At 70.3% G+C, this 199,906-nt stretch carries 187 protein-coding genes, 1 pseudogene and 2 riboswitches (1 of these 190 running past the window's edge); of the genes and pseudogenes, 132 read left to right on the forward strand and 56 right to left on the reverse strand.

Features of this window, described 5'->3' with window-relative positions; translation table 11 throughout:
- The 7 genes from rpoB to tuf all read left to right on the forward strand — a co-directional run.
- On the forward strand, positions 1-812 hold the 3' portion of the coding sequence (gene rpoB / locus ACYSUO_RS17405) for a DNA-directed RNA polymerase subunit beta (protein WP_461777056.1). Its footprint begins 2,674 nt before the window's first position; 812 of the gene's 3,486 nt are visible here — the last part of the coding sequence; its start codon lies beyond the left edge, outside the window; its stop codon occupies positions 810-812.
- Positions 813-909: 97 nt separating this feature from the next.
- Positions 910-4,809, forward strand: coding sequence for a DNA-directed RNA polymerase subunit beta' (locus tag ACYSUO_RS17410; protein WP_461777058.1), 3,900 nt, complete (start codon positions 910-912; stop codon positions 4,807-4,809).
- 119 nt (positions 4,810-4,928) lie between these two features.
- Positions 4,929-5,459 carry a DUF1707 and DUF4190 domain-containing protein gene (locus tag ACYSUO_RS17415; protein WP_461777059.1) on the forward strand — a complete coding sequence of 177 codons (531 nt, stop codon included), beginning with the start codon at positions 4,929-4,931 and terminating at the stop codon, positions 5,457-5,459.
- Between the two features lie 262 nt (positions 5,460-5,721).
- Positions 5,722-6,093 (forward strand): 30S ribosomal protein S12, encoded by a 372-nt coding sequence (gene rpsL, locus ACYSUO_RS17420; protein ID WP_003948652.1) that lies wholly within the window; start codon positions 5,722-5,724, stop codon positions 6,091-6,093.
- Between the two features lie 2 nt (positions 6,094-6,095).
- The gene (gene rpsG, locus ACYSUO_RS17425) at positions 6,096-6,566 is read left to right on the forward strand and encodes a 30S ribosomal protein S7 (protein WP_266713060.1); all 471 of its coding nucleotides are present in this window, start codon (positions 6,096-6,098) and stop codon (positions 6,564-6,566) included.
- 39 nt (positions 6,567-6,605) lie between these two features.
- Positions 6,606-8,732: an elongation factor G gene (gene fusA, locus ACYSUO_RS17430; protein WP_461777060.1), complete on the forward strand. Its 2,127-nt coding sequence runs from the start codon at positions 6,606-6,608 to the stop codon at positions 8,730-8,732.
- Positions 8,733-8,885: 153 nt separating this feature from the next.
- Entirely contained in the window at positions 8,886-10,079 is a 1,194-nt protein-coding gene (gene tuf / locus ACYSUO_RS17435; RefSeq protein ID WP_403852547.1) for an elongation factor Tu, read from the forward strand.
- 276 nt (positions 10,080-10,355) lie between these two features.
- Here the strand turns inward: tuf and ACYSUO_RS17440 are convergent, their stop codons facing one another.
- Entirely contained in the window at positions 10,356-12,344 is a 1,989-nt protein-coding gene (locus ACYSUO_RS17440; RefSeq protein ID WP_461777061.1) for a PIG-L family deacetylase, read from the reverse strand.
- A 587-nt stretch (positions 12,345-12,931) separates the two neighbouring features.
- On the opposite strand from ACYSUO_RS17440, the gene rpsJ reads away from it, so the two are divergent.
- The 31 genes from rpsJ to truA all read left to right on the forward strand — a co-directional run bounded on the left by rpsJ (position 12,932) and on the right by truA (position 30,498).
- Positions 12,932-13,240: a 30S ribosomal protein S10 gene (gene rpsJ, locus ACYSUO_RS17445; protein WP_003948644.1), complete on the forward strand. Its 309-nt coding sequence runs from the start codon at positions 12,932-12,934 to the stop codon at positions 13,238-13,240.
- Positions 13,241-13,257: 17 nt separating this feature from the next.
- The gene (gene rplC, locus ACYSUO_RS17450; protein ID WP_422408941.1) at positions 13,258-13,902 is read left to right on the forward strand and encodes a 50S ribosomal protein L3; all 645 of its coding nucleotides are present in this window, start codon (positions 13,258-13,260) and stop codon (positions 13,900-13,902) included.
- Between the two features lie 8 nt (positions 13,903-13,910).
- Positions 13,911-14,564: a 50S ribosomal protein L4 gene (rplD, locus tag ACYSUO_RS17455; RefSeq protein WP_461777062.1), complete on the forward strand. Its 654-nt coding sequence runs from the start codon at positions 13,911-13,913 to the stop codon at positions 14,562-14,564.
- Entirely contained in the window at positions 14,564-14,983 is a 420-nt protein-coding gene (gene rplW / locus ACYSUO_RS17460) for a 50S ribosomal protein L23 (RefSeq protein WP_399227913.1), read from the forward strand. The genes rplD and rplW overlap by 1 nt, the downstream gene beginning before the upstream one ends.
- 38 nt (positions 14,984-15,021) lie before the next feature.
- The gene (rplB, locus tag ACYSUO_RS17465; RefSeq protein ID WP_266713074.1) at positions 15,022-15,858 is read left to right on the forward strand and encodes a 50S ribosomal protein L2; all 837 of its coding nucleotides are present in this window, start codon (positions 15,022-15,024) and stop codon (positions 15,856-15,858) included.
- 12 nt (positions 15,859-15,870) lie between these two features.
- Complete coding sequence (gene rpsS / locus ACYSUO_RS17470; RefSeq protein ID WP_018528354.1) at positions 15,871-16,152, forward strand: 30S ribosomal protein S19; 282 nt, start codon at positions 15,871-15,873, stop codon at positions 16,150-16,152.
- Positions 16,153-16,194: 42 nt separating this feature from the next.
- On the forward strand, positions 16,195-16,542 hold the full coding sequence (rplV, locus tag ACYSUO_RS17475; protein ID WP_385755885.1) for a 50S ribosomal protein L22: 348 nt from the start codon (positions 16,195-16,197) through the stop codon (positions 16,540-16,542).
- On the forward strand, positions 16,542-17,384 hold the full coding sequence (gene rpsC / locus ACYSUO_RS17480) for a 30S ribosomal protein S3 (RefSeq protein WP_266713081.1): 843 nt from the start codon (positions 16,542-16,544) through the stop codon (positions 17,382-17,384). Before rplV ends, rpsC begins: the two co-directional genes overlap by 1 nt.
- Before the next feature lie 5 nt (positions 17,385-17,389).
- Positions 17,390-17,809: a 50S ribosomal protein L16 gene (gene rplP / locus ACYSUO_RS17485; RefSeq protein WP_018528356.1), complete on the forward strand. Its 420-nt coding sequence runs from the start codon at positions 17,390-17,392 to the stop codon at positions 17,807-17,809.
- Positions 17,809-18,033 (forward strand): 50S ribosomal protein L29, encoded by a 225-nt coding sequence (gene rpmC / locus ACYSUO_RS17490; protein WP_010036720.1) that lies wholly within the window; start codon positions 17,809-17,811, stop codon positions 18,031-18,033. Before rplP ends, rpmC begins: the two co-directional genes overlap by 1 nt.
- Complete coding sequence (rpsQ, locus tag ACYSUO_RS17495; RefSeq protein ID WP_266713085.1) at positions 18,033-18,317, forward strand: 30S ribosomal protein S17; 285 nt, start codon at positions 18,033-18,035, stop codon at positions 18,315-18,317. The genes rpmC and rpsQ overlap by 1 nt, the downstream gene beginning before the upstream one ends.
- Positions 18,318-18,422: 105 nt before the next feature.
- Positions 18,423-18,791 (forward strand): 50S ribosomal protein L14, encoded by a 369-nt coding sequence (gene rplN, locus ACYSUO_RS17500; protein ID WP_003974257.1) that lies wholly within the window; start codon positions 18,423-18,425, stop codon positions 18,789-18,791.
- A 2-nt stretch (positions 18,792-18,793) separates the two neighbouring features.
- Positions 18,794-19,117, forward strand: a complete 324-nt coding sequence (gene rplX / locus ACYSUO_RS17505; protein WP_190084421.1) for a 50S ribosomal protein L24 — start codon at positions 18,794-18,796, stop codon at positions 19,115-19,117.
- Positions 19,117-19,674 (forward strand): 50S ribosomal protein L5, encoded by a 558-nt coding sequence (gene rplE, locus ACYSUO_RS17510; RefSeq protein ID WP_389270534.1) that lies wholly within the window; start codon positions 19,117-19,119, stop codon positions 19,672-19,674. The genes rplX and rplE overlap by 1 nt, the downstream gene beginning before the upstream one ends.
- A gap of 5 nt (positions 19,675-19,679) precedes the next feature.
- Complete coding sequence (locus tag ACYSUO_RS17515; RefSeq protein ID WP_003948630.1) at positions 19,680-19,865, forward strand: type Z 30S ribosomal protein S14; 186 nt, start codon at positions 19,680-19,682, stop codon at positions 19,863-19,865.
- A 209-nt stretch (positions 19,866-20,074) separates the two neighbouring features.
- Complete coding sequence (gene rpsH / locus ACYSUO_RS17520) at positions 20,075-20,473, forward strand: 30S ribosomal protein S8 (RefSeq protein WP_158989430.1); 399 nt, start codon at positions 20,075-20,077, stop codon at positions 20,471-20,473.
- Between the two features lie 24 nt (positions 20,474-20,497).
- Entirely contained in the window at positions 20,498-21,037 is a 540-nt protein-coding gene (rplF, locus tag ACYSUO_RS17525; RefSeq protein ID WP_461777063.1) for a 50S ribosomal protein L6, read from the forward strand.
- 3 nt (positions 21,038-21,040) lie between these two features.
- Positions 21,041-21,424, forward strand: coding sequence for a 50S ribosomal protein L18 (rplR, locus tag ACYSUO_RS17530; protein WP_403852536.1), 384 nt, complete (start codon positions 21,041-21,043; stop codon positions 21,422-21,424).
- 66 nt (positions 21,425-21,490) lie between these two features.
- On the forward strand, positions 21,491-22,096 hold the full coding sequence (rpsE, locus tag ACYSUO_RS17535; RefSeq protein ID WP_266713097.1) for a 30S ribosomal protein S5: 606 nt from the start codon (positions 21,491-21,493) through the stop codon (positions 22,094-22,096).
- A complete protein-coding gene (gene rpmD / locus ACYSUO_RS17540; RefSeq protein WP_030567278.1) occupies positions 22,096-22,278 on the forward strand; it encodes a 50S ribosomal protein L30 in 183 nt (60 codons plus the stop codon). Before rpsE ends, rpmD begins: the two co-directional genes overlap by 1 nt.
- A 2-nt stretch (positions 22,279-22,280) precedes the next feature.
- A complete protein-coding gene (gene rplO, locus ACYSUO_RS17545; RefSeq protein ID WP_266713101.1) occupies positions 22,281-22,736 on the forward strand; it encodes a 50S ribosomal protein L15 in 456 nt (151 codons plus the stop codon).
- A 242-nt stretch (positions 22,737-22,978) separates the two neighbouring features.
- Positions 22,979-24,292, forward strand: coding sequence for a preprotein translocase subunit SecY (gene secY / locus ACYSUO_RS17550; protein ID WP_461777064.1), 1,314 nt, complete (start codon positions 22,979-22,981; stop codon positions 24,290-24,292).
- Complete coding sequence (locus tag ACYSUO_RS17555) at positions 24,292-24,939, forward strand: adenylate kinase (RefSeq protein ID WP_461777065.1); 648 nt, start codon at positions 24,292-24,294, stop codon at positions 24,937-24,939. The genes secY and ACYSUO_RS17555 overlap by 1 nt, the downstream gene beginning before the upstream one ends.
- Positions 24,940-25,064: 125 nt before the next feature.
- Entirely contained in the window at positions 25,065-25,901 is an 837-nt protein-coding gene (map, locus tag ACYSUO_RS17560) for a type I methionyl aminopeptidase (protein WP_461777066.1), read from the forward strand.
- Between the two features lie 374 nt (positions 25,902-26,275).
- Positions 26,276-26,497, forward strand: a complete 222-nt coding sequence (infA, locus tag ACYSUO_RS17565; RefSeq protein WP_003948620.1) for a translation initiation factor IF-1 — start codon at positions 26,276-26,278, stop codon at positions 26,495-26,497.
- A 58-nt stretch (positions 26,498-26,555) separates the two neighbouring features.
- A complete protein-coding gene (rpmJ, locus tag ACYSUO_RS17570; RefSeq protein ID WP_003974245.1) occupies positions 26,556-26,669 on the forward strand; it encodes a 50S ribosomal protein L36 in 114 nt (37 codons plus the stop codon).
- A 209-nt stretch (positions 26,670-26,878) separates the two neighbouring features.
- Positions 26,879-27,259 carry a 30S ribosomal protein S13 gene (rpsM, locus tag ACYSUO_RS17575; protein ID WP_306320981.1) on the forward strand — a complete coding sequence of 127 codons (381 nt, stop codon included), beginning with the start codon at positions 26,879-26,881 and terminating at the stop codon, positions 27,257-27,259.
- Between the two features lie 65 nt (positions 27,260-27,324).
- A complete protein-coding gene (gene rpsK / locus ACYSUO_RS17580; RefSeq protein WP_003948617.1) occupies positions 27,325-27,729 on the forward strand; it encodes a 30S ribosomal protein S11 in 405 nt (134 codons plus the stop codon).
- 160 nt (positions 27,730-27,889) lie between these two features.
- Positions 27,890-28,912, forward strand: a complete 1,023-nt coding sequence (locus ACYSUO_RS17585) for a DNA-directed RNA polymerase subunit alpha (RefSeq protein WP_003966937.1) — start codon at positions 27,890-27,892, stop codon at positions 28,910-28,912.
- Positions 28,913-29,079: 167 nt separating this feature from the next.
- Positions 29,080-29,565, forward strand: coding sequence for a 50S ribosomal protein L17 (gene rplQ / locus ACYSUO_RS17590; RefSeq protein WP_266713111.1), 486 nt, complete (start codon positions 29,080-29,082; stop codon positions 29,563-29,565).
- 78 nt (positions 29,566-29,643) lie between these two features.
- Entirely contained in the window at positions 29,644-30,498 is an 855-nt protein-coding gene (gene truA, locus ACYSUO_RS17595) for a tRNA pseudouridine(38-40) synthase TruA (RefSeq protein ID WP_461777067.1), read from the forward strand.
- 24 nt (positions 30,499-30,522) lie between these two features.
- Here truA and ACYSUO_RS17600 read toward each other — a convergent pair whose 3' ends face one another.
- Positions 30,523-31,371: a hypothetical protein gene (locus ACYSUO_RS17600; protein ID WP_461777068.1), complete on the reverse strand. Its 849-nt coding sequence runs from the start codon at positions 31,369-31,371 to the stop codon at positions 30,523-30,525.
- Positions 31,372-31,721: 350 nt separating this feature from the next.
- Here ACYSUO_RS17600 and rplM point away from each other — a divergent pair, with 350 nt between their 5' ends.
- From rplM to glmM, 3 genes are all read left to right on the forward strand, one after another.
- The gene (gene rplM / locus ACYSUO_RS17605; protein ID WP_461777069.1) at positions 31,722-32,165 is read left to right on the forward strand and encodes a 50S ribosomal protein L13; all 444 of its coding nucleotides are present in this window, start codon (positions 31,722-31,724) and stop codon (positions 32,163-32,165) included.
- Between the two features lie 44 nt (positions 32,166-32,209).
- Entirely contained in the window at positions 32,210-32,725 is a 516-nt protein-coding gene (rpsI, locus tag ACYSUO_RS17610; protein WP_327661994.1) for a 30S ribosomal protein S9, read from the forward strand.
- 99 nt (positions 32,726-32,824) lie between these two features.
- A complete protein-coding gene (glmM, locus tag ACYSUO_RS17615) occupies positions 32,825-34,183 on the forward strand; it encodes a phosphoglucosamine mutase (protein WP_461777070.1) in 1,359 nt (452 codons plus the stop codon).
- Positions 34,184-34,187: 4 nt separating this feature from the next.
- Here glmM and ACYSUO_RS17620 read toward each other — a convergent pair whose 3' ends face one another.
- Both ACYSUO_RS17620 and coaA read right to left on the reverse strand, forming a co-directional pair.
- Positions 34,188-35,138 (reverse strand): DUF389 domain-containing protein, encoded by a 951-nt coding sequence (locus ACYSUO_RS17620; RefSeq protein WP_461777071.1) that lies wholly within the window; start codon positions 35,136-35,138, stop codon positions 34,188-34,190.
- Between the two features lie 17 nt (positions 35,139-35,155).
- On the reverse strand, positions 35,156-36,169 hold the full coding sequence (gene coaA, locus ACYSUO_RS17625) for a type I pantothenate kinase (RefSeq protein ID WP_461777072.1): 1,014 nt from the start codon (positions 36,167-36,169) through the stop codon (positions 35,156-35,158).
- Between the two features lie 176 nt (positions 36,170-36,345).
- On the opposite strand from coaA, the gene ACYSUO_RS17630 reads away from it, so the two are divergent.
- A complete protein-coding gene (locus ACYSUO_RS17630) occupies positions 36,346-36,591 on the forward strand; it encodes a hypothetical protein (protein WP_403852514.1) in 246 nt (81 codons plus the stop codon).
- Positions 36,592-36,651: 60 nt separating this feature from the next.
- Positions 36,652-37,023: a holo-ACP synthase gene (locus tag ACYSUO_RS17635; protein ID WP_461777073.1), complete on the forward strand. Its 372-nt coding sequence runs from the start codon at positions 36,652-36,654 to the stop codon at positions 37,021-37,023.
- A gap of 35 nt (positions 37,024-37,058) precedes the next feature.
- On the opposite strand, the gene infA (ACYSUO_RS17640) is transcribed toward ACYSUO_RS17635, so the two are convergent.
- From infA (ACYSUO_RS17640) to ACYSUO_RS17650, 3 genes are all read right to left on the reverse strand, one after another.
- A complete protein-coding gene (gene infA, locus ACYSUO_RS17640; protein WP_426901870.1) occupies positions 37,059-37,304 on the reverse strand; it encodes a translation initiation factor IF-1 in 246 nt (81 codons plus the stop codon).
- The gene (locus ACYSUO_RS17645) at positions 37,301-38,083 is read right to left on the reverse strand and encodes a GNAT family N-acetyltransferase (RefSeq protein ID WP_461777074.1); all 783 of its coding nucleotides are present in this window, start codon (positions 38,081-38,083) and stop codon (positions 37,301-37,303) included. Before ACYSUO_RS17645 ends, infA (ACYSUO_RS17640) begins: the two co-directional genes overlap by 4 nt.
- A gap of 167 nt (positions 38,084-38,250) precedes the next feature.
- Positions 38,251-39,696, reverse strand: a complete 1,446-nt coding sequence (locus tag ACYSUO_RS17650) for an NAD(P)H-hydrate dehydratase (protein WP_461777075.1) — start codon at positions 39,694-39,696, stop codon at positions 38,251-38,253.
- A 101-nt stretch (positions 39,697-39,797) separates the two neighbouring features.
- Between ACYSUO_RS17650 and alr the strand changes: the two genes are divergently transcribed.
- The 3 genes from alr (at position 39,798) to tsaE (ending at position 42,849) form a co-directional block, all read left to right on the forward strand.
- Complete coding sequence (gene alr, locus ACYSUO_RS17655) at positions 39,798-40,985, forward strand: alanine racemase (RefSeq protein ID WP_461777076.1); 1,188 nt, start codon at positions 39,798-39,800, stop codon at positions 40,983-40,985.
- 120 nt (positions 40,986-41,105) lie between these two features.
- Positions 41,106-42,350, forward strand: a complete 1,245-nt coding sequence (locus ACYSUO_RS17660) for an alpha/beta fold hydrolase (protein WP_461777077.1) — start codon at positions 41,106-41,108, stop codon at positions 42,348-42,350.
- Entirely contained in the window at positions 42,313-42,849 is a 537-nt protein-coding gene (gene tsaE / locus ACYSUO_RS17665; RefSeq protein ID WP_461777078.1) for a tRNA (adenosine(37)-N6)-threonylcarbamoyltransferase complex ATPase subunit type 1 TsaE, read from the forward strand. Before ACYSUO_RS17660 ends, tsaE begins: the two co-directional genes overlap by 38 nt.
- 338 nt (positions 42,850-43,187) lie before the next feature.
- Here the strand turns inward: tsaE and ACYSUO_RS17670 are convergent, their stop codons facing one another.
- On the reverse strand, positions 43,188-43,742 hold the full coding sequence (locus ACYSUO_RS17670; RefSeq protein WP_461777079.1) for a hypothetical protein: 555 nt from the start codon (positions 43,740-43,742) through the stop codon (positions 43,188-43,190).
- Positions 43,743-43,858: 116 nt separating this feature from the next.
- Here ACYSUO_RS17670 and tsaB point away from each other — a divergent pair, with 116 nt between their 5' ends.
- The 4 genes from tsaB to ACYSUO_RS17690 are packed head-to-tail and all read left to right on the forward strand — an operon-like array spanning position 43,859 to position 46,377.
- On the forward strand, positions 43,859-44,515 hold the full coding sequence (gene tsaB, locus ACYSUO_RS17675; RefSeq protein ID WP_461777080.1) for a tRNA (adenosine(37)-N6)-threonylcarbamoyltransferase complex dimerization subunit type 1 TsaB: 657 nt from the start codon (positions 43,859-43,861) through the stop codon (positions 44,513-44,515).
- A 26-nt stretch (positions 44,516-44,541) separates the two neighbouring features.
- Positions 44,542-45,045 carry a ribosomal protein S18-alanine N-acetyltransferase gene (gene rimI, locus ACYSUO_RS17680; protein ID WP_461777191.1) on the forward strand — a complete coding sequence of 168 codons (504 nt, stop codon included), beginning with the start codon at positions 44,542-44,544 and terminating at the stop codon, positions 45,043-45,045.
- Positions 45,038-46,132, forward strand: a complete 1,095-nt coding sequence (gene tsaD / locus ACYSUO_RS17685; RefSeq protein ID WP_461777081.1) for a tRNA (adenosine(37)-N6)-threonylcarbamoyltransferase complex transferase subunit TsaD — start codon at positions 45,038-45,040, stop codon at positions 46,130-46,132. The genes rimI and tsaD overlap by 8 nt, the downstream gene beginning before the upstream one ends.
- A complete protein-coding gene (locus ACYSUO_RS17690) occupies positions 46,129-46,377 on the forward strand; it encodes a hypothetical protein (RefSeq protein ID WP_461777082.1) in 249 nt (82 codons plus the stop codon). Before tsaD ends, ACYSUO_RS17690 begins: the two co-directional genes overlap by 4 nt.
- Before the next feature lie 16 nt (positions 46,378-46,393).
- On the opposite strand, the gene ACYSUO_RS17695 is transcribed toward ACYSUO_RS17690, so the two are convergent.
- Together ACYSUO_RS17695 and ACYSUO_RS17700 are read right to left on the reverse strand one after the other, a co-directional pair.
- On the reverse strand, positions 46,394-46,939 hold the full coding sequence (locus tag ACYSUO_RS17695) for a class I SAM-dependent methyltransferase (RefSeq protein WP_461777083.1): 546 nt from the start codon (positions 46,937-46,939) through the stop codon (positions 46,394-46,396).
- 597 nt (positions 46,940-47,536) lie between these two features.
- A complete protein-coding gene (locus tag ACYSUO_RS17700) occupies positions 47,537-48,733 on the reverse strand; it encodes a THUMP-like domain-containing protein (RefSeq protein ID WP_461777192.1) in 1,197 nt (398 codons plus the stop codon).
- A gap of 82 nt (positions 48,734-48,815) precedes the next feature.
- Here ACYSUO_RS17700 and ACYSUO_RS17705 point away from each other — a divergent pair, with 82 nt between their 5' ends.
- From ACYSUO_RS17705 to groL, 4 genes are all read left to right on the forward strand, one after another.
- A complete protein-coding gene (locus tag ACYSUO_RS17705) occupies positions 48,816-49,784 on the forward strand; it encodes a polysaccharide deacetylase family protein (protein ID WP_461777084.1) in 969 nt (322 codons plus the stop codon).
- Positions 49,781-50,416, forward strand: coding sequence for a polysaccharide deacetylase family protein (locus tag ACYSUO_RS17710; RefSeq protein WP_461777085.1), 636 nt, complete (start codon positions 49,781-49,783; stop codon positions 50,414-50,416). The genes ACYSUO_RS17705 and ACYSUO_RS17710 overlap by 4 nt, the downstream gene beginning before the upstream one ends.
- 203 nt (positions 50,417-50,619) lie before the next feature.
- Positions 50,620-50,928 (forward strand): co-chaperone GroES, encoded by a 309-nt coding sequence (groES, locus tag ACYSUO_RS17715; RefSeq protein WP_426901846.1) that lies wholly within the window; start codon positions 50,620-50,622, stop codon positions 50,926-50,928.
- Positions 50,929-51,049: 121 nt separating this feature from the next.
- The gene (gene groL, locus ACYSUO_RS17720) at positions 51,050-52,675 is read left to right on the forward strand and encodes a chaperonin GroEL (protein ID WP_267069506.1); all 1,626 of its coding nucleotides are present in this window, start codon (positions 51,050-51,052) and stop codon (positions 52,673-52,675) included.
- Positions 52,676-52,803: 128 nt separating this feature from the next.
- Here groL and ACYSUO_RS17725 read toward each other — a convergent pair whose 3' ends face one another.
- The gene (locus tag ACYSUO_RS17725) at positions 52,804-53,577 is read right to left on the reverse strand and encodes an SDR family NAD(P)-dependent oxidoreductase (protein ID WP_461777086.1); all 774 of its coding nucleotides are present in this window, start codon (positions 53,575-53,577) and stop codon (positions 52,804-52,806) included.
- A 219-nt stretch (positions 53,578-53,796) separates the two neighbouring features.
- A complete protein-coding gene (locus ACYSUO_RS17730) occupies positions 53,797-54,465 on the reverse strand; it encodes an MOSC domain-containing protein (RefSeq protein ID WP_461777087.1) in 669 nt (222 codons plus the stop codon).
- An 81-nt stretch (positions 54,466-54,546) separates the two neighbouring features.
- Between ACYSUO_RS17730 and ACYSUO_RS17735 the strand changes: the two genes are divergently transcribed.
- Entirely contained in the window at positions 54,547-55,443 is an 897-nt protein-coding gene (locus ACYSUO_RS17735) for a LysR family transcriptional regulator (protein WP_461777088.1), read from the forward strand.
- A gap of 69 nt (positions 55,444-55,512) precedes the next feature.
- On the opposite strand, the gene ACYSUO_RS17740 is transcribed toward ACYSUO_RS17735, so the two are convergent.
- Positions 55,513-55,854, reverse strand: coding sequence for a WhiB family transcriptional regulator (locus tag ACYSUO_RS17740; protein ID WP_461777089.1), 342 nt, complete (start codon positions 55,852-55,854; stop codon positions 55,513-55,515).
- Between the two features lie 393 nt (positions 55,855-56,247).
- Between ACYSUO_RS17740 and ACYSUO_RS17745 the strand changes: the two genes are divergently transcribed.
- From ACYSUO_RS17745 to ACYSUO_RS17760, 4 genes are all read left to right on the forward strand, one after another.
- Positions 56,248-56,859 carry a response regulator transcription factor gene (locus ACYSUO_RS17745; protein WP_003948568.1) on the forward strand — a complete coding sequence of 204 codons (612 nt, stop codon included), beginning with the start codon at positions 56,248-56,250 and terminating at the stop codon, positions 56,857-56,859.
- A 276-nt stretch (positions 56,860-57,135) separates the two neighbouring features.
- Positions 57,136-57,723 (forward strand): sigma-70 family RNA polymerase sigma factor, encoded by a 588-nt coding sequence (locus tag ACYSUO_RS17750; RefSeq protein WP_356374782.1) that lies wholly within the window; start codon positions 57,136-57,138, stop codon positions 57,721-57,723.
- A gap of 128 nt (positions 57,724-57,851) precedes the next feature.
- Positions 57,852-59,363, forward strand: a complete 1,512-nt coding sequence (gene guaB, locus ACYSUO_RS17755) for an IMP dehydrogenase (RefSeq protein ID WP_461777090.1) — start codon at positions 57,852-57,854, stop codon at positions 59,361-59,363.
- 120 nt (positions 59,364-59,483) lie between these two features.
- Complete coding sequence (locus ACYSUO_RS17760) at positions 59,484-60,608, forward strand: GuaB3 family IMP dehydrogenase-related protein (RefSeq protein ID WP_327661972.1); 1,125 nt, start codon at positions 59,484-59,486, stop codon at positions 60,606-60,608.
- A gap of 111 nt (positions 60,609-60,719) precedes the next feature.
- Here ACYSUO_RS17760 and ACYSUO_RS17765 read toward each other — a convergent pair whose 3' ends face one another.
- Both ACYSUO_RS17765 and ACYSUO_RS17770 read right to left on the reverse strand, forming a co-directional pair.
- Positions 60,720-61,313, reverse strand: a complete 594-nt coding sequence (locus tag ACYSUO_RS17765; protein ID WP_461777091.1) for a hypothetical protein — start codon at positions 61,311-61,313, stop codon at positions 60,720-60,722.
- 61 nt (positions 61,314-61,374) lie between these two features.
- Positions 61,375-62,628, reverse strand: coding sequence for a nucleotide sugar dehydrogenase (locus tag ACYSUO_RS17770; RefSeq protein ID WP_461777093.1), 1,254 nt, complete (start codon positions 62,626-62,628; stop codon positions 61,375-61,377).
- A 347-nt stretch (positions 62,629-62,975) separates the two neighbouring features.
- On the opposite strand from ACYSUO_RS17770, the gene ACYSUO_RS17775 reads away from it, so the two are divergent.
- Positions 62,976-64,682 carry a glycerol-3-phosphate dehydrogenase/oxidase gene (locus ACYSUO_RS17775; RefSeq protein WP_461777094.1) on the forward strand — a complete coding sequence of 569 codons (1,707 nt, stop codon included), beginning with the start codon at positions 62,976-62,978 and terminating at the stop codon, positions 64,680-64,682.
- A 58-nt stretch (positions 64,683-64,740) separates the two neighbouring features.
- Here the strand turns inward: ACYSUO_RS17775 and ACYSUO_RS17780 are convergent, their stop codons facing one another.
- Positions 64,741-65,760, reverse strand: coding sequence for a serine hydrolase domain-containing protein (locus ACYSUO_RS17780; protein WP_461777095.1), 1,020 nt, complete (start codon positions 65,758-65,760; stop codon positions 64,741-64,743).
- A 140-nt stretch (positions 65,761-65,900) separates the two neighbouring features.
- Here ACYSUO_RS17780 and ACYSUO_RS17785 point away from each other — a divergent pair, with 140 nt between their 5' ends.
- From ACYSUO_RS17785 to ACYSUO_RS17815, 7 genes are all read left to right on the forward strand, one after another.
- Positions 65,901-67,877: a serine/threonine-protein kinase gene (locus ACYSUO_RS17785; protein ID WP_461777096.1), complete on the forward strand. Its 1,977-nt coding sequence runs from the start codon at positions 65,901-65,903 to the stop codon at positions 67,875-67,877.
- Between the two features lie 86 nt (positions 67,878-67,963).
- On the forward strand, positions 67,964-70,081 hold the full coding sequence (locus tag ACYSUO_RS17790; RefSeq protein ID WP_461777097.1) for a protein kinase: 2,118 nt from the start codon (positions 67,964-67,966) through the stop codon (positions 70,079-70,081).
- A gap of 113 nt (positions 70,082-70,194) precedes the next feature.
- Positions 70,195-71,835, forward strand: a complete 1,641-nt coding sequence (locus tag ACYSUO_RS17795; protein ID WP_461777193.1) for a serine/threonine-protein kinase — start codon at positions 70,195-70,197, stop codon at positions 71,833-71,835.
- A gap of 93 nt (positions 71,836-71,928) precedes the next feature.
- Complete coding sequence (locus ACYSUO_RS17800; protein ID WP_461777098.1) at positions 71,929-73,521, forward strand: serine/threonine-protein kinase; 1,593 nt, start codon at positions 71,929-71,931, stop codon at positions 73,519-73,521.
- A 97-nt stretch (positions 73,522-73,618) separates the two neighbouring features.
- The gene (locus tag ACYSUO_RS17805; RefSeq protein ID WP_461777099.1) at positions 73,619-75,259 is read left to right on the forward strand and encodes a serine/threonine-protein kinase; all 1,641 of its coding nucleotides are present in this window, start codon (positions 73,619-73,621) and stop codon (positions 75,257-75,259) included.
- 132 nt (positions 75,260-75,391) lie between these two features.
- A complete protein-coding gene (locus ACYSUO_RS17810) occupies positions 75,392-77,020 on the forward strand; it encodes a succinic semialdehyde dehydrogenase (RefSeq protein ID WP_461777100.1) in 1,629 nt (542 codons plus the stop codon).
- A 28-nt stretch (positions 77,021-77,048) separates the two neighbouring features.
- Positions 77,049-78,842 (forward strand): GMC oxidoreductase, encoded by a 1,794-nt coding sequence (locus ACYSUO_RS17815; RefSeq protein WP_461777101.1) that lies wholly within the window; start codon positions 77,049-77,051, stop codon positions 78,840-78,842.
- A gap of 96 nt (positions 78,843-78,938) precedes the next feature.
- Here the strand turns inward: ACYSUO_RS17815 and ACYSUO_RS17820 are convergent, their stop codons facing one another.
- Complete coding sequence (locus ACYSUO_RS17820) at positions 78,939-79,949, reverse strand: hypothetical protein (RefSeq protein WP_461777102.1); 1,011 nt, start codon at positions 79,947-79,949, stop codon at positions 78,939-78,941.
- Between the two features lie 328 nt (positions 79,950-80,277).
- Positions 80,278-80,544 (reverse strand): chorismate mutase, encoded by a 267-nt coding sequence (locus tag ACYSUO_RS17825; protein WP_461777103.1) that lies wholly within the window; start codon positions 80,542-80,544, stop codon positions 80,278-80,280.
- A gap of 324 nt (positions 80,545-80,868) precedes the next feature.
- Between ACYSUO_RS17825 and guaA the strand changes: the two genes are divergently transcribed.
- Complete coding sequence (gene guaA, locus ACYSUO_RS17830; protein ID WP_461777104.1) at positions 80,869-82,449, forward strand: glutamine-hydrolyzing GMP synthase; 1,581 nt, start codon at positions 80,869-80,871, stop codon at positions 82,447-82,449.
- Positions 82,450-82,512: 63 nt separating this feature from the next.
- Here the strand turns inward: guaA and ACYSUO_RS17835 are convergent, their stop codons facing one another.
- Positions 82,513-83,001 (reverse strand): pyridoxamine 5'-phosphate oxidase family protein, encoded by a 489-nt coding sequence (locus ACYSUO_RS17835; RefSeq protein WP_461777105.1) that lies wholly within the window; start codon positions 82,999-83,001, stop codon positions 82,513-82,515.
- A 118-nt stretch (positions 83,002-83,119) separates the two neighbouring features.
- Between ACYSUO_RS17835 and ACYSUO_RS17840 the strand changes: the two genes are divergently transcribed.
- Complete coding sequence (locus ACYSUO_RS17840; protein ID WP_461777106.1) at positions 83,120-83,911, forward strand: class II aldolase/adducin family protein; 792 nt, start codon at positions 83,120-83,122, stop codon at positions 83,909-83,911.
- Between the two features lie 9 nt (positions 83,912-83,920).
- Here the strand turns inward: ACYSUO_RS17840 and ACYSUO_RS17845 are convergent, their stop codons facing one another.
- Positions 83,921-84,781, reverse strand: a complete 861-nt coding sequence (locus ACYSUO_RS17845; RefSeq protein ID WP_461777107.1) for a DUF4429 domain-containing protein — start codon at positions 84,779-84,781, stop codon at positions 83,921-83,923.
- Between the two features lie 148 nt (positions 84,782-84,929).
- Here ACYSUO_RS17845 and ACYSUO_RS17850 point away from each other — a divergent pair, with 148 nt between their 5' ends.
- The gene (locus ACYSUO_RS17850; protein ID WP_461777108.1) at positions 84,930-86,201 is read left to right on the forward strand and encodes a hypothetical protein; all 1,272 of its coding nucleotides are present in this window, start codon (positions 84,930-84,932) and stop codon (positions 86,199-86,201) included.
- Positions 86,202-86,304: 103 nt separating this feature from the next.
- Positions 86,305-86,817: a DoxX family protein gene (locus tag ACYSUO_RS17855; protein ID WP_461777109.1), complete on the forward strand. Its 513-nt coding sequence runs from the start codon at positions 86,305-86,307 to the stop codon at positions 86,815-86,817.
- Between the two features lie 65 nt (positions 86,818-86,882).
- Here the strand turns inward: ACYSUO_RS17855 and ACYSUO_RS17860 are convergent, their stop codons facing one another.
- Both ACYSUO_RS17860 and ACYSUO_RS17865 read right to left on the reverse strand, forming a co-directional pair.
- Positions 86,883-87,092, reverse strand: coding sequence for a hypothetical protein (locus ACYSUO_RS17860; protein WP_461777110.1), 210 nt, complete (start codon positions 87,090-87,092; stop codon positions 86,883-86,885).
- Positions 87,082-88,404: a PspC domain-containing protein gene (locus ACYSUO_RS17865; protein WP_461777111.1), complete on the reverse strand. Its 1,323-nt coding sequence runs from the start codon at positions 88,402-88,404 to the stop codon at positions 87,082-87,084. Before ACYSUO_RS17865 ends, ACYSUO_RS17860 begins: the two co-directional genes overlap by 11 nt.
- 178 nt (positions 88,405-88,582) lie before the next feature.
- Here ACYSUO_RS17865 and ACYSUO_RS17870 point away from each other — a divergent pair, with 178 nt between their 5' ends.
- The 6 genes from ACYSUO_RS17870 to ACYSUO_RS17895 all read left to right on the forward strand — a co-directional run bounded on the left by ACYSUO_RS17870 (position 88,583) and on the right by ACYSUO_RS17895 (position 96,663).
- Positions 88,583-89,890: an ATP-binding protein gene (locus tag ACYSUO_RS17870; protein WP_461777112.1), complete on the forward strand. Its 1,308-nt coding sequence runs from the start codon at positions 88,583-88,585 to the stop codon at positions 89,888-89,890.
- Positions 89,887-90,570 carry a LuxR C-terminal-related transcriptional regulator gene (locus ACYSUO_RS17875; protein WP_389270347.1) on the forward strand — a complete coding sequence of 228 codons (684 nt, stop codon included), beginning with the start codon at positions 89,887-89,889 and terminating at the stop codon, positions 90,568-90,570. Before ACYSUO_RS17870 ends, ACYSUO_RS17875 begins: the two co-directional genes overlap by 4 nt.
- Before the next feature lie 61 nt (positions 90,571-90,631).
- Positions 90,632-91,915: an AAA family ATPase gene (locus ACYSUO_RS17880; protein WP_461777113.1), complete on the forward strand. Its 1,284-nt coding sequence runs from the start codon at positions 90,632-90,634 to the stop codon at positions 91,913-91,915.
- On the forward strand, positions 91,915-92,628 hold the full coding sequence (locus tag ACYSUO_RS17885; RefSeq protein WP_461777114.1) for an RloB family protein: 714 nt from the start codon (positions 91,915-91,917) through the stop codon (positions 92,626-92,628). Before ACYSUO_RS17880 ends, ACYSUO_RS17885 begins: the two co-directional genes overlap by 1 nt.
- A 104-nt stretch (positions 92,629-92,732) precedes the next feature.
- The gene (locus ACYSUO_RS17890) at positions 92,733-95,441 is read left to right on the forward strand and encodes a type I restriction-modification system subunit M (RefSeq protein WP_461777115.1); all 2,709 of its coding nucleotides are present in this window, start codon (positions 92,733-92,735) and stop codon (positions 95,439-95,441) included.
- A complete protein-coding gene (locus ACYSUO_RS17895) occupies positions 95,431-96,663 on the forward strand; it encodes a restriction endonuclease subunit S (protein WP_461777116.1) in 1,233 nt (410 codons plus the stop codon). Before ACYSUO_RS17890 ends, ACYSUO_RS17895 begins: the two co-directional genes overlap by 11 nt.
- Positions 96,664-96,738: 75 nt before the next feature.
- Here ACYSUO_RS17895 and ACYSUO_RS17900 read toward each other — a convergent pair whose 3' ends face one another.
- Positions 96,739-97,086, reverse strand: a complete 348-nt coding sequence (locus tag ACYSUO_RS17900) for an ATP-binding protein (RefSeq protein ID WP_461777117.1) — start codon at positions 97,084-97,086, stop codon at positions 96,739-96,741.
- A 139-nt stretch (positions 97,087-97,225) separates the two neighbouring features.
- On the opposite strand from ACYSUO_RS17900, the gene ACYSUO_RS17905 reads away from it, so the two are divergent.
- From ACYSUO_RS17905 to ACYSUO_RS17930, 6 genes are all read left to right on the forward strand, one after another.
- The gene (locus ACYSUO_RS17905) at positions 97,226-98,035 is read left to right on the forward strand and encodes a helix-turn-helix domain-containing protein (protein ID WP_461777118.1); all 810 of its coding nucleotides are present in this window, start codon (positions 97,226-97,228) and stop codon (positions 98,033-98,035) included.
- On the forward strand, positions 98,032-98,217 hold the full coding sequence (locus tag ACYSUO_RS17910) for a DUF397 domain-containing protein (RefSeq protein ID WP_461777119.1): 186 nt from the start codon (positions 98,032-98,034) through the stop codon (positions 98,215-98,217). Before ACYSUO_RS17905 ends, ACYSUO_RS17910 begins: the two co-directional genes overlap by 4 nt.
- A 220-nt stretch (positions 98,218-98,437) precedes the next feature.
- Positions 98,438-99,289, forward strand: coding sequence for a hypothetical protein (locus ACYSUO_RS17915; protein WP_461777120.1), 852 nt, complete (start codon positions 98,438-98,440; stop codon positions 99,287-99,289).
- Between the two features lie 106 nt (positions 99,290-99,395).
- Positions 99,396-103,124 (forward strand): type I restriction endonuclease subunit R, encoded by a 3,729-nt coding sequence (locus tag ACYSUO_RS17920; RefSeq protein ID WP_461777121.1) that lies wholly within the window; start codon positions 99,396-99,398, stop codon positions 103,122-103,124.
- A gap of 5 nt (positions 103,125-103,129) precedes the next feature.
- Positions 103,130-103,975, forward strand: coding sequence for a M48 family metallopeptidase (locus tag ACYSUO_RS17925; protein ID WP_461777122.1), 846 nt, complete (start codon positions 103,130-103,132; stop codon positions 103,973-103,975).
- Positions 103,976-104,096: 121 nt separating this feature from the next.
- Complete coding sequence (locus ACYSUO_RS17930; protein ID WP_461777194.1) at positions 104,097-104,744, forward strand: LysE family translocator; 648 nt, start codon at positions 104,097-104,099, stop codon at positions 104,742-104,744.
- A gap of 38 nt (positions 104,745-104,782) precedes the next feature.
- Here ACYSUO_RS17930 and ACYSUO_RS17935 read toward each other — a convergent pair whose 3' ends face one another.
- A complete protein-coding gene (locus ACYSUO_RS17935; RefSeq protein WP_461777123.1) occupies positions 104,783-105,826 on the reverse strand; it encodes a C40 family peptidase in 1,044 nt (347 codons plus the stop codon).
- Positions 105,827-106,126: 300 nt separating this feature from the next.
- Between ACYSUO_RS17935 and ACYSUO_RS17940 the strand changes: the two genes are divergently transcribed.
- Positions 106,127-106,480 carry a hypothetical protein gene (locus ACYSUO_RS17940; RefSeq protein ID WP_266713222.1) on the forward strand — a complete coding sequence of 118 codons (354 nt, stop codon included), beginning with the start codon at positions 106,127-106,129 and terminating at the stop codon, positions 106,478-106,480.
- A 69-nt stretch (positions 106,481-106,549) separates the two neighbouring features.
- Here ACYSUO_RS17940 and ACYSUO_RS17945 read toward each other — a convergent pair whose 3' ends face one another.
- A complete protein-coding gene (locus ACYSUO_RS17945; protein ID WP_461777124.1) occupies positions 106,550-107,749 on the reverse strand; it encodes a C40 family peptidase in 1,200 nt (399 codons plus the stop codon).
- Between the two features lie 8 nt (positions 107,750-107,757).
- Positions 107,758-107,916, reverse strand: a riboswitch (cyclic di-AMP (ydaO/yuaA leader).
- Positions 107,917-108,145: 229 nt separating this feature from the next.
- On the opposite strand from ACYSUO_RS17945, the gene pcrA reads away from it, so the two are divergent.
- Entirely contained in the window at positions 108,146-110,626 is a 2,481-nt protein-coding gene (gene pcrA, locus ACYSUO_RS17950) for a DNA helicase PcrA (protein ID WP_461777125.1), read from the forward strand.
- Positions 110,627-110,658: 32 nt separating this feature from the next.
- Here pcrA and ACYSUO_RS17955 read toward each other — a convergent pair whose 3' ends face one another.
- Positions 110,659-112,305, reverse strand: coding sequence for a M23 family metallopeptidase (locus ACYSUO_RS17955; RefSeq protein WP_461777126.1), 1,647 nt, complete (start codon positions 112,303-112,305; stop codon positions 110,659-110,661).
- 185 nt (positions 112,306-112,490) lie between these two features.
- Positions 112,491-113,447 (reverse strand): lipase family alpha/beta hydrolase, encoded by a 957-nt coding sequence (locus tag ACYSUO_RS17960; RefSeq protein WP_461777127.1) that lies wholly within the window; start codon positions 113,445-113,447, stop codon positions 112,491-112,493.
- Positions 113,448-113,848: 401 nt separating this feature from the next.
- Between ACYSUO_RS17960 and ACYSUO_RS17965 the strand changes: the two genes are divergently transcribed.
- Positions 113,849-114,271, forward strand: coding sequence for a cobalamin B12-binding domain-containing protein (locus ACYSUO_RS17965; RefSeq protein WP_461777128.1), 423 nt, complete (start codon positions 113,849-113,851; stop codon positions 114,269-114,271).
- 257 nt (positions 114,272-114,528) lie between these two features.
- Here the strand turns inward: ACYSUO_RS17965 and ACYSUO_RS17970 are convergent, their stop codons facing one another.
- Complete coding sequence (locus ACYSUO_RS17970; RefSeq protein WP_461777129.1) at positions 114,529-116,094, reverse strand: DUF5691 domain-containing protein; 1,566 nt, start codon at positions 116,092-116,094, stop codon at positions 114,529-114,531.
- A 73-nt stretch (positions 116,095-116,167) separates the two neighbouring features.
- Positions 116,168-117,562: an SWIM zinc finger family protein gene (locus tag ACYSUO_RS17975; protein ID WP_461777130.1), complete on the reverse strand. Its 1,395-nt coding sequence runs from the start codon at positions 117,560-117,562 to the stop codon at positions 116,168-116,170.
- A 178-nt stretch (positions 117,563-117,740) separates the two neighbouring features.
- Between ACYSUO_RS17975 and ACYSUO_RS17980 the strand changes: the two genes are divergently transcribed.
- From ACYSUO_RS17980 to sucD, 7 genes are all read left to right on the forward strand, one after another.
- Positions 117,741-118,922, forward strand: a complete 1,182-nt coding sequence (locus ACYSUO_RS17980) for an ATP-binding protein (RefSeq protein ID WP_461777131.1) — start codon at positions 117,741-117,743, stop codon at positions 118,920-118,922.
- Positions 118,919-121,249: a DUF5682 family protein gene (locus ACYSUO_RS17985; protein WP_461777132.1), complete on the forward strand. Its 2,331-nt coding sequence runs from the start codon at positions 118,919-118,921 to the stop codon at positions 121,247-121,249. Before ACYSUO_RS17980 ends, ACYSUO_RS17985 begins: the two co-directional genes overlap by 4 nt.
- Positions 121,246-122,478 carry a vWA domain-containing protein gene (locus tag ACYSUO_RS17990; protein WP_461777133.1) on the forward strand — a complete coding sequence of 411 codons (1,233 nt, stop codon included), beginning with the start codon at positions 121,246-121,248 and terminating at the stop codon, positions 122,476-122,478. Before ACYSUO_RS17985 ends, ACYSUO_RS17990 begins: the two co-directional genes overlap by 4 nt.
- A gap of 74 nt (positions 122,479-122,552) precedes the next feature.
- The gene (locus tag ACYSUO_RS17995; RefSeq protein ID WP_461777134.1) at positions 122,553-123,815 is read left to right on the forward strand and encodes a hypothetical protein; all 1,263 of its coding nucleotides are present in this window, start codon (positions 122,553-122,555) and stop codon (positions 123,813-123,815) included.
- An 88-nt stretch (positions 123,816-123,903) separates the two neighbouring features.
- Complete coding sequence (locus ACYSUO_RS18000; protein WP_461777135.1) at positions 123,904-125,112, forward strand: hypothetical protein; 1,209 nt, start codon at positions 123,904-123,906, stop codon at positions 125,110-125,112.
- Positions 125,113-125,532: 420 nt separating this feature from the next.
- Positions 125,533-126,711: an ADP-forming succinate--CoA ligase subunit beta gene (gene sucC, locus ACYSUO_RS18005; protein ID WP_426901767.1), complete on the forward strand. Its 1,179-nt coding sequence runs from the start codon at positions 125,533-125,535 to the stop codon at positions 126,709-126,711.
- A 21-nt stretch (positions 126,712-126,732) separates the two neighbouring features.
- On the forward strand, positions 126,733-127,614 hold the full coding sequence (sucD, locus tag ACYSUO_RS18010; protein WP_385756027.1) for a succinate--CoA ligase subunit alpha: 882 nt from the start codon (positions 126,733-126,735) through the stop codon (positions 127,612-127,614).
- A gap of 87 nt (positions 127,615-127,701) precedes the next feature.
- On the opposite strand, the gene ACYSUO_RS18015 is transcribed toward sucD, so the two are convergent.
- Entirely contained in the window at positions 127,702-128,862 is a 1,161-nt protein-coding gene (locus ACYSUO_RS18015) for a helix-turn-helix domain-containing protein (RefSeq protein WP_461777136.1), read from the reverse strand.
- A 122-nt stretch (positions 128,863-128,984) separates the two neighbouring features.
- On the opposite strand from ACYSUO_RS18015, the gene ACYSUO_RS18020 reads away from it, so the two are divergent.
- Positions 128,985-130,358 (forward strand): cell division protein PerM, encoded by a 1,374-nt coding sequence (locus ACYSUO_RS18020; protein ID WP_461777137.1) that lies wholly within the window; start codon positions 128,985-128,987, stop codon positions 130,356-130,358.
- Between the two features lie 71 nt (positions 130,359-130,429).
- On the opposite strand, the gene ACYSUO_RS18025 is transcribed toward ACYSUO_RS18020, so the two are convergent.
- Complete coding sequence (locus ACYSUO_RS18025) at positions 130,430-131,233, reverse strand: hypothetical protein (protein WP_461777138.1); 804 nt, start codon at positions 131,231-131,233, stop codon at positions 130,430-130,432.
- Between the two features lie 309 nt (positions 131,234-131,542).
- Here ACYSUO_RS18025 and purN point away from each other — a divergent pair, with 309 nt between their 5' ends.
- On the forward strand, positions 131,543-132,163 hold the full coding sequence (gene purN, locus ACYSUO_RS18030) for a phosphoribosylglycinamide formyltransferase (RefSeq protein ID WP_461777139.1): 621 nt from the start codon (positions 131,543-131,545) through the stop codon (positions 132,161-132,163).
- On the forward strand, positions 132,160-133,719 hold the full coding sequence (gene purH, locus ACYSUO_RS18035) for a bifunctional phosphoribosylaminoimidazolecarboxamide formyltransferase/IMP cyclohydrolase (protein WP_461777140.1): 1,560 nt from the start codon (positions 132,160-132,162) through the stop codon (positions 133,717-133,719). Before purN ends, purH begins: the two co-directional genes overlap by 4 nt.
- Before the next feature lie 79 nt (positions 133,720-133,798).
- On the opposite strand, the gene ACYSUO_RS18040 is transcribed toward purH, so the two are convergent.
- Entirely contained in the window at positions 133,799-134,548 is a 750-nt protein-coding gene (locus tag ACYSUO_RS18040; RefSeq protein ID WP_461777141.1) for an RDD family protein, read from the reverse strand.
- A 215-nt stretch (positions 134,549-134,763) separates the two neighbouring features.
- Here ACYSUO_RS18040 and ACYSUO_RS18045 point away from each other — a divergent pair, with 215 nt between their 5' ends.
- The 13 genes from ACYSUO_RS18045 to ACYSUO_RS18105 all read left to right on the forward strand — a co-directional run bounded on the left by ACYSUO_RS18045 (position 134,764) and on the right by ACYSUO_RS18105 (position 150,621).
- Complete coding sequence (locus tag ACYSUO_RS18045) at positions 134,764-135,627, forward strand: bifunctional methylenetetrahydrofolate dehydrogenase/methenyltetrahydrofolate cyclohydrolase (protein ID WP_426901758.1); 864 nt, start codon at positions 134,764-134,766, stop codon at positions 135,625-135,627.
- 13 nt (positions 135,628-135,640) lie between these two features.
- Complete coding sequence (locus tag ACYSUO_RS18050; RefSeq protein WP_461777195.1) at positions 135,641-136,069, forward strand: DUF3017 domain-containing protein; 429 nt, start codon at positions 135,641-135,643, stop codon at positions 136,067-136,069.
- Between the two features lie 287 nt (positions 136,070-136,356).
- The gene (locus ACYSUO_RS18055) at positions 136,357-137,382 is read left to right on the forward strand and encodes a helix-turn-helix domain-containing protein (RefSeq protein ID WP_461777142.1); all 1,026 of its coding nucleotides are present in this window, start codon (positions 136,357-136,359) and stop codon (positions 137,380-137,382) included.
- A 274-nt stretch (positions 137,383-137,656) separates the two neighbouring features.
- Positions 137,657-138,649 (forward strand): malate dehydrogenase, encoded by a 993-nt coding sequence (locus ACYSUO_RS18060; protein ID WP_426901753.1) that lies wholly within the window; start codon positions 137,657-137,659, stop codon positions 138,647-138,649.
- A gap of 238 nt (positions 138,650-138,887) precedes the next feature.
- The gene (locus ACYSUO_RS18065) at positions 138,888-140,645 is read left to right on the forward strand and encodes a hypothetical protein (protein WP_461777143.1); all 1,758 of its coding nucleotides are present in this window, start codon (positions 138,888-138,890) and stop codon (positions 140,643-140,645) included.
- Positions 140,632-140,997, forward strand: a complete 366-nt coding sequence (locus ACYSUO_RS18070) for a hypothetical protein (protein ID WP_461777144.1) — start codon at positions 140,632-140,634, stop codon at positions 140,995-140,997. Before ACYSUO_RS18065 ends, ACYSUO_RS18070 begins: the two co-directional genes overlap by 14 nt.
- Positions 140,994-141,815 (forward strand): hypothetical protein, encoded by an 822-nt coding sequence (locus ACYSUO_RS18075; RefSeq protein WP_461777145.1) that lies wholly within the window; start codon positions 140,994-140,996, stop codon positions 141,813-141,815. The genes ACYSUO_RS18070 and ACYSUO_RS18075 overlap by 4 nt, the downstream gene beginning before the upstream one ends.
- A 200-nt stretch (positions 141,816-142,015) precedes the next feature.
- Positions 142,016-143,518, forward strand: a complete 1,503-nt coding sequence (locus ACYSUO_RS18080) for an aldehyde dehydrogenase family protein (protein ID WP_461777146.1) — start codon at positions 142,016-142,018, stop codon at positions 143,516-143,518.
- 123 nt (positions 143,519-143,641) lie between these two features.
- Positions 143,642-145,183 (forward strand): GMC family oxidoreductase, encoded by a 1,542-nt coding sequence (locus tag ACYSUO_RS18085; RefSeq protein WP_461777147.1) that lies wholly within the window; start codon positions 143,642-143,644, stop codon positions 145,181-145,183.
- Positions 145,184-145,194: 11 nt separating this feature from the next.
- Positions 145,195-146,427: a quaternary amine ABC transporter ATP-binding protein gene (locus ACYSUO_RS18090; RefSeq protein ID WP_461777196.1), complete on the forward strand. Its 1,233-nt coding sequence runs from the start codon at positions 145,195-145,197 to the stop codon at positions 146,425-146,427.
- The gene (locus tag ACYSUO_RS18095; RefSeq protein WP_461777148.1) at positions 146,427-148,394 is read left to right on the forward strand and encodes an ABC transporter permease; all 1,968 of its coding nucleotides are present in this window, start codon (positions 146,427-146,429) and stop codon (positions 148,392-148,394) included. The genes ACYSUO_RS18090 and ACYSUO_RS18095 overlap by 1 nt, the downstream gene beginning before the upstream one ends.
- A gap of 1 nt (position 148,395) precedes the next feature.
- Entirely contained in the window at positions 148,396-149,364 is a 969-nt protein-coding gene (locus tag ACYSUO_RS18100; RefSeq protein WP_461777149.1) for an ABC transporter substrate-binding protein, read from the forward strand.
- Positions 149,365-149,598: 234 nt separating this feature from the next.
- Entirely contained in the window at positions 149,599-150,621 is a 1,023-nt protein-coding gene (locus tag ACYSUO_RS18105) for a hypothetical protein (protein ID WP_461777150.1), read from the forward strand.
- A gap of 40 nt (positions 150,622-150,661) precedes the next feature.
- Here ACYSUO_RS18105 and ACYSUO_RS18110 read toward each other — a convergent pair whose 3' ends face one another.
- From ACYSUO_RS18110 to ACYSUO_RS18120, 3 genes are read right to left on the reverse strand one after another with little or no spacing between them, the layout of a single operon-like run.
- Positions 150,662-151,390 (reverse strand): isocitrate lyase/PEP mutase family protein, encoded by a 729-nt coding sequence (locus tag ACYSUO_RS18110; protein WP_461777151.1) that lies wholly within the window; start codon positions 151,388-151,390, stop codon positions 150,662-150,664.
- Positions 151,384-151,833 carry a carboxymuconolactone decarboxylase family protein gene (locus tag ACYSUO_RS18115; RefSeq protein WP_461777152.1) on the reverse strand — a complete coding sequence of 150 codons (450 nt, stop codon included), beginning with the start codon at positions 151,831-151,833 and terminating at the stop codon, positions 151,384-151,386. The genes ACYSUO_RS18110 and ACYSUO_RS18115 overlap by 7 nt, the downstream gene beginning before the upstream one ends.
- Complete coding sequence (locus ACYSUO_RS18120; protein ID WP_461777153.1) at positions 151,830-152,339, reverse strand: carboxymuconolactone decarboxylase family protein; 510 nt, start codon at positions 152,337-152,339, stop codon at positions 151,830-151,832. Before ACYSUO_RS18120 ends, ACYSUO_RS18115 begins: the two co-directional genes overlap by 4 nt.
- Positions 152,340-152,385: 46 nt before the next feature.
- Between ACYSUO_RS18120 and pdxR the strand changes: the two genes are divergently transcribed.
- From pdxR to ACYSUO_RS18135, 3 genes are all read left to right on the forward strand, one after another.
- Positions 152,386-153,804, forward strand: a complete 1,419-nt coding sequence (gene pdxR, locus ACYSUO_RS18125; RefSeq protein WP_461777154.1) for a MocR-like pyridoxine biosynthesis transcription factor PdxR — start codon at positions 152,386-152,388, stop codon at positions 153,802-153,804.
- 66 nt (positions 153,805-153,870) lie between these two features.
- Positions 153,871-154,242: a hypothetical protein gene (locus ACYSUO_RS18130; RefSeq protein WP_461777155.1), complete on the forward strand. Its 372-nt coding sequence runs from the start codon at positions 153,871-153,873 to the stop codon at positions 154,240-154,242.
- 15 nt (positions 154,243-154,257) lie between these two features.
- Positions 154,258-155,448 carry a glutathionylspermidine synthase family protein gene (locus tag ACYSUO_RS18135; RefSeq protein ID WP_461777156.1) on the forward strand — a complete coding sequence of 397 codons (1,191 nt, stop codon included), beginning with the start codon at positions 154,258-154,260 and terminating at the stop codon, positions 155,446-155,448.
- Between the two features lie 16 nt (positions 155,449-155,464).
- Here ACYSUO_RS18135 and rocD read toward each other — a convergent pair whose 3' ends face one another.
- Complete coding sequence (gene rocD, locus ACYSUO_RS18140; protein ID WP_461777197.1) at positions 155,465-156,691, reverse strand: ornithine--oxo-acid transaminase; 1,227 nt, start codon at positions 156,689-156,691, stop codon at positions 155,465-155,467.
- Between the two features lie 128 nt (positions 156,692-156,819).
- Positions 156,820-156,906, forward strand: a riboswitch (ZMP/ZTP riboswitch).
- 43 nt (positions 156,907-156,949) lie between these two features.
- Here rocD and ACYSUO_RS18145 point away from each other — a divergent pair.
- A complete protein-coding gene (locus ACYSUO_RS18145; RefSeq protein WP_461777157.1) occupies positions 156,950-158,398 on the forward strand; it encodes a glycine hydroxymethyltransferase in 1,449 nt (482 codons plus the stop codon).
- A 1,705-nt stretch (positions 158,399-160,103) separates the two neighbouring features.
- Here ACYSUO_RS18145 and ACYSUO_RS18150 read toward each other — a convergent pair.
- Positions 160,104-160,748, reverse strand: coding sequence for a hypothetical protein (locus ACYSUO_RS18150; protein ID WP_461777158.1), 645 nt, complete (start codon positions 160,746-160,748; stop codon positions 160,104-160,106).
- 186 nt (positions 160,749-160,934) lie between these two features.
- Here ACYSUO_RS18150 and trpS point away from each other — a divergent pair, with 186 nt between their 5' ends.
- Together trpS and ACYSUO_RS18160 are read left to right on the forward strand one after the other, a co-directional pair.
- Entirely contained in the window at positions 160,935-161,951 is a 1,017-nt protein-coding gene (gene trpS / locus ACYSUO_RS18155) for a tryptophan--tRNA ligase (protein ID WP_461777159.1), read from the forward strand.
- A gap of 69 nt (positions 161,952-162,020) precedes the next feature.
- Positions 162,021-162,605, forward strand: coding sequence for a 2'-5' RNA ligase family protein (locus ACYSUO_RS18160; protein WP_461777160.1), 585 nt, complete (start codon positions 162,021-162,023; stop codon positions 162,603-162,605).
- A gap of 52 nt (positions 162,606-162,657) precedes the next feature.
- Here the strand turns inward: ACYSUO_RS18160 and ACYSUO_RS18165 are convergent, their stop codons facing one another.
- Positions 162,658-163,413: a decaprenylphospho-beta-D-erythro-pentofuranosid-2-ulose 2-reductase gene (locus ACYSUO_RS18165; RefSeq protein ID WP_461777161.1), complete on the reverse strand. Its 756-nt coding sequence runs from the start codon at positions 163,411-163,413 to the stop codon at positions 162,658-162,660.
- A 37-nt stretch (positions 163,414-163,450) separates the two neighbouring features.
- Positions 163,451-164,851: an FAD-binding oxidoreductase gene (locus ACYSUO_RS18170; RefSeq protein ID WP_461777162.1), complete on the reverse strand. Its 1,401-nt coding sequence runs from the start codon at positions 164,849-164,851 to the stop codon at positions 163,451-163,453.
- Positions 164,852-164,952: 101 nt separating this feature from the next.
- Between ACYSUO_RS18170 and ACYSUO_RS18175 the strand changes: the two genes are divergently transcribed.
- On the forward strand, positions 164,953-165,873 hold the full coding sequence (locus ACYSUO_RS18175; RefSeq protein ID WP_461777163.1) for a YihY/virulence factor BrkB family protein: 921 nt from the start codon (positions 164,953-164,955) through the stop codon (positions 165,871-165,873).
- Here the strand turns inward: ACYSUO_RS18175 and ACYSUO_RS18180 are convergent.
- Positions 165,860-167,098: a D-alanyl-D-alanine carboxypeptidase family protein gene (locus ACYSUO_RS18180; protein ID WP_461777164.1), complete on the reverse strand. Its 1,239-nt coding sequence runs from the start codon at positions 167,096-167,098 to the stop codon at positions 165,860-165,862. The genes ACYSUO_RS18175 and ACYSUO_RS18180 overlap by 14 nt on opposite strands.
- A 109-nt stretch (positions 167,099-167,207) precedes the next feature.
- Here ACYSUO_RS18180 and ACYSUO_RS18185 point away from each other — a divergent pair, with 109 nt between their 5' ends.
- Complete coding sequence (locus ACYSUO_RS18185; protein ID WP_385764609.1) at positions 167,208-167,450, forward strand: SCO4848 family membrane protein; 243 nt, start codon at positions 167,208-167,210, stop codon at positions 167,448-167,450.
- A gap of 12 nt (positions 167,451-167,462) precedes the next feature.
- Positions 167,463-168,716, forward strand: coding sequence for a metallophosphoesterase (locus ACYSUO_RS18190; RefSeq protein WP_461777165.1), 1,254 nt, complete (start codon positions 167,463-167,465; stop codon positions 168,714-168,716).
- A gap of 19 nt (positions 168,717-168,735) precedes the next feature.
- On the opposite strand, the gene ACYSUO_RS18195 is transcribed toward ACYSUO_RS18190, so the two are convergent.
- The 10 genes from ACYSUO_RS18195 to ACYSUO_RS18240 form a co-directional block, all read right to left on the reverse strand.
- Positions 168,736-169,881, reverse strand: coding sequence for a D-alanyl-D-alanine carboxypeptidase family protein (locus ACYSUO_RS18195; RefSeq protein ID WP_461777166.1), 1,146 nt, complete (start codon positions 169,879-169,881; stop codon positions 168,736-168,738).
- A 56-nt stretch (positions 169,882-169,937) separates the two neighbouring features.
- Positions 169,938-170,588 carry a TetR family transcriptional regulator gene (locus ACYSUO_RS18200; protein WP_461777198.1) on the reverse strand — a complete coding sequence of 217 codons (651 nt, stop codon included), beginning with the start codon at positions 170,586-170,588 and terminating at the stop codon, positions 169,938-169,940.
- A gap of 83 nt (positions 170,589-170,671) precedes the next feature.
- Complete coding sequence (locus tag ACYSUO_RS18205; protein ID WP_461777167.1) at positions 170,672-171,205, reverse strand: thiol-disulfide oxidoreductase DCC family protein; 534 nt, start codon at positions 171,203-171,205, stop codon at positions 170,672-170,674.
- Complete coding sequence (locus ACYSUO_RS18210; RefSeq protein WP_327661899.1) at positions 171,202-171,609, reverse strand: hypothetical protein; 408 nt, start codon at positions 171,607-171,609, stop codon at positions 171,202-171,204. Before ACYSUO_RS18210 ends, ACYSUO_RS18205 begins: the two co-directional genes overlap by 4 nt.
- Positions 171,610-171,722: 113 nt before the next feature.
- Entirely contained in the window at positions 171,723-172,124 is a 402-nt protein-coding gene (locus ACYSUO_RS18215; RefSeq protein ID WP_461777168.1) for a VOC family protein, read from the reverse strand.
- Positions 172,125-172,227: 103 nt separating this feature from the next.
- Positions 172,228-172,995, reverse strand: coding sequence for a succinate dehydrogenase iron-sulfur subunit (locus ACYSUO_RS18220; protein ID WP_426901699.1), 768 nt, complete (start codon positions 172,993-172,995; stop codon positions 172,228-172,230).
- A complete protein-coding gene (gene sdhA, locus ACYSUO_RS18225) occupies positions 172,995-174,749 on the reverse strand; it encodes a succinate dehydrogenase flavoprotein subunit (protein WP_425830353.1) in 1,755 nt (584 codons plus the stop codon). Before sdhA ends, ACYSUO_RS18220 begins: the two co-directional genes overlap by 1 nt.
- A gap of 16 nt (positions 174,750-174,765) precedes the next feature.
- On the reverse strand, positions 174,766-175,251 hold the full coding sequence (locus ACYSUO_RS18230; RefSeq protein ID WP_422409130.1) for a succinate dehydrogenase hydrophobic membrane anchor subunit: 486 nt from the start codon (positions 175,249-175,251) through the stop codon (positions 174,766-174,768).
- Positions 175,252-175,259: 8 nt separating this feature from the next.
- Positions 175,260-175,640 (reverse strand): succinate dehydrogenase, cytochrome b556 subunit, encoded by a 381-nt coding sequence (gene sdhC, locus ACYSUO_RS18235; protein ID WP_266713332.1) that lies wholly within the window; start codon positions 175,638-175,640, stop codon positions 175,260-175,262.
- 149 nt (positions 175,641-175,789) lie between these two features.
- Positions 175,790-176,464, reverse strand: coding sequence for a 2-oxo-4-hydroxy-4-carboxy-5-ureidoimidazoline decarboxylase (locus ACYSUO_RS18240; RefSeq protein ID WP_461777169.1), 675 nt, complete (start codon positions 176,462-176,464; stop codon positions 175,790-175,792).
- 92 nt (positions 176,465-176,556) lie between these two features.
- On the opposite strand from ACYSUO_RS18240, the gene ACYSUO_RS18245 reads away from it, so the two are divergent.
- From ACYSUO_RS18245 to ACYSUO_RS18255, 3 genes are all read left to right on the forward strand, one after another.
- Complete coding sequence (locus tag ACYSUO_RS18245) at positions 176,557-178,152, forward strand: beta-N-acetylhexosaminidase (protein WP_461777170.1); 1,596 nt, start codon at positions 176,557-176,559, stop codon at positions 178,150-178,152.
- A 102-nt stretch (positions 178,153-178,254) separates the two neighbouring features.
- The gene (locus ACYSUO_RS18250) at positions 178,255-178,764 is read left to right on the forward strand and encodes a hypothetical protein (protein WP_461777171.1); all 510 of its coding nucleotides are present in this window, start codon (positions 178,255-178,257) and stop codon (positions 178,762-178,764) included.
- Between the two features lie 82 nt (positions 178,765-178,846).
- Positions 178,847-179,413, forward strand: coding sequence for a hypothetical protein (locus tag ACYSUO_RS18255; RefSeq protein WP_461777172.1), 567 nt, complete (start codon positions 178,847-178,849; stop codon positions 179,411-179,413).
- A 91-nt stretch (positions 179,414-179,504) separates the two neighbouring features.
- Here ACYSUO_RS18255 and ACYSUO_RS18260 read toward each other — a convergent pair whose 3' ends face one another.
- Entirely contained in the window at positions 179,505-181,979 is a 2,475-nt protein-coding gene (locus tag ACYSUO_RS18260) for an FG-GAP-like repeat-containing protein (RefSeq protein WP_461777173.1), read from the reverse strand.
- Between the two features lie 403 nt (positions 181,980-182,382).
- Here ACYSUO_RS18260 and ACYSUO_RS18265 point away from each other — a divergent pair, with 403 nt between their 5' ends.
- The 5 genes and pseudogenes from ACYSUO_RS18265 to ACYSUO_RS18285 all read left to right on the forward strand — a co-directional run bounded on the left by ACYSUO_RS18265 (position 182,383) and on the right by ACYSUO_RS18285 (position 186,313).
- Positions 182,383-183,255: a hypothetical protein gene (locus ACYSUO_RS18265; protein ID WP_461777174.1), complete on the forward strand. Its 873-nt coding sequence runs from the start codon at positions 182,383-182,385 to the stop codon at positions 183,253-183,255.
- A gap of 121 nt (positions 183,256-183,376) precedes the next feature.
- A pseudogene (locus ACYSUO_RS18270) lies at positions 183,377-184,011 on the forward strand (RNA polymerase sigma factor).
- Positions 184,008-184,298 carry a hypothetical protein gene (locus tag ACYSUO_RS18275; RefSeq protein ID WP_461777175.1) on the forward strand — a complete coding sequence of 97 codons (291 nt, stop codon included), beginning with the start codon at positions 184,008-184,010 and terminating at the stop codon, positions 184,296-184,298. Before ACYSUO_RS18270 ends, ACYSUO_RS18275 begins: the two are co-directional and overlap by 4 nt.
- 282 nt (positions 184,299-184,580) lie before the next feature.
- Complete coding sequence (locus ACYSUO_RS18280) at positions 184,581-185,258, forward strand: RNA polymerase sigma factor (protein ID WP_461777199.1); 678 nt, start codon at positions 184,581-184,583, stop codon at positions 185,256-185,258.
- Complete coding sequence (locus ACYSUO_RS18285; RefSeq protein ID WP_461777177.1) at positions 185,258-186,313, forward strand: hypothetical protein; 1,056 nt, start codon at positions 185,258-185,260, stop codon at positions 186,311-186,313. The genes ACYSUO_RS18280 and ACYSUO_RS18285 overlap by 1 nt, the downstream gene beginning before the upstream one ends.
- A 227-nt stretch (positions 186,314-186,540) precedes the next feature.
- On the opposite strand, the gene ACYSUO_RS18290 is transcribed toward ACYSUO_RS18285, so the two are convergent.
- Positions 186,541-187,416, reverse strand: a complete 876-nt coding sequence (locus ACYSUO_RS18290) for a L,D-transpeptidase family protein (protein ID WP_461777178.1) — start codon at positions 187,414-187,416, stop codon at positions 186,541-186,543.
- A 269-nt stretch (positions 187,417-187,685) separates the two neighbouring features.
- Here ACYSUO_RS18290 and ACYSUO_RS18295 point away from each other — a divergent pair, with 269 nt between their 5' ends.
- Positions 187,686-189,266 carry an acyl-CoA mutase large subunit family protein gene (locus tag ACYSUO_RS18295; protein WP_461777179.1) on the forward strand — a complete coding sequence of 527 codons (1,581 nt, stop codon included), beginning with the start codon at positions 187,686-187,688 and terminating at the stop codon, positions 189,264-189,266.
- A 177-nt stretch (positions 189,267-189,443) separates the two neighbouring features.
- Entirely contained in the window at positions 189,444-190,100 is a 657-nt protein-coding gene (leuE, locus tag ACYSUO_RS18300) for a leucine efflux protein LeuE (protein WP_461777180.1), read from the forward strand.
- Positions 190,101-190,134: 34 nt separating this feature from the next.
- On the opposite strand, the gene ACYSUO_RS18305 is transcribed toward leuE, so the two are convergent.
- Positions 190,135-191,613 carry an FAD-dependent monooxygenase gene (locus tag ACYSUO_RS18305; RefSeq protein WP_461777181.1) on the reverse strand — a complete coding sequence of 493 codons (1,479 nt, stop codon included), beginning with the start codon at positions 191,611-191,613 and terminating at the stop codon, positions 190,135-190,137.
- Positions 191,614-191,711: 98 nt separating this feature from the next.
- Between ACYSUO_RS18305 and ACYSUO_RS18310 the strand changes: the two genes are divergently transcribed.
- Positions 191,712-192,404 carry a TetR/AcrR family transcriptional regulator C-terminal domain-containing protein gene (locus tag ACYSUO_RS18310; RefSeq protein WP_461777200.1) on the forward strand — a complete coding sequence of 231 codons (693 nt, stop codon included), beginning with the start codon at positions 191,712-191,714 and terminating at the stop codon, positions 192,402-192,404.
- Here the strand turns inward: ACYSUO_RS18310 and ACYSUO_RS18315 are convergent.
- From ACYSUO_RS18315 to ACYSUO_RS18325, 3 genes are read right to left on the reverse strand one after another with little or no spacing between them, the layout of a single operon-like run.
- The gene (locus ACYSUO_RS18315; protein WP_461777182.1) at positions 192,389-193,597 is read right to left on the reverse strand and encodes an acyltransferase family protein; all 1,209 of its coding nucleotides are present in this window, start codon (positions 193,595-193,597) and stop codon (positions 192,389-192,391) included. The genes ACYSUO_RS18310 and ACYSUO_RS18315 overlap by 16 nt on opposite strands.
- Entirely contained in the window at positions 193,594-194,931 is a 1,338-nt protein-coding gene (locus ACYSUO_RS18320) for a polysialyltransferase family glycosyltransferase (RefSeq protein ID WP_461777183.1), read from the reverse strand. The genes ACYSUO_RS18315 and ACYSUO_RS18320 overlap by 4 nt, the downstream gene beginning before the upstream one ends.
- A complete protein-coding gene (locus ACYSUO_RS18325; protein ID WP_461777184.1) occupies positions 194,928-195,905 on the reverse strand; it encodes a glycosyltransferase family 2 protein in 978 nt (325 codons plus the stop codon). The genes ACYSUO_RS18320 and ACYSUO_RS18325 overlap by 4 nt, the downstream gene beginning before the upstream one ends.
- 198 nt (positions 195,906-196,103) lie before the next feature.
- Between ACYSUO_RS18325 and ACYSUO_RS18330 the strand changes: the two genes are divergently transcribed.
- From ACYSUO_RS18330 to ACYSUO_RS18340, 3 genes are read left to right on the forward strand one after another with little or no spacing between them, the layout of a single operon-like run.
- A complete protein-coding gene (locus ACYSUO_RS18330; protein ID WP_461777185.1) occupies positions 196,104-197,429 on the forward strand; it encodes a DUF6716 putative glycosyltransferase in 1,326 nt (441 codons plus the stop codon).
- A 56-nt stretch (positions 197,430-197,485) separates the two neighbouring features.
- Positions 197,486-198,805 (forward strand): cytidylyltransferase domain-containing protein, encoded by a 1,320-nt coding sequence (locus tag ACYSUO_RS18335; RefSeq protein ID WP_461777186.1) that lies wholly within the window; start codon positions 197,486-197,488, stop codon positions 198,803-198,805.
- Between the two features lie 14 nt (positions 198,806-198,819).
- Positions 198,820-199,764: an N-acetylneuraminate synthase family protein gene (locus tag ACYSUO_RS18340; RefSeq protein WP_461777187.1), complete on the forward strand. Its 945-nt coding sequence runs from the start codon at positions 198,820-198,822 to the stop codon at positions 199,762-199,764.
- Positions 199,765-199,906 lie beyond the last annotated feature (142 nt).

A 199,906-nucleotide genomic window follows, 5' to 3' on the forward strand; every position in this document is an offset into this window, starting at 1 on the left:
TCCTGGAGGACGGCACCCCGGTCGACATCATCCTCAACCCGCTGGGTGTGCCGTCCCGAATGAACCCGGGACAGGTTCTGGAGATCCACCTCGGCTGGCTCGCCAGCCAGGGCTGGGACGTCTCCGGTCTGAGCGACCAGTGGGCCAAGAGCCTGCAGGCGATCGGCGCCGACCAGGTCGAGCCGCGTACGAACGTCGCGACCCCGGTCTTCGACGGTGCGCGTGAGGACGAGCTCGCGGGCCTGCTCGAGAACGCCCGGCCGAACCGCGACGGTGACCGCATGGTCCTCCCGTCCGGCAAGGCGAGGCTGTTCGACGGCCGCTCCGGTGAGCCGTTCCCGGACCCGATCTCGGTCGGGTACATGTACATCCTCAAGCTGCACCACCTGGTCGACGACAAGCTGCACGCCCGTTCGACCGGTCCGTACTCGATGATCACCCAGCAGCCGCTGGGTGGTAAGGCTCAGTTCGGTGGCCAGCGCTTCGGTGAGATGGAGGTGTGGGCGCTTGAGGCTTATGGCGCCGCTTACGCCCTCCAGGAGCTGCTGACGATCAAGTCCGACGACGTCACCGGCCGCGTGAAGGTCTACGAGGCCATCGTCAAGGGCGAGAACATCCCCGAGCCCGGCATTCCCGAGTCCTTCAAGGTGCTCATCAAGGAAATGCAGTCCCTGTGCCTCAACGTGGAGGTGCTGTCCTCGGACGGCATGTCCATCGAGATGCGCGACACCGACGAGGACGTCTTCCGCGCAGCGGAGGAGCTCGGCATCGACCTGTCCCGGCGCGAGCCGAGCAGCGTCGAAGAGGTCTGACGGGAGTCCGGCAGGGGCCCAGCCACTGGGCCCCTGCCGACCCCTCGACCCCCGTTTCAGACCACAGACTTACAACCCTGAGAGGGATTGACGCATAGTGCTCGACGTCAACTTCTTCGATGAGCTCCGGATCGGTCTGGCCACCGCTGACGACATCCGTCAGTGGAGCCACGGCGAGGTCAAGAAGCCCGAGACCATCAACTACCGCACCCTCAAGCCCGAAAAGGACGGACTCTTCTGCGAGAAGATCTTCGGTCCGACCCGGGACTGGGAGTGCTACTGCGGTAAGTACAAGCGTGTCCGCTTCAAGGGCATCATCTGTGAGCGCTGCGGCGTCGAGGTGACTCGCGCCAAGGTGCGTCGTGAGCGGATGGGCCACATTGAGCTGGCCGCTCCCGTCACCCACATCTGGTACTTCAAGGGCGTCCCGTCGCGTCTGGGCTACCTGCTCGACCTCGCCCCGAAGGACCTCGAGAAGGTCATCTACTTCGCGGCGTACATGATCACGTTCGTCGACGAGGAGCGTCGTACCCGCGACCTGCCCTCCCTCGAGGCGCACGTCCAGGTCGAGCGTCAGCAGATCGAGAACCGTCGCGACTCCGACCTGGAGGCCCGCGCCAAGAAGCTCGAGACCGACCTGGCCGAGCTCGAGGCCGAGGGTGCCAAGGCCGACGTGCGCCGCAAGGTGCGCGAGGGTGCCGAGCGCGAGATGAAGCAGCTGCGCGACCGTGCGCAGCGCGAGATCGACCGTCTGGACGAGGTCTGGTCGCGCTTCAAGAACCTCAAGGTCCAGGACCTCGAGGGCGACGAGCTGCTCTACCGCGAGCTGCGTGACCGCTTCGGCACGTACTTCGACGGTTCGATGGGTGCCGCGGCGCTGCAGAAGCGCCTCGAGACCTTCGACCTCGAGGAGGAGGCCGAGCGCCTCCGCGAGATCATCCGTACCGGCAAGGGCCAGAAGAAGACCCGTGCGCTCAAGCGCCTCAAGGTCGTCTCCGCGTTCCTGCAGACCAGCAACAGCCCCAAGGGCATGGTGCTCGACTGCGTGCCGGTCATCCCGCCGGACCTGCGTCCGATGGTGCAGCTGGACGGTGGCCGCTTCGCGACCTCCGACCTGAACGACCTGTACCGCCGCGTCATCAACCGCAACAACCGCCTGAAGCGGCTTCTCGACCTCGGTGCGCCCGAGATCATCGTGAACAACGAGAAGCGCATGCTCCAGGAGGCCGTGGACGCCCTCTTCGACAACGGTCGTCGTGGTCGCCCGGTGACCGGTCCCGGTAACCGCCCGCTGAAGTCCCTGAGCGACATGCTCAAGGGCAAGCAGGGTCGTTTCCGTCAGAACCTTCTCGGTAAGCGTGTGGACTACTCCGCGCGTTCCGTGATCGTCGTCGGTCCGCAGCTGAAGCTGCACCAGTGTGGTCTGCCGAAGGCCATGGCGCTGGAGCTCTTCAAGCCGTTCGTGATGAAGCGTCTGGTCGACCTGAACCACGCGCAGAACATCAAGAGCGCCAAGCGCATGGTGGAGCGCGGCCGCACGGTCGTGTACGACGTCCTCGAAGAGGTCATCGCCGAGCACCCGGTTCTCCTGAACCGTGCTCCCACCCTGCACCGCCTCGGAATCCAGGCCTTCGAGCCGCAGCTGGTCGAGGGCAAGGCCATTCAGATCCACCCGCTCGTCTGCACCGCGTTCAACGCGGACTTCGACGGTGACCAGATGGCCGTGCACCTGCCGCTCTCCGCGGAGGCGCAGGCCGAGGCCCGCATCCTGATGCTGTCCTCGAACAACATCCTCAAGCCCGCCGACGGCCGTCCGGTGACGATGCCGACCCAGGACATGGTCCTCGGTCTGTTCTTCCTCACCACCGACGGCGAACTCCGTGACACCAAGGGCGAGGGCCGCGCGTTCGGCTCCACGGCCGAGGCGACCATGGCGTTCGACGCCGGCGAGCTGGCGCTCCAGTCGGCCGTGGACATCCGTTTCCCGGTCGGCACCATGCCGCCGCGCGGCTGGACCCCGCCGCCCGTCGAGGAGGGTGAGCCCGAGTACCAGCCGGGTGACAGCTTCCGGCTGCGGACGACCCTGGGCCGCGCGCTCTTCAACGAGCTGCTGCCCGAGGACTACCCGTTCGTCGACTACTCGGTGGGCAAGAAGCAGCTCGGCGAGATCGTCAACGACCTCGCGGAGCGCTACCCCAAGGTCATCGTGGCGGCGACGCTCGACAACCTGAAGGCGGCCGGCTTCTACTGGGGCACCCGCTCCGGCGTCACCGTGGCCATCTCCGACGTCGTCGTTCCCGAGGCGAAGAAGGAGATCGTCGCGGGCTACGAGGCGCAGGACGAGAAGGTCCAGAAGCAGTACGAGCGCGGTCTCATCACGAAGGAAGAGCGCACTCAGGAGCTCATCGCGATCTGGACCAAGGCGACCAATGAGGTCTCCGAGGCGATGAACGCGAACTTCCCGAAGACCAACCCCATCTTCATGATGGTTGACTCGGGTGCCCGAGGAAACATGATGCAGATGCGTCAGATCGCGGGTATGCGTGGTCTGGTGTCGAACGCCAAGAACGAGACGATCCCGCGTCCGATCAAGGCCTCCTTCCGTGAGGGCCTGTCGGTGCTGGAGTACTTCATCTCGACTCACGGTGCTCGTAAGGGTCTTGCGGACACGGCTCTGCGTACCGCCGACTCCGGTTACCTCACCCGTCGTCTGGTCGACGTCTCGCAGGACGTCATCATTCGCGAGGAGGACTGCGGCACCGACCGTGGCCTCAAGCTCCAGATCGCGGAGCGTGGCGCCGACGGCGTGCTGCGCAAGACCGAAGACGTCGAGACCAGCGTGTATGCCCGCATGCTCGCCGAGGACATCGTCGTCGACGGCAAGGTCATCGCGCCGGCCAACGTCGACCTGGGTGACGTGCTCATCGACGCCCTCGTCGCCCACGGCGTCGAGATCGTCAAGACCCGCTCGGTGCTCACCTGTGAGTCCGCGGTCGGCACCTGTGCCTTCTGCTACGGCCGCTCGCTGGCCACCGGCAAGCTGGTCGACATCGGTGAGGCGGTCGGCATCATCGCTGCCCAGTCCATCGGTGAGCCCGGTACCCAGCTGACGATGCGTACCTTCCACACCGGTGGTGTGGCAGGTGACGACATCACCCAGGGTCTGCCCCGTGTCGTCGAGCTCTTCGAGGCTCGTACGCCGAAGGGTGTCGCCCCGATCTCCGAGTCCGCGGGCCGTGTCCGCATCGAGGAGACCGAGAAGACCAAGAAGCTCGTCGTCACCCCCGACGACGGCAGCGACGAGATCCCGTTCCCGATCTCGAAGCGTGCCCGTCTGCTGGTGGGCGAGGGCGACCACGTCGAGGTCGGCCAGAAGCTGACCGTGGGTGCCACCAACCCGCACGACGTGCTGCGCATTCTGGGTCAGCGTGCGGTCCAGGTACACCTGGTCGGCGAGGTCCAGAAGGTCTACAACTCGCAGGGTGTGTCGATCCACGACAAGCACATCGAGATCATCATCCGGCAGATGCTGCGCCGCGTGACGATCATCGAGTCCGGCGACGCCGAGCTGCTGCCCGGCGAGCTGGTCGAGCGCTCGAAGTTCGAGGGCGAGAACCGTCGTGTGGTCACCGAGGGCGGTCACCCCGCCTCCGGCCGTCCGCAGCTGATGGGTATCACCAAGGCCTCGCTGGCGACGGAATCCTGGCTGTCGGCCGCCTCCTTCCAGGAGACGACCCGAGTCCTGACGGATGCGGCGATCAACGCCAAGTCCGACAGCCTCATCGGCCTCAAGGAGAACGTCATCATCGGTAAGCTCATCCCGGCCGGTACGGGTCTGTCCCGCTACCGCAACATCCGGGTGGAGCCCACCGAGGAGGCCAAGGCCGCGATGTACTCGGCCGTCGGCTACGACGACATCGACTACTCGCCGTTCGGCACCGGCTCCGGCCAGGCCGTTCCGCTGGAGGACTACGACTACGGTCCGTACAACCAGTAAGCGAGCAGCTGCTTGAAACCGCAGGGCGGCCACACCGGGTAGAACCGGGGTGGCCGCCCTGCGACGTATTGACGCATGATGGACACCACAACATGTCCGGGTCCCGGGGGAGTGGTCTCGTGTCGAATCCGTCGTGGCAGCCGGTCCCGTGGCCGGGCCAGCAGGGTCATCAGCCGTCGATGCTGGCCGCGCATGCGGACCGGGAGCGCGCCGTCGATGTGCTTCGCGCGGGGTTCGCGGAGGGACGCCTGCAGCAGAGCGAGTACGAGCGGCGGATCGAGCGGGCCTATCAGGCGCGCACGGTGGGCGAGCTGACGATGCTCGTGGCCGATCTGCCGCAGGGGCCGGTACCGCAGCAGCAGTTCCAGCAGCAGATGATGGGCGTGCCCAGGACGTTCCTGCCGCCGCCTCCGGGCAACAACGGGAAGGCCATCGCCTCGCTGGTGTGCGGGGTCTCCACGTTCGCCACGATGGGCCTTACAGGGCTTCCTGCGGTGATCCTGGGGCACATGGCCCGTAAGGAGATCCGGCAGAAGGGCGAGGCCGGCGACGGGATGGCCGTCGGCGGGCTGGTGCTGGGGTGGCTGTCCGTCGTGGGTTGGACGCTGCTTTTCATCGGGCTGGTCATCTCCGCGTCCGCCGGTAACTAGCGAGCGCGCCCGGCGTGTCCTGGCTCCGGGGTATTTGTTTTGACCACAGCGTATGAGATAGGTACGCTCAGACCTTGTGCCTGGGGTGTGCCTGGGCTCGTGTGCGTGTCATCAGCCGCACGGCGAGTCCGATCAGGGCCACCGCAATCTGCTGCCTTCCCGCCTTCGGTGGGGGTCTGCAGTATTCGACACACCCGACCGCGTGGGTCGGGAAACGTTCCAGGTTAGCTTTACTACTCGGCACACAGAAACCGGAGAAGTAGTGCCTACGATCCAGCAGCTGGTCCGGAAGGGCCGGCAGGACAAGGTCGAGAAGAACAAGACGCCCGCGCTCGAGGGTTCGCCCCAGCGTCGTGGCGTCTGCACGCGTGTGTTCACGACCACCCCGAAGAAGCCGAACTCGGCCCTCCGTAAGGTCGCGCGTGTGCGTCTGACCAGCGGCATCGAGGTCACGGCCTACATTCCGGGTGAGGGACACAACCTGCAGGAGCACTCCATCGTGCTCGTGCGCGGCGGCCGTGTGAAGGACCTGCCCGGTGTTCGTTACAAGATCATCCGCGGTTCGCTTGACACCCAGGGTGTCAAGAACCGCAAGCAGGCCCGCAGCCGCTACGGCGCCAAGAAGGAGAAGTAAGAATGCCTCGTAAGGGCCCCGCCCCGAAGCGCCCGGTCATCATCGACCCGGTCTACGGTTCTCCTCTGGTGACCTCCCTCATCAACAAGGTGCTGCTGAACGGCAAGCGCTCCACCGCCGAGCGCATTGTGTACGGCGCCATGGAGGGCCTGCGTGAGAAGACCAGCAACGACCCGGTCATCACGCTGAAGCGCGCGCTTGAGAACATCAAGCCGACCCTCGAGGTCAAGTCCCGCCGTGTCGGTGGTGCGACCTACCAGGTGCCGATCGAGGTCAAGCCCGGTCGCGCCAACACCCTCGCGCTCCGCTGGCTCGTCGGCTACTCGCGCGCCCGTCGCGAGAAGACGATGACCGAGCGTCTGACGAACGAGCTGCTCGACGCCTCCAACGGCCTCGGTGCTGCCGTCAAGAAGCGCGAGGACACGCACAAGATGGCCGAGTCCAACAAGGCCTTCGCGCACTACCGCTGGTAGTCGCAACCCACATCGAGACCGAGAGAAGACTGAAGCCTTATGGCTACCACTTCACTTGACCTGGCCAAGGTCCGAAACATCGGCATCATGGCCCACATCGACGCGGGCAAGACGACCACCACTGAGCGGATCCTGTTCTACACCGGCGTCTCGTACAAGATCGGTGAGGTCCACGACGGCGCTGCCACGATGGACTGGATGGAGCAGGAGCAGGAGCGTGGCATCACGATCACGTCTGCTGCCACCACTTGCCACTGGCCGCTCGAGGACAACGACTACACGATCAACATCATCGACACCCCCGGGCACGTCGACTTCACCGTTGAGGTGGAGCGCTCCCTGCGTGTGCTCGATGGTGCCGTGACGGTGTTCGACGGTGTCGCCGGCGTTGAGCCGCAGTCCGAGACGGTGTGGCGTCAGGCCGACCGTTACGGCGTGCCGCGTATCTGCTTCGTCAACAAGCTGGACCGTACCGGCGCCGAGTTCCACCGCTGCGTGGACATGATCTCGGACCGTCTGGGCGCCCAGCCGCTCGTCATGCAGCTCCCCATCGGGGCCGAGGCCGACTTCCAGGGTGTCGTCGACCTCGTCACGATGAAGGCGTACGTCTGGTCGGCCGAGGCCGCCAAGGGCGAGGCCTACGACACCGTCGAGATCCCCGACACGCACAAGGAGGCTGCGGACGAGTACCGCGGCAAGCTCCTTGAGGCCGTCGCGGAGAACGACGAAGAGATCATGGAGCTGTACCTGGAGGGCCAGGAGCCGTCCGAGGAGCAGCTGTACGCCGCGATCCGTCGTATCACCATCGCGTCCGGCAAGTCCGAGGGCACCACGGTCACCCCGGTGTTCTGTGGCACCGCGTTCAAGAACAAGGGCGTTCAGCCCCTGCTCGACGCGGTCGTGCGCTACCTGCCGACTCCCCTTGACGTCGACTCCATCGAGGGTCACGACGTGAAGGACCCGGAGAAGGTCATCGCGCGCAAGCCGTCCGAGGACGAGCCGCTCGCGGCCCTCGCGTTCAAGATCGCGAGCGACCCGCACCTGGGCAAGCTCACCTTCATCCGGGTTTACTCGGGTCGCCTGGAGGCCGGCACCGCGGTGCTGAACTCCGTCAAGGGCAAGAAGGAGCGCATCGGCAAGATCTACCGCATGCACGCGAACAAGCGTGAGGAGATCGCGTCGGTGGGCGCCGGTGACATCGTCGCCGTCATGGGCCTGAAGCAGACCACCACCGGTGAGACGCTGTCCGACGACAAGAACCCGGTCATCCTGGAGTCCATGGACTTCCCGGCGCCGGTCATTCAGGTCGCCATCGAGCCCAAGTCCAAGGGTGACCAGGAGAAGCTGGGTGTCGCCATCCAGCGTCTCGCGGAGGAGGACCCCTCCTTCCAGGTGCACTCGGACGAGGAGACCGGCCAGACCATCATCGGTGGTATGGGTGAGCTCCACCTCGACGTCCTTGTCGACCGCATGAAGCGGGAGTTCAAGGTCGAGGCCAACGTCGGCAAGCCGCAGGTCGCGTACCGCGAGACCATCCGCAAGACGGTGGACAAGGTCGACTTCACGCACAAGAAGCAGACCGGTGGTACCGGCCAGTTCGCGAAGGTGCAGATCTCGATCGAGCCGATCGAGGGTGGCGACGCGAGCTACGAGTTCGTGAACAAGGTCACCGGTGGTCGTATCCCGAAGGAGTACATCCCTTCGGTCGACGCCGGCTGCCAGGAGGCCATGCAGTTCGGCATCCTCGCCGGTTACGAGATGACCGGTGTCCGCATCACGCTGCTCGACGGTGCCTTCCACGAGGTCGACTCCTCCGAGCTCGCCTTCAAGATCGCCGGTTCGCAGGCGTTCAAGGAGGCCGCTCGTAAGGCCGGCCCCGTGCTCCTCGAGCCGATGATGGCCGTTGAGGTCACCACGCCCGAGGACTACATGGGCGAGGTCATCGGTGACGTGAACTCCCGCCGTGGCCAGATCCAGGCCATGGAGGAGCGTGCCGGTGCACGTCTCGTCAAGGGCCTGGTCCCGCTGTCGGAGATGTTCGGCTACGTCGGCGACCTCCGCAGCAAGACGTCGGGTCGCGCGAGCTACTCGATGCAGTTCGACTCCTACGCCGAGGTTCCGCGGAACGTCGCCGAGGAGATCATCGCGAAGGCCAAGGGCGAGTAACTCACCCGAGTTCACGCTTTAGGCTTGACTCCGGAGCCTCTTGGGGCATTTCGCGGCAACAGTCGCGAAATGCCCCGGGGACCCGGCTTTCCAGCAAAGATCACCTGGCGCCGATGAAGCAAGGCGTACAGAACCACTCCACAGGAGGACCCAGTGGCGAAGGCGAAGTTCGAGCGGACTAAGCCGCACGTCAACATCGGCACCATCGGTCACATTGACCACGGTAAGACGACCCTCACGGCCGCCATTACCAAGGTGCTGCACGACGCGTACCCCGACCTGAACGAGGCCTCGGCCTTCGACCAGATCGACAAGGCTCCTGAGGAGCGCCAGCGCGGTATCACGATCTCGATCGCGCACGTCGAGTACCAGACCGAGGCGCGTCACTACGCCCACGTCGACTGCCCCGGTCACGCGGACTACATCAAGAACATGATCACGGGTGCCGCGCAGATGGACGGCGCCATCCTCGTGGTCGCCGCCACCGACGGCCCGATGCCGCAGACCAAGGAGCACGTGCTCCTGGCCCGCCAGGTCGGCGTTCCGTACATCGTCGTCGCCCTGAACAAGGCCGACATGGTGGACGACGAGGAGATCCTGGAGCTCGTCGAGCTCGAGGTCCGTGAGCTCCTCTCCGAGTACGAGTTCCCGGGCGACGACGTCCCGGTCATCAAGGTCTCGGCGCTCAAGGCGCTCGAGGGCGACAAGGAGTGGGGCGAGTCCGTCCTCAACCTGATGAAGGCCGTCGACGAGGCCATCCCGGCCCCCGAGCGTGACGTCGACAAGCCGTTCCTGATGCCGATCGAGGACGTCTTCACGATCACCGGTCGTGGCACCGTCGTCACCGGTCGTATCGAGCGCGGCATCCTCAAGGTCAACGAGACCGTCGACATCATCGGCATCAAGACCGAGAAGACCACCACCACGGTCACCGGCATCGAGATGTTCCGCAAGCTGCTCGACGAGGGCCAGGCCGGTGAGAACGTCGGTCTCCTCCTCCGTGGCATCAAGCGCGAGGACGTCGAGCGCGGCCAGGTCATCATCAAGCCCGGTTCGGTCACGCCGCACACCGAGTTCGAGGCCCAGGCCTACATCCTGTCCAAGGACGAGGGTGGCCGCCACACGCCGTTCTTCAACAACTACCGTCCGCAGTTCTACTTCCGTACGACGGACGTGACGGGCGTTGTGACCCTCCCCGAGGGCACCGAGATGGTCATGCCGGGCGACAACACCGAGATGTCCGTCTCGCTGATCCAGCCCGTGGCCATGGAAGAGGGCCTGAAGTTCGCCATCCGTGAGGGTGGCCGGACCGTGGGCGCCGGCCAGGTCACCAAGATCAACAAGTAAGTCTCACTTACCTGTTGGGCTTGATGCCTGGTAGCTCATAGAGCACCTGAGAGGGCCCGTACGACTTCGGTCGTACGGGCCCTTTCTGCTGTCCTGGCGCTGTTAGGGCCTGTCTTCAAACTCCCGTCGTCGCCCGGAGGGCGGCCCGGCGGCGTCTGGTGCGTGCGATCGCAAGGCGCCGGAGAGTCCTAGTAGCGGAGCTACTCGGGCTTTTCGGCAACGCCGCGAGCGTGCGTGCCAGGCGTCGCCGGGCAGACGGGAGTTTGACGACAGGCCCTAGGCGTTCGCCTGCGTCGGACGCCACAGCCACGGGCGGGCGTCGGGGGAGAGGCCCGCGGCGGCCGGGCCGCGGGCGGTCAGGGCCAGGGCGGGGCCGTCCAGGGTGGCCGGCGCCGTGCTCGGGCGGAGGGTGCGGCCCGCGTGGTGCAGCCGGACGTTGCCGTCGGTGTCACGGCCGAGGAGATACGCGCCCGCTGCCGCCACCGGCCCGTAGCCGGGGAAGTCGACGCGCGGGCCGCCGCTGGACAGCAGCTCGGCGGACGCCGGCGGCCGGTAGTAGAGGCGGTCGCCGGAGGCCGCGACGGCGTCGGCGGGGGTGGGCAGGCCGGACAGCGGCGCGGGGCCCTCTGGCGTCCAGTGGTGGACGGTGTCACGGCCCGCGGCGTACACGTGCACCTCCCCGTCGTCGCCGACGACCGCCGTGAGCCCGTCCTGGACCGGGCCGCCGCCGAGCTCGCGCCACGGGGACCAGACCCCGGACCTGTCGCGCACCCGCGTGCTGATGCCCTGCCCCGCATTGCGTACGAAGACGTGGGCGCGGCCGTCCGGAGCGGCGGCCGCCACCGGGACGCCGATGCGGCGGGCGCGGTCGGGATCGCTCTCCGGGTTGCCGAGGCCCTTCCACGCCTGCCGCTCCAGGGCCACGATCTCGCGTACGTCGGCGCCGTCCTGGACGGACGCGAGGCGCAGGCCGACGACGAGGTGGCGCCCGTCGGGGAGCGCGACGGCCGCGAGGGACGGGGCGAGCGGGCCGCCGCCGAGGTCGGCCGGGGCGCCGAACTCGCCGTCCTTCTCGGTGTACCGGACGGCCCGCAGCCCCAGCACCCCGTACGCGGTGAGCCGTCCGTCGGCGTTCGGGACGAGGGCGAGCCGGGGCCCGGGATAGCGGTAGTGGGTGGCGCGGACCCAGCCCTTGCGGTTGGTGAGGGGGCGGTCGCCGCCGACGTTGTAGTCGCCGCAGCCGGAGGGGTTGCCGCAGTTCCAGTCGGGGGCGGCGCCGTACGGGACGAGCTGGGCGGCCTTCTCCTTCAGGACCCGCGGCGGCAGGTTCTTCGGCCAGTGGTTGTTGTAGTAGCCGCGGAAGGCGGTCGCGGCGAACGCGGGCGGCCCGTCCTTGGCCCGCCGCGTCCAGCGGATCAGCGCGGCCCAGCTGAAGCAGGCGACGGCGGTGTGGTCGGCGTGGTCGGAGTAGCCCGGCTGCTCGCTGTCGCGTATTCGTGTGAGCCGGTCGCTGTGCTGGATGTCGGGGTCCGGGTCGAGGGTGTGCACGAGGGTCGGGCGGTACCGCTCGAAGAGCGCCACGAGCACGTCGACCAGGGACTCGCGGTCGTACGTCTGGACGGCGCCCAGCGGGGAGCCGACGGGGACGAGGGTGCGCAGCAGGAGGCCCGGCTCGCGCCAGAGAGCGGGGACGCCCATGTGGCCCTCCGGGGTGTGCATGCCGAGGTTCAGATGCACCAACTCGACGCTGTGGCCCCGGTGTTGGAGCGAGTCGACCTCGACCTGGAAGCCGCCGGGCAGCCGGACGGCGCTGGTGGTCCAGCGGGTGAAGACGGGCAGGCCGAGCTGGGCCGCGTACGCCTGGCGCAGGCCCTGGTGGCGGGCGGAGGAGTACGCCGCCTTGTCGGGGGCCGGGTCGCGGTCGGTGGGCGTCTTGTTGCGGCCGTCGGCCTCGCCCGCGGTGACGTACACGCAGACGACCGGGGTGCCCGCGTCGAGGGCGTGCCGGGTGTCCGGGTTCATGAAGTACAGGTCGTCGTCGGGGTGGGCGAGGACCTGGAGCAGCAGGGCGCGCTCGGCCTGTGCGGCGGCGCGGCCGGTGGCGGGGGAGGGGACGGTGGCGCGGGACGGCGTCGGGGCGGTGCGGGAGCAGGCGGAGAGGGTGCCCGTGGCGGCGAGCGCGGCGGCGCCCAGCAGGGTGCTCCGGCGGCCGGGGCCGCGCCCAACGGGTATACAGGGGTGGGGTGTTGAGGGTCTTTCCCGCACGGTGGCGCGCACTCCGTTCGCTGCCGAGGCAGCGTTCGGGGGTGGTGCGCTCGCCTCTGTTCAGGTGGTTCACCTCAACAGAGGGGCAACGGGATGCCAGGGTTCCGGTGACTTTGGTCTCTGTCCCGGGAGGTCTCCACTGGTGTAATGGGCGCGGGACACGGCCACCCCTGGTTTGACCTTCGTCACTGAGGGGGTACGCTCTTCGGCTCGATTGGCCCCGGACATGCCCTGTATGGCAGACTGTCGGGGTTGCTCGGTTGAGTGCCGATGCTGCGCGCCTCCCGCCGGGAGGACCGGAAGCGAGTCCCACAGTACTCGTCGGCTGTATCTATCCCTCGGGGTAGCAATCGGCCGGACGTACGGGAATCTTTCGGGAAGCGTCAGCGAGGTTGCTCGGCCAGGCACTCGGTGGGTTTCTTCCCCCGTGTACATGCGGTCTTGGCCGCAGACCCCTTAGCAGGGAAATCCATGCGGATATTTCTGTCAGCGGGACTGCGACACGCCCGACCGCGTGGGGCGGAGGAAGTGTGAAACAGGGCCCCCGGGTTCCAGAGCGTTACGAGAGACAGGACTACTAAGTAGCCATGGCGGGACAGAAGATCCGCATCCGGCTCAAGGCCTACGACCACGAGGTCATCGACTCCTCGGCGAAGAAGATCGTCGAGACGGTGACCCGCACTGGTGCGTCGGTCGCGGGCCCGGTGCCGCTGCCTACCGAGAAGAACGTGTACTGCGTCATCAAGTCGCCGCACAAGTACAAGGACTCTCGCGAGCACTTCGAGATGCGCACGCACAAGCGCCTCATCGACATCCTCGACCCGACTCCGAAGACCGTTGACTCCCTGATGCGACTCGACCTTCCGGCCGGCGTCGACATCGAGATCAAGCTCTGAGGGCCGGTGATCTGAAGATGACTAAGCAGATCAAGGGCATCCTGGGCGAGAAGCTCGGCATGACGCAGGTGTGGGACGAGAACAACCGTGTTGTTCCGGTCACCGTCGTCAAGGCCGGTCCGAACGTGATCACCCAGGTTCGTACCAACGACGTCGACGGTTACGACTCCGTCCAGCTCGCCTTCGGCGAGATCGACCCGCGCAAGGTGAACAAGCCCCTCAAGGGCCACTTCGCCAAGGCCGATGTCACCCCCCGTCGCCACCTCGTCGAGATTCGTACGCCGGACGCGTCCGAGTACACCCTCGGCCAGGAGATCACCGCTGAGGTGTTCGACGGCGGCGTGAAGGTCGACGTGACCGGCCAGAGCAAGGGCAAGGGCTTCGCCGGTGGCATGAAGCGGCACAACTTCAAGGGTGGCAAGGCCTCCCACGGTGCCCACCGCATCCACCGCAAGCCGGGCTCCATTGGCGGTTGCGCCACCCCCGGCCGTGTGTTCAAGGGCACCCGCATGGCGGGCCGCATGGGCAACGAGCGGGTCACCACCCAGAACCTGACCGTCCACGCCGTTGACGCGGAGAAGGGTCTGCTGCTCATCAAGGGCGCGGTTCCTGGTCCGAACGGCGGCCTCGTCCTGGTCCGTACCGCGACCAAGGGGGCCTGAGGTAACCGATGAGCACTGTTGACATCCTTTCGCCGGCAGGCGACAAGGCCGGGTCCGTCGAGCTCCCCGCGGAGATCTTCGACGTTGAGAAGATCAGCATTCCGCTGATCCACCAGGTCGTCGTCGCACAGCTGGCCGCTGCCCGTCAGGGCACGCACAAGACCAAGACCCGTGGCGAAGTCCGCGGCGGTGGCAAGAAGCCGTACCGCCAGAAGGGCACCGGCCGCGCCCGTCAGGGCTCGACCCGTGCGCCGCAGTTCGCCGGCGGTGGCGTCGTCCACGGCCCCGTGCCGCGCGACTACTCGCAGCGGACCCCGAAGAAGATGAAGGCTGCCGCGCTGCGTCACGCCCTCACCGACCGGGCCCGCAACGCTCGTATCCACGTCGTCTCCGGCGTGGTCGAGGGCGAGGTCTCCACCAAGGCCGCGAAGACGCTGTTCGGCAAGATCTCGGAGCGCAAGAACCTGCTCCTGGTCGTCGACCGCGCCGACGAGGCCGCGTGGCTCTCCGCCCGCAACCTGCCCCAGGTCCACATCCTGGAGCCGGGCCAGCTGAACACGTACGACGTTCTCGTCTCGGACGACGTGGTCTTCACCAAGGCCGCTTTCGAGTCCTTCGTGTCTGGCCCCAAGGCCGCTGACACCGAAGGGAGCGAGGCCTGATGGCTACGCGTCACCCGAGCATTGCCTCCAAGGCTGCGAAGGCCGCCAAGGCCGCGCGCGTCGCCAAGGCGAAGCGCATCGCGACCGAGGGCAAGGTCGCCGTTGAGCCCACGCCGCTGAGCAAGTCCTTCTCGGACCCGCGTGACGTCCTCGTCAAGCCGGTCGTCTCCGAGAAGTCGTACGCGCTCCTCGACGAGGGCAAGTACACGTTCGTCGTGGCCCCCGGCGCCAACAAGACCCAGATCAAGCAGGCCGTCGAGGCGGTCTTCTCGGTCAAGGTCACCGGCGTCAACACGATCAACCGTCAGGGCAAGCGGAAGCGTACGCGCACCGGTTTCGGCAAGCGTGCCGACACCAAGCGCGCCATCGTGACCCTCGCTGAGGGCGACCGTATCGACATCTTCGGCCAGGCCTCCTAACGGAGACCCTGGTCCGAATATCGGACGAGGACTGAGAAATGGGAATCCGCAAGTACAAGCCGACGACGCCGGGCCGCCGTGGCTCCTCCGTCGCCGACTTCGTCGAGGTAACGCGGTCCACGCCGGAGAAGTCGCTGGTCCGCCCGCTGCACAGCAAGGGCGGCCGTAACAACGCCGGTCGGATCACCGTTCGCCACCAGGGTGGTGGACACAAGCGCGCCTTCCGCGTGATCGACTTCCGTCGTCACGACAAGGACGGCGTGCCGGCCAAGGTCGCTCACATCGAGTACGACCCGAACCGCACTGCGCGCATCGCGCTCCTGCACTACGCGGACGGCGAGAAGCGCTACATCCTGGCCCCGCGCGGTCTCGCGCAGGGTGCCAAGGTGGAGAACGGCCCCGCTGCCGACATCAAGCCCGGTAACAACCTGGCGCTCCGCAACATCCCGGTCGGTACCACGATCCACGCGATCGAGCTCCGTCCCGGTGGTGGCGCCAAGTTCGCCCGCTCCGCGGGTGCCTCCGTGCAGCTGCTCGCGAAGGAGGGCTCGATGGCCCACCTTCGTATGCCCTCCGGCGAGATCCGCCTGGTCGACGTGCGCTGCCGCGCCACCGTCGGCGAGGTCGGCAACGCCGAGCAGAGCAACATCAACTGGGGCAAGGCCGGCCGCATGCGCTGGAAGGGCGTCCGCCCGACCGTGCGTGGTGTCGTCATGAACCCGGTCGACCACCCGCACGGTGGTGGTGAAGGCAAGACCTCCGGTGGTCGCCACCCGGTCTCGCCGTGGGGCCAGAAGGAGGGTCGTACTCGTGATCGCAACAAGGCGAGCAACAAGTACATCGTCCGCCGCCGCAAGTCGAACAAGAAGCGCTAGGAGCGGGTTTAGATGCCGCGCAGTCTCAAGAAGGGACCCTTCGTCGACGGCCACCTCGTGAAGAAGGTGGACGCTCAGAACGAAGCCGGTTCCAAGAACGTCATCAAGACCTGGTCCCGCCGCTCGATGATCATCCCCAGCATGCTGGGTCACACGATCGCGGTGCACAACGGCAAGACCCACATCCCGGTGTTCGTCACCGAGTCGATGGTCGGCCACAAGCTCGGCGAGTTCTCGCCGACGCGCACCTTCCGGGGTCACGTCAAGGACGACCGGAAGTCGAAGCGCCGCTAAGGCGGGGTGGAATCGACTATGACTAACACCGAAGGGACAACCATGGAAGCCAGGGCCCAGGCGCGGTACATCCGCGTCACGCCCATGAAGGCCCGCCGCGTGGTGGACCTCATCCGTGGCATGGATGCCACGGAGGCTCAGGCGGTCCTGCGATTCGCCCCGCAGGCCGCAAGCCAGCCGGTGGGCAAGGTGCTGGACAGCGCCATCGCCAACGCCGCGCACAACTACGACCACCCTGACGCGTCTTCGCTGTTCATCAGCGAGGCGTACGTGGACGAGGGCCCGACCCTGAAGCGGTTCCGTCCGCGTGCTCAGGGCCGTGCCTACCGGATCCGTAAGCGGACCAGCCACATCACCGTGGTCGTCAGCAGCAAGGAAGGAACCCGGTAATGGGCCAGAAGGTAAACCCGCACGGGTTCCGGCTCGGTGTCACGACCGACTTCAAGTCGCGTTGGTACGCCGACAAGCTGTACAAGGACTACGTCAAGGAAGACGTCGCCATCCGTCGGATGATGACGTCCGGCATGGAGCGCGCCGGCATCTCGAAGGTTGAGATCGAGCGCACCCGTGACCGCGTGCGGGTGGACATCCACACCGCTCGTCCCGGCATCGTCATCGGCCGCCGTGGCGCCGAGGCCGACCGCATCCGCGGTGACCTCGAGAAGCTCACGGGCAAGCAGGTCCAGCTGAACATCCTCGAGGTCAAGAGCCCCGAGACCGATGCTCAGCTCGTGGCCCAGGCCGTTGCGGAGCAGCTGTCCTCCCGCGTCTCCTTCCGTCGCGCCATGCGTAAGAGCATGCAGGGCACGATGAAGGCCGGCGCCAAGGGCATCAAGATCCAGTGTGGCGGTCGTCTCGGCGGTGCCGAGATGTCCCGTTCGGAGTTCTACCGCGAGGGCCGCGTGCCCCTGCACACGCTCCGCGCCAACGTGGACTACGGCTTCTTCGAGGCCAAGACGACCTTCGGCCGCATCGGCGTGAAGGTCTGGATCTACAAGGGCGACGTCAAGAACATCGCCGAGGTTCGCGCCGAGAACGCCGCGGCCCGCGCCGGTAACCGTCCGGCCCGTGGCGGTAACGACCGCCCGGCCCGTGGTGGTGGCCGTGGTGGCGAGCGTGGCGGTCGCGGTCGTAAGCCGCAGCAGCAGTCCGCGCCGGCAGCCGAGGCCCCCAAGGCCGACGCTCCCGCCGCTGCCGCTCCGGCTGCTGAGAGCACCGGAACGGAGGCCTGACCGAAATGCTGATCCCCCGTAGGGTCAAGCACCGCAAGCAGCACCACCCGAAGCGCAGCGGTATGTCCAAGGGTGGCACGCAGGTTGCGTTCGGTGAGTACGGCATTCAGGCCCTCACCCCGGCGTACGTGACGAACCGTCAGATCGAGGCCGCTCGTATCGCCATGACGCGTCACATCAAGCGTGGCGGCAAGGTCTGGATCAACATTTACCCGGACCGCCCCCTCACCAAGAAGCCTGCCGAGACCCGCATGGGTTCCGGTAAGGGTTCCCCGGAGTGGTGGGTCGCCAACGTCAAGCCCGGACGCGTGATGTTCGAGCTGTCGTACCCCAACGAGAAGACCGCGCGCGAGGCGCTGACTCGTGCGGCTCACAAGCTGCCGATGAAGTGCAAGATCGTCAAGCGCGAGGCAGGTGAAGCGTGATGTCGGCCGGAACCAAGGCGTCTGAGCTGCGCGAGCTGGGCAACGAGGAGCTCCTCAACAAGCTCCGCGAGGCCAAGGAAGAGCTGTTCAACCTCCGCTTCCAGGCGGCGACGGGTCAGCTCGAGAACCACGGCCGGCTCAAGGCCGTCCGCAAGGACATCGCGCGGATCTACACCCTCATGCGCGAGCGCGAGCTGGGCATCGAGACGGTGGAGAGCGCCTGATGAGCGAGAAGACTGTGACTGAAGAGACCGCCGCCCGCGGCTTCCGCAAGACCCGTGAGGGCCTTGTTGTCAGCGACAAGATGGACAAGACCGTCGTCGTCGCTGTCGAGGACCGCGTCAAGCACGCCCTGTACGGCAAGGTCATCCGCCGTACGAACAAGCTCAAGGCGCACGACGAGCAGAACGCTGCCGGCGTCGGCGACCGCGTCCTCCTGATGGAGACGCGTCCGCTGTCGGCGAGCAAGCGCTGGCGCATCGTCGAGATCCTCGAGAAGGCCAAGTAATTCTCTGAGGCATCCCTCAGAGTTCGTTCCGCCAGGCTCGGCAGGGGCTTCCTCTCGTAAGAGAGCAGCCCCTGCCGGGAACCGGCAGACAAACAGGAGATAGACGTGATCCAGCAGGAGTCGCGACTGCGCGTCGCCGACAACACGGGTGCGAAGGAAATTCTCACCATCCGTGTTCTCGGTGGCTCGGGTCGCCGCTACGCGGGCATCGGTGACGTCATCGTCGCCACCGTCAAGGACGCGATCCCCGGTGGCAACGTGAAGAAGGGTGACGTCGTCAAGGCGGTCATCGTTCGCACCGTCAAGGAGCGTCGCCGTCCGGATGGCTCGTACATCCGTTTCGACGAGAACGCCGCCGTCATTCTGAAGAACGACGGCGACCCCCGCGGCACCCGTATCTTCGGCCCGGTCGGCCGTGAGCTGCGCGAGAAGAAGTTCATGAAGATCATCTCGCTCGCGCCGGAGGTGCTGTAAGCATGAAGATCAAGAAGGGCGACCTGGTCCAGGTCATCACCGGTAAGGACAAGGGCAAGCAGGGCAAGGTCATTGCCGCTTACCCGCGCGACGAGCGCGTCCTGGTCGAGGGTGTCAACCGGGTCAAGAAGCACACGAAGGCCGGCCCGACCGCCAGCGGCTCGCAGGCCGGCGGCATCGTGACCACCGAGGCCCCCGTCCACGTCTCCAACGTCCAGCTGGTCGTGGAGAAGGACGGCAACAAGGTTGTCACGCGCGTCGGTTTCCGCTTCGACGACGAGGGCAACAAGATCCGCGTTGCCAAGCGGACGGGTGAGGACATCTGATGACGACCACCACCACTCCGCGTCTCAAGACGAAGTACCGCGAGGAGATCACGGCGAAGCTGCAGGAGGAGTTCTCGTACGAGAACGTCATGCAGATTCCCGGTCTCGTGAAGGTCGTCGTGAACATGGGTGTCGGCGACGCCGCCCGTGACTCGAAGCTCATGGACGGTGCCGTCCGTGACCTCACGACGATCACCGGCCAGAAGCCGGCCATCACCAAGGCTCGCAAGTCCATCGCGCAGTTCAAGCTGCGTGAGGGTCAGCCGATCGGTGCCCACGTCACGCTCCGTGGCGACCGCATGTGGGAGTTCCTGGACCGCACCCTGTCGCTCGCGCTTCCGCGCATCCGCGACTTCCGTGGTCTGTCCCCCAAGCAGTTCGACGGCCGTGGCAACTACACCTTCGGTCTCACGGAGCAGGTCATGTTCCACGAGATCGACCAGGACAAGATCGACCGCGTCCGGGGTATGGACATCACCGTGGTCACCACGGCGACCAACGACGACGAGGGCCGTGCCCTTCTGCGTCACCTCGGCTTCCCGTTCAAGGAGGCGTAAGCGAGATGGCGAAGAAGGCTCTTATTGCCAAGGCTGCTCGTAAGCCGAAGTTCGGTGTCCGTGGCTACACCCGCTGCCAGCGCTGCGGCCGCCCGCACTCCGTGTACCGCAAGTTCGGCCTCTGCCGCGTGTGCCTTCGTGAGATGGCTCACCGTGGCGAGCTGCCGGGCGTGACCAAGAGCTCCTGGTAATCCCTTAGTTGGGATTGCCCGGATCTCTCGGTAAGTAGAGGGTCGGCAGAGGCCCCAGCTCTCATGGCTTAGGCTAGGAGAGTTGGGCGTCTGCCGCCCTGACCGACTTACTACGCCGTAGGTCCCCGCGCCGCACCCGTCCCGCCCCTGTGTGGGGAGAGGGATGGCGCATACAGGAAACCCCGGCGAGAGAGGCCGAAGGCCAATTCATGACCATGACTGATCCGATCGCAGACATGCTTACGCGTCTGCGGAACGCGAACTCGGCATACCACGACTCCGTGTCGATGCCGCACAGCAAGATCAAGTCGCACATCGCGGAGATCCTCCAGCAGGAGGGTTTCATCACCGGCTGGAAGGTCGAGGACGCCGAGGTCGGCAAGAACCTCGTCCTGGAGCTGAAGTTCGGCCCGAACCGTGAGCGTTCGATCGCCGGCATCAAGCGCATCTCCAAGCCGGGTCTGCGTGTTTACGCGAAGTCCACCAACCTGCCGAAGGTTCTCGGTGGCCTCGGCGTGGCGATCATCTCCACGTCGCACGGTCTCCTGACCGGCCAGCAGGCAGGCAAGAAGGGCGTGGGTGGGGAAGTCCTCGCCTACGTCTGGTAGCGGAAGGAATCGGAGGAAACAGCTATGTCGCGTATTGGCAAGCTCCCCATCACGGTTCCCGCCGGCGTGGACGTCACCATCGACGGCCAGACGGTTGCGGTCAAGGGCCCCAAGGGTTCCCTGAGCCACACCGTTGCTGCGCCGATCGAGATCGCCAAGGGTGAGGACGGCGTTCTGGCCGTCACCCGCCCGAACGACGAGCGTCAGAACAAGGCCCTCCACGGCCTGTCCCGCACGCTGGTGGCGAACATGATCACCGGCGTGACCACGGGTTACGTGAAGAAGCTCGAAATCAGCGGTGTCGGTTACCGCGTCCTGGCGAAGGGCTCCAACCTGGAGTTCTCGCTCGGCTACAGCCACCCGATCCTGATCGAGGCGCCCGAGGGCATCTCCTTCAAGGTCGAGTCGCCGACCAAGTTCTCGGTCGAGGGCATCGACAAGCAGAAGGTCGGCGAGGTTGCGGCCAACATCCGCAAGCTGCGCAAGCCCGACCCGTACAAGGCCAAGGGCGTCAAGTACGAAGGCGAAGTCATCCGCCGCAAGGTCGGAAAGGCGGGTAAGTAAGCCATGGCATACGGTCAGAAGATCGCTAAGGGCGACGCTTACAAGCGTGCGGCCATCAAGCGCCGCCACATTCGTATCCGTAAGAACATGTCGGGTACGGCCGAGCGTCCGCGCCTGGTCGTGACGCGCTCGAACCGGAACATCGTGGCGCAGGTCATCGACGACGTTAAGGGTCACACCCTCGCGTCGGCGTCGACCCTTGACACGTCGATCCGCGGCGGCGAGGGCGACAAGTCCTCGCAGGCCAAGTCGGTCGGCGCCCTGGTCGCCGAGCGCGCCAAGGCCGCCGGTGTCGAGGCTGTCGTGTTCGACCGTGGTGGTAACCAGTACGCCGGGCGCATCGCTGCCCTGGCGGACGCCGCCCGCGAAGCCGGACTCAAGTTCTGAGTCTTGCCCGTTCGCGCAGCGACTTTTGTGCTGCGTAGCTAGCGGAAACAGAGAGAGGTAATTCCAATGGCTGGACCCCAGCGCCGCGGTGGCGGTGCCGGTGGCGGCGAGCGGCGGGACCGGAAGGGTCGCGACGGTGGCAACGCCGCCGAGAAGACCGCGTACGTTGAGCGCGTTGTCGCGATCAACCGCGTCGCCAAGGTTGTGAAGGGTGGTCGTCGCTTCAGCTTCACTGCGCTCGTCGTAGTGGGCGACGGTGACGGCACCGTGGGTGTCGGTTACGGCAAGGCCAAGGAGGTGCCGGCCGCCATCGCCAAGGGTGTTGAGGAGGCCAAGAAGCACTTCTTCAAGGTCCCCCGTATCCAGGGCACCATCCCGCACCCGATCACGGGCGAGAAGGCTGCGGGCGTCGTCCTGCTCAAGCCGGCTTCCCCCGGTACCGGTGTTATCGCCGGTGGTCCGGTGCGTGCCGTGCTCGAGTGCGCGGGCGTGCACGACATCCTGTCGAAGTCGCTCGGTTCGTCGAACGCGATCAACATCGTGCACGCCACGGTGGAGGCCCTGCGTGGTCTGCAGCGTCCCGAGGAGATCGCGGCCCGCCGTGGTCTGCCCCTCGAGGACGTCGCTCCCGCGGCCCTGCTGCGTGCGCGTGCCGGGGCTGGTGCTGCGTAATGGCACAGCTCAAGATCACGCAGACGAAGTCGTACATCGGCAGCAAGCAGAACCACCGTGACACCCTGCGTTCCCTTGGTCTCAAGGGGATCAACACGCAGGTCGTCAAGGAGGATCGTCCCGAGTTCCGCGGCATGGTGCAGACCGTCCGCCACCTCGTGACGGTCGAGGAGGTCGACTGATCATGGGTGAGCAGAACCCGCTCAAGATCCACAACCTCCGTCCGGCCCCCGGCGCCAAGACCGCCAAGACCCGTGTCGGTCGTGGTGAGGCGTCGAAGGGTAAGACGGCCGGTCGTGGTACCAAGGGAACCAAGGCCCGTTACCAGGTTCCGGAGCGCTTCGAGGGTGGCCAGATGCCCCTCCACATGCGTCTCCCGAAGCTCAAGGGCTTCAAGAACCCCTTCAAGGTCGAGTTCCAGGTCGTGAACCTGGACAAGCTCGCCTCGCTGTACCCCGAGGGTGGCGAAGTCACCGTCGAGGGTCTGGTGGAGAAGGGCGCTGTCCGTAAGAACAGCCTCGTCAAGGTCCTTGGCCAGGGCGAGATCACCGTGGCGCTGCAGGTGACGGTCGACTCCGTCTCCGGCTCCGCCAAGGAGAAGATCACCGCCGCAGGCGGTACGGTCACCGAGCTCGTCTGAACAAATCAGGCGTCTTGATGACGTGAACGTCCCTACCGGGGATGCCCCACATATGGGGCATCCCCGGTTGGTCGTTCCAAGGGGGGCAGTTACGCCGGTAAGGTGGCGTCCGTTGTTAAGTTCCGGGCTTAGTGTGCCCCCGGCACCTATCCAGGCTCTTGGCCGTTAGACCGTTTACGTATTTGTCGAATCCTCAAGACCGTCACCTCTGACGCACGCGCGCGGGGGTCGCAGGAGGCACCGTGCTCACCGCGTTCGCCCGGGCGTTCAAGACGCCCGACCTGCGCAAGAAACTGCTCTTCACGCTGGGCATCGTCGTGATCTACCGGCTCGGCGCCCATGTGCCGATTCCAGGCGTGGATTACCAGAACGTCCAGACGTGTATGGACGTCGCCAACTCCAGCTCCGGCCTGTTCGGTCTGGTCAACATGTTCAGCGGTGGCGCGCTGTTGCAGATCACGGTCTTCGCGCTCGGCATCATGCCGTACATCACCGCGAGCATCATTCTGCAGCTGCTCACCGTCGTGATCCCGCGTCTGGAAGCCCTCAAGAAGGAGGGCCAGGCCGGCACGGCGAAGATCACTCAGTACACGCGCTACCTGACCGTGGCGCTCGCCATCCTTCAGGGCACGGGTCTCGTCGCCACCGCCCGCACCGGCGCGCTCTTCCAGGGCTGCCCCGTCGCCAGCGAGATCGTGCCGGACCAGTCGATCTTCGTCACCGTCACGATGGTCCTCGTCATGACCGCCGGTACCTGCGTCATGATGTGGCTCGGTGAGCTCATCACCGACCGCGGCATCGGCAACGGCATGTCGATCCTGATGTTCATCTCGATCGCCGCCACCTTCCCGTCCGCCCTGTGGGCCATCAAGAAGCAGGGCTCGCTGGCCGACGGCTGGATCGAGTTCGGCACGGTCATCCTCGTCGGCCTGGTCATGGTCGCCCTGGTGGTCTTCGTCGAGCAGGCTCAGCGACGTATCCCCGTGCAGTACGCGAAGCGCATGATCGGCCGCCGTTCCTACGGCGGTACGTCCACGTACATCCCGCTCAAGGTGAATCAGGCGGGTGTGATCCCTGTCATCTTCGCCTCCTCGCTGCTCTACATCCCGGCCCTGGTCGCCCAGTTCGCCGGTGGAGATTCGCAGTGGAAGGTGTGGATCGACGACCACCTGACCAAGGGAAATCACCCGATTTACATCGTCACGTACTTCCTCCTGATCGTTTTCTTCGCGTTCTTCTACGTGGCGATCTCGTTCAACCCCGAGGAAGTCGCCGACAACATGAAGAAGTATGGTGGCTTCATCCCGGGCATCCGGGCTGGCCGACCGACCGCTGAGTACCTTTCGTACGTGCTCAACCGGATCACCTGGCCGGGTTCGCTGTATTTGGGCCTGATCGCTCTCGTGCCGACGATGGCGTTGGTTGGTTTCGGGGCAAACCAGAACTTCCCGTTCGGTGGCACGAGCATCCTGATCATCGTGGGTGTCGGCCTGGAGACGGTGAAGCAGATCGAGAGCCAGCTCCAGCAGCGCAATTACGAAGGGTTCCTCCGCTGATGCGTATCGTCCTCGTCGGGCCGCCCGGTGCTGGCAAGGGAACGCAGGCCGCGTTCCTGGCCAAGAACCTGTCGATTCCGCACATCTCCACGGGCGACCTCTTCCGTGCCAACATCAGCCAGGGCACGGAGCTGGGCAAGAAGGCCAAGTCCTACATGGACGCCGGTCAGCTGGTCCCGGACGAGGTCACCATCGGGATGGCGAAGGACCGCATGGAGCAGTCGGACGCCGTGAACGGCTTCCTGCTCGACGGCTTCCCGCGCAACGTCTCGCAGGCCGAGGCGCTCGACGTCGCCCTCAAGGCCGACGACGTCACGCTGGACGCGGTTCTCGACCTGGAGGTCCCCGAGGACGAGGTGGTCAAGCGCATCGCCGGCCGCCGCATCTGCCGTAACGACTCGGCACACGTCTTCCACGTCACGTACAAGCAGCCCAAGACCGAGGGTGTCTGCGACACCTGCGGCGGAGAGCTGTACCAGCGTGACGACGACAAGGAAGAGACCGTGCGCAAGCGGCTCGAGGTCTACCACACGCAGACCGAGCCGATCATCGACTACTACCGGGAGCAGGGGCTCGTCGTGACGATCTCCGCCCTGGGCAAGGTCGAGGAAGTCACGGCGCGGGCCATGGAGGCCCTGAAGCGCTGAGCGCTTCCGTAGGACGTGCCTGAGGCCGCGGTTCCCCGTCGGGGGGACCGCGGCCTTAGTGTTGGTGGGGACTGGACGTACGTAACCCTCGTACTCGTACCGGATGACGGAGAGCGCAGGCCCCCATGGTGCAGATCAAGACCCCCGACCAGATTCGCAAGATGCGGGAGGCGGGGCTTGTCGTCGCGGCGATCCACGCGGCGACCCGGGAGGCGGCCGTGCCGGGCGCGACCACCAAGGATCTGGACGAGGTCGCCCGCAAGGTGCTCGCGGAGCACGGGGCGAAGTCGAACTTCCTCGGGTACGGGGGGTTCCCCGCGACCATCTGCACCTCGAAGAACGAGGTCGTGGTGCACGGCATCCCGAGTGACGAGGTCGTCCTGGAGGACGGTGACATCATCTCGATCGACGCGGGCGCCATCGTGGACGGCTGGCATGGCGACGCGGCGTACACCGCCTTCGTCGGGTCCGGGCACTCCGCGGAGCTGATCGAGCTGTCGCGGGTGACCGAGGAGTCGATGTGGGCCGGGCTCGCGGCGATGAAGTCCGGGAACCGGCTGGTCGACATCTCCCGTGCGATCGAGTCGTACATCCGTCGGCAGCCGAAGCCGGGTGGCGGGAAGTACGGGATCGTCGAGGACTACGGCGGGCACGGGATCGGGACCGAGATGCACATGGACCCGCACCTGTTGAACTACGTCGAGCGGAGGCGGGGGAAGGGGCCGAAGCTGGTGCCCGGGTTCTGCCTTGCCATTGAGCCGATGGTTTCGCTCGGGACGCCGAAGACGGAGACGTTGTCGGACGACTGGACGGTCATCACGACGGACGGCACGTGGTCGTCGCACTGGGAGCACTCGGTGGCGCTTACGGAGGACGGGCCGCTCGTCCTTACGGCGCCGGACGGTGGCAAGGCGAAGCTCGCCGAGCTGGGCGTCACGGCCGCGCCGGACCCGCTGGGCTGAACCCGCAGGGCGGCGACGGGGTGGGGCCTCGTGTAGCGCTCGCCCCGCGCCGGGGTGCCGCCTTGCCCACCCTGCCGCCCTTGGCGGCAGATTGCCCAAGGCGGCCGCGGCCGGCGGCGGATCGGCGGTCGGCGGCCCGGGCTGGAGCCCCCGGAGGGGGCGGGTGGTGGGAGGTGGGCCAAGGAACGGTCGAAGCGGCCGGGGCCCCCGTTCCGGGCGGCGTGGTGGGGCTTAAGGATCTCGCTCGTAGGGCAGAATCACGAGATTCGTCTTTCCCGGGTGACTGACGTAGACTGACTCGTCGGCTCTCGTGTATGCGCATGTCTCCATGCGGACGCGGAGTCGATCAAGGTAGTCGATTCGAAGGGCGAAGCGTGGCCAAGAAGCAAGGTGCCATCGAGATCGAGGGCACTGTCGTCGAGTCTCTGCCGAACGCCATGTTCAAGGTCGAGCTCCAGAACGGCCACCAGGTCCTGGCACACATCAGTGGCAAGATGCGCATGCACTACATCCGCATCCTCCCTGACGACCGGGTCGTGGTGGAGCTGTCTCCGTACGACCTCACGCGTGGCCGGATCGTCTACCGGTACAAGTAGATCTTGCCCTAGTCCCGCCTCGGCGGGCCGCCGGCAACTGACCCGGAGAACCTCACCCATGAAGGTCAAGCCGAGCGTCAAGAAGATCTGCGACAAGTGCAGGGTGATCCGCCGTCACGGCCGGGTCATGGTGATCTGCGACAACCCGCGCCACAAGCAGCGCCAGGGCTGACGCAGACCCGCATCACTGCAGTTCGATCGCAGAGTTCGCGCGACGCAGCACATTGAGTACATATGCAGAGCCCGCCGGCGACGGTTCCGTCGTGGCGACACCTTCGGTCGGAGGCCGGGGACCCAGTTCGTACCAACTCTTCGAACGAAGAGGACGGCGGCTGGGAGTGGTTCTGCTGCAGACCTCCGAAGAATCAACAGGAGCCATGAATGGCACGCGTTGAAGGTGTTGACCTCCCGCGCGAGAAGCGCATTGAGGTCGCCCTCACCTACGTGTTCGGCATCGGCCGCACGCGCGCCCAGCAGACGCTGGACGCGATCGGTGTCGACCGCAACATCCGCGTTCGCGACATCAGCGAGGAAGACCTCGTCAAGATCCGCGAGTACGTGGACCAGAACTTCCAGACCGAGGGTGACCTCCGTCGCGAGATTCAGGCCGACATCCGCCGCAAGGTCGAGATCGGCTGCTACCAGGGTCTGCGTCACCGTCGCGGCCTGCCGGTCCACGGTCAGCGCACCAGCACGAACGCTCGTACCCGCAAGGGCCCGCGTCGCGCCATCGCCGGTAAGAAGAAGCCGGGCAAGAAGTAGTCCTCAGCGGACGCTCATCAGCGGTCTTCGCTGTAGGACCGACCACCTCCCTGTAGGAGAACGACATGCCCCCCAAGGGTCGTCAGGGCGCTGCCAAGAAGGTGCGCCGCAAGGAAAAGAAGAACGTCGCTCACGGCCACGCGCACATCAAGAGCACGTTCAACAACACGATCGTGTCCATCACGGACCCGACCGGCAACGTGATCTCGTGGGCCTCCGCCGGCCACGTCGGCTTCAAGGGCTCGCGCAAGTCCACGCCGTTCGCCGCGCAGATGGCCGCCGAGTCGGCTGCCCGCCGCGCGCAGGAGCACGGCATGCGCAAGGTCGACGTCTTCGTCAAGGGCCCGGGTTCCGGTCGTGAGACCGCCATCCGCTCCCTGCAGGCGACCGGCCTCGAGGTCGGCTCGATCCAGGACGTCACGCCGACGCCGCACAACGGCTGCCGTCCCCCCAAGCGTCGCCGCGTCTGATTCCGGTCAGTAACGCAGGCCGTTTGGTCTGAGTTCTTCGGGCGGTACGGCCTTTGTACTGGGCCGTACCGCCCGTACTCTTGACAGGTACGACATCAGGCTCCGCCTGGTGGTCTCAGGGCATCAAATAGTGGGTGCCCCTGACTGAAGGATTCACTTCATGCTGATTGCTCAGCGTCCCTCGTTGACCGAAGAGGTCGTCGACGAATTCCGCTCCCGGTTCGTGATCGAGCCGCTGGAGCCGGGCTTCGGCTACACCCTCGGCAACTCCCTTCGCCGCACGCTCCTCTCGTCGATCCCCGGCGCTGCTGTCACCAGCATCCGCATCGACGGTGTCCTGCACGAGTTCACCACCGTGCCGGGCGTCAAGGAGGACGTCACCGACCTCATCCTGAACATCAAGCAGCTGGTCGTCTCCTCGGAGCACGACGAGCCGGTCGTGATGTACCTGCGCAAGCAGGGCCCGGGTCTGGTCACCGCCGCCGACATCGCGCCCCCGGCCGGTGTCGAGGTGCACAACCCCGACCTCGTCCTCGCCACGCTCAACGGCAAGGGCAAGCTGGAGATGGAGCTGACCGTCGAGCGCGGTCGCGGCTACGTCTCCGCCGTGCAGAACAAGCAGGTCGGTCAGGAGATCGGGCGCATCCCGGTCGACTCGATCTACTCGCCGGTTCTCAAGGTCACGTACAAGGTCGAGGCCACGCGTGTCGAGCAGCGCACCGACTTCGACAAGCTGATCGTCGACGTCGAGACCAAGCAGGCCATGCGTCCCCGTGACGCCATGGCGTCCGCCGGTAAGACGCTGGTCGAGCTGTTCGGTCTCGCCCGCGAGCTGAACATCGACGCCGAGGGCATCGACATGGGTCCGTCCCCGACGGACGCCGCCCTGGCCGCCGATCTGGCGCTGCCGATCGAGGAGCTCGAGCTCACCGTTCGGTCGTACAACTGCCTCAAGCGCGAGGGCATCCACTCCGTGGGTGAGCTCGTCGCCCGCTCCGAGGCCGACCTGCTCGACATCCGCAACTTCGGTGCGAAGTCGATCGACGAGGTCAAGGCGAAGCTGGCCGGCATGGGCCTGGCCCTCAAGGACAGCCCGCCCGGATTCGACCCGACCGCCGCGGCGGACGCGTTTGGCGCGGACGACGACGCGGATGCCGGGTTCGTCGAGACCGAGCAGTACTGAGTCGCTCCGCTTCGGCGGACGGTTCATCGCTGCGGAGCCGTGGTTGCGGTTTGCGCAGTTCCCCGCGCCCCTGGAAACAGGGGCCCGGGTCTCCGACAGGCGGCCGCCTGCTCGGATACTGACTCCGGTACCTGATACGGCCGGGGCAGACACCTAGGAGAAACATCATGCCGAAGCCCGCCAAGGGTGCCCGTCTGGGCGGCAGCGCCGCGCACGAGAAGCTGCTCCTCGCGAACCTCGCGAAGAGCCTCTTCGAGCACGGCAAGATCACGACGACCGACGCCAAGGCGCGTCGTCTGCGTCCGTACGCGGAGCGTCTGGTCACCAAGGCGAAGAAGGGCGACCTTCACAACCGCCGTCAGGTGCTCCAGGTCATCTCGGACAAGGGCGTCGTCCACACGCTCTTCACCGAGATCGCCCCGCGCTACGAGAACCGTCCGGGTGGCTACACCCGTATCACCAAGATCGGTAACCGCCGTGGCGACAACGCGCCCATGGCTGTCATCGAGCTGGTCGAGGCCCTGACGGTCCAGCAGCAGGCCACCGGTGAGGCCGAGGCCGCCACCAAGCGTGCCGCCAAGGACGCCGAGGCCACCGAGGCGCAGACCGAGGCTCCGGCCGAGGCTGCCGCCGAGGAGTCCAAGGACGCCTGAGGCTGACGCCTTGTGTGTGAGCGGGTCCGCCCTTCCGGGGCGGGCCCGCTTTCCGTTTCTCCCTAAGGATTGTTTGTTGTGAGTGATGAGGTGGCCGACGGCTTCGTGCGGCTGCGGCTCGACGTGAGCTACGACGGCAGGGACTTCTCCGGGTGGGCCAAGCAGGCCTCCGGGCGGCGGACCGTGCAGGGGGAGATCGAGGACGCGCTCCGCACGGTGACGCGGTCCGAGCAGTCGTACGACCTGACGGTCGCCGGGCGGACCGACGCGGGGGTGCACGCGCGGGGGCAGGTGGCGCACGTGGACCTGCCGGAGCCGGTGTGGGCCGAGCACCGGGAGAAGCTGCTGAAGCGGCTCGCGGGGCGGCTGCCGAAGGATGTGCGGGTGTGGTCGGTGGCCGAGGCGCCGAGCGGCTTCAACGCGCGTTTCTCGGCGATCTGGCGGCGGTACGCGTACCGGGTGACGGATCACCCGGGCGGCGTCGATCCGCTGCTGCGGGGCCACGTGCTGTGGCACGACTGGCCGCTGGACGTCGACGCGATGAACGAGGCGGCCGAGCGGCTCCTCGGTGAGCACGACTTCGCCGCCTACTGCAAGCGGCGTGAGGGCGCGACCACCATCCGTACGCTGCAGAAGCTCAGCCTCGTGCGCGGGGACGACGGGATCATCACCGCGACCGTGCGGGCCGATGCCTTCTGCCACAACATGGTGCGGTCCCTGATCGGGGCGCTGCTGTTTGTGGGCGACGGGCACCGGCCGGCCGACTGGCCCGGCAAGGTGCTCGCCGCGGGCGTGCGGGACTCCGCCGTGCACGTGGTGCGGCCGCACGGGCTGACGCTGGAGGAAGTCGGTTACCCCGCCGACGAGTTGCTCGCCGCGCGCAACAAGGAGGCGCGCAACAAGCGGACGCTCCCGGGCGCCGGATGTTGCTGAGGACGGCGCCCGGGGCGGTGGCGGTCAGCCCGCCGTCGCCGCCGCGGAGGCCTGGATCTCGCCGCGCCGCTTGATCTGCTGGAAGGTGAATTCCTGGAGGTCGTCGCCGAGGGAGAACACCACGGTGTCCTTCTTCGTGGCGTCCCGGCCGTTGGTGAGGCCGCCGTTGGTGAAGTACGTGTAGCGGCCCACCGAGTTGGCGGTCTGGCGGCACACCGTGGTGCGGCAGAACGCGGGCACCCCGGAGCCCGGCAGCGAGGCCACCGTGCCGTCGAAGTCGTACTGCTCCTTGGCCTTCGTCGCCTCCGCCTTCGTCTTGAAGACGGCGACACCGATGGTGACCGCGGAGTCGCCCTTGTAGTACGTGGCCCGGATCAGCTGGTTGCAGTTGTTGCTCTTCAGCACCCCGGCCAGGCCCTTCTGCGCGGCGGACGCGCAGTCGGTGGTGCGGGCCGTGGCGCCCTTCGTGTAGACGCGGTCACCGAAGGTGAGCTTCTTGCCGGGGAAGAGCGTGTCCGCGCTGATCGGGGCCCTGTCCTTCGCGGCGCTGTTGATGAAGTCGTTCGGGTCGAGCGGGGGCGGCGGCGTCGTCGCGTCGAAGGACGGCCCTCCCGATTTGCCCTCGCTGGGGATGTCCGCCGTGCTCGGCAGCTGGTCGGCCGGTTTGTTGGCGTTCTCGTTGCTCTTGTTCGTCGAGACGATGCCCCACGCGACCGCCGAACCGACGGCGAGCGTGGCCACGATCGCACCGCTGATCACCATCCAGCGCTTCTTGCGCGCGCGTGCCTCTGATGCCTCCGCGAGCGACGCCCAGTCCGGGGTCGACCCGCCGTCATTGGGCCCCCACGGGGATCCCCCTTGCCCGAAACTCATGGGGCGCATCTTAGAGGTACGGCCTGATGTGGCACGGCCCTCGTCCCGTGGCGGAGGTGTGAGGGCTTTCGGCGCGTTAGCGTGGAGGGGCAACGACAGAGCGGAATCCACAGCCTCCGGAGCTCCGGAGGCCCGCGTTTTGACCCATCCGGGGCAGCGCAGGTAGTCTCGATCGTTGTTATACGTATCGGCCTGGTCGTCATCGGGCGAGAGGCCCTTACGTAGGTTCCCTGGAGCAGTTACCAGTGGACGGCATACGGGCGCTGAACCCGGCACTGTCGTCCCCAGCTGCACGATCGCTTCAGTGATGCCATGTTCAGCACCCATCTACTGAAGAAGAAGGCTGCGAAGTGCGTACGTACAGCCCCAAGCCCGGCGATGTGACTCGCCAGTGGCACGTCATTGACGCGCAGGACATCGTCCTGGGCCGTCTGGCCACCACTGCCGCGACTCTCCTCCGTGGCAAGCACAAGCCGACCTATGCCCCCCACATGGACATGGGCGACTTCGTCGTCATCGTCAATGCGGACAAGGTGCACCTGTCCGGCAACAAGAAGACCCAGAAGATGGCGTACCGCCACTCCGGTTACCCGGGTGGTCTGCGTTCCGTGCGCTACGACGAGCTTCTCGAGAAGAACCCCGAGAAGGCCGTCGAGAAGGCCATCAAGGGCATGCTCCCCAAGAACACGCTCGGCCGTCAGATGCTCTCGAAGCTGAAGGTCTACTCGGGCGAGACGCACCCGCACGCTGCCCAGCAGCCGGTGCCGTTCGAGATCACCCAGGTCGCGCAGTAGTTCCGGCCACACCCCCTAAGACAGAAAAGAATCTGAGGAGAATCGTGGCCGAGACCACCGCCGAGACGCCGGTCGAAGAGATCGCCGACGTCGAGAGCTACACCACCGAGTCCGACGCGCCCGTCGAGGGCGAGTACACCTCGGAGTCCAACCCCGCCCGCTTCGGTGACCCGCAGCCGGCCGCCGGCCTGGGCCGCCGCAAGAACGCCATCGCGCGCGTTCGCATCGTGCCCGGCACCGGCAAGTGGAAGGTCAACGGGCGCACGCTCGAGGACTACTTCCCGAACAAGGTCCACCAGCAGGAAGTCAACGAGCCCTTCAAGGTGCTCGAGCTCGACGGCCGCTACGACGTCATCGCCCGCATCTCGGGTGGCGGCGTCTCCGGTCAGGCCGGTGCCCTGCGCCTCGGCGTGGCCCGCGCGCTGAACGAGGCCGACGTGGACAACAACCGCGGCGCCCTCAAGAAGGCCGGCTACCTCCGCCGCGACGACCGTGCGGTCGAGCGCAAGAAGGCCGGTCTCAAGAAGGCCCGCAAGGCCCCGCAGTACAGCAAGCGCTAAACTCCGCTGCCTGCTTGTTTTTCCGTTCGCCCCGGCGGCACGTACCGTGCCGCCGGGGCGTTCGTCTTATGTCGATGTGAAGGTTCGGAGGACATCAAGGTGGGACGACTCTTCGGCACGGACGGCGTGCGCGGTGTCGCCAATGCGGATCTGACGGCGGAGCTCGCGCTCGGTCTGTCGGTCGCGGCGGCACATGTTCTGGGCGAGGCCGGCAGTTTTGAGGGCCATCGTCCGGTGGCCGTGGTCGGCCGTGATCCGCGCGCCTCGGGCGAGTTCCTGGAGGCCGCGGTCGTCGCGGGCCTGGCCAGCGCCGGAGTCGACGTGCTGCGCGTGGGCGTGCTGCCCACGCCCGCGGTCGCGTACCTGACGGGCGCGCTCGGCGCCGACCTCGGTGTGATGCTCTCCGCGAGCCACAACGCCATGCCGGACAACGGCATCAAGTTCCTCGCCCGCGGCGGCCACAAGCTGGACGACGCCCTCGAGGACCGGATCGAGACGATCTACGAGGAGCACCGCACCGGCGCCCCGTGGAGCCGTCCGACGGGCTCCGGCGTCGGCCGCGTGAAGTCGTACGGCGAGGGCCTCGACCAGTACATCGCGCACCTCGCGGGCGTGCTGCCGAACCGGCTGGAGGGCCTGAAGATCGTCCTCGACGAGGCGCACGGCGCGGCCTCGCGGGTCTCCCCGGAGGCCTTCATCCGGGTCGGTGCCGAGGTCGTCACGATCGGCGCCGAGCCCGACGGGCTGAACATCAACGACGGGTGCGGTTCGACCCACCTGGACCTGCTGAAGGCCGCCGTCGTCGAGCACGGGGCGGACTTCGGCATCGCGCACGACGGGGACGCCGACCGCTGCCTGGCCGTGGACCACACCGGGTCCGAGGTCGACGGCGACCAGATCATGGCGGTGCTCGCGCTCGACATGAAGGAGCGCGGCGTACTGCGCGACGACACGCTGGTCGCGACCGTCATGTCGAACCTGGGCCTGAAGCTGGCGATGGAGCGCGAGGGCATCGACCTCGTGCAGACCGCCGTCGGCGACCGCTACGTCCTGGAGAACATGAAGGAGAACGGGTACGCGCTCGGCGGCGAGCAGTCCGGGCACGTCATCGTTCTCGACCACGCCACGACCGGTGACGGCACGCTGACGGGCCTGCTGCTCGCGGCACGCGTCGCGCAGTCGGGGCGGACGCTGAAGGACCTGGCGAGCGTCATGGAGCGGCTGCCGCAGGTGCTCATCAACGTGCCGGACGTGGACAAGTCCCGCGTCACCACGTCCGCGGAGCTGCAGAAGGCCGTGGCGGACGCGGAGCGTGAACTGGGCGCGACCGGACGGGTGTTGCTGCGGTCGTCGGGTACGGAGCCGCTGGTGCGGGTGATGGTCGAGGCCGCGGACATCGGGCAGGCCCGGTCCGTGGCGGAGCGCCTGGCCGACGTCGTGAAGTCGGCGCTCGGCTAGGTCTCTAGCTCTTCGCGAGCTTCTTGGCGGTACGTTCGCGCTGCTTGGCCCAGAGGTACTTCTGGGCGAGGAGCGTGAGCGTACCGGCCAGGACGATCCCCAGCAGGTTCAGCAGGAGCTGCTGGGTCGAGCCCCACATCTGGCCCATGTCGCCGTAGCTCAGCGCCACCGCGGCGTTCGCCGCCGCCGGGACCGTCGTCACCGAGATGGCGACGCCCACCAGGGCGCCGGACTTCGCCGAGGTGAGCGACAGGGTGCCGGCCGCGCCCGCGAGCACGGCCACCACGAACGAGAACGCGTCGGGGTCCCAGATGAACCTGGTGTTGGGGCGGTCGCCCTCCAACTTGCCCTCGGTGAACAGGTTCATGGCGTCCATGAAGTAGCTGAAGCCCACCGTCACCGCCATCGCCACCGCGAAGCCGACGAGCAGGGCGACCAGGGAACGCCACGCGAGGCGCGGCGACTTGCGCACCAGGGCCGTGCAGAACCCGGCGAGCGGGCCGAACTCCGGGCCGACCGCCATGGCGCCCACGATCAGGACCGCGTTGTCGAGCACGACACCGCACGCCGCGATCATCGTCGCGATGACCAGGAACGCCACGTACGTGATCGTGAGCGTGGACTCCTCGTGCGTGGCGTCCGACAGCTGCTCCCACAGGACCGCGTCCGCGCCCTCGCCCGGAGCGTCCTTCTCGGCCCTGTCGGCGCGCAGGGACAGCGACAGGTCGATGTTCTCGACGGAGATCGAGCCCGACCGGTCGATGCCCAACTGCCGCAGCCCGCCGATGAGTTCGTCACCGGCCTCGCGCGCGACGTCGCACATGACGACGTCGCCCGACGGATTGCGGGCGGCGTCCGGGAGGACCACGACGTGCGTGGTCCCGGTCGTCTTCTCGATCAGACGCACCACGTCGTCCGTGGTGCCGGACGGCGTGATGAGGCGCAGATGCAGCATGGGGGTCTTTCTAGCAGCTACAGCTTGCGCAGGCGCAGCCGTTGGACCTTGTGGTCGGGGCCCTTGCGGATGACGAGTCCCGCGCGCCCGCGCGTGGGGGCCACGTTCTCCAGCAGGTTCACCTTGTTGATGGTGCGCCAGGTGGTGCGCGCGTAGTCGAGCGCCTCCTCCTCGGAGACCTGGGTGTACTTCCTGAAGTACGAGGACGGGTCCTGGAAGGCCGTCGCGCGCAGCTTGCGGAAGCGGTTGAGGTACCAGGCCTCGATGTCCTCGGCGCGCGCGTCGACGTACACGCTGAAGTCGAAGAAGTCGGCGAGACCGACGCGGGTGCGGCCGTCCTTGCCGGGCAGGGCGGGCTGCAGCACGTTGATGCCCTCGACGATGAGGATGTCGGGGCGGCGCACGACGAGCTTCTCGCCGGGCACGATGTCGTAGATCAGGTGCGAGTAGACCGGGGCGGTCACCTCGTCCTTGCCGGCCTTGATGTCGGCGACGAAGCGGGTCAGGGCGCGCCGGTCGTACGACTCGGGGAAGCCCTTCCTCGACATCAGGCCGCGGGCCTCCAGCTCCTTGGTGGGGAGCAGGAAGCCGTCGGTGGTGACGCGCTCGACGCGCGGGTGCTCGGGCCAGCGGGAGAGCAGGGCCTGGAGGAGGCGGGCGACGGTCGACTTGCCGACCGCGACGGAGCCGGCGACTCCTATGACGAAGGGCGTGCCCGACTGGGCGGCCTTCTTGTTCGTCTCGCCGAGGAACGTGTTGAGCGCCCCGCGCAGGCCGTCGGTCGCGCCCACGTACAGGTTCAGCAGGCGGGAGAGCGGCAGATAGATGTCGCGGACCTCGTCCAGGTCGATCACGTCACCGAGGCCGCGTAGCCGCTCGACCTCCTCCGCGGTGAGCGGGAGTGGCGTCTTGTCGCGCAGTGCGCTCCATTCCGTACGGGTGAGGTCGACGTAGGGAGTCACCTCCGGCTTCTGCCGGTGGGTGCTCCGGGAGGTCGCTTGTCGCTTGGACTCGGAGACCGGAGAGATCACAGTCCATTGTTACGGCAGTGTGGCGCGCCGCGGCAGGTGGGGTGTGTCACGCCGGGGGATGTGGGAACCCCATTCGTCACAGCTTCGCCACAGGTATGGACCGTACGTGGGGGTGGCGATACATTCCGTGCACCCGTGGGACGCAAGGCTGTCCGCGGGGCGGGAGGGGAACCGTGATGGCAGCGCTTCGTGTGCCGAATTTCGTCCGCCGCAAGGCGGTGGATGCCTCCGCGATGGACGACTGGGCGAGTCACGTCTGCAGCGAACTCGCGCTGGAACTGCCCGACGAGGACATCGCCGAGGACCTGGACGACTGCCTCGACCTCTACCGCTACGGCAGCAAGCCGCGCTGCGAGGAGATCGAGTACCTGGAGCTCGTGCGGGACGCGCAGGACCGGATCGACAGGGGACGGACGGCCTGAGGCCGGACCGACGGGGGAGTGCGGCCCGGGTCCTGGCCCGGCGACCGTAAGGTCTGCTGCATGAGCATCATCGGGGTCGGTATCGACGTGGCCGAGATCGAGCGGTTCGCGGCGTCGCTGGAGCGCACGCCGGGCATGGCCGAGCGCCTCTTCCTGGACGACGAGCTGCTGCTGCCCAGCGGGGAGCGGCGCGGGATCGCCTCGCTCGCGGCCCGGTTCGCCGCGAAGGAGGCCGTCGCCAAAGCGCTGGGCGCGCCGGCCGGGCTGCGCTGGACCGACGCGGAGGTGTGGGTCGAGGAGAGCGGGCAGCCGCGGCTCCGGGTGAGCGGGACGGTGGCCGCGCGGGCGGCGGAGCTGGGTGTGCGGGGGTTCCATGTGTCGCTGAGCCATGACGCGGGGGTCGCGTCGGCGGTCGTGGTGGCCGAGGGGTAGGGGCGGCGCCGCCCCCGCCCCTCGGCCGGCAGGCCCTACGCCCGGTGGCGGAACACGATGCGGCCGCGTGTCAGGTCGTACGGAGTGATCTCCACCTGGACCCGGTCCGCCAACAGGATCTTGATGTAGTTCTTGCGGATCTTGCCGCTGACGTGCGCGAGCACCCGGTGCCCGTTGTCGAGCTCCACGGTGAACATCGCACTGCGCAGACACTCGACGACGGTGCCCTCGGCGTGCACGCCGCCTCCGGTGTTCTTCGCGGTTCCCCTCGTCCCGCTCATCGGACCAGCTCCAGTGCGCGGTTCACGCGCCGCGCGCCGATGCCGTCGAAGAGGGCCGCCGCCGCTTCGTTCGACTCGTCCACCTCGGCCGACGCCGCCTGCACGCCGGAGCGGTGCAGGGTGTTCAGTACGTCGGCCAGGAGGGCCCGCGCGATGCCGCGGCGCCGCGCGTCGGTGCGGACCGCGAGCAGCCCGATGCGGGGGCGCCGGGTGGCCGTCGCCAGGCGCAGGAGGCCCAGGTAGGCGCCGTCCGGGGCCTCGGCCACGGTGTACTTCGTGGGGTCGACGACGGTGACGCCCGGTGGCAGCGGCCGGACCTCGGCCGGCATGGTGCGCCAGCCGACGGTGGCCTCGATCTCGTCCCGGATCGTGCGGTCGAGGGCGCGCAGCCGCGTCCCGTCCGCGGCGCCGGCCGGGACGACGGTGACGTCCGCGGGCGGGCGCACCGCGCCGAGGTCCGTGACGGCGGGGTCGGTGGGGACCGCGTACTCCCACTCGCCGCGGCCGACCGTGAAGCCGAACTCCCGCCATTTCGACGTCAGTTCGGTGTCGTTCTCGTCGACGACGGTGTGCAGCGGGCCCGGCAGGCCCGCCAACAGGGTCTCGGCCAGGGCCGCGAACGCGGTGTCGTGCCAGGCGTCGACGCTGATGAAGAGGCGGCCGTCGGGCCGGTGCGCGGCGTGGCCGCGGCCGATCACCTCGTCGTCCTCCAGGGCGTGCCACTGGTGGTCCGCGACGCGGGTCACAGTGACGGTATGGCGGGTGCTTTGTGTGTTCATCGGTGTCTCCTCGGGAAGCCCTCGATCTCGGGGCGCTCCCGGCGACACCTGCTGTCAGCCGCCGGACCGTGACGAGCTGAGGGAGCACCCATGGGTGACTGCGTTCACGGGTCTCACCTCCCAGCTATGACTGCACGGTCGTCGCCGACGGTAGCAAGGGGCGGGCGTCAGGCGAAGCGGTTTTCCACCACGTCCTGCCAGGCGCTGCGCAGCGCCCCCGCCACGTCCTGCGCCGAGATCGGTGCCCCGTCCGCCGCGTGCCGTGCCGCGAGCCCGTGCAGATGGGCGCCGACCGAGGCCGCGTCCAGCGGGGCGAGGCCCGCCGCGAGCAGGGAGCCGGTCAGGCCGGAGAGGACGTCGCCGCTGCCGGCCGTGGCGAGCCACGGGGTGCCGGTGGGGTTCACGCGGGCCGGGCGGGCCCCGTCCGGCGGCGACACCAGGGTCGTCGAGCCCTTCAGGAGGACGGTGGCGTCGTAGCGGTCCGCCAACTCCCTTACGGACGACAGGCGTTCGGCCTCCACCGCCTCGCGCGTCACACCGAGGAGTGCGGCCGCCTCCCCGGCGTGCGGGGTCAGGACGGTGGGCGCCGTGCGGGCGCGGACCGTCGCCGGGTCCGCGAGGCGCAGCCCGTCCGCGTCGATCAGGACCGGGACGTCCGAGGCCAGGACGTCGTGCAGGCCCGACGTGTCGTCGCCGAGGCCGGGGCCGAGCACCCAGGCCTGGACCCGGCCCGCCTTCGCCGGCGGTCCGGCCGAGACGAGCGTCTCCGGGAAGCGGGCGAGCACCGCGTCCGCGGCCGGGCCCACGTACCGGACGGCGCCCGCCCCGCCGTGCAGCGCGCCCGCCACCGCCAGGACCGCCGCGCCGGGGTAGCGGGCCGAGCCCGCGACGATGCCGACGACGCCGCGCCGGTACTTGTCGCTCTCGCCGGTCGGCCGGGGGAGCAGCGCCGCCACGTCCGCGTACTGGAGGGACTCCAAGGTCGCCGCGACCTCGGTGAGTTCGAGGCCGATGTCGACGAGGCGGAGCGCGCCCGCGTACCCGCGGGCCGGGTCGACGAGCAGGCCCGGCTTGTACGTTCCGAAGGTGACGGTCGCGTCCGCCCGTACCGCTTCGCCGCGCACCTCGCCGGTGTCGGCGTCCACGCCGCTCGGGAGGTCGACGGCCACGACGGTTCCCCTTGCGGCGTCGGCCAGTTCGGCCGCGCGGGGGCGCAGGCCGCCCTTGCCGCCGATGCCCACGATGCCGTCGACGACGAGGTCGGCGCGGCCCACGCGCTCCGTGGCGTGCTCGTCCTGCGCGTCGAGGACCGTGCCGCCCGCCGCGCGCAGCGCCGCGAGGCCTCCGGCGTGGGCCCGGTCGGGGTTCAGCAGCAGCGCCGTGACGCCCGCGCCCCGGCGGGCGAGGCGCGCGCCGGCGTACAGGGCGTCGCCGCCGTTGTCCCCCGAGCCGACGAGAAGGGTGACGCGGGAGCCGTACACCTTGCCGAGCAGATCGGCGCAGGCGGTGGCGAGACCGGCCGCCGCGCGTTGCATCAGCGCGCCCTCGGGCAGCCGCGCCATGAGGGCGCGCTCGGCGGACCTGACCGTCTCTACGTCGTGAGCGAGTCGCATGGTGTCGAGTGTCTCGCAGAGCCGCCGCCCCGGCCGAAGTGATTTGTGCCGGATTGGCCAACGGATCTCGTGTCACACCCCTCTGAGACACTGACCTCACCATGAACGAGAACGTGACTGCCCCGCTCCGCGCCCGCGCCGAGATCGACCTGGCCGCACTCAAGGCCAATGTGCGAGCCCTGCGCGCCCATGCGCCCGGGGCCGCGTTCATGGCGGTCGTGAAGGCGGACGGGTACGGGCACGGCATGATCCCGGTCGCGCGGGCCGCCAAGGACGCCGGGGCCGAGTGGCTGGGGGCCGCCACCGCCGAGGAGGCGCTGGAGCTGCGCGCGGCGGGTCTCACCGGGCGCATCCTGTGCTGGCTGTGGGTGCCGGGCGGGCCCTGGCGGGCGGGCATCGAGGCCGATCTCGACATGTCGGTGAGCGGCATGTGGGCGCTGCGCGAGGTCGTCGACGCCGCGCGCGCGACGGGCCGGGTCGCCCGCATCCAGCTCAAGGCCGACACGGGCCTCGGGCGCAACGGGTGCCTGCCCGCCGACTGGCCCGAGCTCGTACGGGAGGCGCTGAAGGCCCAGCGGGACGGGTTCGTGAACGTCACGGGCCTCTGGTCGCACTTCGCGTGCGCCGACGAGCCCGGCCATCCGTCCATCGCCGCCCAGTTGACCGCCTTCCGGGAGATGGTCGCGCACGCGGAGGGCGAGGGCGTCACCCCGGAGGTCCGGCACATCGCCAACTCGCCGGGGACGCTGACCCTTCCCGAGACGCACTTCGACCTCGTGCGCCCCGGCATCGCGATGTACGGGATCTCGCCGAGCCCCGAGGTCGGCGCGCCCGGCAACTTCGGGCTTCGCCCCGTGATGACGCTGAAGGCGAATCTCGCGCTCGTGAAGCACGCGCCGGGTGGACTCGGCGTCAGTTACGGGCATCACTACGTCACACCGGGCGAGACGACGCTCGGCCTCGTCCCGTTGGGCTACGCGGACGGCATCCCGCGACACGCGTCCGGTACGGCCCCGGTCCTGATCGGCGGCAAGCGGCGCACGATCGCGGGCCGGGTGGCCATGGACCAGTTCGTCGTCGACCTCGGCGGCGACGAGCCGGCCGCGGGGGACGAGGCGGTGCTCTTCGGACCCGGTGACGGCGGCGAGCCGACCGCGGAGGACTGGGCGGTCGCGTCGGGCACCATCGCGTACGAGATCGTCACGCGCATCGGATCCCGCGTACCGCGCGTCTACGTAGACGAAGAGGGCGGCACCGTGGACGAAGAGGGCGGGACCACGCGCGCGTGACCGGCGTCACGCCTTGAAGGTCCACCGGCACGGCTGTCCGACCCGCCACCATGTGAAGCAACAACGGAACGGGTAACCCGACACCGGACGACAGGCAGGACGCGGAGCAGGGAGCGGCACGTGAGCGAGAGCAGCGCACCGGCCACGGCGGCCGTCGTCGAAGCGGCGGAAGCGGCCGCATCGGGGAACTGGCGGCGGGCCGGCCTCGCGGGCGCCGCCATAGGTGTGGTCGCGGCCGGGGCCGCCGCGGGCGTCGCCATCGAGCGGCTGACCGTGGGGCGCGGGATGCGCAGGAAGGCGCGGCTCGCCCTCGACGCGTCGGGGCCCTACGGAGCACTGCGCGGCGTGCCGGGGAAGGCGTACGCGGAGGACGGCACGGAGCTGTACTACGAGGTCGACGAGGCTGACCCGGAGGCCGGTGGTACGACGCCGCGCAGACGCCGCCTGTTCGGCCGCAAGACCCCGGCGCCCGTCACCGTCGTCTTCAGCCACGGCTACTGCCTGGGCCAGGACTCCTGGCACTTCCAGCGCGCGGCCCTGCGCGGCGTCGTCCGCTGCGTGTACTGGGACCAGCGCAGCCACGGGCGTTCGGGGCGCGGCGCCGAGCAGGTCGAGGACGGGGTGCCCGTCTCCATCGACCGGCTCGGCAGCGACCTGCAGGCGGTCATCGAGGCGGCCGCGCCCGAGGGGCCGCTCGTCCTCGTCGGCCACTCCATGGGCGGCATGACCGTGATGGCGCTCGCCGACCGGTGTCCCGAGCTGATCCGCGACCGGGTCGTCGGCGTCGCCCTCATCGGTACGTCGTCGGGGAAGCTCGGCGAGGTGAACTACGGGCTTCCGGTGGCCGGGGTGAACGCGGTGCGGCGGGTGCTGCCCGGCGTGCTGAAGGCGCTCGGGCAGCGGGCCGAACTCGTGGAGAAGGGGCGCCGGGCGACGGCCGACCTGTTCGCCGGGGTCATCAAGCGGTACTCGTTCGCCTCGCGGGACGTCGACCCCGCCATCGCCCGGTTCGCCGAGCGGATGATCGAGGGGACGCCGATCGACGTGGTCGCCGAGTTCTACCCGGCGTTCGAGGAGCACGACAAGGCGGACGCCCTGGCGTACTTCGCCGGCCTGCCCGCGCTCGTCCTCGCGGGGGAGCACGACCTGGTCACGCCGAGCGACCACAGCGAGGCGATCGCGGCGCTGCTGCCGGACGCCGAGTACGTGCTGGTACCGGACGCCGGGCACCTCGTGATGCTGGAGCACCCCGAGGTCGTGACGGACCGGCTCGCGGACCTTTTGGTGCGTGCGGGAGCGGTGCCGACAGCCGCTACCGTGGGGATTTATGGAGACACCGGCAACACCGCACAGCCCGGCGGCTGAGCCCGCCACCCCCGTCAGCACGGTCAGCGTCACCGTCAACTCCCCGGACGAGATGCGGGAGTTGGGGCTCGCTCTGGCCAAACAGCTGCGCCCCGGCGACCTCGTCATGCTCACCGGCGAGCTGGGCGCGGGCAAGACGACGCTGACGCGCGGGCTCGGCGCGGGCATGGGCGTGCGCGGCGCGGTGACCTCGCCGACCTTCGTGATCGCCCGGGTGCATCCGCCGCTGGGCGACGGGCCTGCCCTGGTGCACGTGGACGCGTACCGGCTCGGGGGCGGGCTCGACGAGATGGAGGACCTCGACCTCGACGTGTCCCTGCCGGACTCCGTGGTGGTCGTGGAGTGGGGCGACGGCAAGGTCGAGGAGCTGTCCGACGACCGGCTGCACGTGATCATCGACCGGGCCACCGGTGACACCACGGACGAGGTCCGGGTCGTGACGTTCAACGGGATCGGGGAGCGGTGGGCCGAGGCGGACCTGGGGTCGCTCGCGGGCTGAGCCGTGGGCTGACGGGGCGCGGGTTCCGGGGCGTACGTATCCCGACAGGGCGTCGGCAAATTCTTGCGCGGCGTGGCTTCGGCGTGTTCACATGGAGACCGGTGTTGGTTAGGTCTACCTAACTACGTCCCCTCGACCGTGGCCGGGAGGCATCCATGTCGACTTCGGAACGTGAAGGCGCGCGCGCAGTGTCGATGCGGGATCTTTTGGCGTCGTGTGCGGCGGCGCGGGCGGTGTCCACGCCGCCGGCTCCGCGCGGACGCCCGGTCCAGCCGCGCAGCGAGCCGCAGCGCGGCGAGTGGCGCCCGTCGGCGCACCCGTGAGGGAAGCGGCAACCGTTACTTGACGACGACGACCTTTGCGCCGATCGTCGCGAACTGCCACATGGCGTCGGCGTCCTCGCGGGACTCGCGGATGCCGCCGGTCTGCTTGCCGGGGTCGGGGGCGGCCGTCGAACCGTTGACGGCGGCGCTGAAGCCGATCGCCACGCCGTTCGTGGAGGCGAAGCGGACCACGTGCTCGATCGGGACGCCGTCGGTGCCGGTGACGGAGCCGGAGCGCGAGGTCACCGAGTAGGAGCCGGGCGCCGGGTCCACCGTGCCGGGCGTCACCCGGAACGTCGACTTCGTCTTGTTGCCCGCGCCGACCAGCCACACCCGGTCCCCGCCGAGCGCGTACACGACACGCTCGCCCGAGCCGGAGCCCGCGGGCAGGGCCTTCGGGTCGGTCTTCTTCTTGGGTGTCTTCGACGCCGAGGCGGAGGGCGAGGAGCCCCCCTTCTTCTCGGCGAGGTCGCTGGGCGCGCTCGCCGACGCCTGGTAGGCGAGGAAGCCGACCACGACGAGTGATCCCGCCGTGAGCGCGGTCACGAATCCGGTGCTGCTCCGTGCCACCAGGTGCCTGCCTCTCAAGTACGAACCTCAGGGTGACGGTAGCAGTCGAGGCCCGGCGGCCCGGCCTTGCGGGAAGTCCGGACGTGTCCGCCTTCCGGTGGTCGTAGGCTGTTCGCGTGCTGTTGCTCGCTCTGGATACCGCCACCCCCGCCGTCACCGTCGCCCTGCACGACGGGACCTCCGTCGTAGCCGAGTCGAGTCAGGTGGACGCTCGTAGACACGGGGAGCTGTTGCTGCCCGCCGTCGACCGGGTGCTCACCGAGGCCGGCCTGCGGCTCGACGCCGTCACCGGGATCGTCGTGGGCGTCGGCCCCGGCCCGTACACCGGCCTGCGTGTCGGCCTGATGACCGCCGACACGTTCGGGCTCGCGCTCGGTGTGCCCGTGCACGGCGTCTGCACGCTGGACGGGCTCGCGTACGAGGCGCGGGACGTCGAGGGGCCCTTCGTCGTCGCCACCGACGCGCGGCGCAAGGAGGTGTACTGGGCGCGCTACGAGGATGCGCGGACCCGCGTCACCGAGGCCGCCGTCGACCGGCCGGCCGACATCGCCTCCCTGGTGGAGGGCCTGCCCGCAGTCGGCGCCGGCGCGCGGCTCTACCCGGACACCTTCCCGGACGCGCGCGGGCCCGAGAACGTGTCGGCCGCCGCGCTCGCCGCCCTCGCCGCCGAGAAGCTGGCCGCAGGCGAGGAACTGCTCGAACCGCGCCCCCTCTACCTGCGCCGCCCCGACGCGCAGGTCCCCAAGAACTACAAGGTGGTCACCCCCAAGTGACAGCCGTGGACGTATCGCTGCGCGAGATGCGCTGGTGGGACATCGATCCCGTGCTCGCCCTGGAGAAGGACCTCTTCCCGGACGACGCCTGGTCGCGCGGCATGTTCTGGTCCGAGCTCGCGCACGCCCGCGGCGTCGGTTCCACGCGGCGCTACGTGGTCGCGTACGAGGGCGAGAAGCTGGTCGGGTACGGGGGCGTCGCCGCCTCCGGGGACCTCGCCGACATCCAGACCATCGCCGCGGCCCGCGACCACTGGGGCACCGGGCTCGGCGCCCGGCTGCTCACCGAACTGCTGCGGCACGCCACCGCCTTCGAGGTCGACCAGGTGATGCTCGAGGTGCGCGTCGACAACACGCGGGCGCAGAAGCTGTACGAGCGCTTCGGCTTCGAGCCGATCGGCTTCCGGCGCGGCTACTACCAGCCCGGCAACATCGACGCCCTCGTGATGCGCCTGACCACGACCACCGCGAACGACGCGGCGAACGACACCGCGAACGACCCTGTGAACGAAGAGAAGACCCATGGCTGACGAACCGCTCGTCCTCGGCATCGAGACCTCCTGCGACGAGACCGGCGTCGGCATCGTCCGCGGCACCACCCTGCTCGCCGACGCCGTCGCCTCCAGCGTCGACGAACACGCCCGCTTCGGCGGCGTCGTCCCCGAGGTCGCGTCCCGCGCGCACCTGGAGGCGATGGTCCCCACGATCCAGCGCGCCCTGAAGGACGCGGGCGTCACGGCGAAGGACCTCGACGGCATCTCCGTCACCGCGGGGCCCGGCCTCGCGGGCGCGCTGCTGGTCGGGGTGTCGGCGGCCAAGGCGTACGCGTACGCGCTCGACAAGCCGCTCTACGGCGTCAATCACCTCGCCTCGCACATCTGCGTGGACCAGCTGGAGCACGGCACGCTGCCCGAGCCGACGATGGCGCTGCTGGTGTCGGGCGGCCACTCGTCGCTGCTCCTGTCGACCGACATCACGTCCGACGTGCGGCCGCTCGGCGCGACCATCGACGACGCCGCCGGCGAGGCCTTCGACAAGATCGCGCGGGTGCTGAACCTCGGTTTCCCGGGCGGGCCCGTCATCGACCGGTACGCGAAGGAGGGCGACCCGAACGCGATCGCCTTCCCGCGCGGGCTCACCGGGCCGCGCGACCCCGCGTACGACTTCTCCTTCTCCGGCCTGAAGACCGCCGTGGCCCGCTGGATCGAGGCCAAGCGGGCGGCGGGGGAGGACGTGCCGGTGCGCGACGTGTCGGCGTCCTTCCAGGAGGCCGTCGTGGACGTGCTGACGCGGAAGGCCGTGAAGGCCTGCAAGGACCAGGGCGTCGACCACCTCATGATCGGCGGTGGCGTCGCGGCCAACTCGCGCCTCCGTGCCCTCGCCGAGGAGCGCTGCGAGCGGGCCGGGATCCGGCTGCGTGTGCCGCGGCCCAAGCTGTGCACGGACAACGGCGCGATGGTCGCGGCGCTCGGCGCGGAGATGGTGGCCCGCAACCGGACGCCGTCCTCGTGGGACCTGTCCGCGGACTCCTCGCTCCCGGTGACGGAGCCGCACGTCCCCGGCCATCACCATCACGACCACGTGCACGAGGTCAGCAAGGAGAACCTCTACTCATGACCGTCGCGCTGATGTGGGAGGCCCGCGCCGTCGAGGGGCGTGGCGAGGAGCTGCTGAGCTGGGCGAAGGGGCAGGTCCTCGAACCGGCTCCGGAGCGCCGCGAGACGTTCCGGGCGCCGCGGGACCGGGTGCTCGTCATTACGTGGTGGGATGCGGAGTACGACGCTCCGCTGCCCGAACTGCCGGAGCCGGACGGCGAGTTGGTGACGCGTGCGGTCCACCGCTGGCGGTTCGAGGCCGCCTAGCGCTCCGCGGTGAAGGTCAACAGGTAGCGCCAGAAGAGGAGTTGGCGCACCTCGCTGCCGGGGAGCAGGCGTGCGGCCTCCCGGCGGATCTCCGGGAGCCGCATTTCGGGTTGCCGCACGGGTGGTTGCGGCGGGGGAGTGCGGACGCCGCGGGCGCGCTCGCCCGCGTACACGGCGAGGCGCGCGACGGCATTTGTGTCGCCCCGCCGTAGCAGCCGAGCACGAGCAGCGTGCCGCCGGGCGCGAGCGCCTTGCGGAATCGGGTCAGCGTCTCGAACGGCATGTGGTGCAGGCTCGCCAGGCAACTGATCACGTCGTAGTGGGCGGGCGGGAGTTCGGCCTGCGCGGCGTCGGCGACGCGGTAGCGCGGTCCGCCGCCGGCGGCCTCCGCCACGGCCAGCGTCGCCGGATCCGGGTCGAGCGCGTCGACCCGGTACCCGTGCGCCACGAGCCGCCGCGCGAAGCGGCCGGCGCCGCAGCCGACGTCGAGCGCGGTGTGGCCTTGCGGGGGCAACTGGCGGAGCAGCAGCCGGTGGTAGTGGTCATTGTGATCGAACGGCACGTCGGACCTCCGGCGGATCGGGACGACGGGGTCGGCGCCTCCCGTCCTGATTACGCGGCACCGGGGTGCCGCCTTGCCCACCCTGCCGCCCCAGGCGGCAGATTGCCCAAGGCGGCGTCGGCCGACCGTGACGGGTGGGAGCCGTGGTTGCGGCGGATTGCCCAAGGCGGTGGCGGTCGACCGTGGCGGGTGGGAGCCGTGGCTGGCGTTATCCAAGACGCCGGCGACGTCGACCGCAATGGGCGGGGGCCGTGGCCGGCGGAGGTTGCCCGAGGCGGGTGCGGTCGACCGTGGCGGGTGGGGAGCCGTGGTTGGCGACGGATTGCCCAAGGCGTGGTGCGGCACCCCGTCGGGCCGACGCCCCCGGAGGGGGCGGGCGGGTGGGAGATGGGCGGGAACCGGGCCGATTGCCCGCGGGTGGGCATTTCAAGCCCCTGCGGCGATTGAGCAGCGGGGTCCGGGGCGGAGCCCCGAGGCCATAACGCCGGTTCGGCAAATTCAGCCCCGCCGGCGCTTGAGGCGCGGGGTCCGGGGCGGAGCCCCGGGGCCGTGACGCCGGGGCGGCGGAAACAGCACCGCGGGCGCAGCCCCGACACCTCAACCCACCGGGGCACCGACCAGCATCGTGGGCGCACCCCCCACCCGCGTAAGAAACACCGTCACCGCCCGCCTCCCGAAGGGCTTCGGCATCGCCTTGCGCCGCAACTCCTCCGGCTCCACCGCCGACCCCCGCTTCTTCACCGTCAGCACCCCCACCTCCCGCTCCCGCAGCAACACCTTCAACTTCTTCACGTTGAACGGAAGTTGGTCCGTGATCTCGTACGCGGCGGCGTAGGACGTGGCGTGCAGCTCGTCGGACGTCACGTACGCGATCGTCTCGTCGACGAGTCCGCCGCCGACCTCCTCGGCCACCTCGGCCACCAGGTGCGCCCGGATGACCGCGCCATCGGGCTCGTACAAGTACCGCCCGACGGAACGTACTTCGGGATCGGGCAGCCCCCGGCTCACCAGCGCCCGCGGCCCCGGAAGCAGCGTCGCCCGCATCCGCCCGGGAGCGGTCCCGAACCAAAGCACCGCCTCCTTCACGTCACCCCCGTCCGAGATCCACTCGGCGTCGGCCTCCGCGGGGATCGCCTCGTGCGGGATACCGGGAGCGATCTTCAGCGCGGCCCGCGGCGCCTTCAGAGCCGCGGACACGGCCCAGGACAGCGGCGGGGAGTAGGCCTCGGGGTCGAAGATCCGGCCCCGTCCGCCCCGCCGCGCGGGGTCCACGAACACGGCGTCGTACGCGGCCGTGTCCACCTCGGTGACGTCCGCCTCGCGCACCTCGATGAGCCTCGCGAGCCCGAGCGCCTCGGCATTCGCCCGCGCCACCGCGCACGTCAGCGGGTCCCGGTCGACGGCGAGGACCCGGATCCCCGCGCGGGCGAGCGCGATCGCGTCGCCGCCGATGCCGCAGCACAGGTCGGCCACGGAGCGCACGCCGAGCTTCTCGAAGGCCCCGGCCCGGTACGCCGCCACGCTCGTCCGCGTCGCCTGCTCGACCCCGTTCGGCGTGAAGAACATCCGGGCCGCGTCCTCGGCCCCGAACTTCGCCATCGCCCGCTGCCGCAGCCGCGCCTGGGCGAGCGCGGCCGAGACGAGCTCGGCGGGGTGCTCACGGCGCAGCTTCGTGGCGAGGGCGAGCTCCTGGGCCGGATCGTGGTCGCGGAGTTCGTCGAGCAGGGCCTGGCCCTCGGGGCTCAGGAGGGCGGAGAAGGCGGCGGGCGAAAGGGAGGAGCTCACCCGGCCCATTGTGGGCCAGGCGGGCGACGGAGCGCGCCAGGCGGAGGTGTCGGCTCCGGAACGGGCCCGTGAGCTGTAAGGATCCGGCGCCATGCAACTAGTACGACAAAAGGAAAAATCCGCCTCAAAGGGGCCCCGGAAGAGACGCGGGGAGAGACCCGGCACGACGACCGGCACCCGCCTCCTCGCCGGCCTGCTCGCCGTGTCCGCCCTCGCCACCGGATGCGCGGCCGGCGCCCCGGAGCGGACCCCCGTGAAACCGGCCCCCGGCCAACAGGGCCTCCAGGCCCCTCCCGCCCGCGCCCTCGACTCGTACGCGACGAAGCTGCGCGCCCAGCGGGCCGCGCTCGTCGCGGCGACCAAGCGCTGGGGCCTCGCCGACGTGCCGCTCACCGCCCCGCGCCCACCGGCGAAGAAGCCGGTCATCGAGGCGCGGCCGGGCTTCGAGGTCGACGGTCAGAAGAAACTCGGCCTGCCGCCCGTCTTCACGACGATCCCGACCAAGGAGAAGGTCGTCTTCCTCACCATCGACGACGGCGCCGAGAAGGACCCGCGGTTCCTGAAGATGATGAGCGAGCTGCGGATCCCGTACACGGCGTTCCTGACCGACGCCGAAGTCCGGCCGAAGTACGGCTACTTCAAAAAGATGCAGGCCCGCGGCGTCACCCTCAACAACCACACGCTCCACCACCCGTTCCTGCCCGGCCTCTCGTACGCGCGGCAGAAGCACGAGATCTGCGGCATGCAGGACGTCATCGAGAAGAAGTACGGCAAGCGGCCCACGCTCTTCCGCCCGCCGTTCGGCGACTACAACCGGAACACCCTGCGCGCCGCCAAGGCCTGCGGCATCGAGTACGCCCCGATCTGGAACGCCGAGGCGTTCGTGGACCGCATGGACTACCGCGAGTGGGACCGCAGTATCCATCCGGGCGACATCCTGCTCACGCACTTCAGGGGCCGCAAGGACTGGAAGGGCACGATGCCCGACATGATCCGGAACCTCATGAAGTACCTCACCGACCGGGGGTACGCGGTGGCGCGCCTGGAGGACTACCTGTGACATCGCGCGGGTCGTGGGTGCGGCTGCTCGGTTGTGCCCTGGCCGCCGCCCTGCTCGCCGGGTGCGCGCAGGAAGCCGCGCCGCCCCCGCGACCGGCGGCGGGCGCTGAGGCGGCGGTCCCACCGGTCGTCTCCCGCGTCCCCACCCGCGACAAGGTGGTCTTCCTCGCGTACGAGGACGGGGCCGGGCGGGACCCCCGCTTCGTCGACCTGGTCCGCGACCGGCGCCTCCCGGTCTCGCTGTTCCTCGCAGGCGCGGGCGCGGGCGGGGGCCGCCTCGGCGAACTGAGCGCCCTGGGCGCCCGGGTGCAGAACCGCACCCTCACCCACGCCGTCCTGCCGGGCCTCGGCCACGTGGAGCAGCACGCCGAGATCTGCGGCCAGCGCGACCGCGTCGAGGCCCGCTTCGGGGCGGCGCCCCGGCTGTTCCATCCGCCCCGGGGCGCGTACGACGCGAACACGCTCCAGGCGGCGGCCGAGTGCGGCGTCGACGCGATCGTCCTGTGGCGCGAGCCGGCGGGGCGGCTGCGCCCCGGCGACATCCTCGGGGCCCGTGCGGGGGCGACCGCGGATCTCCTGCGTCGCATCAAGGCCGAGGGATACGAGGTCGCGGCCCTGGAGGACTACCTGTGAGCCGCCGGTCCACCGGTCGGCGACGGCGCCGATTAGCAGTCCGCTTGACCGAGTGCTAATCGCAGTCATAGTCTCGGCCCTGGCACTCACCACTGGAGAGTGCCAACAGCGACGGGCAGGTCCGGCACCCGCGACGACGGATCCACCTGGTCGCCACCCCAGACTGTTAACCCCGTGAGATCTCCGAAGGGGGAGACCGGATCGTGACGACCTCCAGCTCCAAGGTTGCCATCAAGCCGCTCGAGGACCGCATTGTGGTCCAGCCGCTCGACGCCGAGCAGACCACGGCCTCTGGCCTGGTCATTCCGGACACCGCGAAGGAGAAGCCCCAGGAGGGCGCCGTCCTCGCCGTGGGTCCCGGCCGCTTCGAGAACGGCGAGCGCCTTCCGCTCGACGTCCAGGTCGGCGACGTCGTGCTGTACAGCAAGTACGGCGGCACCGAGGTGAAGTACAACGGCGACGAGTACCTCGTCCTCTCGGCTCGCGACGTGCTCGCGATCGTCGAGAAGTAATTCACCCAAGCTTTCCCAGCTTCCCAGAAGCAGAATGCTTTGAACCGCGCCCCTGGCCCCCGCTGATATTGCCGGGTGCGAGGGGCGCGGTTCGCTTTTTCGAGAGGACTGACTCAGCTCCATGGCGAAGATCCTGAAGTTCGACGAGGACGCCCGTCGCGCCCTCGAGCGCGGCGTCAACAAGCTTGCCGACACGGTCAAGGTGACGATCGGCCCCAAGGGCCGCAACGTCGTCATCGACAAGAAGTTCGGTGCCCCGACCATCACCAACGACGGCGTCACCATCGCCCGTGAGGTCGAGGTCGAGGACCCGTACGAGAACCTCGGCGCGCAGCTGGTGAAGGAGGTGGCGACCAAGACCAACGACATCGCGGGTGACGGTACGACCACCGCCACCGTGCTCGCCCAGGCCCTGGTCAAGGAAGGCCTGCGCAACGTTGCCGCCGGTGCCTCCCCGGCCGCCCTGAAGAAGGGCATCGACGCCGCGGTGAAGGCCGTGTCCGAGGACCTCCTCGCGACCGCCCGCCCGATCGACGAGAAGTCCGACATCGCCGCCGTCGCCGGTCTGTCCGCCCAGGACAACCAGGTCGGCGAGCTCATCGCCGAGGCGATGGACAAGGTCGGCAAGGACGGTGTCATCACCGTCGAGGAGTCCAACACCTTCGGCCTGGAGCTCGACTTCACCGAGGGCATGGCCTTCGACAAGGGCTACCTGTCCCCGTACTTCGTCACCGACCAGGAGCGTATGGAGGCCGTCCTCGACGACCCGTACATCCTGATCCACCAGGGCAAGATCGGCTCGATCCAGGACATGCTCCCGCTCCTGGAGAAGGTCATCCAGAACGGTGGCTCCAAGCCGCTCCTGATCATCGCCGAGGACGTCGAGGGCGAGGCCCTGTCGACCCTGGTCGTGAACAAGATCCGCGGCACGTTCAACGCCGTCGCCGTGAAGGCCCCCGGCTTCGGTGACCGCCGCAAGGCGATGCTGCAGGACATGGCCACCCTCACCGGTGCCACCGTCATCGCCGAGGAGGTCGGCCTCAAGCTCGACCAGGCCGGTCTCGAGGTGCTCGGTTCCGCGCGCCGCGTGACCATCACCAAGGACGACACCACCATCGTCGACGGTGGCGGCAAGTCCGAGGACGTGCAGGGTCGCGTCGCGCAGATCAAGGCCGAGATCGAGAACACGGACTCGGACTGGGACCGCGAGAAGCTGCAGGAGCGCCTGGCCAAGCTGGCCGGCGGCGTCTGCGTCATCCGCGTCGGTGCCGCGACCGAGGTCGAGCTCAAGGAGAAGAAGCACCGTCTGGAGGACGCCATCTCCGCGACCCGCGCCGCGGTCGAGGAGGGCATCGTCTCCGGTGGTGGCTCCGCTCTGGTGCACGCCTCCAAGGTCCTGGACGACTCCCTCGGCAAGGAGGGCGACGAGGCCACCGGTGTCGCCGTCGTCCGTCGCGCCGTCGTCGAGCCGCTCCGCTGGATCGGCGAGAACGCCGGTCAGGAGGGCTACGTGATCGTCTCCAAGGTCAAGGAGCTCGAGAAGGGCCACGGCTACAACGCCGCGACCGGCGAGTACGTGGACCTGGTCAAGGCCGGCGTCATCGACCCGGTCAAGGTCACGCGCTCCGCTCTGGAGAACGCCGCCTCCATCGCCTCCCTGCTCCTCACGACCGAGACCCTGGTCGTCGAGAAGCCGGCGGACGAGGAGCCGGAGGCCGGCGGCCACGGCCACGGTCACTCCCACTGACCCGCTCCGCCGAAGCAACCCGAGGCCCGGCCCCCCGTCGCGGGGAGCCGGGCCTCGGCGTTTGCTCTTCAAGCCCCGCCGGCGTTTGAGGCGCGGGGGCCGGGGCGGAGCCCCGTGGCGTAACTCCGTTACTGGGGGCCGTACTTGCGGCCCGTGCGGGACGTGATTCCGCCCAGGATGGCTCGTGGTGTCACCTTCACCACGCCCATGAGGGCCTTGTACCGCGGGTCCGGGATCGACAGCGACTTGCCGCGCGCGAGGTCCGCGAGCGCCGCCGCCACCAGCTTGTCCGCGTCGAGCCACATCCACTTCGGGATGTTGCCCGTGCCCATCCCGGCCCGCTCATGGAACTCCGTACGAACGAACCCGGGGCACAGCGCCATCAGCCGCACCCCACTGCCCGCGAGGTCCTTCGCCGCGCCCTGCGTGAACTGCACGACCCACGCCTTCGAGGCCCCGTACGTACCGCGCGGCACGAACGCCGCCACCGACGCCACGTTGACCACGCCACCGCGCCCGCGCTCCCGCATCGCCCCGGCCGCCGCCGACGTCAGCCGCAGCACCGCCTCGCAGTGCACCTTCAGCATCGTCAGCTCGTCGGCCATCGGCACTTCGAGGTAGTGCCCCTTGTTGCCGAACCCGGCGTTGTTGACCAGCAGGTCGACCGCGGCCTTACGGTCCGTCAGGCGCGCCTCGACCGCCGCGATCCCGTCCTCCGTGGCCAGGTCGGCGGTGAGCACCTCGGCCTCGATGCCGTGCCGGTCGTGCAGTTCGGTCGCCTGCTCGTGCAGCCGCTTGGTGTTGCGCGCGACGAGCACCAGGTTGTGCCCGTCGGAGGCGAGTTGCCGTGCGAACGCGGCGCCGATGCCCGCGGTGGATCCGGTGATCAGGGCGGTAGTCATGCGCCAAGGTTAATGAGCACGGAACGGTTCCTGATCACGGAACCGGGGTGGGCGCCTTCGTGAGGTGCGGCCCGCACCGGGGTGCCGCCTTGCCCACCCTGCCGCCCAAGGCGGCAGATTGCCCAAGGCGGCGGATGAGCAAATCCAGCCCCGCCGGCGTTTGAGGCGCGGGGGCCGGGGCGGAGCCCCGTGGCGTGGGGACGGCCGACCGCGACGAACCTACGACCCGTACTTCTCCACGTACTCCCGCGCGGAGCGAACCGCCTCCGGATGCAACGCGTCCCCCGCGGCCAGCAACCGCGGCAACAGCTCCCGCTCGGTCGTCACCGCACGGAACTGGAAGGCCACGCTCACCTCGTGGTCCGGCCGGTGCACGATCTCGATGGCGTCGCCCGCCCGGATCTCGCCCGGCTCGATCACCCGCAGATACGCCCCCGGCGCCCCTTCCTTGGTGAACCGCTTGACCCAGCCCCGCTCACCCAGATGCCCCTGGAAGGTCCGGCACGGAATCCGGCTCGACGTCACCTCCAGGACGAGGTCGGCCCCGACCCGCCAGCGCTCGCCGATCCTCGCGCCCGATACGTCGATCCCCTCCGTCGTGAGGTTCTCGCCGAACGTACCGCTGGGCAGCGAACGGTCGAGCTCCTTGCCCCACGCGTCCAGGTCCTCACGCGCGTACGCGTACACGGCCTGGTGGTCCCCGCCGTGGTGCCGCAGGTCGCACACCGCGTCCCCGGCGAGCCCGCTCGCGCCGGTCCCCTTGGGGCCCGGCGCCGACACCCGCACGGGGCCGGTGACCGGCCGCTTGTCGATGCCCGTGACCCCCTCGGGCTGGTCCGTGTACTCGGCGGACTCGGGCCGCCCCAGATTCAGCGACAGAAGCTTCATGCGCGGAACGCTACGGGACCGATACCCAAAGGCGCCACGCATTATCCGGCGCGATCCCCAAGAGTCGCTTATGCTTGAGGGGTGATCGAGGCCCGTCATCTCCGTGTCCTGCGCGCCGTCGCCGCCACCGGCTCCTTCTCCGCGGCGGCCCGCGAGCTGGGCTGCACCCAGCCTGCCGTGAGCCAGCAGATGAAGGCCCTGGAGTCCTCGGCCGGCACCCCGCTGCTGATCCGCACCGGCCGTGAGATGCGCCTTACGCAGGCCGGTGAGGCCCTCGTGCGGCACGCGTCGGGCATCCTCGCCGGGCTCACGGCCGCCGAGGAGGAGATCGCCGCGATCGCGGGCCTGCGGGCCGGCCGGGTCCGGCTCGTCTCGTTCCCGAGCGGCAGCTCGACCCTCGTACCGACCGCTCTCGCCGCCCTGCGCGCCGAGCACCCCGGCACGCGCGTGTCGCTGGTCGAGGCCGAGCCGCCCCGCTCGGTGGAGATGCTGCGCGAGGGCGACTGCGATGTCGCGCTCGCGTTTCGCTACGAAGGGGCGCACGCCGCGGAGGAGTGGGACGACCTCGTCGTACGCCCGCTGTTCGCGGACCGGCTCGTGGGCCTCGTCCCCGAGGGGCACGCGCTGGCCGGAGCCGGCTCGGTCACCATCGACGCGTTCGCGGACGAGCCGTGGATCGCGGGCTGCCCGCGCTGCCGCCGCCAGCTGGTCGAGGTGTGCAGGGGCGCCGGGTTCGCCCCGCGCATCGACTTCGCGACGGACGACTATCCGGCGGTGGTCGGGCTCGTGAGTGCCGGGCTCGGCGTGGCGGTGCTGCCCGAACTGGCCATCGAGTCCGTTCGCCCCAAGGGTGCACGCACAGTGACCGTCGAGCCCCCGGTGCGTCGCGAGATCGTCGCGCTCACCCTGCCCGATCTGGCCCAGGTGCCCGCGGTCGGCGCGACCCTCGACCACCTCGCGAAGGCCGCGACACGCTGAACGCGGAGGCGGGCGCGCCTGGACGCGCCTACCTCCGCTGGCCGTTCAGGTGGGTGCAGAAACGTTCCTTCAGGTGTGTGCGCCGCTTGTGGCGGCCTGTCCTCCACTCGGGGCCGACGCCGTGACGAGCCGATTGCGGGCCCGTCCCATGAGTTCTTCGCGCTCGTCCTCCGTGAGGCCGCCCCACACGCCGTACGGCTCGCGCACCTGTAGGGCGTGAGCAGCGCACTCCGCGCGCACCGGGCACCTCATGCAGACCTCCTTGGCCGAGTTCTCACGGGCGCTGCGTGCCGCCCCACGTTCGCCCTCCGGGTGGAAGAAGAGAGAGCTGTCCACCCCGCGGCAGGCCGCGAGGAGCTGCCAGTCCCACAGATCGGCGTTCGGTCCGGGAAGGCGGGAGAAATCTGCCATTGCTGTGTCCCCTTGTAGCCGTTCAGACGCGGATACGGTGCCCATGACCGTACATCTACTGTCTAAGGAGATGAAAATATGACTCATTGCGAATCTAGCTACAGACACCAGTAAAAGGAAGGAAAACCTTCCAAATGGGGCATAGCTTGTGATGAAACCTTGTGGGTCCGTCGCGCTGTCCGCACCGTGTTCGCGCCCTCACGTAGAGTGCCGAAGGAGGCCGTCCGACCCGTAACTCTTTCGAGTGACCGTCGTTGAGAGGTGCGGAGGCGGTTGAATGAACAAGCGCTCGGGCAGGTGTCCGAATGCCTTGTTGAGTGTCGACCGCACAGGTGACGATTCGTACACAGCCTGGAGGCTCAAGGTGACGCGCATCAGCTGCGGAGGACGGTCATGACATCCGTCCTCGTCTGCGACGACTCCCCGCTTGCCCGAGAGGCGCTGCGCCGCGCGGTCGCGACCGTGCCCGGCGTCGAGCGCGTGACGACCGCGGCCAACGGCGAGGAAGTCCTCCGCCGCTGGGGCGCCGACCGCTCGGACCTGATTCTGATGGACGTACGCATGCCCGGTCTGGGCGGCGTCGAGACAGTACGGCGGCTGCTCTCCGCCGATCCCGGTGCGCGCATCATCATGCTCACCGTGGCCGAGGATCTGGACGGCGTGGCCCTCGCGGTCGCCGCCGGCGCCCGCGGATATCTGCACAAGGACGCCTCGCGCGCCGAGCTGCGGGCCACGGTGACGCAGGCGCTCGCCGACCCGACCTGGCGGCTCGCCCCGCGCAGACTGCGCTCGGCCGAGATGGGGGCCGCCCCCACGCTCACCGCGCGGGAGATCCAGGTGCTCGAAGGCATGAGCCACGGACGGTCCAACGCCGAGATCGGGCGTGAGCTGTTCCTCTCCGAGGACACGGTCAAGACGCACGCGCGTCGCCTGTTCAAGAAGCTCGGCGCCTCGGACCGTGCGCACGCGGTGGCGCTCGGGTTCCGCTGGGGCCTGGTTCGCTGACGAGCCGCTGATCGGCACACCCCCGCGCCCTCCGGGGCGCGGTGGACCCGCCGTGAGGGACGCCGCTCCGGCCCGTCGCGCCGCGACTTTTCGACGCTTCGCGCGCGATGCCGCATCCTTGGGGGTGTGGAGTTCCTCGGGGACGAGTCGGGCGAGCAGGGTCAGCGAGAGGGGAGGGCGCAGGAAATGAGTTCCGGCGCACCTGCTCATAACGCTTCGGTGCACAACTACGGGCACGGTGTCACGGACCGGAAGGCCTCGGGGCACCATGGACCGATGCGTGACGACGAGGCAGCGGCTCCCCAGGGGGTCATCGGTACGCTCGTCGGCCGCGCCGTCGACGGAGACGAGCAGGCCACGCACGATCTGCTCGCACATGTCCATCCCCTCGCGATCCGCTACTGCCGCACGCGTCTTTCCCGACTCCCGGGTGACGCGCGGCACTTCGTGGAGGATCTCGCCCAGGAGGTCTGCGTCGCGGTGCTGCTCGCGCTGCCGCGCTACAAGGACACCGGGCGGCCCTTCGAGGCTTTCGTCTTCGCCATCGCCGCGCACAAGGTCGCCGACCTTCAGCGGGCGGCCATGCGCGGACCCGGATCCACGGCCGTGCCCTCCGACGAGATGCCCGAGCGGCCCGACGACTCCCTCGGTCCGGAGGAGCGGGCGCTGTTGAACAGCGACGCCGCGTGGGCCAAGAAGCTGCTCGCCAACCTTCCGCAGAACCAGCGGGAGCTGCTCCTGCTGCGTATCGCCGTCGGGCTCACCGCGGAGGAGACCGGGCAGATGTTGGGCATGTCACCCGGCGCCGTGCGCGTCGCGCAGCACCGGGCGCTGAGTCGGCTGCGGGCGCTCGCCGAGCAGTAGCACAGAGCCCCGGCGGCGCACGTGTGAACGTCCAAAGAACGCCGATGATCTTGATCGTGGAATGAGACACCCCTGCGGGCCGTTAGCATGGACATCCGCACCGATCAAGGCCATTTGGGGAAGGTGTCATGACTGCAAACGTCGACGGAGTGCCCGAGAAATTCGCGACACTCGGGCTGACCTACGACGACGTGCTGCTGCTGCCGGGCTCGTCGGACATGGCGCCCGACCAGATCGACACCGCCTCGCACGTCTCGAAGAACGTGCGGGTGAACATCCCGCTGCTGTCCGCCGCGATGGACAAGGTCACCGAGTCCCGCATGGCGATCGCCATGGCGCGGCAGGGTGGCGTCGGCGTGCTGCACCGCAACCTGTCGATCGCCGACCAGGCGAACCAGGTGGACCTCGTGAAGCGCTCCGAGTCCGGCATGGTCACCGACCCGATCACGGTGCACCCGGACGCGACGCTCGCCGAGGCCGACGCGATCTGCGCCAAGTTCCGCATCTCCGGTGTGCCGGTGACCGACGGCGGCGGCAAGCTGCTCGGCATCGTCACCAACCGCGACATCGCCTTCGAGAACGACCGCAGCCGTCAGGTCCGCGAGGTCATGACGCCGATGCCGCTCGTCACGGGCAAGGTCGGCATCTCCGGCGTCGACGCCATGGAGCTGCTGCGCCGCCACAAGATCGAGAAGCTTCCGCTGGTCGACGACGCGGGCATCCTCAAGGGCCTCATCACGGTCAAGGACTTCAAGAAGGCCGAGCAGTACCCGAACGCCGCGAAGGACTCCGAGGGCCGGCTGCTCGTCGGTGCCGCGGTCGGCGTCGCCGGTGACGCCTACGAGCGCGCGCAGGCGCTGATCGAGGCGGGCGCCGACTTCATCGTCGTCGACACCGCGCACGGGCACTCGCGGCTCGTCGGTGACATGGTCGCCAAGATCAAGTCCAACTCCGCCGGCGTCGACGTCATCGGCGGCAACATCGCGACCCGTGAGGGCGCCAAGGCGCTCATCGACTCCGGTGTGGACGGCATCAAGGTCGGTGTCGGCCCGGGCTCCATCTGCACCACGCGCGTGGTCGCCGGTATCGGTGTCCCGCAGGTCACGGCGATCTACGAGGCGTCGCTCGCCGCCAAGGAGGCCGGTGTCCCGGTCATCGGCGACGGTGGCCTCCAGTACTCCGGTGACATCGCCAAGGCGCTCGTCGCCGGCGCCGACACCGTGATGCTCGGTTCGCTGCTCGCGGGCTGCGAGGAGTCGCCGGGTGAGCTGATGTTCATCAACGGCAAGCAGTTCAAGTCGTACCGCGGCATGGGCTCGCTGGGCGCCATGCAGACGCGCGGCGAGCAGAAGTCCTTCTCCAAGGACCGGTACTTCCAGGAGGGCGTCGCCTCCGACGAGAAGCTCGTGCCCGAGGGCATCGAGGGCCAGGTGCCCTACCGCGGCCCGCTGTCGGCGGTCGTGCACCAGCTCACCGGCGGTCTGCGCCAGTCGATGTTCTACGTCGGCGGGCGCACGGTTCCGGAGCTGCAGAGCAACGGCAAGTTCGTCCGGATCACCTCGGCGGGCCTCAAGGAGAGCCACCCGCACGACATCCAGATGACGGTCGAGGCGCCGAACTACAGCCGCAACGGCAAGTAACAGCAGGTCAGACCGTGTGGGGCGGATCCGGGATCACCGGGACCGCCCCACACGCGTGTGTCAGGGATACTGGACAGGCAAGGCCCAAGTGGGACCCAGATGTGAAAGGCGCCCCCCAACGTGACTGAGATCGAGATCGGGCGCGGCAAGCGCGGCCGCCGCGCGTACGCCTTCGACGACATCGCCGTCGTTCCGAGCCGGCGCACCCGCGACCCGAAGGAGGTCTCGATCGCTTGGCAGATCGATGCCTACCGCTTCGAGCTGCCGTTCCTGGCCGCGCCCATGGACTCCGTCGTCTCGCCGCAGACGGCCATCCGCATCGGTGAGCTGGGCGGACTCGGGGTGCTGAACCTCGAGGGCCTGTGGACCCGTTACGAGGACCCGCAGCCGCTGCTCGACGAGATCGTCGACCTGGACGCCGAGACCGCGACGCGCCGTCTCCAGGAGATCTACTCGGCCCCCATCCAGGCCGACCTGATCAAGCAGCGCATCAAGGAGGTGCGCGACTCCGGTGTCGTCACCGCCGCCGCGCTCTCCCCGCAGCGCACCGCCGAGTTCTCCAAGGCGGTCGTGGACGCGGGCGTCGACCTCTTCGTGATCCGCGGGACCACGGTCTCCGCCGAGCACGTCTCCGGTGCCGCCGAGCCGCTGAACCTGAAGCAGTTCATCTACGAGCTGGATGTTCCGGTCATCGTGGGTGGCTGCGCCACGTACACCGCCGCGCTGCACCTCATGCGGACCGGCGCCGCGGGTGTGCTCGTCGGCTTCGGTGGCGGCGCCGCGCACACCACGCGGAACGTGCTGGGCATTCAGGTGCCCATGGCCACCGCTGTGGCCGATGTCGCCGCCGCGCGCCGTGACTACATGGACGAGTCCGGTGGCCGGTACGTGCACGTCATCGCCGACGGTGGCGTGGGCTGGTCCGGCGACCTGCCCAAGGCGATCGCCTGTGGCGCCGACTCCGTGATGATGGGGTCGCCGCTGGCCCGCGCCACGGACGCGCCGGGCCGTGGTCACCACTGGGGCATGGAGGCCGTCCACGAGGACGTGCCGCGTGGCAAGAAGGTCGACCTCGGCACGGTCGGTACGACCGAGGAGGTCCTGACCGGGCCCTCGCACACGCCCGACGGGTCGATGAACTTCTTCGGCGCGCTGAAGCGGGCCATGGCGACGACCGGCTACAGCGAGCTCAAGGAGTTCCAGCGGGTCGAGGTCACGGTCGCGGACGCCACGCACAAGCGGTAGCGCTGACGCTGAGTCGTAGCGGGAAACGGGTGGGCCCCATCGGGAAGGTGGGGCCCACCCGTTTTTTGCGCCCACGCGGCGGAGCCGCATATCGACGCAGCCCCGCGCCCCTTAAGCGGATGCGCGCTTTGCGGCGCCGAAGGAGGCGACTGCGGCGAGGGCGAAGAAGAGGAAGGTCATGGGGTCCGAGTCCGTCTTCCAGGCCTCGTGGACCCAGTTGAAGTGCTGGAAGAGCAGTTCGGGCACGGAGAAGGGCAGCACCTTCGAGCCGATGATGGACTCGCCGAGCAGCTGGCCCAGGTAGACGCCCAGCAGCGACAGGATCGGGCTGACGATCAGGACCACCGGGTTGTTGCCGCCGACCTTGCCCGCCGCGAATCCGACCACGACGCCGACGGCCACGGCCGCGTAACCGATCTCGTGCTCGGTCGCGCCGACGATGCCGCCGTAGACGCCGGCGATGACCAGCATCGCCACGAAGCCGGCGAGGATGCCGAGCCCGAGGTTGCCGCGTGCGGGGGCGGGCGGCGGCACTGGCTGGAAACCGCCCTTCATGCCCGGCATGCCCTGCTGCTGGGGGAACGGGGCGTACGGCTGCTGCTGCGGCGGAGGTCCGGCCGGGGGCTGCTGCGGGTAGCCGTACTGGGGCTGCTGTGGCTGCTGGGCGTACGGGTTGCCGTCGGGTATGTGAGGCGGCTGGGTCATGCGGTCCCCCTGGGGTGTGAGCCCTGGCGCGGATGTGCGCAGAGTGGCCGCAATGTAGCAGTCAGAGGCGGTGTGCGGCCCCCGCCGGAGTCGCTCCCCTTGTGTCCAGGAGGAGTTGGGCCTTTACGGACAGGCCCTGGAGGTCGTACGTGCGGTGCTGTTGCAGCAGGATCGTCAGGTCGGCGTCGGCCGCGGCCTCGTAGAGGGAGTCGGCGCGCGGGACCGGGCGGTCCAGGACGTTCCAGGACGGGACGTACGGGTCGTGGTAGCTGACCGCGGCGCCGAGTTGCATGAGGCGGGTGGCGATCTCCTCGGCGGGGGCGGCCTGTTGGTCGGCGAGGTCGGGCTTGTAGGTGACGCCGAGGAGGAGGACGCGGGCGCCGCGGGCCGACTTGCCGTGTTCGTTGAGGAGGGTGGCCGCGCGCTGGACCACGTACGACGGCATGTGGTGGTTGACCTGGCGGGCCAGTTCGACCATGCGCAGGGGGCGGGTGGGCAGGTGCGGGCCCGAGAGGTCCTGGGCGAGGGCGTGGCCGCCGACGCCGGGGCCGGGGCGGAAGGCCTGGAAGCCGAAGGGCTTCGTCTCCGCGCAGCGGATGACGTCCCACAGGTCCACGCCCAACTCGTGGCAGAGCACCGCCATTTCGTTGACCAGGGCGATGTTGACGTGCCGGTAGTTGGTCTCCAGGAGGTGCACGGTCTCCGCTTCCCGTGGACCACGCGCGCGTACGACCTTGTCGGTCAGCCGGCCGTAGAAGGTGGCCGCCGACTCGGTGCAGGCGGGGGTGTGGCCGCCGATCACCTTGGGGGTCGACGTGTAGGGGTGCAGGCGGTTGCCGGGGTCGACGCGGCCGGGGGCGTGGGCGAGGTGGAAGTCGCGTCCCGCGCGCAGGCCCGAGCCCTCTTCCAGGACGGGGAGGAGGAGCGTCTGCGTGGTGCCGGGCGGCACGGGCGACTCGATGATCACCGTGGTGTGCGGGCGGAGCCGGGCGGCGAGGGTGCGGGTCGCCTCGACGACCGGGGTGAGCATCGGCGCCCCGTCGGGGCCCTGCGGGGTCGGGGCGCAGATCACGGCGGTGCGGACGCGGGCGAGTTCGGCGGGGTTGGCCGTGGGGCGGAAGCCCGCGGCGAGCATGCGGCGGAGGTCGGCGGCGGTCAGGGCCGCCGCGTCGCCGCCGCCGGGCAGCCGGCCCGCCGCGAGGTCCCTGGCACGGGCCGGATCGTGGCCGATCGTCGCGATCCCGGCCGCCACGGCGGCCTGTGCGAGGGGCAGGCCGAGGTGGCCGAGGCCGATGACGGCGAGGTCTGCGGGCATGGCGGTTGCCGTCCTTTCCCGAGGAGCGGACCGGTCATTAGCCGGAGCGGGACGAGGGCGCAAGCCCTGTGGACAGGATGAGCGAGCGCAATGTCAGACTAGGAGTAAATATGACCGATATGCGGCATTGCGTGGAGATGGATTTGCGAGTGTTGCGCCGCGAGTCTCCGCAGGTTGTCCACAGGTGCGCGTTCGAGGTTGTCCACAGCTGCGCGTTCGCTGGTGGCCCGAACCGGGCAGTGGGTGAAGAATCGGGGCATGTAGGAAGCGCGCGGCGTGTGCTTCGAGGTGCGTGAGGCCGGGCACACCACACGCGTGAGCCACGCCGACGACAGCGGGAGGCAGCAGTGAAGGCAGCGACACTGGGACCCGAGCAGCGTGCACAGGCCCTGGCGGACATGGCCGAGCGTGAGCTGGACATTCTCGTGGTGGGCGCCGGGGTGGTCGGCGCGGGCACGGCGCTCGACGCGGTGACCCGCGGACTGTCCACAGGGATCGTCGAGGCGCGGGACTGGGCCTCCGGCACGTCGAGTCGGTCCAGCAAGCTGATCCATGGCGGGCTCAGGTATCTGGAGATGCTGGACTTCGCGCTCGTACGAGAGGCGTTGAAGGAGCGGGGGCTGCTTCTTGAGCGGCTGGCCCCCCATCTCGTGAAGCCGGTGCCCTTCCTGTATCCGTTGCAGCACAAGGCGTGGGAGCGGGTGTACGCCGGGTCGGGCGTCGCGCTGTACGACGCGATGTCGATGGCGCGCGGGCACGGGCGCGGCCTCCCGATGCACCGGCATCTGTCGCGCAAGCACGCGCTGCGGGTCGCCCCCTGCCTGAAGAAGGACGCGCTGGTCGGCGCGTTGCAGTACTACGACGCGCAGATGGACGACGCCCGGTATGTGGCGACCCTGGTGCGGACCGCCGCCATGTACGGCGCCAAGGCCGCCAACCGCGCGCGGGTCACCGGGTTCCTGCGGGAGGGTGAGCGGGTCGTCGGCGCGCGGGTGGAGGACGTCGAGGGCGGCGGCGAGTACGAGATCCGCGCCAAGCAGGTCGTGAACGCGACGGGCGTGTGGACCGACGACACGCAGGCCATGGTCGGCGAGCGCGGACAGTTCCACGTGCGTGCTTCCAAGGGGATTCATCTTGTTGTCCCGAAGGACCGGATCAATTCGACGACCGGGTTGATCCTGCGTACCGAGAAGAGCGTGCTGTTCGTCATTCCGTGGGGGCGGCACTGGATCGTGGGGACCACGGATACCGATTGGGATCTCGACAAGGCGCATCCGGCGGCGTCGAGCGCTGACATCGACTATCTGCTGGAGCACGTCAATTCCGTTCTCGGTGTCCCGCTTTCGCGTGATGACGTGCAGGGCGTCTACGCGGGTCTGCGGCCGCTGCTCGCCGGGGAGTCCGACGCCACCAGCAAGCTGTCGCGCGAGCACACGGTGGCGCATCCCGCGCCGGGTCTGGTCGTCGTGGCGGGCGGCAAATACACGACGTACCGGGTCATGGCCAAGGACGCCGTCGACGAGGCCGTGCACGGGCTCGACCAGCGGGTCGCCGAGTGCGTGACCGAGGAGGTGCCGCTGGTGGGCGCCGAGGGGTACCGGGCGCTGTGGAACGCGCGGGCGCGGATCGCCGCGCGCACGGGGCTGCATGTGGTGCGGGTCGAGCATCTGCTGAACCGGTACGGGGCGCTTGCCGAGGAGGTGCTCGAACTGGTCGCTGCCGATCCGGCGTTGGGTGCGCCGCTCACCGGGGCCGACGACTATCTGCGGGCCGAGGTCGTGTACGCGGCCTCGCACGAAGGGGCGCGGCATCTCGACGACGTGCTGACGCGGCGGACGCGGATCTCCATCGAGACGTTCGACCGGGGGTCGCGGTGTGCGCGGGAGGCGGCGGGGCTGATGGCGCCTGTTCTGGGGTGGGACAAGGACCAGGTGGAGCGGGAGGTCGAGCATTACGAGAAGCGGGTGGAGGCGGAGCGGGAGTCGCAGCGGCAGCCGGATGACCTTACGGCGGATGCGGCGCGGCTTGGGGCGCCGGACATCGTTCCGCTCTGACGTCCTGTTGCGCGGAGCCGGGGTTGAGGTCGCGGGGCTCTGCCCCGGGCCCCGCGCCTCAAACGCCGGCGGGGCTGGAATTGCAGAACTCTGCCGTGAGTAGTCGGCGCTCCGGGGATCCACTGCCCGACAAAGTTGCCTTTGTCGTGCGGTAGGTGACGACGTGTGAGCCGCTGCGGGTTGCTGCCGCGCGGATGTAGGTGTGGGCTATGCGGCCGTTGTGGCCCCAGACCGTGGTGCCGCAGGGGAGTTTCTCCGGGTAGAGGCCCATGCCGTAACGGCCTTTCGTGGGGCGGGTGTTGAGCATCGTGTGCAGGGCCCCGGGTGGGAGGAGGCGGCCCTCCAGGAGGGCGGCGTAGAAGCGGTTCAGGTCGGGGAGTGTGGAGATCAGCTCGCCGGAGGCGCCGGCCGTGCGCGGGTCGAGGCGGACCGCGTCGGGGCCGTGCGGGCTCGGGATCGTGGTGCGGGCGCCGGGGAACATGGTGCCGGTGAGGCGGAGCGGGTCGATGATGCGGCGGCGGGCCTCCGTGGCGTAGGAGCGGCCCGTGACCTGACGGATGATCATGCCCAGGAGTACGTAATTGGTGTTGGAGTACGACCAGGTGCCGCGCTGAGTCGTGCGGGGCTCGGAGAGGGAGAGTCGCGCCACCGCCGTCGGGGTCAGCGGGGTGCGGCCGTGGGTGGTCGCCGTGAAGTCGTAGAGGCCGCTGGTCTGGGTGAGCAGCGAGCGGACCGTGAGCGTACGGGTGCCCGTGAGAGAGGGGAGGTAGGTGGTGACGCGTGCGGAGAGTTTCAGACGGTGTTCCGCGGCAAGTTGGAGGACGACTGTCGCAATGAAAGTCTTGGTGATGCTGCCCGCGCGCACATGATCGGAGCGGGTGAGGGTGGGGCTGGTGGTGGTGAAGTGGCCGGTGGAACCGGCGGTTGCGAGGAGCGCGGCCGACGGGGCCTTGCCTCGCGTCACGAGCAGCGGAAGAGTGTCGTCCGCAGGTGCCGTCGGACCGGGCGCGCTGCCCTGGGCCAGGCACAGCAGGGCCACGGTCAGCGGTATGGCCAGGAGTGTCCGGAGTGCGGGCAACGACGGTCCCTTTCGGCGGCGCGGGCCATCATTGTGGGACGTTCCTGTGCGTGTCGGGTGGGGGTGACCCGGCGCGCGGAGTGGTGGTCCAGTGATGGGACAATGAAGGCTCTGTCAGGGCGGGTTGCTAGAGGGGACGCATGTCGGAGGCGGAGCGGGCGGGCGAGGCCCGTGAAGACAAGGGCACTCGCCAGGATTCATCCGGTCGGGACACTCAGGGGGCTTCCGTGAAGGACCCGGAGGGCCGGCTGCTCGCCGGCCGGTACCGGCTCGGCGACGTGCTCGGCCGTGGCGGCATGGGCACCGTGTGGCGGGCCAAGGACGAGACGCTCGGGCGCACGGTGGCGGTGAAGGAGCTGCGCTTCCCGAACGCCATCGACGACGACGAGAAGCGCCGCCTGATCACGCGTACCTTGCGCGAGGCGAAGGCGATCGCACGGATCCGCAACAACGGCGCGGTGACCGTCTACGACGTGGTCGACGAGGACGACAGGCCGTGGATCGTCATGGAGTTGGTCGAGGGCATGTCCCTCGCCGAGGCCATCCGTGAGGACGGGCTGCTTGAACCCCGGCGGGCCGCCGAGGTCGGACTCGCCGTGCTCGACGTGCTGCGCTCCGCGCACCGCGAGGGCATCCTGCACCGCGACGTGAAGCCCTCCAACGTGCTGATCTCCGAGGACGGTCGGGTCGTCCTCACGGACTTCGGCATCGCGCAGGTCGAGGGTGACCCCTCGATCACCTCCACCGGCATGCTCGTCGGCGCCCCCTCGTACATCTCGCCGGAGCGCGCCCGCGGTCACAAGCCGGGTCCCGCCGCCGACATGTGGTCGCTCGGCGGTCTGCTGTACGCGGCCGTGGAGGGCGTTCCCCCGTACGACAAGGGGTCGGCGATCGCCACGCTGACCGCCGTGATGACCGAACCGGTGGACCCGCCGAAGAACGCCGGGCCGCTGGAGCCCGTGATCTACGGGCTGCTCGAGAAGGACCCCGACCACCGGCTCGACGACGCGGCGGCGCGGTCGATGCTCAACGACGTCATCCACGCCCCGGAGCCGAAGCCGGCCCCCGAGCCGGAGCCGGTCGAGGCCACGAAGGTCGTGCCGCTCCCGCCCGCGCCCGCGCCGAAGAAGCGCAAGGAGCCCAAGGGCCCTTCGGCGGCCAAGGCGGCTGCCGCCGCGGCCGCGGCAGGTGTCGCCGCGAAGAGCGGAGAGGCCGCGGAGAAGATGCGCGGCGCCCTGACCAACGTACGCAAGGCGGCCGCCGCCGCGACGGCTCCGAAGGAGAAGACGGAACCCGCGGCGACCGCGCCCGCGGGTCCTGCCCCGGGCGGCGCACGCCCCGGCGGCGCGGCCGTCCTCGCGGACGCGCTGCGGGGCCGCTCCCTCGTCATCGTCGCGCTCGTCGTCGCGCTCGTCGTGCTCGCCGGCATCCTGGCCCTCACCCTGAACGGCGGCGACGACGCCGACGCCAAGGGCGGCGACAAGGGTGCGTCGTCCGGTGCCACGGCCGGCTCGGACGACAAGAACGCCGGCAGCGGCGACAAGGACGCCGACAAGGACCAGGACAAGGGCTCCGGCGACGACAAGAAGCCTTCCGGGAGCCCGTCGGCGAGTGACTCCGGGTCTCCCGACCAGAGCGCGAGCGCCTCGCCGAGCGGTGACGACGCCGCAGGCAAGTCGGGCACGGCCGCCAAGGAGACGTACAAGCACTCCCAGGGCTTCTCGATCGGCCTGCCCAAGGGGTGGAAGTACGTCAAGACGGAGGCGGCGGGGGCCCGCTTCACGGGTCCCAACGGGCAGCGGCTGCTTGTCGGCTGGACCAACAGCCCCAAGTCCGACCCGGTCGCGGACTGGCGCAATCAGGAGCGGAGCATGGTCCGCCCCCAGTACAACCGGGTGCGCATAGCTTCGGTGGACTACCGGGACTGGAAGACGGCCGACTGGGAATTCACCTACGTCGACGGCGGCACGAAGTGGCACTCGATAGACCGGGGGACCGTCGTGAACGGCTCGCTGGGATACGGGCTCATGTACACCGCCAAGGACTCCGCCTGGGGTGGCGAGCAGCGCAAGACGACCTGGAAGACATTCACACAGACGTTCAAGCCCAAGTCCTGAACCAGCGGGGCGCCCGGCACGTATCGTGAATGTTTGCGGACCGTGCGCAGTTGCTCGGCAGAGCCGGTGGAACAGGGGGAGTCGTCGTGGACGAGTACGCGGGGCGGGTGCTCGCGGGCCGGTACCGGCTGCCGGTCCTCTCCTCCGACGCGTACGAGTCCTCGGCCGAGACGCGGGCCTTCGACACGTACAGCGGGCAGGAAGTCCTCGTGCGGCAGGTGCCGTTGCCCGAGGTCGTCGAGGCGGAGGTACTTGACGCCGACGGGCTGCCGGAGGGCTTCCGGCCCGGGAGCGATACGGGGCGGGAGGCCGCGGAGCCGTCCGTGGCGCGCGCCGTCGAGGCGGTGCAGGCCGCCGCGCGCATACCCGACCACCCCCGCCTCGACCAGGTCTTCGACGTGTTCGCCGAGGGCGGCTCGCTGTGGATCGTGAGCGAACTGGTCGCGGCGCGGCCGCTGTCGGCGCTGCTCGCCCGTGGGCCGCTCAGCCCCTACCGGGCCGCCGAGGTCGCCGCGGACGTGCTCACCGCGTTGCGGGTGCTGCATGCGCACGGGTGGGTGCACCGGAACGTTACGGCGCGGACCGTGCTCGTCTGTGACGACGGGCGGGTGATGCTCACGGGGCTTGCCGTGGGCGCGGCGGAGGAGGCGTTGTGCGGGTATGACGTCGTGCCGGCCTTCCCGGAGGAAGCGGACGACGTCGTCGAGGAAGCGGTGCCGGTGCCCGGGGCGGGGGACTATCGGGCGGCCCGGGCCGGGGCGGTCGCGGCGTATCGCGCGGGGGCGGTTGCGGGGCGGGCGGAGCCGGCGGGTGGCGCGTTGCCCGTTCAGCCGTCCCGATGGCGGGAGTTGATACCTGAGGCCGATGGGGTGGACGACTCGGGGCTCCGCCCCGGACCCCGCGCCTCAAACGCCGGCGGGGCTGTCATGGCCGAGCGATCCCGCCAGGTACGCATGACCGTCGTCGGGCCCGTCACCGAGCGGTGGGCGCCCGAGCAGGCGCATCCGGTGCAGGAGAACTGGCAGTTGGCGGCGCCCGTCGGGCCCGCCACCGATTTGTGGGCCCTCGGGGCCCTGCTGTTCCGCGCCGTGCAGGGGCACGCGCCGTACCCGGAGGAGTCCACGCCCGAGCTGGTGCAGATGGTGTGCGCCGAGCCGCCCGCGTACGCCGAGGAGTGCGGGCCCGTGCGCCCGGTCGTCGAGTCGCTGCTGCGCCAGGACCCCACCGAGCGGCTCGACATCGAGGAACTGCGCGGCTGGCTGCGGTCGTTGGTGCGCTCCGCGCCGGAGCCGGAGGCCGGGGCGAACGTCGTCCCCGCGCCCGCCTTCGACGCGGGCCGGCTGCCCGTCGTACGCCGCAGGGGAGAGCTCGTCCGCAAGCGCAGGGCGCGGGTTCCGGCCACTTCGGGGCAGCACGGCCGGCACAAGCGGAGCCGGGCAGTGGAGCGCGCGCCGCGGCCCGCGAGGGCGCCACGTGAGCGGCGGCCGAGATCGCTCGGGCGCTGGCTGCTCGTGCTGATCCTGCTCGGGCTCGTGGGCGCCGTGGCGTACGCGATGGTGTTCATGCCGAAGGAGGGCCGAGGAGCGGGGCCCGGAGCGGCGGGCGCCCAGCAGGAGAACGCGGTGGGGGCCGTGCCCTCCGCCTCGTCGGAGAACCGCGACAAGCCGTCGCCGAAGCCGTCGAAGAGCGCCGAGCCCACGTCGGGCAAGCGCAGTTCGACCCCGTCCTCCACCAAGCCGCAGTCCGATGTGGCCCCCGGTTTCGTGCTGCGCGAGGACCCCGCGGGGTTCGAGGTGGCCGTCGCCAAGGGGTGGCAGCGGACGGGGAAGAACGGTCGGGGGCAGGTCGTGTACGCGCACGGCGCCTTCGAGATGATCGTCGTCCCCGGGCGCGACTCCACGGCGACGTACGGCAAGGACCCCATGAAGTACCAGCGTGAGGACGAGCGGGAGTTGCAGCCGTTCCGGGACTCCACCTGGGCCACGTCGAGCGGCATGAAGAGCATCGACGTCGGCGGACGGACCATGGCCGAGGGGCAGTTCACCTGGCAGGGCTCGGACGGGCGCGAGATGTACGTCCGTAACCTCGCGATGGTGGTCGGCGGGAAGTACCACGTGGTGCAGGTGCGCGGCCCGGAGGCCGAGCGGGACGAGGTGACGCGGCTGTACCAGCAGGCGTACTCGACGTATCGCTACGGTGGTTGAGCCGGCGACAAAGCGTCACAGTGCGGTCTCTGTGGGACCCCGGCTGTTCCGTGTGTGGCGGCTGATCCCTAGTGTGAACCGGGTCGACACAGTAGCGGGGAAACGTGAATCAGATGCAGGGCGAGGTCCTCGCCGGCCGGTATCGGCTCGGTGAATCCATAGGGCGCGGCGGCATGGGCAGGGTGTGGCGCGCGCACGACGAGGTGCTGCACCGCGCCGTCGCCGTGAAGGAGCTGACGGCTGCCCAGTGGGTGGCCGAGGCGGACCGGGTCGTCCTGCTCGCCCGTACGCAGACGGAGGCGCGCGCCGCCGCCCGGATCAACCACCCCGCCGTCGTCACCGTGCACGACGTGCTGGAGCACGACGACCGGCCGTGGATCGTCATGGAGTTGGTCGAGGGCCGCTCGCTGGCCGACGCGGTCAAGGAGGAGGGGCGCGTCGCCCCCGCCGAGGCCGCCAGGATCGGGCTGTGGACGCTGCGGGCGCTGCGCGCCGCGCACAACGCCGGTGTGCTGCACCGGGACGTGAAGCCGGGCAATGTGCTGCTTGCCAGTAACGGCCAGGTCAAACTGACGGACTTCGGTATCGCGCAGGTCGAGGGCGACTCCACCATCACGCGGACCGGCGAGATAGTCGGCTCCGTGGACTACCTCGCGCCCGAGCGGGTGCGCGGGTCCGACTTCGGGCCCGCCGCCGACCTGTGGGCGCTCGGCGCGACGCTCTACACCGCCGTGGAGGGCCTCTCGCCGTTCCGGCGCACGTCGCCGATCAGCACGATGCAGGCCGTCGTCGAGGAGGAGCCGGAGCCGCTGGAGAACGCCGGGGCGATCGGGCCCGTCATCAGCGCGCTGCTCAGCAAGGACCCGGCCGCGCGGCCGGACGCCGACGCGGCCGAGGCGATGCTCGCCGAGGCGGCCGAGGGGCGCCGGGCGAGCGCGGCGCAGGCGTATGTGCCGACGCAGGTGCACGTGCCCGCCCAGCCGACCGCGTCCACGCCCCCTCCGACACCGATGAGCACGGCGGACACGGCCACCGTGGTGCCCCCGCCGCCCGGCCTCGTTCCCGCTCCCACCCCGACTCCCGCGCCCGTGCCCGCGACCGCCGCGAAGTCGCGTCGCTGGCCGAAGGTGCTCGCCACCGTGCTGGCCGCCGTGCTCGTCGGCGGCGGAGGCGGGCTCGCCGCCATGTACTACGGCGAACAGCGTGCCGCCGAGAGCGACAACTCGGCGCCGGAGCAGGACGCAGGGAGCCAGGACGGGTCCGAGGGGAACGAGGACGCGGTCCCCGGGGACGGCTCGATCCCCGACAACTGGGTGCGGCGGCACGATGTCGAGGGGTTCAGCCTGATGCTGCCGCCCAGCTGGAAGCGGCAGCAGGAGGGCACGCAGATCGACTACACGCCCGACGGCGGGCAGCGGTTCGTCCGGATCGCCGTCGACAAGGACTCCGACTGGCAGGACTCGTACCAGCACCAGCTGGACCTGGAGAAGGGGCTGCGGCCCAAACTGCCGGAGTACCAGCGGGTGTTGTTGCAGTCCAACACGTTCCGGGACCGGCCCGGGTCGCTGTGGGAGTTCACCTGGACCGCGGGGACGCAGGACACGACGTCCGGGCCGCGGCACGCCATCGAGCAGACCTACCGCGCGCACGACGGCACGGAGTACGCCATCTATCTGTCCGTGCCGGCGGCGAACTGGCCCGGCGCGCGACAGCAGTTCGACGCGATCTTGCGCGGATGGCGGCCCCAGGGCTGATCCGAACGACAGGCCTCGCAGAAACGGCCAGGTGAGGACCCCTGGCCGGAACCGTGCAGTCCCCGTGAACAAGCGTGCGGCATGATGGGGCGCATGGGGACCGAGGGGGACAACGCCCGTGTGATCGCCGGGCGTTACCGGCTGGAGGCCAGGATCGGGCGCGGTGGCATGGGCGTCGTCTGGCGGGCCGCCGACACATTGCTCGGGCGCCAGGTCGCCGTCAAGGAACTCGGCGTCGACGAGACCCTCTCGGACGACGAGGCCCGGCAGCAGCGGGAGCGGATGCTGCGCGAGGCGCGGGCCGTGGCCCAGCTCCAGCACGCGAACGTGATCGTCGTGCACGACGTGGTGCTGTACGAGGGCCACCCGTACATAGTGATGGACCTGGTGAACGGCGATTCGCTCGCCGACCGCATCGCGCGCGAGGGCCCCGTCGAACCCCTGGAGGCCGCCCGGATCGGGCTCGCGCTGCTCGGCGCGCTGCGCGTCGCCCACGCCGCGGGCGTGCTGCACCGGGACCTGAAGCCCGCGAACGTACTCCTGGAGGTCTCGACGGGCCGGGTCGTCCTCACCGACTTCGGGATCGCCCAGGTGGAGGGCGCCACCACGCTCACCGAGAACGGCGGGTTCGTCGGCTCGCCCGAGTACACGGCGCCGGAGCGGATGCAGGGGGACCGGGCCGGGGCGGGGGCCGACCTGTGGTCGCTCGGGGCGCTGCTCTGCGCGGCCATGAGCGGCGAATCCCCGTTCCGCCGCGACTCGTTGGGCGGCATCCTGCACGCCGTCGTCTACGACGAGATAAGACCTCCCGACGAGGCCGAACCGCTGCTCCCGGTGATCCGCGGCCTGCTGGAGCGGGACCCCGCGCGCCGGATGAACCTGGACGAGGCCGAGCGGCTGCTGCGCGCCTACATCGCCACCGGGGCGACGCCGCAGCCCGCGCCCCCCATCCCGCTCGTGCCGGGGGTGCTCTACACCCCGACGCAGGCCAACGTGCCGGAGGAGCGGCGCAGGCGCGTCGTGTCGACCCGGGCGCTGCTCGTGGCGGCGGCGCTGGTGGCCGCGGTCGTGGGGGCCGGGATCGCCACCGCGGTGCTGCTGGCAGGGGACAACGGCAAGACGCCCGCGCCGCCGCCGACGACCACCGTCTCCGCCTCGACCCGTACGCCGTCCGCCTCGCCCTCGCCGACCTCCACCGTCACCGTGACCCGGCCGGGGACCCGTACGCCGGACGCCGCGGCCCCGCAGGGCTATCGCACGGTCACGGACCCCGAGGGGTTCCGGCTCGCCGTGCCCGAGGGGTTCACGCGCTCCGTGGACGGGTCGCGGGTCTTCTACATGTCGCCCGGGGAGACCTACCGCATCGGCATCAAGGTGGGGCGCGCGCAGAGCGGCGGCCCCGGCGCCGTGCAGCGGCGTTCCGACGCCGAAGGGCCGAAGAACAACCCGGGCTACCGCGCCGCCAAGGTCACCGACACCTCGCACAACGGGCGCGACGCCGCGCTGTGGGAGTTCACCTGGGACGGGTTCAGCGAGGCCGAGGGCGCCCGGCGCACGCTCGACCTGTGCTGGGAGGAGGGCGGCCGGATGTACGACGTGTGGGTCTCGGCGCCCGTCGACAGCACGGCCCGGGCGCGCGCCCACTTCGACGCGGCCGTCGACACCTTTGCGGCATCTGGGCGGTAATGGCGGTGCGCCGGCGGGCCCGGCGCCTCGCATCAGCGCGGTCACAATTCGTGTCCTCGGTGGAACCCGGCGTACCCCACGCGGTAGGCATGACCCCATGAGTGACAACGGGGGAGCCGCACGCGGCCCGAACGAACCCACCAGCTTCGCCCTGCAACCGCCGCAGCAGCCGCACGTGCCGCACCCGGGCAACCCGTACGCCCAGCAGCCCACGCAGGTCGTGACCGAGCAGCAGGACCCGGGCGCGGGGCGGCTCGTGGCCGGGCGCTACCGGCTGCTGAGCAAGCTGGGCCACGGCGGCATGGGCACCGTGTGGCGGGCGAAGGACGAGACGGTGGACCGCGAGGTCGCCGTGAAGGAGCCGCGGCTGCCGGACCACCTGCCGGAGCGGGAGCGGTCCAACGCCTTCGAGCGGATGCGCCGCGAGGCCCGCGCCGCGGCCCGGCTCGACCATCCCGCGGTCGTGAACGTGCACGACGTGGCGGTCGAGAACGGACAGCCGTGGATCGTCATGGAGTTCGTGCAGGGCCGCTCGCTCGGCGCCGTCCTCCAGGAGGGCACGCTCGGCGTCCGCGAGGCCGCCCGCATCGGCCTGGAGGTGCTCGGCGCCCTGGAGGCCGCGCACGCGGCGGGGATCCTGCACCGCGACGTGAAGCCGGACAACGTGATGCTCGGCCGCCACGACCGCGTGATCCTCACCGACTTCGGCATCGCCCAGATCGAGGGCGAGACGAATCTGACCGACACCGGCGGCTTCGTCGGCTCGCCCGAGTTCATCGCGCCGGAGCGGGTGCTTGGGCAGCGTCCGGGCCCGGCCTCCGACCTGTGGTCGCTCGGCGTCGTCCTGTACGCGGCGACCGAGGGCGTGTCCCCGTTCCGCCGCAACAACACGCCCGCCACGCTCCAGTCCGTGCTGAACGCGACGCCGGCGGCGCCCGCCGCCGCGCAGGGCCCGCTGGCCGACGTCATCAACGGGCTGTTGCAGAAGGACCCGGCGCGCCGGCCGAACGCGGCGCAGGTGCGGGTCCTCCTGGAGAAGGCCGCCGAGCCCCCGTCCGCGCAGCCCACGCAGGTCGTGCAGATCGGCTCCGCGCAGGGCGGCCTGCGTCTCGGCCGCAAGGCCTTGCTCGGCATCGGCGCGGGCGTCGTGGTGGCGGCCGTCGCGGCGTACCTGGTCCTCGCGAACCCGTTCGCGGGGCCGCTGCCGGACGGCTGGAAGGAGTTCGAGGCGGGGGCGCCGCTGAATACGACCCTCGGGCTGCCGGACACGTACATCCCGATTCCGGACGAGGACGACACGTCCGTGATGACGTACGCGGACCCGAGCGGCGCGATTTCCGTGAACCTGACGCGCTGGGACCACAGGGACGACTCGACCGACATCGCGAGCACGGCCGACGCCGAGGCCACCAAGGACTCCGAGGACATCAAGGGCGGCACGTTCAGCGGCGCCGGGGCGTCGATGTCGAGCGACAGTCCGAGCACCAGCAAGACGGACTCCAACGTCACGTACGAGGACCGCGACGCCGCGCTCAACACGATCACGTACGGCGTGAGGAGCATCGGCACGGACTTCGACAAGGACGTCCCGCGCGAGGCGAAGGCGTTCTACTACAAGACCAGGGCCGGCGACATGTACCGGTTGTGGATCGACTATCCGGGCAAGGGCGACTTCACCGAGCGCGGCCGGGAGGTCGCCAGGACCGCCATCGCCAACTTGGGGATCAAGAAGCTCTGAAGTGGCGGAGGTTGGCGGCAAAGCCCTGATCAGCGGCTTTGCTGCCAGCGATCACTGGCGCGGTGTGTGCAGTCGGTGAAACCTGTTACCGACGGGTACCGAAAGCGGACGCCCGGACTTACGCTCGCCGGTATGACGCAGTCGCAGGCCACGCCCGAGCACGTAGCAGAGCAGACCCGCACCAACCCGGTCGCGGCCGCCCCCGAGGGTGCCCGCACGGCCGTCGACGTGGTCACGCCCGACCTGATCGCCCGGCTCACGAAGGACGTGGTCGGCTCGGGGCGGACGGCGAACCACACGCCGTTCACCGGCGAGAAGCTCGCGGACCTGCCGGAGTCGACGCCGCAGGACGTGGCGGTCGCCTTCGAGCGGGCCCGTGCCGCCCAGGAGGTCTGGGCGCGGACGCCGGCCCGCAAGCGAGCCGCCGTGCTGCTGCGCTTCCACGACCTGGTGCTCGCCCGCCAGGCCGAGGTGCTCGACCTGATCCAGCTGGAGACCGGCAAGGCCCGGCTGCACGCGCACGAAGAGGTCCAGGCCGTCGCGGTCGCCTCCCGGCACTACGGCCGCAAGGCCCCGTCGTACCTGAAGCCCAAGGGGCACACGGGCGCGGTGCCGACGCTGACCAAGGTCACGGAGCTGCGCCAGCCGCGCGGCGTCGTCGGCCAGATCGCGCCGTGGAACTACCCGCTGGAGCTCTCCGTCGGCGACGCGCTCCCCGCCTTCGTCGCGGGCAACGCGGTCGTCATGAAGCCCGACACGGAGACCTGCCTGACCGCGCTGTGGGCGCGTGACCTGCTGATCGAGTCGGGTCTGCCGTCCGAGGTCTTCCAGGTCGTCCTCGGCGAAGGCCCGGTCGTGGGGCCGGAGTTGGTCAAGCATGCCGACTACGTCTCGTTCACCGGCTCGACCCGTACCGGCCGCGAGGTCGCGCAGGGCGCCGCGGCCCGCCTCGTTGGCGTATCGCTCGAACTCGGCGGAAAGAACGCCATGTTGGTCCTGGAGGACGCCGACGTGGAGAAGGCCGCGGCGGGCGCCGTCCGCGCCTGCTTCTCCTCGGCCGGTCAACTCTGCATCTCCATCGAGCGGTTGTACGTCCACGAGTCGATCGCCGACGAGTTCATCGCCCGGTTCGCCGCCCGCACCAAGACGATGCGACTCGGCCGGTCCCTCGCGTACGGCGCGGAGATGGGCTCGCTCGTCGGCGAGCGCCAGCTGGAGACGGTGACGCGGCACGTCGACGAGGCCGTCGCGAAGGGCGCCACGCTCGTCGCGGGCGGCGTCGCGCGCCCCGACATCGGCCCGTACTTCTTCGAGCCGACGATCCTGGACGGCGTCGAGGCCCCCATGGCGGTCTGCAACGAGGAGACCTTCGGCCCGGTCGTCTCCATCTACCGCTTCAGCGACGAGGACGAGGCGATCTCGCTCGCCAACTCCACGGCGTACGGCCTGAATTCCTCGGTCTGGACGAAGAGCGCGAAGCGCGGCCACGAGGTCGCGGCCCGCCTGCGCACCGGCACCGTGAACATCAACGAGGGGTACGCCCCCGCGTACGGCAGCGTGCAGTCCCCCATGGGCGGCATGAAGGACTCCGGCCTCGGCCGCAGGCACGGCTCCGAGGGCATCCTCAAGTACACCGAGGCCCAGACGGTCGCCCACCAGCGCGTGATGCCGATGGCCCCCTCGTTCGGCATGGACGACGAGGCGTACGCGAAGTTCATGAGCGTGAGCCTGTCCGTAATGAAGAAGTTCCGCCTGAAGTAGCAAGAGCCGTTCAAAGGAGAACGCACACGTGACACAGGACGGCTACGACTACGACGTGGTGGTCATCGGCTCCGGCTTCGGCGGCAGCGTCTCCGCTCTTCGCCTGGCCGAGAAGGGCTACAAGGTCGGGGTGTTGGAAGCGGGACGCCGCTTCACCCCGGGCACCCTCCCCAAGAACTCCTGGGACCTGAAGAACTACCTCTGGGCACCGAAGCTCGGCATGTACGGCATCCAGCGCATCCACTTGCTCGGGAATGTCATGGTCCTGGCAGGCGCGGGCGTCGGCGGGGGTTCGCTGAACTACGCGAACACCCTCTACGTACCGCCGAAGCAGTTCTTCGAGGACCCGCAGTGGGCGCACATCACGGACTGGCAGGAGGAGTTGAAGCCGTATTACGACCAGGGGCAGCGCATGCTCGGCGTACGGCTCAACCCGACGATGACCCCCGCCGACGTGCACCTGAAGGCGGCCGCCCAGTCGATGGGCATCGGCGACACCTTCCACCTGGCTCCGGTCGGCGTCTTCTTCGGTGACGGCAAGGACGCCGACGGCGAGTCGAAGGCGGCCCCCGGCCAGCAGGTCGAGGACCCCTACTTCGGCGGCGCGGGCCCCGCCCGCAAGGCGTGCAACGAGTGCGGCGAGTGCATGACGGGCTGCCGCCACGGCGCGAAGAACACCCTCAACGAGAACTACCTGTACCTCGCCGAGAAGGCGGGCGCGGTCGTCCACCCGATGACCTCGGTCGTCTCGGTGACCGACGACTCACGCGGCGGCTACGCGGTCTCGACGCTGCCCACGGACGACAAGAAGGCGGCGGGACGCACCTTCACCGCGCCCAAGATCGTCATCGCGGCGGGCACGTACGGCACCCAGACCCTGCTGCACCGCATGAAGGCGAACGGCCAACTGCCGCACCTGTCCGAGCGGTTGGGTGAGCTGACCCGCACCAACTCCGAGGCCCTCGTCGGCTCGCAGACCACGAACCGGCGTTACAAGAAGAAGCACGGCGCCGCCAAGGTCGACTTCACCAAGGGCGTCGCGATCACGTCCTCGATCCACCCGGACGCCAACACGCACATCGAGCCGGTCCGCTACGGCAAGGGCTCGAACTCGATGGGCGGCCTGTCGATCCTCCAGGTCCCGTACGCGGACGGCTCGTCGCGGGTCGCCGGCTGGCTGGCGAACGTGGTCAAGCACCCCACGCTGCTGGTCCGCTCGCTCTCCAACCGCCGCTGGTCGGAGAAGACCATCATCGGCCTCGTCATGCAGTCCCTCGACAACTCGCTGACCACGCATCTGAAGCAGGACGGCGTCGGCAAGGGCCTGCTCACCGCGAAGCAGGGGCACGGCGCCCCCAACCCCAAGCAGATCAAGGCGGCGACGGAGGGCGCGTCGGCGATCGCGGCGGAGATCAACGGCTTCGCAGGATCGAACATCGGCGAGCTGATCGGCACCCCCCTGACCGCCCACTTCCTGGGCGGCTGCCCGATCGGCGACAGCGCGGAGACCGGCGTGATCGACCCGTACCACCGGGTCTACGGCCACCCAGGCATCTCGGTCGTCGACGGCGCCGCGGTCACCGCCAACCTCGGCGTGAACCCGTCCCTAACGATCACGGCGCAGGCCGAGCGGGCCCTGTCGTACTGGCCGAACAAGGGCGAGGAGGACCCCCGCCCGGAGATCGGCTCGGCGTACCGGCGGCTCGCGCCCGTCGAGCCGAAGAACCCGGCGGTCCCGGCGGAGGCCTTCGGCGCGCTGAAGCTCCCGCTCCTCGCGGTGCCGGAGGTGCCGCCCAAGAAGGAGCCGCTGCAGTCCAGTTGATCCTTTCTGGCGAGCAGCCCAGTTGATCCGCTGTGGCGATACGAGAAGGACCCGCACCCCCCTCCGAGTGCGGGTCCTTCTCGTACGTACGGACGACTACGCCTCGTTGCTCACCTTGCGGCGACGGACGGCGTACATGACCCCGCCGCCCGCCACGACGGCGAGACCGGCGGCCGCGCCGAAGGTCGGCAGCACGGAGCCGGCCCCGGTCGAGGCGAGCGAGCCGTCGACCGGGGCGCTGCTCGCCTGCGGCGACGGGGCGTTGGACGCGGAGGCCGACGCGTGCGCCGGGGCCGGGCCCGTGGGCTTCGGCGAACCCGTGTGGCCGCCGGCCGGCGGCACCTGGCCGGTGGCGGTACCCGCGGCGAGGATGTCGAAGTCCCAGTACGCGTCCTCGGGCACGCTGAGGCCGCAGACGCCCTCGGGGTCCACGCTCACCGCGAGGCCGAGCCCGGCACCGGCGCCGGCCGGGGCCTTGGCGTCGACCGAGATGCGCAGCTTCACGTCGGAGTGCGCACCACGGGCGAGGGGGCCGGAGGCCGGGAACGACGCGTCGTGCTCGACGTTGTTGTCCAGGTCCTGCCACCCCGAGCCGTCGAACCACTGGAGGCGCAGGTACCGGGTCGTGTCCGACTCGTCCTCGTACGCGAACGAGAACGCGTACACCTGCGCCCGGGCCGACACGAAGTCCTGGTCGGTCATGTTCGTGACGCGGAACGTGAAGTCGTGCCACCCGGAACCGGCGACGATCTTCGACGGGAGCCCACGCAGCTCGGCGAGGGTGCCGGGGCTGTCCTCGGCCGCGGTGCACTCGTCGGACGGCTCGGTCCGCTCGTCCTCCGCCGTCTCCACCGTCTCCGCCTTCTTGGCTTCCGGCGGCGCGGGCTTCGACGTGGTCGGGCCGGTCGAGGGGGTGTCCGGAGCGGACGCACTGGGCGAGGCGGTGGGCGACGCGGACCCGCTCGCCGACGGATCGGGCGATGCGGTCCCGGTGGAGGTCGTGTCCAAAGGTGCCTCGTCCGCGAACGCGGCAGGGGCGGACAACAGAGCGATCGGGGCGAGCGCGGCGGTCGCGGCCGCGGACACCAGTGCGCGACGAATTTTCATCGGGTCCTCAGAGGCTGGGAGATTCCGCTGAAGTGACCCGTGATGGCCAAAAAGGGTTGTACGGGAGGCCGGTCGGCCTCGGGCGTCCCCGAGGCCGACCGTTCTCTGGTGTGACCGGGCTGCTGTCCCCTGCCGTCCGGTCACTTGTCTGGAGCGAGGTCCCACGACGTACGGCATGACCCGTGACGTCTCAACGCTCCAGCGGAGCCACGCGTGGTTCGGTTGGCCCGCCCCTGGCTGGCACGGACACCGGGACCAACGAAGCCTGTGCCAACGGGTCACGCGCCGTATGGGTGAGGACGCAACCGAACTGAGGTGCCCCCGCTGGTCAGACCCGGCCCCGGCACAGTTCGAGCAGCGTCATGGCGAGCGAGGTGCCGGGCTTGCCGAGCGCGTCCCTGTAGCGCCCGAGCACCTCGTTCTCGCGCGACAGGTGCACGCGCCGCCCGCCCGAGGCGATCCGCGCCTCCTGGACGACGGCGGAGACGGCCATGCGTTCCTGGACGAGGCCGATGATCCGGTCGTCGAGCGCGTCGATGCGCTCGCGGGCGCCGGAGATGACGTCGGCGGTGGTGTTCTCGGTCGTGGCGGTCATGAGGGCTCCTCGGGTGGGGTGGGAGCCCCGGACCGACAGGTCCCGGAAACGCCAGACGCCCCGGGCCTTGTCGGCCCGGGGCGCCTGGTGAAGTCGCTTGTCAGTGGCTCAAGCAGCACAACCATGGCATCCGGCGGGCCGGCTGCCATAGGTAAAGACGAAGGTCGTGTGCGAGAACATGCGGCCGAGTATAGCCACACCCAGCCCCGCTCTTCGGACGAGAGCCAGCGGGGTCCGGGGCGGAGCCCCGTGACGCCAACCACGGGTGACGTACCCGGTAGAATCGGCCACACGACCCCCTGCTAAGCCGCCGGAAGGCAACCCGTGTCATCAGCGACTTCCGCTGCCGCCGCCCCCGACACCGTCCTGGTCGTCGACTTCGGTGCGCAGTACGCCCAGCTCATCGCCCGCCGCGTCCGTGAGGCCCGGGTCTACAGCGAGATCGTCCCGTCGACCATGCCGGTCGAGGAGATGCTCGCCAAGAACCCGGCGGCGATCATCCTCTCCGGCGGCCCCTCGTCGGTCTACGCGGAGGGCGCCCCGCGCCTGGACCGCGCGATCTTCGACGCCGGCGTCCCCGTCTTCGGCATGTGCTACGGCTTCCAGCTGATGGCCACGGCCCTCGGCGGCACCGTCGACGACAACGGCGCCCGCGAGTACGGCCGCACCCCCCTCTCCGTGTCGAAGGGCGACTCGACGCTCTTCGAGGGCACCCCCACCGAGCAGCCCGTGTGGATGTCGCACGGCGACGCCTGCTCCGCGGCGCCCGAGGGCTTCACCGTCACCGCGTCCACGGACGTCGTACCGGTCGCCGCCTTCGAGAACGACGAGAAGAAGCTGTACGGGGTCCAGTACCACCCGGAGGTCATGCACTCGACGCACGGCCAGCAGGTGCTCGAGCACTTCCTGTACCGCGGAGCCGGCATCGAGCCGAGCTGGACGACGGGCAGTGTCATCGAGGAGCAGGTCGCCGCGATCCGCGCCCAGGTCGGCGACAAGCGCGCCGTCTGCGGTCTGTCCGGCGGTGTGGACTCCGCGGTCGCCGCGGCCCTCGTGCAGAAGGCCATCGGCGACCAGCTGACCTGCGTGTACGTGGACCACGGTCTGATGCGCAAGGGCGAGACCGAGCAGGTCGAGAAGGACTTCGTCGCCGCGACCGGCGCGAAGCTGAAGGTCGTCGACGCGTCCGAGCGGTTCCTGAACGCGCTCGCCGGGGTCTCCGACCCCGAGGAGAAGCGCAAGATCATCGGCCGCGAGTTCATCCGCGTCTTCGAGCAGGCGCAGCTGGAGATCCTCCAGGAGGACGGCCCGGAGGTCGCGTTCCTCGTGCAGGGCACGCTCTACCCGGACGTCGTGGAGTCCGGTGGCGGCACCGGCACCGCGAACATCAAGTCGCATCACAACGTGGGCGGTCTGCCCGACGACATCGAGTTCGAGCTCGTCGAGCCGCTGCGCCAGCTGTTCAAGGACGAGGTCCGCAGCGTCGGCGCCGAGCTGGGCCTGCCGGACGAGATCGTCCAGCGCCAGCCGTTCCCCGGCCCCGGCCTCGGCATCCGCATCGTCGGCGAGGTCACCAAGGACCGTCTTGACCTGCTCCGTGAGGCCGACGCCATCGCCCGCGAGGAGCTGACCGCGGCCGGCCTCGACCGCGAGATCTGGCAGTGCCCGGTCGTCCTGCTCGCGGACGTCCGCAGCGTCGGCGTCCAGGGCGACGGCCGCACGTACGGCCACCCGATCGTCCTGCGCCCCGTCTCCTCCGAGGACGCCATGACGGCGGACTGGACGCGGATGCCGTACGACGTGCTCTCGAAGATCTCGACGCGGATCACGAACGAGGTCAAGGACGTCAACCGGGTCGTGCTCGACGTGACGTCGAAGCCCCCGGGCACCATCGAGTGGGAGTAGTCCCCACGGCAGCACCGTGAAGGGCGCCGCGCACCGGGAGGTGGGCGGCGCCCTTCACGTGTGTCACGCGCGCTTCATGACCCGGACCGCCTCACCCGGCGTCCAGACCTGCACCACCAGGTACTTGTCGTCCTCGACGTAGGTCCTGGTGACCTCGGTCAGTTCGGTGCGGAACAGGTGGAAGTCGTTCGGGTCGGGGACGGTGACCTGGTCGGTGTAGCGGGAGACGGTCGCGGCGTCCTCGACCAGATGGGCCCGGCCGCTGATCCGGGCGTCGCCGCCGCCCATGGTCATGCCCTCGCCCGGGTTGGCCTGGATCGCGAACCGCGGGTCGCGCAGCAGATCGCGGGCCTTGAGTGAGCCGGGCATCATGCCGAGCCAGAACTCCCCGTTCAGGAAACGGACTTCGAGGCCGCTGGTGCGCGGCGAGCCGTCCTTGCGGAGCGTGGCCAGGACGTGGTGGATGTGCTGCCCGAAGCGGTCCTCGACGGTCTTGGCGAGGTCCGGTTCGGCTTCGGTGAAGGTGGCCCAGGTGGCCGCATTCGACGTCATGGAGCGAGTGTCGCGCGCAACCCCGACATCCTCTGTCCGGTATCCCCGCGCGTTTCGCCGCATTCTTTTCACACGTCGGCCCTGTCACCTTGCGGTTCGCGGAGGTACCTTCCGCACCATGTCGACGCAGAACCCCGCCCCGATACCCCACGACCAGCTCCAATTCGCGATGCCGCCCGTGCACGAGAATCACGCCGACGAGCGCAGGTACCGCAAGGAGCGGCTGGCGGGCGCCCTGCGCATCTTCGGCCGGTTCGGCTACGAGGAAGGGGTCTCCGGGCACATCACCGCCCGCGACCCGGAGTACGACGACTGCTACTGGGTCAATCCGTTCGGCGTGCCCTTCAAGCACGTCACGGTCAGCGACCTCGTTCTCGCCAACGGGGACGGGCAGGTCGTCGACGGCCGCTTCCACGTCAACCAGGCCGCCTTCACCACGCACGTCGCGGTGCACCGGGCCCGCCCCGAGGTGGTCGCGGTCGCGCACTGCCACTCCACGTACGGCCGCGCCGTGGCCGCGCTCGGCGAGCTGGTCGAGCCGATCACGCAGGAGGCCTGCGCGTTCTACGAGGACCACGCGCTGCTCGACGAGTACACGGGCGTCGGCGTGGACCCGGAGGAGGGCAAGCGGATCGCCGTCGCCCTCGGCTCGAACAAGGCGCTCGTGCTGCGCAACCACGGGTTGCTCACGGTGGGCGACTCGGTGGACGCGGCGGCCTGGTGGTTCATCGCTCTGGAGCGGGCCTGCGAGGTGCAGCTGGCGGCGCGCTCGGCGGGGCGCCCGGTGCTGATCGACCGGCGGCAGGCGATCGCGACGCGCGAGCAGACGGGTGCCGATCTGGTGGGCTGGATCAACTACCAGAGCCTGTGGCACGACATCACGCGCAGCGAGCCGGACCTGCTGTCGTAGCCCCGTCGACTACCGGAAGTCGCGCAGCACCGCTCGTTTCGTCATCGCGAACTCCTCGTCCGTGAGCACGCCTCGGCGGTGCAGCTCGCCCAACTCCCGCAGCCGGCGCAGCAGTACGTCGTGGTCGGTCCTGTGCGGCAGCAGCGGGGGAGTGCCGCGGGGCGCCGAGGGGTGCGGGAGCCGGGCCGTGACCGCGGCGGCGACGAGGGCGGTCAGCAGGTCCTTGCGGGAGTTGCCCCACAGGTCGAGGGCGTACGAGTCCTTCTCCGGCGGCAGCTTGGAGTACGGCGAGCCCTTGGGGACGAAGCGCAGCACCCCGTCCTCGTAGCCGGAGTTGGGGACCCACTCCACCTCGTCGAGGTCGTCGAGCGCGATGACGCGCGGGCCCGTGGAGCGCTTCACCCGGTCCGAGGTCTCGCTCCAGTCGATGCGGACCCGGCTGCCGTCGAAGGAGACGAGGCCGTCGCTGGAGCGCACCGAGACCGGCACGGCGGGGCCCGGGACGAGGTACGACTCGGCGGGGCCCGGCGGGAGTTGTTCGAGCAGCAGGGCCTGGCGGATCTCCTCGGCGACGTACTCGGCGACCCCGGAGCGGTCCGCGTCGACCGTGAGCCGGTACGGGTCGGCGGTCTCCGGGAGGCGGCCGCCGGTGGCCTGGAGGAGCGGGTCGGCGGCCTCGCGCAGGGTGAGGCGCAGCCGGCCGCGCTTGCGCTCGGGTTCGTAGGCGACACCGGCCACGGCGGTGAGCGGCACGTCGATCTCGCCGTAGGTCTGCCGCAGCAGGGCGACCGACCGGTGAAGACCCGGGGTGATGCGGACCCTGGTTCCGTCGAAGGCCCAGGTTCCGTCCCGCTGGATGATCTCGGCCATACGGAAATTCTCGCAGCGACGTCAACACTCCGGTCAATGCAGGTCAAAGCCATTCACTCCTGAGGGGTGAGCCCGTGCGTCCTCACGCCCCCGGCGTGCGGCACAATTCCCCTTCAGAGTGCGGAAGTTGACGAGGGTGGGGGCGGCTGTGGCGGTGCAGGAAGCGCGGAACGACCGGACGGCGCACGAGGGTGGGTGCACCTGCGGCGACTGTCCGCGCGGGGCGCGCGAGGGGCACCGCAGGGCTGTGGCCCGATTCGCCGCGAAGCGGGACGAGTTGGCGGCGGGACAGGGGCTGCCCGCGGCCGTCGCGCACTCGGCCGGGGCGTCCCGGCAGTGGATCTCCGACGAACTCACCCAGTCCGCGCGGGCGATGGCCGACCGCGGCCGCGAGGAGGGCGTCGCCTGGTTCACCGGGCTGTGGCCGCGCACGCTGTACGTGGTGTGGGGCGGCGTGGTCGCGCTGCTGGTCACCCAGTCGCTCACCGCGATCGGCGCCGGCTGGACCGCGGCCCGCACGGCGGGGCTCGTGGCCGCGCTGGTGGTGGGCGGGCTGCTCACCGCGGCCGCGTATCTGCACCGGGCGCGCGGCGGCATGCTCGCGCCGCTGATCGGCGAGGACAACCGCCTGTCGACCTCGCGCGCGGTGGCCTGCGGCGTGCTGCTGCCGACCCTGTACGCGGTCCTCGTCCTCGCAGGGGAACTGGCGCTCGCTTCGAGTCCCGCGCGGCGTGACGCGCTCATCGACGGACTCGAACTCGCCCGTGGGGCGGGCCTGTTGACGGTGCTCGCGGTGGTGTGCGCGGTGGCCGTGCTCGTACGGCGGGTGGTGGGGGTCCGCGTCGGCGGGCAGCGGCTCCAGAAGCTGCGGGCGCCGCGGCCGCGCGCCGCCGACCTGCTCACGGACGACTCCGGGCGCGGCAGCTTCACGGACATCCAGTACGTCGCCGTGGGCGCGGCCGTCGTCGTCTGGGCGGTCGTCCGCCTCGCGCGCCGTCCCGACCAGCTGCCGGACCTGCCGTGGTCCCTCGCGGTCCTGGTGGCCGTGTCCGCGGCGACGTATCTCACCGGCAAGTACGCGGAGGGCGGTCGGCCGGCGATCCTCTCCGTGGTGCGGGCGCGGGAGGCCGGCGACCTGGACGCGCCGATCCGCACCGGCGACGACATCGAGATCCGCGGCTCCGGGTTCGTGCCGGCAGGCGCGGGCACGGTGGACCAGCTCGCGCGGGTCGCCGTGCGGATCGGCCCGGTCCACGTCCATGTGCCGCTCGTCCCGGTCGCCGGAGGCTTCACCAACCCGACGGATGCGCTGCTCACGGTGCCTGTTCCGGTGGATGTGGAGCCGGGGCGGGTCGAGGTGCAGGTGATCACGGCGGCGGGCGTCGAGACGAACCGGTGCGGCATCGACGTCGTCGACTGAACCGGCCGATCGGCTTCCGTAGTGAGCCCGGGCGTGCTCTCGTACGTATGGTCGGGTAAAGACACCAGGCGCGAGAGGCGGCGGAGCGGCTATGGCGCACGGCATGCGATCCGACCTGACCACGAACTACGGCCCACCGTCCGGAGGCCGGCGCGAGAGTGCGCAGCGGTACGCGCTCGTGCCGCTGCGCATCTTCCTCGGCGTCACGTTCATCTACGCCGCCTTCGACAAGCTCACCGACAGCGCGTTCTTCAAGGCCAGCGGGGGCGGCTCGATCGGTGACCAGATGCGGGGCGTGCGGGACACGTCCGCGATCCCGGCGCTCGTCGACCTCGCGCTGAAGTCGCCGTCCGGGTTCGGCTACGCGATTGCCTTCGGCGAACTGGCGGTCGGGATCGGGACGCTGCTCGGTGTCCTCGCGCGGCTCGCGGCGGTCGGCGGGGCGTTGATCTCGCTGAGCCTGTGGCTGACGGTGAGCTGGGCGACGGAGCCGTACTACCTCGGGAACGATCTGGCGTATCTGATGGCGTGGCTCCCCTTGGTGCTGGCGGGGGCGGCGGTGTGGTCGGTGGATTCGTGGTGGCGGGGGCGCCGGCTCAGGTCGTCCGGGTATTGAGGCGGACGGCGTCGCGGCCGCGGGGCTCCGCCCCGGACCCCGCGCCCCTCAATCGCCGGCGGGGCTTACTTTGGGGCAGCGCCCCGGGAGCGCAACCCCGTCATCCGCCGAACCATGCCGACGACCGCCGCCAGGCAAAGGCCCCCGCACACCAGCGGGATCCCCACGAACCACGGCGCGTCCCACGCGCCCCCCGCGTCGCCGAAGTAGACGACCGCCGTCGTCATCAGGACCAGTCCGGCGACCAGCCGGCCCGGGTGGAATTCACTTCGCACGGTCCACCTCCACCTGTCCGAGCCCGACCTCGACGTGCAGCTCGATCGTGCCGGAGGCCTTGTCGGGATCCTTGCCGGAGGCCTTGGCGCCCGGCGGGGCGAGCGTGACGGTCTGCCGCTGGTCCGGGCGTACGTCCACGTCGCGCGACGGGTCGCCGGGCAGCCGGATGTCCCCTACGCCGACCTCCGCGCGCAACCGCGCCGTCCCGTCCGCGGGCAGCACGATCCGCACCTTGCCCGCGCCCACCTCCACATGCGTGGCGAGCGTCTTGCCGTCGGCCACCGACACCTTGGAGAGGTCGAGCGTGCCGACGCCCGAGCCCAACTCGTACTGCGGCCGCACGTCCGCGGCGCGCGCGGGCGTCCAGTCGGTGCGGGCCCACTCCGTGCTGATGTTCGCGGGCAGCGCGGCGGACGCCGTGAGCAGGCCCGCCGTGATCAGCGCGAGGAAAATCGAGCCGACCCCGGTGCGGCCGCGGAAGGCGCTCACCGCGATACCCAGGCCGAACACGGCGAGCGCGCAGGCGAGGCCGGTCTGGATGCTGGCGCTGAACGTGCGCTCCTCCCACGTGACACCGGTGCCGACGGCGCCGGCGATCAGCGCCCCGAGGAACGTGAGCGCGCCGATGCCGCGCGGTCCGGCCGGCTGCGGTGGCGCGGTCGGCCCGGCGGCGACCGGCCCGCGCCAGGAGCCGCGCCGGGCCGCCGGGCGGTCATCGGCGCCGGGCGGGCCCCACAGGTAGCCGGTGGCGCCGTCGTGCGTACCGTCCTTCACGATCGGGTCGCGCCACCACGAAGGCCCGCGCGCGACCGGTGGCGCCTGCGCCTCCGGCGGCGCGTCCGCGACGGCCTGGGCCGCCACCGGGTCGGGGGCGGCGGTGCGCCGCGCCTGCGACCAGTAGCCGGCGCCGGCCAACAGCAGGGCCAGTACGACGGCGAAGGTCAGCGCGCCTCCGTTGTTGAGCATGGAGAGGAACACGCCGCAGCCGACGAGCGCGGTGACGATCGCGGCGAGCCCGGGCCCGTCCACCCGCCCCGTGAGGAGCTTGCGGAACTCGTTCTCGTCCTCGTCGTCGTACGGCGCGAACAGCCACGCGAAGCCGTAGAAGATCAGCCCCACACCGCCGGTCACCGAGAGCACCGAAAGGCCGATGCGGAAGATCACCGGGTCCATGTCGCACTGCCGGCCGAGCCCCGCGCACACCCCGCCCAGCGTCTTGTACCGCCGGTCCCTGCGGAAGCCGCGCAGCGGCCCGGCCGGGGGCGGTTCGGGGACCACGGTGTCCGTGTCCCGAGGAGGCTGCTCCGTCATACGTACATCGTGACGGCCGAGACCCGTCGGCGGCAGCAGGGACAACCCTGGCCGAACCCTGAGATCGTCCCTGAGCCCCGGCGCCACCCCCGGCCACGACCCCCGGGCGCGAAGATCAGGGAAGTATCCGGGGCCGACCCTGATGCCCGGCCCCCTACCGCATGTGACGATCGGTGGCATGCCGGAAGCAGCGCCCGCCCCTCTCGCCGAGAACCGAGACGACCCGCGGCCGCCGCGCAAGCTCTACCGCAGCAGTGACGGACGCTGGCTGGGCGGAGTGGCGCGGGGCCTCGCGGGGCATCTCGGGCTGCCGGTGATCTGGGTGCGTCTGGTCTTCGTCGGCCTGTTCATGGCGGACGGGCTGGGGGCGCTGCTGTACGCGGCGTTCTGGTTCTTCGTGCCGCTCGGCGTCGGCGGCGTCGGCGCGGACCGCCCGCCCGTCCTCAGCACGGAGACGTCCCCCGACGGCCGCCGCCGGCTGGTGACGCGCAAGCCGGACAAGGGCCAGATCCTCGCCCTGCTCCTGATGGTCGTCGTGGCGATGATCTTCGTGGAGAACGTGAACCTGACCGGCAACACCAAGGCGTATCTGATCCCCACCGTGCTCGTCGCCGCGGGCGTCGCCCTCGTCTGGCGGCAGGCGGACAACGCGCGCAGGGCCCGCTGGATGGAGGTCGGCCGCCGCAAGCGCACGCTGAGCCTGGCCCGCGCGGCCTCCGGCGTGCTGCTCGTCGGCGTGGGCGTCACCGGCGTCTTCGTCACGCAGGGCGCCACGGAGCACATCGGCCCGATCCTCCAGGCGGCGCTCGCCGTCGTCGTGGGCATCGCGCTCCTCGCGGGCCCGTATCTGATCCGCATGACACAGGACCTCTCCGAGGAACGCCTGATGCGCATCCGCGCGCAGGAGCGGGCGGAGGTCGCGGCCCATGTGCACGACTCGGTCCTGCACACCCTCACCCTGATCCAGCGGGGCGCGGACAGTCCGGCGGAGGTGCGCCGCCTCGCCCGCGCCCAGGAGCGCGACCTGCGGGCGTGGCTCTACAAACCGGCCGCCGCGGAGAACCCGCAGGAGCCGGAGACCGTGGCGGAGGCGGTGAAGCGCAACGCGGCCGAGGTCGAGGACAAGCACGGGGTCCCGCTGGAGGTCGTGGTGGTGGGCGACACCCTGCTCGACGAGCAGTTGTCGGCACAGATGCAGGCCGCGAGGGAAGCGATGGTGAACGCCGCCAAGTACGGTGGCGTGGGCGGCGCGGTCCAGGTGTACGCGGAGGTCGAGGGCGACGTCGACGGGGAACAGGTCTTCGTCTCCGTACGCGACCGGGGCCCCGGCTTCGACCTCGACTCCATCCCGCCCGACCGCATGGGCGTAAGAGAATCCATCATCGGCCGGATGGAACGCAACGGCGGGACGGCCCGGCTGCGGGCGGTGCCGGACGGCGGCACAGAGGTCGAACTGACCATGAAGCGGGCGGAAGGGACGTCATGACCGACGAGGCAGCTCAGACACGACGGGTACGAGTGGTCCTGGTCGACGACCACCGGATGTTCCGCACCGGCGTCCAGGCGGAGATCGGCCGCACCGAGGAGACCGGCGTCGAGGTGGTCGGCGAGGCCGCCGACGTCGACCAGGCGGTCACGGTGATCACGGCGACAAGGCCCGAGGTGGTGCTCCTCGACGTCCACCTCCCGGGTGGCGGAGGCGTCGAAGTGCTGCGCCGCAGCGCCCAGATGATGGCGGACGCGGAGAACCCGGTGCGCTTCCTGGCGCTGTCGGTCTCGGACGCGGCGGAGGACGTGATCGGCGTGATCCGGGGCGGCGCCCGCGGCTACGTCACGAAGACGATCACCGGCACGGACCTCGTGAACTCCATCTTCCGCGTCCAGGAGGGCGACGCGGTGTTCTCGCCCCGCCTCGCCGGTTTCGTCCTCGACGCCTTCGCCTCGACGGACGCGCCGCCGGTGGACGAAGACCTGGACCGCCTCACGCAGCGCGAGCGCGAGGTCCTGCGCCTCATCGCGCGCGGCTACGCGTACAAGGAGATCGCGAAACAGCTCTTCATCTCGGTCAAGACGGTCGAGTCCCACGTCTCGGCGGTGCTGCGCAAGCTCCAGCTCTCGAACCGGCACGAGCTGACGCGGTGGGCGACGGCGCGACGGCTGGTGTGACCGTCCGGTAGGCGGGCCCGCGATCACGCGGTTACCCTGTGCCCGACGGGAGGAGGGCGGCATGCTGCTGCGATTCCGCACAGCCAATGTGCGGTCACTGCGCGACGAGCAGGAGCTGTCCTTCGTCGTACCGCCGGGTGAAGAGTCCGACGCCGCCCGTGTGGTCGAACTCTCCGACGGCAAGTCGCTCCAGGTCTACCCGGTGATCGGCGTCTTCGGTGCCAACGCCTCCGGTAAGTCCAACGTCATCACGGCGTTGAAGAAGATGCAGGGGGCCGTGGTCAACTCCTACGGCCCTTGGACGTCGTACACCGGTATCCCGGACCGTGAACCGTTCGCGCTCGACGCGGAGTCGTCCGGCGAAAGCACCTTCTACGAAGCGGATTTCGTCCTGGAGGACGGAGTGCGCTGGACGTACGGGTTCGAACTCGGCGACAGGCGTGTCGAGTCGGAGTGGCTGTACGCGTATCCCAAGGGGCAGCGTCAGGTATGGCTCGACCGTGACGCCTCACGCGGTCCGGAGGCAGAGTTCGACTGGCCCGGCAGGCGAGTTCAGGACCGAGCCCTTCTTGCACGTACGACTCGTCAGAACGCCTTGCTTCTTAGTCGTGCGGCCAGCGACAACCACCCTCAACTCACCCGGATCTTTCACTGGTTCAGGTCGAACCTCTGGGACATCACGCCTGAGGTCGAGCTGAAGAAGCGAGAGGCCTACACGGCGAGTCAGCTTCTCGACGAGAAGAACAAGACTCGTGTGCAGGAGTTGCTGCGCGTGGCCGACCTCGGGATCCGGGGCGCTGAGGTGGAGCGCGTACCCGGCAACAATGCGCCCAAAGTCCGTCTCCTTCATGGTAGTTCGGACGGTGACGCGGTCGCCTTCGACTGGGACAAGGAGTCGTTCGGTACGCGCTCGTGGTTCGCGCTCATCGGTCCGCTGCTTCTCGCGCTCGACAGCGGCGCTGTGCTGCTGATTGACGAGTTGGACGCCAGCCTGCACCCGAAGTTCGCCGCCGAGGTGGTCAGGCTCTTCCAGGCGCCATGGTCCAATCCTCGCGGCGCGCAACTGGTCTTCACGTCGCACGACGCGTCACTGCTCAAGACACCGCGCGGCGGTCGCTTTCTGGAGCCGGGCCAGGTCTGGCTGACGGAGAAGGACAAGCGGGGGGCCACGGAGTTGTTCCCGCTCAGCGATCTCGAGCCCGGGCCCGAGGAAGATCTTGAGGATTCGTACCTCGCCGGCGCCTTCGGAGCTGTTCCTCAGGTCGCCCAGGGACAGCTCGGCCGCGAGGTGCTGGCAGCGCTGACGGCAGCTTCGGCATCGACAGGGGAGGCAGAGCGTTCCTGATGGCGAGGGACAGGGGGCGGGACAATCCTGCGCGCGGCAAGAAGGCACGAGCTCTTCGCCGGGAGGTGTACGTCTACACGGAGGGCGAGGTCACCGAGCCCGGTTTCGTGACGTACGTGATCAAGAACGGTACGCGCAAGGAGCCACGGCACGAGATCGTCTGCACGGTCGAGAACCGCAGCGCCCCCAGCAAGCGCCGCAAGCCGCTGCCGCTAGTCAAGGAAGCCCTCACCAAGTGGAGCGAGGTGCAGCGCGCCGCGAAGAAGGCGGACATCAAGCCGGACGACTGGAACTATCCGCAGGTGTGGTGCCTGTTCGATCGCGACCAGCACGAGAGCATCCCCACGGCGTTCGCCGACGCGAAGCGCGCGGGGCTGCACATCGCCTACTCCCACCCCTGCTTCGAGTTGTGGCGGCTGCTGCACTACCAGAACTACACGAGCGGCTTCGGCGGCGTGTGCGACAGCGCGGCCGGTGTTCTGCGGCGGCAGGACGGGTTCGCACAGACCTATGGTCCGTCGGTCCGGTCCGTAACCGATCAGCAGGCGAAGCAGGTCATGGCCGGGCAGCTGAACGGCCGGTATAAGACGGCGCGCGGCCACGCGCAGCGCCTGAACGCCCGGCACGAGGGCCGCGCCGACCAGAACCAGTGGGACCCGTACACGGACGTCTGGCGGTTCGTCGAGGACGGTCTGGACATGACGGACTACTGAGAGTCCCTGCTTTCTGTTTTCCCGTAGGTGGTGAAACCGGACGCGGCCCAGCCTTTAGGCTTCCGGTTGCAACCGGTCGTTCACCACCTGAGGGAGTGCCGTACGTGGCCAAGCTCACGCTCGCGCAGTTGGAGCGCCATCTCTTCGCGGCGGCCGACATTCTGCGCGGCACGATGGATGCCGCCGAGTATCGCGACTTCATCTTTGTGCTGCTCTTTCTCAAGCGGGTCAACGACGAGTTCGACGCCGCACGCGAGGCGATCATCAAGGACCGTCTCGCTGAGGGGGACACCCAGGAGGAAGCGGAGGAGGAGGCCGAGTCGTACGAGTGGTACGACGAGCGCGGCGCGATCTTCGTGCCGAAGGCGGCGCGCTGGGAACGGCTGGCCGGCGCCGTCGACAACGTCGCCACTGACTACCTGCAGAACGCCCTCACCAAGCTGGAGCAGGCGCCCGGCAACAGTGAACTGCGCGGTCTCTTCGCCCACGTCCACTTCAACCGCATCGGCGGCGGCAACGCGCGTGGCGCGGCAGCACTGGCCGACAAGCGCCTCAGGACCCTGATCGACCACTTCGGCAGCATCCGGTTGCGCGGCGAGTACTTCGAGTTCCCCGACATGATCGGTGCCGCGTACGAGTACTTGATCAAGGACTTCGCCGACTCGGCGGGCAGCAAGGGCGGCGAGTTCTACACGCCGCGTGCCGTCGTCCGCATGATGGTCGAACTCGCCCGCCCCGACGGTGGGATGCGGGTGTACGACCCGTGCGTCGGCTCGGGCGGCATGCTCATCCACGCCATGGAGTACGTCGACGAACACGGCGGCGACTCCCGCAACCTCGGCCTCGCGGGCCAGGACGCCAACAGCGGCTCGTGGGTCATGGCGACGATGAACATGCTGTTCCACGGGGCGAAGAAGTTCTCGTTGCGGACCGGGGACACCTTGACGAATCCGCTGCACCCGGAGGGCGGATTCGACCTGGTGCTGAGCAACCCGCCGTTCTCGATGGACTACAAGCAGGGCGAAGTCCCGCGGATCGCCGAGCGCATGCCGTACGGCTTCACATCGGAGCGCGGCAAGGCCGACCTGATGTTCCTCCAGCACATGCTGGACATGGTGAAGTCGAAGGGTGGCTCGGTCTACACCGTCATGCCGCACGGGGTGCTGTTCCGTGGCGGCGACGAGCAGAAGATCCGGCGCAAGCTGCTGGTCGAGGGCGACTTGATCGAGGCAGTCATCGGACTGGCTCCCAACTTGTTCTACGGGACCGGGATTCCGGCGTGTGTGCTGGTGCTGCGGCCGCCGGGCAAGCGGCGTCCGGACCGGCGCGGGAAGGTGCTGTTCATCAACGCCGACCGCGAATTCCACGCGGAGCGTGCGCAGAACGTCCTGCTGCCCGAGCACATCGAGAAGATCGTCTCCACGTTCCACGCGTTCCAGGACGACGAGGTCTTCGAAGACGTCGAAGGCTTCGCCAAGGCCGTGACGCGCGAGGAACTGGAGGCGAACGACTTCAACTTCAACATCCGTCGCTACGTCGACAACACGCCGCCGCCGGAACCGCAGGATGTGCGGGCCCACTTGGTGGGCGGTGTTCCGGTCGCTGAGATCGAGGCGAAGAAGGCACTGTTCGACGCGTACGGGATTGATGTGCCGGACCTGTTCGAGGTGCGGGACGACGATCCCGCGTACGTGGACTTTCCGAAGCAGGAGCGGCGGCCGGATGCGGCGCGGCTTTCGGAGCTGGCGAGTGAGCGTACGCAGCGGCTCTGGGGTGTCTTTGAGGAGTGGTGGCGGAGCGAGACGGATCAGATCGCTTCTCTGGTCCCGGCGGGCGCCGACCGTACGGAGCGCGAACGCAAGGCCCAACTGGCTCGGCTGCGAAGGGACTTGATCGTTTCGTTCGGTGAGCGACTGCTGCCCGTGGGGGTCCTCGACCAGTACGCGCTCGCGGGCGCGGTGGCCGGCTGGTGGCACGAGGCGAAGAACGACCTCAAGGCGCTGTCGGTGAACGGCTTCGAGGGTGTTGTTGACGGCTGGGTCGAGTCCGTCGTGACCATGTTGGCCCCCGAGCCGGATCCGCGTACCGGCGGCCAGCGCGAACGCTCTGCGGCCGAGCGCCGTCAGGCCTACGACCACAAGATCGTTGCCGCGATGGTTCCCGAGTTCCTGGACGACTTGAAGTCCGCCGACCGTACGTATGCGGAGCTGGACGCCAAGGTCAAGGAGGCCGAGGAGGCCGAGGCCGCGGTGAAGGCGGCGCGGGACGCTGCGCTGGGCGAGGGCGACTCGTCGGAGCCGGTGGAGGTCGATCAGGCGCTGCTGGATGCGGTGCTTACGGCTGCGGAGATGCGCGCGCTGAAGAAGCGGCGCACCGATGCCAAGCGGGAGATCGAGGACCTGGAGAACGACTTCTGGCCGGTCGCCGCTGTGCAGAAGCGGCGGGATTCGGAGAGAGGTAGGGCAGCCAAGGGGAAGAAGGGGGCGGCTGGTTCGGGTGACGGCCAGGCCGCGTTGATGGAGCTTCCGGTGGGCGAGGATGACGGCGCCGACTCCGGTGATCCGCGTCTGACGCGGGCCCGCAAGATGCTGGCCAAGCGGGCGGGGGAGCGGGACGTCGTCCTGGGCATCCTGCGGGACGACCTCGCGAGCAAGGTCGGAGGTCATCTGGTGCGCCGTGAGCGGGAGTTGGCGGAGACGTACCGATCCTGGGAGGACAAGTACGCGGTGTCCCTCCGGGAGATCGAGGGGCGTCGGGAGACTGCTGCCGGGGTGTTGGACGGGTTTTTGCGGGAGTTGGGTTATGTCGGCTGAGCTTCGGATGATCCCGTTGAAGCAGGTTCTGCAGCAGTTGGATGTGGGTGTTGCATCAGTAGGGCCCGAGGAGAAGCCTGCGCAAGGTGAGTGGGGCGTCATCCGGCTAGGGGCCGTGGCCTCCGGACAGTTTCGTGCGGATCAGGTCAAACGGTGGCCTGGGGCCCGCCCGCCCAAAAGTGGGCTGGAGATCAAGCCGGGTGACCTGCTTGTCGTCCGCGTCAACGGGTCCCCGAAGTTGGTCGGTTCGGTATGCAGGGTTGCAGAGGTCCCACCGAAGCTGATGCTGTCCGACCTGGTCATGCGTCTTGTGCCGGATCCCGCAGTCATGGACTCGCGGTTCCTGGAACTCGCCCTTTCGTCGACGCACGGGCGGCGCCAGATCGAGATGAGTATGCGGGGGACCAGTGGGCAGTTTCAGCTTCCGCAGGGGGAGCTGAAGTCCGTCCAGGTGCCCTGGCTTCCATTGAGGCGACAGCGGCGCATCGTTGAGGTGCTGGGGGCGGTGGTTGACCAGGAGCGGGCCCTTGAGGCGGCGATTGCCAAGCTGCGCAGCCTCCGCGGTGCTGCGCTTGCCGACCTCCTCGGGAGGGGTGGGGCTGGTACCTCCAGAGCACTCGGTGATGTGCTGCATCGAGTCGAATCGGGATGGAGCCCGGTCTGTGAGCCGACTGAGCCGGGTGGTAGTGAGTGGGGTGTTCTCGGCCTGGGGGCCGTTACGTCTGGGGTTTTCCTGGAGCGTGAGGCTAAGCGCCTACCGTCGTCGCTCTCCCCCCGGCGCCCGCTTGAAGTGTGCGAGGGCGATGTCCTGATTGCGCGGGCCAACGGATCCAAGCGGCTGGTGGGTGTGGGCGCGGTCGTGCCAGCTGACGTGAGATCCCGGCTGATCTTTCCTGACCTCGTGTACCGATTGGCGGCCGACGAATCTGTCCTGCAAGCCGACTACTTGGGCTACTTGATCGCTGCCCCGCTCTTTAGGCGCCAGGTTGAAGGCGCTATGCGGAGTACCAGTGGGCAGTTCAAGATCTCGAAGGGAGACCTTCGGGAGTTTCGCATCCCGGTACCCTCGCTGTCTGAGCAGCAACTCATCGTCAGGCAACTCAGGGCGTGGGACAGACGGATCGCAAGTGAGCAGGACGCGCTCGTGAAGCTGCGTGCACTGAAAGCCGGGCTGGTTGACGACCTGCTGTCTGGGCGCACGGCCCTGTCGGACGCCGCCTGATCACCGCTCGGGCGGCATGAGCCCCAGCTCGAACCACACCACCTTGCCCACGCCGCCCTCCCGACCCTCCGCGCCTCACTCATTCGCCAGCATCTCCACCAGCGCCAACCCTCGCCCCGACTCCTCCTCCACCGAAGCCGTGCGCGGTGTCGGGAATGTGGCATTCGCGTCTGTCGCCAGTACCCGGAGCCGGTTCTCCGTCAGGATCGCGCGGGCCCGGATCTCCCGGCCTGCCGGGACCTTCGCGTGGCGGTAGGCGTTCGTCCTCAGCTCGCTGAGAAGTAGCTTCGCCGTCTCCGTCGCCGCCAGTGGCAACGTCCAGGACGCCGCCTGTTCGCGGAACAGCAGGCGGGCCCGGCCCACGCTCCGGGCGTGACGCGGCAGGCGCCACTCGATGTCGGTCATGGGCGGCGTCGTCTGCATGCGCGGTTCATTCCTTGCGTGGGAGGTTTGCCGTTTGCTGAGCTCACCGTTCCGTTCCGCGCGTAGCCTCGGGAGTAACGACGCATGTACGGCGGGTAGTTGTACCCGTCGAGTACCTGCTGGGCCAGCGGAGGTGTGCGTGTCTTCCGAGTCGAACGCGTGGCGTTACTGCGGCAGTCAGATCAAGCTGTGGCGGACGGAGGCGGGCGTATCGCGCGAGGCCCTGGCCGCAGAGGCTGGCTACGGCCTTGAGTATGTGAAGTCCATGGAGACTGGGAGACGCAAACCCACGCTTCGGCTCCTTCAGGTCTCGGATCAACTGTGCGGTGCGGGCGGGAAGATCGTCGCCGCGCAGGAGTTCCTGAAGTCGGAGGCGCACCCGGAGCGGGCGCACGAGTTCATGGCGCTGGAGAAGGACGCGATCGTCTTCAGTTCGTACGAGCCGCTGCTCATCCCCGGGTTGTTGCAGACGTCGGAGTACGCGCATGCGTTGATCAGCGAGAGCTGCCCGCCGGTCGACGACGAGACGATTGAGGAGCGGGTTGCGGGGCGCCTCAAGAGGCAGGAGGCGTTGACCGCTCGCAAGAGCGTCATGTTCAGCTTCGTCCTGCTTGAGGCGGCTCTGCGTACGCAGGTGGGGGTCGACGGAGTCATGAAGCGGCAGCTCGAAAAGCTACTGGAATTGGGAGAGTTGAGGAACGTCACGATTCAGGTGATGCCGTTCGGGCGGGCGTACGGCGTAGCGCTGCGAGGTGGCTACGTGCTGCTGGAGACGGCCGAGCATCAGCACTACGCGTATGTCGAGGCGCCGAAGACCAGTGCCCTGTACGGCGATGGGGGCCAGGCAAGTGAGCTCGCCTTGGCGCATGGCATGATCCGTACGCACGCCCTCAGCCCGGAGGAGTCGACCGAGTTCATCAGGAACAGAAAGGTGGCCGAGGAACTGTGAACGCCCGCCTGGCGTGGTTCAAGTCCAGCTACAGCGACGATGAAGGCGGCAATTGCCTCGAAGCCGCCCGCGCCCCCCAGCGCATCCACATTCGCGACTCGAAGCTCGGCCCCCAAGGGCCGACGTTCACCACCGCCGCGCCCGCGTGGAAGTCGTTCCTCGCGCACCTTCACACGGCCTGAGCTCCGAGCCCCGAACCCCGAGCTCTGCTTGTAGGGAATGGGAGTTGGGGGCTTAACCCACCTCCCGCCCTCCCGCTACGGCCAGCCCGCATGACTTTCCGCGACCGGGTTGCAACGCACAGTCGCGACCCTCTAGCGTGCCCAACAACAAACGACCCCGGCCGGGTGCTACCAACACCCGAACCGAGGTCTCACCAACAAGATCGAAGTAGGCGATCTCGTGGCTACCGAAAACCTTAGCTTCGCCCTGCCTTCCCCCGCACACCCCCTGGCCAACCCCGGCTACGGAAAACGCGGCACCCCGGACCAGCCTCCTCTCCGTCGCGACACCTTCGCGCACCTCCCCCTCCGCGCCCGCTACTTGGCCGGCTTCATCGACGCGCTCCCTGAGAACGCCGCCATGGACGCCAAGACCCTCGCAAAGGAACAGCCCCTCTACGGCCAGGCGGCCGTGCGCTCCGCGCTGAATGAGCTCTCTGCCGCCGGACATCTGCGTCGCGTACGCCGTGTCGCAGCCGGTGACGTGACCCGCTGGGTGTTCCACACGTACTGGTCCCGAACCGCACGCAGCGACGAGTGGTGGACCCGGTTTCTCGATGGTGACGTACCCGAAACGGAGATCAGCGCTCCGCAGCCGCCCACCCGCTCCGACGCGTACCATCGCCTCGCCCAACTTGGCCTCCGCGACCCGCGATTGACCCTCTCGGCAGCGGACTGTGCCACCCTCGAACCCCTCGTCACCGAGTGGCTGGCCCGCGAACCCGACCCCCAGTTCCTCGCCCAGGCACTGACCTCCGGGCTGCCGCCAGTCGTCCACTCGCCCCGCGCCTTTGTCGCCCGCCGCCTGACCGACAAGCTCCCGCCCGAGCGCGTACGCGTACGCACGGACCCCGCACCAGCCCCGGGCCCCGCCCGCCGGACCCTCATGGAATGCACGGACTGCGGGCGCCCAGGACGGCCGGAGGCGTTGCCGGGCGGCCTGTGCCACTCATGCCGTACGCCGGAAGCGACACCGGAAGAGACAAAGGCGCACCCGGATTCAGCCAACTCCTGCTGCCCCGCCCGCACGTAGCCCCGCAAATACCGCCACTCACACCCCGTACCAGCCACAGCGCGCGCACAATAGAACACCGGTCGGGGCCGGGCGGCACGCACGTACGGGGAAAGGCGCCACGCACATGGCAGGGAGCACAAGGGGCACACGGGCCACGTCCGAGCGGGACGAGGTCGAGCGGCCTATCGTCGATCAGCTCGTCTCGATGGGGTGGAAGCACATCCACGGGCCGGTCCTCAGCCGACTCGCCGCCGACCCGGACGGGACGGTCGACAGTGACGAGCGCGCCTACAGCGACGTACTCCTGCACAAACGCCTGCGCCGTGCGCTCCGGCGGATCAACCGGGTCAAGGACGAGACGGGCGCCCGCGGCGACGCCTGGATGACCGACAGCGACGCCGACACCGCCATCGACGCCCTCAAGCGAGCCGCCCGCAACATCGCCACCACCTCCCTGACGGCCGTCAACAGCGAGGTCACCAGCCTGCTGCTCAGCGGTGCCCCGATCCCGGGTGACGTGGAGCACTACCAGGGGAAGACGGTCCACGCCCAGTTCGTGGACTGGGACATGGAGGGTCTCGGCGACCAGGAGATCCTGGAGCGCAACGAGTTCCTCGTCGTCGACCAGTTGCGGGTGCGGACGGAGGACGGCGCCGAGAGCGTGCTCGACCTCGTGCTGTTCATCAACGGCATTCCGGTCGTGGTCGTCGAGTGTAAGAGCCCGGATGTTCGGGACCCACTCGGGGAAGCGGTACGCGATCTGCGGTTCTACGCGGGCGTGCCGTTGGACTCCGACGAGCGGGACAGACGGCGGGTGCGGGACATCGGGATCCCGGAGCTGTTCGCGCCGGTGCAGCTGCTCGTCGCCGCCTGCGGGACCAGTGCGGCCCTCGGCACCATCACCTCCAGCGAGGAGCACTTCGCGCCCTGGCGCAGCGTCACCCCGGACTACAAAGACGACGACGAGCTGCTGCACGTACTCCAGGGCGTCCGGCGGGCCGACAACGGAGAGCGGCTCATCGACCCCGACGGTCAACTGACCGACCAGCACCGGCTCGTGGCCGTCGTCCTCAAGCCGCGCAATCTGCTCAACATCGTCCGGCACTACGTCTTCGAGATGCCGGTGAAGACCAAGCCGGGCGAGCCGCCCGTCACCGTCAAGGCCGTCTGCCGGCATCAGCAGTACCGGGCTGTCGAGAAGATCGTGCTCAAGCTGCGCACCGGGCGGACGCTGGAGGACCCGGCCGCCGAGCGTGACGAACGCGGCGGTGTCATCTGGCACACCCAGGGGTCAGGGAAGAGCCTCACCATGGCGTTCCTGGCCCGCCGCCTGCACACCAGCCGGGATCCGGAGTTGAACCGCTTCACCCTGCTCCTCGTCACCGACCGCAAGCAGCTCGAACGGCAGCTGTCCGCCGCCGTGCGGATCAGTGGCTCCGTCGTCCGTATCGCCAAGTCGCAACCGGACGTCGAAGGCATGCTCGCGCGGGCGGGAAAGGGTGGCGGGCGCGCCGTCGTCTTCACGATGATTCAGAAGTACCTCGGGCGTATTCCCGGTGTCAGTGGGACGGCGGAAGGTGAAGGCGGCGACGACCGCGACCTGACCGCCGAATTCGAAGCCGGGCAGGAGTACATCGAGGCGGGTGGCGACGCCGAGGAGGCAGCCGATCCGACGCCCGACGCGGCGGCGATCGAAGAGGTGCGGCGGCGTTTCGCCGAGTGCAGCACCTCCCCGTACGTGCTCGTGCTCGTCGACGAGGCGCACCGCTCACACACCTCCGTGCTGCACGCCTGCCTGCGCGATGCCGTCCCCAATGCCGCGCGGATCGGGTTCACCGGTACGCCGATCATGAAGGGGCGGCTTGGCGACACCGGGCGCATCTTCGGCATTGAGGACGGCGGCAAGTTCCTCGACCACTACCTCATGGACGAAGCCGAGCGGGACAAGGTCGTCGTGCCTGTGCGCTACGAAGGGCGGACCGGGTCGGCGGAGGTGAGGGACCGTGCTGAACTGAACCGGAAGTTCGATGACCTGATCGCGCAGCTGCGGGCCGACCGACAGCAGAAGATGCGCAAGCGGCTGAAACCGACCAGCAGGGACGTGGCCGAGTCGGAGCCGGTGATCGGCCGCAAGGCCCTCGACATGATGGAGCACTACGTCACCGGGCCGCTCACCGGCGGCTTCAAGGCCCAGGTGGCAGCGGTGAGCCGCAAGGCCGCGGTGCTCTACATGCACAAGCTGGACGAGGCACGGCACCAACTCCTGGTTCGTATCGCCGACTTCGACCCGGCCACCCTGCGGGACAAGCCGTTCTCCGCGTACGCATGGGACGACCTCGTGCTGCTGCGGACCTGGCAGTACCAGGAAGTACTGCGACGCATCGAGTTCGTGCCCATCATCTCGGCAGGGAAGAAGGACGAGAAGAGCTGGGCGAACTGGACGGACTCGGCACGGCAGGAGGAGGCCGTCGAGCGGTTCCTGGAGCCGTTCCCCCAGCTGCCCCCGGACAATCCGTGGGCGGCGGACCATGGGTCGGCCGACGAGGCTGCACCTGCGGAGCGGGCGGATGTCGGGGCGAACCCGTGGAGCGGCACCGACGTCACGGTCACGAAGGAGGCCGGTCCTGTCGCCTTCCTGATCGTGAAGTCCATGCTGCTCACCGGCTTCGACGCCCCGATCGAGCAGGTCCTGTACCTGGACCGGCCGATCCAGGACGCCGAACTGCTCCAGGCCATCGCCCGCGTCAACAGGCCACGTCGCGACAAGAAGTTCGGCCGCGTCGTGGACTACTACGGCGTCCTCGACAACCTGGCCGACACCCTGCCCGCGTACAAGGGCGGGGGACCCACGCAGCGTATGGCGCGCGACATGGTGCAGAGCTTGGAGGAGGACCTGCCCGAGCTGAAGGACGCCGCCGGGGAGTTGTCCCTGTTCCTGGAGGGGCTGGGAATCTCCGGGCTCGACACCGCACGCGGCGTCGCGCGCGGCATGCTCGCCTTGGACGACGAGGCCGACCGTGCCGAGTTCGACCGCCTCCTCGGCGCCTTCATGAACGCCCTTGAGCGCGTCCTGCCCCATCAGGATGCCTTGGAGCTGGTGCCGGACGCCCGGCAGTGGACGCTGCTGCAGAAGCGGGTCCGTCGGCACTACCGCGACGCCGAGGGCGGGGACTTCTCCCTTCGTGCCTACGGGCGGCAGGTGCGGGCTATGGTCGCCGACCATCTGGAGCTGCCGGAGATCGAGGAGGCCATCGCCCCCGTCTCGATTCTCGCGCCGGACTTCGACGAGGTGGTGGGACGCATTGTCGACGTCGAGGAGTCGGCGGCCGAGCAGGTACAGGCGCTGCGCTACCACTTGGAGGAGCGGCGCGAAGAGGAGGACCGCCCTGTCTTGCGCACTCTGTCCGAGGAACTGGAGCAGATTCTGCGGGAGTTGGACGGGCGCTGGGACGAGATAAAGATCCGTATCGGTCCGCTGATCGAGCGGGCGAGGCAGGCGGAGCGGGTTGACCCGGTAGTCGCCGACATGACCGCCGTGGAGCAGCAGCTGTACACGAAGCTGAGCGACCGTCTCACCGAGGACCCGGCCTTCGACCTGCCCGAGCCGGTCGTCCTGCGGAACGTGACCACGGAACTCGGCGGGATCATCGTCGAGCATGTGTCCAGTGCCGCCTGGTCCGACAACGAGGCGAGTCTCGACGCCTTGCAGAGCGCCCTGTGGCGCGGGCTGCGCCGCGCCGGGATCCGGCCCAGGGAGCGGGAAGCCCAGCCGCTGCGCAACCTGTCTCAGGCGCTCACCGGGCATGCGCAGCGGCATGCGGCGGCATTCCGGTCGGTCGTCAGGGGACAATAGGGGGTATGCCCGCATCCGCCGATCTCCGTCGCGACACCGATCTGCCCGTCCTGGTCGACGGCCAGACGGTGACGCTGGGCGACCGGATGTTCCGTGTCACAGTGAGCCCGCGCCGTACCCGCCTCGGCCTGACGGTCGAGCGGGACAGCTCGCTGACGCTCCGCGTGCCATCGCACTGCGAGGTCACGCGCGCCGAGCACTTCGTCCACCGGAGCGAGACCTGGCTGGCGGACAAACTACGGAGGCGGGAAGAGCATCCGCCGGCGCATCCCGTGCGTGCGTTCACCGACGGGGAGACCTTCTCTTATCTCGGGCGTGAGTACCGCTTGTTGTCCCACGACGCCGAGGGCGAGCCGGGCGTGGTGAAGCTGGCGGCCGGGCGACTGGTCGTGCCGGGGCATCTCGCACGAGACCCACGCAAGGCACGGCGCGCGGTCATTGCCTGGTACCGGAAGACGGGACTTCGCTGGGCGTCGTCGCGACTGCAGCCCTGGGCGGCACGTATGGAGGTGCCCGAGCCCGTCGTGCGGGTCCGCGACGTCGGGAACCGATGGGGCACGTTCCGTCCGGCGTCCGCGGGGTCGGGCACCATGGCGCTGCACTGGGCTGTCTTCCAGCTCCCTTCGTACCTGGTCGACTACGTCATTGCCCACGAACTGGCGCACATCAAATTGCCGGGGCATGGGCCGGGCTACTGGAAGTTGTTGCGGACAGCTATGCCGGAGTGCGAGGAGCGTAAGTCCGACCTCGACGACCTGGGGCGACGGCTGTGGCTGGGGGATATCGAGCCTTCAGGATCAGACCAAGGCGGGCCCAGATGGCCGGGACCCCAGCCGGACGACCGGGCGTGAGTGTCGGCCGCTGTTCGATGACGTCCGGCGGCAGAGGGTTGGCAACGCGCTGGGGTGCGTAGATTCGGCGGAGCGGTTATCCAGGTGCGTTCATGGCTGCGCATGTGGCTCCATGGATCCCATGATGTCCGCCGACCGCCTCCTCGCCTTCGCGGCGATGTCCCTGCTGTTGATCGTCATCCCGGGCCCGAGCGTGATCTTCGTCGTCGGCCGCGCCCTCGCCCAGGGCCGCCGCGCAGCGCTGACGACGGTCGCGGGCAATACCCTCGGGGCGTACGTCCTCGTGATCGCCGTCGCTCTCGGTATCGGCTCGCTCGTCGAGCGCTCGGTGGCGATCTTCATGACGCTGAAGCTGGTGGGCGCGGCGTACCTGATCCATCTGGGCATCAAGGCGATACGCCAACGGCGTTCGCTGCGCGCGGTGTTCGAGGAGGAGCGGGGCGAGGTGAGCCGCGGCACCACCCTGCGCACCCTCTGGGAGGGCTTCGCGGTGGGCGTCGCCAACCCCAAGACGATCGTCTTCTTCGCGGCGGTGCTGCCCCAGTTCGTCGACCGGGAGGCCGGGCACACGGTGCTCCAAATGCTGCTCCTGGGCCTGGTGTTCAACGTGATCGCGATCGCCTCCGACAGCCTCTGGGGCCTCGCCGCCTCCACGGCCCGCACCTGGTTCGCCCGCTCCCCGCGCCGCCTCGCGGCGGTTGGCGGCACGGGCGGCCTCGCGATGGTGGGCCTCGGCGTGACGGTGGCGGTCACGGGGAGGGCGGAGTGACCCCGCCCCGTCCGCACGCCGCCCCGGCACCAGCGGCGTCACGCCACCCGCGTCGCCCCGGCGAACGGCATCTCGTCGATCGGGGCCACCCGTACCGGCGCGCTCGGGTTCGGGGCGTGGATCATCTTGCCGCCTCCGATGTAGAGGCCCACGTGGCTGATCGAGGAGTAGAAGAAGACCAGGTCGCCCGGCTGGAGCTGGGACTTCGGGATGCGCGGGCCCGCGTCGATCTGGGAGTACGTCGTGCGGGGGAGTGAGACCCCGGCCGCCTTGTACGCGGCCTGCGTCAGGCCCGAGCAGTCGAAGGCGTCGGGTCCGGTGGCGCCCCATACGTAGGGGCTGCCCAGTGCGCCGTACGCGAAGGAGATGGCCTCCTTGGCGCGGGAGTTGGGGGCCTGGGAGAGGTCGGCGCGTTCCGTCGAGCGGGAGGAGCGTTCGCTCGTCGCGGGGGTGGCGGTGCGCTCGTCAGGGGTGAGGCGGTCGAGGAGGCGCCGGGCCTCCGCGAGTTTTCGCTTCACCTTCTTCTTGTTGTCCTCCAACTCGGCCTTTTTGGCGCGGAGTTCGGAGAGCGTGTCGTCGGCGTCGCCGCGCAGCTGGTCGATCTCGCGGAGTTCACCCTGGACGCGGGTGACCGCGGCGGCCTGCCGCGCGCCGACGCGCTCCGTGAGGGACGCCTTGTCGAGGTAGGCGTCGGGGGAGGAGGAGAGGAGCAGCTGGACCGACGGGTCCACGCCTCCCGTGCGGTACTGCGAGGCCGCGACCGAACCCAGCTTCTCGCGCTCGGAGTTGAGGGATTCGGTGCGCCGGGACGCCTCGTCCTGGAGGGCGTCCACCTTCTTCCGCGCCCCGTCCGCCTTCTCCTTCGCCCCGTTGTACTTCTGGGTGGCGACCTCCGCCTCCTGGTACAGCTTGTCGACCTTGGCCCGCACCTGGTCCGGGCCGAACTCGGGCTCCGCGTGCGCCGCCCCGCCGTCGAGGGCGGTGACGGTGGCCGCGGAAGCGAGGGCGAGCGTGGCCGCGGTGCGGGCCGTGCCCCCACCGCGGAGCGAACGCGGTCGGGGCTTTCGATGCGCTGCCGGCACAAGGTCCTCCTCTGGGCGCCGTACGAACCGCACGGCCCCCGGTCGCGCGTCCGGCGGCGGCCCGCACAGGGGAGCGGGCCGCCGCCGGACCTTTCTCGGCGGGGTGTCCGACTGCCGCCCCTGGCCCGGGCGGCGGTGGGGAGCCGGTCACCTGAGGAAGGACGCTAAACCTCTGCGTAACGGGTTGGTGCCGGATTGTTCGCAACTGGTCTGTTTGTTACGGATGGTGGCGGAGAGTGATAACAGAGTGGCAAAGGGGTGCCCGTAGTGGGCCATGGGCGTCCGGTTAGGCTCCGAACCATGGACGTACTCATCCACCTCTTCGTCGGCCTGCACATCATCGGCATCGCCTCGCTGCTCGGCGGCTTCCTCACGCAGATGTCGGCGATGAAGGAGGGCGCGGCCCGCTTCAACAAGGCGATGCTGCACGGCGCCCTGACCATGCTGGTGACCGGCGTCGCCCTTGTCGGCCTCAACCAGGCCGACGGCAGCACCGTGAACAACATCAAGATCGGCGTGAAGCTCGCGCTCCTGATCGTGATCCTCGGCATCGTCTACGTGAAGCGGGACGAGGAGAAGGCGGAGAAGGGCCTCTTCATCACGGTCGGCGCGCTCACCGTCGTCAACATCTTCATCGCGGTGCTCTGGACCTGAGCGACCGCGTCCCAGGACGTACAGAAGGGCCCGGCAGGTACGACACCTGCCGGGCCCTTCTGCGTGGGGTCAGGCCGGCCGCACCACGCTGTGGATCGACGACGTGCCGTCGTAGTAGATCGACTCCTCGCGCACGACCGCGCCCGGCTTCGGCGCGTGGACCATCATGCCGTCGCCCATGTAGAGGCCCACGTGGCTGATGTCGTCGTAGAAGAACACCAGGTCACCGGGTTGGATGTCGGAGAGCGGCACCGTCTTGCCGACCTCGACCTGGTCCCAGGTCGTCCGCGGCAGCGAGATCCCCGCGGACTTCCACGCGGCCTGCGTCAGGCCCGAGCAGTCGTACGAGTCCGGGCCCGTGGCGCCCCACACGTACGGCTTGCCCTCCTGCGCCTTGGCGAACGCGAGCGCCTGCGCGGCCTTCGTGGCGTACGAGGCGTCCGAGGAGGAGGAACCGGAGCCGGAGGAGCCCGAGGAGCCCGAGCCCGTGGAGCCGGACGACTCCTGCTCCTTCTGCGCGGCCTCCTCGGCCGCCTTCCGCTTCGCCTCCGCGGCCTTCTGCTGGGCGGCCAGCTCGGCGGCCTTCTTGCGGGCCGCCTCCTCCTTGGCCTTCTGGATCGCCGCGAGCCGCGCCTTCTCCTTGGCGGTCAGCTCGGCCAGCAGCTTGCGCGCGTCGGAGAGCTTCGTCTGGACGGTCTCCTTCGTCGACCTCAGCTCGGTCTGCGACTCGCTGAGGTCCTGGAGGCTCGACTGCGCCTCGGTGCGCTTCTTCGCGGTCTCGCGCGCCTGCGCCTGGTAGTCGTCGACCGACTTCTTCTGCTCGTCCGTGAGCCGGTTCATCAGCTGGCGCTGCGAGAAGTAGTCCTCCGGGTCGTCCGCGAGGAACATGGTCGCGGTGTCGCTGATCGCGCCCGAGCGGTACTGCTCGGCGGCGTACCTGCCGAGCTTCTGGCGGGCCGTGTTCATCTCGTCGGTGCGCTGGGCGACCTCGTCGAGGAGCTTGTCGACCTGCTGCTTCTTGGAGTCGGTCCGCTCCTTCGCCCCGTTGTACTTCTGGGTGGCGACCTCGGCCTGCCGGTACAGGGTGTCGACCTTCTGCTGGACCTCTTCGAGGCGCGGCTTGGACGACGGCTGCTCGGGTGCGGCCTGTGCCGTCTGCGAGAGCAGGGCCACGGAGGTGAGGGCGGCGGTGGTGATGCCGACCGCGGGGGTCGTGCGAAGGCCGCCGGTCATCCGGGAACGGCTGCGGGGCTTGCGGTGCGACGCCAAGGCAGGCGACTCCTTCCGTCCTCCGCCTACCGGGTTAGCTGTCGGGTTCGGGCGTCGTACGCGGAAGGCTGCCCTACGGTCGGCTGCCCTGTCCTGCTGGGCCGTCGGCCGATTCACCCCAAGGTCGGTTGGGTCCCCGGTTCCCTGCCTCACGGCGTACGGAACTCAGCGGGGGCTGCCCGTTCGCCGCGACATCCGCGGGCGGGGGGACGGGCTGCCCGGCTGCACCGTAGCCAACTCGTGTGGCTGCTGTGAAGGTTGATGTTCGATATGCCCGATACATTTTCGTGATCTGCCCCACGGCGGGCCCTGGGGCTCGGTGGAGTTCCTGGGAGTTCCTCGGAGTTTTGAAGGCAGCCACGGGTTGTCAGTGGGGCGGCCTAGACTCGTAGAGCGATGAGCAGCCTCTTTGACGACAGCTTCCTGACCGGCCTCCAGAAGAACGGTGCGGAGGAGCCCCCGCCCCCGCCCCCGGACCCCGAGTACGACGACGGGGCCCCGGAGCCGATGCCGGACGACCTGTTCGGCGGGCAGCTCGGCGCGCCCGAAGACAGGGACACGCACTACCGGGACGGCGCCCCGCGCCCCGTCCTGAGCGCGGCCACCCTCCTGGAGGGGCTGAACGAGAACCAGCAGGCGGCCGTCGTGCACGGCGGGACCCCGCTGCTCATCGTCGCGGGCGCCGGATCCGGCAAGACCCGCGTCCTCACGCACCGCATCGCGTACCTGCTCGCCGAGCGCGGAGTGCACCCCGGCCAGATCCTCGCGATCACGTTCACGAACAAGGCCGCGGGCGAGATGAAGGAGCGCGTCGAGGACCTGGTGGGCCCGCGCGCGAACGCGATGTGGGTCTCGACCTTCCACAGCGCCTGCGTCCGCATACTGCGCCGGGAGAGCAAGAAGCTGGGCTTCACGTCCTCCTTCTCGATCTACGACGCCGCCGACAGCAAGCGGCTCATGGCGCTCGTCTGCCGCGACCTCGACCTGGACCCGAAGAAGTTCCCGCCGAAGTCCTTCAGCGCCAAGATCAGCAACCTCAAGAACGAGCTGATCGACGAGGAGGACTTCGCGGCGACCGCGGCCGACGGCTTCGAGAAGACCCTCGCCCAGGCCTACGCGATGTACCAGGCCCGCCTGCGCGAGGCGAACGCGCTGGACTTCGACGACCTGATCATGACGACGGTGAACATGCTGCGCGCGTTCCCGGACGTCGCCGAGCACTACCGCCGCCGCTTCCGCCATGTCCTCGTCGACGAGTACCAGGACACGAACCACGCGCAGTACGCGCTGGTGCGCGAGCTGGTCGGCCCCACCGAGGGCGAGGACGCGGACCCGGGCGAGCTGTGCGTCGTGGGTGACGCGGACCAGTCGATCTACGCCTTCCGCGGCGCCACGATCCGCAACATCCTCGACTTCGAGGACGACTACCCCAACGCGAAGACGATCATGCTGGAGCAGAACTACCGCTCCACGCAGACGATCCTCAGCGCGGCGAACGCGGTCATCGAGCGCAACGAGTCGCGCCGCCCCAAGAACCTGTGGACCAACGAGGGCCCCGGCGCCCAGATCACCGGCTACGTCGCGGACACCGAGCACGACGAGGCCCAGTTCATCGCCGACGAGATCGACCGGCTCACGGACGCGGGCGACGCGCTGGCGGGCGACGTCGCGGTCTTCTACCGGACGAACGCGCAGTCCCGTGTCTTCGAAGAGATCTTCATCCGTACCGGCCTGCCCTACAAGGTCGTCGGCGGCGTCCGCTTCTACGAGCGCAAGGAGGTCAGGGACGTCCTGGCCTATCTGCGCGTGCTCTCCAACCCCGAGGACTCGGTGCCGCTGCGCCGCATCCTCAACGTGCCGAAGCGCGGCATCGGCGACCGCGCCGAGGCGATGATCGACGCGCTCTCGCAGCGCGAGAAGATCTCCTTCCCGCAGGCGCTGCGCCGAGTCGACGAGGCGTACGGGATGGCGGCCCGCTCGGCGAACGCCGTGAAGCGGTTCAACACGCTGATGGAGGACCTCCGCACGATCGTGGAGTCGGGCGCGGGCCCGGCGACGGTCTTGGAGGCCATCCTCGAACGCACCGGTTATCTCGCCGAGTTGCAGGCCTCCACCGACCCGCAGGACGAGACCCGGATCGAGAACCTTCAGGAACTCGCCGCCGTGGCCCTGGAGTTCGAGCAGGAAGCAGGCGAGGAGGGCGAGACCGAGACGGGTGGCGGGGGACTCTCCGACTTCCTGGAGCGCGTCGCGCTCGTCGCCGACTCCGACCAGATCCCCGACGAGGACGACGACGGCAGCGGCGTCATCACGCTGATGACCCTGCACACCGCCAAGGGCCTCGAATTCCCGGTCGTCTTCCTGACCGGCCTCGAGGACGGCGTCTTCCCGCACATGCGCTCCCTCGGCCAGGCCAAGGAGCTGGAGGAGGAGCGGCGGCTCGCGTACGTGGGCATCACGCGCGCGCGACAGCGCCTCTATCTGACGCGCGCCTCCATGCGCAGCGCCTGGGGCCAGCCCTCGTACAACCCGCCCTCCCGGTTCCTGGAGGAGATCCCGGCCGCGCACCTGGACTGGAAGCGCACCGGCCCGTCGACTCCCGCTGCCTCGACCAAGAGCATCGGTGGCGGCATCGCGGCGTCCCTGTCGTCCTCGCGCTCCCGCACGGGTTCGACGCCGGCCTTCGCCACGCGCCGCGCGGGCGACAAGCCGGTGGTGGCCCTCTCCGTCGGCGACCGCGTCACGCACGACCAGTTCGGGCTCGGCACGGTGGTGGGCGTGTCGGGCACGGGCGACAAGTCGGAGGCGTCGATCGACTTCGGCGACCCCAAGCCGAAGCGTCTGCTGCTGCGGTACGCGCCGGTCGAGAAGCTGTAGTCGCGCTGCGGCCGCTCTCTACGGAGGGCGGCTCAGTTCGGGTTGAGGCCGTGGCTGCGCAGCCACGGCAGCGGGTCGATCGCCGCGCTGCCGCCGGGGCGCACCTCGAAGTGCAGGTGCGGGCCGGTCGAGTTGCCCGAGTTACCGGACCGCGCGATCACGTCACCGGCCTTCACCGGACCGTTCATCACGGTGTGCGAGGAGAGGTGGCAGTACCAGGTCTCCGTGCCGTCCTTGGCGGTGACGATGGCCATGTTCCCGTACGCGCTGTTCCACTGCGTCTTCACGGTGCCGTCCGTCGCGGCCATCACCGGAGTCCCGTACGAGACGGGGAAGTCGATGCCGGAGTGCTGGGACATCCAGTTGACGCCGGCCTGCCCGAAGAAGGCGCTCAGCCCGTGCTGCTTCACCGGCAGTACGAACTTGGGCCGCGCCGCCTCCTTGCGCGCGGCCTCCTCGGCGGCCTCCTTGCGGGCCGCCTCCTGCTTCGCCTTGAGGTCGATCCGCTCCTGCGTGCGGCTCGCCCGGTCGGCGAAGTCGCCCGCGTCGGCGGACAGGTCCTTCAGCTGCGAGTCCAGCTTGTTGTTGGCGACGGCCGGCTTCACGGCCTGCGCGTCCGAAGCGGCCGCGGCCTGCGTCTCCGTGCCGTCGTCCCCGCTGCCGCCGACGCTCGCCGCGGCGATCCCGGCGACGCCGACCACACAGACCGACGGCACGACGACGGTGATGAGCGCGGACCGCTTGGCCGGACGACGGCGGCCGGCGCGGCCACGGGAGACGTTCTTCCCGGCCCTGCGTGTCGTGGGCTGCGGGGTCGCGGCGGCCGGTTCGGGCTCGGACTCGGGGGTGGAGTCGAGGTCGAGGACGGGGCCGTGCGCATGGTCCGCTTCGGGGGCGGGCTCAGCGATCGGCTCGGGCTCGGTCTGGGGCTCGGGTTCCGCGGTGCCGGTGGCGTCCGAGGCGTTCCACTGCGTGGCGTCGTACGCGCCCGTGTCGTAAGCGGTCGTACCGAAGACCGGGGCTTCGAAGGTGTGGGTGAAGCCCTGAGTGTCGTGCGGGTCGGACGCGCCGAGCATGTCGTGCGTGCTGAAGCTCTGCGTCTCGAAGCCCTGGGCCTCGAAGTGCTGCGCCTCGAACCCCTGGAACTCGAAACTCTGGGTCTCAAAGCTCTGAGTCTCGAAACTCTGGGTTTCAAAGCTCTGGGTCTCGAAGGACTGCGTGTGCGTCTGCCCGTCGAAGGACTGTGTGTCGAAGGTCTGCGTCTCGAAGGACGGGGCCTCGAAGCTCTGCGTGTCGGGGTGTTGAGCCGCGTACATCTGCGTCTCGTACGCCGAGGTGTCCCACTGACCCGTGGTGTGCTGCTCGGCCATCGACCGGGGCTGCTGCGCCGGGATGTCGGCGACCTGCTCGTAACCGCCGGTCGCCCAGGCGCCGGTCGTGTCGTAGGAACCGGTACCGAAGGAACCGGCGTCGTACGTACCGGTGTCGTAGTACGCGGAGGCGTAGGGGTCGGCGTACTGCTGCTGGGGGGCCGTGTTCCACTGGCCGGTCGCGTGGGAACCCGGTTCGTAGGGGTCCTCTGCCATGTCGCCGAAGAGCGGATCGCTTGCGAAGCTGGTCGCGGAGTGACCGTCGTACGCCGCGTAAGGCGCGGTCCCCGACGGATTGCGGTCGTTCACCAACTTCTCTTTCGCCTCGACAACAGGGGCTGCCAGAGCAGTGCGGTGACTGTACCCGTCGGTACGAGGGCACGACAATCTTCGTCGGGTTTCCGGGCCCGGGGAAACGGGCAATCAGCCGCCTTTGGGTGGACTGTGGACAGTTCCTTGGCCCTGAGTTCGAGACCCGTTCGACGAAACCCGCGTCAGGCCACCGTCAGACCGCCGTCGGCCTTGTCCGCGGCGCGCGCTCCTTCCGCGTGCTCCGCGTCGAGGGCCTGACGGACGCCGACCGCGACGGCCGGGTGCACCGGCAGCGCGAGATGGCCGATGCCCGTGACCCGCACGTTCTGCGCGAGCAGGTCCGCGTGGTCCACGCACGCGGTCTCGAGGGGCAGCATCAACTGGTCGAGGTCGCTCCAGAAGCTCACGAAGCGCGTACGACAACCGGGCGCGGGCCGCTTCAACTCCTCGACGACGGACGAGCCGGGCCGCATCTGCCGGACGATCGGGTGCGCGTCCGCGAGCGGCGCCACCCGCGTGCCGCCGTGCGGCGTGCCGAGGGTGACGAGTGTGCGCACCCGCGTGTCGCCGCCGAGGCACTGCACGTAGTAACGGGCTATCAGGCCGCCCAGGCTGTGCCCCACGATGTCGAGCCTGTCCCGGCCCGAGCGCTCGCACACCTCTTCCACGTGCCGGGCGAGCAGCGCGGCCGCGGTCCGGATGTCGCAGGTGAGCGGGGAGTAGTTGAGCGATTCGACGTGCTGCCTGCCGTGCTGCGCGAGGGAACGGCGCAGCAGGACGAAGACGGAGCGGTTGTCGATGAAGCCGTGCAGGAGGAGCACCGGGGGCTTGGTGGGGGAGGGCAGGCGCGGCGCGTCCGCTTCTGTCGGGGCGCTCGCCTCCGCCGGTTCTATAGGAGAGCCCTCCTCCGTCGTGACGGTCTCCATGTCCACCGGCACGTACGCCGAGGGGTGGCGGGGCAGCGCCAAGGGCTGCTGCCTTCGTTCCGGGAGGATGCCCGAGGGGTAGAGGAGCAGATGGCCCGCGAGGATCGCCAGCTCCAGGGCGGTCGCCTTCAGGAGCGCGATCGAGAGACCGGCCAGTCTCGTGGGCAGCAAGTGGCAGAGGGGGCGAAAGGGCAAAGTCCTCATGACCTTCATCGGTCAACCTCCCGTCGGCACACGGGAGGACGCCTCTGTCCCCCGTGTGCGCTCATGAGAGCCGGCCGAAGCGGTCCTGCGGCGCAGGCCGTGCCCGATGCGCCGACTCATCGGTCCGGACGGCAGCAGGAAGCACCGTGCCACCGTGCCGTGCGGCTGTCGGCGCGGTGGCGCGGCGACCTCGAAGCGGCTCCCTCGCGCCTGTCCCGGATCTGGCGGTGAGTCCCGCCTGGCAGTCGCGGCGCGCAGCGAATGTGTCCCACCGTGTGATTTCCCCCTCGGTACGCACCGCGAAACGGCGGCTTGCGGGATGCTGTCGATAACGTTCGTTCACTTCGGGCATCAGTCTTTTGAACAGTCGCTTCAACTTTTGCTTGAGCAGTCGTTTCAGGGAGGCAGTGATGGGTGTGGCAGCCGGGCCGATCCGCGTGGTCGTCGCGAAGCCGGGACTCGACGGCCACGATCGTGGGGCCAAAGTGATCGCGCGGGCGCTGCGCGACGCCGGTATGGAGGTCATTTACACGGGCCTGCACCAGACGCCCGAGCAGGTCGTGGACACCGCCATCCAGGAGGACGCCGACGCGATCGGTCTTTCCATCCTCTCCGGCGCGCACAACACGCTCTTCGCCCGCGTCATCGAGCTCCTCGCCGAGCGCGACGCCGCGGACATCAAGGTCTTCGGCGGCGGCATCATCCCCGAAGGGGACATCGCGCCCCTGAAGGAGAAGGGCGTCGCCGAGATCTTCACCCCGGGCGCCACGACGGCCTCCATCGTCGACTGGGTCCACGCCAACGTCCGCCAACCGGAGCCGTCCGGCAGCTGACCAATCAAGCCCCTGGGGCGATCGAGCGGCGGGGCCCAATTCGAGCTCTTGCGGCGATCGAGCAGTGGGGCCCAATTCGAGCTCTTGCGGCGATCGAGCGGCGGGGCTCAGATCAAGCCCCTGCGGCGATTGAGCAGCGGGGTCCGGGGCGGAGCCCCGTGGCCTCGCCGCCGGTGCCGCGCGCCAGGGGCGAGGGACCGAGTCACGGGGACCCGGTGCCGTGCACCAGGGACGCGGGGCCTGGCCCCGGGGCCGGATCACGGCGGAGCCAGCTCGTCCCGCATCGCCCGGCGCAGCCGCAACGTGCCGGCGAGGCGTTGGAACGCCTCCGTCCAGTACCCCCCGGCCCCGGGCGCCGACCCCTCCGGTTCCTCGACCGCCGCCGTGAGCCCGTCGAGGCGCACCACCTCCTCGGGGTCCAGGCAGCGCTCGGCGAGCCCCATCACCCCGCTGAAGCTCCAGGGGTAACTCCCCGCGTCCCGCGCGATGTTCAACGCGTCGACCACGGACCGCCCGAGCGGCCGCGCCCACGGCGTACCGCACACCCCCAGCAACTGGAACGCCTCGGACAACCCGTGCGCCGCGATGAACTCCGCCACCCAGTCCGCCCGTTCCGCCCCCGGCAGCGCCGCGAGCAGCTTGGCCCGCTCGGCGAGCGACACCGCCCCGGGCCCCGCCGCGTCCGACGCCGTCGGCGCCCCGAGCAGCGCCCGCGACCAGCCGATGTCCCGCTGCCGGACCGCCGCCCGGCACCACGCGGCGTGCAGTTCCCCGCGCCAGTCGTCGGCGACCGGCAGCGCCACTATCTCTTCCGGGCTCCGGCCGCCGAACCTGTCCGGCCACCGGCCGAGCGGCGCCGCCTCGACCAACTGCCCGAGCCACCACGCCCGTTCACCCCGCCCCGCCGGTGGCTTCGCCACGACGCCGTCCCGCTCCATCCCCGCGTCGCACTCGTGCGGCGCCTCCACGACGATCGCCCCCTCCGCACGGTCGAGCGCCACGCAGGTCAGCGCCCGGTCCGCCATCCGCGCGGCGAGCGCCGAACGGGGGAGTGCGGAGAGCAGCTCGGCCGCCGTCGCCCGCACGTTCTTGCTGCGGTCGGTCAGCGCCTGCTCGAGGAACGGCTCGTCCGCGTCGCCGAGCCCCGTGCGCAGCGAGTCGAGGAACATCAGGCGGTCCTCGGCGCGCTCCGTGCCCCAGGTCCCGGCGAGGAGCGCCCGGGCCGCCGCCGGGTCGTGCGCCCGAACCGAGGCGAGCAGAGCCACCCGCTCCGCGAACAGGCCCTCCTCCCACCGCAGATGAACCTGCTCGCTCTCCTCCGGCGGCGGCAGCACGGCGCCGACGCCCGGCGTGGCGCGCAGCGCGAACTTCCAGTCCGGGTTGAGCCGGGCCAGCCACCGGGCGCGCGGCCCCGCGAACGTGAGGGCCGGCGGGCGCAGGTCGGTGCGGCCACGCGCCGCGTCGAGCAGCGCGGGCAGCAGCTCGGGCGGGGGCGCGTACCCGTGCGCGTTGGCCGTGGCCAGCCACTGCGGGAGCAGTTCGAGGAGGTCGGGGGCGGTGCCACGGCGGGATCCGGTGCCGCCGGAGCGGTCGGTGAGCAGGAGCGCGAGCCGCTGCCGCGCGGCGGCCGGCAGCGGGGGACGCGGGTCGTCCTCGGCGCGGTCCGGCGGCGCGGTCGCCGCGGCGGGACGCAGACCGGCCCGGCGGCGCACGGTGTGCACGGCGGCCTCGTCGAGGAGGGCGAGCGGCGGGCGGTCCGAGCGGCGCTCGGTTCCGAGCAGGGCGGCGCTGACGAGGTCGTCCCAGGTGGCGGTGGTGGTCATCACGGGTCCTCTCCGTGGAGCGGTCTTCGTCACCGGCAACGGTGTTTCGGCGCGTTGGCGGTTCCTGGATTGGTCAGCACAGCGATATGACCTCCCCCGCTTCCTCCGCCCATGTGGCCAGCGGGCGGAAACCGGTCGGGCCGCATTCGCCGAACACCGTCACCGGCGCGCCTCCCGAGACGGCGACCAGGCGCCACAGGCCGGGGGACGCCGCCGCGTGCGCGGTGAGGGGGAGCGCCGACTTGCCCTCGCCGTCCGCCAGTTGCCAGTGGCCGTCCGGGTCCCGCGTCGGTATCACCTCCGCGAGCGTCACCGGCCAGGACTCCAGCCAGGGGTCGGCCGCGAGCGCCGTTCCGTAGGCGGCGAGACCGGCGGCGACGTCAACTCCCTTGGGACGTATGCCGTCCGACTCCGCCGGGGCGAACTGCTCGCCCAGCTCCGCCCGGAGGGCCCCCGCTCCCGGATACGCCGACACCGCGGCGTCGAGCGTGCGCCCGGTCGGCAGGGCGAGCGCCGGTGCGCGGCCGGCCGCCCCGTAGGAGAGGAGCAGTACGGTGCGCGCGCTCTGCGTGCCGTGCAGCCATGCCCGGCGCGTGGTGAGGTGGCCGTCCGCCGTGTCGTACTGGGCGAGGACCAGCCAGCGGTCGCGCAGCGGAGGCTCCCTGTCCGAAGCGGGCAGGCCCACGCGCGAGCGGACCGTCGCCGCCAGGTCAGCGGGCAGGGCGTCGCGGCGCAACCACCCCTGATCGAGGAGGTGCAGCAGCGCGCACGCTTCGAGCAGCCGCACCGGCCAGCCGGGACCGGACGCAGGGATCGCCCCCAACTCTCTTACGCGCGCGGCAAGTCCGGGCGCCTGCGCGTCGACCATGCGCGCGGCCGTCTCCTCCCACAGCCCGTACCCCGACTGCTCCGCCTGCGCGAGGCCGCCGCGCAGCAGGTCGGCCAGGCGCTGCTCCAGCTCCGTCGCGCCCGCCGTGATCCGCTGGGCGCGGCGCTCGGCTCTGCGCCGGGCCGCCTCCGGATCCGCCGCGGCGCCGCCCGGCCCGGCCGCCGACGCATCGGTCTGCTGGGACCCCGCCCGCTTCTGCCGCCCCGCCAGCCATGGCTCGGCCCACTCCGGCGGCGACTGGCCGGCCGGTACCTGGGCTTCGCCGCCCGCCCAGAGCAGCAAGAGCCCGAGCGCGTGCTTGCACGGGAACTTGCGGCTCGGACAACTGCACTTGTACCCCGGCCCGTTCGCGCCCGGAGCGCCCCCGCCGATGTCCACGATCGTCTGGTACGGCTTGCTGCCGCTCCCCTTGCACAGTCCCCACACCGCCCCCTCGTCCGAATTCTCCACGCCCGCGGAACTCCCGGTCCCCGACCACGGACCCGGCCCCCCGAGCTTGCTTCCCGCCTTGCGTGACGCGGCGTCAGGCGCCAGTGCGAGCACCTGATCCGTCGTCCAGCGCACCCCCAGCTGATTCATGTCCTCGACGTTAGATCCCGCCACTGACAATCCGCCCGGCAACAGCTCCGACCTGCGGTGATGGCGGAGCCGAGGTCGATTGTCAGTGGCGTGGTGCACCGTGGAACCCATCACGCGACGAGAGCGGTCGAGGGCTCGTCGTGCGGATTCGAGTGGGGCGAGTTGGAGGGGGACAGCCATGACCATTTCCGTCGAGAGCCAGACCGAGAACCAGATCGAGAGCGGGGCCGGGAGCCGGACCGGATCCGGGGCCGGGAGTCAGGGCGGGGGCCAGGTCGCGGAGGAGGTGCTGCGGCCGCACGCCGAGGACGCGTTCGCGGAGGAACTCGCGGCGCTCGCCGCACAGGACGACCGGCCGCGGCCGGCCCGCTGGCGCATGTCGCCGTGGGCCGTCGCGACCTATCTGCTCGGCGGCACGCTGCCCGACGGCACGGTGATCTCGCCGAAATACGTGGGCCCGCGCCGCATCGTCGAGGTCGCCGTGACGACGCTGGCGACGGACCGGGCGCTGCTCCTGCTCGGCGTGCCCGGCACCGCCAAGACCTGGGTGTCCGAGCATCTCGCGGCCGCCGTGAGCGGGGATTCGACGCTGCTGGTGCAGGGCACGGCGGGGACGCCGGAGGAGGCCATCCGCTACGGCTGGAACTACGCGCAGCTGCTGGCCAACGGGCCGAGCAGGGACGCCCTCGTGCCGAGCCCGGTCATGCGGGCGATGGCGGAGGGGATGACCGCGCGCGTCGAGGAGCTGACGCGCATCCCGGCCGACGTGCAGGACACACTGATCACGATCCTGTCCGAGAAGACCCTGCCGATACCGGAGTTGGGGCAGGAGGTGCAGGCCGTGCGCGGCTTCAACCTCATCGCCACGGCCAATGACCGGGACCGCGGGGTCAACGATCTGTCGAGCGCGCTGCGGCGGCGGTTCAACACGGTCGTGCTGCCGCTGCCCGCGAGCGTGGAGGACGAGGTCGACATCGTCTCGCGGCGGGTCGACCAGGTGGGCCGCGCCCTGGAGTTGCCCAGCGCGCCCGACGGCATGGACGAGATCCGCCGCGTCGTCACGGTCTTCCGTGAGCTGCGCGACGGTGTGACGGCCGACGGGCGGACGAAGGTGAAGTCCCCCAGCGGCACGCTGTCGACCGCCGAGGCGATCTCCGTCGTCACCAACGGCCTTGCGCTGTCCGCCCACTTCGGGGACGGCGTGCTGCGTCCCTCCGACGTGGCCGCCGGGATCCTCGGGGCCGTCGTGCGTGATCCGGCGGCGGACCGGGTCGTCTGGCAGGAGTACCTGGAGGCCGTGGTGCGCGAGCGCGACGGCTGGAAGGACTTCTACCGGGCCTGCCGAGAGGTGAGCGCATGACGACACCGACCACGGGCCCCGCGCTGCTCGGCGTGCGGCACCACGGTCCCGGCTCCGCGCGCGCCGTGCGCACCGCGCTCGACGCGGCACAGCCGCGGATCGTCCTGATCGAAGGGCCGCCGGAGGCCGACGGTCTCGTACCGCTCGCCGCCGAGGACGGCATGCGGCCCCCGGTCGCACTGCTCGCGCACGTCGTGGACGAGCCGGGGAGGTCCGCCTTCTGGCCGTTCGCCGAGTTCTCGCCCGAATGGGTCGCGATCCGCTGGGCGTTGGAGCGCGACGTGCCGGTGCGCTTCATCGACCTCCCGGCCGCGCACAGCCTCGCGCTGCGGGCCGAGGACGACAAAGGCGACGACCCGGAAGAGGGGACGGAGGAGGGGGACTCCGTGCGCGTGGACCCCCTGCGGGTCCTCGCCGAGACCGCCGGATACGACGACGCGGAGCGCTGGTGGGAGGACGTCGTCGAGCACCGGGACGGCGACGCCTTCGCCGCGCTCGGCGAGGCGATGGGCGCGCTGCGGGAGACGTGCGGGGACGGCGGACACGAGCGCGACCTGGTGCGCGAGGCGTACATGCGGCTCCAAGTACGCGCGGCGCAGCGTGAGTTCGCGGACGACGTGGCCGTGGTGTGCGGGGCGTGGCACGTGCCGGCGCTGCGGCAGCGGACGACCGTCGCGGCCGACCGCGCCCTGCTCAAGGGGCTGCCGAAGGCGAAGGTCGACATGACGTGGGTGCCGTGGACGCACCGGCGCCTGGCCCGCGTCAGCGGATACGGGGCGGGGATCGAATCGCCCGGCTGGTACGGGCATCTGTTCAGCGCGCCCGACCGGCCCGTGGAGCGCTGGCTGACGAAGGTCGCCGGGCTGCTGCGCGAGGAGGACCGCATCGTGTCCTCCGCCCATGTCATCGAGGCCGTACGACTCGCCGAGACCCTCGCCGTGATGCGCGGGCGCCCGCTCGCGGGGCTCACGGAGACCACCGACGCGGTGCGGGCCGTGCTGTGCGAGGGCTCGGACGTACCGCTGGCGCTCATCCACGACAAGCTGGTGGTCGGTGACGTGCTGGGGGAGGTGCCCGAGGCGGCGCCCGCGGTGCCGCTGCAGCGCGACCTCACACGGCAGCAGCGTTCCCTGCGGCTCAAACCGGCCGCCGCGGAGAAGGAGCTGGACCTCGACCTGCGGGGCGACACCGACGCCGCGCGCAGCCGCCTGCTGCACCGGCTGCGGCTCCTGGGCGTGGCCTGGGGAGAGCCGGCGAGATCGGCGCGCGGTTCCACCGGAACCTTCCGCGAGTCGTGGCGGCTGCGCTGGGAGCCGGAGCTGTCCGTGCGGGTCGCGGAGGCCGGGGTGTGGGGGACGACCGTGCACGCCGCCGCGACCGCCAAGGCGGAGACGGACGCGATCGCCGCGAGGGCGCTCGCCGACGTCACGGCGCTCGCCGAGGTCTGCCTGCTCGCGGGGCTCGCGGACGCGCTGCCGACGGTGATGCGGATCCTCGCCGACCGCGCCGCCCTCGACGCGGACGTCGGTCACCTCGCCGGCGCCCTGCCCGCCCTGGTCCGCGCCCTGCGCTACGGCGACGTGCGCGGCACCGACACCGAAGCGCTCGCCGACGTGGCGGCGGGCCTCGCCGAGCGGGTCTTCGTCGGCCTGCCCCCGGCGTGCGCGGGGCTCGACGCGGAGGCGGCCGAGGAGATGCGCGGCCATGTCGACGCGGTGCACTCGGCCGTCGCGCTCCTGGAGGACAGCGGGGTGCGCGAGCGCTGGCGGACCGTGCTGCGCGTGCTCGCGGAGCGGGACGGCGTGGCCGGGGTGATCCGCGGGCGGTGCGCCCGGGTCCTCCTCGACGAGGGTGTGCTCGACGAGGAGGACGCGGCCCGGCTGATGAGCCTCGCCCTCTCGCCCGGCACCGCGCCGGCCGACGCGGCGGCGTGGATCGAGGGCTTCGTCGGGGGCGGTTCGGGCGGCGGGCTGCTCCTGGTGCACGACGAGCGGCTCCTGGCGCTGGTCGACGCGTGGCTGACGCGGGTGTCGGACGACGCGTTCACCGACGTGCTGCCGTTGCTGCGGCGCACGTTCTCGGCGTACGAGCCGGGTGTGCGGCGGACCTTGGGCGAGCTGGTCCGGCGCGGGCCCTCCGAGGGCGGGCAGTCCCCGGTCACCGGTGGACCGCGCGGCTTCGGAGAGGAACTGGACACGGAGCGGGCGGACGCGGTGCTGCCGGTGCTGCGCCTCCTGCTCGGTGCGGATGCAGGTGCGGGTCCCGGCGGCGACGGCCGTGGCGGAAACGGCGAGGGCGACAACAGCACTGAGGGGGCGGTGGCATGACCGGCACCGGGAGCAGTACCGAGACCAGCACCGCGACCGGCACCGAGCGGAACACGGACGAGCGCTTGCGCCGTTGGCGCCTCGTGCTCGGCGGGGCGGACGCGGACGGCACAGGGTGCGGGCTCGAGGGGCAGGACGCCGCGATGGACGGCGCCCTCGCCGCGCTCTACGGCTCGGGCGGCGGCAAGCAACAGGGCGGCGGCAGCCGGAGCGCGGGGCTCGGGGCGTCCGCTCCGGCCGTGGCCCGCTGGCTCGGCGACATCCGGACCTACTTCCCGTCCTCCGTCGTCCAGGTCATGCAGCGGGACGCCATCGACCGGCTGGGCCTGTCCACGATGCTGCTCGAACCGGAGATGCTGGAGGCCGTCGACGCGGACGTGCACCTCGTCGGCACGCTGCTCTCGCTCAACAAGGCGATGCCCGAGACGACGAAGGAGACGGCCCGCGCCGTCGTGCGCAAGGTCGTCGAGGACCTCGAGAAGAAGCTCGCGACGCGCACCCGCGCCACCCTCACCGGAGCCCTCGACCGCAGCGCCCGCATTCAGCGGCCGCGCCACCACGACATCGACTGGAACCGCACGATCGCGGCCAACCTCAAGCACTACCTGCCCGAGTACCGCACGATCGTGCCCGAGCGGCTGATCGGGTACGGGCGCGCGGCGCAGTCCGTGAAGAAGGAGGTCGTCCTCTGCATCGACCAGTCGGGCTCGATGGCGGCGTCCGTCGTCTACGCCTCCGTCTTCGGGGCGGTGCTCGCGTCCATGCGCTCGATAGCAACCCGGCTCGTCGTCTTCGACACGGCCGTCGTGGACCTGACGGACCAGCTCGACGACCCGGTCGACGTCCTGTTCGGCACCCAGCTCGGCGGCGGCACGGACATCAACCGGGCGCTCGCGTACTGCCAGTCGCAGATCACCCGGCCCGCCGAGACCGTCGTCGTCCTCATCTCCGACCTCTACGAAGGAGGCATCCGCAACGAGATGTTGAAGCGGGTCGCCGCGATGAAGGCGTCCGGCGTGCAGTTCGTGACGCTGCTCGCGCTCTCCGACGAGGGGGCGCCCGCCTACGACCGGGAACACGCGGCGGCGCTCGCGGGATTGGGCGCGCCGGCCTTCGCCTGCACCCCGGACCTGTTCCCCGACGTCATGGCAGCGGCCATCGAGAAACGCCCCCTGCCGATACCGGACGCGACACCGGAAAAGGGTGCACCCACCGCGAACCGGATATGAGTACCCATCGGTAACAGGGGGCTTGCGCCGCCTCCCTCGCCCCATGCGAGGATTCGGCCACCGTGACTTCCCCGATGGCATTTCCCGCCCCCGTCGCGCGCCGGGTGCGCGCGACGGCTGGACGGCGTGCGCTGCAACTGGCGCTGCTGTTCGGCGGGTTGTTCGTCCTCGGGATCGTGTGCGGCGGCCGGGCGCAGGCGGACGGGTTGTCCGACGCCGGTTCGCTCGGTTCGGGGCACGTGGCGGTGCGGGAGCATGTCGCCCATTCCGTGGGGAAGTTGCGCGAGGCGGGTTCCCGGGAGGCCACGGACCCCTCCGAGGCATCCGAGGCGTCCGAGGACACCGAGTCCACCAAGGACACCGGGGCGTCCACGCACGCCAAGCCGACCGCGCCCACGCAGGACCGGAAGGCGGCGCCCGCCGCCCACCCCGCGCCTGCACCCGCAGCGGTTCGGCCCGCCGAGCCGACCCCGAACCCGGTCGACGCGCAGCACACACCCGGCACCGACGCACCCGGCACCGACGCACCCGGCACCGACGCACCCGGCGCCGAGCACGCGTCCGACGTACAGCACGTGTCCGGCGTAAAGCGCCTGGCGCGCCCGCTGCACGAGAAGCCCGCCGCTCCCGCCGCTCCCAGCGACCCCGCCACCCGCACCACCACATCCACCCCCACCCGAACCCTCACCACCCCCGTGCGGGCGTACCTCACCGAGCCGCTGCGTCAGCACATCGAGGGGCTCGGGGGCGACCAGGTCCGTCTGCGTTCCGCCGTCGACGCGCTGCGGTATCTGACGGCGCCGGTCGGTGCCACCGTGCGCCAGGTGACGGGGCCCGTCGAGGAGTTGGCGACGCGCGCCGTCGCGGAGCTCGTCGGAGCGGTGCCGGAGCAGCTGACGCACGGCCGCCTCGGCGAGGTCATCGGCATCGTGGACCCCGCCGACGCCCGGCCCGCGCCGCCCGCCGCGACCGCGCCGCAGCAGTCGGACACCCCGGCGGTGCACGGCGACCGGCCCGCCACGGCTGAGATCCGGTCCCACGCCGCGGTGAGCGGCCCGCAGGCGTACGACGTCGCGCGGTTCGGCGACGTACAGAAGGCGGAAGCGGGCACGCAGGCCGCGGCGCGTCCCGCGTCGCCCGTCGTGCCGCAGCGTCCCGACGGTGTGCCGTCGGCGGGCACGAGCGCGGGCGACGGTGGTTCGACGCGCCACGGTGATCTGCACGCGGCGACGTTCGGCGGCCGTGCGCCCGTACTGCTCGCGTCCGGCGCCACGGCGTCCGCGGGCACCGCGCCGGTGGTCGACCGGCTGCGCGACATTCCCGAATTCCCCGGCTAGGGCAGCCCTTCCCCGCCCGTGACCTGCCGCGCGGGGGCGGAACAGGTCTGCCCAGTCGTGAAGTGAATTCGAAGGAACTGACGTACCCATGAACAAGAACATCCGCCGCTCCATCGTGATAGCCGCCGGCGTTTCCGGCGCCTGGGCCCTCGGCTCCGCCGTCGCCAGCGCCGACGAGCTGCCCGCGCACTCGCTGTCCGTGCCGGACGTCGCAGGCGACACCGTCTCCGACGTGCAGAACGTGACGTCGGACGTGCAGGGCACCGCCTCGAAGGTGACCGACAAGGCCGACCAGCTCACGCAGAACAAGGCGACCGACAAGGCCGAGGCCGCCACTCAGCAGGCCAAGGCCCAGGTCCAGTCGAAGGCCCACCAGGCCCAGGCCCCGCAGATCAAGGCCCCCACCACCGCCGACGTCGCCGACGTCAAGGACAAGGCCGCCGGTCACGTCACCGCCGCCCAGGGCCACGTCGCCGACGCCCAGAAGCACGTCGCCGACGCCCGGGAGGGTGTCGACTACCTCTTCGGCCCGCTCGACGCCTTCGCCCCGCAGCTCCAGCAGGAGCTGACGCAGGCGGCGTCCCAGGCCCCCGCCTACGTACAGGACAACACTCAGAGCACCGTCCAGGGCGCCGCCCAGAACGTCCGCACGAACACCGGCCCGGCCGTCGGTGAGACCGCCGACGCCGTGCTTCCGCCGGTCGCCGCCACCGCCGTGCACGGCGTGCTGCCGGTCGTCGGCCAGGCCGTCGGCGACGTGACCACCCTCGCGGGCGGCGCGGTCGGCGACGTGACGCCGTTCGCCCAGACCGTCGTCGGCGACAACGTCGCGCCCTTCGCGACCGGTGTCACCGGCCAGGTCCAGCCGCTGGCCCAGGGTGTGGCCGGCGACAACGTGGCGCCCTTCGCGCAGAGCGTCGTCGGCAACGACGTCACCCCGTTCGCGGGCGGTGTCGTCGACTCCGTGCAGCCGCTCGTGCAGACGGTCGTCGACCACGTGCAGCCGGTCGTCGGCGGCGTCGGCACCAGCGCGCACGGCCTGGCGCAGGGCGTCACCGGCGACGTCCAGCCGCTCGCGCAGGGCCTGGTCGGCGACAACGTGGCCCCGTTCGTCCAGACCGTGGTCGGCGACGACGTCGCCCCGCTGGCCGGTGGCGTGACCCACGAGGTCGCCCCGTTCGCGCAGGACCTGACCGGCACCGTCACCGCCGACGCCCAGCCGCTCGCCGGCAACGCCGTCACCGGTGTGCAGGGCGTCGCCGGCTCCGTCGCGCCCAGCTACCTGCCCGGCGTCTGACCGACGCGACGGTGCCCGGTCGGCCGAAATCCATCGGTCGCACCGGGTCGCTTTCCGGGCATGACGGCGGGTGGTCCGCATGGGGACGTGACCACCCGCTGACCTGCGGCCTCACCGAGCGCACCCCCGCTCGGTGAGGCCGCTTTCATTCCCCGGGCGCCTCGGCAGCACCGTAGATAGCGCCACAAAAAGGGCGCTCTGTGATGGGTATCACCGCTCAGGTGTGATCTGCGATTTAGAAGCCGTCCCTGAGCGGCGATAACCTGCGAGACGGACATGCCGCGTACTCGGCCACCGTGTACGCCTCCCTAGTGACAGCAGCGACAGCACTCGTCACGTGTGACAGCGGAGTCACGTTGCCCCTCGCGGCACGCCCACGCAGATAACGAACCGCGAGATCACTGATAGGGACGGACGCGCGTGGACCTGTTCGAGTACCAGGCGAGGGACCTCTTCGCCAAGCACGGTGTACCGGTGCTGGCCGGTGAAGTCATCGACACGCCTGAGGCGGCCCGCGAGGCGACCGAGCGTCTTGGCGGCAAGTCCGTCGTCAAGGCGCAGGTGAAGGTCGGCGGCCGCGGCAAGGCCGGCGGCGTCAAGCTGGCTGCCACCCCCGACGAGGCCGTGCAGCACGCGACCAACATCCTCGGCATGGACATCAAGGGCCACACGGTCCACAAGGTGATGATGGCCGAGACGGCTCCGGAGATCGTGGAGGAGTACTACGTCTCCTTCCTCCTGGACCGCACCAACCGCACCTTCCTCTCCATCGCCTCCGTCGAGGGCGGCATGGAGATCGAGGAGGTGGCGGCCACCCGCCCGGAGGCCGTCGCCAAGACGCCGATCGACGCCAATGAGGGCGTGACCCCCGAGGTCGCCCGCAAGATCGTCACGGACGCCAAGTTCCCGGCCGAGGTCGCCGACCAGGTCGCCGAGATCCTCCAGACGCTGTGGAAGACCTTCATCGACGAGGACGCCCTCCTCGTCGAGGTCAACCCGCTGGCCAAGGTGAAGTCCGGCAAGGTCCTCGCCCTCGACGGCAAGGTGTCCCTGGACGAGAACGCCGGCTTCCGGCACCCCGACCACGAGGCCCTTCAGGACAAGGACGCGGCCGACCCGCTCGAGGCCGCTGCCAAGGAGAAGGACCTCAACTACGTCAAGCTCGACGGCGAGGTCGGCATCATCGGTAACGGTGCCGGTCTGGTCATGTCGACGCTGGACGTCGTCGCGTACGCCGGTGAGAACCATGGCGGCGTGAAGCCGGCCAACTTCCTGGACATCGGTGGCGGCGCCTCCGCCCAGGTGATGGCGAACGGCCTGGAGATCATCCTCGGCGACTCCGACGTCAAGTCGGTCTTCGTCAACGTCTTCGGCGGCATCACCGCCTGCGACGAGGTCGCCAACGGCATCGTCCAGGCGCTCGCGCTCCTCGAGGAGAAGGGCGAGAAGGTCGAGAAGCCCCTCGTCGTCCGCCTCGACGGCAACAACGCCGAGCTGGGTCGCAAGATCCTCTCCGACGCCAACCACCCGCTGGTGCAGCGCGTGGACACCATGGACGGCGCGGCCGACAAGGCCGCCGAGCTCGCGGCCGCGAAGTAAGGGACGAGGGACAGAACAGCCATGGCTATCTTCCTCAACAAGGACAGCAAGGTCATCGTCCAGGGCATGACCGGTGCCACGGGCATGAAGCACACCAAGCTCATGCTGGCCGACGGCACGAACATCGTCGGTGGCGTCAACCCGCGCAAGGCGGGCACGTCCGTCGACATCGACGGCAATGACATCCCGGTCTTCGGCTCGGTCGCCGAGGCGATGGAGAAGACGGGCGCCAACGTGTCCGTGCTCTTCGTCCCGCCGGCCTTCTCCAAGGCCGCCGTGGTCGAGGCGATCGACGCCGAGATCCCGCTCGCCGTGGTCATCACCGAGGGCATCGCCGTCCACGACTCCGCCGCGTTCTACGCGTACGCGAAGTCGAAGGGCGACAAGACCCGCATCATCGGCCCGAACTGCCCCGGCCTCATCACGCCGGGCCAGTCGAACGCCGGCATCATCCCGGGCGACATCACGAAGCCGGGCCGCATCGGCCTGGTCTCGAAGTCCGGCACGCTGACGTACCAGATGATGTACGAGCTCCGTGACATCGGCTTCTCGTCCGCCGTCGGCATCGGTGGCGACCCGGTCATCGGCACGACGCACATCGACGCGCTCGCCGCGTTCGAGGCCGACCCCGAGACCGACCTGATCGTCATGATCGGTGAGATCGGCGGCGACGCCGAGGAGCGCGCGGCCGACTACATCAAGGCCAACGTGACGAAGCCGGTCGTCGGCTACGTCGCGGGCTTCACGGCGCCCGAGGGCAAGACCATGGGCCACGCCGGCGCCATCGTCTCCGGCTCCTCCGGCACCGCGCAGGCGAAGAAGGAGGCCCTCGAGGCCGCCGGCGTCAAGGTCGGCAAGACGCCGACCGAGACGGCGAAGCTGGCGCGCGAGATCCTCAGCTAAGAGGTTCTCTGCCAGGAGCTTCTCCTACGCAGCTCAGTGGGCCCGCACCGGTGACGGTGCGGGCCCACTCGCGTTGCGCCACGCGCGCTATTCGGTCCTCGGTGTGAGCCGCTCGGGCCCTCCGCTCAGCTTCTCCCGCAGCTCCTTGCGCAGCTCCAGATCCGCCTGCGTCAGCGGTTCGGGACCGGTCAGCGGCGGTACGCCGGCGATCGGTGAGCCCGGCGCCGGTACCGGCTCGTAGTGCGTGGGCGCCACCCGCACGGTCAGCGCCGTCGCGCCGATGATGAAGACCGTGAACGCGACGGCCGCCCGAGTCCAGAGCCGGGTGCGCCGCTCGCCGCCGCTGCGCACCACCGTGGACACGGGCGCCTCCAGCTGTTCCGAGCCCGCCAGCTCCGCGAGCCGCCGGTGCAGCTGCTCGGGGACCGCGAGGTCGGGCAGCCGCCGGGCGACCGCCTCACGGGCGTGCAGGATGCGGTTCGCGGCGGCCGGCGTGCTGGCCTCCGTCTCCGCCGCGGTGTCCGGCAGATCCAGGCCCACCCCGTCGTACAGCAGCAGCGTGCGCCGGTAGACGGGCGGCAGGTCGAGGAGCGCGCCGAGCAGCTCGCGGTCCTCCGGGGTGGCGGGCGGCGCCTCCGGCTGTCGCTTGCCGGGGCGCAGGCCGTGCCACGGCGACATCGCGTACTCGTACGCCGCCGCGCGCACCCAGCCCGCCGGGTCCGGGTCGACCGCCACCTCGGGCCAGTTCTGCCAGGCCTGCTGGAAGGCGCGCTCGACGGCCTCGCGGGCGAGGATCCTGCGGCCGGTGAGCAGATAGGTCTGCCGGACGAGGAATGGCGCGGCGTGCGTGTAGAGCGCGTCGAAGGCCTCGGCGGCGGTCCGGGCGCGGGATGCCGCCGCGACGGGGTTCTGTTCCATGACGGCCGTGGCGGTGGCCCCGGCCGTCGGCGGCGCGGGTTCTTGTATCGCGGCGGCCTTCAGGGCCGGCCCCGCCGTCGTCGGTGCCGCGGTCGTCGATGCCGCTGTCGTCGGGGACGGCTCCTCCGCGGCGGTCAGCTCCGCCAGGAGGCGTGCGTACGCCTCCCGCTTCTGACCCTTTGGAGTGGTGCGGCCGGCCTCCCAGCGACGGACGGTTTCGCGCGTCACGCCGATCCGCTCGGCGACCTGGTCCCGGGACAGCGAGCCGGCCTCGCGGAGCAGACGGCGCTCCTTGGGCGGCGGCAGTGGGGTGGCAGCGCCCTGCGTCATCGTGAACTCCACACACCCTTTCGTGCGAAAAAGAACATAAACGTATCTTGTGCGACACATCCGGGCTTCGCCTGTTGCGCGAGGTAAAGGCGTGTCGTTGGGAGCATGGTCCCGTGACCCAAATGACCGGCCTTGGACTGTCGTTGCCCCTGCTCCTGACCCGGCTGCGGGAACGGGCCCCGGGCCCCGTCGGGAGTGCGCTGCGCGGGGCCCTCGCCGCGGGACTCGGGCTCGGGGCGTGCGCCGTGCTCGTGATGGTGCTGTGGATCAGCTCGCCGTTCCCCGACAGCGGGCCCAGCGGCGCGCTGCACACCGCCGCCGCGCTGTGGCTCCTGGCGCACGGCGCCGAAGTGATCAGAACGGACACCCTGTCCGGGGTGCCCGCCCCGCTGGGAGTCAGTCCTCTGCTGCTGCTCGCGATGCCGGCGTGGCTGGTGCACCGGGCGGCGCGGGACGCGGCGGAGGAGTCCGAGTCCGTGGCGGGCGTCTGGGCCGGTGTGGCGGTCGGCTACCTCTCGGTGGCGGCCGCGGCGACGTACTACTGCGCGGGCGGCGAGCTGCGCCCCTCGTGGGTGAGCTGCGTGGCGCATCTGGTCGTGCTCGCGGTGGCCGCGTCGGGATTCGGGGTGTGGACGGCGCACGGGCGGCCGTACGGTCCGCTGCCCGCGCCGCTGGCGGGACGGCTCCCGGAGGGGTTCGTACGGGAGGTGGTGCCGGTCGCCGTGCGGGCGGCGGTGGCCGGGGTGCTCGCGCTGGTCGCGGGCGGGGCGCTGCTGGTGGCCGGGATGCTCGTGTGGCACGGGGAAGCGGTGCGGGTGTCGTTCCTGCAGCTCACGGGGGCCTGGTCGGGGCGGCTCGCGGTGCTGCTGCTCTGCGCGGGGCTCGTGCCGAACGCCGCGATCTGGGGGTCGGCGTACGCGCTAGGTCCCGGGGTCGCCCTCGGGGTCGGGCACACCGTGGGGCCGCTGGGGAGTTCCGGGGCCGCGATGCTGCCCGCGTTCCCGTTGCTCGTGGCGGTGCCGAAGGCCGGGGACGGCTCGCCGCTCACGTGGGCCGTGGGGGTGGTGCCCGTGGTGGCGGGAGTGGTCGTGGCGGGGTTCGTCGTGACGGCGGGAGCGGGGTGGACGTGGCGGCGGATCGCGGGCGGCGTGGCCGTGGCCGGGGCGCTGTGCGGGGTGGCGATGGGGTGCTTGGCCGGGGCCGCCGGTGGGGCCCTCGGCCGGTCGGCGCTCGCGGAGTTCGGGCCGGTGGGATGGGTGACCGGGGCGGTGGCCGCGGGGTGGGTGTGCGTGGTGGGGGTGCCGGTGGGGTCGGCGGTGTGGTGGTGGCGGGAGCGGGGGACGCGGGCGGCCATGGTTGACGAGGAGCCGGAGCGGCCGGCTCAGGACCGGGAGCCCGAGAAGGTGTCGGTGACGGCGCCGGAGAGGGAGACGGAGCGGGCGAAGGACGACTCCTTCGCCCTCTACGACTTCTTCGACGAGGACCCGCGCCCTTGAGGCGCATTTCCAGCCCCTCCGGCGTTTGAGGCGCGGGGTCCGGGGCGGAGCCCCGAGGCCGCAACCCCGGGTCAGCGCTCGCCGAGAAGGGGCCGCAGCTCCTTCGGCAGAAGGTCCTCGCAGGACTTCTTCGCCGCGTTGGTCAACGCATCCGTACGGCACTCGTAGTAGTCGCTGTAGACCATCTTCGCCGTGAACAACGACGCCACCATCGCCAGCGCGAGCGCCCCCGTGACCAGGCCACTGATCGCAGCCGTCGTCTGCGGACGCGTGGCCTCGGAGCCCGCGGGGCGGGGCGTCGCGGCGACCGGGGTGTCCGGGTCCGCCGGGCGGGGCGACTTCATGCGCAGCGCGCTGACGCCCCAGTACAGGGCGAGCACGCCGAGCAGCAGGGCCACGTACGGCCAGCTGAACAGGGCGAAGAAGAAGCCCCACATGCCGGAGAGCAGCGCGTAGCGCGCGCGGCGCTGGGCCGGGTCCGTCGGGTCCCAGCGCATGCCGCCGGGGCCGGGGCCCTGCCCGCCGTTCTGCCCCTCGGGGCCGCCGTTCCCGCCGTTGCCCGGACGGTCGCCGAAGCGGCCGCCCTGCGCGCGGCCCGGCTGACGGTCGCTCCACTGGCCGCCCCAGGGCGAGTTCCCGCCGCTCTGCCCGGAATCGGAGCCGGATCCCGAGTCGGAGTCCGAGCCCTCCGGGTGGCGCGGCTGCCACGGCCTGTCGGGCGCGTCGTCGGCCGGCGGCGCGAACGGATTGCTGTCCCTGGAGTCGTCCGTCTCCTTGGACGATTCCTTGGACGGCGGCGACGGCGGCGTGGGTCGGCCTTCGCGCGGCAGGACGGCGCCGTTGGGCAGCGTGAGGCGAAGGCTTCGGTCCGGCATCAGATGTGCGTCTTCCCCTAGGTCGTCGGTCACGGGGGCCGCTGGCGCGGCCCGGCGTGGCGTTCTTCACGTCAACGTCCGATGGCCGCTCAGCGTTCCGTTCCGCCGACGCTACCTGTAGCCCCGGCCCCCGTCCCGTGGGGGCCGTCGGCCGTGCCGGTATCGTTGCTGCCGGTCGGCCGCTTCGTAGGGTTCCCCGTATCGGGGAAGGCGAAGCGTTCATGCGAACGCACAAAGATGCGGTCGCACGAGCGGAAGCACAAGCACGAGCCGACCGCGCAACGTAGCTCCCCAAGAAAGGGCCCCGTCGTGGCCAAGGCCAAGCGCCTCGTCGTGCTGGTCTCCGGATCAGGAACGAATCTGCAGGCACTCCTCGACGCGATCGCGGCGCAGGGTACCGATGCGTACGGCGCCGAGATCGTGGCCGTCGGCGCCGACCGTGAGGGCATCGCGGGCCTGGAGCGCGCCGAGCGCGCCGGTCTGCCCACGTTCGTGTGCCGCGTGAAGGACCACGCCACCCGCGAGGAGTGGGACCGCGCGCTGGCCGAGGCCACCGCCGCGTACGAGCCGGACCTGGTGGTCTCCGCGGGGTTCATGAAGATCGTGGGCAAGGAGTTCCTGGCCCACTTCGGCGGGCGGTTCGTGAACACGCACCCGGCCCTGCTGCCCAGTTTTCCCGGTGCGCACGGTGTGCGGGACGCGCTCGCGTACGGCGCCAAGGTCACCGGATGCACCGTCCACTTCGTCGACGACGGCGTCGACACCGGCCCGATCATCGCCCAGGGCGTGGTCGAGATCCGGGACGAGGACGACGAAAGCGCTCTGCACGAGCGCATCAAGGAAGTCGAGCGCACGCTGCTCGTCGATGTCGTGGGGCGGCTCGCCCGTAACGGCTTCAGCATTGAGGGACGAAAGGTAGTTATCCCGTGAGCGCCGAGAACAAGCGGCCCATCCGCCGTGCACTGGTGAGCGTCTATGACAAGACGGGTCTGGAGGAGCTGGCGCGCGGCCTGCACGAGGCGGGCGTCGAGCTCGTGTCGACGGGCTCCACCGCCGGAAAGATCGCCTCCGCCGGGGTGCCGGTCACCAAGGTCGAGGAGCTCACCGGGTTCCCCGAGTGCCTCGACGGCCGCGTGAAGACGCTGCACCCGAAGGTGCACGCGGGCATCCTGGCCGACCTGCGCCTGGAGGACCACCAGAAGCAGCTCGCCGACCTCGGTGTGAAGCCCTTCGACCTGGTGATCGTGAACCTGTACCCGTTCCGGGAGACCGTCGCCTCGGGCGCGACCCCCGACGAGTGCGTCGAGCAGATCGACATCGGCGGCCCCTCGATGGTCCGCGCCGCCGCCAAGAACCACCCGTCGGTCGCCATCGTCACGAGCCCCGAGCGGTACGCGGGTGTCCTCGCGGCCGTCAAGGACGGCGGCTTCGACCTCGCCACCCGTAAGCGCCTCGCCGCCGAGGCGTTCCAGCACACGGCGTCGTACGACGTGGCTGTCGCGAGCTGGTTCGCGGACGACTACGCGGCTGCCGACGACTCCGGCTTCCCGGACTTCATCGGTGCCACGTACGAGCGCAAGAACGTGCTCCGTTACGGCGAGAACCCGCACCAGGGCGCGGCTCTCTACGTCGACGGCACGCGCGGCCTCGCCGAGGCCGAGCAGCTGCACGGCAAGGAGATGTCGTACAACAACTTCACGGACACGGACGCCGCGCGCCGTGCCGCGTACGACCACGAGGACCCCTGCGTCGCGATCATCAAGCACGCGAACCCGTGCGGTATCGCCGTCGCCTCGAACGTGGCGGAGGCGCACCGCAAGGCGCACGCCTGTGACCCGCTGTCCGCGTTCGGCGGCGTCATCGCCGTGAACCGCCCGGTCACCAAGGAGATGGCGGAGCAGGTCGCCGACATCTTCACCGAGGTCATCGTCGCGCCCGACTACGAGGACGGCGCCCTCGAAGCCCTCACCAAGAAGAAGAACATCCGCGTGCTGCGCGCCCCGAACGGCCCGGCCGCGAAGGTCGAGACGAAGCAGATCGACGGCGGCGCGCTCCTCCAGGTCACCGACCGCCTCCAGGCCGACGGCGACAACCCGGCGACGTGGACGCTCGCGACCGGCGACGCCCTGTCCCAGGGCGAGTTGGACGAGCTGGCGTTCGCCTGGAAGGCCTGCCGCGCGGTGAAGTCCAACGCGATCCTGCTCGCCAAGGACGGCGCCTCCGTCGGCGTCGGCATGGGCCAGGTCAACCGCGTCGACTCCGCGAAGCTCGCCGTCGAGCGGGCCGGCGAGGAGCGGGCGCGCGGCGCGTACGCCGCCTCCGACGCGTTCTTCCCGTTCCCGGACGGCCTGGAGATCCTGACGGCCGCGGGCGTCAAGGCCGTGGTCCAGCCGGGCGGTTCGGTCCGCGACGAACTGGTCGTCGAGGCCGCGAAGAAGGCGGGCGTGACGATGTACTTCACGGGCACGCGCCACTTCTTCCACTGATCCACTGCATCGCACGACGAAGGGCCCGCCGGTTTCGACCGGCGGGCCCTTCGTCGTCGTACGGGAGCGAGGTGCGGCGTCAGGAGTTCGTGACGACGGCGGTCTTCGCGGCCTTGTCGTGCCAGCCCTGAAGGCGGCCCGACTTGTCCCAGAACGGGGAGAGGAAGACGAGGAGCTGGCCGATACCGCAGGCGATCACGCCGGCGATGGGGATCAGAATGCGCACGAGCGCACTGCCGAAGCCCGGCTTGCCACCGTTCTCGGCGTTGACGACGCGGATACCGACGGCCATCTTGCCGAGCGTGGCGCCGACGGTGGCGATCATCAGCCACTCGTAGAGGAACATGACGAGGTACAGGACGCCGACGACCGCGAAGGTCGAGGCCAGCATGCTCGACGAGGCGTCGTTCACGCAGGTCGAGTAGTCCGAGGCGTACGGGTCACAGTCCTGGACCGAGGACATGGAGCCCACGATGCCCACGAAGGACAGGATGGCGTTGATGATCCCGATCAGCACACCGTCGATGAGGCGCCCGCCGAAGCGGCGGCCCATCGAGGCGGGCGCGCCGGGCCCCGACTGCGGGAAGTAGCCACCCGGGCCGCCGGGACCCTGCGGGTACGCGCCGTACGGCTGCCCCGGCTGCTGCTGGGGGTACCCGTAGGGCTGCGCGGGCTGCTGCTGCGGATAGCCGTAGCCCTGCGGCGGGACGCCCTGCGGGGCCTGCTGGGGGTAGCCGGCGGGCTGCGGCGGCTGCTGGCCGTAGGGGCTGCCCTGTGGGGGCTGCTGCGGCTGCTGGCCGTAGGGGTTGTTCGGGTCGCCGAAACTCATGGCGGGATCCTCCGGTGAGCGGATGGGGACGGAGCGGATCTGCGGAGGATCACCACGGCCTAGCGGTTGCCCGAGCGGCAGTCCCCCCTGCCGCTGATCCGCGGCACTGCGCGGATCATGCTCGTAAACCGGACACCCTTCTGTCCAGTGGACCCCGCAGGCTGTTGTGCAAGTGCAACTTGGGTGAATCCCGGCCGCCCTGAAAGAATGGCGGCATGACCGCCCAGATTCTCGATGGCAAGGCCACCGCAGCCGCGATCAAGTCCGATCTGACCGCCCGCGTGGCGGCGCTGAAGGAGAAGGGGGTCACGCCGGGGCTCGGCACGATCCTCGTAGGGGAGGACCCCGGAAGTCAGAAGTACGTGGCAGGAAAGCACCGTGACTGCGCGCAGGTCGGCATCGCGTCGATCCAGCGCGAGCTGCCCGCGACGGCCACGCAGGAGGAGATCGAGGCCGTCGTCCGCGAGCTCAACGAGGACCCGGCCTGCACCGGCTACATCGTCCAGCTGCCGCTGCCCAAGGGCATCGACGAGAACCGCGTCCTCGAACTGATGGACCCGGACAAGGACGCCGACGGCCTGCACCCGATGAACCTCGGCCGCCTCGTCCTCAACGAGCCGGCGCCGCTGCCCTGCACCCCGTACGGCATCATCACGCTGCTCAGGAAGCACGGCGTGGAGATCAAGGGCGCCGAGGTCGTCGTCGTCGGCCGTGGCGTCACCATCGGCCGCCCGATGCCCCTGCTGCTCACCCGCAAGTCCGAGAACGCCACGGTGACGCAGTGCCACACCGGCACCCGTGACCTGTCCGCGCACCTCAAGCGGGCCGACATCGTCGTGGCCGCCGCGGGCGTGCCGCACCTGATCAAGCCCGAGGACATCAAGCCGGGCGCCGCCGTGCTCGACGTCGGCGTCTCGCGCGACGAGAACGGCAAGATCGTCGGCGATGTGCACCCCGGCGTCACCGAGGTCGCCGGCTGGATCTCGCCGAACCCGGGCGGCGTGGGCCCGATGACCCGCGCCCAGCTTCTCGTGAACGTGGTCGAGGCCGCCGAACGGGACGCGAACGGTGTCGGCTGAGGCGGCCGGGAGCATGGCGATGGGCGCCGAGGGTGCCGCCGAGGACCCGAAGAAGCCCGGCAGTCGGCGTTTCCCGCTCTTCACGCGCGACACCGCGCGCCCGGAGGGCGGCGGCCGGGCCGCGGGCGGGGACGCGCCGGCGCCCGCCCGCCAGTGGCCGCTGATCGCCGTTCTCTCGGTGACCGCGATCGGGCTGCTGCTGACCGCCTTCGGCCTGTTCCGCGTCGGCACGATCCTGGTGGGTGTCGCGCTGCTCGGCGGGGCCGTGCTGCGCTGGCTGCTGCCGGACGTCGGGATGCTGGCCGTGCGCTCGCGCTTCACCGACATGATCACGTGCGCGGGGCTCGGCATCGTCATCGTGCTGCTTGCGATGATGGCGCAGCCCGACCCGTGGCTGACGATTCCGTTTCTTCAGGACACGCTGCACTTCACGGTGCGATGAGCCGTCGGTGAGCCGTCCATGAGCCGTCGGTGAGCCACTGGCAACCCCAAGTGACAGGCGGGGCCTCCATCTTGGAGGCCCCGCCTCCTTTTGTGGTGATCTCCGGCACGTTCTCGGGGTTTTCCGCACGCAAGGCCCGGTCCACGCTGTCGAATGACCCCGTACGCCCCCGGACCGGGAACTGACATCCTGGTTTCCCGCATCCCAATGGGTAGCCAGTGGGGGCCGAAGCGCGACGCGCGGCGCGGGGGATCAGGGCTCGCGGGGGGAATAGGGGGAAGGGCGATATGCCTCGTTGGAAGGCGCTTCCGGATGAACTCGACCCACAGGTCAGGGAGTTCGCCGGACAGCTGCGCCGACTCGTGGACCGCAGCGGCCTGGGGATCGCCGCGCTCGCGGACCGGACCGGGTACAGCAAGACGTCGTGGGAGCGGTACCTGAACGGGCGGCTGCTCGCACCCAAGGGTGCCATCGTCGCGCTCGCCGAGGTGACCGGCACCAATCCCGTCCATCTGACGACGATGTGGGAGCTCGCGGAGCGCGCGTGGAGCCGTTCCGAGATGCGCCACGACATGACCATGGAAGCCATCCGGATATCCCAGGCGCGGGCCGCGCTGGGCGAGTTCGGGGGGCCCGCGCAGACCACGCAGACCAAACCGGCCAAGCCCGCGAAGCCCGCCAAGCAGGCCAAACCGGCCGGGGCGGCCGGGGCGCACCGCCCGACCGTGCCGCCGCAGGCGACGGCGCCGAGCGTGGACCAGTTCGGCCCTGCCCCCGTGCTGCCGCCGCAGGAACCCCCGCGGGGCGCGGTGCCGGGCGGCGACGGGGGCGGCCGGCGCCGGCTGATGATGTTCGGGGCCGGGGCCCTGGGCGCCGTCCTGATCATCGCCGTCGGCTTCTTCGTGCTCAAGGGGAACGAGGGCGATCCCGAGGCCAAGAAGTCGCCCTCGCCGAGCGCGAGCGCGACCCAGCTGCCCGAGGGCGTCAAGTGCGTGGGCGCGGGCTGCGGCGGCAAGGACCCGGAGGCCATGAACTGCGGCGGCGACCTCGCGCTGAACTCCACGGAGGCCGTGATCGGCACCGTCACCGTCCAGGTCCGCTACAGCAAGACCTGCAAGGCGGCGTGGGGCCGGATCCAGGGCGCGGCGCCCGGGGACGTCGTACAGCTGCAGAAGGGTTCCACGCCCTCGAAGAAGGGCACGGTCAGCGCCGCGGACACGGACGCGTACACGCCGATGGTGGCCGTGGACGCGGCCTCCGACGTCAAGGCGTGCGCGACGCTCGCGAGCGGGCAGAAGGGCTGCACCAAGTAGCTCCGCACAGAGGGGGCATGGGTGCGCCGCTTCGGGGAAGGCGGACCACTACCCCCACGGGATGGCGCAGTAGCACCCCCACGGCGGCCGTCTGAGCCTTTCTCTCCCGGGCTCGGCGGCCGTCCTTGTGTTCGGACCGTGGCACCGGAGGGCCGCTGTGGGGCGATCCACATGGACCTGTGGTTCCCCTTCGGGCGGGGCGCGATAGCCTGACGAACGGATCTCTTGATACCAAGAGATCGATCAAATGACCTGCTGTCCTACGGAGAACGCCATGACCCGCACTCCCGTGAACGTCACCGTCACCGGCGCCGCCGGCCAGATCGGCTACGCACTGCTCTTCCGCATCGCCTCCGGCCAGCTGCTCGGCGCGGACGTGCCGGTCAAGCTGCGTCTCCTGGAGATCACCCCGGCGCTCAAGGCCGCCGAGGGCACCGCCATGGAGCTCGACGACTGCGCCTTCCCGCTGCTTCAGGGCATCGAGATCACCGACGACCCGAACGTCGCCTTCGACGGCGCCAACGTCGGCCTCCTCGTCGGCGCCCGCCCGCGTACGAAGGGCATGGAGCGCGGTGACCTCCTCGAGGCCAACGGCGGCATCTTCAAGCCGCAGGGCAAGGCCATCAACGACCACGCCGCGGACGACGTCAAGATCCTCGTCGTCGGCAACCCGGCGAACACCAATGCGCTGATCGCCCAGGCCGCCGCCCCGGACGTACCGGCCGAGCGCTTCACCGCGATGACCCGCCTCGACCACAACCGTGCGCTGACCCAGCTCGCGAAGAAGTCGGGCGCCACGGTCGCCGACATCCAGCGCCTGACCATCTGGGGCAACCACTCGGCCACCCAGTACCCGGACATCTTCCAGGCCACGGTCGCCGGCAAGCCCGCCATCGAGGCCATCGGCAACGACGAGAAGTGGCTGGCCGAGGACTTCATCCCGACCGTCGCCAAGCGCGGTGCCGCGATCATCGAGGCCCGTGGCGCGTCCTCCGCCGCCTCCGCCGCCAACGCCGCGATCGACCACGTCCACACGTGGGTCAACGGCACGGCCGAGGGCGACTGGACCTCCATGGGCATCCCGTCGGACGGCTCCTACGGCGTCCCGGAGGGCATCATCTCGTCCTTCCCCGTCACCACGAAGGACGGCAAGTACGAGATCGTCCAGGGCCTGGAGATCAACGAGTTCTCGCGTACGCGCATCGACGCGTCCGTGCAGGAGCTGGTGGACGAGCGCGAGGCCGTGCGCGGCCTGGGCCTCATCTGATCCAGTGATCCACCGATCCACTGATCGGCGCCTGACGTTCATGTGACCCGCGCGGTCGCTGCGGTTGCCCCTCGGACTTCCCGTCCGAGGGGCAACCGCTTTTCTGTGGTCCCACCACACAGCATGCGGAGTATCCAGTTCTGCATGTCACCGCTACGTCCTATGCTTCTCCTTCATCAACTGCCGCACGAGAACGGGTAGTTCGAACAGTCATCATCGATGGCATCGGGGGAGTGGTGTGAGCACCGCCTATGTACCGCAGCAGTCGTCATCCGAGGCCGACGTCGGGGCGGTGGGGCCACCCCCGCCGGCGAAACCGCCGCACGCCAGCGAGGCCACCCGGCTGCTCTGCGCCGGCGCCTATCTCGACCAGGGCTACCGGGACCGGGTCATCGAACAGCTGCATCTGCACGAGCAGCGCATCGCGGCCCCCTCGCTCGGCTTCGACGCGGCCCGCGTCCTCGCGCACGCGTTACGCGCCCGGCGCATCGAAGTGGCCTGGTCCGGGGCCGTGCTCGGCCTGTGGGTCGTGGGCCTGCCGCTGACCGGCTACTGGATCCTCGCCTTCCTGCTGCCGTCCGCGCTGCTCGCGCTCGGCGTCTGGATCCGCGGGCCCCAGGAGCGGCCGCCGGTCTACCGCCGGGTGGCCGCCTGGTACGTACGCTGGTGGGGTCGGGGCCTGCTGATCATGCTGCTGCTCTCCACCGTGGCCATGGTCACCAGCGACGAGAACGACTACGACAGCTTTTCCTACGAGGTCCGTTCGGGCCTGCGCGACGTCCTGCCCGACGTCCTGAGCTGGATGGTTCCCGAGGGCTCCGCCTCCGGTGACGCCCTGCACGGCTGGCTCACGATGCTGCTGCTCGTCCTGATCGCCGCGTGCGTGGGCGCCCAGCGCAGCCAGTTCGCACGCGCGCTCGGGGCCGAACTGTCCGAGGCGCGGTTCGGGGACGCGAGCGCCGACCCGGCGGAGAGCGCCGAGGGCGCCCGCTTCCAGCGGGTGAAGCGGCGGATCAGGGTCGAGCAGCACGCACCGCTGATCATGTACCACGCCGTCCGCCCGTTCTGCGGGGCCGGCGAACCGGTCGACACCTGGACCCTCGCCGTCGAGCTGCGGCCCGACCGGATGAAGAAGCAGCAGCCGCTCAACAACCGGAAGATCCTGGAGCAGGTCCGCCCGCTGCTCGAACAGCTGCGGCTGCCCGCCGAGTTCGCGGGCACCACCGTGCGCGACCGGCTGCGCTGGCTGGAGATCGACGAGTGCGTCTTCCTGCCCGCCGAGGGCCTCGCGCACCGGGAGGACGCCCCGTACCGGCCGGAGGCCTTCGAGGAGCACCGGGCCCGGTCCGTCGAGGAGGGCGCGGAGAAGCGCCGGCACTTCCTGCGGATCCGGGTCGGCGGCTGGGAGGAGGAGCTGGTCGTCACCGTCTTCGTCCGCGTCCACACCCAGGGCCGGATGCTGATGCTGGAGATCGCGCCGCACGTCCTCGCCCCGGTGCGGGAGCCGTTCCAGAACGCGGACCGCACCGCCCACCAGTTCCGCCACAACAACCCGCTCGGCAAGGCCGCCTGGGCCTTCGGGCGGGTGGCGGGCTCCCCCGTGCGCTCCCTCGTCACCGTCGGCCGCTGGGCCGGGTACGGCTGGCGGGTGCTCACCGGCGGGTACGGGAGCGCGCTGCCGGACGGACCCACCGTGTCGGTGCGCGAGCTCGGATCGGAGGGGCCCGGCTCGCTGTTCCAGCAGATGGACGTCGAGCGCTACCTCAAGTCGATCCAGGACCGCATCGCCAACGGAGTGCTCCACGCGCTCGCCGAATCCGGCTACCAGACCGGCGAGTTCGTCCAGAAGATCGTGAACATCAGCAGTGGCGGCGTGAACATCGACCGGGTCGAGGACTCCACCTTCGCCGTCGGTTCGCACGCCAGCGCGACGTCGGGAACGGCCGACGGCACCGCGCCGAACGAGAAGGGAGCCGACGACCATGGCAGCGAATGAGGAGCCCTCGGTCAGCATCGGTGACGTCCACGGCAGCACCTTCGCCATCGGCAGCCACGCCCGCGCGGAGAGCCACACGAACAGCGCGCCGCAGCAGGACGAGGCGATGCGGGAGCTGCTCGAGGCGGTCCGCGCGCTCCGCGCCGACCTGCCCCGGCTCCGCGACGACGACGGACAGCTGCGCACCCTCGACGCCGAACTCGCCGAGACGGAGGATGAGATCACCCGTACCGGCAGCGCCCCGGCGACCCGGATCGAGCGGCTGCGTGCGCTGCTCGGCGACTCCCAGGCGGTCGTCTCGCTGCTCGCGTCGGCCGGCACGGTGGCGGCCATGCTGGGGAACATGAGATGAGCGGACGCCACTGGAACGAGGAGGCCCAGCGCTGGGAGGAGGCGGGTACGGGCCCCGGGTCCGTGTCGTCGCCGCCTCCGCCGCGGCCGGACTTCGCCCCACCGACGCCCTGGCCCGAGGTGCAGGAACCGCCCCCGCCCCCGTCGCAGCCCGGCCGGACCCGGCGCTTCGCCGTCGTGGTGCTGGGCGCGGCCGTCCTCGGCGCCGCCGTCGCGACGACGGTGGTGCTGCTCGGCCGCAGTGACGACCCGGGGCCCGATCCGAAGCCGACCGGGACGTCCGCGGCGCCCACCAGCTCAGGCCCGGAGCCCACTCCCACGCCCACACCGACCGCCTCGCCGACCGGCGAGCTTCCCGCCGGGTACCGGGAGGTGGCGGACGACGCGGGCTTCACGCTCGCGGTGCCCGAGGGCTGGGACCGCAGCGAGAGCAAGCAGGGCGTGTTCTACACGTCTCCCGACGAGGCCTCGCTCATCCAGATCTTCACCATCACGGAGCCGGACACCACACCGCTCGAATCGCTTCGGGTCGCGTCCGACAGCCTCTCGAGGAGTCTTGCGAAGGACGGGTACGAGCAGTCCGCACTGGAGGAGACGTCGGCGCCCGAGGGGGCCTCGGAAGCGGTCACCGACGAGGCGGCCGAGCTCGTCTACTCGTACGACAGCGAGAAGCTGGGCGCGCGCAGAAAGGTGGTCGACTTCTCGTTCACGGCGCAGGACGGCACCCAGTACGCGGTCCTCGTCGCGGGCCCGGAGTCCGAGTGGCCCGGGCAGCGGGACCGGCTCGCCGCCGCGCTGTCGCGGTTCGCGCAGGGGTGAGGGGAGGCGGGCGGCCGACCTGCTCTCACGGAGCGTCGCCGCCCGTACTCGCGTAGTGTCGTGACACAGCGCACTTTCGCCACCGTACGGGCATGCTTCCAAGACGTCGGGGCAGGGGCTTCCGACGTCACCGGAGAGATCGCCGAAAGGGCGTTTGCGGTGCTCGGGGGACATTCCCGGAACGGAAGGCGAAGCAGGTCGTGTCAGTGCAGAACACCATTCATGTCGACGGAGAGTGGCGCGGGGCCGCAGCAGGGGCCACGCGCGAGATCCTCGACCCTGCGGATGCCAAGCCGTTCGCCGTGATCGCCGAGGGCGGCACCGAGGACGCGGACGCGGCGATCGCCGCCGCCCGCAAGGCCTTCGACGAGGGCCCCTGGCCGACGACGCCCGTCGCCGAGCGCGCCGCGCTGCTGCGCCGCGTCGCCGACCTCCTCGTCCGGGACCGGGAGAAGATCGGCCTCCTGGAGAGCCGGGACGCGGGCAAGACCGTCGAGGAGGGCCGCGTCGACGTCGACTGCGTCGCCGACGCCTTCCGCTACTTCGCCGATCTCGTCATCGGCGAGGGCGCGGGCCGCGTCGTCGACGCCGGCTCCGACGAGATCCACAGCGTCGTCGTGCACGAGCCCGTCGGCGTCTGCTCCATGATCACGCCCTGGAACTACCCGCTCCTCCAGGCGAGTTGGAAGATCGCCCCGGCGCTCGCCGCGGGCAACACCTTCGTCATCAAGCCGAGCGAGATCACTCCGCTGACGACGGTCGTGCTCGTCGAGCTGCTGATCGAGGCCGGGCTGCCGCAGGGCGTCGCCAACATCGTGACCGGCCCCGGCGCCACCGTCGGCGCCCGCTTCGCCGACCACCCCGACGTCGACCTCGTCTCCTTCACCGGCGGCCTGGTCAGCGGCACCAAGGTGGCCCAGGCCGCGGCGGCCGGCGTCAAGAAGGTCGCCCTCGAACTCGGGGGCAAGAACCCGAACGTCGTCTTCGCCGACGCGTGCGAGACGGACGAGGACTTCGACACCGCCGTCGACCAGGCGCTCAACGCCGCCTTCATCCACAGCGGCCAGGTCTGCTCCGCCGGCGCCCGCCTCATCATCGAGGAGTCGGTGCGCGAGCGCTTCGTCGCCGAACTCACCCGCCGCGCCGAGAAGATCCGCCTCGGCCGCGGCACCGAGGACGGCGTCGAGTGCGGCCCGCTCGTCAGCGAGCCCCAGCGCGCCAAGACCGAGGACTACGTCGCCTCCGCCCTCGCCGAGGGCGCCGTGCTGCGCTGCGGCGGCAAGCGTCCCGAGCCGTCCGACGTGCGCCCCGCCACCGGCTACTTCTACGAGCCGACCGTCCTCGACCAGTGCCACCGCGAGATGCGCGTCGTCCGCGAGGAGACCTTCGGTCCGATCCTCACCGTCGAGACGTTCCGCACCGAGGACGAGGCCGTCGAGCTCGCCAACGACACCGAGTACGGCCTCGCGGGCGGCGTGTGGACCACCGACGCGGGCCGCGCCCGCCGCATGGCGCGCCGTATGCGCCACGGCACGATCTGGATCAACGACTTCCACCCCTACCTGCCGCAGGCCGAGTGGGGCGGCTTCGGAAAGAGCGGCGTCGGCCGCGAACTGGGCCCCGCCGGGCTCGCCGAGTACCGCGAGAGCAAGCACGTGTACCAGAACCTGGCGCCGAAGCCTGTTCGCTGGTTCGCGGGCTGACGTCGTCGTTTCCTTGGGCATCGCGCCCGTATACGTAGGCCTCGTGCAACGCCTCGGGGCGCTGCCCCGGACCCCGCGCCTCAATCGCCGGCGGGGCTGGATTTCTTGGAGTTGAGCAGAGCAATGTCTGAAAGCACCTACGACTACGTCATCGTCGGTGGCGGCACCGCGGGATCGGTGATCGCCTCCCGGCTCACCGAGAACCCGGACGTCACCGTCGCCGTCATCGAGGGTGGCCCCAGCGACATCGACCGCGACGACGTGCTGACGCTGCGCCGCTGGCTCGGCCTGCTCGGCGGCGACCTGGACTACGGCTACACCACCACCGAGCAGCCGCGCGGCAACTCGCACATCCTGCACAGCCGCGCCAAGGTGCTCGGCGGCTGCTCGTCGCACAACACGCTCATCTCGTTCAAGCCGCTGCCCGGCGACTGGGACGAGTGGGCGGCCGCGGGCGCCGAGGGCTGGGACCACAAGGCGATGGACCCGTACTTCTCCAAGCTGCGCAACAACATCGTGCCGGTCGACGCCAAGGACCGGAACGCGATCGCGAGCGACTTCGTCGAGGCCGCGCAGGCCGCGACGGGCGTGCCGCGCGTCGAGGGCTTCAACAAGGGCCCGTTCAAGGACGGCGTCGGCTTCTTCGACCTGGCGTACCACCCCGAGAACAACAAGCGGTCCTCCGCGTCGGTGGCGTACCTGCACCCGCACATGGAGGCCGGTGACCGCCCCAACCTGACGCTCCTGCTTGAGACTTGGGCGTACAAGCTGGAATTCGACGAGGGCGCCGAAGGGCTCACCGCGCGCGGCGTGCGCGTGCGTGGCAAGGACGGCGTGGAGAAGCTCATCTCCGCGCGCACCGAGGTCCTCGTGTGCGCCGGCGCCGTCGACACGCCGCGCCTGCTGATGCACTCCGGCATCGGCCCGAAGGCCGACCTGGAGGCCCTCGGCATCCCGGTCCTGCACGACCTGCCGGGCGTGGGCGAGAACCTGCTCGACCACCCGGAGTCGGTCATCGTCTGGGAGACGAACGGGCCGATCCCTGAGAACAGCGCCATGGACTCCGACGCGGGCCTGTTCATCCAGCGGGACCCGGAGGCATCGGGGCCCGACCTGATGTTCCACTTCTACCAAATCCCGTTCACGGACAACCCGGAGCGCCTCGGCTACGAGCAGCCGGAGCACGGGGTGTCCATGACGCCGAACATCCCCAAGCCGAAGAGCCGCGGCCGTGTCTACCTGACCAGCGCCGACCCCGAGGTCAAGCCCGCCCTCGACTTCCGTTACTTCACGGACGAGGACGACTACGACGGCAAGACGCTCGTCGACGGCATCAAGATCGCCCGCGAGATCGCCAAGACCGAGCCGCTGGCCGGCTGGCTCAAGCGCGAGGTCTGCCCGGGTCCGGACATCACGGACGACGAGGCGCTCAGCGAGTACGCGCGCAAGGTCGCGCACACCGTCTACCACCCCGCGGGAACTTGCCGCATCGGTGCTGCGGACGACGAACTCGCCGTGGTAGACCCCCAGTTGAAGGTCCGCGGGCTGAATTCCATCCGTATCGCCGACGCGTCCGTCTTCCCGACGATGCCCGCGGTGAACCCGATGATCGGGGTGCTCATGGTCGGGGAGAAGTGCGCCGAACTGCTGGGTGGTGATGCGTGATGAGCGCGACCATGTCTTCTACGTCCTCCGCGGGCGCCGACAAGCGGACCGAATCCGGGTCCGAGTCCGTCTTCGCCGTACGCAATCTGTGGAAGGTCTTCGGACCGAAGGCCGAACGCATTCCGGAACAGACCGAGCTGTCGGACCTGAGCGCCGCCGAACTGCGGGCGAAGACCGGCTGCACGGCCGCCGTGCGCGATGTGTCGTTCGACGTGAAGCGGGGCGAGGTCTTCGTTGTCATGGGCCTGTCGGGCTCCGGCAAGTCGACCCTCGTACGCTGCCTGACCCGGCTCATCGAGCCGACGTCCGGGAAGCTGGAGATCGACGGCGAGGACGTCCTCGCCATGGACAAGTCCCGCCTGCGCGAACTGCGCCGGCACCGTGCGGCCATGGTGTTCCAGCACTTCGGCCTCCTGCCGCACCGCACGGTCCTCGACAACGTCGCGTACGGCCTGGAGATCCAGGGCGTGGGCCGCGCCGAGCGCCGCGCGAAGGCGATGGAGGTCGTCGCGAAGGTCGGCCTCGACGGCCTGGAGCAGCGCCGCCCCGGTCAGCTCTCCGGCGGCCAGCAGCAGCGCGTCGGCCTGGCGCGGGCGCTGGCCGTCGACCCCGAAGTCCTCCTGTTCGACGAGCCGTTCAGCGCGCTCGACCCGCTGATCCGGCGCGACATGCAGGAGGAGGTCGTGCGCCTGCACCGCGAGGAGGGGCGCACGATGGTCTTCATCACGCACGACCTCCAGGAGGCGCTGCGCCTCGGTGACCGCATCGCCCTGATGCGCGACGGCAAGATCGTCCAGCTCGGCACGCCCGAGGAGATCGTGGGCGCGCCCGCGGACGACTACGTCCGTGAGTTCGTCCGTGACGTGCCGCGCGAGCAGGTCATGACCGTACGCAGGGCCATGCGGCCCGCGGATGCGGACGAGGCGGACCGGGGTCCTTCGATCGAGGCGGATGCCACGGTTTCGGAGGCGATCGAGGCGGTTGCTTCCAGCGGGTTCGCGGTGCGGGTGGTCGAGGGCGGGGAGTGTGTGGGCGTCGTCGATCACGAGCGGTTGCTCGGGGTGGTGGCGGGTGTGTCCCCTGACACGGAAGCCGGTCCTACGCCGCGGGGCTCCGCCCCGGACCCCGCGGGCTCTCGTCCAAAGGCGGGGCTTGATTCCGGTGCGGACGCGTCTCAAGCGTCGGCGGAGCTTGAGGAGCCCGCGCTCGACAAGTCCAAGTCGGACGGCGAGGGGACCGTCTGATGGCGACCGCTGCAACGGCCGCCCCGGCCAGAAGTACGGGGGACCGGCTGCATGCCCTCGGGCGCCACCGGGCCCTCGGCAAGCTGCTCCTGCTCGCCGTCATCGCCGCGGTCCTCATCCCGCTGGCCCACGCCAAGTGGTCCAGCGGCACCTGGCCGCACGCCCTCACAGTCGACCTCACCGAACCCCTCGGCAAGGCCACGGACTGGATCATCGACAACCGGGACAGCCACCCGCTGTTCCTGTACTTCTTCGGCTACATCAGCAACGCCGTCGTGCTCTCCGTGCGCGCCGTCTACCTGGTGCTGCTCGCGGCGGGCTGGGCCGGCGTCACCGCGGCGGTCGGGCTGGTCGCCTGGCGCGTCGCCGGCTGGCGCATCGCCACGTTCGCCACGCTCGCGCTCCTCGCGTGCGGCATCCTCGGTATGTGGGTGCCCACCATGCAGACGCTCGCGCTCATGGTGATCGCCGTGCTCATCTCGGTGATCGTCGGCGCCCTGCTGGGCCTCGCCGCGGGCCTGAGCGACACCATGTACCGGGGCCTGCGCCCGGTCCTCGACACCATGCAGGCGCTGCCCGCGTACGCGTACCTGCTCCCGGTCGTCCTCATCTTCGGCATGGGCGTCCCGGCCGCCGTGCTCGCCACGGTCGTCTACGCCGCCCCGCCGATGGCCCGCCTCACCGCGCTCGGCCTGCGCTCCGTGGACGGCGGCGTGATGGAGGCCGTCACCTCGCTCGGCGCCACGGCCCGCCAGCGCCTGCTGAGCGCGCGCCTGCCGCTGGCCCGCAAGGAGCTCCTCCTCGGCCTCAATCAGACGATCATGATGGCGCTCTCCATGGCCGTCATCGCCTCCGTGATCGGCGCGGGCGGCCTCGGTGACCGCGTCTACCAGGCGCTCGCCTCGGTCGACGTCGGCGCCGCGCTCGCGGCCGGCATCCCGATCGTGCTGCTCGCCGTCGTCCTCGACCGGGTCACGGCCGCGGCGGGGGCGCGGATGGGCTCGCACGACTCGGCCCCGGCCCCGTGGAAGTGGGGCGTGGTCGCGCTCGGCACCGTGGTGGTCGCGCTGGCGGCCCGCTTCATGGACCGCCTCGACTGGCCCGACTCCTGGGTCGTCACCATCGCGACGCCCGTCAACGACGCCGTCGACTGGATGACGGACCACCTCTACACCGGCGTCCCGTACATCGGCGGCACCGCCGACTGGGCCGCGCACTTCACCACGGGGGTCCTCAACCCGGTGCGCGACGGTCTCACCTGGCTGCCCTGGTGGTCGGTGCTGCTGATCGTCGCCGCGCTCGCCTGGCTGATCGGCACCTGGCGCACCGCGCTCACCGCGGTCCTCGCGATGGCCGCGATCGGCGTACTCGGCGTATGGAAGCCGTCGCTCGACACGCTGTCCCAGGTCATCGCGGCGGTACTGGTCACCCTCGTACTCGGCGTCGCGATCGGCATCGGCGCGGCCCGCAGCGAACGCATCGAAGGGCTCCTCCGCCCCGTCCTGGACGTCTTCCAGACGATGCCGCAGTTCGTGTACCTGATCCCGGTCGTCGCCCTCTTCGGCGTCGGCCGCGCCCCGGCGGTCGCCGCGGCCGTCGTCTACGCGCTCCCCGCCGTCGTACGCATCACCACGCAGGGTCTGCGTCAGGTGGACCCGGCCGCGATGGAGGCGTCCCGCTCGATGGGCGCGACGACCTGGCAGCAGCTTCGCCAGGTCCAACTCCCGCTCGCCCGCCCGGCGTTGCTGCTCGCCGTCAACCAGGGCGTCGTCCTGGTCCTCGCCGTCGTCATCATCGGCGGCCTGGTCGGCGGTGGCGCGCTCGGCTACGACGTGGTCTTCGGCCTCGCGCAGGGCGACCTCGCCACGGGCCTCGTCGCGGGTGCGGCGATCGTCTGCCTCGGCCTGATGCTGGACCGGGTGACGCAGCCGACGGGACGCCGTACCGGCGCAGGAAAGGACGCGTGACATGCGACGAACGCGCAGAACACTCACAGCAGTGGCGGGAGCGGCCCTCCTCCTCACGGCCACCGGCTGCGGCGCGGCCGACATGACCAAGCAGGCGTCCCCGTTCGCCAACGCCCAGGGCGCGAAGACGGTGACCCTCTCGGTCCAGTCCTGGGTCGGCGCACAGGCCAACGTGGCGGTCGCCCAGTACCTCCTGGAGCACGAACTCGGCTACCGCGTCGACACCGTGCAGGTCGACGAGGTCCCCGCGTGGGACGCCCTCAGCCAGGGCCGCGTCGACGCGATCCTGGAGGACTGGGGCCACCCCGACCAGGTGCAGCGCTACGTCAAGGACAAGAAGACGATCGTGAACGGTGGCGGCCTCGGCGTCACAGGCCACATCGGCTGGTTCGTCCCGACGTACTTCGCGAAGAAGCACCCGGACGTCACCAACTGGAAGAACCTCAACAAGTACGCCGACCAGTTGAAGACGGCGGAGAGCGGCGGCAAGGGCCAACTCCTCGACGGCTCCCCGTCGTACGTCACGAACGACAAGGCCCTGGTCAAGAACCTGAAGCTCGACTACCAGGTCGTCTTCGCCGGTTCCGAGGCCGCCCAGATCACGCAGATGAAGCAGTTCGCCAAGGCGAAGAAGCCCTTCCTCTCGTACTGGTACACGCCGCAGTGGCTCTCGAAGCAGGTGCCGATGACGGAGGTGAAGCTGCCCAAGTACAAGGAGGGCTGCGACGCCGACCCGAAGAAGATCACCTGCGCCTACCCGACGACGCCGCTCCAGAAGTACCTCAACTCGGGCTTCGCCAAGAACGGCGGCGAGGCGGCGCAGCTCCTGAAGAACTTCAAGTGGACGACGGAGGACCAGAACGAGGTCTCCCTCCTGATCGCCGACAAGAAGCTCACACCGGAGGCAGCAGCCAAGAAGTGGGTCGACACCCACCGCTCGACGTGGAAGCAGTGGCTCCCGAAGAAGTAGCCACCCACCCCTCTCCGAACCCCGAGGCCCTGCCCGCATCCCGCGGCCAGGGCCTCGCCGGTTCGTGAACAGTGACGAACTGTGACGCCCAACCACGACGGAGTCGGGGATTGCCGTCACAGTCCCCGTCACGGCCCCCATCCGCGCTTGACCCTGACGCCGCTGGAGACACGACGATCGCGTCGTAAGCGACACACGGATTCTCACCACGGATTCTCACCGGAGGGGCACGGCATGCGAGGCAGAGGCATCCACTACGACACCGGCACCTTTCCCAACGGCGACACCTCCCGCCCCGTCTTCGACGCCGACGTCGTCGAGCGGGACATGCGGATCATCGCCGAAGATCTGCACTGCACCGCGATCCGCATCACGGGCGGCGACCCGGACCGGATCGAGATCACCGCGCGGCATGCGGTGGCCGCCGGTCTTGAGGTCTGGTTCTCGCCGTTCCCCTGCGAGATGACCGACGAAGAGATGCTGCCGTACTTCGCCGACTGCGCCGAGCGGGCCGAACGCCTGCGCGTCGGCGGTGCCGAGGTCGTGCTCGTCACCGGCTGCGAACTGAGCCTGTTCGCCCGCGGCTACCTGCCCGGCGACAACTTCAACGACCGCATCCCGGTCCTCGCAGGACCCGGCCGCGAAGCCGCGCTCAAGCCCCTCCCCGACAAGGTCAACGCCTTCCTCGGCGACGTCGTCCGCACCGTCCGTCCCCTCTTCGGCGGCCCGATCAGCTACGCCTCGTGCCCCCTGGACGGCGTGGACTGGGGCCCGTTCGACATCGTCGGCCTGGACGCCTTCCGGGGGCTGCGCAACGCCGCCACCTACCGCGACGACCTGCGCGCGGAGTTCGCCCACGGCAAACCGGTCGCCATCATGGAAGTCGGCTGCTGCACCTTCCAAGGGGCGGGCGACTACGGCGGCTCGGGCTGGTACGTGGCCATGGAGCCGGACGGGGTCACCCCCAAGCCGGACCTGCTGCGGGACGAGGGCGAGCAGGCCCGCTATCTCGACGAGCTCATGCCCGTCTTCGAGGACGAAGGCGTCGACTCCGTCTTCTGGTTCAGCTTCGCCGGCTACGGCACCCCCCACCGCCTGACCGGACCGGACCCGGACCTCGCCTCCTACGGCATCGTCAAGATCCTCGACGAGCGCAGCGGCTACCCGGCGGACGCGCGCACGTACCCGGACATGCCCTGGGAACCCAAGGAGGCCTTCCGCGCCCTGGCCGACCGCTACCAGACCCTGAAAACCTGAAGCACCACGAAACCTCCCAGCAGCCCCCTCCGGACAACCGCTAGAGCAACCCCTCCGCGATCTCCCGCACCGCCCCCATCGCCCTCCGCTGCAACCCCGGGCCGAACGTGATCCGGGTGGCGCCCAGTTCGCCCCACTCGCGCGGCGAGGGCCCACCAGGCGGGGCACCCACGTTGAGCGGGCCCTCGATGGCCGCACGCAGGCGCGGGACGGCGTCCGCCGGGGCGCCGATCGGGTAGACGCAGTCCGCGCCCGCGGCGACGTACAGGCGGGCGCGTTCCACCGCCTCGGCGATCGGGTCCGCGGCGCCGCGGATGAAGGTGTCGATGCGGGCGTTGAGGACGACGCGGTCGGACGCCGCCGAGCGGAACTCGGCCAGCCAATCCGCTTGTGCGTGCGGGTCGTTGAGGGTGCCGTCCGGGCCCGAGTCCTCCAGGTTGCAGCCCACGGCGCCCGTTTCCAGGAGGCGTTCCACCAGCTCCTTCGGCGCGATCCCGTAGCCGCCCTCGATGTCCGCCGACACCGGCACCGACACCGCGCGCACGATCCTGCGGACCGCCGCGAACATCTCGTCCGCCGGGGTCTGCCCGTCCTCGTAGCCGAGGGACGCCGCCACCCCCGCGGACGGTGTCGCCAGCGCCGGGAAGCCCGTCTCCTCGAAGACGCGGGCGCTCGCCGCGTCCCAGGGGCCGGGGAGGACGAGCGGGTCGGCGGGGGAGCGGTCGTGGTGCAGGGCGCGGAACGTATCGGCGGCGCTCGGACTCACCATGCGGGGCCTCCAGGCTCGATGCGCCGACTCACCATCAGCCGGTTCCAGTTGTTGATGACCACGATCGAGGCGATCAAGTGGGCGAGTTCGGGGGCTGTGAAGTGCTGCGCCGCCGCCTCGTACACCTCGTCCGGGACGTAGCCGTCCGTCAGGAGCGTAAGCGCGTCGGTGAGTGCGAGGGCAGCCCTTTCCCGGTCGTTGAAGACCGGGCCCGCCTCGCGCCATGCGTTCAGGAGTGCGATGCGGTGGGTGGTTTCGGCGTTCGTGCGCAGCGCGATGTCCACGTGCATGTCCAGGCAGAACGCGCACGCGTTGAGCTGCGAAGCCCTGATCGCCACCAGTTCCGCGAGGACCGGATCGCCGAGGCCCTTCTTGGCGGCGGCGCTCAGCGCCTGCATCGCCGTGCGGACCCCGGCGTCCAACTGCCGCGTACGAACCGTCACTTGTAGTCGCCCGGCGTGTAGTGGCCCGGCGACTGGCGGGTCGAGACGCCGAAGCGGTTCCAGGCGTTGATGACCGTGATCGCGGCGATCAACTGGGCCAGCTCCTGCTCGTCGTAGACCTTCGCCGCCTTCTCGTAGACCTCGTCCGGCACGAAACCGTCGGTGAGGACCGTGATCGCCTCGGTCAGTTCGAGGGCCGCGATCTCCTTCTCCGTGTAGAAGTGCTGCGACTCCTCCCACGCGCTGAGCTGGATGATCCGCTCCACGCTCTCGCCCGCCGCCAGGGCGTCCTTGGTGTGCATGTCGAGGCAGAGGGCGCAGCGGTTGATCTGCGAGGCGCGGATCTTCACGAGCTCGGCGACCTTGGGGTCCAGGCCCGCGCGGGCTGCCGCGTCCAGCTTGATCATTGCCTTGAAGACCTCGGGGGCCTGGCGGGACCAGTCGAGGCGGGGGGTGTGCTCGTGCATGTACGGGGCGTTGTCAGTGCTGTTCTCGTTGTTCGTCATGCTTCGAGCCTACGAAGGGAGTAGCCCAGGAGTATGGTCCATTTACGTGGAAGAATCTTGGGCCAATTCGGTCTCCGGGCGGGCGCTCGGTATCGATCTGCACATCGAGCCGCGCGCCTCCGGCGGTGTACGGCGCGGGCTCACCGACGCGCTCCGTGAAGCCGTACGCGGCGGGCGGCTCGCCCCCGGCATCCGGCTGCCCGCCTCCCGCGCCCTCGCCGCCGACCTCGGCCTCGCCCGCAACACCGTCGCCGACGCCTACGCCGACCTCGTCGCCGAGGGCTGGCTCACCGCCCGGCAGGGCTCCGGCACCCGGGTGGCCGAGCGGCCGGGGCGGGCGCCGACCCCGGTACCCGTCACCAACCGCGTCCCCTTCGGCGGGCACCGCTACGACCTCCTGCCCGGCCGCCCCGACCTCGCCTCCTTCCCCCGCGCCGAATGGCTGAAGGCCGCCCGCCGCGCCCTGACCGCCGCCCCGAACGATGCCCTCGGCTACGGCGACCCGCGCGGCCGCCCCGAACTGCGCGCCGCCCTCGCCGGCTATCTGGCCCGCGCCCGCGGCGTCCAGGCCTCGCCGGAGCGGATCGTCGTCTGCGCCGGGTTCGTGCAGGGCATGATCCTGCTCGGCGAGGTGCTGCACCGGCGCGGCGTGCGCGACATCGCCGTCGAGTCGTACGGGCTCGATCTTCATTGGGGCTATCTGACCCGGCCAGGGCTGCGTACCCGGCCGCTTCCCTTCGATCAAGAGGGCGCGGATGTGAGGGAGTTGGGTGGGGAGGGTGCCGTTCTCCTCACCCCCGCGCATCAATTTCCGCTCGGTGTCGCCCTGCACGCGCGACGTCGCGCCGCCGTCGTCGACTGGGCGCGGCGCACCGGCGGACTGATCCTGGAGGACGACTACGACGGCGAGTTCCGCTACGACCGGCAGCCCGTCGGCGCCCTCCAGGGCCTCGACCCGGACCGCGTCGTCCACCTCGGCACCGCCAGCAAGTCCCTCGCCCCCGGACTGCGACTCGGCTGGATGGTGCTGCCCGCCTCGCTCATCGACGAGGTCGTCGAGGCCAAGGGATACACAGACTGGTCCTGCGGCGTCCTCGACCAGCTCACCCTCGCCGAGTTCCTGGAATCCGGCGCGTACGACCGTCATGTGCGCGCCGCCCGGCTCCGCTACCGGCGCCGCCGCGACCAGCTCGTCGCCGCCCTCGCCGAACGCGCCCCGGCCGTGCGCGCCACCGGCATCGCGGCCGGACTGCACGCCGTGCTCCAACTCCCGCCCGGCACCGAACGATCCGTCGTGCAGGCCGCCGCCTGGCAGCGCCTCGGCATCCAGGGCCTGGCCGAATTCCGGCACGAGGACGCGCCCGCGCCGGACGACCCCATGGACGCCCTGGTCGTCGGCTACGGCACCCCGCCCGATCACGCATGGCCGGCCGCGTTGGATACCCTGTGCCGGGTCCTGCCCTAGGGAAGCACCCGCAAGGGCAGGCACGAAGAACGTACGACGCATCAGACGCATCACGGGGGAAACGTCATGAACGACAGCAAGGACAGCAAGGACGCCGCGAACAAGGCGGCCACCCAGCGACGGCTGCGCTCCGGCACCGTCGCGCTCGGCGGCGTGGGCCTGCTGGCCGCCGCGCTCACCGCCTGCTCCTCGGACTCCGACGTCGACAAGCGCTGCATCGACCGGAACAGCTACAACGCGTCCAAGGGCTACAAGGTCGTCTCCGACAAGTACTGCAAGTCCTCGTCCACCAAGTCCTCGGTGAACGGCAGTTGGTACTACGGCGGCAAGAAGAAGGGCAGCCGCGTCGGCAGCGGCTCCTTCACCAAGTCCTCGGGTGGTGGCGTCACACGAGGCGGCTTCGGCAGCGGCGGCAAGGGCGGAAGCTCCGGCGGCTGAGCCCCGGAGGCACTGATGAAGCGACACACCATCACCCCGCGCCCCGGCTGGCAGCAGACCGTCGAGGAACAGGGGCTCATCTACCCGCTCACCCGCTACCCCGACGACTCACTGCGCCCGTACTGGGACGAGAGCGCCTACTACGAGTTCTCCCTCCCCGAGGTCGAGGCGCTCGAAGAGGTCGTCGAGGAGCTGCACCGCATGTGCCTCGCCGCGGCGGAGCACATCGTCGCCGCCGACCGCTTCGCCGACCTCGGGATCACCGACCCGAACGTCGCCGCGGCGGTCGCAGAGGCCTGGGAGCGGCGCGCCGAACTCCCGTCCGTCTACGGCCGGTTCGACCTGCGCTACGACGGCACGGGTCCCGCGAAGCTCCTTGAGTACAACGCCGACACCCCCACCTCCCTGGTGGAGGCCGCCAGCCCCCAGTGGTTCTGGATGGAGGAGCGGTTCCCCGGCGCCGACCAGTGGAACTCGCTCCACGAGCGGCTCATCGACGCCTGGAAGAAGCAGGCCGCCCTGCTCCCGCCGGGCAGCCCGCTCTACTTCGCGCACTCCTCGGCCGACGAACTCGGCGAGGACCTGATGACCGTCGGATATCTGAAGGAGACCGCCGAACAGGCGGGCCTGGACACCGACTGGATCTCCATGGAGGAGATCGGCTGGGACAGCCTCTCCGAGCGCTTCGTCGACAACCAACTCCGGTTCATCCGCAGCTGCTTCAAGCTGTACCCGTGGGAGTGGCTGACCTCCGACGCGTTCGCCCCGCACGTCCTGGCCGGCCTCGACAACGGCGGCGGCACGGGTACGACGATGTGGATCGAGCCCGCCTGGAAGATGCTGCTCAGCAACAAGGCGCTGCTCGCGGTGCTTTGGGAGCTCTACCCCGGCCACCCGAACCTGCTGCCCGCCTACCTCGACGGGCCGCGCGAGCTGGCGACCGGATCGGGCCCCGGCTATGTGTCGAAGCCGCTCCTCGGGCGCGAGGGCGCGGGCGTCACGATCCACGCACCCGGGTCCGCCCCGCCCGCCTCCGAAGAGCCGTGCTGCTACCAGGAGTTGAGCGAGCTGCCCGACTTCGACGGCAACCGCGTCGTCCTCGGCGCGTGGGTCGTCGAGGACGAGGCGGCCGGCCTCGGCATCCGGGAATCGGCGGGGCTGGTCACGGACGAGTACGCCCGCTTCCTGCCCCACGTCATCCTGTGAGCCTTGGTAAAAGGGCCTACGCGCCCAGCACCGCCCGCAGCTGATCGAGGCCCCAGTCCAGATCGTCCTTGCTGATCACCAGCGGCGGGGCGATCCGGATGGTGGACCCGTGGGTGTCCTTCACCAGGACCCCGCGGGCCATCAGCTTCTGAGAGATCTCCCGGCCCGTCCCGTACGACGGATCGATGTCGACGCCCGCCCACAGACCGCGCCCGCGCACCTCGGTGACCTTCCCCGTCCCCGTCAACAGGCCCAGCTCGGCGTGCAGATGCTCACCCAGCTCCGCCGCCCGCTCCTGGAACTCCCCGGTGCGCAGCATCGCGATCACCTCAAGAGCCACCGCGCACGCCAGCGGATTGCCGCCGAACGTCGACCCGTGCTCGCCCGGCCGGAACACCCCGAGCACGGCCTTGCTCGACACCACCGCCGACACCGGCACGACCCCGCCGCCGAGCGCCTTGCCCAGCACGTACATGTCCGGCACCACGCCCTCGTGCTCGCACGCGAAGGTACGGCCGGTCCGCCCGAGACCCGACTGGATCTCGTCGGCGATGAACAGCACGTTCCGCTCGCGCGTCAGCTCCCGCACGCCCGCGAGATAGCCGGGCGGCGGGACGAGCACGCCCGCCTCGCCCTGGATCGGTTCGAGGAGCACCGCCACCGTCTCGTCCGTGACCGCGGCGCGCAGCGCGTCCGGATCCCCGTACGGGACGATGTCGAAGCCCGGCGTGTACGGACCGAAGTCGGCGCGGGCCTCCTCGTCGGTGGAGAAGCTGACGATGGTCGTCGTACGGCCGTGGAAGTTGTCGCTCGCGACCACGATCCTGGCCCGCCCGTCCGGCACGCCCTTGACCCGGTAGCCCCACTTGCGCGCGGTCTTCACGGCGGTCTCGACGGCCTCCGCGCCCGTGTTCATCGGCAGCACCATCTCCATGCCGCACAGCTCGGCGAGCTCCGCACAGAACGCGGCGAACCGGTCGTGGTGGAAGGCCCGCGACGTCAGCGTCACCCGCTCCAGCTGGGCCTTCGCGGCGTCGATCAGCCGCCGGTTGCCGTGCCCGAAGTTGAGCGCCGAGTACCCGGCGAGCATGTCGAGGTAGCGCCGCCCCTCGACGTCCGTCATCCACGCGCCCTCGGCGGTGGCGACGACGACCGGGAGCGGGTGGTAGTTGTGCGCGCCGTGCTCTTCGGAGGAGGTGATGAAGTCCTGCGTGGCGTGTCCTGCGGTGGTCGATGGAGTCACAGAAGTCACGGGATCTCCGTTCGTCGCGGCTCATGGCGCTGGGTGTGGGACGGGCTTGTGGCCCCTTCCTATCGTCGCTCGCGATGTGGACGTGGAAACCTCGCCCGGCGACGCGCCCGCTAATGTGGGGGCAGGGCCGTGACTGGCGCGCTGGGATGGGATCGACCATCGGGGAGCGGCCCGAGCAGTGTGTGCCGTGCGCCTGGGCCGACCACCCGTGAACCGACCGCGTATCGACCGTGTCCGGAGGCTGCCCCCATGACCGATGCCCGCCTTACCCCCGAATCCACCGCGTACCGCGCCGCCCTCGATGTCGTACGGGGCGTGGAGCCGCGCGTCGCCGACGCCATCGCGCAGGAGCTGACCGACCAGCGCGAGATGCTCAAGCTGATCGCGTCCGAGAACTACGCGTCCCCGGCGACGCTGCTGACCATGGGCAACTGGTTCAGCGACAAGTACGCCGAGGGCACCATCGGCCGCCGCTTCTACGCCGGCTGCCGCAACGTCGACACCGTCGAGTCGATCGCCGCGGAGCACGCCCGCGAGCTGTTCGGTGCCCGGCACGCGTACGTGCAGCCGCACTCCGGGATCGACGCCAACCTCGTCGCCTTCTGGGCCGTGCTCGCCGACCGCGTCGAGGCGCCGTTCCTCGCGAAGACCGGCGTCCGCCAGATCAACGACCTCACCGAGGCGGACTGGGCCGAGCTGCGCCAGGCCTTCGGCAACCAGCGGATGCTCGGCATGTCGCTGGACGCCGGTGGCCACCTCACGCACGGCTTTAGGCCGAACATCAGCGGAAAAATGTTCGATCAGCGGTCCTACGGCACCGACCCCGCCACCGGGCTCATCGACTACGAGGCGCTGCGCGCGCAGGCCCGCGAGTTCAAGCCGATGATCATCGTCGCCGGTTACTCCGCGTACCCGCGCCTGGTGAACTTCCGGATCATGCGGGAGATCGCCGACGAGGTCGGGGCGACGCTCATGGTCGACATGGCGCACTTCGCGGGGCTCGTCGCGGGCAAGGTGCTCACCGGTGACTTCGACCCGGTGCCGCACGCGCAGATCGTCACCACGACCACCCACAAGTCGCTGCGCGGTCCGCGCGGCGGCATGGTGCTGTGCGACGACTCGCTGAAGGACCAGGTCGACCGGGGCTGCCCGATGGTGCTCGGCGGGCCGCTGCCGCACGTCATGGCCGCGAAGGCGGTCGCCCTCGCCGAGGCGCGGCAGCCCGCGTTCCAGGACTACGCGCAGCGCATCGTGGACAACGCGCGGGCGCTGGCGGACGGCCTGATGCGGCGCGGCGCGACGCTCGTCACCGGCGGCACGGACAACCACCTCAACCTCATCGACGTGGCGTCCTCCTACGGCCTCACGGGGCGCCAGGCCGAGTCCGCGCTGCTCGACTCCGGCATCGTCACCAACCGCAACGCGATTCCGGCGGATCCGAACGGGGCGTGGTACACGTCCGGCATCCGTATCGGTACGCCGGCGTTGACCACGCGGGGGCTCGGCGCGGGCGAGATGGACGAGATCGCGGCGCTCATGGACCGGGTGCTGGCGGCCTCCGAGCCGGGGACGACGAAGTCCGGGGCGGTGTCGAAGGCGATTCACGTCCTCGACCCGAAAATCGCGGACGAGGTGTCCCACCGGGCGACGGATCTGCTGGCCGGGTTCCCGCTGTACGGCCAGATCGACCTGGGCTGAGCCCCTCCGTGGCGTGGGACGGGCGCCCGTCCTACGCCACGGGGCGCCGCGGGGCTGATGGCGCCGAACCGGCGTTCCGGCCTCGGGGCTCCGCCCCGGACCTCGCGGGGCTGATTGTGCCGAACCGGGGTTGCGGCCTCGGGGCTCTGCCCCGGACCCCGCGGGGCTGATTTCGCCGAATCGGCGTTCCGGCCTCGGGGCTCTGCCCCGGACCTCGCGGGCTCTCGTTCGACAGGCGGGGCCTGATTGGCTCGGTCCCACGTGGCGTGCGGCCGACCGTGTCCCACGCCGCGGGGCTCTGCCCCGGCCCCCGCGGGCTCTCGTTCGAAAGGCGGGGCTGGATTTGCCCACCCGCCGCGGGGCTTGCATTGGCCACCCGCCGCAGGGGCCTGAAGTGACCCGCCCACCGCAGGCGATCGCCCGGCTCCCCGCCCATCTCCCACCCGCCCGCCCCCTCCGGGGGCGTCGGCCCGACGGGGTAGCGCACCACGCCCTGGGCAATCCGCCGGCATCCCCGGCTCCCCACCCGGGACGGTGAGGGGCGCCACCGCTTTGGGTAGCCCGTCGGTGGCATGGCTCCCCACCTGGGACGGTGAGGGGCGCCACCGCCTTAAGCAGTCCGCCCGCACGCCATGGCACTCACCCGCTGCGGTCGACGCCGCCCCCGCCTCGGACAACCTCCGTCAGCCACCGCTCCGCACCCGTCGCGGTCGACGCAGCCCCGCCTCGGGTAACGCCAGCCCCGGCTTCCCACCCGTCGCGGTCGACGCAGCCCCGCCTTGGGTAACGCCAACCACGGCCCCCTCCACCCGTCGCGGTCGACCCGGCCCCGCCGCGGGCAACCTCCGCCAGCCCCGGCTCCACACCCGTTGCGGTCGACGCAGCCCCGCCTTGGGTGACGCCAGCCACGGCTCCCCAACTCCTGCCGTCGGCCGCCACCGCCTTGGGCAATCTGCCGCCTGGGGCGGCAGGGTGGGCAAGGCGGCACCCCGGTGCCGCCCAACGAGAACGACAGGCGCCGACCACGTCGCCGACCCGGACCCCGGCTCCGCGTGGCAGACACCGTCTCCGCCCGGGCTGCCGGAGCCCCCGGAGGGGGCGGGTGGTGGGAGGTGAGCGGGCAGCGGCGCAGTCCGGCACGGGTCCCGGCGGTGGTCGGAGGTGAGCGGGCAGCGGCGCACCCTGGCACCGTTTCCCGGCGGCGCACCCTGGCACCGTTCCCGGCGGCGCCGCCGTGGCGCGGTCCGGCAGTGTGCCCGGTGGTGGTGGGAGGCGAGCGGGCAGCCGCGCAGCCCGGCACCGTTCCTGGCGGCGGCGCGGCGGCGCGGCCCGGCGTCGTCCCCCGGCGGCGGTGGGAGGTGGGCGAGCAGCGGCGCACCCTGGCACCGTTCCCGGCGGCGCCGCAGCGGCGCAGTCCGGCACCGTCCTCGGCGGCCGTGGGAGGTGAGCGGACAGCGGTGCACCCCGCGTGCCCGGTGGTTGTGGGAACGGTGCGGGCAGCCGCGCAGCCCGCACCGTTCCCAGCCGCGCCGCGCCGCGCCGCAGCCCCGCACCGTTCCCGCCCGCGCCGCAGCCGCGAAGCCCGGCACCACGCCCAGCCGCGCAGCCCGCCCCGTTCCCAGCCGCGCCGCAGCCCCGCACCGTTCCCGCCCGCGCCGCAGCCCCGCACCACGCCCGGCAGCTCCGCCCCACACCCGGCGGTGCCCTACAGGTCGACCAGTTGTTGGCGCGGCTCCTGGCGTCCCCGTGGGCTCCGGGGGCGTATGCGTACGCGCCATAGCAATGCCGCCGCAGCGAGGCCCACCGTCAGGCCCGCCAACCCCCACCACCACGGGGCCCGGGTGGGGCGCTCACCGGAGGGGGCGGACGTGGGGAACACCCCCGCCCGCGTCAACCGGTCGACCAGAGGCCGGGAGGCCCGGTGCCAGCGGAGGTCGTCGTCGGTCACGTCGACCGTCGGGTCCGTGCGGATCCACGGCGTGCCGTCCTCCGCGACGATCAGCTGGTCCTGGCGCTCGATGACCGTGTCGGTGCCGGGCGCGCTGTGGGTGTCGGGCCAGCCCGCCACACCGGTCAGGCCCCATATGACCGTGGCCACCACGGGCGGGAAACGCCCCTCCTGCCAGGCCTCCGGCACCCGCTCCGTCACCGTGTCGAACCCCGTGGTCAAGCGCTCAAGACGGGCGAAGTTCCGGTCCTCGTCGCGCAGGGTCACCGAAGCGCCCGCCCCGGCGCCGGGCGCGATCACCACCGCGAGGTCCGGCACATCCATTCCGGTGCCGGGCTGCGTCGGCCGCGCGTGCGCGGAGGACGCCCCCGCCACCAGCAGCGCCGCGACCACGAGCAGCACCCGGGCCCACCGGAGCCCACCCCCTCGTACGTACCGCATTCCCACCCCCGTCGCCCCGCCCCCACGTGACTCCCGCCACATCGACAAGCTACCGGCGCCCACTGACAACGACCAGGTCGTGTCCCGCCGCGCGAAGGACCTTTGGCCGCTGCGGAGCTGTGTGGCGCACCTGAGACAATGAGGCACATGGCCTCTGATGTTCGCCCTCGTGTGCTCTCCGGGATCCAGCCCACCGCCGGCTCGTTCCACCTCGGCAACTACCTCGGTGCGGTCCGCCAGTGGGTGGCGCTGCAGGAGTCCCACGACGCCTTCTACATGGTCGTGGACCTGCATGCGATCACCGTTCCGCAGGACCCGAAGGAGCTGCGGGCCAACACCCGGCTCGCCGCCGCGCAGCTGCTCGCCGCGGGGCTCGACCCGGAGCGCTGCACGCTGTTCGTGCAGAGCCACGTCCCGGAGCACGCGCAGCTCGCCTGGGTCATGAACTGCATCACGGGCTTCGGTGAGGCCTCCCGTATGACGCAGTTCAAGGACAAGTCCGCGAAGCAGGGTGCGGACCGCGCGAGCGTCGGCCTGTTCACGTATCCGGTTCTTCAGGTCGCGGACATCCTGCTGTACCAGGCGAACCAGGTTCCGGTCGGTGAGGACCAGCGCCAGCACATCGAGCTGACCCGCGACCTCGCCACGCGCTTCAACGGCCGCTTCGGCGACACGTTCACGCTCCCGGCGCCGTACATCCTCAAGGAGACGGCGAAGATCTACGACCTTCAGGACCCGTCGATCAAGATGAGCAAGTCGGCGTCGACGCCGAAGGGCCTCATCAACCTGCTCGACGAGCCGAAGGCGACCGCCAAGAAGGTCAAGAGCGCCGTCACCGACACCGACACCGTGATCCGCTACGACGCGGAGAACAAGCCGGGCGTCAGCAACCTGCTCACCATCTACTCCACCCTCACCGGTGCCGGTATCCCGGAACTGGAGGAGAAGTACGAGGGCAAGATGTACGGTGCGCTGAAGACGGACCTGGCCGAGGTCATGGTCGACTTCGTGACACCGTTCCGGACCCGCACCCAGGAATATCTGGACGACCCGGAGACGCTTGACTCGATCCTGGCCAAGGGCGCGGAGAAGGCGCGGGCCGTAGCCGCCGAGACCCTTGCCCAGGCGTACGACAAGGTCGGCTTCCTGCCCGCCAAGCACTGAGTCCTTCAGAAAACTGAACGCTTCGCAGCGCGACGCCACCCGCCCGCCACACGACGACAGGAGTATGACGTGGGGACCGTAACGATCGGTGTCTCGATCGCGGTCCCGGAGCCTCACGGCAGCCTGCTCCAGGAGCGGCGCACGGGCTTCGGCGACGCCGCGGCGCACGGCATTCCCACGCACATCACCCTGCTCCCGCCGACCGAGGTGGAGGGCGGCGACCTCACGGCGATCGAGGCGCATCTGGAGGAAGTGGCCTCCGGTGGGCGCCCGTTCGCGATGCGGCTTTCCGGTACGGGTACGTTCCGGCCGCTGTCGCCGGTCGTGTTCGTGCAGGTCGTCGAGGGCGCCGAGGCCTGCACGTGGCTGCAGAAGCAGGTGCGGGACGCCTCGGGCCCGGTCTCCCGCGAGCTGCAGTTCCCGTACCACCCGCACGTGACCGTGGCGCACGGCATCGACGAGGAGTCGATGGACCGTGCGTACGCGGAGCTCGCCGAGTACGAGGCGGCCTGGGCGTGCACCGGGTTCGCGCTCTACGAGCAGGGCGCCGACGGGGTGTGGCGCAAGCTGCGGGACTTCGCCTTCGGCACGTCCTCGCTGCCCGCGCAGACCTCGGGCCGCACGACACGCGGACCCCGGCTCCCGGCGAGCTGACTCCTACGTAGAGGACCTCTACGTAGGAGACCTCTACGTAGAGACGCAGAAGTCACACCGGCAGTCGTCGGAACACCGGCCGCGGCACATGCCGCAGCGCCGACATCACCACGCGCAGCGTCCCCGGCACCCACACCGTCTCCGACCTGCGCCGCAGCCCCGTCTCGATGGCCTGTGCCACCGCTCCGGGCGTCGTGGCCATCGGCGCCTCGACGAGCCCGGCCGTCATCTTCGACCGTACGAAGCCGGGGCGGACGATCATCACGTGCACGCCCGTCCCGTGCAGCGCGTCCCCGAGCCCCTGGGTGAACGCGTCGAGGCCCGCCTTGCTGGAGCCGTAGATGAAGTTGGCGCGGCGGGCCCGCTCGCCCGCGACCGAGGACAGGACGACAAGCGAGCCGTGGCCCTGGGACTGGAGCGCCCGCGCGCAGACGAGGCTCGCGGAGACGGCGCCCGTGTAGTTGGTCTGGGCGACGCGGACCGCCGACATGGGGTCGTCCTCGTCGTGGGCCTGGTCGCCGAGGATGCCGAACGCGAGCAGCACCATGTCGATGTCGCCCTCGGCGAAGACCTTGCCGAGCGTCTCCTCGTGCGCGGAGGGGTCCAGCGCGTCGAAGGGGACCGTACGGGTGTCGGCGCCCAGGGCGCGCAGCCCGGCGGCGGCCTCGTCGAGCGCGGGGGAGGGGCGGCCCGCGAGCCACACGGTGCGGGTGCGCCGGGCGACGAGGCGGCGGGCCGTGGCCAGCGCGATCTCGGAGGTGCCGCCGAGGACGAGCAGGGACTGAGGGGTGCCGAAGGCATCTTTCAACGGGGGCTCCTGGAGAGGGCGTTGGGCGGGCTGCTGGTCACAGGTTCAGGCGCCGTGACAGGTCCGAGCGGAACACCCCCTGCGGGTCCCAACGCGCCCGCAGCGAGCGGAAGTCGTCGAGGCGCGGGTACATGGCGGTGAGCAGCTCGGGCCGCAGCCGGGAGTCCTTGGCGAGGTGGACGCGCCCGCCCGCGGCGGCCACCTCCTCGTCCAACTCGTCAAGGAACGCGCCCAGTTCGGGCAGGTTCGCCGGGATGTCGAGCGCGAGGGTCCAGCCCAGCATCGGGAACGACAGCCAGCCCGGATCCCCTTCGCCGAAGCGCTTGAGGGTGGCGAGGAGGGACGGGCAGCGCCGCTCGGAGACGCGGTGCACGATGCGGCGCAGCGCCTCCTGCTCGCCGTGTCCGACGACGAACTGGTACTGCACGAAGCCGCCGCGCCCGTAGACGCGGTTCCAGTGCGGGACGCCGTCGAGCGGGTGGAAGAACGTGGAGAGCTTCCGCAGTTCGCCGGTGCGGGCGCTGGGCGCCGCGCGGTACCGCAGCTCGTTGAACAGGCCGACGCTCGTGCTGCCGAGCAGTCCCTCGGGGAGGAAGTCCGGGGCCGCGGGGAGGCGGGCGGGGCGGAACTCCAGCGGGGTCCTGCGGGCGCGTGCGGGCAGCGCGTCGAGCGGCGCGTGCTCGGCGCGCATGAGCACTCCGCGGCCGGTCGCGGCGCCGCGCGCGAGCAGGTCGACCCAGGCGACGGAGTAGGGGTGGCGGTGGTCCGTGGCGGTGATCCGGTCCATCAAGTCGTCGAGGTCTGCGGCCCGTTCGGTGTCCACCGACATCAACGAGGTCTCGACGCGCTGGAGTTGGATCGTCGCCGTGAGGATGATCCCGGTCAGGCCCATGCCGCCGGCCGTCGCGTCGAACAGCTCGCTGCCGCGCTCCACGACGCGTACCCCGCCGTCGGCGGTGAGGAGTTCGAGCATGGGGACGTGGCGGGCGAAGGAGCCGGAGGCGGGGTGGTTCCTGCCGTGGATGTCGGCGCCGATCGCCCCGCCGACCGTGACATAGCGGGTGCCGGGCGTGACCGGCACGAACCAGCCGAGGGGCAGCAGCACCTCCATCAGGCGGTGCAGCGAGACGCCCGCGTCGCACAGCACGGTGCCGCCGGCGGCGTCGATGGCGTGGATCCGGTCGAGCCCCGTCATGTCGAGGACGGCCCCGCCCGCGTTCTGCGCCGCGTCCCCGTACGCCCGGCCGAGCCCCCGCGCGATCCCGCCGCGGCGTCCCGTGGCCGCGCAGTCCCGGACCGCGAGGACCGCGTCCTCGTAGGAGCGGGGGCGGATCACGCGGGCCGAGGTGGGGGCGGTGCGGCCCCAGCCGCTGACCGGTACGGAGTGCGGGACGGAGGGGAGAGTGGATACGGGATCGGTAGCGGGGTCGGCAACCATGACGGTGACCGTATCGCCCGAAGGTGCGAAGTTTGTCGTAAACCTTGCGTCTGCTCACCGGAACGGGTGATCGAAGCCGGGATGGGGGGCAGGCTGGGATCATGGATTGGCTGAAGAAACTCCCCGTCGTCGGGCCGCTGTTCGCCCGGCTGATGCGGACGCACGCCTGGCACGCCTACGAGCGCCTCGACGAGGTCCGCTGGTCCCAGCTCGCCGCGGCGATGACGTTCATCAGCTTCCTCGCGCTGTTTCCGCTGCTCACCGTGGCCGCGGCGGTGGCCGCCGGCACCATGGGCCCGGATCAGCAGAAGAAGCTGGAGCAGACGCTCAGCGACCAGGTTCCGGGTATCTCCGACCAGTTGGACATCGGGGCGTTGGTCGACAACGCGGGCACGATCGGGATCATCGCGGGAGCGCTGCTGCTGTTCACGGGTGTCGGCTGGGTCGGCTCGATGCGGCAGTGTCTGCGGGACGTGTGGGAGCTGCCCGACCCCGAAGAGAACCCGATCATGCGCAAGCTGAAGGACGCCGGGATCCTCGTCGGGCTCGGCCTCGCGGGCATCGTGTCGATCGCGGCGTCCACGCTCGCGGCCACGGCCGTCGACTGGACGGCCGACCAGATCGGCATCGACAAGGCGGGCTGGGGCGGGATACTGCTCCAGGCCGCGGCCTTCGGGATCGCCGTCCTGGCCGACTTCCTGATCCTGCTCTACGTCCTGGCCCTGCTGCCAGGAGTGCAGCCCGGCCGCCGCGATCTGATCACCGCGGCGCTGATCGGGGCGGCCGGCTTCGAGCTGCTGAAGCTGGTGCTCAGCGGCTATATGAAGGACGTGGCGGCGAAGAGCATGTACGGCGCGTTCGGCACGCCCGTGGCCCTGCTGCTGTGGATCAACTTCACCGCGAAACTGCTGCTGTTCTGCGCGGCGTGGACCGCGACGGGCCGCGTCGGCCTGCGCAAGACGGAAGAAGCGGAGGCCGAGGCGGAGGCGGCGGACGAGGCGGAGGAGATCAGCCCTTCGTGACCTTCAGCGGCCACTTCTTGCGGACCACGAACACCGCGCCCGCGAGCACCACGAGCACGCCGCCCACGATCGCCAGCGCGATCCCGACGCCGCTGGAACCGCCGGTGACCGCGGCGTGCGCGGCCGACTTGGCGGCGCCCCCGCCACCGGAGCTCGGCGACGCGGCGCCCGCGGGCGTCTCGCTCTTCGGCCCGACGAGATGGCCGACGGGGGAGACCTTGCCGTCGGCCTGGAACCCCCAGTCGAAGAGCCGCGCGGTCTCCTTGTAGACGGCGTCGCTCTCCTTCGCCTTCGGGTTCATGACGGTGACGAGCAGCACCCGCTTGCCGCGCTCGGCGACCCCCGTGAACGTGGCCCCGGCGTTCGTCGTGTTGCCGTTCTTCACGCCCGCGATGCCCTTGTACGCGGGCAGGCCGAAGGAGCCGGTGAGCAGTCGGTTAGTGTTCTGGATCCCGAACTGCTTGGTGGTCTTCCCCTTCTTCTGCTTCATGGGGAACTCGGCGGTGGGTGTGGCGGCGTACTCGCGGAAGTCCTTCTTGTGCAGCCCGGAACGGGCGAAGAGCGTCAGGTCGTACGCGGAGGAGTGCTGCCCCGGCATGTCGTAGCCGTCGGGGCTGACGACGTGGGTGTCGCCCGCCTGCAGCTCGTCGGCGTGCGCCTGCATGTCCTTGACGGTCTGCGCGACGCCCTGGTTCATGGCGGAGAGCACGTGCACCGCGTCGTTGCCGGAGCGCAGGAAGACGCCCAGCCACAGATCGTGCACCGAGTACGTGAAGCCCTCCTTGATGCCGACGAGGCTGGAACCCGCGCCCATCCCCGCCAGGTCGGACGGCACCACCTTGTGCGTCGTCGTCTTCGGGAACTTCGGCAGCACGGTGTCCGCGAACAGCATCTTCAGCGTGGAGGCGGGCGGCAGCCGCCAGTGCGCGTTGTGCGAGGCGAGCACCTCACCCGACTCGGCGTCCGCGACGATCCAGGACTTCGCCGTCAGATCCTTCGGCAGGACGGGCGCGCCCCCCTGAAGATTGACCTGCGTCCCGGGCTTCCCCAACTGGGCGCCGCCCACCCGGGACATCGACGCGGGCGGCTTGGCCTCGTCCTTGTCCTTGTCCTTGTCCGCGGCGGCCGCGGGCAGCGCACCGGCGAACGTCAGGGCGGAGGCGGCGAACAGCACCGCGGCCTTCTTCAAGTGCGACGTCGGTCGCGCGGCGTGGGAGTCGGGCACGCTGGTGAAGGTACCTGTACCTGCCTGGTAAGTCTCCACCGCTGCGCCCTGTGTTCGCCCGGGCCCACCCCGGCGGCGGTGCGCGCGGCCGCGCGGCGATACTGAGGGTATGAAGCTCAGCCGCCCCGTGTCCTGGTTCCTGCTCGCCTTCGGGGTGTGGAGCTGGGTCATCTGGATCACTTTCGTCAAAAACCTCGTCAAGGACGGCAGCGGCCTCGCCTTCGACGACGCCGGGGATCCGACCGCGTACTTCTGGGTGCATCTGACGCTCGCCGTCGTCTCCTTCGTATTGGGGACGGTTGTCGGGGGCATCGGGTTGCGTTCGGTGCGCACACTGCGTCGGACCTCATAGGCGTCCGGGCAGATGGTCGTCGTCTTCGTCCTCATCGCCGCCGCCGTTCTCGCGGTGTTCGCGGCCCTGCACTACTACGCGTGGCGCCGTCTTGTGCGCGACACGACCGCCAAGGGCGGGTGGCCCAGACGGATCGGCACCCTGGTGTTCGTGGCCGGGCCCGTGCTGATGTTCGCGGCGCTGGCGGCGGAGCGGGGCGGGGCGCCGTTCCTGTTGCAGCAGGTGCTGGCCTGGCCCGGGTTCCTGTGGATGGCGTTCGCGCTGTATCTGCTGCTCGCGCTCCTGGTGGGGGAGGTCGTGCGGCCCCTGCTGCGGCGGATCCTCGACCGCGGGAGGCCGACCGTCACCGCCGTCGCCCCGGAGGAGGCCCCGGTGCGCGTCCCGGTGCCGGAGCTGCGGGAGCTGGAACCGGTCCCGGGGCTCGCGCCCGCGGCGCCCGCGCCCACCCGCCGGCTCGTCCTCGCCCGGACCGTCGGCGCCGCCGCGACCGTGGCCGCCGCGGGAGTCGTGGCCACTGGCGCGTACGGGGTGCTGCGCGGGCCGACGGTCAAGCGGGTCACCGTGCCGCTGGCCAAACTGCCGCGCGCGGCCCACGGGTTCAGGATCGCCGTGGTCAGCGACGTCCATCTCGGGCCCGTGCTCGGCCGGGGCTTCGCCGAGCGGGTCGTCGAGACGATCAACGCCACGCAGCCCGACCTGATCGCCGTCGTCGGCGACCTCGTCGACGGGAGCGTGGAGCACCTCGCCCCGGCCGTCGCTCCGCTCGCGCGGCTGAGCGCGCGGCACGGGACGTACTTCGTCACCGGCAACCACGAGTACTTCTCCGGCGCGGAACCGTGGGTGGATCACGTCCGCGAGCTGGGGCTCCGGCCGCTGGAGAACGCGCGCGTCGACATCGGGGCCTTCGACCTCGCGGGGGTCAACGACATCGCCGGTGACAACTACGGCGACGGACCCGACTACGCGAAGGCGCTCGGCGACCGCGACACCTCCCGCGCCTCCGTTCTCCTCGCCCACCAGCCCGTGATGATCCACGAGGCGGTGAAGCACAGCGTCGACCTCCAGCTCTCCGGGCACACCCACGGCGGCCAGCTGTGGCCGGGCAACTTCGTCGCGGCGGCGAGCAATCCGACCCTCGCGGGCCTCGACCGGTACGGCGACACCCAGCTGTACGTCAGCCGCGGCGCGGGCGCGTGGGGGCCGCCGGTGCGGGTGGGCGCGCCGTCCGACATCACCGTGGTCCAGCTGGCCTCCAAGCAGGCCTGAGCCGCCACCCTGGGCCTTCCTAGCCCTTCCTGCGCCGTCCCGTCGGCTTCGCGCGGCGGCGCAGGGCCAGCAGGCCGCCGCCGGCGAGGGCCGCCACGGCCATGGAGCCGCCGAGCGCCCAGTCGTCCCCGTGCGAGCCGGTGGGCGTGCTCGCGGCGGGTCCCGCGCCCGCCACGTGGGGCGCGCGCGTCGACGTCGACTTCTTCGGCTGCTCGCTGAGCGGCGTGGCCAACTCGCTGACGGGGCGCACCTTGTTCGCGGCCGCGAAGCCCCAGTCGAGCAGCGCGGCCGTCTCCTCGTACACGGCTTCGTAGCCGGACTTCGGGTGCATCACGGTGACCAGGAGGGTGCGGCCGCCGCGGGTGGCGGCGCCGGTGAAGGTGTTGCCCGCGTGAGAGGTGTAGCCGTTCTTGACGCCGATCAGACCCTCGTACGGGGTGACGCCCTGCCCGGTGAGGAGGCGGTCGGTGTTCTGGATCTGGAAGGTCTTGGAGCCGCCCGCAGGGAAATCGGCGACCTTGGTGGCGCAGTAGCCGCGGAAGTCGTCGTTCTTCAGTCCGGCGCGGGCGAACAGCGTCAGGTCGTACGCGGACGAGACCTGCCCCTTGTGGTCGAAGCCGTCGGGGCTGACGACGTGGGTGTCGTTCGCCTGGAGGTCCTTCGCGCGGGCCTGCATCTGGGCGACGGTCTTGGCGACGCCCCCGTTCATGTTCGCGAGCACATGCACCGCGTCGTTGCCGGAGCGAAGGAACACGCCCTGCCACAACTGGTGCACGCTGTACGTCGTCCCGGCCTGGACACCGACGAGGCTGGAGCCGAACGGTATGTCCGCGAGGTCCTCGGCCGTCACCTTGTGCTTCAGCGTGCTGTCGAACTTCGGCAGCACCGTGTCCGCGAACAGCATCTTCAGCGTGGAGGCGGGCGGCAGCCGGCGGTGCCCGTTGTACGAGGCGAGCACCTCGCCGCTGTCGTTGTCGGCGATCAGCCACGCCTTCGCGGCGAGCTTCGGCAGCTTGGGCGCCCCGGCCCGGTACCGGACCTGGACACGTGAGGCCGCCGCGGCGGACTGCGCGGGCAGCGCGAGGGCGGCGGCCGCGCCCGCCCCGATGCCGAGGGCGGAACGGCGGCTGAGCTGCGCCGAGTGCGATGAGGTGGTGCCGGACATCCCGTGAAGGTACAGGCCAAAGGGCAGGTAAAGACCAGCGGGTCCGCCCGCGGGGCTCAGTCCTTCGTGCGCTTCGGCTTCGGCAGCGAGCGCGTCATGCCCGGCAGGAAGTCGATGAACAGCTCGTGCACCTCCAGGACGAGCGGCCGCAGCACCCGGAAGCGGGCGAGCGCCACGCCCCGCGTCGTGAGGCGGGCGCCCCGGTCGGCGAGCCGGCGGCTGCGCTCGCGCCCCTCGGAGCTGTCGAACACCCAGTACAGGACGAGCCCCATCTGGGACAGCCACATCAACTCCGGGAGGATCTGGGCCAGTTCGGCGGGCACCTTGGCCTTCGACCCGGCGAGCACCTCGCGGTGGAGCGCGATGGAGGTCTCCCGGGCGTTCTCCGACTCGGCGGAGAACGGGCTGAGCGGGGAGTCCGGGTCGGCCGCGTTCTTGAAGAACTGGGCCGCGAACTCGTGGTACGGCTCGGCGATCTCCAGCCAGGCCCGCAGCACGCCCGCGAGCCGCGCCTGGAGGTCGGTCTCCGTGTCGAGCACGGACCGGACCGCCGCCTGGTGCTCGGCGGTGATCCGGTCGTAGAACCCCTGGATCAGGTGTTCCTTGCCCCCGAAGTAGTAGTACGCGTTGCCGACCGAGACCCCGGCCTCCTGGGCGATGGCCCGCATGGTGGTCTTGTCGTAGCCCCGCTCCCGGAACAGCCGCATCGCGGTCTCCAGGATGAGCGCACGTGTCTGCTCGCTCTTCGCGCCTTTGCCGTCGGCCTTCTCTGCTGCCACGGTCCTTGAGCCTAATCGCCCGGTCGGCAGGCGCTGTCACAGGCGGGTGGCTCGTCCTGGTAGCCGTACGCCTCGTAGTACCAGCCGTCCTTCGGGTCGTACGTCCACCCGTCGGCCCGCCGGTAGGGGGTGCCCCAGGCCTGGCCCTCCCAGCGTGCCGCCCGGTACTTGGCGGCGGTGAGGACGACCCGCTTGGCGATCTTCATCCCGGCAGGCGTGGCCAGCCGGTGGGCCGTGGCCCGGTGGTCGCGCAGCGCCCACATGCAGACGATCCACGCGGCGGGCCCGCGGTAGATCTGGCCGCCGTCCCCGATGACGGTGATGTCGCTGAGGGTGGCGGCGTGGTCGAGGTCCGGGAAGAGCCCCCGGGCCCGGGAGTGCCCCGCGGGCACCAGGTCGAGCGGCACCAACTGGCGCTGCTTCAGCAACCAGTTCCGTGCGAACGTGCACATCGGGCACTCGGCGTCGTAGAGCACCGTGAGCCGGCGGACCGGGACGTCCCCCCGGGCGTCCCGGTCCACCACCCCGCTCTCCGGTGCCGTCACGCCCCGGCCACCGGAGCGGTCCAGCCCTGCGGCGGGACGGGCGGCTGCTGCTCGTTCTCCATGATGCCGCGGCGCCGGATCTTGTTGAGCACGTAGACGTTGCCCAGGTGCATCACGCCGAGCACGAGCAGGACGACGCCCAGCTTGGTGGACAGCGCCTCGAACACCTCGCGGGTGCTGCCGAGCTGCTCGTCGCCGCTCAGGTACAGGGCGACGAAGCCGAGGTTGACCAGGTAGAAGCCGACCACCAGCAGGTGGTTGACGGCCTCGGCGAGCTTCTCGTTCCCGTGCAGCACGTCGGCCAGGAAGACCCGGCCGTTGCGGCTCAGGGTGCGGGCCACCCAGATGGTCAGACCGATGCTGACGACGAGGTAGACGACGTATGCGACGACTGTGAGGTCCATGCCCCACCCTCCTTGAACGCGTTCAAAAACGCTGACGGTCATGAAGGTAGACCTGTTTTTGAACATGTTCAAGCGAGAGTTGTCGTACGTGACGGGAGCCTCAAACGGAGGCTTCAACTCCGCGCGAGTTCGGGCCTTTTGAGGTAGTCCGTGAAGCCGATGACGTTGCCCCACGGGTCGGCGAACTCCACGACGTACCCGGTGGAGGTGGAGAAGGGGGCGTCGAGCAGCTCGATGTCGGCGGCGCGCAGCGCGTCGGCCGTCGCGCGGGCGTCCGGCACCTCCAGCCACAGCCGTGCGGCGGGCCAGGCGGGCGGCCGGTGGCCGAACCCCTCCTCGGCCCGCAGCAGCACGCCGGGCGTTTCCTTGCCGGCCGCGAGCAGCGCGATCCCGGCCTCGTCGATGCGGAACTTCACGGGGAATCCGACGCGCTCGTAGAAGGCGACGGCCTCGGCCAGATCGCCGACGGGGAACAGGGCGTTGTCGAACCCGAGGATTTCCAGCTCTTGTGACATAGCGGCAGATTAGCGAGCAACCGGGCAAAAACGGCGAAGGCCCCGCTCCCGGAACGAATCCGGGAACGGGGCCTTCGAAGCCCTGCGGCGAAAGCCGGGAAGGTCAGAAGCGGCGCGTGATCAACGCCCGCTTCACTTCCTGGATCGCCTTGGTGACCTCGATGCCACGCGGGCAGGCGTCCGTGCAGTTGAAGGTCGTGCGGCAACGCCACACACCGTCACGGTCGTTGAGGATCTCCAGGCGCTGCTCCCCGGCCTCGTCACGCGAGTCGAAGATGAAGCGGTGGGCGTTCACGATGGCGGCAGGACCGAAGTACTGGCCGTCGTTCCAGAACACCGGGCAGGACGACGTGCACGCGGCGCACAGGATGCACTTGGTGGTGTCGTCGAAGCGGGCCCGGTCCTCGTCGGACTGGTAGCGCTCACGCGTCGGCTCGTTGCCCTTGGTGACGAGGAACGGCATGACGTCGCGGTACGCCTGGAAGAACGGGTCCATGTCCACCACGAGGTCCTTGAGGACCGTGAGGCCCTTGATGGCCTCGACCGTGATGGGCTTCTCCGGGTTGATGTCCTTGAGAAGCGTCTTGCAGGCCAGACGGTTCTTGCCGTTGATCCGCATCGCGTCGGACCCGCAGATGCCGTGCGCGCAGGAGCGACGGAACGTCAGCGTGCCGTCCTGCTCCCACTTGATCTTGTGCAGGGCGTCGAGCACGCGCTCCTTGGGGTCCATCTCCAGCTGGAAGTCCTGCCAGCTGGCCTCGTCGGAGACCTCGGAGTTGAACCGGCGCACGCGCAGCGTGATCGTGATGTTCGGGGTGTCGGCGAAGCCGGGCTCCGGAGCCGCGGTCTTCTCCATCGTCGGAGTAGCCATCAGTACTTACGCTCCATCGGCTGGTAGCGGGTCTGGACGACCGGCTTGTAGTCGAGACGGATGGACTCGGAGCCGTCGTCGCCGACCTCGCGGTACGCCATGGTGTGGCGCATGAAGTTGACGTCGTCTCGAGTGGGGAAGTCCTCGCGGTAGTGACCGCCGCGGGACTCCTTGCGGGCCAGGGCGGAGGTCGCCATGACCTCGGCCAGGTCGAGCAGGTTGCCCAGCTCGATGGCCTCAAGGAGGTCGGTGTTGAACCGCTTGCCCTTGTCCTGGACCGAGATGTTCTTGTACCGCGCGCGCAGCTCGGCGATCTTCTCGACGGCCGTCTTGATCGTCTGCTCGGTGCGGAACACCATCACGTTGGCGTCCATGCACTCCTGAAGCTCGTTACGGATCACCGAGACGCGCTCGGTGCCCGTGGAGTCGCGCAGCATCTCGATGCGCTCCTCGACGAACGTCGACGGGTTCTCCGGCAGCTCGACGAACTCGGTCTTGTGCGCGTACTCGGCGGCCGCGATGCCCGCACGACGCCCGAAGACGTTGATGTCGAGCAGCGAGTTGGTGCCGAGACGGTTGGCGCCGTGCACGGAGACGCAGGCGACCTCACCGGCGGCGTACAGGCCCGGGACGACGGTGGTGTTGTCCGCGAGGACCTCACCCTCGACGTTCGTCGGGATGCCGCCCATGGCGTAGTGCGCGGTCGGCTGGATCGGGATCGGGTCCGTGTAGGGCTCGATGCCGAGGTACGTGCGCGCGAACTCGGTGATGTCCGGGAGCTTCGCGTCGAGCTGCTCCGGCGGGAGGTGCGTGAGGTCGAGGTAGACGTGGTCGCCCTCGGGACCGCAGCCGCGGCCCTCACGGATCTCCGTGTAGATGGAGCGGGACACGACGTCACGGGACGCGAGGTCCTTCATGACCGGCGCGTACTTCTCCATGAAGCGCTCGCCGTCCTTGTTACGGAGGATGCCGCCCTCACCACGGGCGCCTTCCGTAAGAAGGATGCCCATGCGCCAGATGCCGGTCGGGTGGAACTGGAAGAACTCCATGTCCTCCAGCGGGATCCCGCGCCGGTAGCAGGCGGCCTGGCCGTCGCCGGTCAGGGTGTGCGCGTTGGACGTCACCTTGAAGAACTTGCCGGTGCCGCCGGACGCGTAGATGACCGACTTCGCCTGGAAGACGTGGATCTCGCCGGTGGCCAGCTCGTAGGCGACCACACCGGCGGACTTCTTGACGCCGTCTTCCTCGACGATCAGCTGGTCCAGGACGTAGAACTCGTTGAAGAACTCCACGCCCTCCTTCACGCAGTTCTGGTACAGCGTCTGAAGGATCATGTGGCCCGTGCGGTCCGCGGCGTAGCAGGACCGGCGGACCGGCGCCTCGCCGTGGTTACGGGAGTGACCGCCGAAGCGGCGCTGGTCGATCGTGCCGTTCGGGGTGCGGTTGAACGGCAGGCCCATCTTCTCGAGGTCGAGGACCGAGTCGATGGCCTCCTTCGCCAGGATCTCGGCGGCGTCCTGGTCGACCAGGTAGTCGCCGCCCTTGATCGTGTCGAAGGTGTGCCACTCCCAGTTGTCCTCCTCCACGTTGGCCAGCGCGGCGGCCATGCCGCCCTGCGCGGCGCCCGTGTGGGAGCGGGTGGGGTAGAGCTTGGTCAGCACGGCGGTGCGGCTGCGCTTGGTCGACTCGATGGCCGCGCGCATGCCGGCGCCGCCGGCGCCGACGATGACGGTGTCGTACTTGTGAATCTTCACGGTTTCTCGCCTCGGCTTAACGGATGTTGGGGTCGAAGGTGAAGATCACCAGCGTGCCCAGCAGGACGGTGAAGACCGTCGCGGCGTACAGCAGGCCCTTCAGCCACATACGGGTCTGGGGGCGCTCGGCGTAGTCGTTGATGACGGTACGCAGGCCGTTGGCGCCGTGCAGCATCGCGAGCCACAGCATCAGCAGGTCCCAGCCCTGCCAGAACGGGGACGCCCAGCGGCCCGCGACGAACGCGAAGCCGATCTTGGAGACGCCGCCGTCGAGGACGAGCTGGATCAGCAGGTGGCCGAGGACCAGGACGACGAGAACGACACCGGACAGGCGCATGAACAGCCATGCGGCCATCTCGAAGTTGCCGCGCGTCGAACGCGGGGTCTTCGAGGTGCGCTTGCGCGGGGGCTCGATGTACGGAGCCGGGTTGTCGACGTCGTAGAGCGAGACGCCCTCGACGGGACCGACGCCGGACTTGGCGGGGGTGGTGTCAGCAGACATGTCTGGCCTCAGCTCCCGAAGAGTGCGCGGACGGCGTGGCCGAGGACGGGGTAGAGAGCCCCGACCATCAGGACGATCCAGATGCCCATGACGGTCCAGAGCATCTGCTTCTGGTAGCGCGGGCCCTTCGACCAGAAGTCGACGGCGATGACACGCAGGCCGTTGAGCGCGTGGAAGAGAATCGCGGCGACGAGGCCGTATTCCAGCAGCGCGACGATCGGCGTCTTATAGGTACCAACGACATCGTCGTACGCCTCGGGCGAGACGCGGACGAGAGCGGTGTCCAGGACGTGCACGAACAGGAAGAAGAAAATGAGGACACCGGTGACTCGATGAGCCACCCACGACCACATGCCTTCCCGGCCGCGGTACAGCGTTCCAGCCGGCACGGAAGAACCCTCCGGGAGCGGGGACTAGAGCCGCGCCGGCTTCAGTGTCGGGCGGGCCCGGCCGGGTACGGTCCACCGGCCGCTCGTCATCGTATCGACGAGTTGTCGGGACACTCGCACGGGGGCCTTATGTGTGATCAAACAGGCAATCAAACAGGCACGTACGGGCTATTGATGCCGGTTTCCCGGCCGGTTTCCCGATGGGCGAGGCGGGCGACGCGGCCCCGGGCGAGTCGGCGCAGCTCCTCGGCGGCCAGTTCACGCTCGTGCACCGGGTCGTTGCCGAGCCGGGTGCGCAGGCCCGCGAGCAGGTGATCGAGGGCCTCACCGGGTGCGATGTCGTCCAGGCAGATCACGAAGGGGTGGCCGAAGCGGGTCTGGTACGCGCTGTGGGCCGCGACCAGCGCGGTGTTCGCCGCCGCGTACGCCGAGTAGCCCGAGCGCCCCGAGTACAGCGCGGGGTCCGGCGGCAGCGCGAGGTCCTCGCCGGTCAGGGCCTCGGTGATGTCGGCGGGGGCGAGGTCGTACACCGCCTCGTCCGCCGCGGCGAGCAGCGCGTCGAGGTTCGGGTACGGGCGGTGGGCGGCGACGCGGCGCGCCCACGCGTGGCTGCGGCAGCACGTGTGCAGAAGCTGCGCGGCGGCTTCCGGAGACAGTGCGTTGAAGCGGGCGAGGCCCCCGGGGGCCGTGGGCTGGGCCGGTATCGGCAGACGGCCGGGGAGGTGAAGGGGGCGCAGGGCGGGCTCCGGCGGACGGGAGTTGTGGATGTGCTGTAACGGTAGTGATTCCTGGCCGTGAGTGTCCGGCGGATGCACGAATTTCACTCGGACGGGAGGGTTTGGGACCGGTGGGTGGACGCGATGCGCCTGTCCGTACCCCCGCCCCTGGAGGTCCACCGTTACCGTCGGCGGCGTACGTGTCCGTCCGAACGGGGTTCAGCGAGGTGTTCGTGAAGAAGGAGCGGCAGGCTCTGGTGGCCGTTGCCACCGGGGTCGTTCTGGTCACGGCCGTGGGGTGCTCGGACGGTGGCGGGTCTCCGTCGGACGGGAAGTCGGCGACCTCCGCGACGCCCTCGCCCACCCGTTCGTATCCGCTGTCGAAGCCCGTGCACACGATCCCCGAGGTGCGCGACTTCACGCCGGCGCACGGGCCCGGCTGGAAGCCGGACGGCGGCAAGGTCGTCGTGAAGGACGGCGAACTGGCCGACGAGGGGCGGCTCCTCGCGGAGGAACTGGATCTGAAGTACGCCGGGGGCGGGGACGCCGGGTCCGGTGACGTCGAGCTGGCGCTCGGCGGGAAGAGCGGGGCGAACCCGGAGTCGTACCGGATGACCGTGCGCGGCGGGACCGTGCGGATTACCGGGCCGAGCGACACCGGCGTCTACTACGGGACGCGCACCCTCAAGCAGCAGGTGCACGACGGTGCGAAGGCGCCGGAGGGCGTCACCGCCGACGAGCCCGCCAAGGCGCAGCGCGGGTTCAACCTCGACATCGCGCGCAAGCACTTCACGGCCGACTGGATCAAGGACCGGATCCGGGACATCGGGGACCTCAAGTACAACCAGCTAGGTCTGCACTTCTCCGACGACCAGTCCTTCCGCATCGAGTCCGACTCGCATCCGGAGGTCGTGTCCAAGGAGCACCTCAGCAAGGCGCAGGTTCGGGACATCCTGAAGCTCGCCGCCCAGCGGCACATCACGGTCGTGCCGGAGATCGACTCGCCGGGACACCTGGGCGCGGTGATCGCCGCGCACCCGGACCTCCAGCTGCGCGACGCGAGCGGGGTGGCGGCGCGCGGCGCCGTCGACATCTCGAAGCCGGGCGCCGCGAAGATCGTCGACGATCTGCTGAAGGAGTACGCGAAGCTGTTCAAGGGCGCGTACTGGCATCTGGGCGCCGACGAGTACCGGGCGCTGATGAGCGAGAACCCCGAGGCCTCCTACCCGCAGCTCGCCGCCGCGGCGCGGAAGAAGTACGGGGCGAACGCCAAGGTCCAGGACCTCGCGCAGGGCTGGCTCAACGACCGGGCGAAGACCATGGCCCCCTACGACCGGAACCTGAAGGCCTGGAACGACGGCTTCTACAAGGGCGGGGTCGTCGACGCGCACAAGGGCATCGAGGTCGCGTACTGGACCGGCAAGGAGATCGGGGCGCGCGAGCCGCTCGAGTATCTGGACGAGGGCCGCAAGCTCACGAACTACAACGACGAGTACCTGTACTACGTCCTCGGCCAGCCCAACACGTTCGTCTATCCGACCGGTGAGCGGATCTACAAGAGCTGGACGCCGCGCGTCGTGCGCGGGACGAGCCCGGTGCCCGCGAAGTACGACGACCAGATCCTGGGCGGCTCCTTCGCCGTGTGGTGCGACATCTCCGGGGCGCAGACGCCGGCGCAGGTCGCGAACGGCGTCCGGATGCCGCTGCGGGCGACCGTGCAGAAGCTGTGGGACCCGCGCAAGCCCGAGCTCAGCTGGCCGAAGTTCGTCGCCCTGGCCGACAAGCTGGACGGCTGACGGCTCCGATCCGCCGTTCTGGTGGCGAAGTCCCGTTCCCCTGTGGTCTATTCGGCCGCAGGTACGACGTTTGTGGCGTACACCGGGACGGGGGGAACGGACATGGGTTACTGGGGCTACTACGTGGTCGCCAGAAGCGGTCAGCCGCTGGACAAGTGCGAGGCCCTGGGCGGCGTGCGCGAGGAGCTGACGCTCCTGGAGGAGCGGGCCGACGGCTGGCAGGTGTGGGAGTGCCCGGGCGGCGGCGAGCAGGCGCGGGACGTGGGCAGCATGAACGCGCTGGCGGCGGAGACCGGGGCGCCCGCCCTGTTCGCGTACGTCATGGACTCCGCCTGCGCGGTCGTCGAGGCGGCAGGTCCGGAGAGCGGGGCGTGGACGGCGTGCCTGGGGCGCGCCGCGATGACCGGGTACATCGGCGGGGACGAACGCGCCCTGGAGGACTACTTCCTGCCGCCGGGCGACGCCGCCGAGCGGGCCGTCGGCTGGGCCGGTGAGTGCGGCCGCGAGGTGCCGCTGGAGCCGCTCGACGAGGTGCTGCGCGCGGCTGCCCAGCCCTCGGCCGAGGAGCTGTTCTTCCGCTTCCTCGACAGGCTCGGCGTACAGGGACTGTGACGTTCCGTGCTGTGCGGACGCAGTGGGAGACGTAGGCGTCAAGGGGAATTGCTGGGTCCGCGTCCGGAGGAGCGTTACATCCATGAGCCTGGTGGAACTGATCGCGCAGGCCGATGAACGCGGCCTTGCCACGAGTGGGCTCGGCTGCCTCGACCGGTGTGTGCCGCTGCTCGGCGTCGGCGGGCCCGGCGACCCCGAGGAGGACGTGCTGCGTCCGCTGTGGGCGAGCCTCGCGGAGGACGGCGCGGACTGGGGAGAGCGGCTCGCTTCGGCGCGCGACGAGCTGAGCGGCGCCGCGGGCGAGGGCGAGGCCGCGGAGCTGGTGCGGCGGATGCTCGGGGCGGCGCCGGAGCGGGCGGTGGCCGTGGCGTGGCGGGAGTGGGCGGACGCCTGCTCGGTGGCGGCGCTCCAGGTGCACCGGATGCTCGATGTGACGGAGGATCGGGCGGCCGGCGTGAGCGCGCGCCGCGAGGGTCGCACCGAGGGGATGTCGCCGCTGGTCGCGGCCGAACTGCGCCGCCAGACCCAGATCCTGGAACTGCTCGCGGGCGGTGGCGCGGGCGGGCTGCGGCAGGCCCTGGTCGTCTCGACGGAGGGGCGCAGGGTGCTGCGGGCGGCCGTTTCGCGGCGTGCGCGGGGGCGCGGCTGACGCCGCTGACCGCGTAAAGAAGAGGGCCGTGAAAGATGAGGGCCGTGGGGGCTGGACGGCCCCCACGGCCCTCATCGGTACAACTCGCTTTCTACGGCGCCAGGTTGGTGCCGATGCGTGCGGTCGCCGAGGTGCCGAGCGTGGTCCTCGTGAAGGTCTTGGTCGAGGTCAGGCCCAGACCGCTGGAGTTGCTCGGTACGTACGTCAGGTTGCCCTCGCCCGTGTTCTCGCCCGCCGTGCCGAGCACCAGGTCGGTGCGGCCGTAGCCGGAGAGGTCGGTCAGGGCGACCGCCGAGCCGAGGTTGTCGTTCGACTCGGTGGAGCCGGGGACGCCGGCGGTGTCCTGCGTGACGGAGAGCGCGCCGGTGCCGGTGATGCCGGTCGACGTGCCCTTCAGCAGGATCGAGTTGCCCGCGTTGGAGCGGTTCGAGGTGCGGGTGATGTCCTCGTTCGGGGCGCCCGCGAGCACGTCCGCGTAGCCGTCGAGGTTGTAGTCGCCCACCGCGATCGAGGCGCCCATCGCGTCGCCGGACTCGGCGGCGCCGGGGACGCCCGAGGTGTCCTGGTGGACCGTCTTGGCGCCCGTGGCGGTCAGTCCGCCCGCGGTCGTGGACGTGGGCAGCGAGCCCTTGACGAAGGTGACCTGGCCGCCCGCGGCCGCGCCGGACTCGGCGGTGTAGGGCTGGCCGATCGCGATGTCGTCGATGCCGTCGCCGTTGATGTCGCCGGCGCCGATGGAGCGGCCGCCCTTGACGGTCAGCGTGGCGGCCTTGCGCAGGCCGCCCGAACCGCCCTTGTACCAGACGACCTTGCCGAGGCCGGCGCCGTCGCGGTAGTTCAGCGCGACGTCCGCGTAGCCGTCCTGGTTGAAGTCGCCGGAGGCGGCGTCCTCGTAGGACAGGTTGTCCTCGGTGGTGGTGATCGTGGAGTCGGTGTCCCAGCCGTCGCCGTAGCGGGCGCTCCAGGTGCCGCCGGTGCCGGTGGAGGCGGCGAACACGTCGGCCTTGCCGTCCGCGTTGAAGTCGCCGACGGCCACCGCCGAGCCGAACCTGGCGTTGGTCAGCTCGTAGCTGCCGTCGATGTTGACGCCGGTGCCGGTGGTGAAGTCCGGGCCGTTCAGGATCGTGTACGCGCCGCGGTTGGAGTGCGTGGCGTCGTCCTCGCCGGGCTGGCCGACGACGATGTCCGTGTGGCCGTCGCCGTTGATGTCGCCGGTGGCGGTGGAGGCGCCGAACTCGTCGCCGCTCTCGCCCGCGCCGGGGACGTCGCCGGTGGACTGCGAGATCAGCTTCTTGCCGGTCGTCGTGGGTCCTGAGACGCTGCCGGGCACGAGGGCGATCTGGCCGCCGCTCGCCCCCTTGGGCAGTCCGGCGACGATGTCGTCGGTGGCGTCACCGACGACGTTCTGGCTCGCCAGGGCGTGCGAGACGCCGGGGGTGGCGGCGAGCGTCGCGATGCGGCCCAGCTTCGGGTACAGGTTCGCGCCGGGGCACAAGGTGGTGTTGGTGTCCTTGTGGCCGAAGACGCGGGGCAGGGTGATGGTGGAGTCGAGGGGGACCTTGTTGCCGTCGGTGCCGAGGTCACCGTTGGACGTCAGGGTCACCTTGTCGGTCGCCTTGATGCCGTACTGGCCGAACTTCCAGGCGACGACGCGGGCGATGGAGTCGAGCGCGGCCCTGGTCGGCTTCACCTTCTCGAAGTTGCCGATGTACGAGATGCCGACGGTGTCGGTGTTGAAGCCGTAGTCGTGGGCGCCGTGCACCGGCAGGTCCATGCCGCCGGTGCGGCCCTCGAAGATCTGGCCGCAGCGGTCGACCACGAAGTTGTAGCCGAGGTCGTAATAGCCCTTGGCGACGTGGTCCTGCTGGATCTCGCGCAGCCGCTGGGCGCTCTGCGCGCAGGGAATCTGGTTGTCCGAGTCGACGCCGGTGTGGTGCACGACGGCGGCCTTGATCTCCGTGTCGTACGTGGGGGTTCCGTCGTGCGGGAGGCCGGGGCCCCACACGGACTGGGGGATGATCGTCGGCTTCACGACGGTCGAGGGGCGGGCCTCGGGCGGCGTCTCGTCGGAGGTGAACGCGGCGGGCTCGGTGGCGCCCTTGCGGGTTCCCGTGCCCGGGTCGATCAGCTTGACGTCCATCCCGGACGGCAGGCCGGACGCCTTGCCGTCGGCGTCGACGACGCGCACCTCGACGCCGTTCGACGCGGCGGCCGTGGACACCGACGTGGTGCCGCCGCGGATGTCGGTGCCCTCGCGCTCGGCGCCGTCCGCGTCGTTGGTCTCCTCGGGCAGGGTGGTCCAGGCACCCCAGGTGCCCGACTCGGCGTTGCGCGCCCGGAATTGAGCCGTTCCGTCGAGCTCGTCCTTCGTGTCCTTCCACGTCACCGACACGGCGTTGAACGGCTTCGTCGACTTCTGCGGAACGACCTTCCGGTCCGCCTTCGTCTCCAGGCTCAACGTGTGCACGGCGGCGGCCCGGTACGCGGCGGCCGGGGCCGCCTCCGTGCTCGGATCGGCCATCGCGTACGACACGACTCCGGCCCCGCCGACCACGACCGCCCCCATCGTGATCCACGCTCTCCGCTTGAGACTCAGCGGCTTGTACGCGTGCGATCTGCGCGCGCCGGCCGCGTCTTCTCGCGAATGTCGCGGGCTCAATTGCCCCACCCCTTGATGAAGTTCACATGGACCCCGCGTGACACGCGGGTAGATGCTCTATCCAGCGAACGACTGCCGAAAAGCGTCACGGGTTGTGCGTTTGTGGCGCAGGTCACTGTGCGGGATTCGGTGCGGGAGGGGTTTCGGGGCGACCGATGAGTCACGGCAAAGGTTGTACGGGGCACCCGAGTTCGTCGTGTGAGAAGCGACATGGGGGAAACCTGTGACGGTCATGTGAGTCGGTCCGCTGGAGCTGAGCGGGGTGTGCCGGAGTCGCGGTCGCCCATCAGTGGACCAAGGGGTGCGAACCGTGACCGAGGACGAGAAGCCGGCGCCGGATGTGCGGCGCGTGATCGTACGGCGCGTGGTGACAGGAGTCCTCGTCGCCGGGCTTCTCGGGGCGGGGGCCGTGCAGCGGGCCGTTCCGGAGGACCGGCAGGCGCCGCGGGAGGAGTCCCGGGCGACGTGGCTCGCGGGCGACCTCGAGGGGATCGAGCCGCCGGAGGTCGTGCGGATGACGCGTGCGGAGCGGTTGCTGACGACGTCGACCGGGCTGATGCACGAGACCAGGTCCGTGCGGATGGCCGCCGATGTGCGCAAGGGGCAGCAACGTGTGCGCATGGACGTGCGGATCGACCACGCGGGGAGCTGTTCCGGGAGCTTCGACGGCGGCGTCGGCAACCGGGGCACGCTCGTCGTCCTCGCGGGCAAGGGGCCCGAGGCGTACATGAGGTTCAGCGAATCCGCGCTCGCCGAACTGCAAGGCATGGCGGACAGCCGGAGCGGCACCGTCTCCGCCCGGATGCGGGACCGGATCGAGCAGATGCGGGGGAAGTACGTGAAGGCGCCCGCGAAGGGGGCCAAGGGCCTGGCCGACGGGTGCAGCATCACGCGGCTGATCGGGTCGGGCGAGGACGACTGGAAGGGGACGCGGCAGCTCGCGCCGGTGCGGCGCGAGGGCCGGCGGGTGATTCCGCTCGCGCCGTCGGCGACCGACGACGACCAGGGTGTCGCGTACGTGGACGCCGACGGGAAGCCGTATCTGCGGGCCCTCAAGGGGAACGACAAGGACATGTCGGTCGACCTGAGGTTCTCCGAGTACGGGAAGCCGATGACGGTGCGGCGGCCCGCGGCCGCGGAGATCGTCGAGTTCGCCGACGACGGGTCGATGTTCTCGGCCTGAGTGCGCGGTACGGGCGCCGGGCCATCTGTGACGTTTCTGTGGAGGGCGGCGCTGATCCCGTCAAGGGGCGGTGGGCGCGGGCGCGTCCGCCTTCTGTGGAGACGTGCGAAGAGGAAAGCGCTTGGGCCAGGGAGGGGAACCCCGTCGTGCGCAGGCGCACGACGGGGAGCTGGGCGCGGCCGTCGCGCGGGCCCAGGAGGGTGACGAGGCCGCCTTCGCCGTCGCCTACCGGCTCGTACAGCCGGGGCTGCTCGGCTATCTGCGCGGGCTCGTGGGCGACGAGGCGGAGGACGTCGCCTCCGACGCGTGGCTGGAGATAGCCCGGGACCTGGGGCGGTTCCGTGGCGACGGGGCCGGGTTCCGGGGGTGGACCGCGACCATCGCGCGGCACCGTGCGCTCGATCTGCTGCGGCGGCAGAAGGTGCGGCCGAGGCAGTCCGTGCTCGAACAGGACGTGCTGGAGCTGCCCGGCGGGCACGACACCGCGGAGCAGGCCCTGGAGGCACTCTCCACCGAGAGCGCGCTCGCGCTGCTCGACCTGCTGCCGCGCGATCAGCGCGAGGCCGTGCTGCTGCGGGTCGTCGTCGGGCTCGACGCGCCCGCCGCCGCCCGCGTCCTCGGCAAGCGGCCCGGAGCCGTGCGCACGGCGGCGTACCGGGGGCTGAGGCGGCTCGCCCGGCAGTTCGGAGGCGGCGGGGCGGGAGGGCGTCCGGTGTGACGGATCGCGGGGCGCGCACGCTGGGGGAGGCGAGATGACTGCGAATCCCTCGCCGCCGGTCGAACCCGACGGCGAAGCCGACGGTGCGGGCCGCGCCGCCGACCGGTCCTCGGTCGGCGCGCTGCTCGGCGATGCCGTGCGGGGCGGCGGCCCGTCCCCGGGCGCGGACGGCGAGCTGCGGGCGCTCGCCGCGTACCGCGAGGCCCGCGACGCGGGGGCGCTCGCCGCGGCGCCCCGCAGGCGCGACGACTGGCGCCCGGGCAGGCGGTGGACGGGGTGGCCGGCGCGGGCCGTGGTCAACTCCCCCCAGGAGAGGGGCGGGTAGCGGCACCGGCGAACGGGCCCGGAAATGCGGGACGGCCGAGGTCGCCACCCCCCACAGGAGAGACCCCGGCCGCCGCGCGTCACGGGTCGCGAACGGCCCGTACTTATCTCAGCGCCGCCGGTGCGTTTTCTGTCACACCACCCTGGGATCCCGTTGGTTGCAAGTTGTACGAACATGGACGCGAGGACGTTTCAGGCCGTAGCGTTCTGGTTCGCGCCGGGCGCGCGCGCCCGTATCGACGGCGCACACGGCTTCACAGCCAGAGCAGGGCAGGGGCAGGGAGTGCTGGGGGACGACGCGGAGCTGACCGCCGCGGTGCTTGCGGCGCGGGACGGGAGTGAGGCCGCCTTCCGGACCGTGTACCGCACCGTGCACCCACGGCTGCTCGGATACGTACGCACGCTCGTCGGCGACCCGGACGCGGAGGACGTCGCGTCGGAGGCCTGGCTGCAGATAGCCCGCGACCTCGACCGCTTCGAGGGCGATGCCGACCGGTTCCGCGGCTGGGCCGCCCGGATCGCCCGCAACCGCGCGCTCGACCACATACGCATGCGGGGACGCCGGCCCGCCATCGGCGGCGACGAGACCGAGCTCACCGGCCGACCCGCCCTCTCCGACACCGCCGACGAGGCCATGGAGTCCCTGGCCACCGGCGACACCATGGCGCTCATCTCCAAGCTTCCGCAGGACCAGGCCGAGGCCGTCGTGCTGCGCGTCGTCGTCGGACTCGACGCGAAGAGCGCCGCGCAGACCCTCGGCAAGCGGCCCGGCGCGGTCCGCACCGCCGCGCACCGGGGCCTGAAGCGGCTCGCCGAACTGCTCGGCGCCGCCGAACCCACCGCGGCCGGGAACTCCGCCGACTCCCTCGAAGCGGTACCGACTCCACGGCGCGACCGCACCCGTACGGCGACGTCCGCAGGTGTGACGCATTCGCGTTCGCGGACGCAGAAGGACATGTGATGGCCGACGAGCAGGACAAGTGGCTCAACCGCGACGCGGCGGACCGCCTGCTGCGCGGAGAGGCCCCGGCCGTTTCCGGAGACGACGCCCGGCGGGCCGACCGACTGACCGCCGCGCTGCACGCGCTGGCCGAGGTGCCGGCCGGGGCCGACGGTGAACTTCCGGGCGAGGACGCCGCGTTGAAGGCGTTCCGTGAGACGCGCGCCGTCGCGGCTGTGAACGGCGCTGTGAACAAACCCGCGCGCGCGGGTCGCTCCCGGCTGTCCGCCCGGTCCGCCCCGAAGACGTCCGATCGGCGTTCGTTCTGGGGTCGCCCCGCGCGACTCGGAGCCGCCGCCGCGTTCGCCGTGTGCATGGTCGGCGGGGTCGCGGTCGCCGCGGGGACGGGGGTGCTGCCCTCGCCGTTCCGCGAGTCGGACGATCCGGCGCCTGCCGCGTCCGTGTCCGCCGCCGCGAGCCCCGAGCGGCCGCTCGCCTCGGCCTCCGCGGGCGTCACCGAGGACGGCCACGCGGTGCCGAGCCCGACGAAGCCGTCCGGCACCTCCGGCAGCGGGTCGACCTCCGGTTCCCCGTCCCGCGGCGACGGCGCGGGCGAACCGCGCGACGGCCGCACGGACCAGGGCAGGCGCCCCGGTCCCGACGTGACGGACACCGACGGGGCGAGGGCCCAGGCGCGCAAGCTCGTCGACACCTGTCGAAAGTACCGGGGCGGGCAGTCCGGCGCCGCGGACGTGCAGCGCCTGGAGGCGTCCGCGAAGTCCCTCGGACAGGACACGCGCAGCCTCGACCGCTTCTGCGACCGCGTCCTGGCCCGCGCCGGAGCCCCCACCGCGCCGGCCGACAGGACCACCTCGCAGCACACGGACGGCAAGAGCGACTCGGGAAGCCAGAGCGCCTCGGACGACGGCAACGGTTCGGGCGGCAAGGGCGGCGGCGATCGCGGCGGCGACAACGAGGACGAGGACGGGGACCCGGACGCCGCCGCGAGCCCCGGTCCCAGTTCCAGTCCCAGCGTGAGCTCCACGCCGAGCCCGAGCGTGAGCCCGACTCCCTGACCTGCGGAAACGTAACGGGTCAAAAAGGTTGCGCGCCATGTGTGACGTTTTTGGACGGCACGGCGCAGTAATGAGTGAGCCGACTGGTCATCGGCCGCGCACGAGCCCGGGTTCCCCCCGTACCTGGTGCTCAGTGCCACTGGCGCGGGTGGGACACGTTCCCCCGGTCCCACCCGCGCCACTCAACACATCACCCGCGGATGTCATCTGCGGGGCCTCACCGGGCCTCACCAGTAGACGACGACCTTGTCGCCGTTCCTCACCTGCGCGAACAGCTTCGCGATCTTCTCCTCGTCCTTGACGTTCACACAGCCGTGCGAGGCCCCCGCGTACCCGTGCGCCGCGAAGTCCTGCGAGTAGTGCACCGCCTGGCCGCCGCTGAAGAACATCGCGTACGGCATGGGGGAGTCGTAGAGCGTCGAGACGTGGTGCCGGGACTTGAAGTACACGGGGAAGACGCCCTCGCGGGTCGGCGTGTACTCGGATCCGAACCGGACCTCCGTCGTCATCAGGCGCCTGCCGTCCACCATCCACGTCAGCGTGCGGCTGTTCTTGCTGATGCACAGCACCCGCCCCTTCATGCAGCGCGGGTCCGGCTTCGCCGGGGGCTGGCCGCCGAACTGGTACAGCTCCCACTTTCCCGGCTCGTCCGTCATGTTCAGCAGGCGCTGCCAGGTCACGGTGTCCATCTCACCCGTGCGCGGCAGCCCGCGCTTGCCCTGGAACCCCTTGACCGCGTCGGTGGTCGTGTCGTCGTACGTGCCCGTGGGCCCGTTGAAGAGCCAGGCCACCTGGCGCAGCCGCGCCTGCAGCTCCCGTACGTCCTTGGAGCTGTCGCCGGGGGAGAGCAAGACCTTGGGGGCGGCCGGTGCGGGCGTCGCGGACCCGGTGGGCTTGGCGTCGTCGGAGGGCGGCCGGGACGAGTCCTTGGTGGGCGGTCGGGACGCGTCGTCGGTGGGGAGCCGGGACGCGTCGGAAGCGGACGGCTGGGACGTCAGCGGCGGTGCGGCGCGCCCGCCCTCCACCGCCTGGGCCTTGCACCCGGCGACCAGGGCGAACACCCCGGTGACCGCGATCGATGAACGTAGGACAGCTGTCCGCATGACGTCCCCCCGCCTGCCGCGCCGCTCTCTCCTGTCACGACGGATGCTGCCCGCGCCGGAACGGCTCCGAACTCAGGGTGACGCCGGATGTTCCGACGCGGGGCAAACACGGGAAAGTCTGTGAGCAAGGTCCCAGCGCGGGGCTCTCCACTGGCCGCACGCCCGCCGCTACAGTCCGTCGCGAGGGTCGTTAACTACTGGTAAGTAACAGCGCAAGTAATCAGCACCTAATCGGCAAGCATCGGCAAGTCATCGCTGGAGGCACAACCATGGCGCGCGAATCCGAGTCCGGACTGCCCATCGAGCCGGTCTACGGCCCGTCGGCTCTGGAGGGCTGGGACCCGGATCAGAAGCTGGGCGAACCGGGCGCGTACCCGTACACGCGCGGTGTGTATCCGACGATGTACACGGGCCGCCCGTGGACGATGCGGCAGTACGCCGGGTTCGGCACGGCCACCGAGTCCAACGCCCGCTACAAGCAGCTCATCGCGAACGGCACGATGGGCCTCTCCGTCGCCTTCGACCTGCCGACCCAGATGGGGCACGACAGCGACGCCCCGATCGCGTCCGGCGAGGTCGGCAAGGTGGGCGTCGCCATCGACTCCATCGACGACATGCGCGTCCTGTTCGGCGGCATCCCGCTGGAGAAGGTCTCCACGTCGATGACGATCAACGCCCCGGCCGCGCTGCTGCTCCTGATGTACCAACTCGTGGGCGAGGAGCAGGGGGTGCCGGCCGACAAGCTCACCGGCACCATCCAGAACGACGTGCTCAAGGAGTACATCGCCCGCGGCACCTACATCTTCCCGCCGAAGCCCTCGCTGCGGCTGATCGCGGACATCTTCAAGTACTGCAAGGCCGAGATCCCGAAGTGGAACACCATCTCGATCTCCGGCTACCACATGGCCGAGGCGGGTGCCTCTCCCGCGCAGGAGATCGCCTTCACGCTCGCCGACGGCATCGAGTACGTCCGCACGGCCGTCGCCGCCGGCATGGACGTCGACGACTTCGCCCCGCGCCTGTCGTTCTTCTTCGTCGCCCGTACGACGATCCTGGAGGAGGTCGCCAAGTTCCGCGCGGCGCGCAGGATCTGGGCGAAGGTGATGAAGGAGGAGTTCGGCGCCAAGAACCCCAAGTCGCTGATGCTCCGCTTCCACACGCAGACGGCCGGTGTGCAGCTCACCGCCCAGCAGCCCGAGGTGAACCTGGTGCGCGTCGCGGTCCAGGGTCTCGGCGCGGTCCTCGGCGGCACGCAGTCGCTGCACACGAACTCCTTCGACGAGGCGATCGCGCTCCCCACCGACAAGTCCGCGCGCCTGGCCCTGCGTACGCAGCAGGTCCTCGCGTACGAGACGGATGTGACGGCGACGGTCGACCCGTTCGCCGGCTCGTACGTCGTCGAGAGCATGACGGACGACGTGGAGGCCGCGGCCCTCGAACTCATGGACAAGGTCGAGGAGTTGGGCGGCGCGGTCAACGCGATCGAGCGCGGCTTCCAGAAGAGCGAGATCGAGCGCTCCGCGTACAGCATCGCGCAGGAGACCGACTCCGGTGAGCGCGTCGTGGTCGGCGTCAACCGCTACCAGCTCGATGCGGAGGAGCCGTACGAGCCGCTCCGTGTCGACCCGGCCATCGAGGCGCAGCAGGCGGAACGCCTTGCGAAGTTGCGGGCCGAGCGGGATCAAGGGGCCGTTGACGCTGCCCTCGCCGCGCTCAAGAAGGCGGCGGAAGGCGAGGACAATGTCCTCTACCCGATGAAGGATGCGCTGCGGGCGCGGGCGACGGTCGGCGAGGTCTGCAACACGCTCCGCGAGGTCTGGGGGGCGTACGTCCCGTCGGACACGTTCTGACGGGCCGTCGGCTGGGCGGGGGCGTTACCGCGCCGCGAGGTTCGTGCGGCGGCACCGGGGCCGGGCTCACGGGGCTCTGCCCCGGGCCCCGCGCCTCAATTGCCGGCGGGGCTTGATCGGTGTCCGGTATCCGGAATTCGGGGGCGGCCCCGCGGACGGGCGTGCGAGACTCGCCGCATGCTGGGTGTCATCGATCTTCCGACCTATCTCGCGGGCCTCGCCCTCATCATTCTTCTGCCGGGGCCGAACTCGCTGTACGTGCTCTCCGTCGGCGCCCGCCGCGGCATCCGCACCGGCTACAAGGCCGCCGCGGGCGTGTGGTGCGGGGACACCGTCCTGATGACACTCTCCGCCGCCGGAGTCGCCTCCCTGCTCCAGGCCAACTCCCTGATCTTCGGGATCGTGAAGTACGCCGGCGCCGGCTATCTGACCTGGCTCGCCATCGGCATGATGCGCGCCGCGTGGAGCATGTGGCGCACCCGCAAGGAGCGGCTCGCGGCCGAGAGCGGTGCCGCCGAGGAGGCGCCCGCGCAGGAGCGGCCGTTCCGTCGCGCCTTCGTGATCAGCCTGCTCAACCCCAAGGCGATCCTGTTCTTCATCGCCTTCTTCGTTCAGTTCGTCGACCCGTCCTACGCGTATCCCGCCCTCTCCTTCGTGGTCCTCGGCGCCTTCGCGCAGGTGGCCAGCGTGCTCTACCTGTCGGCGCTGATCTTCAGCGGCATGAAGCTCTCCGCCGCCTTCCGCCGCCGCAGGCGCCTCTCCGCGGGCGCGACCTCGGCGGCCGGGGTGCTGTTCCTCGGCTTCGCGGTGAAGCTGTCGTTGTCCAGCGTGTAGTGCTGCTGCCGTTGAGGCTGCCGCGACCGGCCGGTCACCCCACCACGGACTCCGTCAGGTACTGGTCCAAGCCTTCCGTCGTCTCCCCGGCCCATGCCACATAGCCGTCCGGCCGGATGAGGAACACGCCCCTGCCGTACGCCTCGTATGCCGGGATGCGGGTTGTGTGGATGAGGTCGCTCAAGTTGCTGCTCAGCGGCGGGAGTTCGGCCGCCGTGTCCACCGTCAGGAGCGTCCAGTGCGGGCCCCGGAAGGCGTCGAAGAGCCGCACCCCGCCGCGCCGGCCGTCCGGTGCCCGGTCGCCCGCCCGCAGCGCGTCGTCCGCGAGCCCCGGTCGGGTCTCCCGGGTCAGCGTCGACTCCCGGTAGCCGATGCTCAGTTGCCGCACCTCGTCGCCGCGCTGCGTGGGCTGGTCCTCGGCGCGCGCCCGGTGGATGCGGGTGCTGATGCCGAGGATGCCCGCCGCCACCGGTGTCCGCTCCTCCTCGTACGTGTCCAGGAGCCGGGCCGGTGCGCCGCCGGACAGCACCGCAGCCAGCTTCCAGCCCAGGTTGTACGCGTCCTGCACGCTCGTGTTCAGACCCTGACCGCCGGCCGGGGAGTGGACGTGCGCCGCGTCGCCCGCGAGGAAGACCCGGCCCACCCGGAAGCGGTCCGCGAGCGCCGCCCGCGCCCGGAAGTCGGAGGCCCAGAGCACCTCGGCGATGTGCTCCTCGGAGAGTGCCGTGCGCGTCGCGAGGAGCTTGGTCACCGCTTCCGGTGAGGTGTCGGGGACCGCCGACTCGTCCGCGTACTGCGCGGCCAGTTGGTAGACACGGCCCTTGTCCTCGGCCATCGGCAGGGGGCAGAACGCCACGCCGCCCTCCGGCGACTTCGGCCACACGTGCCAGTGCGTGTCCGGGATCGGGGCGTCGTCCGTGACACGCACGTCCGCCACCAGCATCGGCTTCGGGTCGACCGTCTCGCCGGTCATGCCGACGCCCAGCAGCCCCCGGACCGTGGAGCGGCCGCCGTCCGCCGCCACCACGTACCGCGCACGCACCGTCGAACCGTCCCCGAACGTCGCCGTCACCCCGTCCGCGTCCTGCGTCAGGCCGGTCAGCGCGGCACCGAAGCGGACGCCGCCGCCCAGCTCCCGCAGTCGCGCGTACAGAATCGCCTGCGTGCGGGCCTGCGGTATCAGCCACGCGTTGGCGAACGGCACCCCCTCCGTCGGCTCGGAGCGCTGCATCATGTCCCACTCGTCGCCCGGCTCGGCGCCCTCCCAGACCCGCATCCGCGGATACTCCGAGCCCGCCGCGTGGATCTCCTCGAGGACCCCGAGGTCGTACAGCACCTCCTGCGTGCGTGGCTGGAGGCCCTTGCCGCGCGAGCCGGGGAACAGGCCGTCCGCCCGCTCGACCAGCAGGGCCCGCGTACCGCGCCGCGCCAGATCCGTCGCCAGCGCAAGACCCGTCGGGCCCGCACCCACGACCAAAACGTCCGTCGTCACCGTGTCCGCAGTCATCGCCATCCACCCTCTCCTTAACGCCGTTAAATCCGCCTGTCTCCGAGCATGGGCTTAACGGCGTTAAACTGTCAAGCGTGGCTGAGCAGAAGAACCCGAAAGACGTGAAGAAGGCCAAGGCGGACAAGCCGAAGGCGGACAAGCCGAAGCTCGACAAGGCGCACGTCGCCGGCACCGCCCTCGACCTGCTGAACGACGTGGGTCTCGAAGGGCTGACACTGCGCGCCATCGCCAAAGAGCTGAACGTGCAGGCGCCCGCCCTGTACTGGCACTTCAAGAACAAGCAGGCGCTGCTCGACGAGATGGCGACCGTGATGTTCCGGCGCATGACGCAGACCGGTGCGCAACCGGGTGCCGAGGTCCGGTACGAGCCCCCCGGCACCTGGCAGGAGTGGCTGGTCGAGGGCAACCGGCAGCTGCGCGCGACCCTTCTGCGCTACCGCGACGGCGCGAAGGTCTTCAGCGGTTCACGCTTCACCGGCACCGACCACGGGCCCGAGCTGGAGGCGCACCTGCGCTTCCTCATCGACGCCGGGTTCACCCCCGACCAAGCGGCGTGGGCGGGCACCACCGCGTACATGTACACGCTCGGCTTCGTCACGGAGGAGCAGGGCATGCGGTCGCCGTCCGGCGAGCGCCCCGCGGCCGTGGACGTGGAGGAGCGGGCGCGGAAGCTGGCCGACTACCCGCTCGCCGCCGCCGCGGGCGATCAGCTCTTCGCGGCGTACGACGAGCGGTTCGAGGAGGGACTGCGGCTGATCGTCGCGGGGATCGAGGCGCGCTACGGAGTGCGCTGAGCAGCTCCCGCCCCCGTAACAGCCCCCGCCCCCGTGCCGGCCCCCGCCCCCACCCCCGGCTTCCGGTTGAGCGACCTGCGCAGCAGCGGCGTCGCCCACTCCTCGACGTAACGGTTCAGCACCCAGGCGAGCGCCAGCATCAGCGCGATCGTCGCCGCGAAGGTGACCGACGCGGGCAGGCCGACGCGGCGGTGCAGGGCCGCGATCGTCACCCAGCCCAGGTGCTCGTGGACCAGGTAGAAGGGGTACGTGAGGGCGCCGGCGACCGTCAACCAGCGCCAGTTCGCCCAGCGCGTCCAGCCGACGGCGATCGCCGCCACCGCCGCGAAGCCGAGCGTGACCACCACGACGATCCCGAACGAGGAGCGGTAGGAGAAGAAGTCCGGGTTCGGTGCGTGCCAGGTGCGGTCGACCGCGAAGTGCTGACCGATCAGCCAGCTCACCGCGACGATGCCCCACGCCGTGACGTCGCGCCGGTCGCGGTGGACCAGGTACAGGCCGATGCCGCCGATGAAGAACGGCGCGTACTCCGGCATCAGGACGAGATTCGCCAGCGAAGCGTCCGGTCCCGCGCCCTCCGCGAGCACCGCCGCCAGCGTCCACACCGCGCAGAACAGCACCACCCGGTGCCGGGTCGCGCCCGGCAGCACGACGCAGAGCGCGAACAGGGCGTAGAAGCGCAGCTCCGCCCAGAGCGTCCAGCACACGCCCAACACCCGGTCCACGCCCAGGGGTTGTTGCAGCATCGTCAGGTTCACGAGCGCGTCGCTGGGCGACACCGCCTCGTACGCCACGACCGGCAGCGCGAAGACGGCCGTCACCAGGACGATCGCCACCCAGTACGAGGGGAGCAGGCGGGCGGCGCGCGAGGCGAAGAAGGAGCGCAGGGGTCTGCCCCAGCCGCTCATGCAGATCACGAAGCCGCTGATCACGAAGAAGATCTGCACGCCGAGGCAGCCGTACGCGAACCAGCTGTGCAGGGTGGGGAATTGGCTGCTCGGCGACGTTCCCCAGGCCTGGGAGATCTCGCCGTCCCTGCCTCCGTAGTGGTACGCCGCCACCATCAGCGCCGCGATCAGCCGCAGCCCGTCCAGGGCGTACATGCGGGACGCGGGGCGGGTGGGCACGGCCTTCGCCTGCGGCTCCGTCTGTGGTGCGGGGAGCGGGGGCAGCGTCGTGCCGGGAGCCGTCATCCGAGGGCCGCCCGCTTCAGGGAGCGGGCGCGCTTCGCGACCCTGCGCACCGTCGCGTTGCGCGGGATGAAGGCGAACTGGGCCGGGAGCGCGCCCGGCAGGGCGAGCGAGGTCAGCCGGCGCCGCTTGAAGTAGCGCCAGGTGCGGTCGTCGAGGCGGGTCGCGAGATAGCGCTCGGCGGGGCGGCGCAGCTCCGGGTAGATCTTGGCCTGCATGGCGTAGCCGACCGCGCGCAGCAGCTCGTCCAACTCGCCGACGGGCAGCGGCTGTTCCTGCGCCTCCACCGCCGTGCGGTCGGTCAGGTCGGGCAGCAGCGCGTCGACGATGGTGACCGGCACCCGGTTGCTGTTCTGGTACGGCGTGAGGCGGTCCAGGAGCGTCGACGTGCCGATGCGCGCCACCGGGATGCCGTACAGGGCGCTCGCGGTGAGCAGTGCCGTGGAGAAGCAGCCGACGACGAGGACCGGGCGCATCCGCTGGTAGAGGACCTCGGCGAGGACGGGTGTCTCCAGGACGGTCAGTTCGACGCCGAGGCGCTCCGCCTCCTTCTCCAGCGTGCGCGAGTAGCGGGCCGGGGCGGTGGGGTGCGGCTTGAACACCACGTGCTCGTGGCCGAGTTGGGCGGCGCCGCGCATCATCCGTACGTGCAGGTCCTCCTCCTCGTCGGCCGTGAGGATGCCCAGGGCGGAGAGGTACTGGCCGAGCAGGAGGGCTGGTTCGCCGGGCACTCCCGGCAACTCGCCCGAGGAGTCCGACAGTTCTGCCAGCACCTTGAGGAAGACCTCGGTGGGTACGACCTCGGGCTCGACGCCGAACTCCGTGAGCAGCAGCGGCTTCAGGCCCGGCACCAGGTCCAGGTGGAGCAGGCGGCGCACCCGTGTGCCGATCAGCGGGTCGATCTTGTTGCGGGTCGGTCCGTAGCTCATCAGGCCGTCCGCGTACACGTCGACGGGCGCGCCCGCGAAGATCTGCGCGACGGCCATCGCCGGGTTGACCTGGATGGACTCCACGGCCAGCTCGATGTCGTCGTCCCCGAGGCCCCACGTGAGCCGCAAGTACCGTTCCCACAGCGGGATGTCGTCGGTGCGCGGGCCCCAACTGCCGGGGTGGAAGGGGGAGATCGCCTCGTTCCACGACAGGACGCCGCCGAAGCGGCCCCGCAGTTGCTCGAAGCCGGGCATCTCGTCGACGGCGGGGGTGGTCTCGGGCGTCGCCGCGTTGTTGGCGATCAGCAGCAGCGTACGGTCCGCCGGGCCGAACCGCTCCGCGTCGAGGGCCGCGGCGAGCGTCGCGGCGCCGTACAGGGTCGAGGCCAGCAGGATGCGGGTCGTCATGCCGTGACCTCCGCGCTGACCGGGCGGCGACGGAGCCGGCGCAGGCGGGTGGCCCGCTGGGTGTCCATCGAGTCGAGCGCGTCGTCGAGCACCCGCTGCGGCATGCGCTTGAGCGCGGCCGCGCTGAGCGACTTCAATGTGCGGGCCACGGGAGGTTCGAACCTTTCGATGGATCCCAAGTGGTGGGAAATGATGGCGCAGTACGTACGCACGGCCTTCGGGAGGAGCAGTTCCGCGTCCCGGTCCTCGGCGGTTTCCCGGACGACCTGGTCGAATGCCCGGATGAAATCGAGCTGCCGTACGTCGCCGATCTGAGTGAGCGAGGACGAGACGCCACGGCGATAGAAAACGCCCAAAGTGGAGACCGCCGCAAAGGATTTCGCCTCGCGGTGCAGCCGCCAGATCCACGGCCTGTCCTCCGCCGTGCGCAGCCCGTCGGTGAAGTGCAGCAGACCCTGGTCGGCGAGCCGCCGGTGGTACATGCCGGCCCACGCGTACGCGTAGTCGACGGCGGTCGAGCGGTCGGCGGGCAGGATGGCCGCGCGCGGGTCCATGACGACATTGCGCAGACCGTGCGGGAAGCGGTGCACCGAGCGGGCCCGCGCCGTGCACTGGACGTGGTCCGTGCGCACGAAGTCGCAGCCGAGGCCCTCCATGGCGGCCAGCAGCTGCGCGTAGTACCCGGGCGCGAGCCAGTCGTCGCCGTCCAGGAAGGCGAGATATTCGCCGCGGGCCCTGTCGAGTCCGGTGTTGCGGGCGGTCGCGAGTCCTCCGTTCCTTTCGTGTCGCACGACGACCGCGCCGGGCAGCTCGCGCTCGGCGCGCGCGAGAATGTCCGGTGTCTCGTCCTTGGAGCAGTCGTCGACGAGAATGAATTCGAAGTCGTCGCGTGCGTTCGCTCGCAGACTTCTGAGGGTGTCGGGCGCGTATTGCTGCACGTTGTAGAACGGCACGATGACGGAGAGCTTGACCACGACGGTGACGTTAGGGCGCGGCCCGGCATTCGTCTTGACCGGTGGCTTGATGTCAGGTGAACGAAGCGTGGCGGGACCGTGAACCGGCCCTGGCGCAGGGCTTTTCCGGGGCCGATTCGCCATTCGTCGGTGTGCTGTTAACCGTTTGTTGCATTCTGGTTGGGCCGCGGCTCGGAATTGCTTCCTAGGTTTTCCATCGTGCCAGTAAGGAACGGAAAGCAGCTCAGGGTCGCCGTGCTCGCGGACTCCGACACCCGGTGGAAATGGGGGTCGCTCACCGCCTCCCGCATCGCCCCCGACAGTGTCGCCCTCGACGGCTATCTGCTGCGCGGCCGGGCCACCCCGACCCCGCGCCAGCTCCGCGAGATCGGCGTCCGCGCCGACAGCCTGCGCGAGGTCACGGCCGTCGAATTCCTGCGCGAGATGGAGTCGGCGGCGTCCGGCGACAGCGGGTCCCGCGGCTACGACGTCGTGCTGCTCGCCCTCGTCGGCGGGGGAGTCCAGGCCGTCCTGCACGGCCTCGCCCACGCCTGGCGGGGAGCGGCGCGCCGCCCCGTCGTCGTCACCGGCTATGTCGGCGTCGTCTACGAGAAGCTCGCCGACGGCCTCCTCCTGCGGCACGGCGCCGACGTGGTGCTCGCCAACTCGGGCTACGACGCGGACCGGTTCCGCGCCGTGTACGAGGGAGTGGGCGCGGACGCCTCCGCGGTGACCGAGTGCGCGCTGCCGTTCCTCGGCGGCGAGCCGTACGCCGGTGAACGGGACCCGTACACGGTGACCTTCGCGGCGCAGCCGTCCGTGCCGGACACCGCGGCCGACCGCGACTATCTGCTGGGCCGCCTCGTCCGGCACGCCGAGTCGCACCCCGACCGCGAGGTGCTGCTCAAGCTGCGCAGCAAGCCCGGCGAACACACCACGCACATCGAGGAGATCCCCTACCAGAAGCTCGCGCAGCGCCGCGAGCTGCCGGCCAACTTCCGGCTCGTGTACGGGAACATGGGCGAGGTCCTCGACCGTACGGACCTGCTCGTCACGGTCAGCTCCACCGCCGCCCTCGAATCGCTGCACCGGCGCATCCCGACCGCGCTGCTCACCGACCTCGGTGTGCGCGAGGCCCTCGGCAACCACCACTTCACCGGCTCCAACTGCCTTGTGTCCTGGGACCAGTTGGACGCCGGAGTGCGGCCCGAACCGGACGCCGGCTGGCTCGCCCGGCAGGGCGTCGCGGCCGACGGCACGTACGCGAGCGCCTTCGACGGCGCGCGGACCCGGGTCGCCGAACTGCTCGACCAGGACAGGCCCCCGCTGACGCCCTACTACAGCCGCACCACCGCCCCCGGCTATCTGCCGCGCATCCTCGCCCGCCACCACCTCGCACCCGACGGCAGCCCGCTCCCCGGCGCGCCCGCCGCCGACCGGGCGCCGGGCCCTGTGCGACAGGTCGTGCGCCGGGCCGCCCGTGGCGCCTACCGGCACGGGGTGCAGCGCGTCGCCCCCGTGATCCGGCGGATGGGGGAGCTGTGACCCCGCGTCAGGACCCGCCTCTGAGGAACGACCAACTCCCTGAAGGAGAAGCGCACATGACCGACCTCGAGACGGTGCAGGGCGCCCCGGAGGCGGGCCTCGCCGCCCCCGTACGACGCGTCCTCGCCGTGATCCCCGCCCGCGGCGGCTCCAAGGGCGTACCGGCGAAGAACCTGGCCCCGGTCGGCGGCGTGCCCCTGGTGGCCCGCGCCGTGCGGGAGTGCCTCGCCACCCGGCAGGTCACCGACGTCGTGGTCTCCACCGACGACGCCGCCATCGCCGCCGCCGCGCGGGACGCGGGCGCCGAGGTCGTGACCCGGCCCACCGCCATCGCGGGCGACAAGTCCAGCTCCGAGGCCGCCGTGCTGCACGCCATGGACGCGCACGAGGCGCTGCACGGCGCGGCCGTCGACGTGGTGCTGCTCGTCCAGTGCACCAGCCCCTTCCTCGTACGGGAGGACATCGACGCGGTGGTCGGCGCGATCCTCGACGGCGGCGCCGACAGCGCCCTCACGGTCGCGGCCTTCCACGGCTTCGTATGGCGCCACGAGGACGACGAGCCGCGGCCCGCGACCGTGCACAGCGCCACGGCCGAGGCGGGCGGCGTCGCCGTCCTCGCCGACCGGAAGACCGCGACCGGCGGCGGCTACGGCGTCAACCACGACAAGTCGCAGCGCCAGATGCGCCAGGACCGGCCCCAGGACCTCCTGGAGACCGGCGCCGTCTACGGCATGGAGACCAGCGGGTTCCGCCGCCACGAGCACCGCTTCTTCGGCCGCACCGAACTGGTGCGCACCGACCCCGCGCGCGTGCTTGAGATCGACGACCCGCACGACCTTGCGCGCGCCCGCGCGCTGGCCCCCCTCTTCGACCAGCAGTCCGTCCTCCCGTCCAGGGAAGACGTCGACGCGGTCGTCCTCGACTTCGACGGCACCCAGACGGACGACAGGGTGCTGATCGACTCCGAAGGACGGGAGTTCGTCACCGTGCACCGCGGTGACGGCCTCGGCATCGCGGCCCTCCGCAGGAGCGGCCTCGAACTGCTGATCCTGTCCACGGAAGTGAACCCGGTCGTCGCCGCCCGGGCCCGGAAGCTCAAGATCCCGGTCCTGCACGGCATCGACCGCAAGGACCTCGCACTGAAGCAGTGGTGCGAGGAGCAGGGCATCGCGCCGGAGCGCGTGCTCTACGTCGGCAACGACGTCAACGACCTCCCGTGCTTCGCCCTCGCGGGCTGGCCCGTGGCGGTCGCCAGTGCCCATGACGTCGTGCGCGGCGCCGCACGCGCCGTCACCACCGTCCCCGGAGGCGAAGGCGCGATCCGAGAGATCGCCAGCTGGATCCTCGGCCCTTCTCTCGACTCCCTCAACAAGTAAGGAACGCCAGAACCATGACCAACGCGTCCAACTCCCGCATCCGCAAGTTCGGCTCCCGCGAGGCCGGCCCCGGCCGCCCCGTCTACATCACCGGCGAGATCGGCATCAACCACAACGGTGACCTGGAGAACGCGTTCCGGCTGATCGACGCCGCCGCCGACGCCGGCTGCGACGCCGTCAAGTTCCAGAAGCGCACCCCCGAGATCTGCACGCCGCGCGACCAGTGGGACATCGAGCGGGACACCCCCTGGGGCCGGATGACGTACATCGACTACCGGCACCGCGTCGAGTTCGGCGAGGACGAGTACCGGGCCATCGACGAGTACTGCAAGAAGCGCGGCATCGACTGGTTCGCCTCCCCGTGGGACACCGAGGCCGTCGCCTTCCTGGAGAAGTTCGACGTCCCCGCCCACAAGGTGGCCTCCGCCTCCCTCACCGACGACGAGCTGCTCCGCGCCCTGCGCGCCACCGGCCGCACCGTCATCCTCTCCACCGGCATGTCGACGCCGAAGCAGATCCGGCACGCCGTCGAGGTCCTCGGCAGCGACAACATCCTGATGTGCCACGCCACGTCGACGTACCCGGCGCAGGCCGAGGAGCTCAACCTCCGCGTCATCAACACCCTCCAGGCCGAGTACCCGAACGTCCCGATCGGCTACTCCGGCCACGAGACCGGCCTCCAGACCACGCTCGCCGCGGTCGCCCTCGGCGCCACGTTCGTCGAGCGCCACATCACCCTCGACCGCGCCATGTGGGGCTCCGACCAGGCCGCCTCCGTGGAGCCGCAGGGCCTCACGCGCCTCGTGCGCGACATCCGCACCATCGAGGAGTCCCTCGGTGACGGCGTCAAGAAGGTCTACGAGTCCGAGCTCGGCCCGATGAAGAAGCTGCGCCGCGTGCCGGGCGTCGTCGCCGAGGCGGAGATCGCCGTCGCCGCCGGTGAGCCGGTGGGTGTGTGACCTCAACCCCTGAGCGGTCCGGCGCGGGGGACCCCCCCCCGGCCCCCCCGCCGCGCCCCCGGGGGGGGCCCAGCGGCCGGAGTAAGGTTTTGGTGGGGGAGAGACCCGGCCAGCGCCTCAAAGTTCAGGAGTGGGGGCCCCA

This window comes from Streptomyces sp. UC4497 (assembly GCF_054871485.1).

Bases quoted from the DNA above. Each gene is read 5' to 3' on its own strand.
- rpsM (WP_306320981.1), top strand. From the start codon at position 26,879: ATGGCACGCGTTGAAGGTGTTGACCTCCCGCGCGAGAAGCGCATTGAG.
- rplW (WP_399227913.1), top strand. From the start codon at position 14,564: ATGGCTACGCGTCACCCGAGCATTGCCTCCAAGGCTGCGAAGGCCGCC.
- guaB (WP_461777090.1), top strand. From the start codon at position 57,852: ATGACTGCAAACGTCGACGGAGTGCCCGAGAAATTCGCGACACTCGGG.
- ACYSUO_RS17620 (WP_461777071.1), bottom strand. From the start codon at position 35,138: ATGCTGCATCTGCGCCTCATCACGCCGTCCGGCACCACGGACGACGTG.
- ACYSUO_RS18090 (WP_461777196.1), top strand. From the start codon at position 145,195: ATGTCTTCTACGTCCTCCGCGGGCGCCGACAAGCGGACCGAATCCGGG.
- ACYSUO_RS18275 (WP_461777175.1), top strand. From the start codon at position 184,008: ATGACTGCGAATCCCTCGCCGCCGGTCGAACCCGACGGCGAAGCCGAC.
- ACYSUO_RS17925 (WP_461777122.1), top strand. From the start codon at position 103,130: ATGCCCGCATCCGCCGATCTCCGTCGCGACACCGATCTGCCCGTCCTG.
- ACYSUO_RS17885 (WP_461777114.1), top strand. From the start codon at position 91,915: ATGGCGAGGGACAGGGGGCGGGACAATCCTGCGCGCGGCAAGAAGGCA.
- ACYSUO_RS17515 (WP_003948630.1), top strand. From the start codon at position 19,680: ATGGCGAAGAAGGCTCTTATTGCCAAGGCTGCTCGTAAGCCGAAGTTC.
- ACYSUO_RS18305 (WP_461777181.1), bottom strand. From the start codon at position 191,613: ATGGCGATGACTGCGGACACGGTGACGACGGACGTTTTGGTCGTGGGT.
- ACYSUO_RS18340 (WP_461777187.1), top strand. From the start codon at position 198,820: ATGACCAACGCGTCCAACTCCCGCATCCGCAAGTTCGGCTCCCGCGAG.
- ACYSUO_RS17895 (WP_461777116.1), top strand. From the start codon at position 95,431: ATGTCGGCTGAGCTTCGGATGATCCCGTTGAAGCAGGTTCTGCAGCAG.
- ACYSUO_RS17765 (WP_461777091.1), bottom strand. From the start codon at position 61,313: ATGACCCAGCCGCCTCACATACCCGACGGCAACCCGTACGCCCAGCAG.
- ACYSUO_RS17725 (WP_461777086.1), bottom strand. From the start codon at position 53,577: ATGACTACCGCCCTGATCACCGGATCCACCGCGGGCATCGGCGCCGCG.
- ACYSUO_RS18190 (WP_461777165.1), top strand. From the start codon at position 167,463: ATGGTCGTCGTCTTCGTCCTCATCGCCGCCGCCGTTCTCGCGGTGTTC.
- rimI (WP_461777191.1), top strand. From the start codon at position 44,542: ATGCGCTGGTGGGACATCGATCCCGTGCTCGCCCTGGAGAAGGACCTC.
- ACYSUO_RS17835 (WP_461777105.1), bottom strand. From the start codon at position 83,001: ATGACGTCGAATGCGGCCACCTGGGCCACCTTCACCGAAGCCGAACCG.
- rplF (WP_461777063.1), top strand. From the start codon at position 20,498: ATGTCGCGTATTGGCAAGCTCCCCATCACGGTTCCCGCCGGCGTGGAC.
- ACYSUO_RS17650 (WP_461777075.1), bottom strand. From the start codon at position 39,696: ATGCGACTCGCTCACGACGTAGAGACGGTCAGGTCCGCCGAGCGCGCC.
- ACYSUO_RS18075 (WP_461777145.1), top strand. From the start codon at position 140,994: ATGAGCGGACGCCACTGGAACGAGGAGGCCCAGCGCTGGGAGGAGGCG.
- ACYSUO_RS17940 (WP_266713222.1), top strand. From the start codon at position 106,127: ATGGACGTACTCATCCACCTCTTCGTCGGCCTGCACATCATCGGCATC.
- leuE (WP_461777180.1), top strand. From the start codon at position 189,444: ATGCTGGGTGTCATCGATCTTCCGACCTATCTCGCGGGCCTCGCCCTC.
- ACYSUO_RS17840 (WP_461777106.1), top strand. From the start codon at position 83,120: ATGTCGACGCAGAACCCCGCCCCGATACCCCACGACCAGCTCCAATTC.
- sucD (WP_385756027.1), top strand. From the start codon at position 126,733: ATGGCTATCTTCCTCAACAAGGACAGCAAGGTCATCGTCCAGGGCATG.
- ACYSUO_RS18215 (WP_461777168.1), bottom strand. From the start codon at position 172,124: ATGTCACAAGAGCTGGAAATCCTCGGGTTCGACAACGCCCTGTTCCCC.
- alr (WP_461777076.1), top strand. From the start codon at position 39,798: ATGAACGAGAACGTGACTGCCCCGCTCCGCGCCCGCGCCGAGATCGAC.
- ACYSUO_RS17700 (WP_461777192.1), bottom strand. From the start codon at position 48,733: ATGGGCCGGGTGAGCTCCTCCCTTTCGCCCGCCGCCTTCTCCGCCCTC.
- ACYSUO_RS17995 (WP_461777134.1), top strand. From the start codon at position 122,553: ATGGCATTTCCCGCCCCCGTCGCGCGCCGGGTGCGCGCGACGGCTGGA.
- ACYSUO_RS17845 (WP_461777107.1), bottom strand. From the start codon at position 84,781: ATGGCCGAGATCATCCAGCGGGACGGAACCTGGGCCTTCGACGGAACC.
- ACYSUO_RS17820 (WP_461777102.1), bottom strand. From the start codon at position 79,949: ATGAAAATTCGTCGCGCACTGGTGTCCGCGGCCGCGACCGCCGCGCTC.
- ACYSUO_RS17600 (WP_461777068.1), bottom strand. From the start codon at position 31,371: ATGAGTTTCGGGCAAGGGGGATCCCCGTGGGGGCCCAATGACGGCGGG.
- ACYSUO_RS18120 (WP_461777153.1), bottom strand. From the start codon at position 152,339: ATGACGAACAACGAGAACAGCACTGACAACGCCCCGTACATGCACGAG.
- ACYSUO_RS18085 (WP_461777147.1), top strand. From the start codon at position 143,642: ATGTCTGAAAGCACCTACGACTACGTCATCGTCGGTGGCGGCACCGCG.
- ACYSUO_RS18020 (WP_461777137.1), top strand. From the start codon at position 128,985: ATGACCGGCCTTGGACTGTCGTTGCCCCTGCTCCTGACCCGGCTGCGG.
- rpsJ (WP_003948644.1), top strand. From the start codon at position 12,932: ATGGCGGGACAGAAGATCCGCATCCGGCTCAAGGCCTACGACCACGAG.
- ACYSUO_RS18015 (WP_461777136.1), bottom strand. From the start codon at position 128,862: ATGACGCAGGGCGCTGCCACCCCACTGCCGCCGCCCAAGGAGCGCCGT.
- ACYSUO_RS17635 (WP_461777073.1), top strand. From the start codon at position 36,652: ATGAGCATCATCGGGGTCGGTATCGACGTGGCCGAGATCGAGCGGTTC.
- ACYSUO_RS17965 (WP_461777128.1), top strand. From the start codon at position 113,849: ATGGGTGTGGCAGCCGGGCCGATCCGCGTGGTCGTCGCGAAGCCGGGA.
- ACYSUO_RS18295 (WP_461777179.1), top strand. From the start codon at position 187,686: ATGGCGCGCGAATCCGAGTCCGGACTGCCCATCGAGCCGGTCTACGGC.
- ACYSUO_RS17975 (WP_461777130.1), bottom strand. From the start codon at position 117,562: ATGAATCAGCTGGGGGTGCGCTGGACGACGGATCAGGTGCTCGCACTG.
- rplV (WP_385755885.1), top strand. From the start codon at position 16,195: ATGGAAGCCAGGGCCCAGGCGCGGTACATCCGCGTCACGCCCATGAAG.
- ACYSUO_RS18255 (WP_461777172.1), top strand. From the start codon at position 178,847: ATGAGCCTGGTGGAACTGATCGCGCAGGCCGATGAACGCGGCCTTGCC.
- groL (WP_267069506.1), top strand. From the start codon at position 51,050: ATGGCGAAGATCCTGAAGTTCGACGAGGACGCCCGTCGCGCCCTCGAG.
- ACYSUO_RS18130 (WP_461777155.1), top strand. From the start codon at position 153,871: ATGAACGACAGCAAGGACAGCAAGGACGCCGCGAACAAGGCGGCCACC.
- ACYSUO_RS18170 (WP_461777162.1), bottom strand. From the start codon at position 164,851: ATGGTTGCCGACCCCGCTACCGATCCCGTATCCACTCTCCCCTCCGTC.
- ACYSUO_RS18110 (WP_461777151.1), bottom strand. From the start codon at position 151,390: ATGGTGAGTCCGAGCGCCGCCGATACGTTCCGCGCCCTGCACCACGAC.
- rplD (WP_461777062.1), top strand. From the start codon at position 13,911: ATGAGCACTGTTGACATCCTTTCGCCGGCAGGCGACAAGGCCGGGTCC.
- ACYSUO_RS17770 (WP_461777093.1), bottom strand. From the start codon at position 62,628: ATGCCCGCAGACCTCGCCGTCATCGGCCTCGGCCACCTCGGCCTGCCC.
- ACYSUO_RS17865 (WP_461777111.1), bottom strand. From the start codon at position 88,404: ATGACGGAGCAGCCTCCTCGGGACACGGACACCGTGGTCCCCGAACCG.
- ACYSUO_RS17855 (WP_461777109.1), top strand. From the start codon at position 86,305: ATGCGATCCGACCTGACCACGAACTACGGCCCACCGTCCGGAGGCCGG.
- rpsG (WP_266713060.1), top strand. From the start codon at position 6,096: ATGCCTCGTAAGGGCCCCGCCCCGAAGCGCCCGGTCATCATCGACCCG.
- ACYSUO_RS18045 (WP_426901758.1), top strand. From the start codon at position 134,764: ATGACCGCCCAGATTCTCGATGGCAAGGCCACCGCAGCCGCGATCAAG.
- ACYSUO_RS18100 (WP_461777149.1), top strand. From the start codon at position 148,396: ATGCGACGAACGCGCAGAACACTCACAGCAGTGGCGGGAGCGGCCCTC.
- ACYSUO_RS18320 (WP_461777183.1), bottom strand. From the start codon at position 194,931: ATGACGACCCGCATCCTGCTGGCCTCGACCCTGTACGGCGCCGCGACG.
- ACYSUO_RS18050 (WP_461777195.1), top strand. From the start codon at position 135,641: ATGGCGATGGGCGCCGAGGGTGCCGCCGAGGACCCGAAGAAGCCCGGC.
- ACYSUO_RS17810 (WP_461777100.1), top strand. From the start codon at position 75,392: ATGACGCAGTCGCAGGCCACGCCCGAGCACGTAGCAGAGCAGACCCGC.
- ACYSUO_RS18220 (WP_426901699.1), bottom strand. From the start codon at position 172,995: ATGGCTACTCCGACGATGGAGAAGACCGCGGCTCCGGAGCCCGGCTTC.
- ACYSUO_RS18070 (WP_461777144.1), top strand. From the start codon at position 140,632: ATGGCAGCGAATGAGGAGCCCTCGGTCAGCATCGGTGACGTCCACGGC.
- rplO (WP_266713101.1), top strand. From the start codon at position 22,281: ATGGGTGAGCAGAACCCGCTCAAGATCCACAACCTCCGTCCGGCCCCC.
- rplQ (WP_266713111.1), top strand. From the start codon at position 29,080: ATGCCGAAGCCCGCCAAGGGTGCCCGTCTGGGCGGCAGCGCCGCGCAC.
- ACYSUO_RS18095 (WP_461777148.1), top strand. From the start codon at position 146,427: ATGGCGACCGCTGCAACGGCCGCCCCGGCCAGAAGTACGGGGGACCGG.
- ACYSUO_RS17555 (WP_461777065.1), top strand. From the start codon at position 24,292: ATGCGTATCGTCCTCGTCGGGCCGCCCGGTGCTGGCAAGGGAACGCAG.
- ACYSUO_RS17795 (WP_461777193.1), top strand. From the start codon at position 70,195: ATGCAGGGCGAGGTCCTCGCCGGCCGGTATCGGCTCGGTGAATCCATA.
- rpsE (WP_266713097.1), top strand. From the start codon at position 21,491: ATGGCTGGACCCCAGCGCCGCGGTGGCGGTGCCGGTGGCGGCGAGCGG.
- ACYSUO_RS17875 (WP_389270347.1), top strand. From the start codon at position 89,887: ATGACCGACGAGGCAGCTCAGACACGACGGGTACGAGTGGTCCTGGTC.
- ACYSUO_RS17785 (WP_461777096.1), top strand. From the start codon at position 65,901: ATGTCGGAGGCGGAGCGGGCGGGCGAGGCCCGTGAAGACAAGGGCACT.
- rpsH (WP_158989430.1), top strand. From the start codon at position 20,075: ATGACCATGACTGATCCGATCGCAGACATGCTTACGCGTCTGCGGAAC.
- rplX (WP_190084421.1), top strand. From the start codon at position 18,794: ATGAAGATCAAGAAGGGCGACCTGGTCCAGGTCATCACCGGTAAGGAC.
- ACYSUO_RS17740 (WP_461777089.1), bottom strand. From the start codon at position 55,854: ATGGCAGATTTCTCCCGCCTTCCCGGACCGAACGCCGATCTGTGGGAC.
- ACYSUO_RS18260 (WP_461777173.1), bottom strand. From the start codon at position 181,979: ATGGGGGCGGTCGTGGTCGGCGGGGCCGGAGTCGTGTCGTACGCGATG.
- rplE (WP_389270534.1), top strand. From the start codon at position 19,117: ATGACGACCACCACCACTCCGCGTCTCAAGACGAAGTACCGCGAGGAG.
- pcrA (WP_461777125.1), top strand. From the start codon at position 108,146: ATGAGCAGCCTCTTTGACGACAGCTTCCTGACCGGCCTCCAGAAGAAC.
- fusA (WP_461777060.1), top strand. From the start codon at position 6,606: ATGGCTACCACTTCACTTGACCTGGCCAAGGTCCGAAACATCGGCATC.
- rplP (WP_018528356.1), top strand. From the start codon at position 17,390: ATGCTGATCCCCCGTAGGGTCAAGCACCGCAAGCAGCACCACCCGAAG.
- ACYSUO_RS17800 (WP_461777098.1), top strand. From the start codon at position 71,929: ATGGGGACCGAGGGGGACAACGCCCGTGTGATCGCCGGGCGTTACCGG.
- rplC (WP_422408941.1), top strand. From the start codon at position 13,258: ATGACTAAGCAGATCAAGGGCATCCTGGGCGAGAAGCTCGGCATGACG.
- ACYSUO_RS17730 (WP_461777087.1), bottom strand. From the start codon at position 54,465: ATGAAGCTTCTGTCGCTGAATCTGGGGCGGCCCGAGTCCGCCGAGTAC.
- rpmJ (WP_003974245.1), top strand. From the start codon at position 26,556: ATGAAGGTCAAGCCGAGCGTCAAGAAGATCTGCGACAAGTGCAGGGTG.
- rpmC (WP_010036720.1), top strand. From the start codon at position 17,809: ATGTCGGCCGGAACCAAGGCGTCTGAGCTGCGCGAGCTGGGCAACGAG.
- rpsC (WP_266713081.1), top strand. From the start codon at position 16,542: ATGGGCCAGAAGGTAAACCCGCACGGGTTCCGGCTCGGTGTCACGACC.
- ACYSUO_RS17690 (WP_461777082.1), top strand. From the start codon at position 46,129: ATGACCGTCGCGCTGATGTGGGAGGCCCGCGCCGTCGAGGGGCGTGGC.
- ACYSUO_RS18105 (WP_461777150.1), top strand. From the start codon at position 149,599: ATGCGAGGCAGAGGCATCCACTACGACACCGGCACCTTTCCCAACGGC.
- rpsK (WP_003948617.1), top strand. From the start codon at position 27,325: ATGCCCCCCAAGGGTCGTCAGGGCGCTGCCAAGAAGGTGCGCCGCAAG.
- ACYSUO_RS17990 (WP_461777133.1), top strand. From the start codon at position 121,246: ATGACCGGCACCGGGAGCAGTACCGAGACCAGCACCGCGACCGGCACC.
- ACYSUO_RS18055 (WP_461777142.1), top strand. From the start codon at position 136,357: ATGCCTCGTTGGAAGGCGCTTCCGGATGAACTCGACCCACAGGTCAGG.
- ACYSUO_RS17630 (WP_403852514.1), top strand. From the start codon at position 36,346: ATGGCAGCGCTTCGTGTGCCGAATTTCGTCCGCCGCAAGGCGGTGGAT.
- ACYSUO_RS18230 (WP_422409130.1), bottom strand. From the start codon at position 175,251: ATGTCTGCTGACACCACCCCCGCCAAGTCCGGCGTCGGTCCCGTCGAG.
- ACYSUO_RS17970 (WP_461777129.1), bottom strand. From the start codon at position 116,094: ATGACCACCACCGCCACCTGGGACGACCTCGTCAGCGCCGCCCTGCTC.
- ACYSUO_RS17585 (WP_003966937.1), top strand. From the start codon at position 27,890: ATGCTGATTGCTCAGCGTCCCTCGTTGACCGAAGAGGTCGTCGACGAA.
- ACYSUO_RS18135 (WP_461777156.1), top strand. From the start codon at position 154,258: ATGAAGCGACACACCATCACCCCGCGCCCCGGCTGGCAGCAGACCGTC.
- ACYSUO_RS18040 (WP_461777141.1), bottom strand. From the start codon at position 134,548: ATGAGTTTCGGCGACCCGAACAACCCCTACGGCCAGCAGCCGCAGCAG.
- rpsQ (WP_266713085.1), top strand. From the start codon at position 18,033: ATGAGCGAGAAGACTGTGACTGAAGAGACCGCCGCCCGCGGCTTCCGC.
- trpS (WP_461777159.1), top strand. From the start codon at position 160,935: ATGGCCTCTGATGTTCGCCCTCGTGTGCTCTCCGGGATCCAGCCCACC.
- tsaD (WP_461777081.1), top strand. From the start codon at position 45,038: ATGGCTGACGAACCGCTCGTCCTCGGCATCGAGACCTCCTGCGACGAG.
- ACYSUO_RS17645 (WP_461777074.1), bottom strand. From the start codon at position 38,083: ATGAACACACAAAGCACCCGCCATACCGTCACTGTGACCCGCGTCGCG.
- ACYSUO_RS18175 (WP_461777163.1), top strand. From the start codon at position 164,953: ATGGATTGGCTGAAGAAACTCCCCGTCGTCGGGCCGCTGTTCGCCCGG.
- ACYSUO_RS18200 (WP_461777198.1), bottom strand. From the start codon at position 170,588: ATGCGGCTGTTCCGGGAGCGGGGCTACGACAAGACCACCATGCGGGCC.
- rpsS (WP_018528354.1), top strand. From the start codon at position 15,871: ATGCCGCGCAGTCTCAAGAAGGGACCCTTCGTCGACGGCCACCTCGTG.
- ACYSUO_RS17880 (WP_461777113.1), top strand. From the start codon at position 90,632: ATGCTGCTGCGATTCCGCACAGCCAATGTGCGGTCACTGCGCGACGAG.
- ACYSUO_RS17705 (WP_461777084.1), top strand. From the start codon at position 48,816: ATGCAACTAGTACGACAAAAGGAAAAATCCGCCTCAAAGGGGCCCCGG.
- ACYSUO_RS18335 (WP_461777186.1), top strand. From the start codon at position 197,486: ATGACCGACCTCGAGACGGTGCAGGGCGCCCCGGAGGCGGGCCTCGCC.
- ACYSUO_RS18290 (WP_461777178.1), bottom strand. From the start codon at position 187,416: ATGCGGACAGCTGTCCTACGTTCATCGATCGCGGTCACCGGGGTGTTC.
- ACYSUO_RS17805 (WP_461777099.1), top strand. From the start codon at position 73,619: ATGAGTGACAACGGGGGAGCCGCACGCGGCCCGAACGAACCCACCAGC.
- ACYSUO_RS17980 (WP_461777131.1), top strand. From the start codon at position 117,741: ATGACCATTTCCGTCGAGAGCCAGACCGAGAACCAGATCGAGAGCGGG.
- map (WP_461777066.1), top strand. From the start codon at position 25,065: ATGGTGCAGATCAAGACCCCCGACCAGATTCGCAAGATGCGGGAGGCG.
- ACYSUO_RS18250 (WP_461777171.1), top strand. From the start codon at position 178,255: ATGGGTTACTGGGGCTACTACGTGGTCGCCAGAAGCGGTCAGCCGCTG.
- ACYSUO_RS17900 (WP_461777117.1), bottom strand. From the start codon at position 97,086: ATGCAGACGACGCCGCCCATGACCGACATCGAGTGGCGCCTGCCGCGT.
- ACYSUO_RS18025 (WP_461777138.1), bottom strand. From the start codon at position 131,233: ATGCCGGACCGAAGCCTTCGCCTCACGCTGCCCAACGGCGCCGTCCTG.
- ACYSUO_RS18185 (WP_385764609.1), top strand. From the start codon at position 167,208: ATGAAGCTCAGCCGCCCCGTGTCCTGGTTCCTGCTCGCCTTCGGGGTG.
- ACYSUO_RS18000 (WP_461777135.1), top strand. From the start codon at position 123,904: ATGAACAAGAACATCCGCCGCTCCATCGTGATAGCCGCCGGCGTTTCC.
- ACYSUO_RS17960 (WP_461777127.1), bottom strand. From the start codon at position 113,447: ATGAAGGTCATGAGGACTTTGCCCTTTCGCCCCCTCTGCCACTTGCTG.
- ACYSUO_RS17745 (WP_003948568.1), top strand. From the start codon at position 56,248: ATGACATCCGTCCTCGTCTGCGACGACTCCCCGCTTGCCCGAGAGGCG.
- rpmD (WP_030567278.1), top strand. From the start codon at position 22,096: ATGGCACAGCTCAAGATCACGCAGACGAAGTCGTACATCGGCAGCAAG.
- infA (WP_426901870.1), bottom strand. From the start codon at position 37,304: ATGAGCGGGACGAGGGGAACCGCGAAGAACACCGGAGGCGGCGTGCAC.
- ACYSUO_RS18145 (WP_461777157.1), top strand. From the start codon at position 156,950: ATGACCGATGCCCGCCTTACCCCCGAATCCACCGCGTACCGCGCCGCC.
- ACYSUO_RS18060 (WP_426901753.1), top strand. From the start codon at position 137,657: ATGACCCGCACTCCCGTGAACGTCACCGTCACCGGCGCCGCCGGCCAG.
- ACYSUO_RS17750 (WP_356374782.1), top strand. From the start codon at position 57,136: ATGCGTGACGACGAGGCAGCGGCTCCCCAGGGGGTCATCGGTACGCTC.
- tsaE (WP_461777078.1), top strand. From the start codon at position 42,313: ATGGAGACACCGGCAACACCGCACAGCCCGGCGGCTGAGCCCGCCACC.
- ACYSUO_RS18195 (WP_461777166.1), bottom strand. From the start codon at position 169,881: ATGTCCGGCACCACCTCATCGCACTCGGCGCAGCTCAGCCGCCGTTCC.
- ACYSUO_RS17930 (WP_461777194.1), top strand. From the start codon at position 104,097: ATGATGTCCGCCGACCGCCTCCTCGCCTTCGCGGCGATGTCCCTGCTG.
- ACYSUO_RS18315 (WP_461777182.1), bottom strand. From the start codon at position 193,597: ATGACGGCTCCCGGCACGACGCTGCCCCCGCTCCCCGCACCACAGACG.
- ACYSUO_RS17920 (WP_461777121.1), top strand. From the start codon at position 99,396: ATGGCAGGGAGCACAAGGGGCACACGGGCCACGTCCGAGCGGGACGAG.
- rplR (WP_403852536.1), top strand. From the start codon at position 21,041: ATGGCATACGGTCAGAAGATCGCTAAGGGCGACGCTTACAAGCGTGCG.
- ACYSUO_RS17985 (WP_461777132.1), top strand. From the start codon at position 118,919: ATGACGACACCGACCACGGGCCCCGCGCTGCTCGGCGTGCGGCACCAC.
- ACYSUO_RS18210 (WP_327661899.1), bottom strand. From the start codon at position 171,609: ATGGACCTCACAGTCGTCGCATACGTCGTCTACCTCGTCGTCAGCATC.
- ACYSUO_RS18285 (WP_461777177.1), top strand. From the start codon at position 185,258: ATGGCCGACGAGCAGGACAAGTGGCTCAACCGCGACGCGGCGGACCGC.
- ACYSUO_RS17825 (WP_461777103.1), bottom strand. From the start codon at position 80,544: ATGACCGCCACGACCGAGAACACCACCGCCGACGTCATCTCCGGCGCC.
- ACYSUO_RS17870 (WP_461777112.1), top strand. From the start codon at position 88,583: ATGCCGGAAGCAGCGCCCGCCCCTCTCGCCGAGAACCGAGACGACCCG.
- rplB (WP_266713074.1), top strand. From the start codon at position 15,022: ATGGGAATCCGCAAGTACAAGCCGACGACGCCGGGCCGCCGTGGCTCC.